Below are 221635 nucleotides of genomic sequence, written 5' to 3'. Positions count from 1 at the left end.
TGTCGAACTACCAACAACCCGATGCCTCGGGCCATTTCGGCCCTGTGAATGGAACCTATTTCGGCGGCAGCTTTGTCGCCGAAACGCTCGTCCATGCGCTCGACGAGCTGAAGCGCTGCTACGCCGAGGCGCAGAACGACCCGGCCTTCCTGGCCGAGTTTCAGTACGAGCTGAAGCACTTCGTCGGCCGGCCCAGCCCGATCTACCATGCGGACCGCCTCAGCCGCGAGCTCGGCGGGGCGCAGATCTTCCTGAAGCGCGAAGACCTGAACCACACCGGTGCGCACAAGGTGAACAACACGATCGGCCAGGCGATGCTCGCCCGGCGGATGGGCAAGCGGCGCGTGATTGCCGAGACCGGCGCTGGCCAGCATGGCGTGGCCACCGCGACGATCTGCGCGCGCTACGGCATCGAGTGCGTCGTCTACATGGGCAGCGAAGATGTGAAGCGCCAATCGCCGAACGTCTACCGGATGAACCTGCTCGGCGCGACGGTGGTTCCGGTCGAGAGCGGCTCGAAGACGCTGAAAGATGCGTTGAACGAAGCGCTGCGCGACTGGGTCACGAACGTCGAGAACACCTTCTACATCATCGGCACCGTCGCCGGCCCGCATCCGTATCCGACGATGGTGCGCGACTTCCAGCGCGTGATCGGCGACGAATGCTTGCTGCAGATGCCCGAGATGACCGGCCGCCAGCCGGACGCGGTGATCGCCTGCGTCGGCGGCGGCAGCAATGCGATGGGCATCTTCTATCCGTACATCGACCACGCCGGCACGCGCCTGATCGGCGTCGAAGCGGCCGGGCTGGGACTGTCGACCGGCAAGCACGCCGCGTCGCTCAGTGCCGGCTCGCCGGGCGTGCTGCACGGCAACCGAACCTACCTGCTGCAGGACGCGAACGGCCAGATCATCGAGACGCATTCGATCTCGGCCGGCCTCGACTACCCTGGCGTCGGCCCCGAGCACGCTTACTTGAAAGACATCGGCCGCGCCGAGTATGTCGGCGTGACCGACAGCGAGGCGCTCGCCGCATTCCACCGCCTGTGCCGCACCGAGGGCATCATCCCGGCGCTCGAATCGGCGCATGCGGTGGCGCATGCGATGAAGATCGCGCCGACGATGCGCGCAGATCAGCAGCTGCTCGTCAATCTCTCGGGCCGTGGCGACAAGGACATCGGCACCGTCGCCGATCTGTCCGGCGCGGCGTATTTCGACCGCCCGTCGCAAGGTGGTCAGAGCGTCAAGGGGCTCGCAGCATGAGCCGCATCGCCGCCACGTTCGCCGCGCTGCAAGTCAAGGGCCGCAAGGCGTTGATTCCCTACGTGACGGCCGGCGATCCGTTCGCCGACGCGACCGTCGACATCATGCTGGCGATGGCGAACGCCGGCGCCGACGTGATCGAACTCGGCGTGCCGTTCTCCGATCCGATGGCCGACGGCCCGGTGATCCAGAAGGCCGGCGAGCGTGCGCTGGCGCGGGGCATCGGCATGCCGCAGGTGCTGGCGTTCGTGCGCGGGTTCCGCGCGCAGAACCAGGCGACGCCGGTCGTGCTGATGGGCTACGCGAACCCGGTCGAGCGCTACGGCATCGATCGGTTCGTTGCCGATGCGCGCGCGGCCGGCGTCGACGGCGTGCTGGTCGTCGACTACCCGCCCGAAGAATGCGAGCCCTTCGCCGCGACGTTGCGCGCGAACGCGCTCGACCCGATCTTCCTGCTCGCGCCGACATCGACCGAGGCACGCATGGCACACGTCGGCCGCGTCGCGAGCGGCTACGTGTACTACGTCTCGCTGAAAGGCGTGACGGGCGCCGGCCACCTCGATACGGCCGCGGTCGCCGCGATGGTGCCGCGCATCAAGCAGTTCGTGAAGCTGCCGGTCGGCGTGGGCTTCGGCATTCGCGATGCGCAGACGGCGCAAGCGGTCGCGGCGGTCTCCGACGCGGTCGTGATCGGCAGCGCGCTCGTGCAGTTGCTGGAAACGCAGTCGCGCGAAAATGTGGCATCGGCCGCGGGCGAGTTCATCGCCGGCATCCGCGCTGCCCTCGATTCCTGAAAGGACCATCATGAGCTGGCTGGAAAAACTGCTGCCCCCGAAGATTCAGCCGAACGAGCGCGGCGAACGCCGCACCGTGCCCGAGGGCCTGTGGATCAAGTGTCCGCAATGCGAGACGGTGCTCTACAAGACCGATCTCGAGCAGAACATCAACGTCTGCCCGAAGTGCAGCCACCACCACCGCATCGGTGCGCGTGAGCGGCTCGATGCTTTCCTCGACGCCGAAGGCCGCTACGAGATCGGCCAGGAGGTGCTGCCGGTCGATGCGCTCAAGTTCAAGGACAGCAAGAAGTACACCGAACGCCTGAAGGACGCGCTCGAGAGCACCGGCGAGACCGACGCGCTGGTGGTGATGGGCGGCGCGGTGCACAGCGTGCCGGTCGTCGTCGCGTGCTTCGAGTTCGAGTTCATGGGCGGCTCGATGGGGTCGGTCGTGGGCGAGCGCTTCGTGCGCGGTGTCGAGGCGGCGATCGAACAGAAGACGCCGTTCATCAGCTTCACGTCGACCGGTGGCGCGCGCATGCAGGAAGGCCTGCTGAGTCTGATGCAGATGGCCAAGACGAACGCGGCGCTGACGCATCTCGCGAAGGCGCGCCTGCCCTACATCAGCGTGCTGACCGATCCGACGATGGGCGGCGTGTCCGCAAGCTTCGCGTTCGTCGGCGACATGGTGATCGCCGAGCCGCAGGCGCTGATCGGTTTCGCCGGCCCGCGCGTGATCGAGAACACCGTGCGCGAGAAGCTCCCCGAAGGCTTTCAACGTGCCGAATTCCTGTTGCAGACCGGCGCGATCGACACCATCGTCGACCGGCGCGAACTGCGTGCATGCATCGCACGTTCGATCGCGATGCTGCAGCGTCAAAGTGCCGACGCCGTCGTTCAGTAGAAGCGTTACACAATTCACGAAGTTCACCCCCGGTGTGAGGGGATGACCGTATCAGCGCGTGCACCTACATTTTCCCTTCGCAGCAGCCAATGGGCTGCCTGTTGTACCAACAGCAACCAAGGGGAGTTTCCAATGCGCCGTTCAATCTCGTCTTCGATTGCCGCTGCGTGCCTCGCACTCGCGGCGTCGTACGCTCACGCCGACAATGTCATCATCGACGGCTTCACGTTCAATCCCGCCGTGTCCATCACCGTGGGCGTCCCGTCCTACAGCGGTCCGGCCGGCCAGTTCACCGGCCAGCTGAACGGTGCGTCGTTCACGACCTACTGCACCGACCTGTTTCAAACCTTCTCGTTCGGCACTCTCTACACCGACTACACCACGGTTGACGGTGTGGCGGCGTGGGGTGCGCAGAAGTCTGCCGACCTGGATCGCGCGTTCTCGGCATTCGCCGCGGCCGGCGCTCCGGCGAGCGCCTCGACGTCGGCGGTAGCGCAGGCCATCGTCTGGGAGATCCTGAACGAGACCAGCGGGACCTACGATCTCAATTCGGGTTCGTTCGCTGCGACGAGCGGCGATGCCACGGCCCAGAGCTACTTCAATAACAGCGCGGCCATCTTCGCGAACATTGCCACCACGCCGATCACGGTCCACGCGAGCCAGTTGTACAGCCGAAGCGAGCAGGACTTCGTCGTGCTGACGCCGGTTCCGGAACCTTCGACCTATGCGCTGATGCTCGCCGGCCTGGCCGGCATCGGCTTCGTCGCACGCCGCCGCGCGCCGCGCTGATCTCGCATCGCTCCTGACAAAGGCGGCTTCGGCCGCCTTTGTCGTTTCAGCGCCCGGCGTGGCGCCGCTTAACATTCGGCCATGACCCCGAATCCCGCCGAAGCGCCCACGACACTGGCCGACTGGCTCGCCCGTTGCGAGTGGCTGCACCCGAAAGAGATCGACATGACGCTGGAGCGCACGCGCCGCGTCAAGGAGCGGCTGGACCTGCGGTTCGGCGTCCCGTTGATCGCGGTCGCCGGCACGAACGGCAAGGGCTCGACCTGCGCGATGCTCGAGGCGATCGCGTTGCAGGCCGGCTACCGCGTCGGGCTGTACTCGAAGCCGCATCTGGTGCACTTCGAAGAACGCTGTCGGGTCAACGGCGCGCAGGTCGCTGCCGGCGCGTTGCTGCCGCACTTTGAGGCCGTCGAGCGCGCGCGCGGCGACATCGGGTTGACCTATTTCGAGTTCACGACGCTGGCGATCGCGCGCCTGCTCGCGGCGACCGAACTCGACCTCGTGATCCTCGAGGTCGGCATGGGCGGGCGCCTCGACGCGGTCAATGCGTTCGACGCCGATTGTTCGATCATCACCAGCATCGACGTCGATCACGCCGAATACCTCGGCCCGGATCGCGAGACGATCGCGATCGAGAAGGCGGGCATCATGCGCGCGGGCAGGCCGGTCGTCGTCAGCGACCCGGTCCCGCCGCAGAGCCTGATCGACGCGGCGACGCGCGTCGGCGCCGACCTGTGGCGCTTCGGCCGTGACTTCAACTATGCCGGCGACAAGCAGCAATGGAGCTGGTCGGGCCGCACGCGGCGCTTCAATGCGATGGCGTATCCGGCGCTGCGCGGCGCGAACCAGCTGCTCAACGCGTCGGGCGTGCTCGCTGCGTTCGAGGCCGTGCGCGAGCGCCTGCCGATCAGCGCGCAGGCCGTCCGCCAGGGTTTTGCGACGGTCGAATTGCCGGGCCGCTTCCAGATCGTCCCCGGCCAGCCGACGCTGGTGCTCGACGTCGCGCACAACCCGCACGCCGTCGCGGCACTCGCCCAGAACCTCGACCAGATGGGCTTCTTCCCACGGACGCACGCCATCTTCGGCGCGATGGCCGACAAGGACCTCGCGGCGATCCTGAAGCGCATGGCGCCGTTGGTCGATCATTGGCACTTCACCGACCTGCCGATGGCGCGTGCGGCCCGGGCCGACGACCTCGCCGCGCTGCACGCAACCCTGGGCTTGAAAGGGCCCGGCCCGGTGACGATCGCGCGTCACGCGAGCCCGATGCAGGCGCTGGCCGCGGCGATCGGCGCGGCGGACCCCGCTGATAGAATCATCGTCTTTGGATCGTTCCACACCGTCGGTGGCGTGTTGCGCGACGGCGTGCCGCGGCTCACCGGCCAACACGCGGTCTGAAGGCCGCGTTCCCGGGGCATCTCGGGCCAGTCGATGGCTCCCGGCGCGGTGATCGCGGCAGCACGCAGGCCGGTGCCGCTTCCACAATTCGCACCACTGGAACTCTCGCTCCGCATGGGTCTGCTGTCCATCTTCAAGCGCGTCGACGCTCCGTCCCCGGCCGGAGCTGCCGCGAGCGAGCCGGTCGATGCGGTGCAGCGCGCGCGCGCGCGCGCCCGGCAGCGCCTTATCGGTGCCGCGGTGCTGGTCGTCATCGGCATCATCGGCTTTCCGCTCGTGTTCGAGACGCAGCCGCGCCCGATCCCCGTCGACATCCCGATCGAGGTGCCGCGCAAGGAAGGCGCGCCCCCGCTCGTGATGCCGCCGGCGCGTGCGCCGGTCGAAACCCCCGGCGCGTCGGCGCCGCCGGCCGCGCCGAGCGATGTGATCACCGAGTCGCGCGAAGAGGCCGGCCGCGAAATTGCGGCGGCTTCAGCTTCGCCGCCGGCCACCGCGCCAAAGCCCGCGGCCAAGCCGGTCGTCCCGCCGCCCGCCGTGGTCGCGACCGAGCCGGCGCCCAGGCTCGAACCGAAACCCGAGCCGAAACCCGAGCCGAAGCCCGAGGCCGCCAAGCCCGCGGCCGCGAGTCACGACAGCGCCCGCGCCCGCGCACTGCTCGAAGGCAAGCCGACGGCAGCCACCGCGGCGGACGCGGGCCGCTTCATCGTGCAGGTCGGCGCGTTCGCCGACGCGAAGGCAGCGCACGAGACGCGCGTGAAGGTCGAGAAGCTCGGGCTGAAGACCTACACGCAGGTCGCGAGCACCGCAGCGGGCAACCGCATCCGTGTGCGCCTCGGCCCGTTCGGCACCCGCGACGAAGCCGACAAGGCGCAGGCCAAGGCCAAGGGGGCTGGGCTCAGCGCGGTCGTGCTGGCCTTGTGAGGCTGCGGCATGACGATCGACCTCGGCTGGGTGGATATCGGGCTGGCGCTGTTTCTGGCGTTGTCGGTGATCGTCGGCCTGGCGCGCGGCTTCGTTTTCGAGCTGCTGTCGCTCGCAGGGTGGTTCGCGGCGTACTTTGCGGGGTTGTGGCTGACGCCGGCGTTCCAGTCGCATATCCACATCGGCGAGGCGGGCTCGGGCTTGAACTACGGTGCGACGTTCGCATGTGTCTTCCTGGCCGCGCTGATCATCTGGAGCCTCGGCGCGCGGCTGGTGCGGCTGCTGATCCGCGCGACCCCGCTGAGCGCGTTCGACCGGCTGCTCGGCGCGGCCTTCGGTTTCGTGCGCGGGCTGGTCGTGCTGCTGGTGGCCGCGACGATCGTCGGCATCTCGCCCTGGAGCCAATCGACGGCATGGCAGCGCTCGCAAGGCGTGGTCTGGTTGAACGCGGTGCTGCACGAGTTGCGGCCGCTGTTCACGAACGAAGTTTCTCCTCAACACCCGACGGCGTGATGCGCGCAGCGGGCTGAACCAAGGCAAAAGTCATGTGCGGCATCGTGGGCGTGATCTCCAAGGGCGCGGTCAACCAGCTGATCTACGACGCGCTGCTGCTGCTGCAGCACCGCGGCCAGGACGCCGCCGGCATCGTCACGATGCAGGGCACCAAGTGCTTCATGCACAAGGCGCGCGGCATGGTGCGCGACGTCTTCCGCACCCGCAACATGCGCGGGTTGCCGGGTACCGTGGGCCTCGGCCAGGTGCGCTACCCGACGGCCGGCAATGCCTACAGCGAGGAAGAGGCGCAGCCGTTCTACGTCAACGCGCCGTTCGGGATCGTGCTGGTGCACAACGGCAACCTGACGAATGCGCCGGCGCTGAAGCGGGAGCTGGTCGACATCGACCGCCGCCACATCAACACGACCAGCGACACCGAGGTGCTGATCAACGTCGTCGCCCACGAACTCGCGCTCGCGACGCGCGACCAGCCGCTCACGCCCGATCTGGTGTTCGCTGCGGTGCGCGCGGTGCACAAGCGCATCAAGGGTTCATACGCGGTCGTCGCGCTGATCGCGGGCCACGGGCTGCTGGCGTTCCGCGACCCGTTCGGGATCCGGCCCTTGTGCGTCGGCGAAGGCACCGGCCCGGAAGGCCGCGAGGTCATGGTCGCGAGCGAGTCGGTCGCGATCGAAGGCACCGGCCACAAGGTGTTGCGCGACGTGGCACCGGGCGAGGCGCTGTTCATCGACCTCGAGGGCACGGTGCATGCCCGCCAGTGCGCTGAGAACCCGAGCCTGAACCCCTGCATGTTCGAGTACGTGTACCTCGCGCGGCCTGACTCGATCATGGACGGCATCTCGGTCTACCAGGCGCGCCTGAACATGGGCGAGACCCTCGCGCAGCGCCTCATCTCGACGATCCCGCCGAACGAGATCGACGTCGTGATCCCGATCCCCGAATCGAGCCGGCCTTCGGCGATGCAGCTCGCGCAACGCATCGGCAAGCCCTATCGCGAGGGCTTCGTGAAGAACCGCTATGTCGGCCGCACCTTCATCATGCCGGGGCAGGGCGTGCGCAAGAAGTCGGTGCGGCAGAAGCTCAACGCAATCGGCGTCGAGTTCAAGGGCCGCAACGTGCTGCTTGTCGACGATTCGATCGTGCGCGGCAACACCTCGAAAGAGATCGTGCAGATGGCGCGCGAGGCCGGCGCGCGCAAGGTCTATATGGCTTCGGCGGCGCCGCCGGTGCGCTACCCGAACGTGTACGGCATCGACATGCCCACCAGCGAGGAGCTGATCGCCCATGGCCGCACGATCGAGGAGATCCGCGCCTACATCGGCGCCGACGCGCTGATCTATCAGGATGTGGACGCGATGAAGCGCGTCGTCGGCGCACTGAACCCGGCGCTGCGCAGCTTCGAGGCCTCGTGTTTCGACGGCCACTACATCACCGGCGACGTGAGCGCCGCCGACTTCACCGCGATGGCCGAGCAGCGCAAGGCGCAGGGCGACGAAGAAGAGAACGAGGACCGCTCGCGCCTCGCCTTGCAGAGCGGCGAGGTGGTATGACGACGCAGGATGACGAGAGCCGCCGCATCGCCCGCGCGCTGCTGCCCGAGGGCCTGCGCCGCGAGACGCTGGCGGTGCGCACGGCCCTCGCGCCGAGCCAGTACGGCGAGAACTCCGAGGCGCTGTTCCTGACCAGCGCCTATGTGCAGCCGGATGCTGCGACGATGGCGCGTCGCTTCGCGGAGTCCGAGGACTTCACCTACTCGCGCACGAGCAACCCGACCGTGCGCAGCTTCGAGGCGCGGCTCGCGGCGATGGAAGGCACCGAGGCCGCGATCGCGACGAGCAGCGGCATGAGCGCCATCCTGCTGCTCGGCATGGGCCTGCTGAAGGCTGGCGACCACGTGATCTGCTCGCGGTCGGTGTTCGGTTCGACGATCAATCTTTTCGCCAAGGAGTTCGCGAAGTTCGGCGTGCGCACCACCTTCGTTTCGCAGACCGATCTGGGCGAATGGCGCGCCGCAATCGATCCGGCGACGCGGCTGCTGTTCGCCGAGACGCCGACCAATCCGCTCACCGATGTCTGCGACATCCGGGCGCTGGCAGATATCGCCCACGAAGCCGGTGCGCTGCTGGCGGTCGACAACAGCTTCTGCTCGCCGGCGCTGCAACGCCCCGTGGAGTTCGGCGCCGACATCGTCATGCACTCGGGCACCAAGTACCTCGACGGCCAGGGCCGCGTGATGGCCGGTGCACTGGCCGGCTCGGCCAAGCTGATGAAGGACGTGTTCGGCCCGATCGTGCGCACCGCCGGCATGGTGCTCTCGCCCTTCAACGCCTGGGTCGTGCTCAAGGGCATGGAGACGCTCGATCTGCGCATGCGCGCGCAAAGTGCCAACACCCTGCAGATCGCGCAATGGCTCGAGCAGCAACCCGGAGTGGCGCGCGTCTACTACCCGGGGCTCGCCTCGCATCCGCAGCACGCGCTGGCGATGCGCCAGCAGTCGAATACCGGCGGCGCGCTGCTGTCGTTCGACGTGCGCGGCGCGTCGCCCGAAGCCGCGCGCGCCGGCGCCTTCCACGTACTCGACAGCACCCGCGTGCTTTCGGTCGCAACGAACCTCGGCGACACCAAGTCCATCGTCACGCATCCGGCCACCACGTCGCATGGGCGCCTCACGGAAGATCAGCGCGGCGCGGCAGGCATCGGGCAGTGCATGGTGCGGCTGGCGGTCGGCCTCGAACATCCATTGGACGTCATCGACGACCTGCAGCGCGGTCTGTCTACTCTCGCATCCTGATGTCAACTCCCACTTCCGTCCGCACCCGCATCGCGCCATCGCCGACCGGCTTCCTGCACCTCGGCACTGCGCGCACCGCGCTGTATTCGTGGGCCTACGCGCGCCACTTCGGCGGCGAGTTCGTGCTGCGCATCGAAGACACTGATGTCGCGCGCTCGACGCAGGATTCGGTCGACCAGATCCTCGCGTCGATGCACTGGCTCGGCCTCGACTACGACGAGGGCCCGATCTACCAGATGCAGCGGCTGACCCGCTATCGCGCGGTCATCGACCAGATGCTCGCGGCCGGCACCGCCTACCGCTGCTACTGCACGCCCGACGAGCTGAGCGCGATGCGCGAGGCCCAGAAGGAACGCGGCGAGAAGACGCACTACGACGGCCGCTGGCGCCCCGAACCCGGCAAGGCGCTGCCGCCGATCCCGGCCGGCGTGTCGCCGGTCGTGCGCTTTCGCAATCCGCCCGATGGCGACGTGAGCTGGGATGACCTCGTCAAGGGCCGCATCACGATCAACAACCGCGAGATCGACGACCTGATCATCATGCGCCCGGCACCCGAAGACACGTCCGACGGTTCCGGCGTGCCGACCTACAACTTCGCGGTCGTCGTCGATGACTGGGACATGGGCATCACGCACGTCTTCCGCGGCGACGAGCACGTCAACAACACGCCGTGGCAGATCAACATCTTCAATGCGCTCGGTGCGCCACTGCCGCTGTTCGGCCATGTGCCGGTCATCCTCGGCGACGATGGCCAGAAGCTCTCGAAGCGGCGTGGCGCAGTCAGCGTCACCGCCTATGAAGAGGCCGGCTACCTGCCCGAGGCGATGCTGAATTACCTCGCACGCCTCGGCTGGAGCCACGGCGACGAAGAGCTGTTCAGTCGCGACCAGCTGGTGCAATGGTTCGACGGCCAACACCTGTCGAAGAGCCCGGCGCAATGGGATGCCGCCAAGCTCGCGTGGGTCAACGCGCACTACATCAAGCAGGCCGATGACGCGAAGCTGGCGGCGCTCGTCGGCGCGCAGTTCGCACGCCGCGGCATCGCGTCGACGGCCGGCGAATCGCTGAACCGGATGTGCGCGCTTTACAAGGATCGCTGCGCGACGACCGTCGAACTCGCCGACTGGCTCGCGATGTACTTTGCCGCGGTGAACCCGTCGGCCGAAGACCTCGCGGCACACGTCGGCGATGCCGTGCGCCCGGCGCTGCACACGCTGCGCGGCAAGCTCGAAACCGCCGAGTGGAGCAAGGCCGCGATCGGCGTGGCGATCAAGGAAACGCTCGCTGCCCACGGGCTGAAGCTGCCGCAGCTCGCGCACGCCGTGCGGGTGCTCGTGTGCGGGCGCGCCCAAACGCCATCGCTCGATGCGGTGCTCGAACTGTTCACACGTCAAACCGTGATCGACCGTTTGCGGAGCGCCTGAAAAGCTGGCTATAATCGCAGTCTCGCTTGATGTTGCGATGGCTGAACCGGAAGTTCGGGATCGGTGAAGAACAGAGAAATCTGCATTCAACGATCGCGATATCGGAGGGGGTATAGCTCAGCTGGGAGAGCGCTTGCATGGCATGCAAGAGGTCAGCGGTTCGATCCCGCTTACCTCCACCACAGGCCAAGGTTAAGCTCACCGCAACACGAGTGGCGAAGACTGTTTAGTCCCCTTCGTCTAGAGGCCTAGGACACCACCCTTTCACGGTGATTACAGGGGTTCGAATCCCCTAGGGGACGCCAAGTTTTGTGGCACTTGCGCCGCGCTGAAAAGCGCTGCGGAAGCCACTGGAGTGGTAGTTCAGTTGGTTAGAATACCGGCCTGTCACGCCGGGGGTCGCGGGTTCGAGCCCCGTCCACTCCGCCAACAAAATCAACGGGTTGCAGCAGCGATGTTGCAACCCGTTTTTCTTTGCATCGCCGCAAGGGGTAAACCAAGGGGTAAACCAGTTCGCGGCTGCTGGCGGACGTCTGCGGACGATCGCCATCGAGCGCGATCGCGTGGGTGGCTGCAGCCGCTGGGTCAATATCCTCAGCGTAGCGCCCGTTCGGTTTGGGTCTGCACCGACTTGGCAGCAGTGCTGGCGGCGAGCGATGCAAGAAGGGCAGGGCGAGGGAGGAAAGTGCTTCCGAAGTACAGGCCGCGCGGCGCCTCCACGTTCCACCTTCACGTGGCGGGGCTTCCTGGTTGGCTCGAGTTCCGCCTTCGACCTCTGCCACTTGAGTTCGCGTCGCGCGAAGCTACTAGGCCCTCGATCCAGGCCGTGATCTCGACGTCGACCCAGGCACTCGCTCCACCCACCTTCACTGGAGGCGGGAATCGTCCTTCACTGATCAGCGCGTAGACGGCAGTTCGCCGCATGCCGACTCGCGAGCAGACATCGGGGAGTCGGAGCAGTTTCGCTCCTTCGAGCGAAGGCGCCGCAGCGATAGCAACCTGACGCGTGCCTTCAATGCTCATGAGGAAGTCCCCTGAATGCTGGATGCTTCAGCCAACACGACACCCAGCAGACAGTGAAGTTGACTGCGTCGATGAACCCAGGCTGATGTTGGACCCGTGCACAACAGTCGTCTTTCGCTCGGCTCGCTTCCAAGGATGCGAAGGCCTCCATCGGGCCCAACCCGCGCGGGCTTTGGCGTGCTGCGTCGTCGACGAAGTCTGTCGTGCGATGTGATCGTTTCATGGCAATCACAATACGTGAAAGACCGGCGGCCAATGTTGGCGCATTCGATCCAGAAAGCACCCGTATAGCGGGAAAACTCAGCCGTCAGGCGCCGCCGACACTGTGCGCGTACATTTGCCATTGAACCGCATCACCGCATCACCTCATCACCACCCCGACGGCCGACGAACGTTGCGCAAAATCTTCTTGCTCTACATGCCGCCGGGCAATGCCGAGGCAATGCTGCACTACCGGGACACGATTCAAAACCGTGTGTCGATGGAGCGGCTGTCGCGGTTCCTGTCTCGCGACAAGGTCGAGCGGCTTCGTGGCGTGTTCGGGAGTCGGCCAATAGCCATCTGGGGTTCGCGCAACAGCCCCGCCAACCGTTCAAAATTCGAGCGCATGGGCGTCGGCGACGATCTGCTGATTGTTGAGGGTGAAACCATCAAGTTGCTCGGCAAGGTCGCCTACAAGACCGTCAGTCCGGACCTGTCGCGAGACCTCTGGAAGAGCCTGCGCGGCGAAACGACCGAAGGCTGGGACCTTATCTATTTCATTGCAAATCCGGCCGAGGTTGGTGTGCCATTCCGAGAGTTCTGTCGGTTGTTCGGGTACGAGCCGAACTACCAACTACGTGGCTTCACTTCGGTGTCCGAGGATCGGTTGGGCCACTTCTATGAGCGCTATGACGACATCTACTCGATCCTTGTTCGCTTGCGGTCTGGCAAGGGTGTCGAGCAACGCGAGCAGCCAAAGGCCGAAGAGCCTACCCCGCCGCCGCTGGTGGAGGTTGAGCGAGAGGATGTCGAGGCCGTGTTGGCCAGTGACCTCGTCAGCGACCACGTCAAGATGCAGTGGAAGCTGGCTAGCCTCGGTCTGAAGGCCGGCGAAAAGGTTTGGGTGCCTGCCAGCGACCAAGGCAAGTTGCGCAAGGTCTACGAGTTCAACGAGTTCGAGGCCGAGTTTGCCGCCGGTATCGACTTGCCGAAGTCCTACGTCGAGAACATCGACGTGGTCTGGAAGGAGGAGTTCCGAATCGATGCGGCCTTCGAGATCGAGAACACTACCGCGATCTACTCGGGCCTGTTGCGGTTCGCAGACCTGACGATCCTCGCGCCGAACACGACCTACCCGATGTTCATCGTCGCGCCGGTGGAGAAGCGCAACCGGGTGCGTGAACAGCTTCTGCGCCCGGCGTTCCGGCGCCTCGAACTGCGTGACAAGGTGAAGTTCCTGCCCTACGAGGCGGTGGACGACATCGACAAGTTCTTTGCCAACTCCTCGAGTGGGCTTTCGGTGGAATTGATGGCGGGTAAGGCGGAAGTGCTCACCTGAACGTCGAGCCGCGGCCCGCAAGCGCCTTCGAACGCGCTTACCGAGCGCCGGGCCACTTGCCCTTCAGCGGCGACAAGACCGAGGCCAGGTTGGCGGCTTTAACCTCTCGCCGCGAAATCATCAGGACGACAGGCTCGCTGATGTTTGGGCGAAGGTCAGTTCGAAGGCGCTGCGTCATGTTGAGGTGCTGTTTGGCTTCGGCAAGCAGCGCGCATTGGCGTTGAGGCTGCGACCTTCTGTCAAACCGCGCTCGCCAGCGCGACAGACTGATGTCCTGCCCCTTCGGTCCGCAACTCCAGCATCGGGCTGTTCGAAGCCACGTATCCCAGGGGACGGTTCAACACAAACGGGAAGATCACGGCCAGGGCGGGCAGGCTCGCCACCGACACCGCTTTGCCGCTGTACCGCAAGGCTGCTTCAATGAGCCAGGCAACGGCACGATCGTCCTGCACCGTGGTCGGCGGCCGGCGGATCAGGCGCTTGCCCTTTTCCGCGCGCTCGATCGCTCCCCAACTGGCCTGCGACTGCAGGACCATGTTGGTCATGCGATACGTGCCCTCGCGCTCGCCGTAGATCTCGCTCATGCGCCGGTGAACCTCAGCCGCGGCGCAGTCGCCTTGCAGTGCCGACAGCCGGCCGACCAGTTCAGCCACCTTGCCAAAGAAGGGATAGCTGGCGATGGCCATACCCCAAGTCAGCGCTGCCACGGAGACATCGGATGCGGACTTGCGGATTTCCAAGCCGCGGGCTGCCAATGCCGCCAACTCGGGCCTGGGCTCCAGCCAAAGCCGATTCAACACGGTTCGGGTCTTCTTCCTGGCCGCAAGACTGAGCCCCGCTGCTTCGAGCATCGCGCTCAGTTCGTCCACGTTGCTCCGTCCGGCTCGAACTTCCAGCGCCGCCGTCACCCAATCAAGATGGATGAAGCGGTCGAAGCCGATCTGAGGGGCGGTGGAAGACATTGAACTCAGCTTACGCGTGTGACTTTGACGAAGGGCACCAGCAGTTCTTCCACCGAGATGCCTCCATGGACAACAGCAGGCTCGCCTTGCTGCACGAAGGCAGACCTGCCGCCGGCAAACAGTGGCATGAAGTTGGCGGGCAGTCCAGCGATCTCAAGGCGGTAGGTGTTGGGGTTTGTTGCCGCCGATGCGGCCACGAGATTTTCGCTCCGGTACGTGCGGACGCGTTCACCGCGCAGATCCGGGGTGACGCCTTGGTTGATGCGCCCCTGGCCAACTGCTTCGACGTTGCCATGGTCGGCAGTCAAGTAGATGTGGAAGCCCTGGTCGAGCAGTCGATCGAACAACTGATCGACGAAGCCCGACTCACACCAACTCTCGATCAGCGCATTGATGCCGCGCTTTCCCATCGTGGCGCCGTGCACGATCTCGTCGACCATATCCACGACGATGCCAGCCACCTTGACCGAAGGGGTCGAGACGGCGCTGAGCAAGGCGTCGAGCTGGTCAGCCCGTTTGATCCCCTTTTCATACAGCACTTCGTTGCGGCGCAAGCCGTTGTCCGACCAGAAACGCGTCCACTGAGCCGGCTCGGCGGCAGTGCCTTCGATCGTGTCTGCAAACTCACGGGGCTTCAGCCCCGAGAACAGCGCCTGCCGTGAGACCGAGGTCAAGGTCGGCAGCCATGCGAAACACGCACCCTCGTCGAAGGCCAACTTCGGCGCACGACGCGCAAGTGCTTCCCGAATTTGCACCCACTGATCGATGGCCAGGCCGTCAAAGACAAGCAGCGCGATCTTCGTCTCGCCACCGGTGAGAGCCTGGGCTTTCTGAGCCACAGATTGCGAGCCCACCTGCGCGTCCAACGAATGGTGTTCGACAACCGGCTGTACTCGTTGGCGGACCTTGCAACGGTAAGACCCAAGGACTGGCTGCGCTACCTCAGTGATCTCGATGCCAATGCCAACAACACTATGCCAATCGTGCAACCGACGACGGTGAGGGGCCGGCCCGATGCCTCATGGGTGATGACTTGTCTGTTGGGCGTCGCCTCTTGCGATCCCGCGGTGGCGCAGGAGGCGAGGGGCTGGACCCGAATCCACCTCAATCGCATCCATCACGAAGAAACTGAAAAGGCGCTCATGTCGCTGAAGCCGCATCAGTGGGTACCCGGCATGATGGAAGAACTGAGTTCCTGCGGTCTGTGGATGCTTCCGCACGGCTTGCGTGCCGGTGCCGACGCGGCGGCGCGGTTGGCGGTTGGTCTGCAGGTCGGGTCGCCGAAGGCTACGTTCTCGATCGCGAGCCACCTCGGGCGCCCTTAGACAGGAGACCGGCCGTCGGGCTGCACCCTCGATCCTTGATGCCGCACGAGCCGGCTCGACCGAATGCAAAGGACTAGGACCGGCAGTTCGTCGTGCGCGAGAGGTCATGCCATCTCGGTGACTCTTGAGTCCGATAGGCGGGCCGATGGTCGGGTGGCTGGCCCTCGCAAAACGACGCGTTCCAGGTGATCTGCGGCATGTCGGTGATGCGCGGCACGACGAAGTCACCGAAGTTGCTCTGCTGCACTTCGCCTTCCTTCAGCGTGATCGCGGCACCCGGCAAGCACATCGACAAGCCCATCACCGCGGCACCCTGCACCTGAGCCTCGACGCTGCGCGGGTTCACCGCGAGGTTGCAGTGCACACCGGAGGTGACGCGGTGCAGCGCCGGCTTGCCGTCTTGCACCGATGCTTCCACGACGTAGGCGACGACGCTGTCGAAGGATTCGTGCACCGCCACACCCCAAGCGCGACCGGCGGGCAGCTGCCTCTTGCCATAACCGCTCTGGTCCACGGCCAGTTGCAACGCGGCGCGGTGGCGCGGGTGCTTGTCGCCGAACAAGCGCATGCGGTAGGCCACCGGGTCCTGCTTCGTCGCACGGGCGATCTCGTCGAGCAAGGTCTCCATCACGAAGGCGGTGTGGGTGGACCCCACGCTGCGCCACCACAGTACCGGCACGTTCACGGTCGGGTGGTGCACGGTCAACCGCATCGGCACGCCGTACGGTTCGCGCATGCCCTCGGTGGCTGTGGCATCGATGCCGTTCTTGACCTGGAACTGGCCGAACACCGTGCCGGTGGTGATCGACTGCCCGACGATGACGTGGTCCCACGCCAGCACGTTGCCGCGCTCGTCGAAGCCGATGCGCGCGCGGTGCAGGTGCATGGGTCGGTAGTAGCCGCCCTTGATGTCGTCCTCGCGGCTCCACACCGTGCGCACCGGCGCGTCCAGGCCGGCAGCTCGGGCGGCCTTGGCGATCGCGCAGGCCTCGACCACGTAGTCGCTCGTGCCGACGAATCGCCGGCCAAAGCCGCCGCCCGCCGTTTGCACATTCATCGTCACCTGTTCGGGCTTCAGGCCCAGCGCACTTGCAGCCGCGGCTGCATCGAGGCCCGCGCACTGGGTGCCGACCCAGAGCTCGGCGCGTCCGTCGGACAGCTGAACGGTGCAGTTCAGCGGCTCCATGGGTGCATGGGCCAGGTAGGGGAAGACGAACTCGGCTTCCAGCTTGCGCGGTGCGGTGACCAGCGGCGCCATGTCGGCATCGAACGCGTGCGGGCCGGTTTGGCCGGCCAACTCACGGTACCGGGCCAGCAGACGCTCGCTGTCCACCTTCTCCACTGCGGCCGTGTCCCACTGCAGCTTGAGTGCGTCGCGAGCCTGCTTGGCAGGCCAGTAGCCGTCGGCCACCACGGCGACGCCCTCGCCACCGCGGTCCACCGGCACGCGCAGCACGGCCTTCACGCCCTTGACGGCGCGCGCCGCGCTGTCGTCCACCGAGCTGAGCTTCGCGCCGAACACCGGCGGATGCGCCACCACGGCGGTGATCTGGCCGGGCAGGCGCATGTCGATGCCGAAGTCCTGTCGCCCACTGCTCTTCGCACGCGCATCGAGGCGCGTGGTGGGCCGGCCGATGATCCGGAAATCTTTGGGGTCCTTCAGCGTCACCCTTTCCGGGACCGGCAAGGCCATCGCGGCCTCGGCCAGTTCGCCGTAGCTTGCCTTGCGACCACCCGGACCGAGCACGGTGCCGGCCTGCGTGCGCAGGGTGGCCACGTCCACCTTCCAGCGTGCCGCTGCAGCCGACAACAACATCGAACGCGCGCGCGCGCCCAGCTCACGATATTGCGTGAAGCTGTTCTTGATCGAGTGGGAGCCGCCGGTGAGATGGATGCCGAACAGCGGGTCGGCGTAGGCGGCATCGGCCGTGCCGTTGCGACTGCGCACCAGCTTCCAGTCCGCATCGAGTTCCTCGGCCAGGATCATCGGCAAACCGGTCTGCACACCCTGGCCGAACTCGAGCCGGTTGATGGTGACGGTGACCTCGCCGCTCGGCGCGATCTGCACGAACGCCGAGGGCTGTTGCGTCGGCTTCAGGCCAGCCGCTTCACCCTTGGACTGCGCCGTGGCCAGGTGCGGAAACGCGCCGAGTGCCAAGCCGCCTGCACCTGCGAGTTTCAGGAAGCTGCGGCGCGGCAGCGTTGCGGCGTCGTCGGCTTGGCCGCGGGTCAGCATGTGCTGCAAGGCGCGGGGCATCTCGCTGCGATCGAAGTTGGGCAACATCATGGTTCCTTCAGGCAAGGGTCTTGGCGGCATCGGCCACCGCGGCGCGGATGCGCTCGTAGGTGCCACAACGGCAAATGTTGCCGGCCATCGCCGAGTCGATTTCGGCCGGCGTTGGCTTCTTGCCCTTGGGCAGCGACTTGAGGAAGGCGGTCGCGCTCATGATCTGTCCGCTCTGGCAATAGCCGCACTGCGCCACGTCGTGTTTCACCCAGGCGGTATGCACGGCGGTACCGACCCGGTCGCTGCCATCGGTGGCGGCCTCGATGGTGGTGATCTTCTTGCCTTCGGCCGCCGAGATCGGCGTGACGCAGGAGCGGATGGCCTGGCCGTCCAGGTGCACGGTGCAGGCGCCGCACAGCGCCGCGCCGCAGCCGAACTTGGTGCCGGTCATGCCCAGCGTGTCGCGCAGGGCCCAGAGGACGGGGGTGGCCGGGTCGGCATCGACCGTGTGCTGGCGGCCATTGACGTTGAGCGTGCTCATGATGGGTCGGTTCTCCGCGGTCTTGCTGAGGTGGTGGGAAAGTGGTGGGTTCGGTGCCGATGCTCGCCACTGTAGGTACGCGCGCTCGGAAGAAAAACTGGTAAACACTGAACAAGCCATGAAGAAGGGCTTCAAGATAGGATCCGCCGACTCGGCCTCCATTTCCTTTGAGTTTCCGATTGCCGAGCGCTTGCGACGGCTTGAAGCCGGCGGCAAGCGTCGCGGCGTCAACGGTTGGGGATCGCGCCGATCTGCGTGAGCAGTCCCAACATGTCGGGCTGTCCGTACTCCTGAATGAACTGGCCTTGAGGGGACAGGTGATAGATGTTCAACGCCTGTACCGCGATCTTCTTACCGGAGGGCGGCACCCCGTTGAAGGTGCCGAGGTGAGTTCCTCGCATCGTGAATCGAGCGGCGATGCGGTTGCTTCGACGATCACCTCCTCCAGAGCCCACTGGATGTCAGGGAAGCCGCTGCGCAACATCTGGATGATCTCGAGGTAGCCCCCCGGCCCTCGCAGGGGCTTCTCGCGTCCGGGCACGTAGAAGATCGCTTGCGGCGAGACGAGCTCCTTGGCCATCTCTTCGCTCGCCGTGTTGATGAATTCGGTGAACCGGCCCATGGTGGCTCGACCGGCGTCCGGGGTCATGACAGCGTCACTGCCAGATGCAGTTGACAAGGCTTGCTTCGAAGTGGTCATGGACGGGAACCCATTGTCGTGAGCGGCGACGAGATCGAATGAGGTGGTGCAATGCTGTTCAAGCATCGATTTGAGACACTGGATCGCGTCGCGCGCGAAGTCGACATCTCGGCAGTCTAGGTACGAGAGCACGGAAGAAAAATGGGCAAACACTGAACAACCCATGAAGAATTTCTTCAAGATGCGAGCGCCTCGCCAGCTCGCCGAGCCGCTCACCTTTGAAGGCGAACCGGGGGGCGAGGAGCGTGCCGAGCTTGCTGCCGATCAGCCCCGCGCCGATGACACCGATCCGCATGGCGTACCTCCTGTTGTCACCTCGTCAGGCGTCGTCGTACGAGAGGGCGGACGACAGGGCGCGGTGGGCCTCGGCCTGGGCGAGCAGGCCGTTGGCCTTGGCCTCGAAGGTCTGCACCGCATCGGCGCCGGCTGCAAAGCGGGCCGGAGGCGCCTCGAGTCCGGCGAGCTGGACGATGGCGGCGGCGAGCTTGGCCGGGTCACCGCCCTGCTCGCCGTCCATGCTGCTCCAGGCGGCCACGGTTTCGCGGGTGCGCTGCGCGTAGTCGTCGATGGACGGGGGCGCGTAGGTGGTGGAGCTGTTGCTGAGCAGTTCGGTGCGGAAGAACCCGGGCTCGACCAGCATCGTGCGGATGCCGAACGGGGCGATCTCCGGCGCGAGCGACTCCATCCACCCTTCGATGCCGAACTTGGCCGCCGCATACGCGGTGCAGAACATGCCCCCGGCGATGCCGGCGGTAGACGAGATCGTGAGCAGCAGCCCGGAGCGCTGCTTGCGCATCACCGGCAGCGCAGCGCGCGCGACGTTCATTGGGCCGAACAGAAGCGTCTCGATTTGGTGGCGAACCTGATCGGAACTGAGTTCCTCGAAGAAGCCGGCGTAGAAGTTGCCCGCGTTGTTGACCAGCACGTCGATGCGGCCGAACTTCGCGAGGGCCGCCTCCACGGCGGCCTGGGCGTCGTCGACGCGTGTGACGTCGAGCTTCAGGGTCAGCAGGTCAGCGTGATCGCCGATGGCCGCCGCGACCTTCTTGGGGTCGCGGCCGGTGGCCACGACGGCGTGGCCCGCGGCCAATGCAGCCTTGGCGATGTCGACGCCCAGGCCCCGGCCTGCGCCGGTGATGAACCAAACTTGTCTGTCGGTCATGGGATGCTCCTTGTCAGATGTGAGAGTCGAACCGCTCGAGCATCAGCTCAGGGTGGTCGTTGAAATGGTTGTAGCCCTGGAAGCCGTCCCGGTACTCGTTTCCTTCTCGATGCCACGAATGTAGGCATGCGGACTGAGAAGAAAAATACCCAGACACTGAACACCATATGAAGATATTCTTCAAATAATGAGACTCAACCAACTCGATGGGCTGCTGGCCTTCTGGAAGGTCGCAGAGCACCGCGGGTTCACCGCGGCCGCGGCGGCGCTCGAGGTGTCGCCGTCTGCACTCAGTCAGGCGATCCGAACCCTGGAGACCCGACTCGGCGTTCGCCTGCTGAACCGGACCACCCGCAGCGTCAGCCTCACCGAAGCCGGCGAGGCCTATTTGTCGCGGATCGGGCCGGCGCTGGGCGAGGTGCAGGAAGCGGGGGAGCAACTTCACGCGCTTCGGGGCCAGCCGTCGGGCGTGCTGCGCATCAACGCGGCCCGAATCTCGATCGCAATGGTCCTCCAGCCTCTGTTGGCCGGGTTTCTGAAGGCCTACCCCGACGTCCAGGTCGAGCTGACCAACGACGAGGGCTACGTCGACATCGTCGAACGAGGGTTTGATGCCGGCGTTCGCCTGGGTGAAAGCGTTCAGAAGGACATGGTCGCCGTGCCGCTGGGCGGTCCGATCGCCGTCGCCATCGTGGGTTCCCCCGACTATTTCAAGCTGCATGCGGTTCCACGGCACCCCTCCGACCTGGTGCGCCACAACTGTGTCCGATTCAGATTCTCCGGCAGCGGGGCCATTCACAAGTGGGAGTTCCAGGTCGACGACCGGCTCGTCGAGTACGAGCCCAGCGGCAGTCTCACGATCAGTGACTCGATGTTCTCGGTCGAGGCTGCACTGGAAGGCGTCGGGCTGGCGTACACGTTCGAGCAGTTGGCGCTTCCGCACGTCAAAGCCAAGACCTTGAAGCGCGTCTTGACCAACTTCTCGCCGACGTTTCCAGGCTTCTACCTGTACTACCCCAGCAGGCGGCAGCAGTCCGCCAAGATGAAGGCTTTCGTCGAGTACGCACTGACGCACTTCCGCCGGCGCTGAGACTCGTGGAGTGTCATTGACGCGAAGGAGCTATGCCTTCGAGCGTCAGTCCTCTCGGTACCACCGATCGTTGCCGAGCATCACCCGGTGGTGACCCTGGCCGGCGGGAATCATCGGGAAGCAGTTCTCCTGCGCGGCGACCTGCACGTCGAGGAAGAAGGGGCCTGACGACTCAAGGCATTCGGACAGCGCGTCAGGCAGCGCCGCCGGATCGGCCACGCGCCGCGCGCCCCAACCGAACGCCTTGGCCAGCGCGACGAAATCGGGAAGCGCTTCGTTCCAACTGTGACTCAGGCGGTTGCCGTGATTGAGTTGCTGCCATTGCCGGACCATGCCCATGCAGCCGTTGTTGCAGAGCACGACCTTGACCGGCGCGCGGTGCTGCACGGCCGTCGAAAGTTCCTGGATGTTCATCAGGATGGAGGCGTCGCCGCTCACGCAGACCGTCAGCGCGTCGGGCTGGGCGATCTGCGCGCCGATCGCAGCCGGCAGGCCGTAGCCCATCGTGCCCGCACCGCCCGAGGTCAACCATCGTCGCGGGCGTTCGAAGCGCAGGTGCTGCGCGGCCCACATCTGGTGTTGCCCGACGTCGGTGGAGATAATCGCATCCCGCCCGTCCAGCGCCGATTGAAGGGAACGCATCAACGCCTGCGGCAGGATCACGTCGGCGCGAGGCTCGAAGTGCAGGCTGCGCTGGGCTCGCCAGCCGTCGATGCGGCTCCACCAGGCGTCGAGCCGCCGTTCGTCGAGATCGGCAAGCTGTGGGTTGCGCAGCAGCGCATTCACGACCGTCGCGCAGTCGCCGACGATCGGCACGTCGACCCTCACGGTCTGGTTGATGCTGGTCGGATCGATGTCGACGTGAATCTTGCGCGCGTGCGGGCAGAACTCGTCGAGCTTGCCGGTGACGCGGTCATCGAAGCGGGCACCGATGCACACGACCAGGTCCGCATGGTGCATCGCGAGGTTGGCCTCGAGCGTGCCATGCATGCCCAGCATGCCCACGAAGCGCGCATCCGACGCGGGAAAGGCACCCAGGCCCATCAGCGTCAGCGTGCAGGGCAGGTTCAGACGTCGTGCCAGGTGGGTGAAGGCTTCGCAGGCGCGCGGGCCCGAGTTCACGAGGCCGCCGCCGCCATAGAGGACGGGACGGCGGGCCGTGGACAGCAGTGCGGCCGCGCGATCCAGGGAGCTGCGCGGCGGCGCCGAGACGGAGGCCACAGGGCGCCTGAGGGTTCGAGCCGGTTCGATGCGACCTGTCAGCAGCGCAAGCTGGACATCCTTTGGCACATCGAGCAAGACAGGGCCCGGCCGGCCGGTCGCCGCGACGGCGAGGGCCTTGCGCACCGCGCCAGGGATCTCGTCCGCGCTTCGCGCTTGATGATTCCATTTGGTCACCGGACGCGACATGCCCAGCGCGTCGCTTTCCTGGAACGCGTTGGTTCCGATCACGGCGGTCGCCACCTGGCCGCTGATGCACAGCACGGGAATTGAGTCGCTCATGGCATCGAGCAGGCCAGTGATCGTGTTGCCAACGCCGGGTCCGGATGTGACCAGCACGACCCCCACGCGGCCCGTGCTGCGCGCATAGCCCTCGGCCGCGTGAACGGCCGCCTGTTCGTGGCGGACCAGCACGTGTCGCAGACGCGGCTCGCCGTGCAACGCGTCGTAGAGCGGCAGCGCCGCACCGCCCGGGTAGCCGAACAGCGTGTCGACGCCGCAGGCGATCAAGGTCTCGAGCAGGGCTTGCGCACCGTTGCTCCTGGCGATGTCGGGGACGGTCGCCACGCGTTGCGGGATGTGGGTCTCGAGAACAGCATCGATCGTTTCCATGTGCGCTATTCTTCCGGCTGAACGGCGAAATGTGCTTCGAAAATTCGACTGAAAGCGGATAAATCATGAAGGGCAATCGGAAGAAGAATGATTCTGCCGAAGAATCATTCGATCGGATCGATCTCGCGATTCTTCGCATCCTGCTGCAAGACTCGCGGCGCTCCCTGCAAGAGATCGGTGCGGAGGTCGGTCTGTCGGCGACCAGCTGCTGGAGCCGCATCAAGCGGTTGCAAGAGGAGGGAGTTATCCGGCGTTACACCATCGACGTCGACCCCGCGACGCTCGGATACCGCGACTCGGTCATCGTGCAGCTCACCTTGGAGAGTCACAACGACGAAACGCTCTCGGAGTTCGGCCGTGTGCTCGCGACCATCCCGGAGATCCAGGAGGCCTATCTGGTGTCGGGCGAATACGACTACTACATCCGCATCGCGGTGCGCGACACACGCGACTACGAGCGGATGCTGCGCGAGAAGTTGTACAAGATCCCGGGCATCCGGCACAGCACGTCGCACTTTGTCTTGCGCGTGCTCAAGGAGGCCAGTGTTCCGCTGGTGGGGTGATCGGTCAGTCTCCGATCGCCGGCAAAGAGGCCGGTCAGCAGACTCTCAGTGCGAGCGGGTGACGGCGGCCGCGGGCCGCAGGGCGTCATGTCCCAGCTCGACGCCCCTCCCAAAAGCATTCAGGCCCTCGACATCCAATACATGGATGGTGCCGTACTGCATTCGCACGAAGCCGGCTGCCTGTAGTTCGTGCAGAGCACGGTTCGCGATTTGACGAGACAGGCCGCAAAGGCGCGCGATCTCCTCTTGCGAGAGGCGCAAAGCGTCGGACCTGGCCGAGCAGAGCGTCGGGTTGAACAGCTCCGCCACGCACACTGCGACCTGGGCCGTCGTTGACTGCATGCGACAACTCTCCACGACAGCGACGAACTGGCCAAGTCGAGCGTTCAACTGGCGCACGAGAAAGTGATTGAACGCCAAGCTGGTTTCAAAGAGCCAGTCAAACGTCTTCATTGGCATCAGCGCGATCCAGCTGTCGCGCAACGTGATCACCTCGTAGGGCCTGAGCTCGCGCTTGAGCAGCGACCCCTCCCCCAGCCATCCACCGGAGGAAACGCCAATGAACGTGGTGCTCCGGCCGTCCGGTGACACGGTGTCGACCTTCACCATGCCGTCCAAGACGCCAATCCAATGCTGGGCCGGCACGCCCTCCTGACAGACGACGGCCCCCGCTGCGTACTTCGCCACATGAGTCTCTCCCTCGACGCGCACCAGCTGCTCGGCGGTCAGGTGTTTAGCCCAGGGGGCTTCCCGTAGGTGATCGCGCATTTCGAGGGAAGAGGGAGGCATGGTTTTCTCGCAAGAACTCAACTGACGTAAGCGCCAACGGTATCCGCACAGCGAGGCTTCGCAATCGGGGCAATCCAGTTCGTTGGCCGCGAGTTGTCTTTGGCGCTGGTCATCGGGTCTTCCCCTAGCCGAAAGGCGCGGGAATGTACATCGACGGACAGTCATTTGGAAGCGCGAATTTCAGAATCAGCTCGCGGCGATGGCAAGGCCGAAAACAACGAAGGATCAGAGACATGAATGCTGGAAATTGCAAGTCACGCCCGACCCATTCCGCGCCCCTCGTCGTATCGGCCCTGTGCTCGCTGCTGCTGTCCGCATGTGCCTCGGGGGACGACGAAACGGCACCAGTCGTGACTGCACAGCAGGCCTGCACTGCGCTGTCCGGAAAGACCATCGCGGGCGCGACGCTGGCGGCTGTTGCGGTGCCGGCGAGTGGGGCCGTACCGACCTACTGCAAGGTCAATGGCACCATCGCACCTGCGTTGAACTTCGAGATGCGGCTGCCGGATGCCTGGAACGGCAAGCTCTACTACGGCGGTGGTGGCGGTTATGACGGGTCGATCCCCGCCTTGTCCCTGCCGGCGCTCACACAGGGCTACGCCATGGTCGCCAGCGATTCGGGTCACCAGGGCAGTGCGCTGTCTGCGAGCTTCGCATTGACCGACACCTTCGCGGCCCAGCTCTTCGGCAGCCTCTCGGTGCCGACGGTGATGTCGACCGCGCTCGAGACGGTGACTGCGGCCTACGGTCTGCCGCCGTCCAAGTCGTATTTCGAAGGTTGCTCCAACGGCGGGCGCGAGGCGCTGATGGCTGTGCAGCGCAACCCGAACCTGTTCGATGGTGTCATTGCGCGCGCCCCCGCCTACAACTGGGTGGGATTCATGGGCGCATTCAATCGCACGGCCAAGGCGCTCGCGGCGCCCGGAGGCGCGTTCAGCACGGCGAAGACGGCGCTGCTGGCGAAGCACGTGCGCGACGCCTGTGACGCGCTGGACGGCCTCAATGACGGCGTCGTCTCGAACCCTGCGGCGTGCACGCCGGCGCTCGTCAACGTCGCCGCGCTGCGTTGTGCCGGCGGCGCCGATACCGGTGACACCTGCCTTTCGGATGCGCAGCTGGCGGTGGTCACGTCGTGGACGACCGACGCCGTGTTCACCGGCAGTGGCACCTTCCGCAACGCGGGCTGGAACCTGACCGGCAATGAGGACGATCCGGGCGCCTGGGGAGCCTGGGAGACCGGCGGCGGCAATGTCACCGGCGCCTTGCAGTTCCTGTTCCAGGACACCACGGTCAAGAACTACCTCGCGCGCGATCCGGCGGCGAATTCGCTGACCTACGCGCCGTGGGACCAGAACCAGAATGCGCTCTATGCGATGGCGGCGCTCAATGACGCGACGCAAACCGATATTCGTCCGTTCATCAACAGCGGCGGCAAGCTGATCCTGTGGCACGGCGGCAATGATGGGGCGCTCAGTGTGAACTCGACCGCCGAGTACGTCGCCAACATGCGCAACGCCGTCGGCGCGACGAACGCCGACGCATCCACCCGCTTCTACGTCGCACCCGGCGTTGACCACTGCGCCGGTGGCCCCGGAGCGGACAGCGCGGACTTGCTGACCGCGCTGGATCAATGGGTGACGAAGGGCACTGCGCCTGCCAATCTGACTGCGGAAAAGCGTGATGCCTCAGGCGCGTTGACCTTTGCTCGGCCGTTGTGCCAGCACCCTCAGTACCCGCGGTATACGGGGCCGGCCAATGACGCTGCGGCCGCCAAGTTGGCGACGAGCTACACCTGCACGGCGCCCTGACGAGGCACAGCAGCGGAACTACGCACCGTCCGAAAGGACTGTGCCCGAGTGGCAGTTGCGTAGCGTTCGCGGCTGATGGCCGATCGAAGAGGTGAGCGCGATGAAGCCTACCGCCTCTCGGTCGCGAAGTAGAGCAGAGCCGCGACGGGCAAGGCAAAGCCCAGCCAGGACGCGAGAGGCCATCCTCCGTGGGCGAAAGCCAAGCCGCCGAGTGCCGAGCCGATCGCGCCGCCGGCGAAGAAGGTCGCCATGTAGAGACCGTTGAGTCGGCTTCGATACTCGGCTCCCAGCACGAAGATGGCGCGTTGCCCGATGACCAGATTCGTGGTGACGCCGAAGTCCAGCACGATGCCGGCCACGACCAGCAAGCCGAGGGACAGCGGTGAGCCGTAGGCGCCGACGTGGGTCAACAGGAAGGCGCCCGCCACGGCGAGCATGGCGAACGCGGTCGCCGCTCTTGCCCAGCCGCTGTCCGCGAGACGGCCGGCGATCGGCGATGCGATCGCGCCGGCAACCCCCGCCAGAGCGAATAGCGCGATACCCCCCTGAGAGAGCCGAAACTCAGGCCCGGCCAGCAGCAGCGGCGCAGTGGTCCAGAACAGGCTGAAAGCCGCAAACAGGCATGCCTGATACAGCGCGCGACGCCGCAGCACCGGGGTCGTTCGCGCCAGATGTGCCATCGAGGCCAGCAGCTTCCGATAAGACAGCGTCGATGCAGGTTGGCGCGGCGGCAAGGTCCGGCTGAGCATCCAGGCCAGCAGGCCCATCGCACCCGACGACATGAAGAACACGGCGTGCCACGACGCGATCTGGGCGATGAAGCTGGAGACGGGGCGTGCCAACATGATGCCGAGCATCAAGCCGCTCATGACATTGCCAACCGCTCGGCCGCGTGTCGCCTCTGGCGCCAGGTGTGCGGCATACGGCACCAGCACCTGCACGGCGACAGAGGCGACTCCGATGCAAAGCGTCGATGCGAGGAACGGCAGCGGATGCGTCGACATCGCCGCTCCCAGCAGCGCCACGAGAGCGAGGCCGATCAGCGTCAGCACGAGGCGCCGCGTCTCGACCAGATCGCCGAGCGGCACAACGAACAAGAGGCCCATGCCGTAGCCAATCTGGGTCAAGGTGACGATCAGCCCCGTCGCGCCCGGCGACAGCCCGAGAGCCGCACCGATGGGTCCGGCCAGCGGTTGCGCGTAGTAGAGGTTGGCGGCGATGAGCCCGCAGGCGAAGGCCAGCAAGAGCGTCATCCGGATCGAGACGACTGGCTCCGGCGGCATCTTCGCGGCGAGCGTGGTGGTGGTCATTCGCAGCCTTTCGATGGGTCCTGAATTGCCAAAAAGAGAATCAAGCCAGCGTCTTCATTGCGACATCGACGACGACCGCCATCTCCTTGCGAGTCCGCCCCGTCTTGCCGACCAGGCGCATGCCCTGAACCAGGCAGAGCATCAGCCGAGCCGTTGCGGCGCTGTCGACATGTGCCGGGATCGAGCCGTCCGCCTGGCCCTGCCGGATCAGCTTGCCAATGAACGCCTCGTTTCGAGCAAGCGCCGATTTGACCCACTGTGCAACCTCGTCGTCGAACGTGGCCAGTTCCGCTGCGCTTCCGACCACAAGGCAGCCCAGACGCCCGCTTGCGCCATGCGACGACTCGGCATAGAAGGTCAGCGCCTTGCTCACCCCGTCCCTGCCGGTCTTGGCCGCACCGACCACTTCACGAAGCTTGGCGTCACGTACGGTCTTGTAACGCTCAAGCGCCGCCAGAAAGACACTCCGCTTGTCTTTGAACGCCTTGTAGACACTGCCCGAGGCGAGTTCCATCGCACCCGTCAGATCGCCAATCGAGGTGGCGTGATAGCCCCGCTCGCAAAAGACTCGTACGGCCTTGTCGAGCACGTCGTCCATGTCGAACTCGCGAGGTCGACCTCTGGCCGGGACGGCGGTCGAGGACACGGAATCTTTCGGCATCCGTTGATTTTGGAAGCGATCATTTCCAAAGTCAACCGCCGGCGCTCAACCTCGATGCTGCAAGGCGGCCAACGCCTCCAACGCCGGCTTCACCCGCGGCGGCATCACGCTTTCGGCGCCTGATATGAGGCAGGGAGGGCGCGGCCGGCGTGATTTCCATGCTGGTAGATTTGCGCGCCGCGTCGGAGTACCCTTCACTGGCGACGACGCACGTCATGAGCTTCAGGGAGGTTCCCCATGGCGACGATGAAACAGCAGGGTACGAAGGGAAGGCTGGTCTGGCGCATCAGCGAGCGTGCCCCGATGGGCGAATGGGTCGATCCGGCGGCGCACGTCGACGATCAAACGCTGCCGCCCAATCTTCCCGAAGTCAGCTCCGGCGGCTGGGTGATCTCGTCGTTCGACCTCTTGCACGGCACTGACATCACCGAGGACGACACGATCCCCGGCGATCTGCTCGACGAACTCTTCCCGATGCAGCTGCCGACGGTTCGCAAGGACCCGTAGCCCGCTTCAGTCGCGCCGCGGTCACCCCGCGAACGACACGATCTGTCCGGCCTGCAGGGCACCCGACTGGCGCGCCAGTTCACGGCCCGACTCGAGGCGCACCAGCGTCGGGATGCTGCGGATCGCGAATCGCCGCGCCGTCAGCGGGTTCTCGTCGCTGTTGACCTTCGCGAAGAGCACCTTGCCCTTCAGCTGCCGCGCGGCGCGATCGAACTGGGGTGCCATGCCGACGCAGGGGCCGCACCACGGCGCCCAGAAGTCGACGAGCACCGGCAACTCGGTGCGGGCCGTCACGGCATCGAAATTCGCGTCGGTCAATTCGACCGGCCGTCCCTCGAGCAGGGCCTTGCCGCACCGGCCGCAGACCGGGTCGTCGTCGAGTCGCGCCGCCGGCACGCGATTGACGGCCTGGCAGTGGACGCAGCTGACCTTGACGCTGTTCGTATTCATCCAGCCAAGCTGGGTTCGCGCGGCCCGAACTCAAGGGCTTCGCGGCTGCGGGTCAGGTTCAGGTGGCGGCTCGCCGGCGATCGAGCCCGAAGGCCCGATCAGCAGCCAGGCGCTCAACGCGCTCAGCACCGCGAGCGCTGCACACAGCAGCATGATCCAGCGGAAGCCTGCGACGAACGATTCGCCGACGGCCTGCTTCAGCGCCGACGCGGTGGCCGCGTCGACCCCGCCGGGCGGGACGATCGCCGCCAGCTTGTGGCGCTGCGCGGCGAGCCCCTGCAAGGCCTCGGGCGGCAGCTGCAATGGCGCGAGCCGGGCGCCGAGCGCGGCGTCGAATGCCCACGCCATCACCAGGCCGAAGGCCGCGATCGCGAGCAGCGCGGCCGTGCGCGACACAGCGTTGTTCACGCCCGATGCGAGGCCGGCCAACCCGGCGCCGACCGAGTTCATCACGGTCGTCGTCAACGGCGCGACGGTGATGCTCATGCCCAGGCCGAGCACGCAAACGGCCGGGAAGAAGCCCACCCAGTAGTTCGCGCCGGTGCCGGGCAGCGCGAACATCGCGAACCCGAGTGCGGCGACGATCGGCCCCGCGACCAGCGGCGGCCTGGCGCCGAACCGGTCGACCAGCTGCCCGGCCCAGCGCGACAACGCGAACATGATGGCGATGAACGGCAGCATCGCGGCGCCGGCGCCGGTCGCGCCGAAGCCCTGGACCTGGATCAGGTTCAGCGGGAAGAAGTAGAGCCCGCCACCGAGCGCCGCATAGAGGAGCAAGGTCAGCGCGTTGGCGCCGGCAAAGCTGCGCACACGCAGCAGCTTGAGCGGCAACATCGGCGCACGACCGGTGGCCTCGACCCCGACGAACAAGGCGATGCCGACCAAGCCAGTGACCGCCGCACCGAGCACCGGCGCCGAACCCCAGCCGCGGTTCGGCGCCTCGATGAACGCGAACACGAGCCCGGCCAGGCCGAGCGTCGCGAACACCGCGCCCCCCACATCGACACGCGCCTTCGAGGCTTCGCCGCGGCTTTCCGGCACCTTGGCCGCGCAGACGATCATCAGCACGACGCCGATCGGCGCGTTGACCAGGAAGGCCCAGGTCCACGAGAAGTGGTCGACGAGGTAGCCGCCGATCACCGGCCCGACGGCCGCCGTGATGCCGCTGAACGCCGACCAGGTGCCGATCGCGCGGCCGCGCTGCGACTGCTCGAACGTGGCGCTGATCAGCGCCAGGCTGCCCGGCACCAGCAGCGCCGCACCGACGCCCTGCACCGAGCGCGCGACGATCAGCTGGCCGACCGTGGTCGAGAGTCCGCAGCCGGCCGACGCGGCGGTGAAGAGCCCGACCCCGATCATGAACACGCGCCGCCGCCCGAACCGATCACCGAGCGCGCCGCCGACCAGCAGCAGCGAGGCCAGGAAGAGTGCGTACGACTCGATCACCCACTGCGCTTCGAACGCGCTCGCATCCAGCGCGCGCTGCAGCGCCGGCAGCGCGACGTTCGCGACCGTGCCGTCGATGAAGGCCATGCTCGAGCCGAGGATCGCCGCGAGCAGGGTCCAGCGTCGTGCCGCAGCCGGGCAGGGTGCTGCCTTCGGACCATGCAGGATCGCGGCTTCGTCGCAGGCTGGCTTGCCGATCTGGCTCATCAGGATGGCGTGCGCGCCCGTGATGCCGCGCAGCGTCGGCAGTCTAGCCGGGACTCGTGGTTCGCACCCGTCGAGGCCGCGGCAGGAACCCCGTCGCGAGCGAAGTGCCGAGCAGGATCACGGCGCAGCCGACCGCCATCTCCAGCGTCGGCCTTTCACCGAGAAAGATGGCGCCCCAGGCGACTGCAAACGCCGGGATCAGGAAGGTCACGGTGATCGCGTTCGCGGGGCCGACGTGCGCGATCAGGCGGAAGTACAGGATGTAGGCGACTCCCGTGCACACGACCGCGAGCAACGCGAGGTTCGTCCACGCGGCGGGCCCCGGCACGGTGCCTGGCCACAACGCGATGGTCGGCACGATCAGCACGAGCGCAGCGCCGAGCTGGCTGCCGGCGGCCACGGCCATCGGCGGCACCCCCGTGAGATAGCGCTTCGTGAAGTTCGCCGAGAAGCCGTACGAGACGGCGGCGACCACGCATGCCAGCACGGCAAGCATCGCACTCGTTTCATCGGCGCCTGCCTTCAGCGAGGCTCGACTGTAGGCCAGGCCGGCGACCCCCGCAAAGCCGATCACCAGGCCCAGCATGCGTGAGCGCGTCAGCGTGTCGCGCAGCCAGAGCCAGGCGATCGCGGCGCCGAACAGCGGTGAAGCCGCGTTGAAGATCGCGCTCAAGCCGGCGGTGATCGTCAGCGCCGCGTAGCTGAAGCACATGAAGGGCAACGCGGAGTTGGTGACGCCGACCAGCAATATCGCCTTCCAGTGCGCGAGAAGGGCGCGAACCTCGCCGCGCATGACCAGCAGCGGCATCAGCACCAAGGCCGCGCCGATGACGCGCAGCCCGGCGAGCGGGATGGCGCCGAACTCCGGTGCGCCGATGCGGATGAACAGGAAAGCGGCGCCCCAGATCGCGGCGAGTGCGAACAGTTCGGTGATGTCGGAATTCTTCAAGACGCAGATCCTTCGAGCGAGAGCGTTCAGGCCGCAGCCAGCGCATGCTCGAGTTCGAGCAGCGCGCGCTTGCGGTCGACGCCGCCGGCATAGCCGGTCAGCGAGCCGTCGGTGCCGACGACGCGGTGGCAGGGCACGATCACCGAGAGCGGGTTGCGGCCGACGGCGCCGCCGACCGCGCGCACCGCCGTGGCAGAGCCGAGCGCGCGGGCGATCTCGCCGTAGCTGCGCGTGCGGCCGGCGGGAATCGCGCGCAGCGCCTGCCACACGGCGCGCTGGAACGCCGTGCCGTGCAGGTCGAGCGGCAGGTCGAAATCGTCGCGCTCGCCGGCGAAGTAGGCGTGCAGCTGGTCGGCCGCGCGCCGCAGCAGCGCATCGTCGGGCCGGCGCAACGCCGTCAGCGGCTCGGGGTGGTGCTTCTGCCCCTCGAACCACACGCCGGCGAGGCCGCGTGCGGTGCGCGCGAGCAGCAGTTTGCCCAGCGGCGTCGCGATCGTCGTCTGCGCCGTGCAGGCGGCGTGGATCGAATCGGTGGTCGTGTTCATGGTGTCGCTTTCTCCAAGGAGTTCCAGAGCCGCAGCACCGCATAGGCGCGCCACGGCTGCCAGGCTTGCGCGTGCACTTCGGCCTCGCGCTGCGTGTTCGTTTCGAACAATTGCCTGACGGCCTTCAGCACCGCCACGTCGTTCGGCGGAAACGCATCGGGCCAGCCGAGGGCCCGCATCGCGATGTAGTGCGCCGTCCACGGGCCGATGCCGGGGAGCGCGCACAGGCGCTCGATCAGCGGCTCGGCGCGGGCCCGTGGCGCGAGCAGCTCCGCGATCTCGGGCCAGGCCCGTGCGAGCGCCTGGATCGCGCCGGCGCGGGTGCGGATGATGCCGAGCTCGGCGATCTGCTCGACGGCCGCCGCCGCGAGCGCCGTCGGCGACGGGAAGGCCCGGCTCACATCGTTCCACGGTGTCGTGAGCGGTTCGCCGAAACGCTCGACAAGGCGCCGCGCGAGCGTGCGCGCCGCGGCCACCGTGACCTGCTGGCCGAGCACGGCGCGCACCGCGACCTCGAACGCATCGAGGCTGGCCGGCAGCCGCAGCCCGGGCGCACCGGGCAGCCCGGCGAGCGCGGCGTCGATCGCCTGCGGGTCGGCATCCAGATCGAGCCAGCGTCGCACCGCGGCGACGACGCGGCCGCTTGCCGCGGCCAGCTCCGGCGCGAAGCGCAGCAGCACGATCGGCGCGGTCGCCGAGAACTCGGCCTCGACCCAGCCGGCAACCTCGGCGACGGTGCCTGCGCGCAGGCTGCGCCGCACGCGCCGCTCGGCGACGACCTCGACCTCGGGCACCGCGCGCTGCGCGAGAAAGCGCAGCAGCGCCGCGATGTCGTACGGCGCGCGGTAGCCGAGCTTCACGGTGATCGCCGCCGTGCTGTCGAACGCGGCCTCGTCGACCTCGCGACGCAGCCGGCTCGGATTCATCCGGTAGCTCTCGACGAACGCCGCGTTGAAGCGCCGCAGGCTGTTGAAGCCGCTCGCGAGCGCGATCTGCGCGACCGGCAGGCGCGTGTCGGTCAGCAACTGCTTGGCCAGCAGCAGGCGGCGCGTCTGCAGGTACTGCAGCGGCGTCACGCCGTGCTCGGTCTGGAAGATGCGACGCAGGTGTCGATCGCTGACGCCGAGCCGCGCGGCGAGCTGCACGAGGTTCGGCGGCTCGCCGCTCGCGGCCTGCGTGTCGAGCGCATCGGCGGCCTGGCGCGCGAGCGTGCGCGAGGCGTCCATCACGGTCCATGGCAAGCCGGCGCCGGGGGCGATCTCGGGCCGGCATTTCATGCAGGGGCGGAACGCGGCCGCCTCGGCCTGCGCCGGTGTCTCGAAGAAGCGGCAGTTCTTCGCGCTGGGCGTGCGCACGCGGCAGATCGGCCGGCAGTAGATGCCGGTCGATGTGACGCCGACGAACAAGCGCCCGTCGAAGCGCGCGTCGCGGGCCGTGATGACCTGATAGGCGGCGCTGTGGTCGAGGAGCGTTGCGGATTGCATGAGGACGATTATCGTCAGCGGACGCCCCACGACTCGCCGTTTTCGGACATGTGCCCGTGGCCCGCGCGGCCACCGAAACCGGCTCAGTCGGTGCCGAACTTTCCGTGCCGACCGATGCCGCCCGCGAAGCGTTGCGCGCCGCTGACCGACTCGCCCGACTGCAGCGTGCGCAGGCCGAGCGCGAACTCGTGCGCGAGTGCGTCGCGCAGCGCGAGACCGTGTTGGGCCAGCACGCTCGCGCGGTCGTTGCGCAGGCACTGCTGCGGAAACGCGGCGATCTGCTGCGCGAGTTCGAGCGCGGCCGGCAGGGCCTGGCCGGCGGGGACGATGCGATTCGCCAGGCCCAGCGCGAGCGCCTCGTCGGCCGCGACGGCGCGACCGGTCAGGATCAGGTCGAGCGCCCGACTCTCGCCGATCAGGCGCGGCAGCCGCACGGTGCCACCATCGATCAGCGGCACGCCGAAGCGCCGGCAGTAGACGCCGAACACGGCCGTCGCGCTCGCAACGCGCAGGTCGCACCACAGCGCGAGCTCGAGCCCGCCGGCGACGGCGTGGCCCTCGACGGCGGCGATCACCGGCTTGTTCAACTGCAGCCGCGTCGGGCCCATCGGGCCATCGGCATGCAGATCGCTTTCGAGCGGGTTGCCGCCGTGGCCGCTCGCGATCGCCTTCAGGTCGGCGCCGGCGCAGAACTGGCCGCCGGCGCCGTGCAGGATCGCGACGCAGGCGTCGGCATCGGCATCGAACGCGCGAAACGCCTGCGCGAGCGCATGTGCCGTTGCGCCGTCGACGGCATTGCGAACCTCGGGGCGGTTCAGCGTCACGGTCCAGATCGGGCCGGCGCGTTCGATGAGGAGAGTGGTCATACGGGATGCAGCACCAGTGCGACCGTCTGCGCCGCGAGTTCGTCGAGATCGACGCGCTTCGCCGAGCGCGGCTTGGCGCGGTACCAGGTCGCCGAGAAGTTCATCGCGCCGAGGATCATCAGCCGCGCCAGCTTCGCGTCGGCGCGCAGCAGGCCTTGATCGTGCAGTTCGTCGAGCGTGCCCTGCCAGATCGCGTCGTAGCGGTCTTTCAGCTCGATGATGCGGCGCTTGTACTGGGCCGGCAGCGAGCGCCAGTCGTACAGCATCACCGGGATGAAGTCGCTGCCGGTGTCGTGCAGGATGCCGTAGTGCGTGCGCACGAGCTGGCGAAAGCGCTCGGCCGCGGGCCGAGCCGGATCGAGCGCCTGCTGCGTGCGCTCGAGGCCGAGGCGCAGGCCTTCTTCCATCACCGCCATCAGCAGCTCGTGCTTGTTCGCGAAGTGATAGAACGGGCTGCCCGAGCGCATGCCCACGGCGTGCGCGATGTCGCGGATCGTCGTGCCGTCGAAGCCCTTCGCGCGGAACAGCCGGGCGGCGACCCGGATCAGGTCGGCGCGCCGGTTGTCGGGAGCTTCGGTCGTCGCGGTGCGGGGTTTGGCCGGCATGGGGTTTCGGGTTTGTACGCTGACGCGCGCCTGTCGAGTTCGCTACAAAGCAATTGCTTGCTTGGCAAGCCGAGCATAGCAAGAAGCAGCACGCCGCGCAGCCCTCCCAGGCACCGCGAGCAGGCCCGCCCAGGAGATCCCGGTTGCAGGCACTTCAGATCGTCATCAGCGGCGTCGCGCAGGGCTGTATCTACGGCCTGATCGCGCTCGGCGTCGTGCTGATCTACAAGGCCACCGAGACCGTCAGCTTCGCACAGGGCGAGCTGATGATGCTGGGCGCGTTCATCGGCCTGGTCGTGATGAGCTCGCTGGGCTTTCCGTTCTGGCTCGCATTCGCCGCGGCGGTGCTCGCGATGGGCGCGTTCGGCATCGGGCTCGAGCGGCTCGTGATCCGGCCGATCCTCGGCCAGCCGGCGTTCTCGATCGTGATGCTGACGATCGGCATCGGCTATGTCGCGCGCGGCGCGATCACGATGCTGCCGGCCCTGGGCACCGAGACCCACACGCTGCCGGTGCCGTACAAGGACCAGGTCTGGAACGCCGGCGCGCTGGTGCTGAACGTCGAGCAGATGGTGATCATCGCGGCGACCGTCGTCCTGAGCGCCGCGCTGTACGCCGTCTTCCGCTACAGCAAGGTCGGGATCGCGATGCAGGCGGCGTCGCAGAACCAGATCGCCGCGTACTACATGGGCATCCCGGTGAAACGGCTGAACGGGCTCGTCTGGGGGCTGGCCGCGGCCGTCGCCGCGGTCGCCGGGCTGCTGCTCGCGCCGATCACCTTCGTGCACGCGAACATGGGCTTCATCGGGCTGAAGGCGATGCCGGCCGCGGTCGTCGGCGGCTTCGGCAGCCTGCCGGGCGCGCTGGTCGGCGGGTTGGTCATCGGCGTCGTCGAGTCGCTGTCGGGCTTTTATCTGCCGGAGGGCTTCAAGGACATCGCCGCGTATGTCGTCGTGCTGATCATGCTGGTCGTCAAGCCGAACGGCTTGTTCGGCGAGAAGCTGCGGAAGAAGGTCTGATGCGATTCGTCTTCAAGACCCGCTACGCGCAAGACATCAACCTGGCCAAGCACGGCGGCCAGGTCTTCTGGTACTCGGCACTGATGCTCGCGATGCTCGCGGCGCCGTGGGTCTTCTCGGAGTACTGGCTCGCGCAGCTGACCTTCGTGCTGATCTACGCGGTCGTCGGCCTCGGCCTGATGCTGCTGTCGGGGTTCACCGGCCTGTTCTCGCTCGGTCACGCCGCCTTCCTCGGCGTCGGTGCCTACACGCAGGCGGCGCTGACGAACGCCGGCGTGCCGTTCCCGATCGCGCTCGCGACGGCCGGGCTGATCTCGGCCGCCGTCGGCATGGTCGTCGGGCTGCCGGCGCTGCGCGTGAAGGGCATCTATCTCGCGATCGCGACGCTCGCGTTCGGCTTCATCGTCGAGGAGGTGTTCGCGCGCTGGGAGCGCGTGACCGGCGGCAACGCCGGCATCCACCTCAAGGCGCCCGACGTGTTCGGGCTGACGCTCGACAACGACACCTCGTTCTACTTCGCCTGCCTCGTCGTCACGGTGCTCGCGACACTCGGCGTGCTGAACCTGCTGCGCTCGCCGACCGGCCGCGCGTTCGTCGCGATCCGCGACTCCGAGGTCTCGGCGCAGAGCATGGGCATCCACCTCGCGCGCTACAAGACGCTGTCGTTCGCGATCTCGGCGGCGCTCGCCGGCGTCGGCGGCGCGCTGTACGCGCACAAGCTGCAGTTCATCTCGCCCGACCAGTTCAACATCCTGCAGTCGATCGATCTGGTGCTGATGATCGTGATCGGCGGCATTGGCTCGATCCATGGCGCGTTCCTCGGCGCGATCTTCCTGATCACGATGCCGCAGGTGATCGGCCTCGCCAAGGACTGGCTGCCCGCGACGATCGGCCAGGCGCCGGGCCTGCAAGGCCTCGTCTACGGGCTGGTGCTGATCGGCTTCGTGCTGTTCGAGCCGCAGGGCCTGTACGGCCGCTGGCTGAAGCTGCGCACCTACCTGCAGATCTTCCCGTTCTACCGCAAGGGCATGTTCCAGCGGCAGAAGAGCTACCTCAAATCGGATCGGCTGAAATGACAGCCCCCACGTCACTTCGTTCCTGCCCCGCGAGGGGGCGCGCGCCCTCTTGGGGCGGCCCGGCAAGGGTGCGATGAGCGAGATCCTCCTGTCTGCGAAAGACCTCAGCGTGCGCTTCGGCGGCGTGCTCGCGGTCAACAAGGTCAGCTTCGATGTGCGCCGCGGTGAGGTGTTCACGCTGATCGGCCCGAACGGCGCCGGCAAGACGACGGTGTTCAACCTGATCAGCCGCATCTACACGCCGACGACCGGCTCGATCGCGTTCGAGGGCCGGCAACTCGCCGACCTGGCACCGCACGACATCGCGCGGCTCGGCATCGCGCGCACGTTCCAGAACATCGAGCTGTTCGAACACGCAAGCGTGCTGCAGAACCTGCTGATCGGCCGCCACACGCACCGGCAGACGAATCTGTGGAGCGAGCTGCTGTTCACGCGCAAGGCCCGCACGGCCGAGATCGCGGCGCGCGAGAAGGTCGAGCAGGTGATCGACCTGCTCGACCTGCAGCACCACCGCGAGGCGCTCGTCGCCGGGCTGCCTTACGGTGTGCGCAAGGTCGTCGAGCTGGCGCGCGCGTTGTGCACCGAGCCGAAGCTGCTGCTGCTCGACGAGCCTTCGTCGGGGCTGAATGTCGAAGAGACCGACGACATGGCGTTCTGGATCGCCGACATCCGCAGCGAGCTGGGCATCACGGTGCTGATGGTCGAGCACGACATGGCGCTGGTCTCGAAGGTCTCGGACCGCGTGCTCGCGATGAACCAGGGCGAAGTGCTCACGCTCGGCACGCCGGCCGAGGTGCAGCGCCATCCGGGCGTGATCGAGGCGTACCTCGGCTCGGTCGACGACGTGGCCAGCCTGCGCAGGGTGATGGCATGAGCCCCGCCCGGCCGCCCGAAGGGGCTCGCACCGCAGCGCGCAGCGCGGAGGTTACCCAATGAATGCGGACGACGCGATCCTCAGGCTGCTCAACGTCGAGAGCGCATACGGCCCGATCCGCGCGATCCGCGGTGTCAGCCTGCAGGTGCGGCGCGGCCAGATCGCGACCGTGCTCGGCTCGAACGGCGCCGGCAAGAGCACGATCCTGAAGACCATCTCCGGGATCATCGATCCGCGCAAGGGCAGCATCGCGTTCAAGGGCGAAGACATCACTGCGCGCGACCCGGCGCTGATCGTGCAGCGCGGGCTCTCGCACGTGCCGGAGGGGCGCGAGGTGTTCCCGCTGCTGTCGATCCGCGACAACCTGATGATGGGCGCCTACACGCGGCACGACCGCGACGGTGTGGCACGCGACCTGGAAGCGGTCTGCGGCTACTTCCCGATCCTGCGCGAGCGTTTCGACCAGCACGCCGGGCTGCTCTCCGGCGGCCAGCAGCAGATGCTCGCGATCTCGCGCGCGCTGATGGCCGCGCCCGAGCTGATCCTGCTCGACGAGCCGAGCCTGGGCCTCTCGCCGCGCCTCACGCGCGAGATCTTCGAGATCGTGATCCGCATCAATCGCGAGCGCGGCACGACGATCCTGCTGGTCGAGCAGAACGCCAACATGGCGCTGAACGTCGCCGACTTCGGCTACGTGCTCGAGAACGGCCGCATCGTGATGGAAGACCGCTGCGACAAGCTGCGCGAGAAGGACGACATCAAGGAGTTCTACCTCGGCATGAAGGAAACCGGCGTGCGTGGCGAGCGGCGCTGGAAGAAGAAGAAGACCTGGCGATGAGCAAGCTCTGGGACCTCGGTCATCTTCAGCCGCGCGAGGCGATCGTCGTCGAAGGCGAGACGCTGCCGGCGATGTTCTGGAACGCCGCGGCGCTGCGCGGCGGCAAGGTCTTCATGCGCCAGAAGAAGCTCGGCCTGTGGCGCGAATGGACCTGGGACGAGACCGCGCAGGCCGTGCGCGAGATCGGCAACGGCCTGCTCGCGCTCGGCTTCGAGGCCGGCGACTGCGCGTCGATCGCGTCGAACACGGTCGTCGAATGGGTGCTCGCGGACCTGGCCGTGCTCAGCTGCGGCGGCGTCTCGAACGGCATCTACCCGACCGATGCCGCGCCGCAGGTGCAGTACCTGTGCGAAGACTCGCGCACCCGCGTGCTGTTCGTCGAGGACGAAGAGCAGCTCGACAAGGCGCTCGAGGTGCGCGAGCGCCTGCCGCGGCTGCGCAAGATCGTCGTGTTCGACCCGAAGGGCCTGCGCGACTTCGTCGACCCCGACGTGATCGACCTGGCCGCGCTGCGCGAGCTCGGCCGCCGCCACGCGCAGGCGCACCCGGAGGCGCTCGTCGCGCGCAGCCGGGCATGCCGGCCCGAAGACCTCGCGATCCTGGTCTACACCTCCGGCACGACCGGCAAGCCCAAGGGCGCGATGCATTCGCACCGCGGCCTGGTCTACACCGCGCGCGGCTACAACCGCATCGTCGCGCAGGACGAATCCGACGAGCGCATGTGCTTCCTGCCGCTGTGCCACATCGCCGAGCGCATGGGCGGCGAGTACTTCGCCGTCTACACCGGCTCGAAGCTGAACTTCGTCGAGAACCCCGAGACGGTGCCCGAGAACGTGCGCGAGATCGCGCCGACCGTTTTCACCGCGGTGCCGCGCATCTGGGAGAAGTTCTACTCGGGCGTGACGATCGCGCTGCGCGAGTCCGGCCGGCTGCAGCAGCTCGCGTACGCATGGAGCATCGGCGTCGGCACGCGCATCGCCGATCGCGTGCTCGCCGGGGAGGCGGTCGGCGCGCTGCTGAAGCTGCAGTTCGGGCTGGCGCGCGTGCTCGCGCTGAACAACGTGCGCAAGCTGATCGGCATCCACCGTGCGCGCTTCTGCGTCACCGGCGCAGCGCCGATCTCGCCCGAGCTGGTCAGGTGGTACCTCGCGCTCGGCGTGCCGATGCTCGAGGTCTGGGGCATGACCGAGACCTGCGGCGCCTCGACCTACACGCCGGCCGCTCGCATCAAGCCCGGCACGATCGGCCCGGCCTGCCCGTTCAACGAGGTCAGGTGCGATCCGGCGACCGGCGAGCTGATGGTGCGCGGCACGAACGTCTTCATGGGCTATCTGAACCTGCCCGAGAAGACCGCCGAGACGCTCACGCCCGACGGCTGGCTGCACACCGGCGATGTCGGCCTCGTCGACGCCGACGGGTGCTTCCGCATCACCGACCGGATGAAGGACATCATCATCACGGCCGGCGGCAAGAACATCACGCCGAGCGAGCTCGAGAACGACCTGAAGTTCTCGCCCTACATCACCGACGCGGTGGTGGTCGGCGACAAGCGGCCCTACCTGACGGTGATCGTGATGATCGACCAGGAGAACGTCGAGAAGTACGCGCAGGATCGCGACATCCCATTCAGCAATTACGCCAGCTTGACGCTGAGCGCCGAAGTCCAACAATTGATCCAGGCCGAGATCGAGCGCGTGAACAGGAAGTTCGCACGCGTCGAGCAGATCAAGAAGTTCTGGCTGCTCGACACGCAGCTCAGCGCCGAGGACGACGAACTGACGCCGACGATGAAGCTCAAGCGCAAGCTCGTCGAGAAGAAATACGCCGCGCGCATCGAGGCGATGTACGGCTGACGAGGGTTCATCACCGAAGGAGACCACGACATGAAGACCGCATTCGTTCTCGCCGCGGCCGCTCTGGCCAGCGGTTCGCTGTACGCCCAGTCGAAGGCGCCGCCGCAGGGCGTCTCAAAGGACGAGATCGTCGTCGGCTCGATCCAGGACCTGTCGGGGCCGATCGCCGGCTTCGGCAAGCAGGTGCGCGCCGGCATGCTGCTGCGCGTGGACGAGATCAACGAGCAGGGCGGCATCAACGGCCGCAAGGTGAAGCTGATCGTCGAAGACTCGGCCTACGACCCGAAGAAGGCGGTGCTGGCGGCGCAGAAGCTCGTCAACCAGGACAAGATCTTCATCATGGTCGGCCACATCGGCACCGCGCAGAACAACGCGGCGATGCCGGTACAGTTCGAGAAGAACGTGATCAACTTCTATCCGATTACCGCAGCGCGCGAGATGTACGAGCCGTACAACCGGCTGAAGTATGCGTTCGCCGCGACCTACTACGACCAGATGCGCGGCGCCGTGCCCAAGCTCGTGAAGGAGAAGGGCGCGAAAAAGGTCTGCACGATGTACCAGGACGACGAGTTCGGCCTCGAGGTCGTGCGCGGCGGCGAGGCCGGCCTGAAGACGATCGGCATGGAGTTCGCCGAGAAGACGAGCTACAAGCGCGGCGCGACCGATTTCTCGTCGCAGGTCGCGCGCATGAAGGCCGCGGGCTGCGACTTCGTCGTGCTCGGCACGATCATCCGCGAGACGATCGGCGCGATCGCCGAGAGCCGCAAGACCGGCTTCAACCCGACCTTCCTCGGCTCGAGCGCGAGCTACACCGACCTGATCCACAAGCTCGGCGGCAAGGCGATGGACGGCCTGTACGCGACGATGACGGTGCAGAACCCGTACCTCGACGATGCCTCGAAGGGGATCAGCTTCTGGGCCGCGAAATACAAGACCAAGTTCAGCGAGGACCCGACGGTGTTCTCGGTCTACGGCTACATGGCGATCGACGCGTTCGCGGCCGGCGCCACGAAGGCCGGGCCGAACCTGAATACCGACAGCTTCATCAAAGCGATGGACACGATGAGCTTCGCGCCCGACATGTTCGGCGGCGCGCAGGTCACGTTCACGTCGACGAAGCGGCTGGGCAGCAACGTCTCGCGCCTGTCGCAGCTGCAGGACGCGCGCTGGAAGGTGATGTCGGAATACTTCAACCCGCAGTGAGCGGCAGCGGCGCCTCGACGCCGAGCCGCAAGCGCGGCGAACAGCTGCGAGAGGAGAACCTGGTCTCGTCGACGAATTCCGGCTCGAAAGCGGTCGAGCGCGTCATACGCCGAGCTGCCGCGCAGCCAGCTCCTTCATGATCTCTTCGGCGCCGCCGCCGATCATCATCACCTTGACCTCGCGGTAGATGCGTTCGCTCTTCGTGCCGCGCATGTAGCCCATGCCGCCGAGGATCTGCACGGCGGCGTCGGCGCACCATTGCATCGTCTGCGTCGCGTGGTTCTTCAGCAGGCACAGCTCGGCGACCCACTCGGCACCGGTGTCGCCGGCTTCGAGACGCGCGACCGTCGCGTGCAGCCAGGCCCGCGTGCTGTCCAGGCGCATGCGCATGTCCATCAGCTTGTGGCGCGTCACCTGGTGCTCGACCAGCGCGGCGCCGAAGGTCTGGCGCTGGCGCGCCCAATCCAGCGCCTCGTCGAAGCAGACCTGCGCGAACGCCGCGGCGCCGGCCGCCATCAGCAGCCGCTCGCCGTTGAAGTTCTCCATGATCATGCGGAAGCCCGCGTTCTCGTCGCCGATCAGGTGATCGGCCGGCACGCGGCAATTCTCGAAATGCAGTTGCGCGGTGTCGCTGCACCACCAGCCCATCTTCGCGAGCGGTGTGCGCGTCAGTCCGGCGGCGTCGCCGGGCACCGCGAGCAGCGAGATGCCGCTTGCACCCTTGCCGCCGGTGCGCACCGCGAGCGTGATCCAGTCGGCGCGCATTCCGGAGGTGATGAAGGTCTTGTCGCCATCGATGACCCAGTGCGTGCCGTCGCGCCGCGCGCTGCAGCGCAAGCGCGCGACATCGGAGCCGCCAGAGGGTTCCGTGATCGCGAGCGCGGCGATCTTCGCGCCGGCGAGCACCTCGGGGATCACGCGGCGCTTCAGCGCTTCGCTGCCGTGCGCGACGAGCGGCGGCAGCCCGATGTTGTGCGAGAACAGGCTCGCCATCAGCCCGCCGCTGCCGGCGCGTGCGATCTCCTCGGTCGCGATCAGGCGGAACCACGTGTCGGCCGGCGTGCCGCCGTAGGCCTCGGGGTAGCCCAGGCCGAGCAGCCCGATGTGCGCGGCGCGCCGGTAGAGCTCGCGCGGGAAGCCCTGCGCCTCGTCCCATGCGTTGATGTGCGGCGCGATCTCGGCAGCGACGAAGCTGCGCACGCTGTCGCGGAACAACTCGTGCTCGGGCGAGGGCTTCATCCGGCGATCTCGATCAGCACCTGGCGCGCCGCGACCTGATCGTCGACGCGCGTGTGCAGCGCGTGCACGATGCCGGCGAAGGGCGCGTGGATCTGGTGCTCCATCTTCATCGCCTCCATCACCAGCAGCAGCGCGCCGGCCGGCACGCTCGCGCCGGGCTGCGCGTGCACCTGCGTGACCCGGCCGTGCATCGGCGCACGCAGCGCGCCGGCGGCGCTGGCCTGCGCGGCCTGGACGCCGATCAACCGGAGGTCGCGCGACGCGAGCTCGGCACCTTCGCACAACCACCACGATGCATCGGCCTGCTGGACACAGCGCGCGCTGACCGGCCGGCCGTCGACGCTGGCGCGCACGACAGACCGACTCTCGCGTTCGAGCCCTTCGACACTGTGCGTCAGCGCGGCGCAGCGGGCGGCGAAGCGCTGCGGCGTGCCGCTGAACTGCCAGGTCTCGATGCGGCCGTCGTCGAGCTCGATCGGTGCCGCCGTGTCGACGCGGCCCGATGCCTGCCACCCCGCCCACAGCGGCGGCAACGCGGCCGGCGCGAGCAGCGCGTGACTCGCGGCCGCGAGCGCGCGCAGCCACGACGGCGCGTCGGTCGTGCGGGCCGCATCGTCGGCGAAGTGCTGGCCGAGAAACGCCGTGCTCACGTCGTCGGCGGCGAATGCCGGATGCCGCAGCACGCGGGCGAGGAACGCGCGGTTCGTCTTGATGCCCAGGCAGGCCGTGCGGTCGAGCGCATCGGCCAGGCGGTGGATCGCCGCGTCGCGCGATGACCCGGCGCCTCCCTGCGGCGCATGCACGATCAGCTTCGCGAGCATCGAGTCGTAGAACGGGCTGACCTCGCAGCCGCTCGCCAGCGCGTGCTCGCAGCGCACGCCGCGCGGCGGCTGCCAGTGCCGCACGTGGCCCGATTGCGGCAGGTAGCCGTGGGCGGGATCCTCGGCACACAGCCGCGCCTCGATGGCATGGCCGCCGGCCTCGAAGCGGGCGAGCGCCTCGTCCTGACACATGGGCAGCGCTTCGCCGGCGGCGATGCGCAGCTGCCACTCGACCAGGTCGACGCCGACCAGCGCCTCGGTCACCGGGTGCTCGACCTGCAGCCGCGTGTTCATCTCCATGAACCAGAACGCGCCGGGGGGTTCTCCATCGGTGTCGAGCAGGAACTCGACGGTGCCGGCTCCGACATAGCCGACCTCGCGCGCGACCGCGACCGCGACCTCGCCGATGCGCCGGCGCAGCGCCGGCGTGACCGCGGGCGAGGGCGCTTCCTCGATGATCTTCTGGTGACGGCGCTGCACCGAGCAATCGCGCTCGCCGAGGTGGATCACGTGGCCGTGCGCATCCGCGAACACCTGGACCTCGACATGCCGCGGCGCGAGCAGCGCGCGCTCGATCAGCAGCCGCGCATCGCCGAACGCGGCCTGAGCTTCCGCCGCGGCCGAAGCGAGCGCGCCGGCCAGCGCGCCCGGGTCCGACACGAGCCGCATCCCGCGCCCGCCGCCGCCGGCGCTGGCCTTGACCATCAGCGGGAAGCCGAGCCGAAGCGCCGCGTCGTGCAGCGCGCCCGGCCGCTGGTCGGCGCCGTCGTAGCCGGGCAGCACCGGCACGCCCGCGGCCGCCAGGCGTTGGCGCGCGCGCGCCTTGTCGGCCATCGCGTGCATCGCCGCCGGCGGCGGGCCGATCCAGACCAGGCCGGCGTCGATCACTGCCTGCGCGAATGCGGCGTTCTCGGACAGGAAACCGTAGCCCGGATGCACTGCCTGCGCGCCCGAGGCCAGCGCGGCGTTGATGAGCTTGTCGATGCGCAGGTACGAGTCGGCCGGGTGCTCGCCGCCGATCGCGAACACGCTGTCGCAGGCCTGCGCGTGAGGCGCGCCGCGGTCGGCATCGGGCGCGACGGCGATCGTCTTCAGGCCGAGCGCACGTGCGCTGCGCGCGATGCGCGGGACGATCTCGCCACGGTTCGCAATCAGCAGCGTGTCGAAGCGCGTCGTCATGCGCCGGCTCCATCGGGACGCGCGACCCACGCCGCCGGCCGCTTCGACGCCAGCGCAGCCAGACCCTCGGCCGCGCTGCCGCCGCGCAGCGCCGCGGCGAACGCGAGCGCTGCGAAATCGAGCGTCGCGGCAAGCGGCTCGCGCGCGCGGCGCTGCAGGATGGCCTTGGTCGCGCGCAACGCGGCGGGCTCGGCGCGGTCGAGTTCGGTCAGCAGTGCGTTCAGACGTTCGTCCAGCGCGGCAGGCTCGAACAGCTCGTCGACCAGGCCGCAGGCGAGCGCCTCGGCAGCGCCGATGCGCCGGCCCGTCAGCATCAGCCGCAGCGCTGCGCCATGGCCCAGGCGCGCGGCGACGAAGGGCGCGATCTGCGCCGGCGGCAGCCCGAGCGTGACCTCGGGCATGGCGAACTGCGCATCGCTCGCCGCGAGCACGAAATCGCAGGCCGCCGCGAGGCCGGCGCCACCGCCGATCGCTGCACCTTCGACGACCGCGATCGTCGCGACCGGGCTGGCCTGCAGCTGCTCGAGCAGCGCGCCGAAGCCGCGGTTGAAGCGTGCGATCGGGTCGGTGCCTTCGGCGGGCGCCGCGCCGGCCATCAGTTCGCGAAAGCGGCTGAAGTCGCCGCCGGCGCAGAAGCGGCCGCCGGCGCCGCGCATCACCAGCGCGCGCACGTCCGGCTGCGAGGCGGCGCGCGCGAGTGCGTCGGCCAGGCCGGCGACCATCGCCTCGCTCAGCGCGTTGCGCGTCGCCGGCGCGTCGAGCGTCGCGAACACGAACGCGCGGCGAGTCTCGATGCGGATCACGGCTGCAACCCTAGTGCCGGACGGGGAGCGTGTGCATGTATTTGGCGATGATCCCCAGCATCACCTCGTCGGCGCCGCCGGCGATCGACGCGAGCCGGCCGTCGCGGTACAGGCGCGCGACGCGGTTGTCCCAGGTGTAGCCCATGCCGCCCCAGTACTGCATGCAGCCGTCGGGCACGGTGCGCAGCAGCCGGCTGGACTTGAGCTTGGCCATCGAGGCCCACTCGGTCACGTCCTGCCCGGCGATGTACTTCTCGGTCGCCATGTAGACCAAGGCGCGCAGCGATTCGACCTCGGTCTTCAGCTCGGCGAGCTTGAAGTGCACGACCTGGTTGTCGAGCACGCTCTTGCCGAAGATCTGGCGCTCGCGGGTGTATCGAATCGTCTCCTCGATGCAGTTCGTCAGGCCCTGGATCGCGTTCGCCGCGGCCCACAGCCGCTCTTCCTGGAACTGCATCATCTGGTAGGTGAAGCCCATGCCTTCTTCGCCGACGCGGTTGCGCTGCGGCACGCGCACGGCGTCGAAGTGGATCAGCCCGGTGTCGCTGGCCATCATGCCGATCTTGCGGATCTTCTGCGCCCGCGTGACGCCGGGCGTGCCCATCGGCACCATGATCAGGCTCTTGTTCTTGTGCGCCGCGCCTTCCGAGGTGTTCGCCAGCACGCACATCCAGTCGGCTTGCAGCGAGTTGGTGATCCACATCTTGCCGCCGTCGATGACGTAGTCGTCGCCATCCTTCTTCGCGGTCGTCTTGATGCTCGCGACATCCGAGCCCGCGCCGGGTTCGGAGACGCCGATGCAGCCGACCGCGTCGCCGCTGATCGCCGGGGCGAGGAACTCGCGCTTCAGCGCGTCGGAGCCGAAGCGCGCGAGCGCCGGCGTGGCCATGTCGGTCTGCACGCCGATCGCCATCGGGATCGCGCCACAGTTGCAGTCGCCGAGCGCCTCGGCCATCACGACCGAGTACGAGTAGTCGAGCGCCATGCCGCCGTAGTCGGTCGGCTTGGTCAGGCCGAGCAGGCCCAGGTCACCGAGTTTCTTGAAGACCTCGTGCGCGGGGAACTCTTCCGCCGCCTCCCACGCGTCGACATGCGGATTGATCTCTTCGGCGATGAAGCGCTTCAGCGTGCGCCGGATCTCTTCGTGTTCATGGGTCAGTTGCATCGCGATGTCTCCTCGGGAATTCAGGGGCGTGCCACGCCGAACTGCATCGGGTGCAGCGTGCGGCGCTGCGCCTCGTCGCACAGCGCCAGGCACAGCGCGAGCACGCGGCGCGTGTCGCGCGGGTCGATCAGGCCGTCGTCGAGCAACAGCCCGGATGTGTAGAACGCATGCATCTGGCGCTCGAAGGTGTCGACGATCTGCACCTTCAGCGCCGCGAGCCGGTCTTCGTCGACCGGCACGCCCTTGCGCGCCGCGCCATCGCGCATCACGATCTCCATCGTGCCGGCGGCCTGCTGCGGGCCCATCACGGCGGTGCGTGCGTTCGGCCAGCTGAACGCGAAGCGCGGATGGAAGCCGCGCCCGCACATGCCGTAGTTGCCGGCACCGAACGAGGCGCCGCACTGGATCGTGATCTGCGGCACCGTCGCGTTCGACAGCGCCTGGATCTGCTTCGCGCCGTGCTTGATCATGCCGGCGCGCTCGGCATCCGTTCCGACGATGAAGCCGGTCGTGTTCTGCAGGTAGACGATGGCCGTGCCGGTCTGGCAGCAGCTCTGGATGAAGTGCGTGACCTTGGTGCTGCCGGCCGGGTCGAGCGGGCCGTTGTTCGTGACGATGCCGACGCGGAAGCCGGCGATCGCAGCAAAGCCGCAGACGGTCGCCGGGCCGTGGTCGGGCTTGAACTCGAGGAACTCCGAGGCGTCGACGATGCGCGCGATCACGTGGCGCATCTCGACCGGCTTCTTCATGTCGGCGGCGAACAGGCCGAGCAGCGCGTCGGCGTCGTGCTCCGGCGGCGGGCCGTCGGGCCAGCCCGCCTGGGGCTGCCAGCCGAGCGCGGCGACCAGCTCGCGCGCGAGGCCGAGCGCGTGCGCGTCGTCGTCGGCGACGTATTCCGCCAGGCCCGAGACGGTCGAATGCATGTCGGCGCCGCCGAGCGCCTCGTCGGTCGCGATCTCGCCGGTCGCGGCCTTCAGCAAGGGCGGGCCGGCGAGGAACGCGCGCGCGCGGCCGCGCACCATGATCACGTGGTCGGACAGGCCGGTCATGTAGGCGCCGCCGGCGGTCGACGAGCCATGCACGACCGCGATCACCGGGAGTCCCGCGGCCGACAGCCGCGCGAGCATGTAGAACGCGCTGCCACCATGGATGAACTGCTCGACCTTGTAGTTCAGCAGGTTCGCGCCGGCCGATTCGACCAGGTGCACGAAGGGCAGGCGGTTCTCGAGCGCGATCGCCTGCGCGCGCTGCAGCTTCTCGAGGCCTTTCGGTTGCAGTGCGCCGGCATCGATGCCGGCATCGTCGGCGACGAGCATCACGCGCGTGCCGCGCACCACCCCGATGCCGCAGATCGTGCCGCCGCCGGGGATCGACTGCTCGGCATCGGGCGTGTCCTGCAGCCAGCCGGCGAGCGTCGAGAGTTCGAGAAAGGGCAGGCCGGGGTCGAGCAGGCGCGCGACACGCTCGCGTGGCAGCAGCTGGCCGCGCCTGTCGAACAGCGGCTGCGCGCGTGCGCTGGCCGCGCGCGTGCGCGCCTCGATCGCGCGCCACTGCTCGATCAGGCCGAGCGCGTGCGCGCGGTTCGCGGCGAAAGCCTCGGTGGCCGTGTCGAGACGCAGGTCGAGGGTTGGCATGTTCAGCCGCGCAGAACCTGGGGTGTCGTCGCGAGGTGGAAGCCGTCGAACGGCGTGGTGCTGCCGCCGGTGCCGACCTCGGGCCAGATGCGCTTCGCGTTCGGCGCGGCGCCGTCGATGCGCAGGCAGGCGCCAGAGACGAACGCCGCGGCCGGCGACAGCAGGAACACGATCGCCGCGGAGACCTCGCTCTCGGTGCCCAGGCGCTGCAGCGGCACGAGTTGCTTCATGCCGCGGATCGTCTCGCGCATCGTCGGCGGGTACTGGTCCATGCCGCTCGACGCGATCCAGCCCGGCGCGACCGCGTTGACGCGGATCGGCGCCCATTCGAGCGCCGCCGTTTCGGTCAGGTTCAGCATGCCGGCGCGCGCCGCGCCCGAGTGGCCCATGCCCGGCATGCCGCCCCAGATGTCGGCAATGATGTTGACGATCGCGCCGCCGTGCGCGTTCATCCACTGCGTCACGCACTCGCGCGCCATCAGGAAGCCGCCGGTCAGGTTGTTGCGCACGACCGCGTCCCAACCCTTGGCGCTGATCGTCGCGAGCGGCGCGGGGTACTGGCCGCCGGCGTTGTTCACGAGGCCGTCGATGCGGCCGTGGTGCGCGAGCACCTGCGCGATCGTCGCCCGCACCGTGTCTTCGTCGCGGATGTCGCAGACGTGGGTCGAGCAGCGGCCGCCCGCGGCCTCGATCTCGGCGCGCACCGCGTCGAGCTTCTCGCACCTGCGCCCGACGATCGCGACCGCCGCGCCGAGCGCGGCCAGCTCGTGCGCCGTGCAGCGGCCGATGCCCGAGCCGCCGCCGGTCACGACCACGACCTGATCGGCGAACAGGCCGGGCTGGAATATCGATCGATAGCGTGACATCGTGAGCCCCGGATTCGATGCAATTCGATTCAACCAAGCACTTGCTTGGTGAGTTGCCGGCGAGTGTGCCCGTCGCCATAATGCGTTGTCAATGGCCGCCGCCGGGCAGCCAGCACCGGAGCCCACACCATGCCAGATGCGATGATCTTCGATGCCGTGCGCACGCCGCGCGGCAAGGGCAAGAGAGACGGCAGCCTGTTCGAGGTCAAGCCGGTCGACCTGCTCGCCGGCTTGCTGACGAAGCTGCAGCAACGCCTGGCCTTCGATCCGGCGCAGCTCGACGATGTCGTGATGGGCGTCGTGTCGCCGGTCGGCGAGCAGGGCTCGGTGATTGCGAAGACCGCGGCGCTGAAGGCGGGCTGGGATTTCCGCGTCGCCGGCATGCAGATCAATCGCTTCTGCGCATCGGGGCTGGAGGCCGTGAACCTGGCGGCGCAGAAGGTCGCGAGCGGCTGGGAAGACATGGTCGTCGCCGGCGGCGTCGAGAGCATGTCGCGGGTGCCGATCGGCTCCGACGGCGGCGCGTGGGCGCAAGACCCCGAGACGAACTTCGCGACCGGCTTCGTGCCGCAAGGCATCGGCGCCGACCTGATCGCCACGCTCGGTGGTTGGGACCGCGACGCCGTCGACCGCTTCGCACTGACTTCGCAACAGCGCGCGGCCGCGGCGCAGGCCGAGGGCCGCTTCGACCGTTCGGTGCTGTCGGTCGACGATTGCGTTGGCCTGCCGGTGCTCGAGCGCGACGAGTTCATCAAGCCGCGCACGACGCTCGAGGGCTTGGGCGCGCTGAAGCTCGCGTTCGGCGAGCTCGGCGCGATGGGCTTCGACGCGGTCGCGCTCGCGCGCTATCCGCAGGTCGAGCGCATCCGCCACGTGCACACCGCCGGCAACTCGTCGGGGATCGTCGATGGCGCCGCGGCCGTGCTGATCGGCAGCGAGGCGAAGGGCCGCGAGATGGGGTTGACGCCGCGCGGCCGCATCGTCGCGACGGCACTCTCGGGCGCCGACCCGACCATCATGCTGACCGGCCCGATGCCGGCGACGCGCAAGGCGCTCGCGAAGGCGGGGCTGACGATAGCCGACATCGACCTGTTCGAGGTCAACGAGGCCTTCGCTGCGGTGCCGATGCGCTTCATGCACGAGATGGGCGTGCCGCACGAGAAGGTGAACGTCAACGGCGGCGCGATCGCGCTTGGCCACCCGCTGGGCGCGACGGGCGCGATGCTGATCGGCACCTTGCTCGACGAACTCGAGCGGCGCCAGCTGAAGCGCGGCCTCGTTACCTTGTGCGTCGGCGGCGGCATGGGCATCGCGACGATCATCGAGAGAGTGTGAAGATGGAAACGCTCCGCTACGAACTGACCGACGACGGCATCGCGACGATCACCTTCGACGAGCCCGGCTCGCCGGTCAACACGATGACGCTGCAATGGCAGCACGATCTCGCCGCGGTGAGCGACTGCCTGGTGCGCGACCGCGAGCGCATCAAGGGCGTGCTGCTGTCGTCGGCGAAGAGCACTTTCTTCGCCGGCGCCGAACTGAAAGGTGTGCTGAAGCTGAGAGCCGAGGATGCGGCCGAGGGCTTCAGGCGGATCGAAGCGTTGAAGCGGAGCTTTCGCCGCATCGAGACGCTGGGCCGGCCCGTCGTCGCGTTGCTGAACGGCGCGGCGCTCGGCGGCGGCTGGGAGGTGGCGCTGGTCGCGCATGCCCGCTTCGCACTCGACGATCGCAAGATCCAGTTCGGCACGCCGGAGGTGACGCTGGGGTTGATCCCGGGCGCGACCGGCATCACGAAGACCGTGCGCCGGCTCGGCCTGATGGCGGCGCAGCCCTACCTGCTCGAAGGCCAGCTCTTCGGCCCGCGCGAGGCGCTGGCGCTCGGCCTCGTCGAGGGCCTCGGCGACAGTCTCGAGAGCCTGCGCGCGCAGGCGCTGGCGTGGATCACCGAGCACCCGGACGCCGTGCAGCCCTGGGACCGCAAGGATTACAAGATGCCCGGCGGTACGCCGTCGAACCCGAAGATCGCCGCCGGCCTCGTCGTCGCACCGGCGATGCTGGCGCAGAAGACGCGCGGCCTGTATCCGGCGGCGCAGGCCATCCTCGAGACGATGGTCGAGGGCGCAATGGTCGACTACGACACCGCCACCCGCATCGAGAGCCGCAAGCTCGCGAAGACGATGGTCGGCCAGACGACGAAGAACATGGTCAGCGCGTTCTTCTTCGACATGAACGCGATCCGCGCCGGCAAGCCCAGGCCTCGCGACGTACCGAGGTGGCGGCCGTCGAAGGTCGGCGTGCTCGGCGCCGGCATGATGGGCGCCGGCATCGCGCACGCGGTCGCGTCGCGCGGCATCGCCTGCGTGCTGAAGGACGTCAGCGTCGAGAAGGCACGCGCCGGCTTCGAGGCGGTGCGGGTGATCACCGCGCCGGCGGTCGCGAAGGGCCGCATGACCGAGTCGCAGCAGGCCGATGTGCTGAACCGGATCGTGCCGACCGCGGCGGCCGCCGATCTGCAAGGCTGCGACCTGATCATCGAGGCGGTGTTCGAGCAGCGCGAGCTGAAGGCCGCCGTCACGCGCGAGGCCGAGCCGATGCTGGCGCCGGGTGGCGTGTTCGCATCGAACACCTCGACCTTGCCGATCACCGGCCTCGCCGCGGCCAGCGCCCGGCCCGAGAAGTTCGTCGGCCTGCACTTCTTCTCGCCGGTGCACAAGATGAAGCTGGTCGAGATCATCCGCGGCGCGCGGACCGATGACGAGACCATCGCGCGCGCGTTCGACGTCGTCACCGCGCTCGGCAAGCTGCCGATCGTCGTCAACGACTCGCGCGGCTTCTTCACGAGCCGCGTGTTCGGCACCTTCGTGATGGAGGGCGCGACGCTGCTCGCCGAGGGCGTGCCGGCGCCGCTGATCGAGCACGCCGCGCTGGCGGCCGGCATGCCGGTCGGTCCGCTCGCGGTGCTCGACGAGACCTCGCTGGCGCTGTCGGTGCACGTGCTCGAGCAGACCCGCGCCGATCTCGCGACCGAGGGCAGGACCTACGAGCCGGGCCCCGGCGAACGGCTGGTCGAACGGATGGTGAAGGAGTTCAAGCGCCCCGGCCGCGCCGCCGGTGGCGGTTTCTACGACTACCCGGCCGGCGCGCCGAAGCAGTTGTGGCCGGAGCTGCGCGAGCTGTTCGAGCAGAGCGTCGTGGTGCCGCCGTCGATCGACGCCATCAAGCAGCGTCTGCTCTACCGCCAGGCGATCGAGACCGCGCGCTGCCTCGCAGAAGGCGTGCTGGCGAGCAGCTATGAGGCGAACATCGGCTCGATCTTCGGCATCGGCTTCCCGGCCTGGACCGGCGGGGCGATGCAGTTCATCGAATCCGAAGGGCGCGAGCGCTTCATCGAAAACGCCGCTGCTCTGGCGGCGCAGCATGGCGCACGCTTCGCGCTCGCGCCCGAGGTGCTCGAGCGCATTCGCCGATTGCCGCAGGGCTGAAGCCGATCAAGAAAAAGGCCCCGCATGCGGGGCCTTTTGCGTCGCACGGGGCGACCATCACTTCAGCGACAGGACCCACCCGACCAGCTGCTTCGCCTCGGCCTCGGTGACCTGCGGATTCGCCGGCATCGGGATGTTGCCCCAGGCGCCGGTGCCGCCCTTGACGACCTTGGCGGCGAGCTTGTCGGCCGCACCGGCCTGGCCGGCGTACTTGGCCGCCACATCCTTGAACGACGGGCCGAGCACCTTCTTGTCGACGGAGTGGCAGGCCATGCAGTTCTTCTTCTGGGCGAAGTCGGCCTGGGCGAACGCCGGGGCCGAGAACGCGGCAACCAGCAGAACTAGCACTGTTTTCATGTCTTACTTCACCCCGCGGGGGTGCCTCTGATGGACTACATTGGCCTCAACGCATTGTAGTGTTGCAAGGTTGACGCGCGCGCCGGTCGGGCTGCGCGAACGCAGGGAGTGTCGAGATGGTATTCGTGGTGCTGGGCTGTCTGCTGCTGGCGATGAAGTACTTCGAGTTCGGGCCGGTGGCAACGTGGTCATGGTTGCTCGTGCTGGCGCCGTTCGGCCTCGCCGTCGTGTGGTGGTGGTACGCGGATGTGTCGGGCTGGACCAAGCGGCGCGAGATGGACCGCATGGAAGAGCGCAAGAAGCAACGCCGCCGCACCGCGATGGAGCGTCTGGGCCTGCGCTACAACTCGGCCGACAAGGCCGATCGCCGCGCCCAGAAGTTCCTCGCAGCGCGGCAGCGCGAGATCGACAAGATCGAAGGCAAGCGCGCCGACAAGCGCGCGAGGGATCGAGAGTCGATCCTGGGCAGCCGCTTCGACAGCGAGCAGCACGTGACCCGGCCGGGCGATCCGAAGCCCTGAACCGCAGGAGCGCCGGCCTCAGCCGTTGCCGTCGAGCACGGCGCCGCTGCTGGCGCTCGACGCGTTCTTCGCGAACTTCGCGAGCACGCCGCGCGTGTAGCGCGGCTTCGGCGCGGTCCACGCGGCGCGGCGCTGCCTCAGCACCTCGTCGCTGACATTGACCTGCAGCGTCAGCGTGTGCGCGTCGATCGTGATCGAGTCGCCCTCCTGCACCAGCGCGATGTTGCCACCGGCGTAGGCCTCCGGTGCGACATGGCCGACGACCATGCCCCAGGTGCCGCCGGAGAAGCGGCCATCGGTGATCAGGCCGACCGACTCGCCCAGACCCTGACCGATCAGCGCGCCGGTCGGCGCGAGCATCTCGGGCATCCCCGGAGCGCCCTTCGGGCCGAGGTAGCGCAACACCATCACGTCGCCCGGCACGATCTTCTTCGCCATGATCGCGGCCAGCGCCGACTGCTCGTCGTCGAACACGCGCGCCGGGCCGGTGATGACCGGGTTCTTCAGCCCGGTGATCTTCGCGACGCAGCCCTCGGGCGACAGGTTGCCCTTCAGGATCGCGAGGTGACCCTGCTCGTACATCGGGTTCGTGATCGCTCTGATCACGTCCTGGTCGGCGCGCGGCGCATCGGGAATCGCCGCGAGGTTCTCGGCGACCGTCTTGCCGGTGATCGTGATGCAATCGCCGTGCAGCAGGCCGGCGGCGAGCAAGGTCTTCATCACCTGCGGGATGCCGCCGGCCCGGTGCAGGTCGACCGCGAGGTAGCGTCCCGACGGCTTCAGGTCGCACAACACCGGCACCTTCTGGCGCACGCGCTCGAAGTCGTCGATCGTCCACTCGACTTCGGCCGCGTGCGCGATCGCGAGGAAGTGCAGCACCGCGTTGGTCGAGCCGCCGGTGGCCATGATCACCGCCACCGCGTTCTCGATGCTCTTGCGTGTGACGATGTCGCGCGGCTTCAGGTTCTTCTTGACGGCCTCGACCAGCACCCGCGCCGCCTCGGTCGTGTGCGCGACGATCTCGTCGTGCGGGTTCGCCATCGTGCTGGCGAACGGCAGGCTCATGCCGAGCGCCTCGAAGGCCGAGCTCATCGTGTTCGCGGTGTACATGCCGCCGCACGAGCCGGTGCCGGGGATCGCGCGGCGCTCGATCTGGCAGAAGTCTTCCTCGCTCATGTTGCCGGCGCTGAACTGGCCGACGGCCTCGAAGACGCTGACGATGTTCAGGTCCTGGCCCTTGTAGCGCCCCGGCAGGATCGTGCCGCCGTAGACGTAGATCGCCGGCACGTTGGCGCGCAGCATGCCCATCATGCCGCCCGGCATGTTCTTGTCGCAGCCGCCGACGACGAGCACGCCGTCCATCCACTGGCCACCGACACACGTCTCGATGCAGTCGGCGATGACCTCGCGCGAGACCAGGCTGTACTTCATGCCCTCGGTGCCCATTGCCATGCCGTCGCTGATCGTCGGCGTGCCGAAGATCTGCGCGTTGCCGCCGGCGGCCTCGATGCCCGCGACCGCCGCGTCGGCGAGCTTCTGCAGGCCGGAGTTGCAGGGCGTGATCGTCGAGTGGCCGTTCGCGACGCCGATCATCGGCTTCTTGAAGTCGCCTTCCTCGTAGCCCATCGCGTAGTACATCGAGCGGTTCGGCGCGCGCGCGACGCCCTCGGTGATGTTCGCGGAACGGCGGTTGATCTTGCTGGCGTCAGCGGCGTCGGTCATCGTGGGTCTCCTTCGGGAATGCACAGTATCCGGGCTGCGCGAATCGGCGTCCAATAGATATGAAAGGCGGGATTGATATGCTGCATGAATGAACGAGACGACCTTTCCGCTGCCCGATCCGGGCATCGAGCTGCGCCGCTGGCGCCAGTTCCTCGCGCTCGCGCGGACGCTGCACTTCGGCCGCGCGGCCGAGCAGCTGCACATCACGCAACCGCCGCTGACGCAGGCGATCCAGCAGCTCGAGCGGCAGCTCGGCACGCCGCTGTTCGAGCGTACGCGGCGCAGTGTCGCGCTGACGCCGGCCGGCGCCGCGCTGGTCGAGCCGGTGCGGCAGCTGCTGCTGCAGGCTGCCACGCTGCAGGCGCGCGCGCGCGACGCGGCCGCGGGCGGGTTCGGCCGCGTGCGCCTGGGGTTCATCTCGACGGTCGGCTTCGGCCCGCTGCCGCTCTGGCTGCGCGCGTTTCGCGAGCGACAGCCCGGCATCGCGATCGAGCTGATCGAGGCGACCAGCGATGTGCAGCTGAAGGCTTTCGAACGCGGCGAGATCGATGTCGGCTTCATGCTGCACGCGCCGGGGCTGGCGCCGGTCGCGCCGCATCCGGCGGGGGGCGCGCCGCTGCGCCTGCAGCGGCTGTCGGTCGGCATCGAGCCGCTGGTGCTGGCGCTGCCTGATGAAGCACCGTGGGCGAGGGCGCGCCGCCTGCGCCCGGCCGATGTGCTGGCGCAGCCGTTGGTGATCTTCCCGCGCGGCGCGACGCCTTCGTTGTACGACGCGGTGCTCGCGTTCTATCACCGCCACGGCGCGACGCCGGTGATCGCGCAGCAGGCGACGCAGATGCAGACCATCGTCAACCTCGTCTCGGCCGGCCTGGGCATCGCGCTCGTGCCGCAGGCCGTGACGCAGCTGCAGCGCCCCGGGGTCGTCTACCGGCCGTTGCCGGCCGCGCTCGCGGCAGGCGCACCGCAGGGCGAGACGAGCCTGCTGTGGTCGACCGACGCGGCGCCGGCGGTGACCCGGTTCGTCGAGTTCGTGCGCGCGCTGGCGGCGCAGCCATCGAGCGACGGGGCGCTGCGTTATCGTTCGCGCTGATCCGATCCCCATCTCGCCCATGCTTCACTACCCTGAGTTCAATCCGGTCGCGCTGCAGATCGGCCCGGTCGCGATCCACTGGTACGGCATCACCTACCTGGTGGCGTTCGTGCTGTTCGTCTGGCTCGGCGCGCGGCGCGCGCAGCTCGCCCAGTTCGCATCGCGCCACTGGACGCGCCGCGACATCGAAGACCTGCTGTTCTACGGCGTGCTCGGCGTCGTGCTCGGCGGTCGCATCGGCTACGTGCTGTTCTACAAGCCCGGCTACTACGCCGCGCACCCGCTCGAGATCTTCGCGGTCTGGAAGGGCGGCATGTCGTTCCACGGCGGCATGCTCGGCGTGATCGGCGCGGTCGCGCTGTTCGCGCGCGCCCGCGGCCGGCAGTTCTTCGACGTGACCGACCTGATCGCACCCTGCGTGCCGCTGGGCCTGGCCTCGGGGCGCATCGGCAACTTCATCAACGGCGAGCTGCCGGGCCGGCTTGCCGACCCCGGCCTGCCGTGGGCGATGGTCTACCCGAACGCCGGGCCGCTGCCGCGCCATCCGTCGTCGCTGTACCAGTTCCTGCTCGAGGGCTTGCTGCTCTTCGTGCTGCTGTGGCTCTACGCGAAGCGGCCGCGCGGGCTCGGCCAGGTCTCGGGCGCGTTCCTGGTCGGCTATGGTGTGTTGCGCTTCATCGCCGAATTCTTCCGCGAGCCGGACGACTTCCTCGGCCTGCTCGCGCTGAACATGAGCATGGGCCAGTGGCTGTGCGTGCCGATGATCGTGACCGGCATCGCGATCTGGCTCTGGGGTCGCGGCAGGCTCCATCCCACCGCCTAAAATCTCGCCGATGCGCCAGATCTTCCTCGACACCGAAACCACCGGCCTGAGCCCCGACTCGGGCGACCGCATCATCGAGATCGGCTGCGTCGAGATGCTGAACCGGCGCCTGTCGGGCCGGAACCTGCACTTCTACCTGAACCCCGAGCGGCGCAGCCACGAAGATGCGATCAAGGTTCACGGGCTGACCGACGAGTTCCTGGCCGACAAGCCGCTGTTCGCGACCGTCGCCGACGAACTGCTCGAATTCGTCGACGGCGCCGAGATCATTGCGCACAACGCCGCGTTCGACATCGGCTTCCTGAACGAGGAACTGCGCCGGCTGGGCCGACCGAAGTTTCCGGAACACGTCTTCCAGGTCACCGACAGCTTGTCGATGGCGCGCGAGATGTTCCCCGGCAAGGCGAACTCGCTCGACGCGCTGTGCCGACGCCTCGAGGTCGACAATTCGAACCGCGCAGTGCACGGTGCGCTGCTCGATGCCGGGCTGCTCGCCGAGGTCTACATCCGGATGACGCGCGGCCAGAACTCCCTGGTGATCGACGCCGGCGAGACGAGCGCCGCGCAGGCTGCGCTCGAGGCGGTCGATTTCGGCCGGCTCGAACTGCAGATCGTGTTCGCGAGCGAGGCCGAATGCGCCGCGCACGGCGCGGTGCTGGCCGAACTCGACAAGGCCAGCGGTGGCAAGACGGTCTGGCGGCAACTCGAGCCTGTGGCATAATCTTTGGCTGTTCGCGGCGCACCCACGCCCGCTGAACATGCAGCCAAGTTTGCAGATATCGGGCGGTTAGCTCAGGGGTAGAGCACAACATTCACACTGTTGGGGTCGGGGGTTCGAAACCCTCACCGCCCACCATCAAGACACCACGTGTCAGCGACCGGCGGGCGGCGGGTCGATCGCCCGGCCATCGGCGCAGGGGCCGAGTCGGTGGCGGACACCTTGGACTCGAATCAGCAGTGCCAGGGCACGTGGAACGCTTCGGTATCGAAGCTCGTCCGCCAGCAGGCTGAGCGTTTCCGGATCGGCGTTCGAACGGCTCAGGAGCTCCTCCAGCTGCTGGAGGCTTTGCGTCATCAAGGCGATGGCCATGTCTTGGTCTCCCGCAGGCCTGTCAGCGTTGCTCGGTTCAGGCGAGCTGCTCGGCGCCGTTGTACCAAGCCATCCACGGGGGGAGAGCGAGTGGTTTCGCCAGCTCGTTCAGATATTCGAGTTGAAGCGTCAACCAGTACGAATACCAGGCGGCGGGCCACGCCCACCACTGTTCGGGAATGGGCAGCGTCGAGTCGATCACGGTGCCGGAATGAGAAGTCATCGCTTTACTCCTGGCGTGCGGGCGAATCCGTTGACTTTAGGCGCTGCGCGCGCCTATTGCTTGACCAAAAGCAAGCCCCGGTTTCACTGGCCGCCGACCGCGTCGCTGGCGACCCGCCGCAGCCCCAGCACGAGCGCCGACGAGACCAGCACCAGGCCGATGACAAGGCCGATCCAGAAGCCGTAGACCTGCATCGGCTCGCCCGCGACGCCGTGGTATCCGAGCCAGGTTCCGACCGGAACCCCGATGGCCCAGAACGCGACCAGCATGAACACCATCGGCATCAACGTGATCTTGTAACCGCGCAGCGCGCCGATCGCGCAGACCTGCGCCGCGTCGAACAACTGCCAGAAGGCGGCGAAGAGCAGCAGGTTGGCGGCGAGCATCCGCACCGCCGCGTCGGTGCTGTAGACCGCGGCAACCTGATGCCGGAACAGGATGATCGGCCCGATCGCGAAAGCCGCAATCAGGAGCCCGACGGCGATCCCGTTCCACGCGATGAATCGCGCACCGACCGCGTCTCGCGCGCCGAGCGCGTGCCCGACGCGGATCGTCAGCGCCGACGACAGCCCCATCGGCAGCATGAAGATCAGCGCCGAGAAGTTCAGCGCGATCTGGTGCGCCGCGATCTGCACTTCGCCGAAACGCCCGACCAGCACCGCGATGCTCGAGAACGCGGCGACCTCGGCGAACCCGGCGCCGCCCATCGGCAGCCCGAGCCGCAGCAGGCGCTTCTGGGCCGCCCAGGTCGGCAGCGTCCACGCGCGCCACAGGAAGTAGGGCTTGTAGACGCGCGCGTATCGCGTCCACAGGGCCAGCAGGATCAGGCCGACCCACATGCCGATGCCGGTCGCCCAGCCGCAGCCGGCCCCGCCCATCGCCGGCAAGCCGAAGTGCCCGTAGATCAACACCCAGTTCAGCAGCGCGTTGACCCCGAGCGTGACGAACGAAAGCACCATGATCGGCGCGGTCTGGTTGATGCTCGCCGAGTAGAACGCGAGCGAACGGTAGACCAGCGCCGCCGGCATGCCCAGGCCGATGCCCCACAGAAAGACCCCGGCCCGCTGTGCGAGCGGCGCTGCGATGCCGGCGAATGCGAGCAGGTCGGGCGCAAACGGCACGAGGCTCAGCGGGACCAGCCCGGCGAAGCCCGCCAGCCAAATGCCGTCGCGTGCGTCGCGCGCCACTGCTTCGGCGTCGCCCGCGCCGAAGTGGTGGGCGATCATCGGCGAGACCGCCTGGGCGACGCTCATCAGGCTCACGAACACCGGGATCCACAGCGCGACGCCGATGCCCACCACGGCCTGCTCCATCGCGCCGGCGTGACCCGACATGACCGTGTCGAGGAATCCGAGCAGCACCTGGGCGATCTGCGACAGGATGATCGGGCTCGCGAGGCGCAGCAGCGCGCGGCTCTCGGTCGTGGACTGCGTGGACGGGAACGTGAACATGCGGGGGCGGCAATGTACCACCGCGCCGCTCGGGCCGCTGCCGCGCAGCGAAAGCCTTGGCTCAGGGCGTCGAAGTCGGCTTCCAGCCGTTGACCGAGCCGATGTAGGCCCAGATCAGGTCGATCTGCCCAGGCTTCAGCGTCGCGCCCCAGGCCGGCATCGCTCGCAGCCCGTTCGTCACCGAGCGCACGAAGCGCTCCTTGTCCTGCTGCGGGAAGCTGCGCAGGTCGAAGCCGATGCCGTTGGTCGCGAGCTCGATGCCGTGGCAACGCTGGCAGGAGCTGACGTAGATCGACCGGCCCATCGCGACCGGGTCCGATCCCGGCTGCTGCGCGCTGGCCACCGGCGCTGCGGCGGCGAGCGCCGCAGCGAAAGCGAATGCGATCCGTCGCCGTCCGGTCATCGGGCCGCGGGCAATGCGAAGGTCCACACCGAACCGCCGGCCGGAACGTTGGCCACGTCGGGGTCGCCGGCGAGCGCCGCGTAGACGGTCGCCGAGCCGCTGAGCACGGTCACGTACTGGCGGCCGTCGCGCTCCCAGCTGATCGGCAGGCCGCTGATGCCCGACCCGGTCTGGAAGCTCCAGAGCTTTGCGCCGGTCTTCGAGTCGAAGGCCATGAACTGGCCACTCTGCGAACCGGTGAAGACAACGCCACCGGCGGTCGACAGCACGCCCGACCAGAACGGCGACTTGTTCAGCACCCGCCACACCGCCTTGCCGGCCGCCGGGTCCCAGGCGACCAGGGCGCCGCGGTTGCCGTCTTCCGGCGCGACGAAACCGCCGAGCTCCAGCCCGAGATACCAGTTCGGGCCGCCGGGACGCTCCTGCTTGACGTACTTGACCTTCATGCCGAGATCGATCGAGTTCAGGTACACGAGGTGGCTGCTCGGGTCGTAGCTCATCGGCATCCAGTTCTTGCCGCCGAAGGCGCTCGGCCAGACCTCGATGAAGTCCTTCATCTCCTCGGTCTTGCGAACCATCGCGGTCATCGGCGTGTCGATCGGCCGGCCGGTGGTCTTGTCGATGCCGGTGGCCCAGTTGAGCTTGCGTGCGAACTGGGTGGCCGAGACGAGCTTGCCGCTGGTGCGGTCGAGCACGTAGAAGAAGCCGTTGCGGTTGGCCTGCATCAGCACCTTGGTCGTCTTGCCGGCCGCGCCGGGCAGGTTGGGCAGCTCGGCGAGCACCAGTTCGTTGGTGCCGTCGTAGTCGTACGGGTCGCCGGGCGAGAACTGGTAGTGCCAGACGACCTCGCCGGTCGACGGCTTGAGCGCGAGCACCGAGCCGATGTAGAGCGAATCGCCGCCGCGGGTCGCCGGGTTCCATGGGCCGCCGTTGCCGACGCCCCAGTAGACCAGGTCGAGCTCGGGGTCGTAGGTGCCGGTGAGCCAGGTCGGCGCGCCGCCGGTCTTGTAGGCGTCGCCTTTCCAGGTGTCGCCGCCGGGTTCGCCGGGAGCGGCGGTGGTCCAGCGGTGCCACTTCTTCGCGCCGGTCTTCAGGTCCCACGCGTCGAGGAAACCGCGCGTGCCGTACTCGCCGCCCGAGATGCCGGTGATCAGCACGCCGCCGGCGATCAGCGGCGCATGCGTCATCGTGTAGCCGTCCTTGTACTCGGCGGCCTTCTGCTTCCACAGGGTCTTGCCGTCGGCCATCGAGATCGCCAGCACGTGCGCGTCGATCGTCGTGCGATAGAGCACGCCGTCCAGGGCCGCCATGCCGCGCGAATGGATGCCGCAGCACAGGTAGCCGGCGATGTCGGCGGGCAGCTCGATCGCGCTCTTCCATGTCTGGCGGCCGGTCAGCGCATCGATGGCGATCGTGTGCGTGTGCGAGGCGACGTACATCGTGCCGCCGATCACCAGCGGCTGGCTCGATGCGTTGCTCGAGTTGTCGAGGCTGAGATTCCACACCGCCTGCAGCTTGCCGGCGTTGCCGGCATTGATCTGCTTGAGCGGCGAGTGCCGTTGCTGCGACCAGCCCATGCCGTAGGTGGTGACGTCGCCCGGCGTCGTGGCGTCGTTGCGCAGATCGGCCAGGTTCTGCGCCGCCGCGATCGCCGCGGCCGACGACAGCAGCATCGCGGCCAGGCCGCGCATGATCGTCTTGTCCATCGTGTCTCCTCGAGGGTCTTGTGTTTTCGGACGGCTTGAACGATAGAACGATGACGGGCAGCCGGCCACTCCGGGAGTAACCCTAGCCCTGCGCTGTTCCGTTGCGAGACAGCTTGCGCGGCGGCGCGGGTCCATCGCACACTCGCCGCCGGAGACCCCTCATGACCACCGGCCCGAGCCTTCCTGCCAATCCCTTCTACGCATCGCCCGAGCAGCGGGTCGCGCTCGCGCGCCAGCACTTCTTCGAGAACGGCGTGCGGCCGTCGGGGATGGTCAGCGAGGCGGTGATCCAGTCGTGGTCACGCTGCCTGCGCACGCACCCGGATCCGACGCGACCGGCGGTGTTCGAGCCGGTCACGACCAGCCGCGTGCACGGCGCCCTGCGCAGGAACCGCGAGCTGCTGGAGGCCGCCAGCGATGAGCTGCAGCGGCTGCAGGTGACGCTGGCGGGAACCAGCGGCACGGCGATCCTCACCGATGCGCAGGGCGTGATCATCGGCACGACCTTCGCGCAACGCCGCAGTCACGAGCAGCTGATGCCTGCCACCGCGCGAATCGGCGTGAACCTGGCCGAAGAGATCGTCGGCACCACCGCGCCGGGCATCACCGCTCGCAGCGGCCAGCCGAGCGTGGTCGTCGGAAGCGAGCACTTCTTCGGCAACGTGCAGACGATGCAATGCGCCGCAGCGCCGATCCGCGACGTGCGCGGCGAGCTGGCCGGCGTGCTCGATCTGTCGAGCGAGGGCATCCCGTTCGGCTTCGATGCCGCCTCGGTGGTTGCGCACTACGCGGCCGAGATCGAGAACCGGCTGCTGTGCGCGCAGTCCATCGAGCACCTGGTGCTGCGCATGCAGATCACGCCGGTGCTGCTGCACTCGCCGATGGCGGCGCTGGTCGGCGTCACCGGCGACGGCCGGATCGATTGGATGAACGGTGCCGCCGCCCGGCTGCTCGGCCTGACGGCGCCGCTCGGACGCCGCGAAGCGCCCTGGGTCGAAGACAGCCTGGGCGTGCCGCTCGAGGCGCTGATCTCGATGTCAGCGCGCAGCGAGCCGCAACCGATGCATCTGCCGAACGGCCTGATGCTGTGGGTGGGCTGCGAATGGCGTTCGCGCGACGGCCGCCGCGAAGTGCATGCGGCCGGGACCGATCCCGCCCCCGCGCCGCAGCGCGCGTCGCCGCCGCCGGCGCCGGCGCCGCAGGCCGCGACGCTTCGCGACACCGAGCGTCAGACGGTCGTGCGCGTGCTGGCCGAATGCGGCGGCAACATGTCGAAGGCGGCGCGCACGCTTGGCGTGTCGCGGGGCCTGATCTACCGCCACCTTCGGCGCGGCGCCGACTGACCCGGGCGGTCGATCGACGCAGAACGTGCGGCGGAAGTCGGCCGTCAGAAGTCGACCTTCTGGCCCGGCTCGGGCACCACGACGCGGGTCGTCGACGCCGCTCCGAGTGCGGCGCTGAACTCGGCCGGCGTGCCGCGCAGCAGCGGGAACGTGCCGTAGTGGATCGGAATCGCATACCTGGGTTTGATCAGGTCGCGCACCGCGATCGCGGCGTCCTGCGGGCCCATCGTGAAGTGGCCGCCGATCGGGATCAGCACCAGGTCGGGCTTGTAGGTCTCGCCGATCAGCCGCATGTCGCCGAACAGGCCGGTGTCGCCCATGTGCCAGATCTTGAAGCCGTTCTCGAGCTCGATGATGTAGCCGACCGGCTCGCCGCCGTAGTGCGTTTCTTCCTTGTCGGTGGCCGGGTTCTTCCAGACCAGCTCCGAGGCATGCTCGGCGTGGACGGCCGTGATCTTCGGGCCGGTCGGGCCGAACGGCATCACGGTGCCGCTCTTGCCGAAACGCTGCGCCAGCGCCGCCGGCACGATGCCGAGGCTGACGATCGCCGAGCCCAGGCCGCCGGCGTTGTAGATCGGTGCGTTGTTCAGCTTCGCCAGCGCCGGTGCATCGGCGAAGTGGTCGTTGTGGGCATGCGTGACGAGGATCATGTCGACCTTGCCCAACGCGCTCAGCTGCTTGTACTCGGCCGGCGTCTTCGGGTTCGTGGCGAGCCAGGGGTCGATCGCGATCACCTTGCCGCCGGGGGTCGTGATGCGGGTCGTGGCCTGCCCGAGCCAGAGCACCTCGGCCTTGCCGGCGGCGATGTTGCCGGGTGCCACCGGCTGCAGCGCCGCCGGCGTCTGCGGCGTGGGCACGCCGGCGCAGCCGGCGAGGGTGGCTGCCACGGCAGCCAGGATCAGGGAACCGAGTTTCTTCATGCCTGCTCCTTGATGGAAGTCCTCGATGGAAACGAGCCGGGAGTGTCGATGCACCGTCGGTGAAGTGTCAACACTTCGAACAAGATCGAAAACTCTTTGAGGCCTCCGAAGGCCATCCGCTGCGTTAGCATCCGCTCCATGCCGACCCGCGCTCCCGCCAAGAAGAACGCCGCACCGGCCCGCGCCGCGACGCCGGAACTCGGCCTGGCGCACGGCATCTGCGAACAACTGCAACAACTGATCTACAGCGGCGAGGTCGCCCCGGGCGAGCGTCTCAACGAGGCCGTGCTGGCGCTGCGCATGGGTACCAGCCGCGGGCCGATCCGCGAGGCGATTCGCATGCTGACGGGCATCGGCCTGGTGGTCGCGGTGCGCAACCGCGGCGTGTTCGTGCGCCGGATCTCCGTGCGCGAGATGCTCGAGATCTACGAACTGCGCGCGTTGCTCTTCGGCTTTGCCGCGGAGCAGGCGGCCGGTCACGTGAGCGAGCCCGACCGGCTGCAATTCGAGCAACTGCTCGATGGCATGGACGCCGCCTGCGAAGCCGGCGACGGCCAGCGTTACTACGTGCTGAACCTGCGCTTTCACGCGCTGCTGATGGCGCAGTGGCCGAACCAGCGCGCGCGGCAAGCCTATGAAGACCACGCGAAGGAGCTGCACCTGTACCGGCGGCGCCACTTCGACGCGACCCTCAACATGCGCCGTTCCAACATCGAGCACCGCCGCATCTTCGAGGCCGTGGCGAAGGGCGCGAAAGACCGGGCCGGCAAGCTCGCGCAAGCCCATGTGCTGCACGGGCGCCAGCGCCTGCTGTCGACGCTCGACGTGCCGGCCGCGCCGGCCGCCGCAGCGCGCGTCAGTCGAGCGATATGACCCTGTCTCCTTCGCTGGGCCGGCAGCCATCCGGAATCGCGGTCCAGCCCCGGTGCACGACGACCTGCCGGCCGTTGTGGCAAATCTCGACACGCTCGCTGGCCGGCAGGCGCTCGCGAACGAACGCCTCGACGGTCGACGGCAGGCTGACCTTCAGCTTCAGCGCGAAGCGGTCGTCCTGCGGGTGATCGTCCAGGTGCAGAAAGGGCACGAAGACCGACGCGAACATCAGTGCGTGCGAGCCGATGTCCACCGGCTCTGGCGCGTAGTGCGCGTCCTGCAGCCAGCGCTGCGCGCGGCTGCGCAGGTCGTCGGCATCGGTCAGGTCGCCCCAGGCCACCGCGAGCATTTCAGCCACCCATTGGTTGCAGTTCTGGTGCAGCAGGCTGAACGGGTAGGCGTTCGCGCTGTAGCTCGCCGCCAGCAGGTGCAGCGCACGCGGCGTGTCGAGTGACGCGCGGCGCAACGATTGCGCCGCCGCGTTCGGCAGCCGCACGATCGAGACATAGCCGAGCGAGGCATCGTCGATTCCCATCGCGAAGCCGGCGAGGCCCTGGTCGTAGATTCGCGGGCGACTTTCATCGCAGGCGTAGTAGAGCTGGCGCGCCGACCAGGTGCCGGTGTCGCCGCGCCACGCGACGGCGGAATGCGAGTAGCGGATGCGAAAGCGCGACAGGTCCATCCCCGAGCGGCTGATCAGCACGGCGTCGTCGCCCGCATTCAGCTCGTCGCGCAGCACCGCGGCGAAGCGCAGTGCGAGATCCTGCTGGCCCGCGCTGAGCGGGTGCGCGCGATCGCAGAACGCCGAAGAGTCGGACTGCGCATGAGCCGCTCCCGCCGCGAGGGTTGCCGCGAGCGCCAGGGCGCACCCGAGCTTCAAAGGCTCAGCGGGCGCGCCGCGAGGTCGTCGAACCAGTCGTCGGCGAGCACGAGATAGAAGGCCTCGCGCGTGTCGCCGCGCGCGAACTCGAAGCCGTAGACGTGCCGGCGCGCATGCACGCGGTCGCCGGGGCCGAGGCGCTGCTGCTGCGCGATCGCACGCGGCAGATCGAGCACGACCTGCTGCTTCGGATCGTCGGCCTGCAGCGTGATGCGCGCGATGCCGGCGCGATCGGGCGCGTCGCCCACATCGATGATGCGGTAGTCGACCTCGGCGGTCTTGTCGCCGCCGGTCGAACTGTTGCTCGAACCGCGCAGCGATGCGGACACGCTGCCGCTCGAGGCCGAGCCCGCGCTCGACGCCGACGACGTGAAGCTGTCGGCGTGCGCGAGCGGCGTGAAGCTGACGGCCGCGGCGAGGCAGGCGACGCGGAGTGTGAAGGGGAGGGTCATCGGGTGGTCCTTGGGTCGAAAGAGACTGTGCATCAGCGCAGGTAGGCCATCAACTGTTCGGCGCCATTGTCGATCCCGACCTCGGAGGCGCTCATCGCGCCGATGCCGGCCTTGAGGTTCCATGCGTTCGGGTATTGCTTCGCCACGTAAGCGCCCAGAAGTTCGTTCGAGGCCGCATCGTAGATCTCGACGGCGAAGCTCACCGAGCCCGTCATCGTGCCTTCCTTGCCGCGCACCGCCTGAACCGCGTTGTACGGGCCGCCCAACAGGTCGAACCGCGTGAAGGTGCTCAAGACGGCGGTGTTGGCCTTCGCGCCGGTCAGCGTGAGCCTGATGCGCAACGTGTCATCGCCCGGGACCTTGGACTTTCGCAGCCGGGTGCTCAGCTTCTCCGAGAACCGACTTTGCAGGTAGCGGGCCAGGTGGGCCTTGCTCTCGTCGGAGATGTCTTCGAACTGGTTGTCGCGCCCACCGTAGACGACCACCGGTTCGACGATGAAGGCGGCGTACTTTCCCCAGTCCGTCTCGGTCTTGTATTCGTAGGGGATGCGGCCGGTCGCGTCGCGCTCGCTGATGCGCATCTTCGACGCCGAGGCGACGCCGGTGTACGGCAATGGTTGCGTCGTGGAGCAGCCTGCCAGTGCGACGCACAAGGCGAGACCGGCGGCGCCGCGGTGGAGAGTGGATGAAGTGAGCATTCGGCCTTCCTGGGTTGCTGGGTTGAGGTGGAGCATTACGAAACCGCTCCGTACAGTTCAGTATATGGCGGGCACCGAACGGCGGTCAACTAAAATGTACCGACGTGTTCATTTTTGAGGGGGCCCGATGAAGGTGCGAACGGAGGCGCGACGCCAGGCGATCCTCGAAGCGGCGACTGAGCTGTTCAAGGAGATGGGCTACGAGCGCGCGTCGATGAGCGAACTGGCCAAGCGCTTCGGCGGCTCGAAGGCCACGCTGTACGGGTACTTTCGTTCCAAGGAGGAACTCTTCGTCGCCGTGGTCGAGTCTGTCGCCACCGCGCATCTGCTGGGTGCCGCGAAGGAGCTCGCCGCCGAAGGCAACGCCCCGTCGACGCTGGAGGCGCGGCTGATGCGCTTCGGCGAGCGCATGCTGGACGTGCTGACGAACGACGAGAGCGCGCTAGCCGTCTACCGGATGGTCGTCGCCGAAGCGGGGCGTTCGGAGGTCGGCCAGCTGTTCTACGCGGCCGGGCCGGCCGAGGCGGTCGATGCGGTCGCGGCGATCCTGCGGGCGGCGATGCAGCGCGGCGAATTGCGCCGATCGGATCCGCGCATCGCCGCCATGCAATTCCTCGCGCTCGTCACGGCCGAGAGCGACGCGAGGCAGTTCCAGCGGAACCCGGCGCCGTTGCCGCGCAAGGACCTGCGCCCGATGGTCAAGCGCGCGATCGAGTTGTTTCTCAGAGGCGCGGGGCCACGCTAGGACCTGTAGACAAGTCCCAGTCAGCTCTGCTGTCTTGCGCCGCCGGCGCTCAGCTCGGCCCAATCGAGCTCCTGCAGCAGCACCCGATAGGCATCGTCGCCGATCACCTCGTCGCGCCGCAGCTCGAACGCGCGCTGGCGCGCCACCCCGATCGCGCGGCGCCGGAGCGGCCCGCCGGGCACCTCGTCGATCGGCGTGTCGGGCGCCTGGCGGGCGTTCATCTCGACGATGGCGCCGTATTCCTTGCGCAGCAGTTTCGCGGCCGGCGTCTCGTCGTCCTTGATCGCGTCGAGCAGCGCGTCGTAGGCCTGCGTGCGGCCGATCCGGATCTCGCGGCCGACGGGATCGTCGTCGGTCAGGCCCATGCGGCGGATCAGCGCCTTCATCGTCAGGCCCTGCAGCACCAGCGTGCCGAGCACGACCGCGAACGCGCACAGCAGGATCAGGTCGCGGTACGGAAAGGGCGACCCGTTCGGCAGCGTCTCGGGGATCGCGAACGCCGCGGCCAGCGTGACGATGCCGCGCATGCCGGCCCACGAGACGACGATGCCGCCGGCCGCCGTGGGCCGTGTGCCGGTGCCGGCGCGGTCATGGCGCCAGCGCCTCAACGCGTTGTAGCTCATCACCCAGGCGAAGCGCGCCCCGATCGTGACGGCCAGCACCACCGCAGCGGTGACGATCGCGTCGACCCGCGCGCCGCCGGCTTCCAGCCGGGTCCAGATCGGCCGCAGCTGCAGCCCGATCAGCACGAAGGCGAATGCGTTGAGCACGAAGACGATCGCTTCCCACACCGCGAAGACCGGCACGCGCACGCGCGCCGGCAATTGCGGGCCGGCGCGCCGCGCGAGCGTCATCGCGAACGCGACCAGCGTCAGGATGCCCGAGAGCCCGACGGCCTCGGCCGCGAGCCACACGCCGAAGGTCCAGGCGAACTGGACGATCAGCAGGATCGGCACCTCATGCAGGCCGCTCGTCAACGGCCGCAGCACATGCGCACAGGCGACACCGGCCGCGAGGCTGCCGAAGACGGTCAGCACGAACACCGGCGCGTAGCTCGCGAAGCCGAGGCTGCCGGTCAGCGCGGTCATGATCGCGAGCCGGTAGACGAGCAGCGCGCTCGCGTCGTTCAGCAGGCTTTCGCCTTCGAGAATCTTCAGCAGCTTGTGCGGCAGCTTCACCTGCCGCATCACCGCGGTCGCCGCGGCCGCGTCGGGCGGTGCGACGATCGCGCCGAGCGCGATCGCGATGGCCCACGGCATCTCGGGCACGAGCCAGCGCACCGCGAGCGCGACGGCCGGCACCGTCGTTCCGACCGCGGCGATGACGAGCCCGGCGACCGGCCGCCAGTTCGCGCGCAGGTCGCGCAGCGAGGTGTCGTAGGCCGCGTCGACCAGCACCGGCGCGACGAAGAGCGTCAGCGCGAGGTGCGGGTCGAGCGTCCAGTTCGGGCTCGCAGGCACGAACGCGAGCAGCGCGCCGCCGAGCGCGAGAAAGGTCGGGTACGGCGCGCCGAGCCTGCGCGCCAGCGCCGCGAGCAGCGCCGCACCGAGCAGCAGCACGATGATCCATTCGAAGGTGGCCATGGGTGAGTTGCGTCCTTCCCGTCGCGTCGGATTGTGTCCGACGAGGCGGTGAAAACGCGATGACGCCATCTGCTCGCTATGCGCTTCGCGCGGGGCGGGCGTCCGGCATCCGTTCCAGCTCGGCGTCGGCGGTGACATAAGGCACATGGCGATAGTCGTGGATGAAGCTGATCCGGCCGTCGCGCCACTCGAGCCACATCATGGAGCTGGGCCTGGCCGCGGTGCGATCCTCGAAGACTGCAATCGCCTCGCGGCCTTCGAGCCAGGCCGGGACGAGCCACACGCGATCGCTTCTGGCGTAGATCGTGAAGAACATTCCGACATCGGCGCGGCCGGCGCGCAGCGGGTGCGAGGACTGGTTCAGCTTCACGTCGTCGGCCAGCAGCGCGCGCAGGCCGTCCCAGTCGCGCTGGTTGAAGAGCGCGACGTAGCGCAGCATCGCGGCGGACGCCGCCCGCGCGCTCGCTGGCGGCACGGCCTGCGCATGGATCTCCCGAAGCCGCCCCCGGCCGCGTGCCAGATGACCCTTCACCGCGTCGACCGTCAAATCGAGGAGGGCAGCGATCTCGCCCAGCGACTCGTCGAGCACGTCCTTCAGGATGACAACGCTGCGCTGCAGGACCGGCAGCTCCGCAAAGCGTGACACCGCGGTGTTCACCGCTTGCTGGCGCATCAGCATCTCCATCGGGTCGGGGCTGGCGGGGTCGGCCATGTCGGCGGCGGTCTCGATGGGCTCGGCATGACGCACTGCCCGGCCGCGCAACGTGTCGAGGGCGCGGTTGTGGGCGATCCGGAACAGCCAGGGGCGAAGCGGTGTCGACTCGTCCAGCCCCGGCAACGCGGCGAAGGCGCGAACGAGCGTGTCCTGAACGACGTCCTCGCCGTCGATGACGGATGCCATCAGGCGCGCGCAATAGCGATGCAGCTCGGGCCGGAGCGCGCCGGCCAGCGCGACGAGGGCCGCGTGGCGGTCGCCGTTCGTCGGGACCGGCCCTGCGCTCAAGCCGCCGCCTCCTCGAGGATCGTGATGCCCGTGTCGCCCTTGAGCCCGAAGGCGAAGCCCGGCGCATATTGCGGGTCGTCCAGCACGGCGACGACCTTCTCGCCGAACTCCCGCGGCGGCATTGGCGTGCCGAAGCGCGCCAGGAAGGCTTCGGGCTCGAGGCCCATCGCGCGCGCATAGGCGCTCGCACCGGCATCGCCGACGCCGGTGCCGCCGACCATCTGCAGCGGCACGATCGTCTGGAAGCGGATGCCGAGATCCTCCTGCTTCGAGATTCCATCAGCGTAGCGGGCCATGAGCCACAGCATGCGCTTCGCGCCGGCATAGGCGCCGGAGAGCGGCGAACCGTTCTGCGCGGCACCGCTGGACCCCACCAGCACGCGGCTTCCCGGCGCGAGCGGCAGCCTGAGTGCTGCCTGCAGCCAATGGAATCCCGCCTTGACGTCGATCTCCCAGGGCACGGCGAAGTCGGCCCAGCTCAGCCGATCCAGCCGACCCATTCGCGGCTTCGCGCCGGCGTTGAGCACCAGGATGTCCGGTCGGGTCTCGGCCAGGATGCGCTGGGCGGCGCGCTCGTCGGTCACGTCGGCGCAGAGCGCGGCGATGCCCAGCCGGGCACGGACGGCGGCGAGCGCATCGGCGTCGCGGGCGACGACCGTCACGCGCGCGCCGCGCGCGACCAGGGCCTCGACGAGCCCCAGGCCCAATCCACGGCTCCCGCCGGTGACGACGACGTTCTTGTCTGTGAGGCTCATTCCGTTGTGCTCCGATGTCTCAAGGTACTGCCAAGACGATCGAGGCACCAGAAAAGAGTCAATCGACGCCGGCGACGCCTGTGGTCCGGCGCTTCGCTATGATTTCGCCATGCGATTCGTTGCGATGAACCGATTTCTGGCCGCCGCGTCGGGCCTGCTCGCCGCGAGCTGCGTGCTCGCACAAGCGGGGCCGAGCGCGCGGGAGCTGCACTCGGCGCAGTGCGTCGCCGCACTTCAGGTGAACACCGAGCAGCTGGCCGAGCAGGTCAAGGCGGGCGGCGAAGACGCACGGCCGGCGCTGAAAAGCCGACTGGAAGCGGGTACCGCCTTCGTCGGCGACGCCTACCTTCACGGCACGACCGACGAGAAGCGGGCGAGGGCGTTGGCGAACCAGGAGCTCGAGGCCCAGAAGCGCCTGAGCGCCGCCGAGCTCGGTGCGCGCCAGGAGAAGTGCGCCGCCGAAGGCGCGGCGCTGCTGGCGTCCAGCAATGGGCTGGAGCGAGCCGTCGTCAGGCGGCTCGCACAGAAGCGGATGGACCGGCTGCTCGGCGGCCAGCCCTGACTCGAGCCGCTTACGCGGCGTCGCGCGCCTCCATGTCCAGCGTCGACGCGTTCGACGCGGTTTCGTCGAAGCTGCCGTGCATCGCGGCCATCAGTGCGTTGTCGAGCGCCATTTCCATGTAGGCATAACTCGACTGGATCGCGCGCCGGACCTCGGCGATGTCCTGCGGGCTCGGCGCATGCCCGAGCAGCGTCGCGACGATGTCGAGCGCTTCCCACGGGTGCGTGTCGTCGTACTCGGCATGCACCTTGAGCCAGCGCATCGCCGGAGCGCGCACCTCGTCGGGAAGCGAGCGGGCGTAGGTGTCCTTCGAGCAGATGACGCACGACCACTCGCCGGTCGCGCCTTCGACCGCATAGTTCGTCGCGGCGATCGCGGTTGCCAGCTTGCCCTGGTCGCACACGTACCAGCACCAGTGCGCGAGGGCCTGCAAGCCCTCGATGTCGCCGCCGCTGCGCAGGTCGTGCAGCGTCAGGCCGGCCGACGAGGCCCAGGCCGCCCAGTGCTCGGCGTGCTTCTGCTCGACGCGGATGTTCTGGATCAGGTAGCGCCGCGCCATGTCTTCGCCGACGCTGTCGCCGTACCCGATCTTCTTCAGGTTCATCGACATGAAGCGCGGGAACTGCTCGATCGTCGGCCAGACGCCGATCAGGAAGCGCCGCATCGCCGCCAGCGGCAGCTTGGCCTCGCGCATCAGCGCGAACAGTTCATGCTCGACCACCCGCTGCTTGTGCGGGCTGGTCTCGCGGACGACGCGCTGCACCCACACGGGGTAGCTACCGATGCTCTTCAGGTCGCCGGTGCGACGGAAATCATGCGACATGGCTTTCTCCCAACGGTTGTTACGAAATGTGCGTGATGAAAGTCGCACGAAGCATGCCCGCCGGTCAACACGCCGGCAATCGGCGGCTGAATCAGTGTTGTGGAATTTAGACAGTCGGCCTTTGCGGCACCGGTTCGCGCCCGCGGGCGCTCGAACTTCAGGCCTCTTGGCTGTGCTTGTCGAGCACCGCCAGCAGCTCGCGGAAGTTGATCGGCTTCGTCAGGTAGCCCTCGAAGCCGCAGCGCATCGCCGCTTCGATCTGCTCGGGCAGCGCGTCGGCCGACAGTGCCACCATCCGGATGTCGCGGGTCGACCGATCCCGATGCAGCATCCGGGCGAGTTCGATGCCGGACATGTCGCCGAGATTCATGTCGACCAGCAGCAGATCGGGCGGATCGATGGTTGCCATTTCGAGCGCCATGTTGCCGTTTTCTGCCACTCGAAGCGACACAGCCGGGCGCAAGCTTACGATTTGTCGCATCAGCTCGGCGTTGACTTCGTTGTCCTCGGCATAGAGCACGCGAAGCGGTTGGCAGCTGCGCTCGTCCGCCTGAGGCGGACCCTGCAAGTCCTGCGGCGCCAGCGGTGGCTGGGCGACTCGCAATTTCAGACTCGCGATCGTCCCTTCGCCGAAGGTGCTCGTGATGCCGAGGTGGCCACCCATCATCTCGGCGAGCTGGCGCGAGAGCACGAGGCCGATGCCGGTGCCCTCGACCCGCGAGGCGTTGGCGCCGAGTCGATTGAAGGGCTCGAACAGGCTGCCGAGCATGTCGGCGGGAATTCCCTGGCCCGTGTCGATCACGCGAACCTCGCACTCGCCATCGGCAACCTTCCAGGTCAGCGCGACGGTTCCGCCGGGGCGGTTGTACTTGATCGCGTTGCTCAGCAGGTTGACCAGCACCTGGCGCAGCCGGACCCGGTCGGCCTGGACCCAGACCTCGTTCGGCGACACGACCGCCGATGCCGCGGGCGGGTCTGAAACAGGAGCCGGCGACACGAAGACCTCGACGCCGGCGTCCGTCACGAGCGGCGACACCATCGTGACAGCCTCCTCGACCACCGCCGACATCGGAACAGCCTCCTGCGCCACCGGCATTTCGCCCGATTCGATGCGGGAGAGGTCCAGCACGTCGTTCACCAGCGCGAGCAGGTGTTCGCCAGCGCTCTCGACGTGCTGCACGCGATCGAGCTGCTCGGCCGACAAGGGCCTGGAGCCATCCATGCGCAACAGCTGCGCGAAGCCGATCACGGCATTCAGCGGCGTTCTCAGCTCGTGGCTCATCCGCGACAGAAATTCGGTCTTGGCCTGATTCGCCGCCTCGAGCGCCTGGCGCGCGCGGCGCTCGGCGTTCGCGGTGTGCAAGGCCGTCACATCACGCAGCACGACCGTCGTCAGCACGTCGCGGTCGGTCTCAAGCCGCGACAGCGAGGCCTCGATCGGGAACTCCTGCCCGTTCTGTCGCTTGCCGACCAGTTCATGCAGCGCACCGGCCAGTGCGGCGACCGGTTGGGCTGTCGCCGCCTCGGCATCGCTGACGGCGGAGTCTTCCGCCGGCGCGGCCTTCGAGATGAACCGGTCGACGCGGCTGCCGAGCGCGTCGGCTGCGTCGATGCCGAACATGGTTTCGGCCGCGCGGTTGAAGAGCACGATCTTTTGCTCGTCGTCGATCGTCACGACGCCGTCGGTGACCGCATCGATCAGCCGCTCGAGGCGCGTTTCGCCGCGCCGCAGCGCCGCCAGCATCTCAACCCGATCGCTGATGTCGAAGAAGGTTGCCACGGCGCCCTGGACCTCGCCGTCGTGGATCACCGGGTGCGACCACGATTCGACCGGGAACGAGGTGCCGTCCTGGCGCCAGAAGACCTCGTCGGTCGAGTGCGATGCCTGGCGGCTGCGGTAGGCGCTGTAGACCTTCGATTCATGCGCCGGGTACGGGCGGCCATCGGCGCGCGAGTGATGGATCGCGGCATGGATGTCGCGGCCCAGCAGATCGGATTCGCGCTCGAAGCCGAGCATCGTCAGGGCGGCGCGGTTGATGAAGGTGCAGCGCCCTTCGATGTCGACGCCGTAGAGGCCTTCGGCGGCCGAGTCGAGCAGCCGCTGCAGCGACTTCTGCCGGTAGATCACCTCGGCCTCGGTCGAGGCCTGGATGCGCGCGCTGCGGCGCACGAACGCCAGCCCGGTGACGGTGAGCAGCAGCGCGATCGACACGTTGAGACCGAGCAGCAGCTGCTGCGTCGTCCGCGAGGCCTCGCCGAGCTGGAACGAGAACGCGCTCTCGAGCTGGGTCAGCTGTGTGTTCAGGATCGGCGCCCGGACGCGCATTTCGGCGAGCGCGGCGGACTGCGGGTCGCCGGCGAGGATCCGCGCGCGCGCCCGGTCGACGAGACCGCGCATCTGCTCGATCACGAGGTCGCCGTCGGTCCACGTCGCGATCGGCTTCGACATGAACGGGACGTGCCGAAACCAGAGGAACAGGCGGATCAGCCCGTCGATGTCGTCCGCGTGGTTGCCGCCTTCGATGAAGCCCTGGCGCGCGCGTTCCAGGTCGGGCTCGGGCTGCTGCAGGGCTTCGCGCGCAGCGCGATCGCCAAGCGGTACGGCCAGCGCCGCCATGAACCGCGCGTAGTCTTCTTCGCGGTGCTTCTCGGCATAGTCGAGCAGGTAGATCTGCGCGTCCTTCTGGCCTTTCGAGTACAGGCTCTCGCCGGTCACGTAGGCCCGCACCGCCGACAACAGTTGGATGCTGAACGCGGCCACCGAGGCCTGCAGGGTCGTCATCGCGACGAACAACGCGACGATTCCCCAGTAGCGGGGCAACCGAGCCGCGGCCTTGCCCACTTTCACCGCGGGCACCGCCATGCGGCCGGCCGTTCGGCCCACGCGGAAGTCTCGGGTGTCGCCACGTCGACGGGGAACGTCGTGTCGCTCATCGAGGTGAGAGTAGCCTGCATGTCGAGTCACGATCTCCTGAAAAGCGACCTGAACACCCTGCCGCGGGGCGCGTCGCATTCTGCCTGCGGCCGGCGCGGGCGTGTGGAGAATGAAGCGATAGTCGCGCAACGCCTACCCCCACGAACCGACCCGAGATCCGCATGAGCACTTCAGATTCGATGCTGAACGGCGAACCCACGACGCAGGCGCTGCAAGGTCTGCGCATCATCGAAATGGGGCAATTGATCGCCGGCCCGTTCGCCGCCAAGACGCTCGGCGACTTCGGCGCCGACGTGATCAAGATCGAGCCCCCCGGCAGCGGCGATCCGCTGCGCAACTGGCGCCTGCTGCAGGATGGCACCTCCGTGTGGTGGCAGGTCCAGTCGCGCAACAAGCGCTCGATCGCGCTCGATCTGCGCGAGCCCGCAGGGCAAGAGATCGCGCGGCGCCTGATCGCCGACGCAGACGTGCTGATCGAGAACTTCCGCCCAGGAACGCTCGAAGGCTGGGGGCTCGGCTACGAAGCGCTGGCCGAAGTCAACCCCGGCCTGGTGATGCTGCGCATCTCCGGCTACGGCCAGACCGGCCCGTACCGAGACCTGCCCGGGTTCGGCGCGATCGGCGAGGCGATGGGCGGGCTGCGCTACCTGACCGGCGAGCCGGGCCGGGTGCCGGTGCGCTGCGGCGTCTCGATCGGTGACACGCTGGCGGCGCTGCACGGCACGATCGGCGTGCTCACGGCGCTGTACCACCGCAAGGTCAACGGCGGCAAGGGTCAGGTGATCGATGTGGCACTGCACGAAGCGGTCTTCAACGTGATGGAAAGCCTGATCCCGGAGTACAGCGCCTTCGGTGCGGTGCGCGAGCCTGGCGGCAGCGCGCTGCCCGGGATCGCGCCATCGAATGCCTATCGCTGCACCGACGGGTACGTGCTGATCGCGGGCAACGGCGACAGCATCTTCAAGCGGCTGGTGCAGGCGATCGGAGGCGATGACCTCGGTTCAATGCCCGAACTCGCCGACAACGCCGGGCGCGTCGCGAACGTCGCGATGGTGGACGGCGCGATCGAGGCGTGGACACAGGCGCGCAGCGTCGATGACGTGCTCCGGACTCTCGCCGGCGCGCATGTTCCGGTCGGCAAGGTCTACAGCGCGAAGGACATCGCCGAGGACCCGCACTACCAGGCGCGCGAGATGATCCTGCGCCAGCGGACCCGCGACGGCCACGAACTCGATGTGCCGGGTGTCGTGCCGAAGCTGCTCGGCACGCCGGGCGGCGTGCGCTCGTCGGCACCCGGGCTCGGCGACGACACCGACGGCGTGTTGCGCGGGCTCGGGCTGCCGGACGGAGAAATCGCTGCGTTGCGCGCACGCAAGGTGGTCGCTTGAACACCCGCAACGACCCGTCGAATCACATCTGGAGCCGTTGCTTGTCTTGCAGCCGCGCGGCTTCCCAGGCCTGCGCCGCGGCCAGATCGGCGCTGAGAGCGCGCGCTTCGTCGGCGGCGTCGCGCAGGCGCTGGTGCAGGGCAGCGGTCTTTTCGTTCGAACCGATCGTTTCGGTGCGAGCTTCGACCGGTTCGGCGACCGCGGCGGGCGCCGACCCCGCGTCGAGCGCGGCCGTGATGCGCGCCAGGTGCGCGGCGAGCAAGGGCCGGGCCTGTTCGGCGGGCAGCGCCTGCGGCTGCTCGCGCCAGGTGCGCATGCCGCCGAGCTGCGCGAGCAGGCGGTAGCTGCGCAGCTGCACGCGCTCGAGCAGGTCGAGCGGCGGCTGCACCGAGCGCGGCTCGGCCTGCGCGCGCTGCGCGGCGAGCGCGATCGCGGCGAGGCTGTCGTGCACCTCGCGGCGCGCGAGGCGCCAGTCGGCATCGGCGCTCGCGAGCGCGTCGCCGCCGAGTGCCGCCTGCGCATGCTGGAGTTGCGCCTTGCGCAGCCGGATCAGCAGCGTCGGCAGCTGGCGTCGCTCCCAGGCCGGCAGCACATAGCTGAAGGCCCAGGCGAGTGCCGTGCCGATCAGCGTGTCGGCGAGGCGCTCGAACAGCGCGAACTCGCCCGCCGTGTGCAGCAGATGGCCCTGGATCAGCGCGAGCACGGTCGCGGCCGTCGCGGCGACGAGGTAGCGCACCTGTGCGAAGCCATGCGCGATGCCGGCGCCGAGCGCGAGCACGAGGAACTGCACCGGCACGCTCGGGTGCAGGCTCAGGATGGCGGTGACCAGCACGCAGCCGAGCAGCGTGCCGAGCAGCCGCGCGTTGCGGCGCTCGATCGTCTGCGCGAGGTTGGTGCGCATCACGACGGCGATCGTCAGCAGGATCCACTGCGGATGCGCGGCCCACGGCAGGTGCAGGCCGACCGTGTAGCCGACGAGCAGCGCGACCGCGACGCGCAGCGCATAGCGCAACACCGGCGAGTGGCCGTTCATCGCGCGCCGCAGCGGCGCGATCGGCCAGCGCATCGAGGTGCGAAAGCGCGGCCAGTGGCGCGCGCGCTCGTCGAGCTCGAGGCTCGGATCGATGTGGCCGCGCGCGGCGAGCTGCAGCAGACCATGCATCTCGGTGCGCATCGCGTCGACCGCGCCGCGCAGTGCAGGGGGTGCGGCGCCCGGCGCAGCGGCCGCGCGGCGCGAGAACGACGCGGCGAGGTCGGCCGGCAACTCGCCCGCTGTGAACAGCGCCCAGCAGACGCGGTCGAGGTGCGCGCCGAGATCGGCCCACAGCGCTTCGAGCGCGAGCACCTGCGCGAGCGTGGGCTGCGGGCCGCCGCGCGTCGGCTGCATGTCGAGTTCGAGTTCGCAGGCGAGCGCCTGCTCGCGCAGGCGAATCGCGGCGATCAGCAGGCCGGTCAGGCGCAGCTCGCGCGCCGTGGCGGGCCGGTCGAGCACGAGGTCGCGCGCGGTTTGCAGCTTGTCGGCGAGCGCGGCTTGTTCGCCGAGCAGCGCGCGCAGCTGGTTCTCGCGCCGGTCGCCGGTCGCGACGAGGCGCGCGCCTTGCTGGCGCAGCATCGTCGCGAGTTCATTGATCGCCTCGGCCAGCGCCAGCGTGCGAAAGCGCAGGTTCAGGATGCGCGCGCTGAACACCGCCCAGGCCGCATAGAGCAGCGCGCCGAGCTCGAACCAGGCCACGTGCGTCAGCGCCGCGCGCCAGTCGGCCGGCGGCTCGGTCGACATCGCGAACACGACCGCCAGCACGAGCGCGAAGCCGAGCGGCGCACCGCGCAGACCCCAGGCGGTGCCGAGCATGCCGATGAAGCCGCCGATGCCGACCAGCGCACCGATCAACGCGGTCGAATACGCTGGCACGAGATGCGCGAGCTGCACGGCGAGCGTCATCGGCGCGGCCAGCCACAGCGCCGGCGCGATCTGGCGCAGCTTGCCGCGCGCCGGCGCGGTCTGGTCGCCGATGCTCGTGATCAGCATGCCGACCGAGGCCGAGGCCGCGACCACCGGCCCGCCGAGCACGAAGATCGGTACCGACAGCAAGGCCAGCCCGAAGCCGACCGACAGGCCGTTCAGCACGCGGTGGCCGAGCAGCAGGCGCAGCCACACCGAGTGCCGCAGCGAGGGGATCGCCTCCAGGTTCAGCGGCGGCATCGGCAGGCTGCGGCGGGAGGGCGGCGCGTCGGCGGCGTGCTCAGAACGGCGCGTCGCCTCCGCGCGGCGAGCGCGCACGCGGGGGCTTGCGATCGGCATCGGCCGCGGCCTGCTTCTCGCGCGCCATGCTCTCCTTGCTGATGCGCGTCGCGGCCTTCTTGACCGGTGCGACCGGCACCGGTGCGGCCGGCGTTTCGGGGTCGCGCTCGATCGTGACGCCGGCGGCGAGCGCGTCCTCGGGCGTCAGGCCGAGCGTGGTCTCGGCGCCGGCGAGCGCGTCGGCCGCGATCACGCGCGAGAACGGGTGCAGCAGGCCGACGAGCTGGCCGTAGATCTTCGGGCTGCCGGCAACGACTTCGCGCTGGTAGAGATAGTCGGCCTCGCCGGTGAAGTTGCCGATCAGGCCGCCGGCCTCGGTGACGAGCAGGGCCCCGGCCGCGATGTCCCAGGGGCTCAGGCCGGTCTCGAAGAAGCCGTCGGTGTAGCCGGCCGCGACGTAGCACAGGTCGAGCGCGGCCGAGCCCGGGCGGCGCAGCCCGGCGCACGCCGGCATGATCGCCTCCATCATCTGCAGGTAGCGCTTGAAGTTGTCGCCCTTGCGGAACGGGAAGCCGGTGGCGATCAGCCCGTCGGCGAGGCGGATGCGCTTCGAGACGCGCAGGCGCCGGTCGTTCAGGAACGCGCCGCGCCCCTTCGATGCGTAGAAGAGGTCATTGCGCGTCGGGTCGTAGACGACGGCCTGCTGGACCTGGCCGCGGAACGCGAGCGCGATCGAGACCGAGTAGACCGGGAAGCCGTGGATGAAGTTGGTGGTGCCGTCGAGCGGATCGATGATCCAGACGAACTCGCTGTCTTTCGCGCCGTGGGTGCGCCCCGATTCTTCGGCGAGGATGCCGTGGCCCGGATAGGCGCCGAGCAGCGTCTCGATGATGGCCGCCTCGGCCTTGTGGTCGACCTCGGTGACGAAGTCGTTCGCCGACTTGGTCGTGATCTTCAGCAGGTCGAGGTCGAGCGAGGCCCGGTTGATGATCGCCCCGGCGCTGCGAGCCGCCTTGATCGCGGTGTTGAGCATGGGGTGCAAAGCTTGGGACATGGCTGACCTATCGAAGGCGGGATTGAATCGGGGGGCGACGGGGAAAAAGAGCGGTGCGGCGGACGGACCGCTGCGGATAATCGGCATTTTACCCGCGACCCCTGGCCGTGCCGGACTCACCCGATCCTCTGCTCGAACCCAACGACACGCGCTTCGTGCTGATCGGTACCAGCCACCCGGGCAATGTCGGCGCCGCGGCCCGCGCGATCAAGGTCATGGGCTTCACCGACCTCGTGCTGGTCGCGCCGCGCTTCGCCGATGTGCTCCAGCAGGCCGAGGCGCACGCGATGGCGAGCGGGGCAACCGATGTGCTGGAGCGCGCGCGCGTCGTGCCCACGCTCGCCGATGCCCTGGACGGCATCAACTACACCTGCGCGACCGCGATGACACCGCGCGATTTCGGGCCACCGACACGCGCGCCACGCGAGCTGTTCGCCGAGCTCGCCGCGAGCACGCAGCGAGTCGCGTTCGTGTTCGGGTCCGAGCGCTTCGGCATGAGCAACGACGACGTGTACCGCTGCCATGTCTGCCTGAGCATCCCGACGCTGCCCGAGTACGGCTCGCTGAACCTCGCGCAGGCGGTGCAGCTGCTGGCCTATGACTGGCGCCAGGCGCTCGGCGGGTTCCCGGTCGAGCCGCGCACCGTCGACGCGCGGCGTGCCGACGACACCGCGGTGCAGGGCCTGCTCGACCACTGGAAACAGACGCTGGTCGACATCGGTTTTCTCGACCCGGCGGTGCCCCGCAAGCTGATGCCGCGCCTGCGCCAGCTGCTGAACCGTGCGCAACTGACCGACGAGGAGGTGCACATCCTGCGCGGCGTTGCCCGCGCCGTCGACAGGGCGCGCCGCTGAGCGGGCAGCGCGTTCGGGGCGCAGCGGCTAAACTGGCCCGCAACCCACTCACCGGATTGCCCATGTTCCAGCGGCTGCGCGAAGACATCGCCTGCATCCTCGAGCGCGACCCCGCGGCGCGCAGCGCGTGGGAGGTGCTGACCTGCTATCCCGGCCTGCATGCGCTGGTGCTGCACCGGCGCGCGCACTGGTTCCGCGTCCACGGTCTGCACTGGCTGGCGCGCTTTACTTCGCATGTCGCACGCTTCGTGACCGGCATCGAGATCCATCCCGGCGCAACGATCGGCCGGCGCGTCTTCATCGACCACGGCATGGGCGTGGTCGTCGGCGAGACCGCCGAGATCGGCGACGACTGCACGATCTACCAGGGCGTGACCTTGGGCGGCACCTCGCTCGCGAAGGGCGCGAAGCGCCATCCGACATTGGGCCGCGGCGTGATCGTCGGCGCGAACTCGCAGGTGCTCGGCGGCTTCACGGTCGGCGACGGCGCCCGGGTCGGCTCGAACGCGGTGGTGCTGAAAGAAGTGCCGCCCGGTGCGACGGCGGTCGGCAACCCGGCCCGCGTGCTGCAGAAGGAAGCCGACGCGGTGCGCGAGGCTGCCGCCGCGAAGATGGGCTTCTCGGCCTACGGCATCACGCAGGGCGACGATCCGATGTCGCACGCGATGAAGGGCTTGATCGACAACGCTTCCGGCCACGAGCACCAGATCGCATTGCTGTGGCAGGCGATCGAGAAGCTGTCGTCACGCTCGCGCGAGCTGCCGACGCCCGACTGCGTGCCGGCCGATGCGCACACGACCGAGCAGTTCGACGCCGAGCGCTTCAACCAGCTGGTGAAGTGACAGCCTGCGGGTCGCCCCGCGCAGCGTCAGAACAGCAGGATCAGCAGCGGCAGCAGCAGGCCCAGGCCCGACCAGTCGCGCGGCACGTCGACCATCAGCTTGTCGCTGTACGGCGTGACGAAGCCATCGGGCTCGACGCTGCGGTAGCGGAAGTAGTAGCGCCCACCGCTCGACGGCAGCGGCAGGGTCCACTCGGATGCGGAAACCTCGCTGCGCGCGACGATCTGCGCGAACTCGAGGTCACGCGCGAACTCGACCTGCTGACGATCCTCGGCCCGGCCGCTCCACCGGAACACGAGTGCATCGCCATCGACCGCGCGCTCGACCTTGGCCGGCTCGGGCGTGGGCCGCAGCTCGAAACGCTGCGGGTCGCCGAACGGGCCGTGGTCGCCGCTCGGTCGCACGCTGGCCAGGCGCCAGTAGTACGCGCCCGCGGACGGCATGTCGCTGCGCAGCGTCGCGTCGTCGAGGTTGTCGCGGTCCTGCACGATGCGGCTGAATGCGGCATCTTCGGCGACCTGCAGCCGCGCGCGCGGCGCGTCGACGTTTGGCGCCCACGCGAATTCGACGGCGCCGACCGCCTGCTTCGCATTCGAGCGCGGCGCACGGTACGCGGGTGGTTCGGGGCGCGCCTTCAGGACGAACGGGCGCGTCGCGTCGAGGCCCTCGATGCCTTGCGTATCGATGCGGCGTGCGCGCAGAAACCACTGCGCGTCATCGAGGCCGGCCACGCGCAGCTCGCTGCCGGCGGCGACCTGCTGGTCATTGACGATGCGGTCGAAGGCCGGGTCGGCGGCGACCTGCACGCGCAGCGGCGCCGCATCGCCAGGCAACACGAAGCGCACGATCGGTCGCTCGAAGCGCTCAGGCAGTGCCGACAAGTCAGGCGCGCCAAGCAGCGGCGCGATGACCGAGGTGTTCGCGCCGATCCCGACCGAGGCACCGAAGCCGCTGCGCAGATCGGTGCCGGTCGTGCCGTTCGCGGCGTCGAAGCGCACGCTGCCTTCGAGCACCTCGGCGTGCGTGCGCTGGTTCGCGCCGGCGTCGAAGGCGACGCGGTAGCGCGTGCCGCGCACCCCGACCACCGCGGTCGGCGTGACGACCTCGAGCGGCTTCGCGCGCAGCACCTTGGTCGCGAAAACCTCGACCGAACCGCGCAGCACGCGCATCGTGCCGGCGAACCAGTGGCTCGGCGCGTTCGCGGCCGCGGCTTCTTCCGCCGTCGCGGCGGCGGTCGCCGGCAGGCGCCCGCCGTAGCTGCGACTCGCCGCGACCTGGGCCAGACTCGACGGCGGCACCCGCACGCGCGAACCGTCAGCCAGCGCGATCACCGCGGAGCCGCCCGGGCCGGTCTGCACCGACTGGCCCTCGGCCAACGTGGCGCCGGAAGCGGCCGGCGCATCGCCCGCGCGCACGTCGCCGGTCGCGCTGACCAGCGTCGCGCCGACCGCGTCGCCGCGCAGCAGCCGCACCGGGATCATCAGGCGCTGACCGGGCAGGATGCGGTTCGCGTCCGGCAGCTTGTTGATACGCGCGACCTCGCGCCACGCGCGCGGTGAGTTCAGCACGCTGCTCGACAGGCCGATCAGCGTGTCGGCCCGAACCACGACGAACTCGATCATCGTGTCAGCGGCGCGGGCGGCTGTTGCCAGCCCTGCGATCAGCACAGCGGCGAGCCATGTGCGCGCGAGTTTCGGGTGCACAGCGGAGTAGGTCATCGCGGAACTTTCAGGGGGCCGGCGCGGGACGCTGGGCCGACTTCGGCCGAAACGCCTTGCACACCGAAGGATCGGTCTCGATGTACGGGCCGCCGATCAGGTCGACGCAATACGGCACGGCCGCGAAGATGCCGGGCACCGGCGCGGACGCCGAACCGGCGGCCGCCGGCAGCCCGGCGAGCGTCTCGGCGATCGCTTTCGGCTGACCCGGCAGATTGATGATCAGCGCCTTGCCGCGGATCACCGCGACCTGCCGCGACAGGATCGCGGTCGGGACGAACGCGAGGCTGATCTGGCGCATCTGCTCGCCGAACCCGGGCATCACCCTGTCCGCCACCGCCAGCGTCGCCTCGGGTGTCACGTCGCGCGGCGCCGGGCCGGTGCCGCCGGTCGTCAGCACCAGATCGCAGCGCTGACGGTCGATCAGATCGATCAACGCGGCGCTGATGTCGGCTTGTTCGTCGGCGATCAACCGCGTCTCCCAGTGAATCGGATTGCGCACCGCCGCGCCCAGCCATGACTGCAGCGCGGGAATGCCCTGGTCCTGGTAAACGCCGGCCGAGGCGCGGTCGCTGACCGACACCAGGCCGATGCGGACCGATTCGTGGGCACTCATTCGAGGGGGTGCTCCTTGATGAACTGGAACAGCTCGCGGAATGCGCGGCCGCTGCGCTTCTCGGGCGCCAGCGCGGCATCCTTGCGGGCGGCGCGGATCAGGCTGCGCAGCTGTTGCACGTCGGTGCCGGGGTGCGCGCCGATCCAGCGCGTGGCCGCGTCGTCGTCGGCGATCAGCTCGGCGCGCCAGCGTTCGGCCTGATGCAGCGCGAGCGAATCCTTCGCGCGGCCGAGCTGCATGTCGGTCACGGCCTGGCGGATCGGCTCGACGTCGTGGTTGCGCATCAGCTTGCCGATGTATTGCATCTGGCGGCGCCGGCCCTCGAAGCTCTTGGTCTTCTTGTACTGCCGGATCGCGTCGAGCAGGATCTCGGCGATGCCCAGGCCATCGAGCCGTGCATCCGGCAGTGCCACGACCGCCTCGCCCAGCGCCTGCAGTTCGTGCGAGACCTGCTTCATGCGCGTCTTGCTCGGTCGATCGTCGAACGAGAAGACGGGCGACGGCGGGGGCGCGTCGGCGTCGGGAGTGTCGGGCAACGAAGTCATCGAGGGCGAGGGCGCAGCCGAGGCGGCGCCGCGGAACAGGGGCTCGGTATCATAGTCGCGCATCCGCGCACGCCGCCCCGGCGGCCGCGCTCCTACCGGTCACACGCGCACCCATGCCTTCTTCCTCCCAGCCTTCGGCAACACCCTTGTCCGGCTTCGCCTATGCCCCGGCGCAGTTCCAGCAGCATGTCGAAGACGCGCTGAAGCTCGCCCGAGCGCTGGGCGCGAGCGACGCGGCGGTCGAGGTCTCCGAAGGCATCGGGCTCTCGGTCTCGATCCGCAAGGGCGAGACCGAGAACGTCGAGCGCAACCGCGACAAGTCGATGGGCATCACGGTCTACATCGGGCAGCGGCGCGGCAACGCGAGCACCTCCGACTTCTCGCCCGCGGCGCTCGAGCAGACGGTGCGCGCCGCGCATGACATCGCGCGTTTCACCGCCGAAGACACCGCGGCCGGCCTGCCCGACACGCAGGACATGGCGATGGGCGTCGACGCGCAGCGCGACCTCGATCTGTTCCATCCGTGGGGCATCGACGCCGAGCGCGCGCTGAAGATGGCGTTGAAATGCGAGGCCGCGGCCTTCGCGGTCGACAAGCGCGTCACGAATTCCGAAGGCGCCGGCGTGTCGGCGCAGCAATCGCACTTCTTCGCCGGCAACAGCCGCGGCTTTCGCGGCGGCTACGCGAGCTCGCGGCACTCGCTGTCGGTCGCGCCGATCGCGTCGCTGCCGGGCAAGCGCGGCGACGACATGCAGCGCGACGCCTGGTACACCTCGATGCGCTCGGCCGTCGAGATGGCCTCGCCGGAGGCGGTCGGGCGCTACGCGGCGGAGCGCGCGCTGTCGCGCTTGAAGTCGCGCAAGATCAAGACTTGCGAGGTGCCGGTGCTGTTCGAGTCCTCGCTGGCCGCCGGGCTGCTCGGCGCTTACGTGCAGGCGACCAGCGGCGGTGCGCTGTACCGCAAGTCGAGCTTCCTGCTCGACAGCCTGGGCAAACAGGTGCTGCCCGAGCACATCGACATCCACGAAGACCCGCACCTGCCACGTGGCAAGGGCAGCGCGCCGTTCGACGACGAAGGCGTGCTGACGAAGCCGCGCGATGTCGTGCGCGGCGGCGTCGTGCAGGGCTACTTTCTGTCGACCTACTCGGGCCGCAAACTCGGCATGCGCACGACCGGCCACGCCGGCGGTTCGCAGAACCTGAAGCTGACGAGCCGGCTCACGCAGCCCGGCGACAACCTCGACGCGATGCTCGCGAAACTGCACCGCGGCCTGTTCGTGATCGAGCTGATGGGCCAGGGCGTGAACTACGTGACCGGCGACTATTCGCGCGGCGCCGCGGGCTTCTGGGTCGAGAACGGCCGCCTGCAGTATCCGGTGCACGAGATCACGATCGCCGGCAACCTGCGCACGATGTTCAAGGGCATCCAGGCGGTCGGCGCCGATGTCTACACGATGGGCAGCAAGACGATCGGCTCGGTGCTGATCGATCGGCTGAAGATCGCCGGTCTCTGAGAGCGTGAAAGGCCGTCCGGCCTGAGGCCGACGGGGGAAACCCGGTGCGGCGGGCGCAGGTCCGACTCCTAGAATCCCGCGTGTCCATTTCCCCGGGCACGCGCCCACCTCTTCAGGAGATCCATTCATGGAACGTCGTTCCTTCGTCCGCAGTGCAGGTATCGCGGGCGTGCTGGCCGCCGGCGCCGCGCCGGCCATCGTGCACGCCCAGGCCGCCATTCGCTGGCGCATGGCGTCGAGCTTTCCGAAAGCCGCAGACATCATCTACGGCGGCGCCGACGTGTTCGCCAAGCGGATGAGCGACATGACCGGCGGCAAGTTCCAGATCAGCGTGCACGGGCCCGGCGAGCTGATGCCGGCCTTCGGCGTCGTCGATGGCGTTCAGGCGGCCACGGTCGAGATGGCGCACACGGCGCCGTACTACTTCTTCGGCAAGGATCCGACCTTCGCGCTCGGCTGCGCGATCCCGTTCGGCCTGAACTCGCGCCAGATGACGGCGTGGATGTACGAAGGCAACGGCCTGAAGCTGATGCGCGAGTTCTACGCCAAGTACAACATCATCAATTTCCCGGGCGGCAACACGGGCGCGCAGATGGGCGGCTTCTTCCGCAAGCCGATCATGTCGCTGGCCGACATCAAGGGCCTCAAGTTCCGCATCGGCGGCTTCGGCGGCAAGGTCGTCGAGCGCATCGGTGGCGTGCCGCAGAACATCCCCGGCGGCGAGATCTACCAGGCGCTGGAGAAGGGCACGATCGACGCGGCCGAATGGATCGGTCCCTACGACGATGAGAAGCTGGGGCTGAACAAGATTGCGCCCAATTACGGTTATCCGGCGTGGTGGGAGGGCGGCCCGCAGCTCGACTTCTTCATCAACGACAAGGCCTACAACGCGCTGTCGACCGAGTACAAGGCGATGATCGAAGTGGCGGCATCGCACGCCCACGTCGACATGCAGGCCAAGTACGACTCGCGCAACGCCGCCGCGCTCAAGCGGCTCGTCGCCAGCGGCACCAAGCTGTTCCGCTTCCCGAAGGACTTCATGGAAGCGGCCTTCAAGGAAGCGACGGCGCTGTACAGCGAGCTGTCCGCGAGCAATCCGTCGTGGAAGAAGGTCTACGAGGACTACGCGACCTTCCGGCGCGATTCCAACCTATGGTTTCGCTTCACCGAAGCCGGCTTCGACGACTTCATGCAGGCGCAGAAGCTCTAAGCGCGCTGACTTGCACAAAAAAAAGGGGCCCTCGGGGCCCCTTTTTCATGCGCGCGTGGCGCATGCGGCGGACGCCTACTTCTTCGCCTTGTCCTGCTCGTTGGCCCGGCGAATCGCCTCCATCGGGTCCTCAGGCGCGTCCTTCGTCTTGTCGTCGGCACCCGGCAGCGTGGGTTCGGGCTTCTGCGAGGCGCCCAGGCCGTTGTCGATCTGCTGCTGCAGCTGATCGAGGTTGCCCTCGGGCGCCTTGTTCGTGTCGCGCGTGACGATGCCCGGGAACGCGATGATCAGGCCGACCATCGCGATCTGGATGATCACGAACGGGATCGCGCCCCAGTAGATCTGCCCGGTCGTGATCTTCGCGATGGTCTTGCCGCTGATGCGGTCCTTGTAGTCATCGGTGGGCGCCACGCTGCGCAGATAGAACAGCGCGAAGCCGAACGGCGGGTGCATGAACGAGGTCTGCATGTTCACGGCCAGCAGCACGCCGAACCACACCGGATCGATGCCCAGCTTGATGGCCACCGGCCCGAGGAGCGGCACGACGATGAAGCTGAGCTCGAAGAAGTCGAGGAAGAACGCCAGCACGAAGATCAGGATGTTGACGACGATCAGGAAGCCGATCGCGCCGCCGGGCAAGCCGCCGAGCAGATGCTCCACCCACTTCGAGCCGTCGACCGCCTGGAACGACAGGCTGAAGACGGTCGAGCCGACCAGGATGAAGACCACGAAGCACGACAGCTTCATCGTCGCGTCCATGGCCTGGCGCAGCAGCCGCATGTCGATGCGCTTGCGGGCCAGCGCCATCGACAACGCGCCGACCGCGCCCATCGCACCGCCCTCGGTCGGCGTGGCCACGCCCAGGAAGATCGTGCCGAGCACCAGGAAGATCAGCCCGAGCGGCGGGATCAGCACGAAGGTGACGCGCTCGGCCATGCGCGACAGCAGGCCGAGCTTGAGGGTCTTGTTGACGACCGCGAGCACGAAGGCCGTGCCGACTCCCACACACATCGACACGACGATCAGTTCATCGGTCGGTGTCGAGGCCGGGCGGGTCTTCGCGAACAGGATGGCCAGCGCCGTCGAGGCCACGAACAGCACGCCCAGCGAGCGCAGCCCCGGCGAGCCGTTGTCTTCGCGGATCGTGCGTGCCTCGGCGGGCAGGGCAGGCACGTAGCTCGGCTTGACGAGGCTCACGACCAGCACGTAGGCGAGATAGAAGCCGGTCAGCACGAAGCCGGGGACGAACGCGCCCTTGTACAGATCGCCCACGCTCTGGCCGAGCTGGTCGGCCATGATGATCAGCACCAGCGATGGCGGGATGATCTGCGCCAGCGTGCCCGACGCCGCAATCACGCCGGACGCCACGCGCCGGTCGTAACCCGTTCGCAGCATGATCGGCAGCGAGATCAGGCCCATCGCGATGACCGAAGCCGCGACCACGCCGGTGGTGGCCGCGAGCATCGCGCCCACCAGGATCACGGCATAGGCCAGACCGCCCCGCACCGGGCCGAACAACTGACCGATGGTGTCGAGCAGGTCTTCGGCCATGCCCGATCGTTCGAGGATCAGGCCCATGAAGGTGAAGAACGGGATCGCCAGCAGCGTGTCGTTCTGCATGATGCCGAAGATGCGCAGCGGCAAGGCCTGCAGCAGCGTCGCGGGCATCAGGCCGAGCTCGACGCCGATGATGCCAAACAGCAGGCCGCAGGCGGCCAGCGAGAAGGCGACCGAATACCCGATCAGCAGGAAGACGATCAGCGCCCCGAACATGATCGGGGCCATGTAGGCCGACAGGAAGTCGATCATCGCGCGGCCCCTTCGGTTTCGGCGCGGATCAGATCGGCGAGCTCTTCCTCGGCCGTCTTCTCCTGCTTCTTCTTGGTCGGGTCGTCGATCCTGCCCTGCAGGAAGGCAATGCGCTTGATCAGCTCCGAGACGCCTTGCATCAGCAGCAGCGCGAAGCCCGCCGGAACCAGCGCGAACACCGGCCAGCGGATCAGGCCGCCGGCATTGGACGACATCTCGCCCGTCACATAGGCCTGAACCACCAGCGGCCAGACCAGCGTGATGACCTTGAAGCAGAACGGAAACAGGAACAGCACGATGCACGCGGCTTCGATCTTGATCTGCGTGCGCTTGCTGAATCGGCCCACGATCACGTCGATGCGCACATGCTCCTGGCGCAACATGGTGTAGCCGGCGGCGAGCAGGAAGACCGCCGCGAACAGATACCACTGGATTTCCAGGAATCCGTTCGAGCTCATGTTGAACAGCTTGCGCACCACCGCGTTGATGGCACTGATGAGCACCGCAGCGAGAATCAGCCACGCCACGGAGCGCCCGACGAATTCGCTGAATCGGTCGATCCAGCGCGAAACCTGAAGCAAGAACGGCACGGTGTCTCCCAGAGTTGCCGAGTGCGGGAACGTCGCGCGGACGCGCGCCCCGTCATGAACCGCGCGATTCTAGGGGGACGATTTGCGATCCTTGCGCGGTCTAACCCTGAGCACGCGCCGTCAAGCGCACGCGGTGGCCGCGTCGCTCAGCCGCCGCTGGCGGCGCGGTAGAGCTTGCCCGAGCGGGTGCCGCTGCGGCAGAAGGCGAGGATCGGCTTCGGCAGCTCCGCCAGCAGCTCGGCGAAACGTGCGATCTCTTCAGACGTCTGCACCGCGGGATGCACCGGCAGGAAGGCGTAGCGCAAACCTGCGGCGAGCGCCGCTGCCTCGATCGCGGCGTTGGTCGGCTGATCGGGGCCGCCCTCGAAGTCGGGTCGGTTGTTGACGACGCTCTTGAAGCCCGCCTGCGCGGCCCAGGCCATCGCGGCCGGATCGAGTTGCGGGGCGACGCAGACGTCGGCGTTGAGCTGCTGCACTTGCGGTGGGTTCATGGTGCGAGTGCCTTCTTGACGGCGGCGGAGACGAGCGCCATGTCGGCCTTGCCGGCCAGGCGCGCCTTGACGGCGGCCATGACCTTGCCCATGTCGCCGGGGCCCTTCGCGCCGACCTCGGCGACGATCGTGGCGACCTCGGCCGCGACCGCGTCGGCATCCATGCGCTTCGGCAGGTAGGCCTCGAGCACACTCAGCTCGGCACTCTCCTTCTCGACCAGGTCGGGCCGGTTGCCGGCCGTGAACTGGGCGATCGAATCCTTGCGCTGCTTCACGAGCTTGTCGATGATCGAGATCACGGCGGCGTCGTCGAGCACGATGCGCTCGTCGACCTCGCGCTGCTTGCAGGCGGCGAGCAGGCCGCGGATCGTCAACAGGCGCGCCGCGTCTTTCGCGCGCATGGCCGTCTTCATGTCTTCGGTGATCTGGTCTTTGAGGGTCATGGCAACTCCGATCGGCAAAAACGAAAAAGCCCGCGGTTCGCGGGCTTCCTGGGCATGACGAGCCCGTGGGGGCTCAGCGCCGCGAGATCAGAACAGCTTCTTCGGCAGCTGCATGCTGCGAACGCGCTTGAAGTGGCGCTTGACCGCGGCAGCCTTCTTGCGCTTGCGCTCGGCCGTGGGCTTCTCGTAGAACTCACGGGCGCGCAGGTCGGTCAGCAGGCCGAGCTTCTCGATGGTGCGCTTGAAGCGGCGCAGCGCCACGTCGAATGGCTCGTTTTCTTTGACGCGAATCGTAGTCATGTAAAAGGTTGATCCTGAAATGAATGCGCTCGGTGTCGGCAGGGGCTTTGGGGGAACCGGAGGGTCCGGAGTTCCGGTTCTCAGGCCGTTGCCAATCGCAGCGCAGGGTTTTGCCAGCAAAGACTATCGATTATAGCCCAGCGCCGGGGGCCTGCAACAGTCTCCCGCTCAGCGCCTGCGCACAGGCCGCGGCGCTCGCCCAGGCCCACTGGAAGTTGTAGCCACCGAGCCAGCCGGTCACGTCGACGACCTCGCCGATGAAGAACAGGCCCGGCATGAGGCGGCTCTCCATCGTCTGCGAACTGAGTTCCCGGGTGTCGACGCCGCCGGCCGTGACCTCGGCCTTGCGGTAGCCCTCGGTCGCCTGCGGCTTCAGCTCCCAGCGTTGCAGCCGCGCCGCGAGCTGCGCCAGGTCGCGATCGCGCTGCTCGGGCAGCGGGCGGTCGGCAAGCTCGGGCGTCGACGCGAGCCAGGCCTCGGCCAGGCGCCTCGGGATCAGCTCGGCGAGCTCATTCGCGAGTTTGCGGCGCGATGTCTGTTTGGCCTGCAGCAGCTCGGCCTGCAAGTCATGCCCAGGCGCCAGATCGAGCCGGATCGGCGTGCCGGCACGCCAGAAGCTCGAGATTTGCAGCACCGCCGGGCCGCTCAGCCCGCGGTGCGTGAACAGCAGGTCCTCGACGAACGCGGTGCGCGCCTGGGCCTCGCCGGTCTCGATCGCGGCTTCGAGCGAGAGGCCGGACAACGCCGCGAACGGCGCCCAGCTGACCGGGTCGAAGCTCAGCGGCACCAAAGCCGGGCGGGTCTCGACGATCGCATGCCCGAACTGGCGTGCGAGCCGGTAGCCGAAGTCGGTCGCGCCGATCTTCGGGATCGACAGACCACCCGTCGCGACCACGAGTTGCTTCGCGCTCGCCGTGCCGCGGTCGGTATCGAGCTCGAAGCCGGTGTTGTCGACCCGGCGCACCGCCTGCACCGCGCATGGCTGCCAGTGCGTGACGCCGCCGCGTTCGCACTCGCGCAGCAGCATCGCGATGATCTGCTCGCTGCTGTCGTCGCAGAACAGCTGCCCCTTGTGCTTCTCGTGCCACGCGATGCCGTGGCGCTGCACCAGCGCGATGAAGTCGGCCGGCGTGTAGCGCGCCAGCGCGGAGCGGCAGAAGTGCGGGTTCGCGCCGCTGAAATTCGCAGGCGTCGTGTCGCGGTTCGTGAAGTTGCAGCGCCCGCCGCCGGAGATGCGGATCTTCTCGGCGATCTTCTCGGCGTGGTCGATCAGCAGCACGCGCGCGCCGCGTTGGCCGGCCAGGGCCGCGCAGTGCAATCCGGCCGCGCCGGCGCCGATCACGATCGCGTCGAAGTGCATCAGTCGAGCGTCTTGCGAAAGCGCTTCAGCCCGAGCGCGAGCACGATCGCGGTGAACAGCAGCAGTGGCCACAGGTGCGGCCAGATCTCGGCCAGGTCGCTGCCCTTGAGCATCACGCCGCGCACGATGCGAAGAAAGTGTGTCAGCGGCAGCGCCTCGCCGATCCATTGCGCCCAGCGCGGCATGCCCCGAAACGGGAACATGAAGCCCGACAGCAGGATCGATGGCAGAAAGAAGAAGAAGGTCATCTGCATCGCCTGCATCTGGTTGCGTGCGACGCTGCTCAGCGTGATGCCCACCGTCAGGTTCGCCGCGATGAAGACCAGCGTGCCGAGCAGCAGCACGCCGAGGCTGCCGACGAACGGCACCGCGAACATCCAGTGCGCCGCGAGCAGGATCACCGTGACTTGCACATAGCCGATCGCGACGTACGGCGCGATCTTGCCGACCATCACCTCGGCCGGCTGCACCGGTGTGGCCAGCAGGTTCTCCATCGTGCCGCGCTCGACCTCGCGCGTGATGCCCAGGCCGGTCATCATGATCATCGTCATCGTCAGGATCACGCCCATCAGCCCCGGCACGATGTTGTACTGCGTGACGCCTTCCGGGTTGTAGCGGCGCTGGATCACCAGCTCGAACGGCGGCTGGCCCGGCTGCAGTGACGCCAGCGGGCCGGTCAGGTCGTGCTGCAGCGCGGTCGTCGCCAGCGACTGCAGCGCGGTGATCGCGTTGCCGGTGGCGGCCGGGTCGGTCGCGTCGGCCTCGAGCAGCAGCTGCGGGCGCTCGCCGCGCAGCAGCCCGCGGGAGAAACCGGCCGGCACGGTGAGCGCGAACTGCACGTCGCCGGCCGCGAGCGCGGCGTCGGCGACGCCCGGGTCGTCGGTGCCGGCGACGATGCGGAAGTAGCCACTGTTCTCGAGCGCGCGCACCAGGCTGCGCGTGTAGACCGTGTGCTCGCGCGTCACGACCAGCGTCGGCAGCTGCTTGGGGTCGCTGTTGATCGCGAAGCCGAACAGTGTCAGCTGCAGGATCGGGATGCCGACCATCATCGCGAAGGTCAGCCGGTCGCGCCGCAGCTGGATGAACTCCTTGACGATGATCGCGACCAGGCGCCGCCACGACAGGCCGTTCATGTTGTCCCCGCGTCGCTGCCGCGCATCAGGAAGATGAACACGTCTTCGAGGGTCGGCGCGAGCGGTTCCCAATGGCCGGCATCGCCGAAGCGCCGCACCGCGGCCTCGAGTGCCGCGGCGTCGCGCCCGCTGACATGCAGTGCATTGCCGAAGCGCGTGACCAGCTCGACGCCCGGCGTCGCCTCGATCTGCGCCGACCGTGCCGCGAGCGCAGGGCCGACGCCGAGCCAGCTGCTGAAGCCGACCTGGGCGATCAGCTCGTCCGGCGTGCCGCTGGCGAGCAGCTTGCCGTACGCGATGTAGGCGAGGCGGTGGCAGCGCTCGGCCTCGTCCATGTAGTGGGTCGAGACCAGCACCGTGATGCCTTCGGCGGCGAGCTGGTGGATGTGCTCCCAGAAGTCGCGCCGCGCCTGCGGGTCGACGCCGGCGGTCGGCTCGTCGAGCAGCAGCAGTTTCGGCTCGTGCAGCAGGCAGGCCGCGAGCGCGAGGCGCTGTTTCCAGCCGCCCGACAGGCTGCCCGCGAGCTGGTCGTGCCGGGCTGCCAGGCCGAGGCGCTCGAGCCGTTCGGTGACGCGCTGCTCGCGACGATCCATCGCGTACATGCGGGCGACGAAGTCGAGGTTCTCGCGAATCGTCAGATCTTCGTACAGCCCGAAGCGCTGCGTCATGTAGCCGACCTCGCGCTTGATCAGCGGCGCCTCGCGGACGATGTCGTGGCCGAGCGCCTGGCCGCCGCCGCCGTCCGGCGTCAGCAGCCCGCAGATCATGCGGATCGAGGTCGTCTTGCCGCTGCCGTTCGGGCCGAGAAAGCCGTAGATCTGGCCGCGCTCGACGCGCAGGTCCAGGCCGTCGACGACGGTCTTGCTGCCGTAGCGCTTGGTCAGCCCGTGGACATCGATGACCGCGCCGGTGTCGGTCGCCGTGCTCATGACGGCGGCGCGTCGGGCAGGAACACGTCGACCGGCTGGCCGACGCGCAGCAGCAAAGCGTCGGCCGCGCTCGGCCAGGCCTCGACCAGGTAAACGAGGCGCGCGCGCTGCTCGCGGCTGTAGATCACCGGCGGCGTGAATTCGGCGGCGTGCGAGATCGAGCCGATGCGCGCCGGCACCGGCGCCGGGCAGCCGTCGCAGCGCACCGTGACGCTGTCGCCGGGCTTCAGGCGCGGCAGCTGCGCCTGCGCGACGAAGAAGCGCACCTTGATGTTGGCCGGCGGCAGCAGCGTGACGATCGGCGCGCCGACGGCAACCGTCTCGCCGACACGGTACAGCGTGTCGTCGACGAGCGCGGCCACGGGCGCGCGCTGCGCCTTGTCGGTCTGGCGCAGCTGCAGCGCGCGCAGCTGGGCCTGCGCCGTGGCCAGTGCGGCGGCCGCCGCCTGGCGCTCGTCGCTGCGCCCGGGCAATTTCGAGACGCGCTGCTGCGCCTGCAGCTCGCGCAGCCGCGCCGCGGCCTCGTCGCGCGTCGAGACCAGCGTGTCGAGCCGGCTCGCGCTGACGAAACCCTGCGCGACCAGCCCGCGCTCGCGCCGCAGCTGCGCCTCGGCCATCGCCAGCGCGCTGCGCGCCTGCGCGACCTGCGCGACATTGACCGCGATCTCGTCGGGCCGCTTGCCCTTGTCGAGATCGGCGAGCTGCGCGGTGGCTTGTGCCACGCGCGACTGCGCCTCGGTGATTGCCGCGCTGTCGTCGACCGATTCGATCCGGAACAACGGAGCGCCGGCCTCGACCGTGCGGCCCCGCACGGCCGCGAGCTCGACCACCCGACCCGCGGCGGGCGCGGCGACCTGGACCATGTCGCCCTCGACGACACCGGGCGTGCTGGGCGGCGGCGCGGGCGTGCAGTGCGCCGCCAGCAGCGCGGTGGCGACGATGGCAACGAGGCGCGCGGCGCGATGCATCCGGGTTCCTGGCGGTCTCTCAACCCCGCCAGACGAACGGGAACGCGAGCTGCTTGAAGAAGCCGTTCGGCACGTAGTCGCCGACGACGCCGTACTGCTCGGGCCATTCGCGATCGGACTGAACCGCGGTGCCGAACGCGTGATCGAGGAACGCGAAGTGCGCCGCGTAGTTCTTGTCGATCGCCTCATCGTCCTGCGAGTGGTGCCAGTGGTGGAAGTTCGGCGTCACGATCACGTAGCGCAGTGGCCCGAGCCGGACGCTGACGTTCGCGTGATTGAACACCGCCTGGAAGCCGACGATGATGATGTACGCATCGATCACCTCCTTGCTGAACCCGAGCACGTAGATGGGCGCGAGCACCAAGGTGCGCGTGATGATCAGCTCGAGGATGTGCTGGCGCGAGCCGGCCAGCCAGTCCATGCTCTTGACGCTGTGGTGCACCGCGTGCAGCCGCCACAGCAGCGGCACCTCGTGGTAGCCGCGGTGCGTCCAGTACTGCACCAGATCCGCAACGAGCACGATCAGGAACAGCGCGATCCAGAAGTTCAGCCCCTGCACCCAGCCGCGCACGCCGTCCTGCGCGGCCCAGCCGAACAGCCGATGCACCAGCAGGTTGGTCGCCAGCAGCACGAAGCCGACGATCATGTGGTTGACGATGAAGTGGTGAAAGTCGGTCTGCCATTCGGGGCGGAACACCGGCTGCTCGCGGCGCAGCGCGAACAGCTTCTCGATGAAGACGAAGATCAGCGTCGAGCCGAGCAGGTCGAGGATGAACCAGTCGAGGCCGATGTAAGGCGTGTGGTCGGGGAAGTTGCTGTCGACCGGCACCTTGTGGCCGCCGAGCGCGAGCGCCAGGCCGATCAGCACGAAAGCCGCGAGCGCCAGCCAGCGCGCACGGCCGCCGATGATGTTGTAGAGCGAGAGCGCGCCCGCCAGCACCATCGACCAGAACAGCAGCTGGCGCATCACGTCGACGTTGTACGACTGGCGCAGCTGCGGCGTCGTCAGGTACTGCGGCCAGTGGAATGCGAGCACGCCGAGAAAACAGAGCACCGCCAGCGACAGCGCGATCACGCCCGAGACCATCCCCTTGCCGGGGCGCAACGCACCGTGCGATGCGCTGAGCTTGTTCAGCTTCTCGAGCTCTGTCTTCATGCGGGCCCCCTGCGCGATTTTGTCGCGCATTATGCGGCGGGCACCGCGCGTCGACTCAGGCGGCTTGCTCGGCGCGGGGCGCTTGCGCCAGGGTCTGCGCGCCGCGCAGAACATCGCCGACGATGACGATCGCCGGGCTGCCGATGCACTCGGCGCGGACGGTCTGCGCGAGCGATCCGAGCGTGCAGTGCCATTGACGCTGCTGCGGCAGCGAGGCGTGCTGGATTGCCGCCGCCGGGGTCGCCGCGGGCAGGCCCTGCAGCAGGCCGGATTGCAGCGCGTCGATCGAGGTCACGCCCATGTAGATCACCAGCGTCAGCCCTTGCGCGGCCGCCGCCGCGAGGGCCGGCCACTGCAGCGAGGCACCCTCGGCGCTCGCGTGGCCGGTCACGAAGATGACGCCGTGGGCATGATCGCGGTGCGTCAGCGGCACGCCGAGCGAGCTCGCGGCGGCGAGGCCCGAGGTGATGCCGTTGACGATCTCGACCGTGATGCCCTGCGCCCGCAGGCGTTCGGCCTCTTCGCCGCCGCGGCCGAAGATGAACGGGTCGCCGCCCTTCAGGCGAACGACCGTTTCGCCGTTCAGCGCCTCGGCCGCCATCAGCTTGTCGATGAAGGCCTGCGGCGTGCTCCTGCAGCCGCCGCGCTTGCCGACGCGCACGATGCGCGCGGCACGGCTCGCATATGCCAGCACGGCGTCGCTGACCAGGTCGTCGACGAGCAGCACGGTCGCGCGGCCGATCGCGCGGACGGCCTTCAGCGTCAGCAGTTCCGGATCGCCCGGCCCCGCGCCGACGAGCGTGACCTGACCGCTCATCGGAGTACCTTCGTGCTGCGCACTCCGGTATGAGCCAGGGGCCACGGAGGGGCCCCTTTGAGGCCCTTGGCGGCCGGGCGGGCTCATGCCGTCTCTTTCTGCGGCGCCGTGCGCTGGATCGCCCCGAGTGCGCCCACCAGGCACGCGACCTGTAGTGTGAGCGGCGCCGGTGCCGGCTTCTCGCCGCTGACGACCGCCTGGATGTAGATCGCGGTGGTCGCCGCATCGAAGCCGCGCGGGAGCAGCGGCAGCTCGGTCAGCACACCCTCGTGCGCGGCGCGCGACAGGTCGGCGCGCGGCTGCCCGGCGATGAACACGTCGAGTTTCGGCGCGCGCCGCGGGTCGGCGACCGGCTCGCCTTCGGTGCCGCGCAGCAGCACCGCGTCGCCACCGGTGTGGGCAAGGAACTCGGCGAGCATCGCCGCGTACTCGGGGTGCGTGTAGTTGACGACGCGCAGGCAGGCGCTCGTCGTGCACGGCGCCAGCACCTTCGCGATCGTGTGGCCGGAGTTGCGCAGCCCGACGACGCGCCGCACCGCGATCAGGCGGGCGAGCGGCGGGCACAGGTCGTCGGTCGCGATGAAGACGGGCTCGCGCCGCGACCAGCCGTTCTCGATCTCGTCGGTGTTGGTCGCGAACGGCAGCCCGAGGTCGCGAAAGATTTCGGCGGTGCTGACGCGCCCGGCATCGTGCATCGGCCCGTGCACCAGCACCTGCGCGCCTTCCTGTGCGAGCAGCAACGCGAGCAGCGGCGTCAGGTTCGGCAGCTTGCGCGCGCCGTTGTACGAGGGCAGCACGATGGTCGGCAGCGTCGGCCGGATCTCGATGCAGCGCTCGTGGGCGGCGCGCAGAAAGCCGGTCAGCTCGGCGATCGACTCGCCCTTGATGCGCATCGCCAGCGCAAACGCGCCGATCTCGAGATCGGTGACCTGGCCGTCGAGCACCTGGCTCATCAGGTCATGCGCCTGGGCCTCGGTCAGCGAACGGGCGCCTTCCTTGCCGCGCCCGATTTCCTTGATGTAGCTTGCGATCGCCATTCTTGTCTCCCGCTCGTGCGGGTCGCAATTTTCAGGCCCGGCGCGAGTGCTCGAAACACTCGCTTGCACAGTCCGGTTGCGACCGATGGCGCGCGAGCGTCAGGCGAGCTTACGGCGCAACTGGATCACGCGCTTGAGTTCGGGAATGCACGAGCCGCAGTTGGTGCCGCAGCGGAGCTGGTCCTGCAGTTGCGCGAGCTGTGCGTCCGGCGGGCCGGCCGAGGCATCGAGTGCGGCTTCGATCTGGCGTTCGCTCACATCGAAGCAACTGCAGACCTGCCGGCCGCGCGAGGCCACCGCGACCGGCGCCTTCGCGCCGGGGATCAGCAGCAGCCGGCCGTAGGCCTGCGCGGGGAGTTCGTCCTGCAGCAGCGGCCGGACCCATGCCTCGGCACTGATGTCGCCGGCGAGCATGAAGGCTTCGAGCCGTGTGTCGGCGCCGCTCGGCTCGACCCGCATGCTGCGGCGCTGGCCGCGCCGCTTGTCGGCGTAGTGCAGTACCCCGGCCGCACCGAGGCCGAGCACGCCTTCGATCTGTTCGAGCAGCGCTTCGTCGGCCGCCTCGTGCGAGGCGGCGCGGAACAGCACGCCGCTGCGTTCGCGACCGAACGGCACGCAGGCGGCGAAGGGGAAGGCCTGCATCAACGGCTTCAGCTGCTCGCGCGCTCGCAGCGCGTCCTCGCCGCGCAGCCAGGCGACGCACAGCAGCTTCCACGGCAGCTCGGCCTTCAGGATCTTGACGGCGGCGTGCTTCAGCTCCGGCTGCTTCGAGCTCGGGCAGAACGCCGGCGAGGTCAGCGAGTTGACACCGGCCGCGCGCCGGCCAGTCGCGGTGCTGCCCGAGAGGAATTCGTCGCCCCAGTGCATCGCGATAAAGGCCTGCGCCAGCGCCTGCTGCTCGCTCGCGCGTGCCGGCAGCACGATCGAGCCGCGTTTCGATGTGACCTGGACCAGATCGCCGTCGGCCAGCGCCAGACGCCGCATGTCCTGCCCGTGCATCTCGATCGCCGGCTCCGGCACGTGGCCGAACAGGCGGCCGATCGTACCGGTGCGGCTCATGCCGTGCCATTGGTCGCGCAGCCGGCCGGTGTTGAGCGAGAACGGAAAGCGCACGTTGCGCGGCTCGGCGAGCGGCGTGTAGGGCGTGTCGACGAAGCTCGCGCGACCATCGGCGGTCGGGAAGACGCCGTCCTCGTAGAGCCGTGCCCGCCCCCGGGTCGCGCCTTCGGGGAAGGGCCATTGCTGCGGGCGCTGCTCGAGAGCGGTGTAGCTCAGGCCGGTGATGTCGAGATCGCGGCCGCGGGTCGACTCGCGGTGCTCGTTCCAGATCGACTCGGCCGTCGGGTAGGCGAAGCCACTCGCCCGGTCGGGATGCAGGCGCGCTTCGAGCCGGCGGGCGAAGTCGGCGGCGATGTGCCAGTCGTCGCGCGCGACGCCGACCGCCGGCGCGGCGCGCCGCACGCGGGTGATGCAGCGCTCGCTGTTCGTGACGGTGCCGTCCTTCTCGCCCCAGGTCGAGGCGGGCAGCAGCAGATCGGCATAGGCGCAGGTCGCGGTGGTCTCGAACGCCTCCTGCACGACGACGAATTCGGCGACCTCGAGTGCGCGGCGTACGGCCGACGCGTCGGGCATCGACTGGGCCGGGTTCGTGCAGGCGATCCACAGCGCCTTGATCTCGCCGTCGGCGACCGCCTCGAACATCTCGACCGCGGTCTTGCCAGGCTTCGACGGCACGTCGGTCACGTTCCACAGCCGCGCCACTTCGGCGCGGTGTTCCGGGTTCGACAGATCGCGGTGCGCACCGAGCAGGTTCGCGAGGCCGCCGACCTCGCGCCCGCCCATCGCGTTCGGCTGGCCGGTCAGCGAGAGCGGCCCGGCGCCGGGCTTGCCGATCTGGCCGGTCGCCAGGTGCAGGTTGATCAGCGCCGCGTTCTTCGCGGTGCCGCTGCTGCTCTGGTTCAGTCCCTGGCAATAGAGCGAGAGCACCGGCTGGCGCGCCGCGCCGGCCACGTCGAGCCCGGCGAACCAGCGTGCGGCCTGGAGCAGATCGGCCTCGCGAATACCGCACAGCAGCGCGACATCCTTCGGCGTGAAGTCGCGCACCCGCGCCTTCAGCGCATCGAAGCCGGTCGTGTGCGCGGCGATGTAGGCGGCATCGAGCCAGCCTTCCCACAGCATCACGTGCAGCATGCCGTTGAACAGCGCGACATCGGTGCCGGGGAGGATCTGCAGGAACAGGTCGGCCACGTCGGCGGTCTCGGTGCGGCGCGGGTCGACGACGATCGTGCGCAGCGCCGGGTTCGCGCGCTTCGCGTCCTCGATGCGCCGGTACAGGATCGGATGCGCGAACGCGGTGTTCGAGCCGGCGATGAACAGCGTGGCCGCGAAGTTCAGATCGTCGTAGCAGGCCGGCGGCGCATCGGCGCCGAGCGTTTGCTTGTAGCCGGCGACCGCGCTGCTCATGCACAGGCGCGAGTTGGTGTCGACGTTGTTGGTGCCGATCAGGCCCTTCGCGAGCTTGTTGAAGACGTAGTAATCCTCGGTCAGCAACTGGCCCGACAGGTAGAAGCCGACCGCATCCGGACCGTGCGTCTGCACGGTGCTCGCGAAGCGCGCGGCGGCGGTGTCGAGCGCGGTGTCCCAGCCGACCACGGCGCGCGGGAGGTCGCGGCCCACGCGCAACTGTGGCTGCGTCAGCCGTGTCTGCATCGCGATCGCGTTCGTCGCGGTCAGGTGCAGCGTGCTGCCCTTGGTGCACAGGCGCCCGAAGTTCGCCGGATGCTCCGGGTCGCCGCGCACGCCGGTGATCCGTGCGCCCTGCGTCTCGATGATGACGCCGCAGCCGACGCCGCAGTAGGGGCAGGTCGAACGCGTCTCCTGGATCGGAATCGTCGCGATGCTCATGGCCGCCTCACAGAGCCGCCCGCGGAATACGCACGATCATCCTACGCAGCCGAAGACACCTCGCGCAACGCGATGCTGTTCAGCTCCTCCAGATCCAGGTGAACCACGCCGTCGTCGACCTTCACGGCAAAGCGCGGTGTGCAGCCTTCGTCGGGGGTCTTCGCGCAACCGTCGTTCAGGCCGATGGTCCAGTTGTGCAGCGGGCACGCGACGCTCTCGCCGAACACGATGCCCTGGCTCAGCGGACCGCCCTTGTGCGGGCAGCTGTCGAGCAGCGCGAAGACCTTGTCTTCGGCATTGCGGAAGATCGCGACATCGCCGCCGCATCGGCGCGGCAGGCGCCGCGCGCCGAGCACCGGAATGTCGTCGACCTTGCAGATGGCTTTCCAGTCACTCATCAAATCGCTCCCAGCGGTTCGAACTGGCGCACATCGACGCCGGCCTTCTCGAACTCGAACCACGGATCGGGCTCGCCGTCGAGCGAGAACAGCAGCTTCTCGTGCAGCGCACGCCGGCCAGCGGCGTCGTTCAGGATGCGCGCCTTCACGTGGTCGAGCCCAACGCGGCTGATGTAGTGCACCGTGCGTTCGAGGTACCAGCCTTCCTCGCGGTACAGCTGCAGGAACGCGCCCGAGTACTCGACCACCTCGGCCGCGGTCTTCAGCTTGACGAGGAACTGCGCGACATCGGTCTTGATGCCGCCGTTGCCGCCGACGTAGATCTCCCAGCCCGAGTCGACACCGATCACGCCGACATCCTTGATGCCCGACTCGGCGCAGTTGCGCGGGCAGCCGCTGACCGCGAGCTTGACCTTGTGCGGCGCGTACATGCGCCACAGCACGCGCTCGAGCTCGATGCCGAGGGCTGTGCTGTCCTGCGTGCCGAAGCGGCACCACTCGCTGCCGACGCAGGTCTTCACGGTGCGCAGCGTCTTGCCGTAGGCGTGGCCCGAGGGCATGCCCAGATCCTTCCAGACCGCCGGCAGGTCTTCCTTCTTGACGCCGAGCAGGTCGATGCGCTGGCCGCCGGTGACCTTGACGGTCGGAATCTGGTACTTGTCGACGACGTCGGCGATGCGCCGCAGCTCGCTCGAGTTCGTCGTGCCGCCCCACATGCGCGGGATCACGCTGTAGCTGCCGTCCTTCTGGATGTTGGCGTGGCTGCGCTCGTTGATGAAATGGCTTTGCGGATCGTCGCGCGCCTCTTTCGGCCAGCTGCTGATCAGGTAGTAGTTGACGGCCGGACGGCAGCTCGAGCAGCCGTTCGGCGTGCGCCAGCCCATCGCCTGGTAGACGCTGGCGATCGTCAGCAGGTGCTGCGCGTTGATCGCTTCGCGCACGTCCTGGTGGCTCGCGTCGGTGCAGGCGCACATCGCCTTCTTGGTCGGCGGCTTCGAGTAGTCGCCGCCGGCGGTGAACATCAACAGCTGCTCGACCAGGCCGGTGCACGAGCCGCACGAGGCGCTCGCCTTGGTGTGCTTCTTGACCTCTTCGAGCGTGAACAGGCCCTTCTCCTTGATGGCCTTGCAGATCGTGCCCTTGTTGACGCCGTTGCAGCCGCAGACCTCGTCGGAATCGAGCATCGTCGCGGCGTGGCTGTGGCCTTCGTGGCCGACATCGCCGATGTTCGATTCGCCGAACATCAGCTTGTCGCGGATGTCGTGGATCTTGCGGCCCTCGCGCAGCAGCTTGAAGTACCACGAGCCGTCGGCCGTGTCGCCGTACATGCAGGCGCCGATCAGCTTGTCGTCCTTGATGATCAGCTTCTTGTAGACGCCGCCGTAGGGGTCGCTCATCACGATCTCCTCGCAGCCCTCGCCGCCCATGAAGTCGCCGGCCGAGAACAGGTCGATGCCGGTGACCTTGAGCTTGGTGCTGGTCTGGCTGCCGGTGTAGCGGCCGATGCCGAATGCGGCCAGGTGGGTCGCGCAGACCTTGCCCTGCTCGAACAGCGGCGCGACCAGGCCGTAGACCGTGCCGCGGTGCGCCGCGCATTCGCCGACCGAGTAGATGCGCGGGTCGGTCACGGTCTGCATCGTGTCGTCGACCGCAATGCCGCCGCGGTTGTTCGGCCCGCAGTGCAGGCCGATCTTCAGCGCGAGCTCGGTGTTGGGACGGATGCCGGCGGCCATCACGACCAGGTCGGCGGGCACTTCGGTACCGTCCTTGAACTGCACCGCCATCACGCGGCCGTCCTTGTCGCCGATCAGCGCCTGCGTCTGCGCGCCGATCATGAACTTCAGGCCGCGATCTTCGAGCGACTTGCGCAGCAGGCCGCCGGCGACGTCGTCGAGCTGACGCTCCATCAGCCACGGCATGATGTGCACGACGGTGACCCGCATGCCGCGCAGCATCAGCCCGTTCGCGGCCTCCAGCCCAAGCAGGCCGCCGCCGATGACGACGGCGTGCTTGTACCTGGCAGCGGCATCGATCATCGTATTGGTGTCGGCGATGTCGCGGTAGGCGATCACGCCGTCGAGCTCCTTGCCCGGCACCGGCAGGATGAACGGGTTCGAGCCGGTGCAGATCAGCAGGCGGTCGTAGGCGGCCTCGGTGCCGTCGGCGGCCTTCACGACGCGGTTGCGGCGGTCGATATCGACCACCTTCTTGCCCAGGTGCAGCGTGATGCCGTTCTCGGTGTACCAGCTCAGCGGGTTCAGCACGATCTCATCGAGCGTCTGCTCGCCGGCGAGCACCGGGCTGAGCAGAATGCGGTTGTAGTTCGGGTGCGGTTCGGCGCCGAACACCGTGATGTCGTACAGCCCCGGGGCGATCTTGATCAGCTCCTCGAGCGTGCGCACGCCGGCCATGCCGTTGCCGATCATCACGAGCTTCATCTTCTTCATCAAGCCTTCTCCGGCTGCATCAGGCGCAGCGATGCCGCGTTATCAGCAAGCACGGTGCCAGCCGCCGCTCGGTGCGCTGCGCACCAGGGCCGCGCAGGAAACTTGCATGGAGCGTCACACTGGCGCCTCGAGTGCACGAAACCGGGCGCGAAAGCACCAACAACGAACATGAGCTTCGACGTCGAGATCGGCCAGGCCAGCGAACGCGGCCCGCGTGCACTGAACGAGGATTTCGTCGCCGTGCGCCGGCACGCGCCGGGCGAGGAATCGCGCGGCCTGATCGCGGCGATCGCCGATGGCGTGTCGGCCGGCGGCGAAGGCCGGATGGCCGCGCAGACCAGCGTGCTCAGCCTCGTCGAGGACTATTTCGCGGCGCCCGACACCTGGGACACGACCGTCGTGCTCGACCGCGTGATCGCGGCCCACAACACCTGGCTGGTCGCGCACAACCGGCGCTCCGAGGCCTCGGCGATGACCACCTTGACCGCGCTCGCGCTGCGCGGCCAGAGCTGGACGCTCGCGCATGTCGGCGACACGCGGGCCTACCTGCTGCGCGGCGGCGCGCTGCGACGCCTGACGCAGGATCACGCGTTCGATCATCCCGACCTGCGCAGCCGCCTGACGCGCGCGGTCGGGCTCGACGACGCGCTGCACGTCGACTACCTGCAGGGCGACCTGCAACTCGGCGACGCGTTCCTGCTGGTCTCCGACGGCGTGCACGGGCGGCTGGCCGAGGCGCGCCTGAGCGCGCTGGCCGAGGCGGGAACGGCGCAGGACACCGCCGACGCCATCGTGCAGGCGGCGGTCGCGGGTGGCACGTCCGACAACGCGAGCGCGCTGCTGGTGCGTGTGCTCGGGCTGACGCGGCTGCAGCTGGCCGACGTGGCCACCTTGGCGCGCCAGCTGCCGGTGCCGCGGCGCCTGAACCTCGGCGACGCGATCGACGGGCTGGTCGTCACTGCGCGGGTCGCCGACACAGGCGTGCACATCCTGTACCAGGTGCGAGACACCGCGAGCGGTGCGCTGAAGGCGTTGAAGACGCTGCACCCGTCGCGCGCCGGCGATCCGCAGGAGCGCGCGATGCTGGCGCACGAGGCCTGGCTCAGCGAGCGCGTCACCGAGCACGCCGAGGAGGGCTTCGTGCGCCTCGAGCGCCGACCCGACGCGACCGAGTTCTACCTGCTCTACGACTGGCACGCGGGCCAGACGCTGGATCGCGTCCTCGCGCGGCGCCGGGCCGCGGGCCTGCCGGTCGAAACGGTGCTCGACTGGGGCCTCGCGGCCGCTCGCGCGCTCGGCCGGCTGCACCGTCTCGGCGTGGTCCATCGCGATGTCAAGCCCGCGAACCTGCACCTCGGCGACGACGGTCGGTTGCGGCTGCTCGATCTGGGCGTCGCGCTTTCCGGCAGCGAGCCGGCCGAGCAGCGTGACCTGCATGCCGGCACGCCGAGCTACATGAGCCCGGAGCTGTGGGACAACGTGCCGGCAAACCCGCAGTCCGATCTGTTCGCGCTCGGCGTCACGCTGTACCAATTGCTCACCGGCCACCTGCCTTACGGCGAAATCGAGCCCTACCAGAAGCTGCGCTACCGGCGCGATCCGAAGCCGCCGTCACGGCTGCGTCCGGATGTGCCGATCTGGCTCGATCACGTCGTGCTGAAGGCGCTGGCGCGCGAGCCGGCGCAGCGCTTCGAGACGGCCGAGGAACTCCTGCTCGCGCTCGAGCGCGGCGCCTCGCGCCCGCTCGCGCCGCCGCCGGCCACGCCGCTGGCGGTGCGCGACCCGCTCGCGCTGTGGCAGATCGCGTTCGGCGTGTCGCTGCTGCTGAACGCGCTGCTGGTGTTCTGGCTGCTGTTCTTGCCGCGCTAGAAGTTTCGTTCTCAGCCCCGACGGCTGCTACGGGCGCTCGGGGCGCAGCCGCAGGCCGGCATCGGCCGCGTCGTGCGCGGCCTCGGCGGCGCGCGCGCGGCCCCCTTTCTCGGCCCAGGTGCGGGTCCAGCGAATCTGGACCAGGCGCAGCATCAGCAGCATCGCCGCCGCCAGCACCGCGAACGCGACGAAACCCCACAGGTAGGTTCCTGCGAGTTGCTTGGACTGGCCCATCGCGTTCGGGATGAAGCCGCCGCCCAGTGCGCCGATCTCGCCGATCATCGAGCCGGCCACCGCGGTCGCGAGCGGCCAGCGCAGTGGCACGAGCTGGAACAGCGCACCGTTGCCGGCACCGAGCATCGCGAAGCACAGCATGAACAGCAGCGTCGTGATCGCCAGCGATTGGCCCGCCAGGCCGCACAGCACCAGCGACAGGCTCACGCCGATCAGCACGCTGCTGAGCGTGTTGATGCCGCCGACCCGGTCCGACACGTAGCCGCCGACGACGCGCACGGCGGAGCCCATCAGCGTGGCCAGCATCGTCAGCTGGCCGGCCTCGACCTTCGTGACCTTGAACTGGTCGTAGAAGTACGTCGGCAGAAAGCTCGCGAGGCCGATGAAGCCGCCGAACGTGATGATGTAGATCAGGCTGAACGCCCAGCCGTCCTTCTCGAACAGGCAGGCGACATGCTGGCGCAGGGTCTGATGCTCTTCGCGGTCGGGCGGCTCCTTGGCGCACAGCCACATCACGAGCATCGGCACGAGCATCGTCAGCGCCGCGAGGCCGTAGACCGTGGTCCAGCCGTACTTCAGCGCCAGCGGCGGCGCGAACAGCACCGCGAGCACCGTGCCCGAGTTGCCCGCTCCGGCGATTCCCATCGCGAGCCCTTTGTACTTGGGCGGGAACCAACCCGAACCCAGCGACAGCGCGACGCCGAAGCTGCCGCCGGCGATGCCCAGCAACACGCCCATCGCCAGCACCTCGTTGTGGGTGCTGACGAAGCCGTAGCCATAGATCAGTGCGAGCACGATCAGGCCCATTTCGACCATCGCCGCGTTCTTGCGCCCGATGTACTGCGACAGCACGCCGAGCGGAAAGCGCATCAGCGCGCCGGCGATGATCGGCACCGAGACCATGAAGCCTTTCTGCGCCGCATCGAGGTGAAAGGCTTCGCCGATGAACGGCGCCATCGCGCCGTTGAGCACCCAGATGGCAAAAGTGAAGTCGAAGTAGAGGAACGACGCGAACAGGGTCGGCGCGTGTCCCGCCTTCAGGAATGTCTTGAACGCCGCCACGGGCCGCTCCTGGAAAAAGGGGTTTGAAACCCCCCGGTTTCGGGGGTGGGTCCCGAACCAATGCGAATACCGTGCCAAAGGTCGTCAGCGCGCCGCCGCCCGAAGCGCTGCGCCATCGGTCGGCGTCGCCGGCGAGCCCGGATCCGCGGCGGCCGCCGCAGGTAAAAGCGCTGGCGCGCCGAGCGCGCGAAGCTATCATCAACCTAGGGGTTCGGGCCGGGTTTGGGCTCCGTCGCGCTTGCCATCGGCGGTCCCCGAGACCAAGATCAAAGAGCCGGCCCGGCGCGCCGGCGACACTGCCCGAGGATTCGAATTTGATGAACCAGACGACACCGGCCCTGTCGCAGGAGCCGCAAGAGCGCGCCGAGACGGCACGTTCGCTGGCGCGCGTTCTCGATGTCGATGCGCCCGGATTGGCCGCGGTGCTGCTCGAGATGCTGGACCGGGTCGATGTGCTGCTGGCGATCAAGGAGGTCGCGTCCGGTCGCTACCTGTACGCGAACCCGGCGATGGCGGCGCTTTTCGGCCGCTCCCCGAGCGCGATGCTCGGCGCCACCGACGCCGAGCTGATGGAGCCGGCGCAGGCGGCCGCGATGCGCGCCACCGAGCAGACCGCGCTGGCGCACGATGCGCCGGCGCTCAGCGAGCACAAGATCGACCGCGACGGCCGCAAGCGCGAGTTCAGCGTGACGCGCATGGCGCTGCCGGGCGCCGCTGGCGCCGCGGCGCACAACGTGGTGTGCGTCTGGGTCGACCGGACCGCCGCGCACCAGCGCGAGCAACAGCTGCAGCAGGCGCTCGCGCAACTCGAGCAGCAGCAGCTCGCCGCCGAAACCCTGCGCCGCGAAACGCAGGACCAGAACCTGCGCGACAGCACCACCGGCCTGTACCAGCGGCTGCATTTCGACGACCAGCTGCGCCGCGAGGTCGATCTGTCGTCGCGCGAGCATCGCGAGTTCGCGCTGGTGTCGATCGCGCTCGATCCGCTCAACGATGCCGTCAAGTCGCTCGGCGGCGATGCGCGCACGCGCGTCCTCGAGGCATTGGGCCGTCTGCTGCGCAGCAACACCCGCGCGATGGACGCATCCTGCCGCCTCGACGAAGACCGTTTCGCGGTGCTGCTCTCGGGTGTCGGCCTGGCGACCGCGCATTCGCGCATGGAGGGCCTGCGCCGCCAGTGCGCGACGCAGATCGTCGTGCTCGAGGGGCGCGACCTCGGCTTCACGGTGTCGATGGGTGTCGCGAGTTTCCCGCACACCGCGCACAGCGAGGCCGAGCTGATGCAGGCTTCCGATGTCGCGCTGCGCGAGGCCCAGAAGCGCGGCGGCAATCACGTCGCGCTGGCCAGCATCCGCTTCGAGCTCGGCGCGACCTGAGCCCGACTACGCGGCCTGCAGGCTGACGGCTTTGTAGATCATGTAGGCCGCGAGGCCGAACAGCAGGCATGCGAACACACGCTGCAGCTGGCGCATGTGCAGCCGGTGCGCGGTGCGCGCACCGAACGGCGCGGTCAGCACGCTCGCGGCCGAGATCGTGACCAGCGCAGGCAGGTAGACGAAGCCCAGCGTACCGGCCGGCATGCCGTCCTGCGACCAGCCGGCGATCACGTAGCCGACCGTACCCACTGCCGCGATCGGGAAGCCGAGCGCCGCGGAGGTGGCGACCGCGTTGTGGATCTTCACGTTGCACCAGGTCATGAACGGCACCGAGACGAAGGCACCGCCGGCGCCGACCAGTGACGCGAGCAAGCCCACGACACCGCCGGCCGCGAGCATGCCGCCGGTGCCCGGCAATTGACGCGCGGCACGCGGCTTCCTGTCGATCAGCATCTGCGTCGCCGAGAAGCTGACGAACAGCGCGAACAGGAGCGCGAGAGCCTGCGAGGGCAGGGCCTTCGCGATCTGCGCGCCGAGCAGCGAGCCGAGGACGATGCCGGGCGCGAGCCGCCGTGCGATCGGCCACAGCACCGCGCCGCGCTGGTGGTGTGCGCGCACCGAGGCGAGCGAGGTAAAGCAGATCGTCGCGAGCGAGGTGGCGATCGCCATCTTGACGACGTACTGCGGCGGCATCGACTTGGCCGACAGCACGAAGATCATGAACGGCACCATCAACATGCCGCCGCCGACGCCCAGCAGCCCGGCGAGGAACCCGGTGAACGACCCGAGAACCAGCAGCTCGACGATCAGGCGCCAGCCCAGGCCGCCGGTCATGCGGCGGGTTGCAGCAGCGCGAGCACCGCGCGCCATTCATCGGCGCTGACGGGCGTGATCGACAGGCGGTTGCCGCGCTCGAGCACCCGCATGCCCGCCAGCGAGGGCGCCGCGCGCATCTCGGCAAGCGGCAGCAGGCGCGTCTTGCGCAGCAGCTTCACGTCGACATGCGACCAGCGCGGCGCGTCGGGCCGGGACTTCGCATCGAAGTAATGGCTCTGCGGATCGAACTGGGTTGCATCCGGGTAGGCCACGCTCGCGACTTCGGCCAGCCCGGCGACGCCCGGCTCGGGGCACGACGAGTGATAGAACAGCACGCCGTCACCGGCCTGCATGTCGTCGCGCATGAAGTTGCGCGCCTGGTAGTTGCGCACGCCGACCCACGGAACCGTTTGCGCGGGCGCTGCGGCGAGATCGTCAATCGAGCACTCGGACGGCTCGCTCTTCATCAACCAGTAGCGCATGCGAACGGCCGGCGGGGGGGAATGAAAGAAAGGTGTCCGCCGCGAACCGTGAGCCGCATTCCTGAACCAGGAGTTCAGGTGGGCGAGGTCAGCCCGGCTTCGGGTTCATCTGACGCGAGACGATCACACCAACCGGGCGATGTTCCAAGCCCTTGCTCTACAGAGCATCGGTTCAAGGAAATATAAAACTCACGCGAACGCGACGGACGAATTCATTCTACGGCGCATGCGTGACCTGCGCATGTCGGTCAGAGCAATTGACCATCGGCGCCCAGGGCTTGATCGAGGCGCGCGATCAGGTGGTCGATGTCGACTTCGCCGTCTGTCGTCGATGCGGCGGAGATGTTCGAAGGCGATGCCGCGCGCGCCGCCGGCCGGCCGGCCAGCGCGTACGCAAGGTTCAGCGCGGCGAGCACCGCGATGCGCTCGCGCGCCTTGACCTTGCCGCCGTCGCGGATCGCGCTCATTTCGCGATCGACGTTCGCGACCGCTTCGAGCAGCGCGACCTCGCCGCCGTCGGGACAGCCGAGCAGATAGCTCTGGCCGAGGATCGTCACTTCCATCTGCTTCATGGCTTCGGGCCCTCCGCGTCGTGCCCTTCAGGGGCGCTCGCGAGCTCGGTCGGCAGCCGTTCGAGCAGCGCGTCGATGCGGCTGCGCGCGGCGTTCAGGCGCGAGCGCAGGTTGTCGCGTTCGTGGGTCACCGCCACCAGCTGCTGTTCGAGCAGTGTGTTGGTGCGCTGCAGTTCGGCATGCCGCAAGAGCAGGCGCTCGACCCGGTCGGCGAGTTCTTCGATCTTCGACATGGCGCGTGGCAGCTGGAGGGGAGGGTGGCTCATTGTAAAGGTCGACCCCTGCTTACAATCCGCGTTGTTGGTGCCCGTGCCGGCGTTCCGCCGGCACAGTTAAACGGGAAGCAGAAGGAAGTCACGCTGCGCGTGGCGACCGAACCTGCGCTGCCCCCGCAACGGTACGGCGGACGAAGCCTTCGGGCTTCGGCGATTGCGCACACACCACTGAGGGCCCACGCCTTTGGGAAGGAACGCAGGCGTTGCTCCGCCAGCCCGGATACCGGCCAACAAGCGGGTGCGCACCCTGTGCGCCGCCCATGTCGCAGGTGCCCGCGGGGAAGCTGGCGCCGGCATCTGTTCGAGTGCTTCAAACCATGATCTCTCTCGTCTCGACGCCACGTGCGTCCGTTGCTGTTCGCAGCCTCCTTGCCGTTGCCGTGCTCGCTGCGCATGCCACCCCGGCTTCATCCCAGACCGTGCTCGGCCCGATCGTCGTGACCGGCAGCCGAGAGCCGCAACCGCTGGGCCGCGTCACCGCCGACGTTGTCGTTATCGACGCCGAGCGGATCCGCAACAGCACCGCCGATTCGGTCGAGGATCTGCTGCGCCGCGAAGCCGGTGTGCAGTTGTCGCGCACCGGCGGCCCGGGGCAAAGCGCGAGCGTGTTCATCCGAGGGGGGAGCTCCGCCAATACCGTCGTGCTGATCGATGGCGTGCGCATCGGGTCCGCCACGCTCGGCCAGGTCGAGTTCGAATCGCTGGGCCTGTCGCAGATCGAACGCGTGGAGGTACTGCGCGGCCCGGGCTCCAGCCTGTACGGCGCGGACGCCGTCGGTGGCGTGGTGCAGATCTTCACGCGCAAGGGCGACGGCGAGCCCCGCGTGACCGCGCATGCAGCCGTCGGCGGCTACCACTCGTACGACGTGCAGGCTGGCGTCAGCGGCGCGCAAAGCGGCTTCGACTATGCCGCCTCGCTGGGCCGCGAAAGCAGCCGCGGCGTGTCGGCGTTGAAACCGGGCGACCAGTTCGGCAACTTCAACCCGGACGATGACGGCTTCAAGCGCGACACCGCGCAGGCCAAGCTCGGCTTCACGCCAGCTACCGGACACCGCATCGGCCTGAACGTGGTCAGCAGTCGCCTGAACGCGAAGTACGATGCGAGCGAGTTTGCACCGCCGACCTTCGCCCAGGACAACACGCCGGACTTTCGCAACAAGCTCGACACCGACGTGATCTCGCTCGATTACCGCGGCGTGATCAGCCCCGCGTGGACGACGACCGCGCTGCTCTCGCACGATAACGACGACCTGAAGAGCGGCGGCAGCAGCTTGAGCCGATTTCGCACGCAGCGCGATCAGATCACCTGGCAGAACGCGTTGAAACTCGGGGGCGAGCAGCAGCTCGTGCTGGCGCTGGAGCGCCTGGACGAGAAAGCACACTCCGACTCGTTCGTCGAAGACGTGAAACGCGACAACACCGCGGTCGTGCTCGGATACACCGGCAGCTTCGGCGCGCACGTGATCCAGGCCGATCTGCGCCAGGATCGAAACTCGGTCTACGGCGGCAACACCACCGGCCGCCTGGGCTGGAGCATGGAAGTCGCGAACAACCTGCGGGTGCGCGCACTCGCGGGCACGACCTTTCGCGCGCCCAGCTTCAACGAGTTGTTCTACCCCGGCTTCGGCGTCCCCGACATCAAGCCAGAGCGCGGCCGCAGCATGGAGCTCGGCATCAACTGGCGCGCCGGTGACAGCGAGGCCGCGGCCACGGTCTACCGGAACCGGCTGCGTGACCTGATCTTCTACGATTCCGATCGCACGCAGTGCCCGGCCGACCCGGCCTACGACTTCGGATGCGCGCGCAACATCGGCCGCGCGCAGCTGCAGGGCGCGACGTTCTCGGGTTCGCAGCGCTGGGGCGCATGGCGCGTCGGCGGCACGGTCGATTTTCTCGACGCGAAGGACACCGACACTGGCAAGCGCCTGACCCGTCGCGCCGCGCACCAGGAAAGCCTGTCGGCCGACTACGAGATCGGCGCCTGGAACTTCGGCGGCGCGCTGCTCGCCGTGGGCGCGCGGCCCGACGGGACGGTGACGCTCGGGAGCTATGCGACGCTGGACCTGCGCGCGCGTTGGCGCTTCACGCCGCAATGGCAACTCGAAGCCAAGCTGCTCAACGCGACCAACCGCGAGATCGAGCCGGCACGCGACTACCAGTCGCTCGGCCGGCAAGCGTGGATCGGCGTGCGCTACGACGGCAAGGGCCTGTGACCCGCATGCCCAACGAGCTCATCCTCGGTGGTCAGCGCAGCGGCAAGTCGCGCTGCGCCGAGGCGCGCGCCTCGGCCTGGCTGGCGCAACCCGACCACTCGGCCGTGTTGCTCGTGACGGCGTTGGCCGGCGACGCCGAGATGCGCGCGCGCATCGAGCAGCACCAGGCCGATCGCGCGAGGCGGGTGCCCGCGCTGCTGACCATCGAGGAGCCGCGCGAACTGGCGCGCGTGGTGGGGCAGCACACTGCGCCTTCGCGACTGGTCGTGATCGACTGCCTGACGCTGTGGCTCACCAACCTGCTGATGCCCCTGCGCGGCGATGTCCTCGACGAAGGCCGCCTCGTCGCAGCCACTGCGGGGCTGTGCGAGGCCTTGCGCCGCGCGTCGGGGCCGGTGCTGCTGGTCTCGAACGAGATCGGTCTCGGCCTCACACCGCTGACCCCGTCGGCGCGGCGCTTCGTCGACGAACTGGGCCGCCTGCATCAGCAGGTCGCACAGGTCTGCGAACGCGTGACGCTGATGGTGGCGGGCATCGAGCTGCCGGTGAAGAGGCCGGCCGCATGACGATGAACACGCTGATCGCACGCGCTGCGTTGGCATCGCTGCTGCTGTGCTGGCATGCGCTGGCTGGCGCCCAGATCAGTGTGCGCGACGACCGCGGCGCCACGGTCACCTTGCCCGTGTCACCGCGGCGCATCGTCAGCCTGCTGCCCTCGCTGACCGAGAGCGTTTGCGCGCTCGGGGGCTGTGCGCGGCTTGTCGGCACCGATCGCTTCTCGAACTCGCCGGCCAGCGTCACGGCCTTGCCCAAGCTCGGCGGACTGGAGGACGCCCAGATCGAGCGCATCGCAGCGCTCAAGCCCGACGTGGTGCTTGCCGCGCCGTCGGCACGGGCGATCGAGCGTCTCGAAAGCCTGGGCGTGAAGGTGCTGGTGCTCGAATCGCGCGATCATGCCGACGTGCAGCGCACGCTGAAGACGCTCGCGCAATTGCTCGGCCTTCCGGCCGACGCCGACAAGGTCTGGGCCGCAATCGAGCGCGATCTCGAGCAGGCCGCGGCGCGCGTGCCACCGCGGCTGCGCGGCCAGCGCGTCTACTTCGAGGTCGACGCGACGCCGTACGCGGCCGGCGCGGCGTCGTTCATCGGCCAGACGCTGGGCCGGCTCGGCATGGCCAACGCGATCCCGCCCGAGCTCGGGCCCTTTCCGAAGCTGAACCCCGAGTACGTCGTGCGCGCTCAGCCCGACATCGTGATGGCCGCACAGCGCAACCTCGACGACATGCCGCGCCGCCCCGGATGGGCCGCGCTTCGGGCCTTGCAGCGCCGCCAGGCCTGCGGCTTCGACAGTGAGCACTACGAGCTGCTGATCCGCCCCGGCCCCCGCATGGGCGAGGCGGCTCGCACCCTGGCCGATTGTCTGGTGACGCTGGGCAAGACATCGAAATGAGCCTCGATCGCCAGCGCCGCGTTCGCCTGGCTCTCGGCCTGGCCGCGCTCACCCTGCTGCTGCTGGCGGCGGGCCTCGCCGCCGGCAGCGAAGGCTGGTCGATGGCCGGCCTCGTGCAGACGCTGAAGGGCTCCGACGCGGTACTGATCGTCGGCCAGATCCGCGCACCGCGCACGCTCGGCGCGTGGCTCACTGGCGCGCTGCTCGGGCTGGCGGGGGCGACTGCACAAGGCCTGTTCCGCAATCCGCTGGCCGACCCGTACCTGCTCGGCTCGGCCTCTGGCGCCTCGCTAGGCGTCGTGCTGGTGCTCGCCGCCAGCGCACTCGCAGGCCATGGCATCAGCCTCGCGACGGTCGATGTGCTGTCGCGCATCGGCCTCGTCGGTGCGGCTTTTGCTGGCGCTCTGGTGGGCGTGCTGGTCACGCTCACGCTCGCGCGCGGCGCGCAGCAGACGGTGCGCCTGCTGCTCGCCGGCGTGATCGTCGGCGTCGTGCTGTCGGCACTCAGCGATCTGGTCACCACGGCCGCACCGGACGCGCTGCGCGGCAAGCAGGTGTTCATGCTCGGCAGCACCGGCTTTCTGGGGTGGGGCAGCTGCGCGGTGCTCGGCCTGGGCCTGCTCGCCTGTGCGCCGCTGAGCTGGCGCTGGTCGCGCGCGCTCGACGCGTTGACGCTGGGCGAAGACAGCGCGCGCAGCCTCGGCCTCGATCTGTCGCGCGTGCGCATCGCTCTCGTGGCGACGCTCGCGCTGGCAACCGGCCTGGCGGTTTCGCAAGCCGGTCTCGTCGCATTTGTCGGCCTGGTCGCGCCGCACCTGGTGCGCCGCTTCGCACCGGCGCCGCATGGCTACACGACGCTCGCCAGTGCCGGCGTCGGCGGCACGCTGCTGCTCACGGCGGACGTGCTCGCGCGCAGCCTGATCGCGCCGCAGGAGGTGCCGGTCGGGGTGCTCACTGCTCTGCTCGGCGGCGGGTACCTGCTGCGGCTGCTGCATCGCCGGAGGATGTCGTGACGCCGGCCTCGCTCAGCGCGCAAGCCGTCAGCGTGCGACTGGGCGCAACGCTCGCGCTGAACGACGTCAGCTTCGCGCCCACGTCCGGCTGGACGGCCGTGGTGGGGCCGAACGGCGCCGGCAAGTCGACGCTGCTGCGCGCGCTCGCGGGCCTGCAATCGCCCGACGCGGGCACGATCACGCTGCACGCCCGCCCACTGCCCGAGTGGCCCGCGCGTGCACGCGGCACGCAGATCGCGTGGCTGGCCCAGCAGTCGGAGGCGAACGGCGAGTTGACGGTGCGTGAGGTCGTGCACCTCGGCCGCCTGCCGCACCTCGGCTTGTTCACCGCGCCGCGGCCCGAAGACGACGCGGCGGTCGAGCAGGCGATGCGCGAAACCGAGTGCGCCGCGTGGCAGGCGCGCCGGCTTCACGAACTCTCGGGCGGCGAGCGCCAGCGTGTGTTGCTGGCGCGCGCGCTGGCGGTGATGGCGCCGATCCTATTGCTCGACGAGCCCACCACCCACCTCGACCCGCCGCACCAGGTCGCGCTGGTGCGACTGCTGCAACGTGAGGCGCAGCGTGGCCGCACGGTGGTCAGCGTGCTGCACGATCTGTCGCTCGCACTGACGGCGGATCGACTCGTCGTGATGGACCATGGCCGCATCGTCGCCGAAGGTTTGCGCAACGACCCGGCGCTGCATGCCGCGTTCGTCGATGTGTTCGGCGGCGCGATCCGCATCGAGCGCATCGGAGAACGCTGGATCACCGTGCCCCAACTGGAGAAGGCCTGATGGAAGATCAATCGTGACCCGCGCCGCCATCAGCTGGAGCGCCGGCAAGGATTCGTGCCTCGCCTGGCTGCTGGCGCGCGAGCAGGGCCTGGACGTGCGCACCTTCCTGACGATGTGCGAGCCCGACGGTACGAACAAGTCGCACGCGCTCGATCCCCGATTGATCGAGGCGCAGGTTCAATCGATCGGCGGCACCTGGCGCGCGGCGCGCGTGCCGCCGGGCTTTGTGCACCCGTTGCCCATCATCAACGGCGCGCAGCGTGTCGTTCAGACTCGGCCGCCGATGCCGTCGGTGAGGCTGGTGATGCAGACGCTGGAGCTCGCCTCGCGATGAACTGGCCGCCCGCGCTGACCCTGGCGCTGGCCGTGCCGCTCGCATGGGCGATCGACGCGCGCTTCGGCGAGCCGCGCGACGCATGGCACCCGGTGGCGTGGCTCGGCCGCGCGCTTGCGCCGGTGGGTCAAGGGTTACGAGACTTGAGTCCGGCGCCGGCCTTCACTCTTGGTGCCCTCGTGTGGCTCGCCGGTGCAAGCCTGATCGCGTGGGTGGCGTGGGCGGTGCAAACGCGGCTGGTCGGTGCCCCGCCGTGGTTCGCAGCGCCGTTGCTGGCGGTGCTGCTCAAGCCGACGTTCGCGTGGCGCATGCTGCGCGACGAAGCGCGCGCCGTCGAGACGGCGCTGGGCGAGGGCGTTGAATCGGCACGGGTCCGGCTCGCACACCTCGTCAGCCGCGACGTGCGGGTACTCGACGCCGATCTGATCCGCGAGACCACGATCGAGACCGTCGCCGAGAACCTCAACGATTCGCTGGTCGCGCCATTGTTCTGGTACGCGCTGTTCGGCCTGCCGGGCGCGGCGGTCTATCGGTTCGCCAACACCCTCGACGCGATGTGGGGCTATCGCGGCGCGTGGGAGTGGGCCGGCAAGTGGAGCGCACGCGCCGACGACGTGTTGTCCTGGTTGCCGGCGCGTCTCACCGCGCTGATGCTGGCGCCGACGCCGCGCCTGTTCGGGCAGGCCCGGCAGACACCGTCGCCGAATGGCGGCTGGACCATGGGCGCGATGGCGCTGCGGCTCGGTGTGCGCTTGCGCAAGCCGGGCGTGTACGAGCTGAACCGCAATGCGCCGTCGCCACGGGCCGGGCATGTGCAGCGTGCGTTGGATCTTGCGCAGCGTGCGGCGGGCAGCACGGTTGTGATCGTCGCGATGGTCTGGCTGGTGCGAGCCGCATGACCGCGCGCGCCGTCATGGTGCTGGGCACCACCAGCAACGCCGGCAAGAGCTGGCTCGCCACCGCGCTGTGCCGCTGGTATGCGCGCCAGGGGCTGAAGGTCGCGCCGTTCAAGGCGCAGAACATGAGCAACAACGCGCGCGTTGTCGTGGGCCCGGACGGCGAGGCGGGCGAGATCGGCAGCGCGCAGTATTTCCAGGCGCTGGCCGCGCGTGCCGTGCCCGAGGTGCGCATGAACCCGGTGCTGCTCAAGCCGGAGCACGACACCGCGAGCCAGGTCGTCGTGCTGGGCCGCGCGCGCGCCGACCTCGCGGCCGTGCCGTGGCGCGAGCGCAGCGAGCGCCTCTGGCCGTTCGCGCGCGACGCGCTGCACGCGCTGATGGCCGAGAACGATGTCGTCGTGCTCGAAGGCGCGGGCTCGCCGGCCGAGATCAATCTGCACGCGAACGATTACGTCAACATGCGCAGTGCGCTCGAAGCGCGGGCCGCGTGCCTGCTCGTGAGCGACATCGACCGCGGTGGTGCGTTCGCCCATCTGTTCGGCACGCACCAGTTGTTGCCCGATGCTGAGCGGGCGCTGATCCGCGGTTTCGTGCTGAACCGCTTTCGCGGCGACGCGCGCCTGCTCGCACCCGGGCCCGAGCAGTTGCGTGCGCTGACCGGTGTGCCGACGGTCGCGGTGCTGCCGATGTGGCGCGGACACGGACTGCCGGAAGAGGACGGCGTGTTCGATGAAGCGCCGGGTGGCGCCGCGGGCGGCTGCGTGATCGCGGTCGTCGCGTATCCGCGCATCAGCAACCTCGATGAGTTCCAGTCCCTGCGCGGGGTGACGAACGTGCGCCTGCGCTGGGTTCGCACGCCAACCGAACTGAATGGCGCCGACTGGGTGGTGCTGCCCGGCTCCAAGCACACCAGTGGTGATCTCGCGTGGTTGCGGGCTCAAGGTCTCGATGCCGCGATCGCGCGGCACGCAGCCGCCGGCAGGCGCGTGCTCGGCGTGTGCGGTGGCTTGCAGATGCTCGGCCGAGAGCTGCACGACCCGCACGGCGTTGACGGCGATGCCGCAGGTCTCGGCCTGCTGCCGCTGGTCACGCACTTCGATCGCCACAAGATGCTGCGCCACACGCGTGCCGCGTTCGGCAACACGACAGGCGACTGGGCTGGACTCGCGGGTGTCGGCTTCGAGGGCTACGAGATTCGCCACGGCCGCACCGAAGCGCAGGGTGAGGTGCCGGTCGCGCTGCGCAACGAACTCGGCGAGGCCATCGGCTGGCAGCAAGGCCCGGTACTGGGCCTGTATGCGCACGGCCTGTTCGAATCCGGCGACGCGATGCAGGCGTTGTTCGGCACCGGGCTTTGCACGTTGGCCAGCGTGTTCGACGGCCTGGCAGCTTTCATCGATCGACAATTCGAGCCGGGCGTGCTGCACCGGCTCGTCCAACCGTGAGAACCGATCCACCATGCCGACCCTGCCGTTGATCGCCCCCATCGCCGACGCCGCACTCGCCCGGCGCTTGCAGCACCGGCTCGACCAGCAGACCAAGCCACGCGGTGCGCTCGGCCGCCTCGAAGCGCTGGCCCTGCAGATCGGTTTGATCCAGCGCAGCGAGGCACCGGTGCTGCGCGCACCGCAGCTCGTCGTGTTCGCGGCCGACCATGGTCTTGCGGCGCATGGCGTGTCGGCTTACCCGAGCGACGTGACCTGGCAGATGGTCGAGAACTTTCTCGCTGGCGGTGCTGCGGTCAGCGTGCTCGCACGCCAGCACGGTCTGGCGCTCACGGTGGTGGATGCCGGCGTGCGGCATGACTTCGCACCGCGCAACGGTCTGCTGAATTTCAAGATCGCCACCGGCACGGCCAGCGCGCTCGAGGGGCCGGCAATGACGCCGGCGCAATGCGCGCTGGCGATCGCGGGTGGCCGCGAGATCGTGAGCGCGCTGCCGGGCAACGTGCTGCTGCTCGGCGAGATGGGCATCGGCAACACGTCCAGCGCGGCGCTGCTGCTGGCGCGGCTGGCGGATTGCGACATCGCGGCGTGTGTCGGCCGCGGCACCGGACTCGACGATGCAGGCCTCGCTCGCAAGCTCGACGTGCTGCGTCAGGTGCTGGTGCGCCACGTCGCTGCGACGCAGCCCCTGGACGCGCTTGCCGCGTTCGGCGGATTCGAGATCGCGATGATGGCCGGCGCGGCCTTGCAGGCGGCGAGCGAACGGCGCGTCGTGGTGGTCGATGGCTTCATCAGCGGTGCAGCGATCCTGGTCGCATCGAAGCTGGCGCCGCACGTGCTCGACTGCTGTGTGTTCGCGCACCGATCCGATGAGTCCGGCCACACGCTGATGCTGTCGCTGATGAACGCCACGCCGCTGCTCGATCTCGGGCTGCGGCTCGGCGAAGGCTCAGGCGCGGCGCTGGCGTGGCCGCTGATCGATAGCGCGGTGGGGTTGCTGGCGCAAATGGCGAGTTTCGAGTCGGCGGGCGTTTCCGATCGTGACGAGCCTTCGGATCGGGGTGACAGGTGATCCACGAGCTGCGCCTGTTCTTCATCGGGCTGCAGTTCCTCACGCGCGTTCCGGCCCCAGGCTGGGTCGGCTTCGAGCCGGCGTGGCTGAGCGAGAGTGCGCGCCACTTCCCGGCCGTGGGTCTTTGCGTGGGTGCAGCTTCGGCGCTGGTGCTGGCAGTCGGGCACGCGGTGCTCGGCCCAACGGTGGCGGTCGGCCTGGCGATGGCCGCGAGCGTGCTGATCACCGGCGCCTTCCACGAAGACGGCTTCGCCGACACCTGCGATGCGCTCGGCGGCGCGGTCGACCGCGAGCAGGCGCTCGAGATCATGAAGGACTCGCGCATCGGCGCCTACGGCGCGATCGGCCTGGTGCTGATGCTGGGGCTGAAGGCCGCAGCGCTCTTGTCGCTGCCGCTCGTCGCCGCGGTGCCGGCGCTGCTGCTGGGCCACACCGCGAGTCGCGCCGCCGCCGTGATGCTGATTCGCGGGCTGCCGTATTCGGGCAACGTCGAGCATGCCAAGGCAAAGCCGATGGCGCAGCGCATTGAGATCTCGGGTGTGCTGGTCGCGGCGGGCTGGGTGGTGTCGGTCGCGGCGGCACTTGCGTGGCACGCGCCGGAGCACATCACGGCCGTGCTCACGAGCCTGTCGCTCGCAGTCGCCGGAACGGCGTGGTGCGCAGGCTGGCTGCGTCGGCGCCTGGGCGGCTACACCGGCGACGCCTTGGGCGCGACGCAGCAGATCGTCGAACTGCTGGTGCTTCTCGGCTGGCTCGGCCTGATGCGCGCCGCATGAACTTTGCGGTGTGGCGCCATCCGTCGCCGCGGAACGCCGCGGGCCGCTGTATCGGCCGCACCGATGTCGCGGTGGACAGTCGCAAAGCCAAACGGCTTGCGCATCGTGTGCGCCAATGGGCGCGCCGCAGCGGCGCACCGCGCGTCGTGATCACGTCACCGCTGCGACGCGCGGCCGACGTGGGTCGATGGCTGGCGCGCTGGGGCTGGGAGCACCGCATCGACGCGCGCCTCGGCGAACTCGACTTCGGCGCGTGGGACGGGCGGCCGTGGAGCGAAATCGGCGCCGCGTCCGTGGACGCCTGGTGCGCCGACTTCGTGCGGCACGCGCCCGGAGGCGGCGAGCCGGTGGCACGGCTGCTGCAACGCTGCGCTGCGTTCTTGAGCGAGCCGCCGTGCTGCGTTGTCTCACACGCCGGCTGGATCAGCGCAGCGCTGTGGCTGGACGGGCATGAGGACGAACCGAGCGCCACGCAATGGCCCGCCGCGGTGCGCTGTGCGAGCCTCACGCTGCTGCGCGGACGCGGCTGAGGGGGCTCCGTTCAGGGCTTGGTCGGATCGAGCGGCATCGGCATCGTCGCGAGCCGGTTCGGCGTGCTCGACTCCCACAGCGCGCCCGGTGCGGTGTCGACCGACGCGTTGACGACGTGCATCAGCGTCAGGCTGGCGCGCGACGCGGTCTTGCGCAGCGCCTGCAGCTGCCGCTGGGTCCAGTCGACCGGGCTGCCGAGCTGCTCGCAGCTGAAGGTGCCGAACAGCACGCCGTTGACCGAGAAGCTCATGTCCATCAGCGAGACCACGTTGCAGGCCCGCAGGTATTCGCGCAGCGCCCCGGCGCTGACCGGGTCGATCAGCGCCTGGCTCGCGCTGACGCTGCCGTCGCGTTGCAGGCACTCGAAGTACAGACCATCGGCGGGGCTCGGGATGTCGACCGCGGTGACCATGCGGTCCAGGCCGGCATCGAACATCGCGACGCAGCGCAGCGCGCGACCCTCGGTGGTCTCGACGAACAATCGCAGCCCGGCGCGCGAGCAACCGATCTGACGCGCGACGAAGCGCATCAGCTGTTCGAGGTATTGCGCGCTGTCGATCTCGCCCCGTTCGAGTCGGCCTGAGATGACCTGCAGATCGGGTTGGTCGGGCATCGCGCAATTATCGGGCGCGAAGTGCGCCCATTGACGCGGCAGGCGTCCGTTCGGTCAACGATGTGGCGGGCGCGCGACCCGCGGCGATCGCGGGATAGGCATCGCACCAGCGCGCCACCGCGCAGCGCTCGCAAAGCGGCCGGCGCGCCTGGCAGACGTAGCGGCCGTGCAGGATCAGCCAATGGTGCGCGTCGACGAGGTAGGCCGTGGGGACGCGCTGCAGCAGCTTCGTTTCGACTTCGAGGGGGTTCCTGCCCGGCGCGAGGCCGGTGCGGTTGGCGACGCGGAAGATGTGCGTGTCGACCGCCATCGTCGGCTCGCCGAACGCGACATTCAGCACCACGTTCGCAGTCTTGCGGCCAACGCCCGGCAGCGCCTCGAGCGCGGCGCGCTGACCCGGAACCTTGCCACCGTGCGTTTCGACCAAGATGCGGCAGGTCTCGAGCAGGTTCTTCGCCTTAGTCCGGTACAGGCCGATCGTCCGGATGTGGTCGGTCAGCCCGTCGAGCCCGAGCGCCAGCAGCTTGGCCGGCGTGTTCGCGACCGCGAACAGCCGGCGCGTCGCCTTGTTGACGCCGACATCGGTGGCCTGCGCCGACAGCAGCACCGCGGCGAGAAGCTCGAACACGCTGCTGTACTCGAGCTCCGTCTCGGGTTCCGGGTTGGCGGCCTTGAGCGTCGCGAAGAACGGCTCGATGTCGGCGGTCTTCATTCGCTGCGTCAGGCCCGGTCGGCGCGTGCTGCACGCGCCCGCGCCTGCGCGGCGGCGATGATCGCGCGCTTGTCGGGCGCCGGCTGCGCGCTGCCAACAGTCTCGATCCCGACCGGCGTCGGCGCCGCGAACGCACTCTCGGCCAGACGCGTCTCGTGCTCGTGCGCGTCGCGCTGCAGCCGTTCGCGATGCCAGTCGTAGCGCGTGCGCGCCTCCTGCGCCTGCGGCGCGCTCCAAGCCTGCCAGCCAGTGTGCTCGCCGCCGGTGGACGTCAGCGAAATGCAGTCGACCGGGCAGGCCGGCAGGCACAGCTCGCAGCCGGTGCACTGCGCCGCGATCACGGTGTGCATGCCCTTCGGCCCGCCGACGATGCAGTCGACCGGGCAGGCCTTCAGGCACAGCGTGCAGCCGATGCACCAGGCCTCGTCGATCACGGCGAGTTGGCGCGGCGCCTCCGCGCCGTTCGCCGGGTTCAGCGCCAGCGGCGGCCGGCCGGTCAGTGCCGCGAGCCGCGAGACGCCTTCTGCGCCGCCCGGCGGGCATTGGTTGATCCCGGCCTCGCCGACGGCGATGGCCTGCGCGTAGGCGTGGCAGTCGGGATAGCCGCAGCGCGTGCACTGGGTCTGCGGCAGCGCGTCGTCGAGCGCCTGCACGAGGCGATCGGTCGCGCGGCTCATCGCCGTGCTCACCTGGCCGAGCGCGCGGCCTTCTTCGCGGCGACCGCCGGCTTGCGTCCGGCCGGCTTCGGTTGGTAGCTCGCGATGAAGTCCCGCACGTGCGGGTAGACCTTCTCGCGCCAACGGCGACCCGAGAAGATGCCGTAGTGGCCGGCACCGACCACGTCGTAGTGGAACTGGCGCTGCTTCGGGATGCCGGTGCACAGATCGTGCGCCGCCCGGGTCTGGCCGGCGCCGGAGATGTCGTCGAGTTCGCCTTCGATCGTCAGCAGCGCGCCCGAGGTGATGTCCTGCGGGCGCACGAGTTCGCCGCCGACCTTCCAGCTGCCGTTGACGAGCGCGAATTCCTGGAACACGACCCGGATCGTGTCGAGGTAGTACTCGGCCGGCATGTCGAGCACCGCGTTGTACTCGTCGTAGAAATCGCGGTGGAACTCGGCACTGTCGTCATCGCCGCGCACCAGGTCGAGGAAGTAGTCGTAGTGCGAGCTCAGGTGCCGGTCCGGGTTCATCGCGACGAAGCCGGTGTGCTGCAGGAAGCCCGGGTACACCGCGCGGCCGCTGCCGGGAAAGTTCGTCGGCACGCGATAGATCACGTTGTTCTCGAACCATTCGTAGGGCTTGTTGATGGCCAGGTTGTTGACGGCGGTGGGGCTCTTGCGGGCGTCGATCGGGCCGCCCATCATCGTCATCGTGCGCGGCGTCGGCTCGCCGCGGCTGGCCATCAGAGAGATCGCCGCGAGCACCGGTACGGTCGGCTGGCAGACCGAGATCACGTTGACCTCCGGGCCGATGTGTCGGATGAACTCCTGCACGTAGTTCACGTAGTCGTCGAGGTGGAACGGGCCGACATCCTTCGGCACCATGCGCGCGTCGGTCCAGTCGGTGATGTAGACCTTGTGGTCCTTCAGCAGCTCGCGGATGGTCTCGCGCAGCAAGGTCGAGTGGTGGCCGGACAGCGGGGCCACGACGAGCACGGTCGGCTGATCTTTGAGCCGCGTCAGCACGTTCACATCGTCGGTGAAGCGCTTGAAGCGCAGCAGGCGGCAGAAGGACTTGGTCAGTGCGACCTGTTCCTGCACCGCGACGTCGACGCCATCGACCTTGACCGAGGTGATGCCGAACGCGGGCTTCTCGTATTCCTTCGACAGCCGGTGCATCAGGTCGAGCCCGGCCGAGACGCGTTGCGCACCGGGCGTGTGCGCGAACGGCGACAGCGGATGGTTATAGAGCTTCGAGGTCGCGCTCGCGAACTCCGCGAACGGGCTCAGCAGCGCGCGCTGGGTTTCATAGAGCTGGTACAGCATCTCGTGGCCTGGTGAGTGATTCGGCGCAGGCCGGGCAGCCTGTGGCAAAAGTGTTTGTGCAACGCAACATTTTAGTCGCCTAGACCGTCTGTGCGCACGATCTTGCAGCACCCGCATCAGGGGTGAAACCCGAATCAACGCCCCGTTTCGGGGCCAGCGGCGGCACTTGTCCGCTCAGGCGGACACCTTGGCGATGGCCGCGACGGTCGAGTCGATGTTCCGCGTGTTCAGCGCCGCCACGCAGATCCGGCCCGAATCGACCCCGTAGATGCCGAACTCGCTGCGCAGCCTTTCCATCTGGGCCTTGCTCAGGCCCGAATAGCTGAACATCCCTTGCTGGCGCGTGATGAAGCTGAAATCCTGGCCCAGGCCGGCGGCTTCGAGTCGCGCCCGCAACGCGACACGCATTTCCTTGATGCGCACGCGCATGCCGGCGAGCTCTTCCTCCCACATCGCCCGCAACGCGGGCGTCGTCAGCACCAGCGCGACGACCTGCGCGCCGTGCGTCGGCGGGTTCGAATAGTTGGTGCGGATCACGCGCTTCAGCTGGCTCAGCACGCGCTCGGCCTCGTCCTTCGAGGCGCAGACGACGCTGAGCGCGCCGACGCGCTCGCCGTAGAGCGAGAAGCTCTTCGAGAAGCTGGTCGAGACGAAGAAGTCCAGCCCGGCGGCCATGAACAGGCCGACGACTGCGCCGTCTTCGGTGATGCCTTCGCCGAAGCCCTGGTAGGCCATGTCGAGGAAGGGCACGAGGCCTCGGGCCTTGACCGTCGCGATCACCTGCGCCCACTGCTCGGGCGTGATGTCGTAGCCGGTCGGGTTGTGGCAGCAGGCATGCAGCACGACGATCGTGCCGGCCGCAGCGCGGTCGAGTGCGCCCAGCATGGCGTCGAAATCGATGCCGCGCTTCGTGGCGTCGTAGTAGGCGTAAGACTCGACGCTGAAGCCGGCGCCCTCGAACAGCGCGCGGTGGTTCTCCCAGCTCGGGTCGCTGATCAGGACCTTTGCGCTGGGGTTCATCCGCTTCAGCAGATCGGCCCCGACCTTCAGGCCGCCGGTGCCGCCGAGCGTCTGCACGGTCGCGACGCGGCCCACCTTGACAGCCGCGCTGTCGGCGCCGAACACCAGGCCCTGGACGGCCTTGTCGTACGCGGCGATGCCGTCGATCGGCAGATAGCCTCTTGCCTTCGGCGCTTCCATCATCATCTTCTCGGCAGCCTGCACGCACTGCAGCAGCGGCAGCTTGCCGTTGTCGTCGAAGTAGACGCCGACGCCCAGGTTGACCTTCGCGGGGTTCGGATCGGCATTGAACTGTTCGTTCAGGCCCAGGATCGGGTCGCGGGCGGCCATTTCGACCGTCGAGAAGAGCGAAGGCATGCGTCAATCCTTGTCAGTAGATGGGGGCCGGCGTTTCCGCTACGCTGCGCGGTTTCCCAGCAAGTTCAAGCGAGATTTTATCTGCCATGGCCGAACTGTCCGAAGTGATCGACCCCGCGCATCACCCGCACACGCCCGAACACGCGGCCGAAGGCGTGTTCGTCAGCTATCCCGATTCGCCATTCCAGCTGTTCCAGCCGTATCCGCCGGCGGGCGACCAGCCGACCGCGATCGCCGGGCTGGTCGAGGGCCTGAACGACGGCCTGAGCTTCCAGACACTGCTCGGCGTGACCGGCTCGGGCAAGACCTTCACGATGGCCAACGTGATCGCGCAGATGGGCCGCCCGGCGATCGTGTTCGCGCCGAACAAGACGCTCGCGGCGCAGCTCTACGCCGAGTTTCGCGAGTTCTTCCCGAAGAACGCGGTCGAGTACTTCGTCAGTTACTACGACTACTACCAGCCCGAGGCCTACGTGCCGCAGCGCGATCTGTTCATCGAGAAAGACAGCTCGATCAACGAGCACATCGAACAGATGCGCCTGAGTGCGACGAAGAGCCTGCTCGAGCGCCGGGATGTCGTGATCGTCGCGAGCGTCTCGGCGATCTACGGCATCGGCAACCCAAGCGACTACCACCAGATGGTGATGACCTTGCGCGTGCGCGACAAACTCGGCCAGCGCGACGTGATCGCGCAGCTGATCCGCATGCAGTACCAGCGCAACGAGACCGACTTCTCGCGCGGCACCTTCCGCGTGCGCGGCGACACGATCGACGTGTTCCCGGCCGAGCACTCTGAGCTGGCGATCCGCATCGAGCTGTTCGACGACGAGATCGAATCGCTGCAGCTGTTCGACCCGCTGACCGGTCGCATCCGGCAGAAGATCCCGCGCTTCACGGTCTATCCGAGCAGCCATTACGTGACGCCGCGCGAGCGTGTCGTCGTCGCGATCGAGACGATCAAGGCCGAGTTGCGCGAGCGACTCGATGAACTCGTCAAGCTCGGCAAGCTGGTCGAGGCGCAGCGGCTCGAGCAGCGCACGCGCTTCGACCTCGAGATGCTGCAGGAGGTCGGCCACTGCAAAGGCATCGAGAACTACACGCGGCACCTCTCGGGCGCGATGCCGGGCGATCCGCCGCCGACGCTGGTCGATTACCTGCCGGCGGATGCACTGATGTTCCTCGACGAGTCGCACGTGCTGATCGGCCAGTTCGGCGGCATGTACAACGGCGACCGCGCGCGCAAGACGACGCTCGTCGAATACGGCTTCCGCTTGCCGAGCGCGCTCGACAACCGGCCGCTGAAGTTCGAGGAATTCGAGAAGAAGATGCGCCAGGTGATGTACGTCTCGGCGACGCCGGCGGCCTACGAGCAGCAGACGGCCGGACAGACGATCGAGCAGCTGGTGCGTCCGACGGGCTTGATCGACCCGATGGTCGAGGTGCGCCCCGCGACGAACCAGGTCGACGACGTGCTGCAGGAGATCCGCGACCGGGTCGAGATTCGCGAGCGCGTGCTGATTACCACGCTGACCAAGCGCATGGCCGAGCAGCTGACCGACTACCTCTCGGACAATGGCGTCAAAGTGCGCTACCTGCACAGCGACGTCGACACGGTCGAGCGCGTCGAGATCCTGCGCGACCTGCGACTCGGCACTTTCGACGTGCTGGTCGGCATCAACCTGCTGCGCGAAGGCCTCGACATCCCCGAGGTGTCGCTGGTCGCGATTCTCGATGCCGACAAGGAAGGTTTCCTGCGCTCCGAGCGCAGCCTGATCCAGACGATCGGCCGTGCGGCGCGAAACCTGAACGGCCGCGCGATCCTGTATGCCGACAAGGTCACCGATTCGATGAAGCGGGCGCTCGACGAGACCGAGCGGCGTCGCGCAAAGCAGATCGCGCACAACGAGCTGATGGGCATCACGCCGCGCAGCGTCGTCAAGCGGGTGCGCGACCTGATCGACGGCGTCTACAGCGAGAAGGGCGCGAAGGACGATCTGAAGTCGGCCGTCGAGTCGGCTGCGATCGAGGCCCTGAGCGAGAAGGACCTGGGCAAGCGCATCAAGCTGCTCGAGAAGCAGATGCTCGACCACGCGCGCAACCTGGAGTTCGAAAAGGCCGCGCGTGTGCGCGACCAACTGGCGCACCTGCGCGAGCAGGCGTTCGGCGCACCGGGCACCGACAACGTCGTCGCGCTGGTGCCGGACCGGGCCAAACGCTGACGTTTCGAGCCCGATTTCCATGGCGCTGCCAAGGGAACTTCCGGCGCCAATCTCGACCGAATTTGTCGGCTTCGGCTATACTTGACGAAACCAGTCGGAATAGGGTGCGGGTTAACCCGTCCTCCGGCTCTGTCGGTTCGCTGAAGTTGCCATTCTGTAGCTGAACTGCCGACACAGGCTTTAGGAGAATTCAATGCGTCTGACCACCAAGGGCCGTTTCGCGGTGACCGCCATGATCGACCTCGCGCTGCGCGAGCACACCGGACCTGTCGCTCTGGCGGCGATCAGCGGGCGGCAACAAATTTCGCTGTCCTACCTCGAACAATTGTTCGGCAAATTGCGCCGTCACGAACTCGTCGAGAGCACGCGCGGCCCGGGTGGCGGCTATTCGCTGGGCCGCAAGGCCGAGGAAATCACGGTCGCCGACATCATCGTCGCGGTTGACGAGCCGATCGATGCGACCGGCTGTGCGGGCAAGGAAAACTGCATGGGCGACGACACCGGCCGCTGCATGACGCACGATCTTTGGGCGAGCCTGAATTCCAAGATGATCGAGTTCCTCGACTCGGTCTCGCTGCGCAAGCTCGTCGACGAGCAGCTCGCGAAGGGCGTCTCGATCGAAGAACATCCGGTCAAGCGCGCGATCTCGACGCAGCCGGTCGTCAAGCCGATCAAGATCACGGCGCCGAACAGCGTATTCGCGCTCGGCGCGGCCTTCACGAAGTAAATCAACCCGCAGGCGGCGCGCGGTGTCACCGCGCCGCCGGGACGAACTCGCATGGACATGACCCCGCACTTCCCGATCTACATGGACTACGGCGCGACGACGCCGGTCGACCAGCGCGTCGTCGACGCGATGATTCCCTGGCTTCGCGAGCATTTCGGCAATCCGGCCTCGCGCAGCCACGCGTGGGGCTGGGAGGCCGAAGCCGCGGTCGAGAGCGCGCGCGAGCAGGTCGCGGCGCTGGTCGGCGCCGATCCGCGCGAGATCGTCTGGACCTCCGGCGCGACCGAGTCGATCAACCTCGCACTGAAGGGCGCCGCGCAGTTCTACAAGACGCGCGGCAAGCACCTGATCACGCTGAAGACCGAGCACAAGGCAGTGCTCGACACCATGCGCGAGCTCGAGCGCCAGGGCTTCGAGATCACGTACCTGGACGTGCAGGAAGACGGCCTGGTCGATCTGAACAAGCTCGAAGCCGCGATCCGACCCGACACGATCCTGGTCTCGGTGCTGCTCGTCAACAATGAGATCGGCGTGATCCAGGATATCGAGACCATCGGCAAGATGTGCCGCGCGCGCGGAATCATCTTCCATGTCGACGCGGCCCAGGCGACCGGCAAGGTCGACATCGATCTGGCCACGCTGCCGGTCGACCTGATGAGCCTGGCCTCGCACAAGACCTACGGCCCGAAGGGCATCGGCGCGCTGTACGTGCGCCGCAAGCCGCGCGTGCGCATCGAGGCGCAGATGCACGGCGGCGGGCATGAGCGCGGCATGCGCTCGGGAACGCTGGCGACGCACCAGATCGTCGGCATGGGCGAAGCCTACGCCCTCGCGAAGGCCGAGATGCACACCGACAACGAGCGCATCCGGATGCTGCACCAGCGCCTGATCAACGGGCTGTCCGGCATCGAGCAGACATTCCTGAACGGCCACAAAGACCAGCGCGTGCCGCACAACGTCAACATGAGCTTCAACTTCGTCGAGGGCGAGTCGCTGATCATGGGCATCAAGGGCATCGCGGTGTCGTCGGGTTCGGCCTGCACGTCAGCGAGCCTGGAGCCGAGCTACGTGCTGCGCGCACTCGGCCGCAGCGACGAGCTCGCGCACTCGAGCCTGCGCATGACGATTGGCCGCTTCACGACCGTCGAAGAGGTCGACTACGTGATCACGACCTTGAAGGATCGCGTCGCGAAGTTGCGCGATCTGTCCCCGCTGTGGGAGATGCACAAGGATGGCATCGACATCAGCACGATCCAGTGGGCTGCCCACTGAGACCGAACGAGTATCAGGAGTACGACATGGCTTACAGTGAAAAAGTGGTCGAGCATTACGAGAATCCGCGCAACGTTGGCTCGTTCGACAAGGGCGACGACTCGGTCGGTACCGGCATGGTCGGCGCGCCGGCCTGCGGCGACGTGATGAAGCTGCAGATCAAGGTGAATCCGGTGACCGGCCTGATCGAAGACGCGAAGTTCAAGACCTACGGCTGCGGCTCGGCGATCGCGTCGAGCTCGCTGGTGACCGAGTGGGTCAAGGGCAAGTCGCTCGACGAGGCGTTGACGATCAAGAACACGCACATCGCCGAAGAACTGGCGCTGCCGCCGGTGAAGATTCACTGCTCGATCCTCGCCGAAGACGCGATCAAGGCGGCGGTCAACGACTACAAGTCCAAGAGCGCGACGGCGCTCCCGTCGGGAACGCAGGCTCTCTGAAATGGCGGTGACCCTGACCGAAGCGGCAGCGAGGCATGTCTCGCGCTACATCAGCAAGCGCGGCAAAGGCGTTGGCGTGCGGCTGGGCGTGAAGACGACCGGCTGCTCCGGCCTGGCCTACAAGCTCGAGTACGCCGATGATTTCGCGCCCGAAGACACGGTGTTCGAAGGACACGGCGTCAAGGTGCTGGTCGACCCGAAGAGCCTGCCTTATATCGACGGCACCGAGCTCGATTTCGTTCGCGAAGGGCTGAACGAGGGCTTCAAGTTCCACAACCCGCGCGAGAAAGACCGCTGCGGCTGCGGCGAATCGTTCCGCGTTTGACGCGTTGCGTCATCGACAAAGGCGCGGCCAGGGTCCGCGCCTTTTGGTTTCGGCTTCACCTTGCTTCGCAAGATGAGCGTGCACCGAAGAGCGGGCCGTTGGCCCACTCTTTCATTCCATGAACTTGGCCAGCACCGACTTTGAACTGTTCGACATCGCGCCGCGCTTCGCGCTCGATCGAAGCGCACTCGACGCGCGTTGGCGCGCGCTGCAGGGCGAGGTTCACCCCGACCGGTTTGCAGCCGAGGGCGCCGCAGCGCAGCGCGTCGCGATGCAGTGGGCGCTGCGCGTCAATGAGGCCTATCGGCGCCTGAAGGATCCGCTGAAGCGAGCCGCTTACCTCTGCGAGTTGAACGGTGCTGCGATCGAGGCCGAGAACAACACCGCGATGCCGACGGAGTTTTTGCACCAGCAGATGGCGTGGCGCGAGGCGCTGGACGATGCGCCCGGCCTCGCGCAGGTCGAAGCGCTGGCCGGGGCGCTCGCGGCGCATCGTGAATCGGCGCTGGCGCAGCTGCAGACGACGCTCGACGAGCAGCGCGACTTCGCGGCGGCAGCCCGGCAGGTCAGAGCCCTCATGTTCAGCGAGCGCTTTGCGCATGACATCGAGCAGCGCCTCGAAGCGCTGGGACAATAATTTCATCATGGCCCTTCTGCAAATTTCCGAGCCGGGCGGCGCGCCCGATCCACACCAGCGCCGCATCGCGATCGGCATCGACCTCGGGACCACGCATTCGCTGGTTGCCGCGGTGCGTCATGGCGTCGCCGAATGTCTGCCGGACAAGGCTGGGCATGTGATCCTGCCTTCGGCGGTGCGCTACCTCGCGGACGGCAAGCGCCAGATCGGTGCTGTGGCGCTTGCCGAAGCGGCGATCGATCCGCACAACACGATCGTGTCGGTCAAGCGCTTCATGGGGCGTGGTCTCGCCGACATCGAACATCGCGACAAGCTGCCCTACGAGTTCATCGAGGCGCCCGGCATGGTGCAGATGCGCACCGTCGCCGGCGTGAAGTCGCCGGTCGAGGTCTCGGCCGAGATTCTGGCCACGCTGAGGCAGCGGGCCGAAGACACCTTCGACGACGACGTGTTCGGCGCGGTCGTCACCGTCCCGGCGTATTTCGACGATGCCCAGCGCCAAGCCACCAAGGATGCCGCGCAGCTTGCCGGCCTGAACGTGCTGCGCCTGATCAGCGAACCGACGGCCGCGGCAATCGCGTATGGCCTCGAGAACGGCTCCGAAGGCCTGTATGCCGTCTACGACCTCGGCGGGGGCACCTTCGACATCTCGCTGCTGCGCCTGACCGCAGGCGTGTTCGAGGTCGTCGCGACCGGTGGCGATTCGGCCCTCGGCGGCGATGATTTCGACGCGGCACTGGCCGCCTGGGCGCTCGCCGAAGCCGGGCTTGCCGTGCAGACGCCGCAGGACAAGCGCGCGGTGCTGGTCGCCGCGCGTGCCGCGAAGGAAAAGCTCTCGGCCGCCGACCACGCGACGCTGGCGTGCCCGCTTGCGAACGGTGAGCTCTCGGTACGTGTCACGCGCGCCGGTTTCGAGGCGCTCGCGCAGCCCTTGCTCGCGCGCACGATGGTTGCCGTGCGCAAGGTGCTGCGCGACGCGAAGACCAGCAAGTCCGATGTCAAGGGCGTCGTGATGGTCGGCGGCTCGACGCGCATGCCGATGGTCCAGGCGGCGGTCGGCGAGTTCTTTGGCCAGGCGCCGCTGACGAACCTGAACCCGGACGAAGTTGTCGCGCTCGGCGCCGCGATCCAGGCCAATGCGCTGGCCGGCAACGCCGGTGCCGACGAACTGCTGCTGCTCGACGTGATCGCGCTGTCGCTCGGGCTCGAGACGATGGGCGGCCTGGTCGAGCGCATCATCCCGCGCAACAGCACGATCCCGACCGCGCGCGCACAGGACTTCACGACCTTCAAGGACGGCCAGACGGCGATCGCGCTGCACGTCGTGCAGGGCGAGCGCGAGGTCGTCAGCGACTGCCGTTCGCTCGCGCGCTTCGAACTGCGCGGCATCCCGCCGATGGTCGCGGGTGCCGCGCGCGTGAGGGTCAGCTTCGCGGTTGATGCCGATGGCCTGCTGAACGTCACGGCGCGCGAGGAAACCTCGGGCGTCGAGGCGGCGATCACGGTGAAGCCGAGCTACGGCCTGGGCGACGACGAGATCGCGCGCATGCTGACCGAGAGCTTCAGCTCGGCCGAAGCCGACATGGTCGAGCGCAGCCTGCGCGAATCGCGCGTCGAGGCCGAGCGGATGCTGCTGGCGACGCGCGCGGCGCTGGCGGCCGACGGCGACCTGCTGGATGCGCACGAGCGCGAGTCGATCGAAGCGCTCCTGGTCGCGCTGCAGGCGAGTCGCGAGAGTACCGATCACCATGCGATCGACGCCGCCGTCGAGGCGCTTGCAAAGGGCACTGAAGCCTTCGCGGCCGAACGCATGAATCGCAGCATCCGTGTCGCACTCGCCGGGCGCCGAGTTGATCAGCTCTGAGCGCGCGCCCTTTAGAACACCGCCCCATGCCCATCATCAAGATCCTGCCCCACGCCGAGTATTGCCCCGAAGGCACGCAGATCGAGGCGCCCACCGGCACCTCGATCTGCGAGGCGCTGCTCGACAGCCATATCGAGATCGAGCACGCCTGCGAGATGAGCTGCGCCTGCACGACCTGTCATGTCATCGTGCGCGAAGGCTTCAACTCGCTCGGCGAGATGGACGAGAGCGAGGAAGACCTGCTCGACCGCGCCTGGGGCCTCGAGCCGAACTCGCGCCTGTCGTGTCAGGCGATCCTGTCGAAGCAAGACGTGACGATCGAGATTCCGAAGTACACGATCAACCACGCCAAGGAAGAGCACTGACCCGAGGCAGTCGGCGGGGCGAATGACTCGGCTTCAGGCGGCCTGACGGTCGACGTGCCCGTGGCGCGTGTACAGGAAGTCGAGAACCTCCTTGCGGTAGTGCACGTAGCGCGCGTCTTCGGCCAGTTCGATGCGGTCGCGCGGCCGAGCGAGGTCGACGCTCAGAATCTCGCCGATGGTCGCGGCCGGCCCGTTCGTCATCATCACGATGCGATCGGACAGCAGTACCGCTTCGTCGACGTCGTGCGTGACCATCACCGTCGTGCTCTGCGTACGGCCGACGATCTTCAGCAATTCGTCCTGCAACCGTGCGCGCGTGAGTGCGTCGAGCGCGCCGAAGGGTTCATCGAGCAGCAGCACCTTTGGTTCCATCGCCAGCGCGCGCGCGATGCCCACACGCTGCTTCATGCCACCGGAGATCTCGTGCGGACGCTTCTGGGTCGCGTGGTCCATGCCGACGAGCGCAAGCGCGGCATGGGTGCGCTCGGCCAGCATCGCCTTGCTCTCGGTGCCGGCGAAGACGCGCTCGACCGCGAGATGCACGTTCTCGAAGCAGGTCAGCCAGGGCAGCAGCGAGTGATTCTGGAATACGACCGCGCGTTCCGGGCCCGGGGCGGCGATCTCGCGGTTGTCGCACAGCAATGCGCCGGCGGTCGGCAAGGTCAGCCCGGCGATCAGGTTCAGCAAGGTCGACTTGCCGCAGCCCGAATGGCCGATCAGCGTGACGAACTCGCCCTTCGTCACGGTCAGGTTGATGTCGCGCAGCGCATGGAACTGGCCCTTGCGCGTCTTGAACACCATCTCGGCGTGCTGAACTTCGATGAAGTGACCCATGGTGGAGCTTCCTTTCAGACTTCGTCGAAGCTGAAGCGCTTCGCGATATTCACGAGCAGCATTTCCAGCACCAGCCCGACCACGCCGATGACCAGGATCGCGATCAGGATATGCGGCACGTTCAGGTTGTTCCACTCGTCCCAGACCCAGAAGCCGATGCCGACGCCGCCGGTCAGCATCTCGGCCGCGACGATCACCAACCACGCGGTGCCGACCGACAGCCGCACGCCCGTCAGCATGTAGGGCAGCACGGCAGGGAACAGGATTTTCGTGACGACCTTCCATTCCGACAGGTTCAACACGCGCGCGACGTTCAGGTAGTCGGCCGGCACGCGCTGCACGCCGACCGCGGTGTTGATGATCATCGGCCAGATCGAGCAGATGAAGATCGTCCAGATCGCTGCCGGGTTCGCGGCCTTGAACACGAGCAGCCCGATCGGCAGCCAGGCCAGCGGCGAGACCGGCCGGAGCAGGCTGATCAGCGGCGAGAGCATGCGGTTCAGCACCTCGAAGCGGCCGATCGCAAAGCCCATCGGGATGCCGACCAGCGCCGCCAGACCGAAGCCGACCGCAACCCGTTCGAGCGAGAACAGGATGTTCCAGCCGATCCCCTGGTCGTTCGGACCCTTGCTGTAGAACGGGTCCGAGAACACCTTCACCGCCTCGGCGAAGGTCGCTGCCGGTGTCGGGAAGCTCGTGCTCTTCAGCGTCAGCAGGGCCCAGATGCCGATCAACAGTGCGATGCCGAAGATCGGCGGCAGCACCTTGAAGCCGAGCTCGCGCCAATCGTACGGCGCCTGGCGCACCACGGCGGCTCGCTCTGGCTTGGCGACGGGCGGATTGGCGACCGCGACGCTCGGCGCCGGTGCGGCGGTGATCGCCGGCTGTCGCGGGGAATGAAAGACTGCAGCGACCATCGCGGTTCTCCTCGAAGTTTGATGAGGCTCAGGCCTTGACCTTGAAGGCGTCGGCGTACTTCTTGGGGTCCTTGCCGTCCCACACGATGCCGTCGATCAGCTTGCTGCTGCGCAGCGGGTCCTTGGGCACGCTGACCTTGACCTGCGCGGCCGCCTGCTTGTACAGATCGATCTGGTTGATCTGGGTCGCGACGGCCAGGTAGTCCGGATGCTCCTTCAGCAGGCCCCAGCGCTTGTGCTGCGTCAGGAACCACATGCCGTCGCTCAGGTACGGGAAGTTGACCGCGCCGTCGTTGAAGAACTTCATGTAGTTCGGATCGTCCCAGGTCCTGCCCAGGCCGTTCTGGTAGCGGCCCAGGATGCGCTGGTTGATCACGTCGACGCTGGTGTTGACGTAGCTCTTGTCGGCCACGGTCTCGGCCATCTTGTTCTTATTGGTCAGGCTCGCATCGATCCACTTGCCGGCTTCGAGGATCGCCATCATGACTGCGCGCGCGGTGTTCGGATACTTCTTGACGAAATCGTGCGTCGTGCCGAGCACCTTCTCGGGGTGATCCCTCCAGATATCCTGCGTCGTGACCGCGGTGATGCCGATGCCGTCGGCGATCGCACGGTGGCCCCAGGGCTCGCCGACGCAGTAGCCGTCCATGTTGCCGACGCGCATGTTCGCGACCATCTGCGGCGGGGGCACGGTGATGACCTTGGCGTCCTTGAGGGGGTTGATGCCGGCCGCGGCCATCCAGTAGTACAGCCACATCGCATGGGTGCCTGTCGGGAAGGTCTGCGCGAAGGTGTACTCGCCTTTCTCCTTCGCCATCAGCTTGGCCAGGCTCGGACCGTCGACGGCGCCCTTGTCGGCGAGCTTCTTCGACAGCGTGATGGCCTGGCCGTTATTGTTCAGCGTCATCAGCACGGCCATGTCCTTCTTCGGGCCGCCGATGCCGAGGTGCACGCCGTAGACCAGGCCGTAGAGCACGTGTGCCATGTCGAGCTCGCCGTTGACGAGCTTGTCGCGCACGCCGGCCCACGAGGCTTCCTTGGTCGGGATGATCTTGACGCCGTACTTCTTGTCGAAGCCCAGTACAGAGGCCATCACGACCGACGCACAGTCCGTCAGCGGGATGAAGCCGATGCGGACCTCTTCCTTCTCGGGCTTGTCGGAGCCTTGCGCGTAGACGGCGGTGTTCAGGCCGGGAACGAGCCCGGCGGCGCTCACCGCGGCGGCGCCTTTGATCAGGTTGCGGCGGGTCATGTCAGGCTCTCGAATGACGGGTGTGTTCATGGTGGTCTTGAAGGCGATGCGAAAAGCAAAAAGGCGTCCGCACGGACCCGGCCTGTGGCCATTGAGTCGTGGGGACGCCATCGTCCGGCGCAAGCTCACCCGCTTCGGTGCGCTTGCGTTTTGTCAGAAGATCGCCATTGATCTTCCGATGGGGCAATATGCAAATGGTGTGCCAGCGCCGGTGCACAGCAGCGGTGCGCCGGTGATCCCACCGGTGCCCGCGCGCTACGCGAGCAGGTCGGCGACGTCGATCACGCGCTGCGCGACCTCGGCGACCTTCAGGCCCTTGTCCATCGCCGTCTTGCGCAGTCGCGCGTAGGCTTCGTTCTCGGCGATGCCTTGGCTGCGCATCAGGATGCCCTTGGCACGGTCGATCGCCTTGCGGCCCGAGAGCTCGGTGCGCGCCGCCGCGAGCTCCTGCCGCAGGCCTTCTTCGTGCTGGAAGCGTGCGAGCGCCACCTCGAGCACCGGTTTGACGCGGTCCGGCGCGAGTCCGGCGACGACGTAGGCGGTAACCCCCGCAGCGATGGCCTGCTGCACGTGCGAGGTGTCGTTGTCCTCGGTGAACAGCACGATCGGCCGACGCGCATCGCGCGTGGCCATCACGACGTGCTCGAGCGTGTCGCGCGCCTGACTCTCCGCGTCCACGATGATCATGTCGGGCCCGATCTGGGCCAGGCGTTCGGGCAGGAAGACGTCAGCCGGCAGCACCGCAACGATGTTGTAGCCGCCTTCCAGCAGGCCGATGCGCAGCCAGCGCGAGCGCCGGACCTCCGTCTCGGAGGCGGAATCGGTCGAATCGGCAGCCAACGAGTCGGGCGCAACAATGACGATGCGCAGAAGCGCAGGGGTGGACATGCTCCGGTTGGAGCAACATTCACGCCAATGGGTTCATCGCCTTGTCGGCGTCGGCAACGAGCAGCGGTGGTATCAGCGGTCAGCGTGCGCGGACGCGAGCGCCCGGCGCAGCCAGCCGCCGAACGGGCGCAGCGAGCCAAACAGCGAGTCGGGGACCGGGGCCTCGCGTTCGGTGATCAACTCGCGCGACTCGAGCATCTCGAGAAAGCTGCGCACCTCATGGCGGCGGATCCCGCTGCATTCGGCCAGCTGGGCCAGCGTCATGTGCCTGTGAGACATGTCGCTCAGCATGCGCCGGTAGGCGATGCGGTCGAACGGGGCCCGCAACTGCGGCCAGGCGACAAGACGGTATTCTTTCATGGGACCGACGACTCGTTTTGTAGTGGCAACGAATCTGCGCCGTTGCTCGACAGGACAATAGAGGGTAGGCCTTTATTGGCGCGGCGTGAAGGGTCGAACGCACAATGTACGGGAAACTACCGATGGCGGGAAGTCCGCCACCGGCACAAGTCCACGCAATGACGCGAGGCTCACGAGGGCTTGCGCAGCACGCGCTTGACTTCGCTCTGCCAGGGCAGGGCGTGCACCATCTGGTGCAGGTGCACCGCCATCTGGGTCTGCGTCATTTCCTCGCCATGGGCGTCGATGAGGCGCAGGTTGGTGACCATGCCCAGTGGGTCGGACATCGCCACGACGCCCTGGCGCAATTCGACCCAGTCCCAGGCGACGCCGGCCGCGCAGGCTTCGGTGTGATCGCCCCACAGTGTCTGTCCGCTGCACGGGATGTCGTCGTCGCCAAAAGTCAACACCCGGGTTCCGAGGTGGACGAGATGCAGCGAGGGGGCCGAGGCGGCCTGCCACAATACCGGGGCCCACGCATAGACGATCCACGCCGGTGTCATGTTGCGGGGCAGGGTCATTGCGTCGATGATCGAATCTCCTCGAGGGATCAATGATGTGCCCAGTGTGGCAACAGAATCGGGTCTTGCCATCTGTCAATGTTTACAGGTTGCACACGGGTATCGTGCGAATCTGTGACCAATTGCGTGTTCGGAGCTGAAGGGGCGGCATGCTTCAGGGTGGCTTTTCGGAGGTGCTGAAGAGTCGGGACCGCGACGAGTTCCAGGATGAGCTTGTCGCGTTCACGCGGCGCTTGGGCTTCGACAAAGTCGCCGCGACGCTGGTGCTCGATCACATGTTGGGTGAGGCCGAGTTCATCATCGTCGACAACGCTCCAGTCTCTTACCAGGAGTCGTTCCAGGACCCGGAGAGCTGGCGCCGCGATCCGGTAATGCAGCATTGCAAACGCCAGAGCGTCCCGATCATTTGGGATCAGGCAACCTACGTGCGCAAGGGTGTCGGTGAGCTCTGGGAAGAAATGGCCGGCCATGGCTACTGCAATGGCATCGCGTTGGCGCTGCACATGCCCGAAGGTCGGCATTTTCTACTCGGCGTCGAGCGTGATCGCCCGGTGCCGGACGACCCCGGCGAACTGACGCGCATGGTTGCCGATTTGCAGCTGTTCGCCGTGCACGCGCAGGACGCCGCTGCACGCATCCTGATACCTGCTTCCGCCGATCCCGCGCTGCCTTCGCTGACGCCGCGCGAACTCGAGTCCTTGCGTTGGACGATGGAGGGCAAGACGGCGTGGGAGGTCGGCAACGTGCTCGGCATCACTGAGCGGACCGCGTCGCTGCACGTCAACAACGCAACCCACAAACTGGGCTGCGTGAACAAGCACCAGGCCGTCTTGAAGGCGCTGCGAATGGGCTTGCTGCGCTGACATCTGTGGCCCGTGTGAACTCCTCCCGGTGAGTTCGCACACGTTGTGTCAACCCCCACCCTGTAAGACTTTACAGTTACCCGTTTGCTTGGTCTCTGATGGAATCTGGTTCGTGCATGCGACGCGTGCATCCAGCCAACCTTTCGGAGCCTCAGATGCAAACCAAGCCCACTTTCGACCTGTCCGCTGTCGTCGTTCGCCAACCCACCGACGCCGCGGCGACGCAAACCTGCCCCATCGAACTGGACTTGACGGCTTTGCAATCCGTCGGCGGCGGTCTTCCTCGCGGCGGCTGGTCTGCGGATGCCACGGTCGTCGATACCGACTTGCCGCGCGGCGGCTGGTAATCCCCGTCCATGGCCGGCCTGTTCCGGGCCGAGGCCCTCGAGCATCGTGAGCGTGACTGGCTCGGCAGCATTCAGCTGATCCGCCCCGTCTCGTTGGCGGTGTTGACCGCGCTCGCCGTTCTCGTGGCGGTCGCCGTCGCGGCGTATCTGACGCTCGGGGAATACACGCGCAAGGCTCGCGTCGGTGGCTATCTCGTGCCGGATCGCGGCGTGATCCGGCTGCTCGCGCCGCAGCCGGCAACCGTTGTCGAAAGCCATGTGGCCGAAGGCCGCGCGGTTCGGCGTGGCGACGTGCTGTTCGTGCTCGCGGTCGGCCAGGCGACGCTCAGCGGCGACACGCAGGCCGCCGTCCAGACCAGCATCGCGTCGCGCACGCTCAGCCTGCAGGGCGCGGCCCGGCAGCGCAGCGAGCTTGAACAGGCACAACTCGCCGCGATCGATCGCCAGATCGACGAAATGCAGCGCGAGCTCGGGTCCATGAAGATCGAGTCCGATCTGCAACGCCAGCGGCTCACTCTGGCCGAGCAGGCCCAGGCGCAGTACGAGTCCCTGCGCAACGACAACTTCGTCTCGTCGGCACAGGTGCGCGCCAAGGCCGAGGAGGTGTTGAATGTCAAGGCGCAGCTGCAGGGCCTGGAGCGCCAGCGCGCGACGCGCCTGCGCGAGATCGCGACCCTGCAGGCGCAGCGCCGCGAGCTCCCGCTGCAGGCGCGCAGCGCGCAAGGCGTGATCGATCGCGATCTGGCGGCGCTGGCCCAACAGGCCGCCGAGACCGAGGCGCGGCAACGCATCGTCGTGCGTGCGCCGCAGGATGGCGTCGTCAGCGGCGTGCTCGCTGGGCCCGGCCAGACGGTGACGCCGGCGGTCGCGCTCGCGACCTTGCTGCCAGCCGACGCGAAACTGCAGGCGCACCTGTTCGCGCCGTCGAGCGCGGTCGGCTTCGTGCGCGCGAACCAGCCGGTGCAGCTGCGCTACCAGGCCTTCCCGTACCAGAAGTTCGGCCATCAGTCGGGCGAGGTCGTGCAGGTGTCGCGCTCGCCGCTGCAGGCCTCCGAACTCGCCGGGCTGGCGCTGCCGGCGTCGCTCAGCGCTGCCGGCGAGCCGCTGTATCGCATCACCGTGACGCTCGACCGGCAAAGCGTCGCCGCCTACGGTCAGCCGCAGGCGCTCGCGCCGGGGATGCAGCTCGAGGCCGATGTGCTGCTCGACCGGCGCCGGCTGATCGAGTGGCTGTTCGAGCCGGTGCTCGGCATCGCAGGCCGGGTGTGAGGCGATGATGGGCGGCAACGGCTGGCTCGACGGGTTGCGTCTCGGCTTCGGCGGGCATCGCCTGCCGGTGATCCTGCAGACCGAAGCCGCCGAATGCGGCCTGGCGTGCATCGCGATGGTCGCGGCGCACCACGGGCTGCGCAGCGATCTGCCGACGCTGCGCCAGCGCTTCCCGATGTCGCTGAAAGGCGCGACGATGGCCGACCTGGTGCGGCTGGCCGGCCACCTGCAGCTGAACTCCCGCGGCTTGCGCGCGGAGATGTCGCACCTGCCCGACCTCGTGCTGCCCTGCATCCTGCACTGGGATCTGAACCACTTCGTCGTGCTGAAGGAAGTGACGCGCGGCATCGCGGTGATCCACGACCCGGCGCGCGGCGTGCGGCGCCTGTCGATGGCCGAGGTCTCGAAGCACTTCACCGGCGTCGCGCTCGAGCTCGTGCCGCAGGCCGAGTTCAGGCCGCACACCGAGCAGCAGACGGTCAGCCTGCGCCAGCTGCTCGGCCGCGTGACGGGGCTGCGACGTTCGCTGCTGCAGATCTTCACTCTGGCGCTGACGCTCGAGGCCTTCCTGCTGCTGTCGCCGTTCTTCATGCAGTGGGTCGTCGACAGCGTGCTCGTCGGCCTCGACCGCGATCTGCTTGTCACGCTCGGCATCGGCTTCGGCCTGCTGGTGCTGATCCAGGTCGCGACCGGCGCGATCCGCTCGTGGGCCGTGCTGCACCTGTCGACGACGCTGAACCTGCAGTGGCTCGCGAACGTGTTCGCGCACCTGATGCGCCTGCCGGTCGAGTGGTTCGAGAAGCGACACACGGGTGACGTGCTGTCGCGCTTCGGCGCCGTGCAGAAGATCCAGCAGACGCTGACCACCAGCTTCATCGAGGCCGTGCTCGACGGCCTGCTCGTCGTCGTGACGCTGGTGATGATGCTGATCTACAGCGGGCTGCTGACCGCGATAGCGGTCGGCGCGGTCGCGGTCTACGCGGCGCTGCGCTGGGCCTTCTTCCGGCCGCTGCGCGACGCGACCGAGGAGTCGATCATCTTCGAGGCCAAGCGCGCCAGCCACTTCCTCGAATCGCTGCGCGGTGTGCAGTCGATCAAGCTGTTCAATCGCCAGGAAGACCGGCAGGCGCGCTTCATGAACCTCGTCGTCGACGCGATGAACGCCAACATCGCGACGCGCAAGCTCGACCTGATGTTCAGCGTCGGCCACAAGCTCGTGTTCGGCCTGGAGCGCATCGCGATCGTCTGGGTCGGCGCACTGCTGGTGATGGACCACAGCTTCTCGGTCGGCATGCTGTTCGCGTTCATCGCCTACAAGGAGCAGTTCGCGACCCGCATCAGCGCGCTGATCGACAAGGTCGTCGAAGTCAAGATGCTGAAGCTGCAGGGCGAGCGGCTCGCCGACATCGTGCTGACCTCGCCTGAGCCGCAGGCGGAGTTCGCACCGCGCGCGCTGGAGCTGCCGGTCAGCCTCGAGTTGCGCAGCGTGCACTTCGCGTATTCCGAATCGGAGCCGCAGGTCCTGCGCGGCCTGAGCCTGCAGATCGAGCCTGGCGAGTCGGTGGCGATCGTCGGCCCGTCCGGTTGCGGCAAGACCACGCTGCTGAAGCTGATGCTGGGCGTGCACGCGCCGCAGGTGGGCGAGATTCGTGTCGGCGGTGTGCCGCTCGCCCGTCTGGGCCTGCGCGCCTGGCGCGACATGATCGGCACCGTGATGCAGGACGATCAGCTCTTCGCCGGCTCCATCACCGACAACATCAGCTTCTTCGACCCGCAGGCTGATCCGGAGTGGGTTGCCGAGTGCGCCCGCGTCGCCGCGGTGATCGACGACATCGACGCGATGCCGATGGGCTTTCACACGCTGATCGGCGACATGGGCGGCAGCATCTCGGGCGGTCAACGCCAGCGCATCCTGCTCGCGCGGGCGCTGTACAAGCGGCCGAAGATCCTGTTCCTTGACGAGGCCACCAGCGCGCTCGACGTGGAGCGCGAGCGCGAGGTCAACCAGGCGATCCGCCAGCTCGATCTGACGCGCATCATCGTTGCGCACCGACCCGAGACGATCGCCTCGGCGAGCCGAGTCATCGTGCTGCAAGACGGCAAAGTGTCGCAGGACCTGCGCAGCGTTCCCGGTGGCGGCAACAACAGCCACGCCCGCTGACGGGGCGTCCGGCGACGCGCGCATCGCCCTAAACTCGACGCGATGAATATTCTGGGAATCGAATCGTCGTGCGACGAGACCGGGGTCGCGCTCGTCGAAGCAACGGGTGGAGACACGCCACGGCTGCGCGCGCACGCGCTGCACAGCCAGATCGACATGCACCAGGCCTATGGCGGAGTCGTGCCCGAACTGGCCTCGCGCGACCACATCCGGCGCGTGTTGCCGCTGGCGCGCCAGGTTCTCGAGGAGGCCGGAGCCACGCTGGTGGATGTCGATTTCGTCGCCTACACGCGCGGCCCAGGGTTGGCGGGCGCGCTGCTGGTCGGCGCGGGGGTCGCGTGCGCGCTCGCCGCGTCGCTGCAACGTCCGGCGATCGGCGTACATCACCTCGAAGGGCATTTGCTGTCGCCGTTCCTGTCGGCCGATTCGCCGGAGTTCCCCTTCATTGCGCTGCTCGTCTCCGGCGGCCACACGCAGCTGATGCGGGTCGAGGATGTGGGCCGCTACGAGTTGCTCGGCGAGACGATCGACGACGCCGCCGGCGAAGCCTTCGACAAGTCGGCCAAGCTGCTCGGTCTCGGCTATCCCGGCGGGCCGGCGCTCGCGCGCATGGCCGAGTTCGGCGATGCGAGCGCGTTCACGCTGCCGCGTCCGTTGCTGCACAGCGGCAACCTGGACTTCTCGTTCGCCGGCCTGAAGACGGCTGTGCGCACGCAGGTGATGAAGCTCGGCAGCAACGTCTGCGAGCAGGACAAGGCGAATGTCGCCGCGGCAACGCAGCAGGCGATCGTCGACGTGCTGGTGCGCAAATCGCTGCAGGCCCTGCGCGAGACCGGGTGCCAGCGCATCGTCGTCGCCGGCGGCGTCGGCGCGAACACGCGGCTGCGCGAACAACTGAATGCCGAATGCGCGAAGCGCGGGGTCCGGGTGCACTATCCGGAGCTCGCGCTTTGCACCGACAACGGCGCGATGATCGCGCTGGCGGCCGCGATGCGCCTGCAGCGCGGCCGCGCGGCAACGTCGACCGACTATGCGTTCAACGTGATGCCGCGCTGGCAGTTGGTGGCGGCCTGAGACTCAGTTGACGCTCAGCCGGGTCGCGCCGGTCGCGACCTTCTTCGGCAATGTCAAGGTCAGCACGCCGTTCTCGAACTTCGCCTGCGACGACGCCTGATCCACCTCGGCCGGCAGGCTCACAGTGCGCGCATAGCGCGAAGCGCTGCGCTCGCGGTAGAGAGCGCGCCGAGTGTCCGGCTTCGGCGCGTCGGCAACGGTTTCGGTCTCGACAGGCTTGGCGGCGTCGGCGGTCTCGATGCTGACGCGACGGCCCTCGACCGATACCTTCAGCTGCTCGCGGCTCACGCCGGGCACGTCGAGCGCGACGATGTAGGCGGTGTCGGTTTCGCTCACATCGAGCGCCGGGGTGCGCGCGCCGGCTGCGGCGCCACCGAAGTAGCGATCGATCGACTCATCGAACAGGCGATCGACGACGCGGCTGAAGTGCGGCGTGACCGAGCGAACGGCAGGGCGGGACAGCGGCAGAACGAACATGGCGTGACTCCTACAATCAGGTTTCGCTGCCGCACCGTGCAGCAAGCATGCCGCTGAATTTGGAGCGGCATTTTTGTTTTCAAGGGACTTGAAATTGTCGAAGCTGCGAAGTGTGTTGGGTGCTTGTGCGCTGGTGTCGGGGATGCTTTGGACGAGCGCCGAAGCGGCGAACGAGCCGATCAAGGTCGCGATGATCGAGGGCCTGTCGGGCAGCTTCGCGAATGCCGGCGAGGCCGTCTATCGAAACCTCCTGCTCGCGGTGGAGCGCGTCAACGCGCGCGGCGGCGTCGGCTTGCCCGGTGGCGCACGGCCGCTCGAGCTGTTGCGCTTCGACAGCAAGGGCAACAACGAAGAGACGCTCGCGATGCTGAAGTCGGCGTTCGACCAGAAGGTCGGCTTCGTGATGCAGGGCAACAGCTCGGCCGCCGCGGCGGTGCTGATCGACGCGCTGAACAAGCACAACGAGCGCGAGCCGACCGAGCGCGCGCTGTACCTGAACTACTCGGCGGTCGACCCGGCACTGACGAACGAGAAGTGCAGCTTCTGGCACTTCCGCTTCGATGCAAACGTCGACATGCGGCTCGCCGCGCTGACCGACGTGCTGCGCGACGATGCGAGCCTGCAGCGCGTCTACCTGATCGGGCAGGACTACAGCTTCGGCCAGCAGGTGCTGAAGCAGGCCCGCGCGAGCCTGGCCTCGAAACGGCCCGACATTCAGATCGTCGGCGACGAATTGCATCCGCTCGGCCGCGTCAAGGATTTCCTGCCGTACGCCGCGAAGATCAAGGCCAGCGGCGCGCAGGCGGTTCTGACCGGCAACTGGGGCAACGACCTGACGCTGTTGATCAAGGCGGCGCGCGAGGCCGGCGTCGAAGCGCGCTTCTACACCTTCTACGGCAACGCGCTGGGCGCGCCGGCCGCGATCGGCGAGGCCGGCGTCGATCGCGTGCTGGCGGTTGCCGAGTGGCATCCGAACGTCGGCGGCGCGGCCTCCGAGCGCTTCTATGCGAGCTTCCGCGAGCGTTTCCCGAGGCCGCAGGACGACTACGTCCATGCGCGCATGCAGGTGATGGTGGAGATGCTCGCGAGCGCGATCGAGCGCGCGCGCAGCACCGATGCGGTCGCGGTCGCGAAGGCGCTCGAAGGGATGAAGCTCGAGCGCGCGACGTTCGGCGGTTTTCACGAGGGCACGATGCGCGCGGTCGACCACCAGTTCATCCAGCCGCTCTACGTGAGCGCGATGGCGCGCGTGGGCGCCGCCGGCGTGGCGCACGACAATGAGGGCTCTGGCTTCGGCTTTCGCACGGTCCGCCGCTTCGAACCGCGCCTCACCGAACTGCCGACCACCTGCAAGATGGAGCGCCCCTGAAGGACGACGATGCGACAGGTCATTGATCAATTGCCCGGCTCGAAGATTCGCGAGGTTGCCAACGCGGGCCTGGGGCGCGCCGACGTGCTGGCGTTCTGGTTCGGCGAGAGCGACGAGCCGACGCCGGCCTTCATCCGCGAGGCGGCGATCCGATCGCTCGACGACGGCGAGACCTTCTACGCACACAACCTCGGCCTGCCCGAACTGCGCGAGGCGCTGTCGGCCTACATCGCATCGCTGCACCGGCCGGTCGCCGCGGAACGCATCGCGGTCACCTCGTCCGGCGTCAACGCGCTGATGCTTGCGATGCAGGCGCTGGCCGGCGCCGGCGACGAGGTCGTCGCGGTCGTTCCGGTGTGGCCGAACCTGACGGCGCAGCCCCTGATCCTCGGCGCGAGCGTCAAGCGCGTCTCGCTGACCGTGGAGGGCGGCGCCTGGCGGCTCGACATGGCGACGCTGCTGGAGGCCGTCACGCCGAAGACGAACGTACTGCTGATCAACGCACCGAACAACCCGACCGGCTGGACGCTGAGCCGCGCCGAGCAGCAGACGATCCTCCAGCACTGCCGGCGCACCGGCACCTGGATCATCGCCGACGAAGTTTATGAACGCGTGTACTTCAAGCCCGGTGAGCGGTGTGCACCGAGCTTTCTCGACTTGGCCGAACCCGACGACCGCCTGGTCGTCGCGCACAGCTTCTCGAAGAGCTTCCTGATGACCGGCTGGCGCCTGGGCTGGCTGGTGATGCCGCCGGCGCTGGTGCCGGCGATGGGCAAGCTGATCGAGTTCAACACCTCGTGCGCGCCGGTCTTCGTGCAGCGTGCGGGCCTCGCGGCGCTGGCCGGCGCGGCCGACTTCGTCCCCGGGCTGGTCGGGCGATTGCAGCATTGCCGCGACACCTTGCTGCCGCAGCTGGCCGCGTTGCCCGGCGTGCAGGTCGCGACCCCGGAAGGGGGCATGTATGCATTCTTCCGCGTCGAAGGTCAGGACGATTCGCTCGCGTTCGCGAAGCGCCTGGTGGCCGAGGCAGGACTCGGCTTGGCGCCCGGCGCGGCTTTTGGCGCCGAGGCCGAAGGCTGGCTGCGCTGGTGCTTCGCGTCGCAGGACACGACGCGGCTGACGCGCGGGGTCGAGCGGCTGAGATGGTTCCTCGGTCTATAATTGCCTGGTTTCGCGTTTGCCTCTTGGTCCAGACGCGAGCAAGGCACGCCACTGGTCGGTTTCACCGGTGTGCGCAAGTGGAGCTCCAACGTGAGCGCAATCGAAACCGTGGCATTCCGCGATAACGTCCAATCGACGGCTGGGTGGCTCGGTTTCACAACTGGAAACGAGTGATGTCCAACGCCACCATCGACAAGGCCGCCATCGTCGCGGCAAATGCGCGCAGCGCCAACGACACCGGGTCTCCCGAAGTCCAGGTCGCGATCCTGACGGCCCGCATCAATGACCTGACGCCGCACTTCAAGGCCCACCTGAAAGACCACCATGGTCGTCGCGGCCTGCTGAAGATGGTCAACCAGCGCAAGAGCCTCCTGGCCTACCTGAAAGACCGCGACGCCGAGCGCTACCTGGCGCTGATCCAGAAGCTGGGTCTGCGCAAGTAATCGAAGAACAAGAAAACGGAGCCTGTCTGGAATTCGCCAGCACAGGCTCTTCGTTTTTCTGCACAGGAACTGCAAGCCGCCGGCGCTGCTGTGTCATTCCACCGAGGTTTCCGCCGCGAAGCACCGCTGGAATGGCATCCCGCCCGACGCTGACAAGTTCCCGGGTCTGCGTGCCACCCTGAAGGCACACGACTACAACCGGAGAGACACGCATGAGCATGTTCAACAAAGTCACCAAGACCTTCCAATGGGGTCAACACACCGTCACGCTCGAGACCGGCGAGATCTCGCGCCAGGCGGGTGGCGCGGTGATCGTCAACATCGAAGACACCGTCGTGCTCGCCACGGTCGTTGCGGCCAAGAACCCGAAGCCGGGGCAGGATTTCTTCCCGCTGACCGTCGACTACATCGAGAAGACCTACGCGGCCGGCAAGATCCCCGGCAGCTTCTTCAAGCGCGAAGGCCGCCCGAGCGAGCTCGAGACGCTGACCTCGCGCCTGATCGACCGCCCGCTGCGCCCGCTGTTCCCGGAGGGCTTCTACAACGAAGTCCAGGTCGTGATCCACGTGCTGTCGCTGAACCCGGAAGTCTCGGCCGACATCGCCGCACTGATCGGCTCGAGCGCCGCGCTCGCGATCTCGGGCATTCCGTTCAGCGGCCCGATCGGCGCCGCGCGCGTCGGCTACATCAACGGCCAGTACGTGCTGAACCCGGGCAAGACGCAGCTGCTCGAATCGAAGATGGACCTGGTCGTCGCCGGCACCGAGGCGGCCGTGCTGATGGTCGAGTCGGAGGCGCAGCAGCTGTCCGAAGAGATCATGCTGGGCGGCGTCGTGTTCGGTCACGAGCAGGGCAACATCGCGATCAACGCGATCCACGAGCTCGTGCGTGACGCCGGCAAGCCGGCCTGGGAGTGGGCCGCCGCGCCGAAGGACGAACCCTTCATCGCGAAGGTCGCCGCGCTCGCCGAAGGGCCGCTGCGCGAGGCCTACCAGATTCGCTCGAAGCAGGCCCGCACGCAGGCCACGCGCGCCGTGACGGCCGCGACGGTCGCGTCGCTGCAAGGCGAGGGCGTGGCCTTCGACAAGGTCGCGCTCGACAACGTGCTGTTCGAGATCGAGGCGAAGATCGTGCGCAGCCAGATTCTGGCCGGTGAGCCGCGCATCGACGGGCGCGACACGCGCACCGTCCGCGCGATCGAGATCCGCAACAGCGTGCTGCCGCGTGCCCACGGCTCGGCACTGTTCACGCGCGGCGAAACCCAGGCCCTCGTCGCCGCGACGCTCGGCACTGCGCGCGACGCGCAGAAGATCGATGCGCTCGCCGGCGAGTACACCGAGCACTTCATGCTGCACTACAACATGCCGCCGTTCGCGACCGGCGAAACCGGCCGTGTCGGCACGCCGAAGCGCCGTGAGATCGGCCACGGCCGGCTCGCGAAGCGCGCGCTCGTCGCGGTGCTGCCGAGCCAGGCCGACTTCCCGTACTCGATGCGCGTGGTCTCCGAGATCACCGAGTCGAACGGTTCGTCGTCGATGGCTTCGGTGTGCGGCGGCTGCCTCGCGCTGATGGATGCCGGCGTGCCGCTCAAGGCGCACGTCGCCGGCATCGCGATGGGCCTGATCAAGGATGGCAACCGCTTCGCGGTGCTGACCGACATCCTCGGCGATGAAGATCACCTGGGCGACATGGACTTCAAGGTCGCCGGCACGACCGCCGGCGTGACCGCGCTGCAGATGGACATCAAGATCCAGGGCATCACGAAAGAAATCATGCAAGTCGCTCTGGCGCAGGCCAAGGAAGCGCGCCTGCACATTCTCGCGAAGATGACCGAAGCGATGAGCGGCGCCAATGCCGAGGTCTCGCAGTTCGCACCGCGCTTGTACACGATGAAGATCAACCCGGAAAAGATCCGCGACATCATCGGCAAGGGCGGCGCGACGATCCGCGCGCTGACCGAAGAGACCGGCTGCACGATCGACATCGGCGAAGACGGCACGATCACGATCGCGTCGACCGATGCCGACAAGGCCGCGTTCGCGAAGAAGCGCATCGAAGAGATCACCGCCGAGGTCGAAGTGGGCAAGGTCTATGAAGGCCCGATCACGAAGATCCTCGACTTCGGTGCGCTCGTGAACCTGATGCCGGGCAAGGACGGCCTGCTGCACATCAGCCAGATCGCGCACCAGCGCGTCGAGAAGGTCACCGACTTCCTGAAGGAAGGCCAGATCGTCAAGGTCAAGGTGCTCGAGACCGACGAGAAGGGCCGCGTCAAGCTGTCGATGAAGGCGCTGATCGAGCGCGAACAGCAGCAGCCGCAGTTCCAGCCGCAGGAGTGAGGTCCGGTTCGATGAGGGTCATCGAGATCACGGCACATGGCGCACCCGAGGTGCTGGTCGAGGCGGTTCGGCCGGACCCGGTCGCCGGCGCCGGCGAGGCGCTGATCCGCGTTGCGGCGTCGGGCGTGAATCGGCCCGACGTGCTGCAGCGCAAGGGGCACTATCCGGTGCCGCCGGGCGCCTCCGATCTGCCGGGGTTGGAGATCGCCGGCGTGATCGTCGGCGGCGATGACCGGGCGCTCGCGGCGGCCGGGTTCAAGCGCGGCGATCGCGTCTGCGCGCTGGTGGCCGGTGGCGGCTATGCGGAACTCTGCGTGGCGCCGATCGGGCAATGCCTACCGGTGCCGGCCGGGCTGACCGACATCGAGGCCGCGAGCCTGCCGGAGACCTTCTTCACCGTCTGGTCGAACGTGTTCGATCGCGCACGGCTGACCGCCGGCGAGACGCTGCTGATCCAGGGCGGCACGAGCGGCATCGGCGTCACGGCGATCCAGATCGCGAAGGCGGCAGGCGCGATCGTGGTCGCGACCGCCGGCAGCGACGAGAAGTGCGCTGCCTGCGTCGGGCTCGGCGCCGATCATGCGATCAACTACCGCACGCAAGACTTCGTCGACGAAGTGAAGCGCATCACCGCGGGTCGCGGCGTCGACGTGATCCTCGACATGGTCGCCGGCCCGTACGTGGCGCGCGAACTGAAGTGCCTCGCCGAAGATGGGCGGCTCGTGTTCATCGCGGTGCAGGGCGGCGTCGAAGCCCAGATCGACGCCGGTGCAGTGCTGCGCAAGCGGCTGACGATCACCGGTTCGACCTTGCGGCCGCGGCCGGTGGCGTTCAAGACGGCGATCGCCACCGCGCTGCGCGCGACAGTCTGGCCGTGGATCGAGTCCGGCGCGATCAAGCCGGTCATCCACGAGGTGTTTCCGGCCGCGCAGGCCGCCGCCGCGCACACGCTGATGGAATCGAACCAGCACATCGGCAAGCTGGTGCTGGTGTGGTGATCACGACCATCTCGGAGGCTTCAGGCATGCATCGCAAACTCGTCGTCGGCAACTGGAAGATGAACGGCAACCGCGCGGCGAATGCCGAGCTCCTCGCCGCATTGAAGGCTGCCGGTCCGTGGGTCGCCGAGGTGGCGGTCTGCGTGCCGGGCCCTTACCTCGGCGACGTGGCGTTGTCGCTGCAGGGCGAGGCGATCGGCTGGGGCGCGCAAGACTGTTCGGCCTTCGAATCGGGCGCCTACACCGGCGAGGTCTCGGCCGCGATGCTGGCCGAGTTCGGCTGTCGCTATGTGCTGGCCGGCCATTCGGAGCGCCGCGCGTACCACGCCGAAAGCGACCAGAGCGTCGCCGACAAGGCCAAGGCCGCGCTCGCGCACCGCATCACGCCGATCGTGTGCGTCGGCGAGACGCTGGCCGAGCGCGAGGCGGGGCACACCGACGAGGTCGTGAAGCGCCAGCTCTCGGCGGTGATCCACACGCTCGGCCACTGCATCTCGCAGATCGTCGTGGCCTACGAGCCGGTCTGGGCGATCGGTACCGGCAAGACCGCGACACCCGAGCAGGCGCAGGCCGTGCACGCACTGCTGCGCGCACAGCTGAAGGCCGCGACCGAGCATGCGGGCGACATGAAGATCCTGTACGGCGGCAGCGTCAAGCCCGACAACGCGCCGACGCTGTTCGGGCAACCCGACATCGACGGCGGCCTGATCGGCGGCGCCTCGTTGAAGGCGCCCGAGTTCGCCGCCATCTGCCGCGCGGCAGGCTAAGTCGTCAGCCGCGCGCGCTTCGAGAATTTTGGAGTCAGAAGAATGAACCTGTTGTTGAACCTGGTGGTGGCGTTGCAGATCATTGCGGCGCTGGTGATGATCGGCCTCGTGCTGATCCAGCACGGCAAGGGCGCCGACATGGGCGCGTCGTTCGGCAGCGGTGCCTCCGGCAGCCTGTTCGGTGCGACCGGCAGCGCGAACTTCATGTCGCGTTCGACGGCGGTGTGCGCCGCGGTCTTCTTCGCCTGCACGCTGGCGCTGGCGTTCTACTCGAACGATCGCGCTCGGCCCTCGAGTGGCAGCGTTCTCGACCGTCCTGCGGTCTCGGCGCCGGCCGCGAGCGGCCCGCTGACCGGCGCCGCGCAAGTGCCGGGCGCCGCGAGTGCGCCGGCCGCTGTGCCCGCCGCATCGGCCTCGACCGCGCCTGCGGCGCCGGCGCCGCAGGCCTCGGGCGCGGGAGCGATTCCGACCAAGTAGCGCTTGCCTGTTTGATGCCTCGCGCGGGGCGTCATCCGCGTTGCTGCGGTGCAGCGTGCGAAGCGAAAGCGCGTGGCTTTCAGGTTAGAATGCGCAGCTGTCCGGTGAGCTACTCCTCATGCGATCCGGGCACTGATTCAAGTGCGGGTGATTGCAAGAATCGCTGTGCTTGGCCGTCGTGGTGAAATTGGTAGACACGCTATCTTGAGGGGGTAGTGGCGAAAGCTGTGCGAGTTCGAGTCTCGCCGACGGCACCAAAATTGCTCGATCCCGTTGAACGCTGCGTGGCATCGCGCAACGGGTCGATCCGCTCCAGCTATCGCAGGCTCTCGCGGGCTTGCTTGACCCATGAATCTGGAACCTTACCTGCCCGTCATCCTGTTCATCCTCATCGGTGCAGCAGTCGGTGTGGTGCCCCAGGTGCTCGGTTTCATCATGGGTCCGAACCGGCCCGACAAGGCGAAGAATTCGCCTTACGAATGCGGCTTCGAGGCCTTCGAAGACGCGCGCATGAAATTCGACGTGCGCTACTACCTCGTCGCCATCCTGTTCATCCTGTTCGATCTCGAGATCGCGTTCCTCTTCCCGTGGGCGGTGTCGCTGAAGGAGATCGGCACGAGCGGCTTCTGGGCCATGATGCTGTTCCTCGGCATCCTCGTCGTCGGCTTCGCCTACGAGTGGAAAAAGGGTGCGCTCGATTGGGAATGATCGAACGAACTCACCAAAGAGCCGACCAAAGGGACGACCAAAGAGAAGCACCATGGGCATTGAAGGCGTCATGAAAGAAGGCTTCGTCACCACGAGTGTCGACGCCCTGATCAACTGGTCCAAGACCGGCTCGCTGTGGCCGATGAGCTTCGGCCTCGCATGCTGTGCCGTCGAGATGATGCACGCCGGCGCGGCGCGCTACGACATCGACCGCTTCGGCATGCTGTTTCGTCCCAGCCCGCGTCAGAGCGATCTGATGATCGTCGCCGGCACCTTGTGCAACAAGATGGCGCCGGCGTTGCGCAAGGTCTACGACCAGATGGCCGAGCCGCGCTGGGTGATCTCGATGGGCTCGTGCGCGAACGGTGGCGGCTACTACCACTACAGCTACTCGGTTGTGCGCGGCTGCGACCGCATCGTGCCCGTCGATGTCTACGTGCCCGGCTGCCCGCCAACCGCCGAGGCGCTGCTTTACGGAGTGCTGCAACTGCAGGCGAAGATTCGCCGCGAGAACACGATCGCGCGCGCATGAAGATCGACGTCCTTGAACACGCGCTCAAGACCGTCCTGGGCGAGCGCCTGAAGACGCTGGTGCGCCAGCGCGGCGAACTGACCGTGACCGTCTCGGCCGTGAATTACGTCGAATCGGCGCTGCTGCTGCGCGACCACGCCGAGCTGAAGTTCGAACAGAACATCGACCTGTGCGGCGTCGATTACGCGAACTACAAGGATCAGGCCTGGGAAGGGCCGCGCTTCTGTGTCGTGTCGCACCTGTTGTCGGTCTCGAAGAACTGGCGCGTGCGCCTGAAGGTCTTCTGCCCCGACGACGACGTCCCCGTCGTCGCATCGCTGACCGATGTCTGGAGCTCGGTCAACTGGTTCGAGCGCGAGGCCTTCGACCTGTACGGCATCCTCTTCGAGGGTCACAACGACCTGCGCCGCATCCTGACCGACTACGGCTTCATCGGGCATCCGTTCCGCAAGGATTTCCCGGTCTCGGGCCACGTCGAGATGCGCTACGACGACGAGCAGAAGCGCGTGATTTACCAGCCGGTGACGATCGAGCCGCGCGAGATCACGCCGCGCATCGTCCGCGAAGACAACTACGGCGGCCTGCACTGAACGCGTCATGGCAGACATCAAGAACTACACGCTGAACTTCGGTCCGCAGCACCCGGCCGCGCACGGTGTGCTGCGCCTCGTGCTCGAACTCGACGGCGAAGTGATCCAGCGCGCCGACCCGCACATCGGCCTCTTGCACCGCGCGACCGAGAAACTCGCCGAGAGCAAGACCTTCATCCAGTCGCTGCCCTACATGGACCGGCTCGACTACGTGTCGATGATGTCCAACGAGCACGCGTACTGCCTCGCGATCGAGAAGCTGCTCGGCGTCGAGGTGCCGATCCGCGCCCAGTACATCCGCGTGATGTTCGACGAGATCACGCGCCTGATGAACCACCTGCTGTGGCTCGGCGCGCACGGGCTCGATTGCGGTGCGATGAACATCTTCATCTACTGCTTCCGCGAGCGCGAAGACCTGTTCGACATGTACGAGGCGGCATCGGGTGCGCGGATGCACGCGGCCTATTACCGGCCGGGCGGCGTCTACCGCGACCTGCCCGACACGATGCCGCAGTACAAGGCCTCGAAGGTGCGCAACGCGAAGACGATGGCGCAGCTCAACGAGAACCGCCAAGGCTCGCTGCTCGACTTCGTCGACGATTTCGCGAGGCGCTTCCCGAAGTGCGTCGACGACTACGAAACGCTGCTGACCGACAACCGGATCTGGAAGCAGCGCACCGTCGGCATCGGCGTCGTCAGCCCCGAGCGCGCGCTGAACCTCGGCTTCACCGGCCCGATGCTGCGCGGCTCCGGCGTGCTGTGGGACCTGCGCAAGCACCAGCCCTACGAGGTCTACGACCGGATGGACTTCGACGTGCCGCTGGGCGTCAACGGCGACACCTACGACCGCTACCTCGTGCGCGTCGAGGAGATGCGCCAGGCCAACCGCATCATCCAGCAGTGCGTCGCCTGGCTGCGCGCGAATCCCGGCCCGGTCATCACGTCGAACCACAAGGTCGCGCCGCCGTCGCGCCTCGAGATGAAGTCGGGCATGGAAGACCTGATCCACCACTTCAAGCTCTTCACCGAAGGTTTCCACGTGCCCGAAGGCGAGGCCTACGCGGCGGTCGAGCACCCGAAGGGCGAGTTCGGCATCTACATCGTCAGCGACGGCGCGAACAAGCCATACCGGCTGAAGATCCGTCCGCCCGGCTTCTCGCACCTGGCCTCTCTCGACGAGCTGTCGCGCGGCCACATGATCGCCGACGCGGTTGCGCTGATCGGCACGATGGACATTGTTTTTGGCGAGATCGACAGATGATCAGCGAATCCACCCGCGGACGCTTCGACAAGGAAGTCGCGAAGTATCCGCCCGAGCAGAAGCAGTCGGCCGTGATGGCCTGCCTTGCGATCGTGCAGCAGGAGCAGGGCTTCGTCTCGGACGAGAGCGAGAAGCTGGTCGCCGAGTACCTGGGCATGCCGCCGATCGCGGTGCACGAGGTCACGACCTTCTACAACATGTACAACCAGCAGCCGCTGGGCCGGTTCAAGTTCAATGTCTGCACGAACCTGCCGTGCCAGTTGCGCGACGGGCAGAAGGCGCTCGATCACCTGTGCCACAAGCTCGGCATCGACGAGGGCGGCACGACTGCCGACGGCCTGTTCACGGTGCAGAAGAGCGAGTGCCTGGGTGCCTGCGCCGATGCGCCCGTGATGCTGGTCAACGATCGCCAGATGGTCAGCTTCATGAGCAACGCGCGGCTCGATGAACTGGTCGAGACGCTGAAGGCGGCAGGAACGGGAAACCGCGCATGAACCCGCAACTCGATCTGTCGAAGTTTCAGGCCTCGGGCACCGAGACCTGCTTTCACGACCGCCACATCGGCGCGCAGATCTACGACGGCCTGGACGGCAAGAACTGGCGCCTGAAGGACTACGAAGCGCGCGGCGGCTACCAGGCCTTGCGCAAGATCCTCGAGGCCGGCGAGGGCAAGGGGATGACGCCCGATCAGGTCATCGCCGAGGTCAAGGCCTCCGGCCTGCGCGGCCGCGGCGGCGCAGGCTTCCCGACCGGCCTGAAGTGGAGCTTCATGCCGCGCCAGTTCCCCGGCGCGAAATACCTCGTCTGCAATTCGGACGAAGGCGAGCCCGGCACCTGCAAGGACCGCGACATCCTGATGTTCAACCCGCACATCGTCATCGAAGGCATGGCGATCGCGGCGTACGCGATGGGCATCAAGGTCGGCTACAACTACATCCACGGCGAGATCTTCGAGGTCTACGAACGCTTCGAGGAGGCGCTCGAGGAAGCGCGCGCCGCGGGCTACCTCGGTGACGCGATCCTCGGTTCGGGCTTCAGCTTTCAGCTGCACGCGGCGCACGGCTTCGGTGCCTACATCTGCGGCGAAGAAACCGCGCTGCTCGAATCGCTCGAAGGCAAGAAGGGCCAGCCGCGCTACAAGCCGCCGTTCCCCGCGAGCTACGGGCTGTACGGCAAGCCGACGACGATCAACAACACCGAGACCTTCGCGGCGGTGCCGTGGATCATCCGCAACGGCGGTGCGCCGTACCTGGCGATCGGCAAGCCGAACAACGGCGGCACGAAGATCTTCTCGGTCGTCGGCGATGTGCAGAACCCGGGCAATTTCGAGATTCCGCTCGGCACGCCGTTCAGCAAGCTGCTCGAACTCGCCGGCGGCGTGCGCCCCGGCCGCACGCTGAAGGCCGTGATCCCCGGCGGCTCGTCGGCGCCGGTGCTGCCGGCGGCGATCATGAACGAGCTGACGATGGACTACGACAGCATCGCGAAGGCCGGCTCGATGCTCGGCTCCGGCGCGGTGATCGTGATGGACGACACCCGCTGCATGGTCAAGAGCCTGCTGCGCCTGTCGTACTTCTACATGCACGAGAGCTGCGGCCAGTGCACGCCATGCCGCGAGGGCACCGGCTGGCTGTTCCGCATGGTCGACCGCATCGCGAAGGGCGAGGGCCGCATGGAAGACATCGACCTGCTGAACTCGGTCTCGGACAACATCCAGGGCCGCACGATCTGTGCGCTCGGCGACGCCGCGGCGATGCCGGTGCGCGCGATGATCAAGCACTTCCGCGACGAGTTCGTCCACCTCATCGAGCACAAGACCGCGAAGGTCGCCCAGGTCGCGGTCACCGCATAAGAACATGATCGAAATCGAACTCGACGGACAGAAGGTGGAGGTGCTGGAGGGCAGCATGGTGATGCATGCCGCCGACAAGGCCGGCACCTACATCCCGCACTTCTGCTATCACAAGAAGCTCAGCATCGCGGCCAACTGCCGCATGTGCCTGGTCGACGTCGAGAAGGCGCCGAAGCCGATGCCGGCCTGCGCGACGCCGGTCACGCAAGGGATGATCGTGCGCACCAAGAGCGCGAAGGCACTCCAGGCCCAGAAGGGCGTGATGGAGTTCCTGCTGATCAACCACCCGCTCGACTGCCCGATCTGCGATCAGGGCGGCGAGTGCCAGCTGCAGGATCTGGCGGTCGGCTACGGTGCGTCGAGCACGCGCTACGACGAAGACAAGCGCGTCGTCTTCCACAAGAATGTCGGCCCGCTGGTCGCGATGGAAGAGATGAACCGCTGCATCCATTGCACGCGCTGCGTTCGCTTCGGCCAGGAGGTCGCCGGCGTGATGGAGCTTGGCATGATCCACCGCGGCGAGCACTCCGAGATCACGACCGTCGCCGGCGACACGATCGACTCCGAGCTGTCGGGCAACATGATCGACATCTGCCCGGTCGGTGCGCTGACGAGCAAGCCGTTTCGCTACAGCGCCCGCACCTGGGAGCTGTCGCGCCGCAAGAGCGTCAGCCCGCATGACAGCACAGGCAGCAACCTGATCGTCCAGGTCAAGAGCAACCGCGTGATGCGCGTCGTGCCGCTCGAGAACGAAGACGTCAACGAGTGCTGGCTCGCCGATCGTGACCGCTTCTCGTACGAAGCGCTGAACGGCGCCGATCGCCTCACCGCGCCGATGATCAAGCAGGGCGGCGCCTGGAAGGCCGTCGACTGGTCGACCGCGCTCGAGTACGTGAGCCGCGGGTTGACGCAGATCTCCGTCGACCACGGCCCCGCCGGCATCGGCGCGGTCGGTTCGGCGCACAGCACGGTCGAAGAACTGCACCTGCTCGCGAAACTGGTCCGCGGCCTGGGCAGCGAGAACATCGACTACCGGGCCCGTCACGCCGACTTCGGGGTCGAGAACGGCGGCGCGGCGACCCAGGGATCGCCTTCGGCTCGTTGGCTCGGCACGACGATCGCGTCGCTGTCGAACCTGCAGCGCGTGCTCGTCGTCGGCTCGTTCCTGCGCAAGGATCATCCGCTGCTCGCGCAGCGCATCCGCCAGGCCGCGCGCAAGGGCGCGAAGGTGCACAGCATCCATGCCCTGCACGATGACTGGCTGATGCCGATGGCGTCGCAGGCCTCGGTCGCGCCGAGCGGGTGGGTCCAGGCGCTGGCCGACGTGGCCGCCGCGATCGGCGCCGGCAACGGCGGGACGCCGCCGCTGGCCGGCCAGGCTACCGACAACGCCAAGCTCATCGCCGCGTCGCTCGCGAGCGGCGAGCGCAAGGCAATCCTGCTCGGCAATGCCGCAGCCCAGCACCCGCAGGCGAGCAGCCTGCTGGCGCTCGCGAACTGGATCGGCGCGCAGACCGGCGCGAGCGTCGGCTACCTGACCGAAGCCGCGAACACCGTCGGCGCGCAACTCGTCGGGGCGCTGCCGCGCAACGGCGGGCTGAACGCCGGCCAGATGCTCGGCGGCCCGGCGCTGAAGGCCTGCGTGCTGCTGAACATCGAACCGACGCTCGACGCCGCGAACGCCGCGGCCGCGAGCGCCGCGATGCAGGCCGCCGAGATGGTCGTCGTGCTGACGCCGTTCAAGAACGCCGCCCACGATGTCGCCGACGTGCTGCTGCCGATCGCGCCGTTCAGCGAGACCTCCGGCACCTTCGTCAACGCCGAAGGCCGGGTGCAGAGCTTCCATCGCGTCGTGAAGCCCCTGGGCGAGACGCGTCCGGCGTGGAAGGTGCTGCGCGTGCTCGGCAACCTGCTCGCGTTGAAGGGCTTCGATTTCGAGACCTCCGAAGAGGTGCGGGCCGAGGCGCTCGGCGACCCGACCACGATCCCTGCGCGTCTGAGCAACGCAAGCGGCGCTGCGCCCGCGTCGACCGGCGTCGCCGAGGCGGGACTGCCGCCGGCGCTTCAGCGGCTGGCCGACGTGCCGATCTACGCGACCGATTCGCTGGTGCGTCGCGCCAGTTCGCTGCAGCTCACCGCCGACGCGCGCGCGCCGGTCGCGAGCCTGCCGCAAGCGCTCTGGGCGCAGCTCGGGCTGAATGCCGGCGACAAGGTGCGCGTCTCGCAGGGCGCGGCGCAGGCCGTGCTGTCGGCACGCCTCGACGCCTCGCTCGCGTCTGACACCGTGCGTGTTCCCGCCGGCCACGCCGACACCGCGTCGCTCGGCGCGATGTTCGGCGCGATCGCGGTCGAGAGAGCCTGACCATGCTCGACACGATCACGAGCTTCGGCAACTCGATCCTCGGCCCGGTGTGGCCGGTTGTCTGGTCGATCGTCAAGATCGTCGCGCTGATCATTCCGCTGATGATCTGCGTCGCGTACCTGACGCTGTGGGAGCGCAAGGCGATCGGCTGGAGCCAGATCCGCCCCGGTCCGAACCGCGTCGGCCCGCTCGGCCTGTTGCAGCCGATCGCCGATGCGGTGAAGCTGATCTTCAAGGAGATCATCGTCCCGAGCGCGGCGAACAAGCGCCTGTTCTTTCTAGGCCCGGTGATGACGATCATGCCGGCGCTCGCCGCCTGGGTCGTGATCCCGTTCGGGCCCGACGCCGCGCTGTCGAACCTGAACGCGGGCCTGCTGCTGCTGATGGCGATCACCTCGGTCGAGGTTTACGGCGTGATCATCGCCGGCTGGGCCTCGAACTCGAAGTACGCGTTCCTCGGCGCGCTGCGCGCATCGGCGCAGATGGTCAGCTACGAGATCGCGATCGGCTTCTGCCTCGTCGTCGTGCTGATGGTGGCGGGCAGCCTGAACGTCACCGACATCGTGCTCGGCCAGGGCAAGGGCATGCTGGCCGAGCGCGGCCTGACCTTCCTGTCGTGGAACTGGCTGCCGTTGCTGCCGATCGCGATCGTCTACTTCATCTCGGGCCTGGCCGAGACGAACCGGCATCCGTTCGATGTCGTCGAGGGCGAGTCGGAGATCGTCGCCGGCCACATGGTCGAGTACTCGGGCATGGCGTTCGCGATGTTCTTCCTCGCCGAATACGCGAACATGATCCTGATCTCGGCGATCGCGGTGATCATGTTCCTCGGCGGCTGGTACGCGCCGGTGTCGTTCGGCCTGTTCGGCATCACGACGCCGGGCTGGATCAATGAGACCGCATGGTTCTGGAACTGGTTCTGGCTGTTCGCGAAGACCTTCTGCGTCGTCACCATGTTCCTGTGGGTGCGCGCGAGCTTCCCGCGCTTCCGGTACGACCAGATCATGCGTCTGGGCTGGAAGATCTTCATCCCGGTCACGCTGGTGTGGCTGGTGGTGGTGGGGCTGTGGATCCAGTCCCCCTGGAACATCTGGAAGTAAGGCGAGAGCGCAATGGCGACCGCAACACCTGTCAAAGACTTTTTTTCGAGCTTCCTGCTGGGCGAGCTGCTCAAGGGCATGGCCCTGACCGGGCGGCACTTCTGGTCGCGCAAGATCACCGTGCAGTTCCCGGAAGAGAAGACGCCGCTGTCGCCGCGCTTTCGCGGCCTGCACGCGCTGCGCCGCTACGAGAACGGCGAAGAGCGCTGCATCGCGTGCAAGCTGTGCGAGGCGATCTGCCCGGCGCTGGCGATCACGATCGAGTCCGAGGTGCGCGACGACGGCTCGCGCCGCACGACGCGCTACGACATCGACATGACCAAGTGCATCTTCTGCGGCTTCTGCGAAGAGAGCTGCCCGGTCGACTCGATCGTCGAGACGCACATCTTCGAATACCACGGCGAGAAGCGCGGCGACCTGTACTTCACGAAGGACATGCTGCTGGCTGTGGGCGACCGCTACGAGCCCGAAATCGCCAAAGCCAGGGAGGCGGACGCCAAGTACCGCTGAGCCTCACGGCTCGGTGCATGGCGGCGGGGCCCCCGGGCTCCGCACAAAGAACAACATGAACATCGAATCCTCGCTCTTCTACGTCTTCTCGGCCGTGCTGCTGTTCGCCGCGTTTCGCGTGATCACCGCGCGCAGCCCGGTGTACGCGGCGCTGTTTCTCGTGCTCGCGTTCTTCAGCGCTGCGTGTGTCTGGATCCTGCTGCGCGCCGAGTTCCTCGCGATTGCGCTGGTGCTGGTCTACGTCGGTGCGGTGATGGTGCTGTTCCTGTTCGTCGTGATGATGCTCGACGTCGGGTCCGAGGCGCTGCGCGAGGGCTTCTGGACGCATTTCCCGGCCGCCGCGCTGGTCGGCGTCGTGATCGCGCTCGAGATGGCCGCGGTGCTGCTGCCCGGCTTTCGCCTGACCGAAGCGCCGGTCGCCGACGCGGCCGCGCTGAAGCTCGGCAACACCAAGATGCTCGGCATCGACGTGTACACGCGCTACCTGTATCCGCTGCAGATTGCCGCGGTGCTGCTGCTCGTCGCGATCATCGCGGCGATCGCATTGACCTTGCGCCGCCGCAAGGACTCGCGCTACCAGAACCCTTCGGATCAGGTGCGCGTGCGCGCCGTCGACCGCGTGCGCATCGTCAAGATGCAGGCCGAGGTCGAGCCGCCGGCGCCGCCCCCCGCGCCACCGGTATCGGCCGCGCCGGTCGCGGCCGCGACCACGCCGGTGACACCGGCCGCAGGAGACAAGAAATGAGCCTTGGCACCATCACGCTCGGCCACTACCTGGCGCTCGGCGGCATCCTGTTCGCGCTGTCGGTGATCGGCATCTTCCTGAACCGCAAGAACCTGATCGTGCTGCTGATGGCGATCGAGCTGATGCTGCTCGCGGTGAACCTGAACTTCGTCGCGTTCTCGCACTACCTCGGCGACATGGCCGGCCAGGTGTTCGTGTTCTTCATCCTGACCGTCGCGGCGGCCGAGTCGGCGATCGGCCTGGCGATCCTGGTCGTGCTGTTCCGCAACCGCGCGACCATCAATGTCGACGAGCTCGACGCCTTGAAGGGCTAACCGGCCATGTCCGCAACCCTCTCCCAGAACATGCTGCTCGCGGTGCCGCTGGCGCCCCTCGTCGGCGCGATCGCGGCCGGCCTGTTCGGCAAGACGATCGGCCGCAAGGGCGCGCACTGGATCACCTGCATCGGTGTCGCGATCGCGTTCGCGATCTCGGTGCAGACGCTGCTCGCGGTTCTCGACGGCGCGCGCTTCAACGCGACGGTCTACGAGTGGATGGACGTCGGCGGCCTGAAGATGGAGATCGGCTTCCTCGTCGACGGCCTGACCGCGATGATGATGTGCGTCGTCAGCTTCGTCTCGCTGATGGTGCACATCTACACGATCGGCTACATGGCCGACGACCCGGGCTACCAGCGCTTCTTCAGCTACATCTCGCTGTTCACGTTCTCGATGCTGATGCTCGTGATGAGCAACAACTTCCTGCAGCTGTTCTTCGGCTGGGAGGCCGTCGGCCTGGTCTCGTACCTGCTGATCGGCTTCTGGTACACGCGACCGACCGCGATTTTCGCCAACATGAAGGCCTTCATCGTCAACCGGGTCGGCGACTTCGGCTTCATCCTGGGCATCGGGCTGATCGTCGCGTATGGCAACACGCTGAGCTACGGCGAGGCGTTCGCAAAAGGCCCCGAGCTCGCGAAGATCGTGTTCCCCGGCAGCGACTGGATGCTGATCACCGTGACCTGCATCTGCCTGTTCATCGGCGCGATGGGCAAGAGCGCGCAGTTCCCGCTGCACGTGTGGCTGCCCGATTCGATGGAAGGCCCGACGCCGATCTCGGCGCTGATCCACGCGGCGACCATGGTCACCGCCGGCATCTTCATGGTCGCGCGCATGTCGCCGCTGTTCGAGCTCTCCGACACCGCGCTGAGCGTCGTGATGGTGATCGGCGCGATCACGGCGCTGTTCATGGGTTTTCTCGGCGTGATCCAGAACGACATCAAGCGCGTCGTCGCGTATTCGACCCTGTCGCAGCTCGGCTACATGACGGTCGCGCTCGGCGCGTCGGCGTACTCGGTCGCGGTGTTCCACCTGATGACGCACGCGTTCTTCAAGGCGCTGCTGTTTCTTGCGGCGGGCTCGGTGATCATCGGCATGCACCACGACCAGGACATCCGCAACATGGGCGGCCTGCGCAAGTACATGAAGATCACCTGGCTCACGTCGCTGGTGGGTTCGCTCGCGTTGATCGGCACGCCGTTCTTCGCCGGCTTCTACTCGAAGGACAGCATCATCGAGGCGGTGCACGAGAGCCACCTGTGGGGTTCCGGCTTCGCGTACTTCGCGGTCGCGGCCGGCGTGTTCGTCACCGCGTTCTATTCGTTCCGGATGTACTTCCTGGTGTTCCACGGGCCGGAGCGCTTCCGCCACAAGCCGTTCCCGGGCGCCGACGAAGAGCATCACGAAGGCGATGGCGAACACGATGTCCACGAGCCCCACGAGTCGCCCTGGGTCGTGTGGGTGCCGCTGGTGGCGCTGGCGATCCCGTCGGTCGTGATCGGCTACCTGACGATCGGCCCGATGCTCTACGGCGAGTTCTTCAACGGCGCGATCGCGGTCAACGCCGAGGCGCACCCGGCGATGGAAGAGCTCGCGAAGGAGTTCCACGGCGCCTGGGGCATGGGCCTGCACGCGTTCACCTCGTTGCCGTTCGTGCTCGCGCTGGCTGGCGTCGTCGCCGCGTATGTTCTCTACATCGTCAAGCCCGCGATTCCTGCGGCGATCAAGGCGCGCGCCGGCTTCCTCTACACGCTGCTCGACAACAAGTACTACTTCGACTGGTTCAACGAGAACGTCATCGCACGCCTCGCGCGCGGGCTCGGCTCGGCGCTCTGGAAGGGCGGCGACCAGGGCCTGATCGACACCTTCCTGATCAACGGCACCGCCAGCGAGGTCCGCTCGATCGCGGCGATTGGCCGCAAGCTGCAAAGCGGGTACCTGTACTTCTACGCGTTGGTGATGATCGTGGGCGTGATCGGCTTGATGACCTGGCAGCTGTGGCCGTTCCTGACCGGCGCGTCGCCGAAGTAACACCAGAGCCCGCACGGAGAACAAGAACATGGGTTTGTTGAGTTTCGCGATCTGGCTGCCGATCCTGTTCGGCGTCGTGCTGCTCGCGTTCGGCCGCGAAGGCAATGCCGCGCTGGTGCGCTGGCTCGCGCTGGCAGCTTCGCTGGTCAGCTTCGCGGTCACGTTGCCGCTGATTTCCGGTTTCGACAACGGCACCGCCGCGATGCAGTTCGGCGAGAAGTTCGACTGGATCGAGCGCTTCAACGTGCACTACACGCTCGGCGTCGACGGCCTGTCGATGTGGTTCGTGCCGCTGACCGCGTTCATCACGGTGATCGTCGTGATCTCGGCCTGGGAGGTCGTCACCGACCGCGTGAACCAGTACATGGGCGCGTTCCTGATCCTGTCGGGCCTGATGGTCGGCGTCTTCGCGGCGCTCGACGGCCTGCTGTTCTACGTGTTCTTCGAGGCCACGCTGATCCCGATGTACCTGATCATCGGCGTCTGGGGCGGTCCGCAGCGCGTCTACGCAGCGTTCAAGTTCTTCCTGTACACGCTTGCCGGCTCGCTGCTGATGCTGGTCGCGCTGATCTTCCTGTACTACAAGTCGGGCGGCAGCTTCGACATCCTCGCCTGGCACAAGCTGCCGCTGAGCATGTCGGCGCAGAGCTATCTGTTCTTCGCGTTCTTCCTCGCGTTCGCGGTCAAGGTGCCGATGTGGCCGGTGCACACCTGGCTGCCCGACGCCCACGTCGAGGCGCCGACCGGCGGCTCGGTCGTGCTGGCCGCGATCATGCTGAAGCTCGGCGCCTACGGCTTCCTGCGCTTCTCGCTGCCGATCACGCCCGACGCGTCGCATCACTGGTCGAACTTCATGATCGCGCTGTCGCTGATCGCGGTCGTCTACATCGGCCTGGTCGCGCTGGTGCAGCAGGACATGAAGAAGCTCGTCGCGTATTCGTCGGTCGCGCACATGGGCTTCGTGACCTTCGGCTTCTTCATCTACAACGAGCTCGGCGTGTCCGGCGGCATCGTGCAGATGATCTCGCACGGCTTCGTCTCGGGTGCGATGTTCCTGTGCATCGGCGTGCTCTACGACCGCGTCCACTCGCGCGAGATCGCGGCCTATGGCGGGGTCGTCAACACGATGCCGAAGTTCGCGGCGTTCGCGGTGCTGTTCGCGATGGCCAACTGCGGGCTGCCCGGTACCGCCGGTTTCGTCGGCGAGTGGATGGTGATCCTGGGCGCCGTGAAGTTCAACTTCTGGCTCGGCCTGATCGCCGCGACCGCGCTGATCTCGGGCGCGGCCTATACGCTGTGGATGGTCAAGCGGGTCTACTTCGGCGCGCCGGCGAACGATCACGTGCGCGCGCTGACCGACATCAATGCCCGCGAGTTCGGCATGCTCGCGCTGCTCGCCGCCGCCGTGCTCTACATGGGCCTGTACCCGAAGCCGTTCACCGACGCGATGCATGTCTCGGTCGACAATCTGCTGAAGCAGGTTGCGGTGAGCAAGATCCCCACACCCTGAACGCGTCGTCAAAGAGCCATGAATCCGATGAACTGGCCTGCCATCTACCCCGAGCTCGTGCTGCTCGCGTGCGCTCTCGTCGTCGCGATGGTCGATCTGTGGGTCGCGGACCCGCGGCGGCTGCCGACCTACCTGATGACGCAGGTGTCGCTCGCGCTCGTCGCGCTGCTGCACCTGCAGGCCTTCAACGAGGGCAACACGGTCTACGCGATGCAGCGCATGGTCGTTTCCGACCCGATGGGCCATCTGCTCGGCGTGTTCGCGAGCATCGCGGTGATGGTCACGCTCGTCTATGCACGCCCCTACGCGGCCGAGCGCGAGATGCTGAAGGGCGAGCTGTTCACGCTGAGCCTGTTCTCGCTGCTCGGCATCGGCGTGATGCTGTCGGCGAACAACTTCCTCGTCGTCTACCTCGGCCTCGAACTGATGTCGCTGAGCCTGTATGCGCTGGTCGCGATGCGGCGCGACCACGCCGTCTCGACCGAGGCCGCGATGAAGTACTTCGTGCTGGGCGCGCTCGCCAGCGGCTTCCTGCTCTACGGCCTGTCGATGATGTACGGCGCGACCGGCTCGCTCGAGATCCCCGAGGTCTTCAAGGCGCTCGGCACCGGCCAGCCGAACCAGGGCGTGCTGATCCTGGCGGTCGTGTTCATCGTCGCCGGCCTGGGCTTCAAGCTCGGCGCGGTGCCCTTTCATATGTGGGTGCCTGACGTCTACCAGGGCGCTCCGACCGCGGTGACGCTGCTGATCGGCGCGGCGCCCAAGCTCGCGGCGTTCGCGATCACGATCCGCCTGCTCGTCGAGGGCCTGCTCGGGCGCGCGGCCGACTGGCAGCAGATGCTGGTCGTGCTCTCGATCGGCTCGATGCTGCTGGGCAATGTCGTCGCGATCGCGCAATCCAATCTGAAGCGGATGCTGGCCTACTCGAGCATCGCGCAGATGGGCTTCATGCTGCTCGGCCTGTGCTCGGGCGTGGTCTATGGCAACACGATCTCGGCCGGGAACTCGTACGCCTCGTCGATGTTCTACATCGTTACCTATGTGCTGACGACGCTGGGCACCTTCGGCATGATCATGCTGCTGTCGCGCCAGGGCTTCGAGTCCGAGGAGATCGACGACCTGAAGGGCCTTGCCAAGCGCAGCCCGTGGTTCGCGCTGGTGATGACGATCTTCATGCTGTCGCTCGCCGGCCTGCCGCCGACCGTCGGCTTCTACGCCAAGCTGTCGGTGCTGCAGTCGCTGGTCACGACCAACGTGACCGGCTATGTCTTCCTCGCGGTCGTCGCGGTGATCCTGTCGCTGGTCGGTGCGTACTACTACCTGCGCGTGATCAAGGTGATGTATTTCGACGAACCGGCCGACACGCGCCCGATCGAGAGCAGCGCCGACGTGCGTGCCGTGATGTCGCTGAACGGCCTCGCGGTGCTGCTGTTCGGCATCCTCCCCGGTGGCCTGATGACGCTGTGCGTGCAGGCGATCGTCAAGGCGCTGGCGACCTGAGGTCAGGTTGCCGATGGGCTCTTCGGCCGCCGTCTGGCTGGTCCTGCTGATCGCGGTGATCGCCGCGAACCTGCCGTTCGTCAACGAGCGGCTGTTCGTCGTCGGCCCGATCCGCGCGCCGAAAGCGCTGGGCTGGCGCCTGCTCGAACTCGTGGTGCTGTGGGGCATCACGCTGGCGATCGGCTTCGCGCTCGAAGCCCGCGCCGGGCAGATCCAGCCACAGGGCTGGGAGTTCTTCGCGGCACTGGGTTTCACGTTCCTGACGTTCGCCTTCCCGGGCTTCATCTGGCGCTACCTGAGGCGCAGACATTGAACGCGCCCGAGATCGCCACCGACCTGCACCTGCGCGAGGAGACCGTGCACTCCGAGCAGGTCTACCGCGGCCACTTTCTCGACGTGCGCCGCGACCGCATCCGCCTGCCCGACGGCGCCGACGCGCAGCGCGAGTACATCGTCCACCCGGGCGCCGTGATGATCGTGCCGCTGCTCGACGATGGCCGGCTCGTCGTCGAGCGCCAGTGGCGCCACCCGCTGGGCCGCGCGATGCTCGAATTCCCGGCCGGCAAGCTCGACCCCGGCGAGCCGCCGCTCGACTGCGCGATTCGCGAGCTGATCGAGGAAACCGGCTACCGCGCCGCGGAATGGGCGCGTGCCGGCATCCTGCACAACGCGATCGCGTACTCGAACGAGGGCATCGAGGTCTGGTTCGCCCGCGGCCTGCGCGCCGGCGCGCGTGCGCTCGATGCGGGCGAGTTCCTCGACGTGACCGAGATGAGTGCCGAGCGCCTCGACGAGCTCGCCCGGCGTGGCGAATTGACCGACGCGAAGACCCTGATCGGCCTGCTTTGGTTGCAGAATTGGCGCGCCGGGCGTTGGCCGCTCGACTGGCAACCCGCCCCGTGAGTTCTAGCCCTCGATAATCGCCGCCATGAAGGTCCTGAACCTGCGCTGCGCGCACGACCACCGCTTCGAAGGCTGGTTTGCGTCGGACGACGACTTCGCGCTGCAGGGCGAGCAGGGCCTGGTCGCTTGCCCGCTGTGCGACGACAAGGCGATCGCGCGCCTGCCGAGCGCACCGCGACTGAACGTCTCGACCCAGCGCGGCGATGCCGCGCCGCCACCGCCGGCCGCCGAGGTCGCGCAGGCCCGCGCGCAAGGGCGCTGGCTGCGCGCAATGCGCGATGTGCTGAGCCGCACCGAAGATGTCGGCGATCGTTTCCCCGAAGAGGCGCGCCGCATCCACTACGGCGAGACCCGGGAGCGCGGCATCCGCGGCCGCGCGACAGCCGAAGACGCCGACGCGCTGCGCGAGGAAGGCATCGAGGTCGTTGCGGTGCCGGTGCCCGAGCCGCTGAAGGGCCCGGTCCAGTAGCGTGGTCTCTCGCCGGCGGCCTTCAGGCGGCGCGCCTGTAGGCGACCGGATCGAGCAGCACGAAGCGCGAATCGTCCATCGCGCTGACCAGCGTGTCGCCGCCGCGATCGATGCTGAAGCCTTCTCCAGGGCCGACAAAGATGTCGCGCAGGTCGTTGTCGATCGTGACCCACAGGCAGCCGCTGAGCGCCTCGATGCGTTGCCCCAGGCCGTTGCGGATGCGATGGATCTCGCCCTTGCGAAGCTCAATGGCGGCGGGTTGCAGGTCGTTGGTGTTCATCGAAAATTCTCCTTGGCATGAAGCGCAGGCATGCTGTGCCTCGGGCGTCTCTCGGCCATTCCGTGATGGCACGATGAGAGTGTCCTGCGCGGCGATGCCGCGCCCAAACGGTATGTTTGAATGTCTCGCATGCGGATTTAGAATGCGATCGATGCGCCAGTACGACCTCCCGCCGCTGGACCAGCTCGAAGCCTTCGAAGCCTCGGCGCGCCACCTGAGTTTCACGAAGGCCGCCGACGAACTCGCGTTGACGCAGTCGGCGGTCAGCCGCCAGATCGCCGCGCTCGAAGAGCACTACGGCCTGCCGTTGTTTCGGCGCCTGCACCGTGCGCTGCGCCTGACCGACGAAGGTCAGGCGCTCGCGAAGCTGGTCGGCGACGTGCTCGCGCGGCTGCATCAGATCGGCGGCGAGCTGAAGCGCGACCGGCGCGCGAAGACCGTCGTCGTCACGACCACGCCGGGCTTCGCCGGCTTGTGGCTGATCCCGCGGCTGGCGGGCTTCACGGCCACGCGGCCCGATGTCGACGTGCGCATCTCGGCCGGCTACGGGATCGTCAACCTGAACCGTGACGGGGTCGATCTGGCGGTGCGCTACAAGGCCGAGGACGCGATCGACGCCGGCGCCGAGCTGCTGTTCGACGACGTCGTGCTGCCGGTGTGCAGCCCGAAGCTGCTGCGCGACAAGGCGCGACCGCTGAAGGTGCCCGAAGACCTTCGCCACCACGTGCTGATGTACCTCGATTCAGGCCCCGGTGCCGACATGCAGGACTGGCCGATCTGGCTCCGCGCGATGAAGCTCGAGGGCCTGAAGCCGGTCAGCGTGCTGCACTTCTCGCAGTTCGACCAGCTGATCAACGCCGCGGTGGCCGGGCAGGGCGTCGCGCTCGGGCGCATGCCGCTGCTGAAGCAGTTGCTGCGCGAACGCAAGCTGGTCGCACCGTTCACGAAAACGGTCGCGTCGCCGCGCAGCTACTACCTCGTGCGCTCGGCCGGCGCCGCGCGCAAGCCCGAGGTTCAGGAGTTCGCCGCGTGGCTGCGGGCCGAGGCGAAGACCGTCCGAGGCGCCGCGGAAGTCGCTACAGCAGTCGGCCCGGGTTCAGCAGATTCTGCGGGTCGAGCGCGCGCTTGATCGCGCGCATCAGCTGCAGCGCCACCGGCGACTTGCGCAGCGCCAGTTCGTCGCGCTTCAGTGCGCCGATGCCGTGCTCGGCCGAGATCGAGCCGGCGTGGGCGCCGACCGCGTCGTAGACCAGCGTGTTCACCGCATGTTCCTGGTCGCGCACGAAGGCGGCAGCGTCGAGCCCCTCCGGTGCCTGCACGTTGTAGTGCAGGTTGCCGTCACCGAGGTGGCCGAAGTTGACCAGGCGCACGCCGGCGAACGCCTGCTTCAGGGCCGCGTCGGTCGAGGCGACGAAGCGTGCGATCGACGACACCGGCAGCGCGATGTCGTGCTTGATGTTCGCGCCCTCGTCGGCCTGCGCCATCGGGATCGACTCGCGCAGATGCCACATCGCGTTCGACTGCTCGAGGTTGCTCGCGACGGCCGCGTCGCCGATCAGGCCGCGCTCGAGCGCGGTCTCGAGCAGCGCTTCGAACCGCGCCTGCGCGTGGGCTTCGCTCTCGCTGTCGGACTGCTCCAGCAGCACGGTCCACTCGCTCGCCGGCAGCGGCTGCGCGAGTTGCGGCATGTGCCGGCGCACCAGGCCGAGCGCGTAGCGGCCCATCACCTCGAACCCGGTCAGCCCCGCGCCGAGCCGCGCCTGCGCGAGCTGCAGCAGTTCGACCGCCGCGTCGAGCGTGTCCAGCGAAGCCAGCGCGGTCGTCAGCGCCGCCGGCTGCGGGTGCAGCTTCAGGGTGGCGCCGGTGATCACGCCGAGCGTGCCTTCGCTGCCGACGAACAGGTCGCGCAGGTCGTAGCCGGTGTTGTCTTTGCGCAGGCCGCTCAGGCCGTCCCAGATGTCGCCGCTCGCCGTCACGACCTCGAGGCCGAGGCACAGCTCGCGCGCATTGCCGTAGCGCAGCACCTGCGTGCCGCCGGCGTTGGTCGCGAGGTTGCCGCCGATCGTGCAGCTGCCTTCGGCGGCCAGGCTCAGCGCGAACAGCAGTCCCTGTGCGGCGGCGGCCTCCTGCACGGCTTGCAGGATGCAGCCGGCGTCGACCGTCATCGCCAGGTTCGCGGCATCGATCGCGCGAACGCGGTTCATGCGCGCGAGGTTCAACAGCACCTGCGCGCCGCTGGTGTCGGGGACCGACGCGCCGACCAGCCCGGTGTTGCCGCCCTGCGTGACGATCGCGACGCCCTGCGCCGAGCAGGCCTTGACGACGAGCGCGACCTCGGCGGCCGACGCCGGCCGCACGACCGCGAGCGCGCGCCCGCGGTAACGCTTGCGCCAATCGACCTCGTAGGCCGACAGGTCGCCGTCGGTCAGAACGTTCGCCGCGCCGACCGCGGCGCGCAGTGCGTCGATGATCGGGATCATTGGTGCACCCTTCGGCCTTCGGCCGGTCCCGCCGAGCGGGAATGAGCCCCTGCGGGCGGCCGGGCGAGGCTCATATCGCGGCCTCCTTCGCGTGGCGCAGCCGCCAGCGCACGTGCGCGGCACAGGCGGCGAACAGCAGCAGGCACAGCAGCACCTCGATCGCGCCGAGCAGCGCGCCCGGCCCGCGATCGCTGGTCGCGCGCACCACGCCTTCGGTGAAATACAGCCAGACCATCAGGCTCAGCCAACGGTAGGTGTACATGCGGTTGCGCAGCAGCCCGGTGAGCGGCAACAGCAAGGGCAGCACCTTCAGCGCGAGCGTGCGGCTGCCCGTCGGCGCGAGCCAGAGCTCCCAGGCCAGGCCGAGCGCGATCAGCGCAATCACGCTGCCGACCGCGACCGCGCGGGTCCAGGCGATCGGGGCGGGCAGGGGAGGCGCAGGGGCCGGCGGCGCGGTCGGTGGTGCAGTCATCGCTGGCTATGATGCCAGCAATGAATCTCCCGACCACGATCAAGTCGGCCGTGCGCGAGCAATTGCCGGATCTGGTCCAGACCCTGCAGACCTGGCCCTGGCTCGACACGCTGCGCACGCTGCGCGCGCGCTTCCGCGAAGACCGGCTCGGCCTGACGGCGAGCAGCCTGACCTTCACGACGCTGATCTCGCTGGTGCCGCTGCTGACCGTGATGCTCGCGGTGTTCTCGGCCTTTCCGATGTTCGCGAGCTTCCAGGATGCGCTGCAGAAGTACTTCCTGCAGACCCTCGTGCCGACCGACATCGCGAGCCAGGTGCTGAAGGCGCTGACGACCTTCGCGGCCAAGGCCAAGGGCGTCGGCAGTGTCGGCCTGGTGCTGCTGTTCCTCGCGGCGCTCGCGCTGATGCTGACGATGGACCGCACGCTCAACGCGATCTGGCGCGTGCGCACGCCGCGGCCGATCGCGCAGCGCGTGCTGGTGTACTGGGCCGCGGCCACGCTCGGCCCGCTCTTGCTCGGCGTGAGCCTGAGTCTGACCTCGTATGCGCTGTCGGCGTCGCAGGGGCTGGTCGGCGTGCTGCCCGGCGGCGTCACGCTGCTGCTCGGCACGCTCGAGTTCCTCCTGCTCGTCGCCGGGTTCGCCGGGTTGTTCCACTATGTGCCGAATACCCATGTGCGCTGGCGCCATGCAATCGCCGGCGGCGCATTCAGCGCGGTCGGCTTCGAGCTCGCGAAGCGGATGCTCGGCTGGTATCTGCAGACCGTGCCGACCTACACGGTGATCTACGGCGCGCTCGCGGCGGTGCCGATCTTCCTGATCTGGATCTACTTCGGCTGGGTCATCGTGCTGCTCGGTGCGGTGATCGCCGCGTACGCGCCGAGCCTGCAGATGCACGTGAAGCGCTGGCCCGACGGCCCCGGCGCGCGGCTGCAGCTCGCGCTCGCGGTGTTGCGCGAACTCGCGAAGGCGCACGCGATCGGCGATCGCGGCCTGAGCGGCGGGGAGCTGGCCGCGCAGCTGCGCACCGACCCGCTGCAGACCGAACCGATCCTCGAGACCCTGCTGCAGTTCGATTGGGTCGGCCGCCTCGACGAGCCGCACGACCCGCGCTTCGTGCTGCTGTGCGACCCGGCCCGCACACCCGCGCAGCCGCTGCTCGCGCTGCTGCTGCTCGAGCCGTCGCCGGCCTCGCGCAGCCTGTGGCAGCGCGCCGGGTTCGACACGATGACGCTGCAGGCCCTGCTGGACGATTGAGCTGCGGGGCGAGCGCCGCGCGGTAACCGGACGCAAGCGGCCGCGGCGTTTTCCCACCCGACGCGCGGGCGCCGGCCCACGTCGAACGCAGCGGTTCACCGACGCGCCGGCGTTTGCCGCGCCCCTAGAGTCGAGCGCATCTGAACACTCGGAGGCGCTGCGATGAAACTGCTTCACAAAATCCTGTTCGCCTGCGTTCCACTCGCCATGCTCGCCGCCTGCGGCGGTGGCGACACCGAAGACCGCCTCGATGTGGCCGATCCGGTGGTGCGCTTCGTGCATGCCGCGCCGAGCACGTCCGTCGTCACCTTGTATCGCGCCAGCGTCGCGCAGCCGGACGCCACCAACGTCAGTTTCGGCTTCGCTTCGAACTATTTCGATGTCGACATGGGCGTCTCGGACTGGCCCGTCAAGGCCGTCGCTTCCGGCGCCACCATCGGCAGCGTGAACATCGATCCGGAGCGCGGCACGAAGTACACGATCGTCACGCTCGACACTTCGGCGACCACACACGGTGTCTACCTGATCACCGATCCGTACAACAAGCCGTTGACCAGCGACAGCACGCGCCTGCGCCTGATGAACGCCGCCTACGTCGCCGGCAGCGTCGATGTCTACATGAACACGCCGACGACCGACATCGCCGGCGTCAACCCGTTGATCGCGGGCACCGCGATCAACAGCAGCGGGCCGGCACCGGGTCAGGATTCGGTCGACATTCCCGGTGGAACCTATCAGCTGACGATCGCAGCGGCCGGCACCAAGACCGTGCTGTTCAGGGCCCAGCTGAGCTTCGCGAACAACCAGGACCTGCTTCTGCTGGCGGTGCCGAACACCGCCGTCCCGGGCGCGATCAGGGTGCTGCTGAAGACCGAAGGCACGGCCGGAACGACCGAACTGACGGCGATCTGAAACCGGCCTGGCGAATGCCCCGCGGCCTGCGTATCGGCGCACGGGCTTTCAGTGACTACCGTGTCGCCTCGAACGGGATCGCCGCGCAGTGCATCGCGCGGTTCTTGCCGAAGCGCTTCGCGACGTACATCGCGTCGTCGGCGAGTTGCAGCAGGTTCAGCGGGTGGCGCGCGTCGGCGGGCGCCAGCGCATAGCCGATGCTCGCACTGACGACGCCGGCGAGCCGACCCGAACCGACCACCGACTGCACCGCGGCGAGCATGTGCAGCGCCAGCGCATGTGCGCCGTCGGCATCGCGCACCGGCGCCAGCACGAGGAACTCGTCGCCGCCGAAGCGGCCGACCGCGTCCTCGGCGCGCACCGCGATCTGCAGCGCGGCGCCGACCGCGATCAGCAGCGCATCGCCCTCGCGGTGGCCGAGCCGGTCGTTGACCGCCTTGAAGCCGTCGAGGTCGACGAAGTAGAGCGCGACCGGCTGGCGCGCCGCATCGACGAGCGCCGCCTCGATGCGGTCCATCATCGTGCGGCGGCTCAGCACGTCGGTCAACGCGTCGTGCTCGGCGCGGCGCTTCAGCTTCTCCTGCGTGATCGCGAGCTCGTGCACGTCGACCGTGACGGTGTACAGGCCGACGACCTGGCCGGCGGCGTCGAAATCGGGCACGTAGCTCGTGCGCAGCCAGCGCGAACCGTGCGGCAGCGTGGTCGCGAGCCGCGTGTACTGGACCGCGTGGCCCTCGAGCGCGCGCTGGAAGTAGGGCTCGTGCTCGGCCCAGCGCCGCGCGCCGCGGACCTTGCCGATGGGCTGGCCGATCAGCGCTTCGCGGTCCGTGCCGATCAGCTCGGTGTAGGCCTTGTTGACGAAGCGCAGCACGAAGTCGCGATCGACATAGGTCAGCGGGTACGGGATGTTGTCGGTGAAACGGTCGAGGCGGATCTGCGCCGCCAGCAGCGTCTCCCGCGCCACGACGTCGTCGTGGATGTCGGTCGCGATCGTGAACACCGCCTCGACCGATCCGGCCGCATCGGCGTCGGGAAACACCTGGATGCGCGCCCAGCGGCCCGGCGCCGGGCCATGCATCACCTGGCGTTGGTAGCTGACGGTGCGGCCTTCGAAGGCCTGCACGAATGCCGGCGCCGCGGCGGCCCAGGCCGTTTCGCCGAACAGCTCCTGCAGGCTGCGGCCCAGCAACTGCTCGCGCGGGCGTGCGGCCCAGGCGAGGTAGTGGTCGTTGCAGAAGACCAGGCGCGCATCGCGGTCCCAGCGGCCGATCGGCAGGTCGATCGCCGCGACCAGGCGCTCGATGTGGGTGATGCGAGGGTCGGCGGCGGCAACCATGCGGGAATGGTAGCGAGCCGGGCTGCGTGCCCGAGCGTTTCGTCGGCTCCTGCCGGGCTGGACGTTGCGCGGCGCCGACGCTGCGCGCTGGATCAGGCCAGCGCGCCGCGCAGCGCCGCGAGGACCGCGTCGGGCGCCTCGGCCATCAGCGCGTGTCCGGCCGGCACCGTGTGGACGCCCGCCTGCAGCGCCTGCGCGATCTCGCGGGCTTGTCTCGGGCTGGTCATCTGGTCGCGTTCGCCGAGGATCAGGCTCGCGGCGCATCGCACGCGGGCCGCGGCCTGCAGGCCGCCGGCGTAGCCGTTGCAGACGCTGAAATCGTGGTGGAACAGGTTCAAGCCGGTCTGCGCCGCCTGAACGCGCCGCATCAGCGCCCGATCGGCGCCGTGCAGCCAGGTCCCGGGACCGGGAAACGAAGGTTTGGCGGCCAGTCCGGCGTGCGAGAACGCGTTGACCATGTCGATCGCGCGCCAAGGCTGGTCGCGGGCCGTGCTCAGCAGCGCGTCGGACACCTTCATCGGGTACGCGGTGCCGAGCATCGCGAGCCGGGTCGCGCGCGCCGGCGCGCGTGCCGCCGCTTCGAGCACGATCAGCGAGCCCATGCTGTGGCCGACCAGCGCGGCCTGCTCGACGCCGGCCGCGTCGAGCACCAGCAGCAGCCAGTCGGCGAGCGCCTCGATGCTCGCCAGCGGCGCGCCGCCGCTGCGGCCGTGCCCGGGCAGATCGAGCGCGAGAACGCCGTGGCCGTGGTGCGCGAACCAGCGCGCGAGCAGCGTCCAGACGCTGTGATCGTTGAGCGCGCCGTGCACGAACACGACGCACGGCAGCGCGGCGTCGAAGGCCTTGCCGCCGCTGTAGGCGTAGACCGGCGCCGGGCCTTGCGGGCCTTCGACGAGGAGCTGCATCACGCCCCCGCCGACTTCGGCAAATTCGCGGCGATCTTCAGCGCGCGCTTCAGGTCGTCGATCAGGTCGTCGGCGTCTTCGAGCCCGATCGACAGCCGGATCGTGCCGGCCGTGATGCCGGCCTGCGCGAGCGCCGCGTCGTCCATGCGGAAATGAGTCGTCGACGCCGGGTGGATCACCAGCGAGCGGCAATCGCCGACGTTCGCGAGGTGCGAGAAGATCTTCAGCGCCTCGATGAACGCAACGCCCTGGCCGCGTGAGCCGCGCAGGTCGAAGCTGAAGACCGAGCCGCAGCCGCGCGGCAGCAGCCGCTTCGCGAGCGCGTGGCTCGGATGCGACTCGAGCTCGGGGTAGCCGACCCCCGCGACCATCGGCTGGGCGACGAGGAACTCGACGACCTTGCGCGCGTTCTCGACATGCCGCGCCATGCGCAGCGGCAAGGTCTCGATGCCCTGCAGGATCAGCCACGCGGTGTGCGGGCTCATGCAGGCGCCGAAGTCGCGCAGGCCCTCGCGGCGCGCGCGCAGCAGGAACGCGCCAACGCTGCTCTCTTCGCTGAACACCATGCCGTGAAAGCCCTCGTAGGGCTGCGCGAGCTCGGCGAAGCGGCCGTGCGCTGCATGCGCCGCGTCCCAGTCGAACTGGCCGCTGTCGACCAGCACGCCGCCGATCACGGTGCCGTGGCCGGACAGGAACTTCGTGGCCGAATGGAAGAGCAGATCGGCGCCGTGATCGAAGGGCTTCATCAGCCACGGCGTCGTGAAGGTCGAGTCGACCAGCAGCGGCAGCCCGTGCTCGTGCGCGAGGGCCGCGACGTTGGGGATGTCGAGCACGTCGAGCCCCGGGTTGCCGAGCGTCTCGCCGAACAGCAGCTTCGTGGTCGGGCGGATCGCGGCGCGCCAGCCGTCGATGTCGCCCGGCTTCACGAACGTGGTCTCGATGCCGAAGCGGCTCAGCGTGTAGTGCAGCAGGTTGTGCGAGCCGCCATACAGCGCGCTCGAGCTGACGATGTGCGAGCCGGCGCCAGCGAGCGTCGCGACGCCCAAATGCAGCGCGGCCTGGCCGCTCGCGGTGGCGATCGCGCCGGCACCGCCTTCGAGCGCCGCGACGCGTTCCTCGAGCACCGCGTTGGTCGGGTTCGAGATGCGGCTGTAGACGTGCCCCGAGCGCTCCATGTTGAACAGCGAGGCCGCGTGCTCGCTGCTGTCGAACACGAACGAGGTCGTCAAGTGGATCGGCACCGCGCGCGCGCCGGTCGCGGGGTCGGGGGCGGCGCCGGCATGCAGCGCGAGCGTGTCGAAGCCGGGGTCTGCGGAGCCGGGCATGGAACGAATCGCTTCCTGGGTTGTCTGGGTGTTGTCGCCCGGCATTGTGGGCTATATTGAACCTCACACCTCGCCTCGGGAGCGCCCCATGAAAGTCAGCGACATTCTCCGCGTCAAGGGCGGCACGCTGTTCACCGTGTCGCCGGACCAGCCGCTGCACGAGGCGGTCAACGCGATGTCCGAGCGCGACATCGGCTCGCTGGTCGTGATGGACCACGGCGACCTGACCGGCATGCTCACGTTCCGCGAGGTCATCCAGGCGATCGTCAAGAACGGCGGCGCGCTCGGCGGCACGCTGGTGCGCAGCGTGATGGACGATCACCCGCTGACCTGCACTCCCGAGACCGAGATCGACGAAGTGCGGCGCATGATGCTCGGCCGACACGCCCGCTACATGCCGGTGCTGAGCCAGCGCACGCTGATGGGCGTGATCTCGTTCTACGACGTCGCGAAGGCGGTCGTCGATGGGCAGGATTTCGAGAACCGCATGTTGAAGGCCTACATCCGCGACTGGCCGGTCGAGAACGAGCCGCGCGACGAGCAGACCTCGTGATGACAGCCCCAAGACGCCTGCGGCGTCGCCCCCCGAGGGGAGCACAGCCTCTTGGGGCGGCCCGGCGAGGGCTGTGTCCGCACCATAGAATCGGGTCCCGTGCCGCCGCCTTCGGGCGGCGGCCGCGTTCTGGTCTCCTGAAAGCCCGCGTCCCATGTCCGGCAGCACCCTCGGCGAACTCTTTCGCGTCACCAATTTCGGCGAGAGCCACGGTCCGGCGATCGGCTGCGTGATCGACGGCTGCCCGCCTGGCATGGCGCTCAGCGAGGCGGACATCCAGCCCGAGCTCGACCGGCGCCGCCCGGGCACCTCGCGCCACGTGACGCAGCGCAACGAGCCGGACGCGGTCGAGATCCTCAGCGGCGTCTACGAGGGCCAGACGACCGGCACGCCGATCTGCCTGCTGATCCGCAACACCGATCAGCGCAGCAAGGATTACGGCAACATCCTGAACACCTTCCGACCCGGCCACGCCGATTACGCATACCTGCACAAGTACGGGCTGCGCGATCCACGCGGCGGCGGGCGCGCATCGGCCCGGCTGACCGCGCCGATGGTCGGCGCCGGCGCGATCGCGCGCAAGTGGCTGCGCCTGAAGTACGGCACCACCTTCATCGGCCACATGACGCAGATCGGCGACCTCGAGATTCCGTTCGAGGGCCTCGAGCACATCCCGAACAACCCGTTCTTCGCCGCGAACGCCAGCGACATCCCGCGGCTCGAGGCTTACATGGACGAGCTGCGCAAGGCCGGCGACAGCTGCGGCGCGCGCATCTTCGTCTCGGCGCGCGGCGTTCCGGTCGGCCTGGGCGAGCCGCTGTTCGACAAGCTCGACGCCGACATCGCGAAAGCGATGATGGGCATCAACGCGGTCAAGGGTGTCGAGATCGGCGCCGGCTTCGCCAGCGTCGCACAGCGCGGCACGACGCACGGCGACGAGCTGACGCCCGAGGGCTTTCGCAGCAACAACGCCGGCGGCGTGCTCGGCGGCATCTCGACTGGGCAGGACATCACCGTCGGCATCGCGATCAAGCCGACGAGCTCGATCCGCAGCCCGCGCCAGTCGATCGACCTGGCGGGCGCGCCGGCGACCGTCGAGACCTTCGGCCGCCACGACCCCTGCGTCGGCATCCGCGCGACGCCGATCGCCGAGGCCATGCTGGCGCTGGTGCTGATGGACCACGCGCTGCGCCAGCGCGCGCAATGCGGCGACGTGAGCGTCGCGACCGCTCCGATCCCCGCGCAGGCGCCCGCGCGCGGCTGATGCCCGCGGCGCACGCCTTCGCGGCCGTGACGGCGCCGCGGCGCACGCTGTTCGCGTTCGGTACGGTCTCGTTCGCGTACTTCTCGTACGCCGGCCTGTTCGGCACTTACGCGCCACTGTGGTTCCAGAGCCTGGGCTTCGGCACGCTGGCGATCGGCGCGCTCGCGTCGCTGCAGAGTTCGACCCGCATCTTCAGCCCCTACGCCTGGGGCTGGCTCGCCGACCACAGCGGGCAGCGCACGCAGCTGCTGCGGCTCGCAACCGCGCTGGCGCTGGTCTGTGCGCTCGGCTTCTTCGTCTCGCCGCGCTATGGCTGGATCGCCAGCGTCACCGTCGCGCTGTTCGTCTGCACCGCGGGTGTGATCCCGATCAGCGAGGCGGCGTTGGCGCACTTCGTCAGCCACGGCTCGACGCTGGACGCCGGGCGCTACGGTCGCGTGCGCGTCTGGGGTTCGATCGGTTTCATCGCCACGGTGGTCGGCAGCGGCGCGCTGCTGCAGGCGATCGGCGTGCAGGCCTTTCCGTGGCTGACGGTCGCGCTGCTCGCCGCGTTGCTGGCAGCGGCGCTGCGGCTGCCGGCGGCGACCGAGGCGCCTCATGACAGCGACGACGCACCCGGCGCGCTCGCGGTGCTGCGCCAGCCGGTCGTCGCGTGGTTCTTCGGCGGCGTGTTCTTCACCGTGCTGGCGCACACCAGTCTGTACGCGTTCTTCTCGCTCTACCTCGTGTCGCTGGGCTACGGCAAGGCGGCGGTCGGGCTGATCTGGGCGGTCGGCGTCGCCGCCGAGGTCGCGTGGTTCTGGTTCCAGGGCGCGTGGCTGGCGCGGCGCTCGCCGCACGACTGGCTGACGCTCGCCGCGCTCGTCTCGGTGCTGCGCTTCGCGGCGACGGCCGCGTTCGGCTCGGTCCCCGCGCTGCTGGTTGCGGTGCAGTGCACCCACGCGCTGACCTTCGCGGCCCAGCACAGCGCGTGCATCGGCGTGATCAACCGACACTTTCCCGGTCGCCTGCGCGGCCGCGGCCAGGCGCTGTACACGCTGCTCGGCTACGGCGCCTCGGGCGTGATCGGCGGGGTCGCCGGCGGCGCGGTCAGCGAGGCCTTCGGCTTCGGCACGGTGTTCTGGGGCGCGAGCGGCGCCGCGGCGCTCGCCGCAGTCTGTGCGGCGCGCGCCGCCGTGCTCGACCGACGGGCTCACGCGAAGGCAGTCTGACCCCTGCAATCTGCAGTTCGTCGCATGTGGGGATGGTGCCGTCACGACGCATGCCTACACTCTCGCCCGGGATCAGGACAACACAAGAAAGGAAGGCCCGATGCGCAAGCCGTGGCTGATAGGCGGAGCGGTCGCGATCATCGTCGCGCTCGTCGCCGTGGGGATGGTGTCGCGTGCCAAAAGCAAGGACGACAGCAAGGACAAGAAGCCCGAAGTGACGCTCGAATTCACACCGGCCGAAGTCGTCAGGCCGTTGCTGGCCGCGATGCCTGAGCGGATCGAATTCTCCGGCCCGCTGATGGCACCGCGCACGGCCATCGTGCGAGCCAAGGCCGCCGGCACGCTGCTCAGCCTGTCGGTTGCCGAAGGCAGCCGGGTCAAGGCCGGGCAACCGCTCGGCACGATCGATCTGTCGGACCTGCAGAGCCGCGCCGCCGAGCGCGCCGCCGGGGTCGATTCGGCGCAGGCGCGCGTCGTCGAGGCCGAGCGCATGCACAAATCCAACGAAGACCTCGCGAACCAGCGCTTCATCTCGGCGAATGCACTCGAGAGCTCGCGCGCAACGCTCGAGGCGGCGCGCGCGCAGCTGAAGTCGGCGCAGGCGCAACTCGGCACCGCGGCGCTGGGCATCCGCGAAGCGGCGCTGGTGGCGCCGATCAGCGGCGTGATCGGCCGGCGCAATGTCGTGCCCGGCGAGAAGGTCAGCGCCGAGCAGGAACTGATGACCGTCGTCGACCTGAAGGAGCTCGAGCTGGCCGGCGTGGTCGGCACGCACCAGGTCTCGATGCTGCGGCAAGGGCAGAAGCTCGCGGTGCGTGTCGAAGGCGCGCGTGCACCGGTCGAGGGTCACATCGACCGGATCGCCCCGATGGCCGAGGTCGGCACGCGCGGCATCCGCGTCGTCGTGCTGCTGCCGAACCCGGACGAAGTGTTCCGCGCCGGCCAGTACGCCAGCGCGCTGGTCTCGCTCGAAGACGCAGCACAGCGCCTCACCGTGCCCGCGACCTCGGTCGGCCAGGCTTCGGGGCAGGATTTCGTCTGGACGGTCGAGAAGGGCGCGCTGGTGCGCCGCATCGTGATCACCGGCCGGCGCGACACCGTCAACGGCCGGGTTGAGGTCACGCAGGGCCTGCCGAGCGAGACCCAGGTCGTCGCCGCGCGCTTCGACACCTTGAAGGAAGGCGCACCGGCCCGCGTCGTCGCGAAGGGCGCCGGCTCGGGCATGCCCGCGGCCAGCGCGAGCGCCGCATCGTCCAAGGCGAGCTGATGAAGCCCCCACGCTCACTTCGTTCACTGCCCCCCGAGGGGGCGCAGGCCTCCCTTGGGGCGGCCCGGCGGAAGGCCTGACATGTGGTTCACCCGCGTCTCGATCAACAACCCCGTCTTCGCGACGATGGTGATGGCCGCGCTGTGCGTGCTCGGGCTGTTCTCGTACGCGCAGCTGCGCGTCGAGCGCCTGCCCGACATCACGCCGCCGATCGTGTTCGTCAGCGTCGCGTATCCCGGCGCGTCGCCCGAGGCGATCGAGACCGAGCTGACGCGGCCGATCGAGCTCGGCCTGAACGGCATCGCCGGCGTCAAGATGATCCGCTCGAACAGCGTCGAGGGGCGCAGCGAGACGGTCGTCGAGTTCCAGCTCAGCGCCGACATGACCCGTGCGGTGCAGGACGTTCGCGACAAGGTCTCGGCGCTGCAGCCGGCGTTCCCGCGCGACGCGAAGGCGCCTTACATCTCGCGCTTCGACGGCGACAACGCACAGCCGACCGTCAACCTCGCGCTGATCGCACCCGACCGCAGCGCGCGCGAGCTCTCGCTGCTCGCCGACCAGGTCGTGCGCAAGCGCATCGAACGCGTCGCCGGCGTGGCGCGCGTCGATGTCGGCGGCATGACGACACGCCAGGTGCGCATCGACCTCGACCCGCAGCGCCTGCGCGCCTACCAGCTCACGCCGGCCGACGTGTCGGCGGCGCTGCAGCGCGCGAATGCCGATGTGCCGGTCGGCCTGCTCAGCAGCGCGAAGGAAGAGGCGCTGGTGCGTGTCGAGGGGCGGGTGCGCGACGCGAAGGCGTTCGCGGATCTGGTCGTCGCGAACCGCGGCAGCCTGGTCGTGCGCCTGGGCGACCTCGGCGAGCTCGTCGAACGCGAACGCGAGCGCGATTCGATCGCGCGGGTCGATGGCAAGCCGTCGATCGCGTTCTTCGTCTACAAGCAGCAGGACGCCAACATCGTCGAGACCGGCGAGGGCATCAAGGCCGCGACCGAGGAGTTGCGCAAGGGCTTGCCGCCGGGTGTCGAGCTGCGCCTGGTGTATGCCGACAGCGACTGGGTCAAGGACTCGCTGAAGGGCGTCAAGCGCACGCTGATCGAAGGTGCCGCGCTGACGATCGCGATCGTGTTCCTGTTCCTGCACAGCTGGCGCAGCACGATCATCACCGGGCTGACCCTGCCGATCGCGGTGATCTCCGCCTTCATCGCGGTGTATGCGTTCGGCTTCACCTTGAACTTCATGACGATGATGGCGCTGAGCCTGTGCATCGGCTTGCTGATCGACGATGCGATCGTCGTGCGCGAGAACATCGTGCGCCATGTGCACATGGGCAAGGACCACCACAGCGCCGCGCGCGAGGGCACCGACGAGATCGGCCTCGCGGTGATGGCGACGACCTTCGCGATCTGCGCGGTGTTCGTGCCGGTCGCGTTCATGAAGGGGATCATCGGCAAGTTCTTCTTCCCGTTCGGCATCACGGTCGCGGTCGCGGTGCTGGTGAGCCTGTTCGTCAGCTTCACGCTCGACCCGATGCTGTCCAGCATCTGGAAAGACCCGCCGACGAACAAGCTGATCCGCCTGCCGGTCATCGGCCACCTGATGCGCGGCACAGACCGCGTGCTCGACGTGATGCACGGGATCTACGAGCGGCTGATCCACTGGGTCTTCAGCGGGCGCCGGCACCGGATGTGGTTCCCGCCGCTGCCGGCCTTCGGCCATCCGTTCGATGCGCAGGGCCGGCGGCTGGCGAGCGAGCCGCGCCGCCTGCGCTTCGCGACGATCACGCCGCGCGGCCTGGTGGTCTGGACCGGCATCGCGAGCTTCGCCGCGGCGATCGGCCTGTCGACCGTCGTCGGCACCGAGTTCATCCCCGAGACCGACGACAGCTACATCCGCATGAACGTGCGCATGCCGGTCGGCACGAGCCTCGAGCGCGGCAGCGAGAAGATGCGCCAGGTCGAAGAAGTGGTGCGCGCGATGCCCGAGGTGCGGATGATCTCGACCAGCGTCGGCGACACCGGCAACGGCTCGCGCAACACCGGCGACCTGACGATCCAGCTGCTCAAACCGCACGAGCGGCAGCGCACGCAGAAGCAGGTCGAGCAGGCGATCCGCGCCGGCTTGGCGCCGATCCCCGGCGCCGATGTCTCGCTCGGCCAGCGGCCGATCTTCATCTCGCTGCTCGGCCCCGAGCCGGCCGTGCTCGACCGCGAGGTGCTGAAGCTGAGCGAGAGGATCGCGAAGATCAAGGGCATCACCGACCTCGAAACCTCGGTCAAGCCCGGCCTGCCGGCGTACGCGGTGCGCATCAAGGCCGATGCCGCGCGCGAGCTCGGCCTGACGCCGACGCAGCTTGCGGCGAGCCTGCGCAGCTTCGTCAACGGCGATGTCGCGACCTACTGGACGGCGCCCGACGGCGAGCAGGTCGAGGTCGAGCTGCGCCTGCCGCAACCGATGCGCGAGAACATCGCGCAGCTCGACAACCTGCCCGTCGCCTACGCGAAAGACGGTACGCCGATCGCGCTGGCGCGCGTCGCCGACGTGGTGTCGGTCGTCAACCCCGAGGTCATCAAGCGGCAAGACCTGCAGCGCCGCCAGGCGATCTACGCCGGCGTGACCGGTCGGCCGAGCGGCGACGTCGGCGCCGAGGTCAAGAAGCTCGTCGACGAGACCCAGCTGCCGCCGGGCTACCGCTTCGACATGGGCGGCCAGTCGAAGGATCAGGCCGAGGCCTTCCAGGGCGTGCTGCTGGCCCTCGCGGCCGCGGTGATCTTCATCTACATCGTGCTGGCCTCGCAGTTCGGCAGCTTCCTGCAGCCGATCGCGATCATGGCTTCGCTGCCGCTCGCGCTGATCGGCGTGATGCTCGCGCTGCTGCTGACGCACTCGACGCTGAACCTGTTCTCGATGATCGGGCTGGTGATGCTGATGGGCCTGGTGACGAAGAACGCGATCCTGCTCGTCGACTTCGCGAACCACGGGCGCCGCAGCGGCCTGAACACCGCCGAATCGCTGCTGCAGGCCGGCATGGTGCGGATGCGCCCGATCATGATGACGACCGCCGCGATGGTCTTCGGCATGTTGCCGATGGCGCTCGCGCTCGACGAGGGCAGCGAGATCCAGGCCCCGATGGGCCGCGCGATCATCGGCGGCGTGATCACCTCGACCTTGCTGACGCTGATCGTCGTGCCGGTGCTCTACAGCTACCTCGACCAGCTCGGCGCGTGGGCGAAGCGGCGCTTCGGCTCGCACGGCGGCGTCGCCGCCGCGGCCGGCGGTGCAATGCCCGAGCACATGCCGGCGTCGAAGGAGTGAGTCGCTACTGTGAGACGTGGATCACGTCCCGCACGAGCGGGTAGATCGAGTTCTGCCAGCGCTTGCCGCTGAACACGCCGTAGTGGCCGACGTTCGGCTGCACGTAGTGCGTGCGCATGTAGGGGCGCAGGCTGCTCGCGAGGTCCTGGGCGGCGAGGGTCTGGCCGATCGCGCAGATGTCGTCGCGCTCGCCTTCGATCGTGACCAGCGCGGTGCGCCGGATCGCCGCCGGATTGACGCGGCGGCCGCGGAACTTCAGCTCGCCTTTCGGCAGCGCGTACTGCTGGAACACGAGGTCGACCGTCTCGATGTAGAAATCGGCCGAGAGGTCGGCGACCGCCATGTACTCCTCGTAGAAGGTGCGCGTGACCTCGGCCTTGTCGAACTCGTCGTCGACCAGGTGCTGGTAGTACTCCTTGAACGCGTTGGCGTGCCGATCCTTGTTCATGCTGATGAACGCCGAGAGCTGCACGAAGCCGGGGTACACGCGCCGGCCGCCGCCGCCATGGCGCCAGGGCACGCTGCTGATCAGGTTCTTCTCGAACCACTCGATCGGCTTGGTCGTCGCGAGCTTGTTGACCGCGGTCGGGCTGATTCGGCAGTCGATCGGGCCGGCCATCAGGGTCAGGCTCGCCGGCGTCGCCGGGTGCTGGTCTTCCGACATCAGCGCGACCGCGGCGAGCGCTGCGACGCAGGGCTGGCAGACCGCGATCACGTTCGCGTTGGGCCCCATCGCGGCGAGGAACTCGATGATGTGCGCGGTGTATTCGTCCAGCCCGAAGCGGCCGGCCGCGAGCGGCACATCGCGCACGTTGTGCCAGTCGGTGACGTAGACATCGTGATCCTGCAGCACGGTGCGCACGGTGTCGCGCAGCAAGGTCGCGAAGTGGCCGCTCATCGGCGCAACGACCAGCACCTTCGGCTGCACGGCCGCGCCCGGCTTGCGAAAGCGCAGCAGCGTCGCGAACGGCGTGGTCAGCACGACCTCTTCGGTGACCGGTACCGCTTCGCCTTTCGACAGCACGCTGTCGATGCGCCACGGCGGGCGCTTGTGGGTGACCTCGGCGAGTTCGAGCACCTTGCAGGCCGCGGCCATCTGCCGGCTCGAGGCCTGCGCCCCCAGGCCGAAGTGTGCGAAGCTCGGATCCTGCAGCATCGGCACCGACAGCTTCGCGAGCGTGCGAAGCGGCCACATCAGATCAGACTGCGCCTGGTAGGCTTGGTACATCATGTGTTCTCCGGTGTCCTTTCTGTGCCCGGATCACAGCAACTACCGAGCCAGCGGTTCGGCACCCTCAGCCTGTGGCACATCCCTTGCAACCAGCTGACAGAGCCCCTCGTGCCCGGAGAGCCCCATGCCTGTTGCCGCCCCGTCCAAGCCCAAGACCGCGCCGAAAGCCGCCGCGAAGCCCGCGGCGAAGGCAAGGGCCGCCAAACCGGCGGCGACCCTGACGCTGAGCAGCAAGAACTATTCGTCGTGGTCGCTGCGCGGCTGGCTGATGGCGCGCTTTGCCGGGCTCGAGTTCACCGAGGTGATGGTCTCGCCCGACGACGCCGATGCACGCAAGGAGCTGCTGCTGCTCGCGCCCTCGATCCGCGTGCCCTGCCTGACGCACGACGGCGCGAAGGTCTGGAACACGCTGGCGATCGCGCAGTACCTGAATGAGATCAGGCCCGACGCCGGCCTGATGCCGGCCGACCGGATCGCGCGCGCGCATTGCCGCTCGGTCAGCGGCGAGATGAACTCGGGCTTCGCGAACCTGCGGGCATCGTTGCCGATGAACCTGAAGGGCCGGTTCCCCGGCCACAAGGTCTGGGCCGGCGCGCAGCCCGACATCGACCGCATCGTCGAGATATGGACCGAGTGCCTGGCGACCTACGGCGGCCCGTTCCTGTTCGGCAAGCAGCGCGGCATGGCCGACGCGATGTTCGCGCCGGTCGTCACGCGTTTCCTGACCTACGACGTGAAGCTGAACAAGGCCTGCATCCTGTACTGCCAGACCATCATGGCGATGCCCGAGATGAAGGAGTGGGTTGCCGCCGCGAAGCTCGAGCCCGACGACATCGAAGAGCTCGACATGGATTTCTGATCACGCCCAGGGCGTTGGGGCAGGCACCTCGCAAGGGGCCGGCACGTCGATCGACTTGAAATCGGCCGGGCCGACGATCTCGAGGTACTCCATGTCGGGCGAGTAGTCGAACAGGTAGTGCACGATGCCCGGGCGCTGGTGCACGCAGTCGCCGGCCTCGACCAGCGTCTCCTGGTCGCCGTACATGAACTTGGCCCAGCCCTTGGTCATGATGACGATCTGGAAGTCCGCTTCATGACGGTGCCAGCCGGTGCCCTTTTCCGGTGCCATGTTGGCTTTCACGAGATGCGCGATCACGGCGCCGTTCGTCGCGTCCGCGACGCCGAGATCCTTGTAGAGGAAGAAGTCGCGCAGCCCGTCGCTGCGCCAGGCGGTGTCGGCCGGTTTGACGTGAGAGAACTTCGTGCTCGTCTTGTCCAACATGGGGCGATCTCCTGCGGCGGGTGAAATGTGCAGGTGCAGCATGCATAAGGTGTTCCAGCGGCCATCACGGCGCTCTGCCTCAGCATTCGACGATGTTGACGGCGAGCCCCCCGCGTGCGGTTTCCTTGTATTTGGTCATCATGTCGGCGCCGGTCTCGCGCATCGTCTTGATGACCTTGTCGAGGCTGACGTGGTGCGTGCCGTCGCCGCGCAGCGCCATCCGCGCCGCGTTGATCGCCTTGACCGACGCGATCGCGTTGCGCTCGATGCAAGGGATCTGCACCAGCCCGCCGACCGGATCGCAGGTCAGCCCGAGGTGGTGTTCCATGCCGATCTCGGCCGCGTTCTCGACCTGCGCCGGGCTGCCGCCGAGCACCGCGCACAACGCGCCGGCGGCCATCGAGCAGGCGACGCCGACCTCGCCCTGGCAGCCGACCTCGGCGCCCGAGATCGACGCGTTCTCCTTGTAGAGGATGCCGATCGCCGCGGCCGTGAGCAGGAAGTCGATCACGCCTGAATCGGTTGCGCCCGGCACGAAGCGCGTGTAGTAGTGCAGCACCGCCGGCACGATGCCGGCGGCGCCGTTCGTCGGCGCGGTGACGACGCGGCCGCCGGCGGCGTTCTCTTCGTTGACCGCGAGCGCGTAGAGGTTGACCCAGTCGAGCACCTGCAGCGGATCGCGCAAGGCGGCCTCGGGGTTCGCGCAAAGCTGGCGATACAGATCGGCGGCGCGGCGCTTCACCTTGAAGCCGCCCGGCAGCACGCCGTCGGTGGCGCAGCCGCGGACCACGCAGGCCTGCATCACGGCCCAGATCTTCAGCAGGCCGGCGTCGATCTCGGCGTCGCTGCGCCCGCCCTTGCCGAGGCAGCGCTCGTTGCGCCGCATCAGCTCGGCGATGCTGCAACCGTGCTGCTGGGTCAGCGAGAGCAGGTCGGCACCGCTGTGGAACGGATGCGCCAGCACCGTGGTGTCGGGCGCGATCACCTTCTGCTTTTGACCGTCTTGCGCGATCTCGTCGCTGACGACGAAACCGCCGCCGACCGAGTAGTAGACGCGGGTCAGCAGTTCGGTGCCCTCGGCATCGAACGCCGTGAAGCGCATGCCGTTGGCGTGGAACGGCAGCGTCTCGCGGCGGTAGAAGACCAGGTCGGTCTTCTCGTTGAAGCCGATCTCGTGCGTGCCGAGCAGCGGCAGGCGCTGCGCTTCGCGGATGCGCTTGAGCTGCGCGCCGATGTGATCGACGTCGACGGTATCCGGCTCATGTCCGGCCAGGCCGAGCAGCACCGCCTTGTCGCTGCCGTGCCCTTTGCCGGTGGCGCCGAGCGAGCCGTACAACTGCGCGCAGACCCGGGCCGTCGCCGCAAGTTTGCCTTCGTGATCGAGGCGCGCCGCGAACAGCCGCGCCGCGCGCATCGGCCCGACCGTGTGCGAGCTGCTGGGGCCGATGCCGATCTTGAAGAGGTCGAAGACCGAGACGGCCATGGTGGACTACTCGTAGCTGCTCAGCGGCGGGCAGGAGCAGAACAGGTTCCGGTCGCCATAGACGTTGTCGACGCGGCCGACCGGCGACCAGTACTTGCCGCCGCGCAGCGAGGCGACCGGGAACGCCGCCTCTTCGCGTGAGTAGGCGTGCGGCCAGTCGCCCTTCAGCAGCGCGCCGGCGGTGTGCGGTGCGGCCTTCAGCGGGTTGTCCTCGCGCGGCCAGGCGCCCGATTCGACCTTCGCGATCTCGCCGCGGATCGCGATCATCGCGTCGCAGAAGCGATTCAGTTCGTCGAGAGATTCGCTCTCGGTCGGCTCGACCATCAGCGTGCCGGCGACCGGGAAGCTCAAGGTCGGGGCGTGGAAGCCGTAGTCGATCAGGCGCTTGGCGACATCCTCGGCGCTGACGCCGGTCGCGTCTTTCAGCGGGCGCAGGTCGAGGATGCACTCGTGCGCGACGCCGCCGCCCTTGACGCCGGCGACATTGCCGCTGAAGTGGATGTCGTAGTGATCGGCCAGCCGCGCCGCGATGTAGTTCGCCGACAGGATCGCGATTTCGGTCGCCGCGGTCAGCCCCTCGCTGCCCATCATCCGCATGTACATCCAGCTGATCGGCAGCACCGCGGCGTTGCCGAGCGGTGCGGCCGAGACCGCGCCGACTTGTGCGTCGGTGCCGATGCCGGCCGAGCGATGCGCCGGCAGGTAGGGCACGAGATCGGCCACGACACAGGTCGGCCCGACGCCCGGCCCGCCGCCGCCGTGCGGGATGCAGAAGGTCTTGTGCAGGTTCAGGTGGCTCACGTCACCGCCGAACTCGCCGGGCGCGGCCACGCCGACCAGCGCGTTCATGTTCGCGCCGTCGACATAAACGCGGCCGCCATGCGCGTGCACCAGCGCGCAGATCTCCTTCACGTGCGGGTCGAACACGCCGTAGGTCGACGGGTAGGTGATCATGATGCAGGCCAGTTTCGCGCGGTGCGTCTCGCACTTCGCGCGCAGGTCGGCGAGGTCGATGTTGCCCTCGATGTCGCACTTCGTCACGACGACCTGCAGCCCCGCCATCTGCGCGCTCGCCGGGTTCGTGCCGTGCGCCGACTCGGGGATCAGGCAGATCGTGCGATCGGCCTCGCCCCGCGCCGCGTGAGAGGCACGGATTGCCAGCAGCCCGGCGTATTCGCCCTGCGAGCCGGCGTTCGGCTGCAGGCTCACGCCGCTGTAGCCGGTCGCCTGGCACAGCCAGTCTTCGAGTTGCACACGCAGCTGCTCGTAGCCGGCGAGCTGGTCGAGCGGCGCGAACGGGTGCACGTTGGCGAACTCGGGCCAGGTGATCGGGATCATCTCGCTGGTCGCATTCAGCTTCATCGTGCACGAGCCGAGCGGGATCATCGAACGGTCGAGCGCGAGGTCCTTGTCGGACAGGCTGCGGATGTAGCGCAGCATCTCGGTCTCGCTGTGGTGGCGGTTGAAGATGGCGTGCGTCAAGAAGGTGCTGCTGCGCTGCAGTGCCGGCGGGAGCAGGGCGGCCACGCCCTTTTCGAACGGCGCGAAGCCGGGCACGGGCCGGCCGTTCGCGAACAGTCGCCAGAGCATCGCGACGTCGTCGCGCGTCGTCGTCTCGTCGAGCGTGATGCCGACGTGGCGCGCCGAAGCGCGGCGCAGGTTGAAGCCGGCCTCGCGGGCAGACTGCAACAGCACTTCGGTGTGGTCGCCGGTGTCGATCGTGATCGTGTCGAAGGCCGACTCGCCGCCCAGCGTGCGGCCCAGGTCCTTCAGGCCGGCCGCGAGGATCGCGGTGTAGCTCGCGACGCGGCGCGCGATGCGCTTCAGCCCCTCGGGCCCGTGATAGACCGCGTACATGCTCGCGACGACGGCAGGCAGCACCTGCGCCGTGCAGATGTTCGAGGTCGCCTTCTCGCGCCGGATGTGCTGCTCGCGCGTCTGCAGCGCGAGCCGGTAGGCCGGTGCGCCGTGCACGTCGATGCTGACGCCGACCAGGCGCCCCGGCATCGAGCGTTTGAATTCGTCGCGCGTCGCAAGGTACGCGGCGTGCGGGCCGCCGTTGCCCATCGGCATGCCGAAGCGCTGGGTGTTGCCGACGACGATGTCGGCGCCGAATTCGCCCGGCGCGACCAGCAAGGTCAGCGCAAGCAGGTCGGCGGCGACGATCGCGAGACCGCCGTTCGCGTGCACCGCGTCGACGATGGGCTTCAGGTCGCGCACGACACCGTCCACCCCCGGGTACTGCAGCAGGGCCGCGAACGCATCGGCGCGCGCTGCCGCATCGGCCGCACCGACGACCACCGTGATGCCCAGCGGCGCAGCGCGCGTGCGCACGACCTCGATCGTCTGCGGCAGCACGTCGTCGGCGACGAAGAAGGTCGTCGACCTGCTCCTGCCGACGCGCATCGCCAGGGTCATTGCCTCGGCCGCCGAGGTGGCTTCGTCGAGCATCGACGAGCCGGCGATCGCCATGCCGGTCAGGTCGCAGACCATGGTCTGGAAATTGACCAGCGCCTCCATCCGGCCCTGCGAGATCTCGGCCTGGTAGGGCGTGTACGCGGTGTACCAGGCGGGGTTCTCGAGCACGTTGCGCAGGATCACGCCCGGCGTGTGGGTGCCGTGGTAGCCCTGGCCGATGAAGCTCCTCAGCACGCGGTTCCGGCCGGCGATCGCCTTCAGCTCGGCGAGCGCCTGGGCTTCGGTCAGCGGCTCGGGCAGCGTCATCGGCGCGGCGCGCACGATACCGCGCGGCACGATCGCGTCGATCAGTGCACGGCGTGACGCGGCACCGATCACCGACAGCATGTGGCGCTCGTCGTCGGCCTCGATGCCGACGTGGCGGGCAACGAACTCGGCGGCGTTCTCGAGTTCGCGCAGGGGCTTCGTGGAAGACATCAACATCGCGGGCCCTTTCGTTGCTTCAGCTGTTCTTCACGAGCACGTCGTAGGCCGGGCCGTCCATCAGCTGATCGAATTCGCCCATGTTGGTGACATGCACCTTGAAGAACCAGCCGTTGCCTAGCGGGTCGGTGTTCGCGAGCGACGGGTCGGCGCGCAGCGCTTCGTTGACCTCGACGATCTCGCCGCTGACCGGCATGTACATGTCGGCCGCCGCCTTGACCGACTCGACCACGCCGGCGACCTCGCCCTTCTTGAACGTGCTGCCGACGGCGGGCAGGTCGACGAAGACCACGTCGCCGAGCGCGTCCTGCGCGTGGTGCGTGATGCCGACGGTCGCAGCCTCGTGGTCCTCGATGTTGATCCACTCGTGGTCGTTGGTGTACATCGTCGTCATGTGGGGCTCCTGGGGAATGAAAGGCCGGCCGTTCGGGCCGGCAAGGTGGGAAAGCTGGTGGGAACGAATCGATCGCGCAGGTTCATGAACGGGGTCTCGACGAGCCGGTACAGCAGCCAGCCGCCGACCAGGCAGGCGAGCGCGCTCGACGCTGCGGCTGCGACGGAATCGGCGTGGATGCCGCGTGCGTCGAACGCGCGCTGCACGTTGACGGCCAAGGGCTTGTGGGTCAGGTAGATCGCGTAGGACCACGCGGCCAGCGCGGCCGCACCGGGGATGCGGACACGGTGCAGCACCGAAGCGGGGCTGAGCGCGGCGAGTGTCAGCAGCGCGAACGCGCAGGCGAGCAGCGAATAGCCGAATGCGGTCATCGCGTAGCTGTAGCCGTAGCCGTCGATCTGGTAGAAATTCAGCATCAGCACGAAGACGACCCCGACGCTGGCCAGCCCCGCGGCGAAGGTGGCTCTCCCCCACCGAAGCAGACGCTGCCAGCGCGCCGGGTGAAAGTTCTTGAGCATCGCCAATGCGACGCCGGGCAGAAATTCGTCGAAGCGGCACCATGTCGCGTAGTAGATGTGCGGGTGGTAGCCGCTGATCGCGCCATCGGCCTCGCGCCCGTAATGCAGCCACAGCGCGCTGCGGATCGCGATGGCGCCCAGCATCAGCGCGCCCAGCAGGATCCAGCCGAGCCGAATCGATCGGCCGTAGCGCGTCGCGAGCAACGCGGCGGCCGGCAGCACGAGATAGAACTGCTCTTCGATGCAGAGCGACCAGGCGTGCGAGAACGCGGTTCCGGGTTGCAGCAGGATGTTCTGCGTGAAGCTCAGGAAGGTCCACAACGGCGGGGGCGTCGTTCCGCCCATCGTGGCGGGAAAGAGGAAGTACAGCGCCAGCACGACGTAGAAGTTCGGCAGCGTGCGCAGGAAGCGGCGTGCGTAGAAGGCCTTCAGGGACAGGTCTCGCCCCTGCGCGATGCCGCCGAATATCTGGTTGGCGATCAGGTAGCCGCTCAACACGAAGAACAGGTCGACGCCGACCCAGCCGATTTCGCTGACCCAGCCGAAGGTCGGCGCGCGGCTGACGAACACCATGTAGTGGTACGCGAACACCAGCAGGATCGCGATCGCCCGCAACGTGTCGAGGCCGTCGGCGCGCCGCACGAGCAGGCTCGTGTCGCGGTGATCGCGTTGCATGGGCAAGGTCGTCAGCGGCTGGCAGATTCGCGATGTTGCTCAGCCGCGGAAGTAGCGGTGCGGCGCGAACGGCATCGGGCTGACGCGCATCGGCTGGCGTTTGCCGCGCACCTCGGCATAGACCTCGTGATGCGGCAAGGCGTGGTTCGCCGCGAGGTAGGCCATTGCGATCGGCTCGTTGACGCTCGGCGCGAGCGTGCCGCTGGTGACCACGCCGAGTTTGCGGCCATGCGAATCGACGATGGTTGCGCCCTCGCGCACCGGCACGCGCTCGAGGCCGACGAGGCCGACCCGGCGCGTCGCCGCGCCGGCCGCCAGTTGTGCATCGATCGCCGCCGCGCCGGGGTAGCCGCCGTGGCGCGCGCCGCCGGCGCGGCGCACTTTCTGGATCGCCCAGGTCAGCCCGGCCTCGACCGGCGTTGTCGTCTCGTTGATGTCGTGGCCGTACAGGCACAGGCCGGCTTCGAGCCGCAGCGTATCGCGCGCGCCCAGGCCGGCGGGCCGGACCTCGGGGAGATCGAGCAGCGCGCGGGCGAGCGCTTCGGCCTGGTCCGCCGGTACCGAGATCTCGAAGCCGTCTTCGCCGGTGTAGCCGGAACGGGTCACGAAGCAATCGGCGCCGGCCAGCACGAAGCCGCGGCCGGTCATGAATGTGAGGCTCGCGACCTCGGCGTTCAGACGGGTCAGGGCCTTCGCCGCCTTCGGCCCCTGCAACGCCAGCAGCGCGCGATCGGGCAAGGGCTGCACGGTGCAGCGGTGGCCGATATGGGTGACGAGGTGGGTGATGTCGGCGGCCTTGCAGGCGGCATTGACGATCAGGAACAGGTCATTCTCGCGTCGCGTGATCATCAGGTCGTCGAGGATGCCGCCGCTGCTGTTCGTGAAGAACGCGTAGCGCTGCTTGCCGACCGCCAGGTCGATCACGTCCATCGGCACGAGCGACTCGAGCGCCTTCGCGGCATCGGCGCCCACGAGGCGCAGCTGGCCCATGTGCGAGACATCGAACAGCGTGGCCGAGTCGCGGCAATGGCGATGTTCGGAGAGGATGCCGGCCGGGTACGAGACCGGCATGTCGTAGCCGGCAAAGGGCACCATCTTGGCACCGAGTTCGAGGTGCAATGCGTGCAGCGGGGTCGTGGCGAGGGCGTTGGACATGGCGGATCTCCGAGGGCAATTCTTGCGGACCGACGCGACATGATCGCACCGGCTTGCCCTCTCTGTCCGCTTTACCTGAGAGATTGGCGGCGTGCCCTTTCGAGCCTGCCGCTTGCCCCTTCGGTGGACCCGCTCGGGGCGGGCCTCTCTCCAGCGAGGAACGCTTCGGATGAAGCGCTTGCCAGTCCTTTTGCCTGAGCGTTCGAACCTTGCGGGCTCTGCGCCTTCGGCGGCCTCCCGAGCCGTCGAGCGACGGATCGGGCTGCTCTCTCCTGACGGCGCGAAGTGTAGCAGCGCCCGGATAATGTCGACCCATGACTGCAGTGAAAGAGACAGGTGAATGGCTGACGATCGAGTCGCTCGATCTCGAGGCCCAGGGCGTCGCCCACAACGCCGAAGGCAAGGTGGTGTTCGTCGAGGATGCGTTGCCCGGCGAGCAGGTGCAGGTGCGTGTGAACCGGCGCAAGAACAACTGGGAGCAGGCGTCGATGATCGCGCTGCGACGCGAGAGCTCGCAGCGCGTCGAGCCGCGCTGCCCGCACTTCGGCACCTGCGGGGGCTGCAAGATGCAGCACTTCCACGTGGGTGCACAGGTTGCGACGAAACAGCGCGCGCTCGAAGACGCGCTCTGGCACCTCGGCAAGGTCAAGGCCGAGCGGATGCTGCGACCGATCGAGGGGCCGGCCTGGGGCTATCGCTACCGGGCGCGGCTGTCGGTGCGCTTTGTCGCGAAGAAGGGCAAGGTACTGGTCGGCTTCCATGAGCGCAAGTCGAGTTTCGTCGCCGACATGGACAGCTGCGAGGTCGTGCCGCCGCATGTCAGCGCGTTGCTCGTACCGCTGCGCGAGCTCGTCGCCGCGATGGACCAGCGCGATCGCCTGCCGCAGATCGAGCTCGCGGTCGGCGACACGGTGACGGCGCTCGTGCTGCGCCACCTCGAGCCGCTGACGAGTGCCGACCTCGACCGCCTGCGCGCGTTCGGCGCGAGCCGAGGCGTTCAGTGGTGGTTGCAGCCGAAGGGGCCGGACACGGTGCACCGGCTCGACGAAGGTGGCCCGGAACTGGCCTACGCGCTGCCCGAGTTTGGCATCGAGATGCCGTTCAAGCCGACGGATTTCACGCAGGTCAACCCGCACATCAATCGTGTGCTGGTGACGCGCGCGCTGCGGCTGCTCGATGCGCGCGCCGACGAGCGCGTGATCGACTGGTTCTGCGGGCTGGGCAACTTCACGCTGCCGATCGCCACGCAGGCGCGCGAGGTGCTCGGCATCGAGGGCAGCGAAGCGCTGGTGCAGCGTTCGCGCGAGAACGCGCTCGTGAACCGGCTCGGCGCGAAGGCGAGCTTCGTCGCGCAGAACCTGTTCGAGTTGACGCCCGAATCGCTCGCGAGCTTCGGGCGCGCCGAGAAGTGGCTGGTCGATCCGCCGCGCGAGGGTGCGTTCGCGCTGGCGAAGGCGCTGGCCGATCTGCATGCCGACGGCGCCGTCGCCCCCGGCTACGCCGCGCCGAAGCGCATCGTCTATGTCAGCTGCAACCCGGCGACACTGGCGCGCGATGCCGGCTTGCTGGTGCACCAGGCCGGCTACCGCTGTACCGCGGCGGGCGCGATCAACATGTTCCCGCACACGGCGCACGTCGAGAGCATGGCGGTGTTCGATCGTCAGGCTGAGATTTGAAAAGAGAAGGGGGCCCGAATGGGTCCCCTTCTAACGTGTTGTCGACCGCTGATCGCTATTCGCGGCTGCCGCCGAAGATCCCGAGGATCGACAGCAGCGACTGGAAGATGTTGTACAGGTCCAGGTAGATCGACAGCGTCGCGCTGATGTAGTTCGTCTCTTCGCCGTCGCGCACGCGCTTCAGGTCATAGATGATGAAGGCCGAGAAGATGCCGATCGCCAGCACCGACAGCGTGATCATCAGTGCGCTCGACTGCAGGAAGATGTTCGCGATACCGGCGACGATCAGCATGATCAGGCCGATGAACAGGAACTTGCCCATCGACGACAGATCGCGCTTGATCACGGTCGACAAGGTTGCCATGCCGAGGAAGATCACGCCGGTGCCGGTGAACGCCGTCATGATCAGGCCGGCGCCATTGTTCATGCCGAGCACCAGGCCGATCAGGCGCGACAGCATCAGTCCCATGAAGAACGTGAAGCCGAGCAGGATCGGCACGCCGGCGGCCGAGTTCTTGGTCTTCTCGATCGCGAAGATCAGCCCGAACGCGCCGACCAGGAACACGATCGCGCTCATGCCCGGGCCCATCGCGCGGGTGATGCCGGTGGTCACGCCGATCCAGGCGCCGAGCACCGTCGGCACCATCGACAGCGCGAGCAGCCAGTAGGTATTGCGCAGCACGCGGCTGCGTTGTTCCTGTGACGTGACCTCGCCGGCGTAGCCGGAATAGGCGGTTTGCAGGGGTTGGTTCATTGAGCCTCCTTGATGCGGGACCCGGGCTGTGACCCGTTGCGCGAATTCTAGTTCCCTGGTTACAGGTCGCGCCAAGTCCTTGCGCGGCGTGGCGAAATTTGCCACACCGACCGCGGCCGGGTTCTTGCGTACAGTCGCGGCCTTGCTTCTTTCTCAACTGTCTCTCAACGCACCAGGGCCCGACGATGAACACCAAACCCTACCTCTCCCTCGACGACACGAAGCGCATCGGTGCCGCGGCCGAGGCCGAAGCACGCGCCAACGGCTGGGCCGTGACGATCGCGATCGTCGACGACGGCGGCCATCTGCTGTGGCTGCAGCGCCTGGACGGGGCAGCGCCGGTCTCGTCGCACATTGCGCCGGCCAAGGCGCGCACCGCGGCACTCGGGCGGCGTGAAAGCAAGGTCTACGAAGACATCATCAATCAGGGCCGCACCTCGTTCCTGAGCGTGCCCGAGATCGAGGCCCTGCTCGAGGGCGGCGTGCCGGTTCTTGTCGACGGGCATTGCGTCGGCGCGGTCGGCGTCAGCGGCGTCAAGTCGAGCGAGGACGCGCAGGTCGCCAAGGCGGGTATCGCAGCGTTGGCGGCAGCGTAGCGGTGCAGTCGCGGCGAGCGGGTGCCGAGCCTGCCTGCAGTGGGCGCGTGGTCTATAATTCGAAGGTTTACCCTTAACCCATCCGCCCAGCGAAAACCGCGCGTTGCCAGGAATCGAAAATTCAGGCAGGCGCCGGTTTCTTGCGAGGAAAACTCCCTCGGTTTTCTCGACTGTTCCACGCTTGACGAGCACCGCTCGGACGGCAGAGCTGGGCGCGCACAGAACGGAGAATCCGGTGCCCGCGCAACTGCTGACCCAACAAGCCCAGGCGATCCTGGCACTCGCGGACGGCACGGTGTTCCGCGGCATCTCGATCGGCGCCGCCGGCCAGACGGTCGGCGAGGTCGTGTTCAACACCGCGTTGACCGGCTACCAGGAAATCCTGACCGACCCGAGCTACTGCCGCCAGATCGTCACGCTCACGTATCCGCACATCGGCAACTACGGCATCAGCGCCGAGGACGTCGAGGCGAAGAAGGTGTTCGCCGCCGGCCTGATCATCAAGGACTTGCCGCTGCTCGCATCGAACTTCCGCAGCAGCATGACGCTGTCGCAGTACCTGCAGCGCGAGGGCACCGTGGCGATCGCGAACATCGACACGCGCCGCCTGACCCGCGTGCTGCGCACGAGCGGCGCGCAGAACGGCTGCATCCTGACCCTGCCGCTCGGCGAAGCGGTGACGCAGGCCCAGATCGACACCGCCATCGCGCAGGCCAAGGCGGCGCCCAGCATGAGCGGGCTCGATCTGGCCAAGGTCGTCAGCGAGAGCGTGCCGTATGAATGGACCGAGACCGAATGGGAACTCGGTGCCGGCTACGGCGCACAGGCGAAGCCGGCTTTCCACGTCGTCGCCTTCGACTACGGGGTCAAGCGCAACATCCTGCGCATGCTGGCGAGCCGCGGTTGCCGCATCACGGTCGTGCCGGCGCAGACCAGCGCTGCCGCGGCGCTCGCGCTGAAGCCCGACGGCATCTTCCTGAGCAACGGCCCCGGCGATCCGGAGCCCTGCGACTACGCGATCGACGCCACGCGCACGCTGATCGAAACCGGCGTTCCGACCTTCGGCATCTGTCTCGGGCACCAGATCCTCGCGCTCGCCTCGGGTGCGAAGACCTTCAAGATGAAGTTCGGCCACCATGGCGCGAACCACCCGGTGAAAGACCTGGACAGCGGCCGCGTCAGCATCACGAGCCAGAACCACGGCTTCGCGGTCGACGAGACGACCTTGCCCTCGAATCTGCGACCCACGCACGTGTCGCTGTTCGACGGCACGCTGCAGGGACTGGCGCGCACCGACAAGCCGGCGTTCTGCTTCCAGGGCCACCCGGAAGCCTCGCCCGGTCCCCACGATATTTCCTACTTGTTCGACCGCTTCACGGCGCTGATGAGCGAAAAGAAGGCGGAGCAGAAGAATGCCTAAGCGCAGCGACCTCAAATCCATCCTCATCATCGGCGCCGGGCCGATCATCATCGGCCAGGCCTGCGAGTTCGACTACTCCGGCGCGCAGGCCTGCAAGGCGCTGCGCGAGGAGGGCTACAAGGTCATCCTCGTCAATAGCAATCCGGCGACGATCATGACCGACCCGGAAATGGCCGATGTCACCTACATCGAGCCGATCACCTGGCAGGTCGTCGAGAAGATCATCGCGAAGGAGCGGCCCGATGCCGTGCTGCCGACGATGGGCGGCCAGACCGCACTGAACTGCGCACTCGATCTGCACAAGCACGGGGTGCTCGCGAAATACGGTGTCGAGATGATCGGCGCGAACGAGAAGGCCATCGAGAAGGCCGAAGACCGCCTGAAGTTCAAGGACGCGATGACCGGCATCGGCCTGCACTCGGCGAAGAGCGGCATCGCGCACTCGATGGACGAGGCGCTCGCGGTGCAAAAGCGCATCACGCACGACATCGGCGGCACCGGCTTCCCGATGGTGGTCCGCCCGAGCTTCACGCTCGGCGGCACCGGCGGCGGCATCGCCTACAACCCGGACGAGTTCGAAGAGATCTGCAAGCGCGGGCTCGATCTGTCGCCGACCAAGGAACTGCTGATCGAGGAGAGCCTGATCGGCTGGAAAGAGTACGAGATGGAGGTCGTCCGCGACAAGGCGGACAACTGCATCATCGTCTGCTCGATCGAGAACCTCGACCCGATGGGCATCCACACCGGCGACTCGATCACGGTCGCGCCGGCGCAGACGCTGACCGACAAGGAATACCAGCTGCTGCGCAACGCGAGCATCGCGATCCTGCGCGAGATCGGCGTCGACACCGGCGGCAGCAACGTGCAGTTCTCGATCAACCCGAAGGACGGCCGGATGGTCGTGATCGAGATGAACCCGCGCGTCTCGCGCTCGTCGGCGCTGGCCTCGAAGGCGACCGGCTTCCCGATCGCGAAGGTCGCGGCCAAGCTGGCGGTCGGCTACACGCTCGATGAATTGCGCAACGACATCACCGGCGGCGCGACGCCGGCGGCGTTCGAGCCGAGCATCGACTATGTCGTCACGAAGATCCCGCGCTTCGCATTCGAGAAGTTCCCGGCCGCCGACTCGCGCCTGACGACGCAGATGAAGTCGGTCGGCGAAGTGATGGCGATGGGCCGCACGTTTCAAGAGAGCTTCCAGAAGGCGCTGCGCGGCCTCGAGACCGGCATCGACGGGCTCTCGGAGCGCAGCACCGACCGCGAAGAGATCGTCCAGGAGATCGGCGAGGCCGGGCCGGAGCGGATCCTGTTCGTCGGCGACGCGTTCCGCATCGGCATGAGCCTGCAGGAGGTGTTCGAAGAGACGGCGATCGATCCGTGGTTCCTCGCGCAGATCCAGCAGTTGATCCAGCATGAACAGGCCCTGAGCGGCCGCACGCTGACCGACCTGTCGACCGACGAACTGCGTTTCCTGAAGCAGAAGGGCTTCTCGGATCGCCGCCTCGCGAAGCTGCTCGGCACCCATCAGCACGAGGTGCGCAAGACGCGCCATGCGCTGAACATTCGACCGGTCTACAAGCGCGTCGACACCTGCGCCGCCGAATTCGCGACCCAGACCGCGTACATGTACTCGACCTACGACGAAGAGTGCGAGGCGCAGCCGACCGACCGCAAGAAGATCATGGTGCTCGGCGGCGGCCCGAACCGGATCGGCCAGGGCATCGAGTTCGACTACTGCTGCGTGCATGCCGCGCTCGCGATGCGCGAAGACGGCTACGAGACCATCATGGTCAACTGCAACCCCGAGACCGTGTCGACCGACTACGACACCTCGGACCGCCTGTACTTCGAGCCGGTGACCCTGGAAGACGTGCTCGAGATCGTCGACAAGGAGAAGCCGGTCGGCGTGATCGTGCAGTACGGCGGGCAGACGCCGCTGAAGCTCGCGCTCGACCTCGAGCGCGCCGGCGTGCCGATCGTCGGCACGACGCCCGACAGCATCGACATCGCCGAAGACCGCGAGCGCTTCCAGGCGCTGCTGCACGAGATTGGCCTGAAGCAGCCGCCGAACCGCACCGCGCGCACCGAAGAGGCGGCGCTGCAGCTCGCGCAGGAGATCGGCTACCCGCTGGTCGTGCGCCCGAGCTATGTGCTCGGCGGCCGCGCGATGGAGATCGTGCACGGCGACAAGGACCTGGAGCGCTACATGCGCGAGGCGGTGCGCGTCAGCGAGAAGTCGCCGGTGCTGCTGGATCGCTTTCTCGACGACGCGATCGAGGTCGACGTCGACTGCATCAGCGATGGCCAGGAGGTGATGATCGGCGGCATCATGGAGCACGTCGAGCAGGCCGGCATCCATTCGGGCGATTCGGCCTGTTCGCTGCCGCCGTACTCGCTGCCGAAGGCGCTGCAGGACGAGATGCGGCGCCAGACGGTGTTGATGGCGAAGGCGCTCAAGGTCGTCGGGCTGATGAACGTGCAGTTCGCGATCCAGGGCGAGGGCGACAACGCGGTTGTCTACGTGCTCGAAGTGAACCCGCGCGCATCGCGCACCGTGCCGTTCGTCTCGAAGGCGACCGGCCAGCCGCTGGCGAAGATCGCGGCGCGCTGCATGGTCGGGCAGAAGCTCGCCGACCAGCGCAACGACAACGGCCGCAAGCCGGCCGAGGTGATCCCGCCGTACTTCTCGGTCAAGGAAGCGGTGTTCCCGTTCAACAAGTTCCCCGGCGTCGACCCGATCCTCGGCCCCGAGATGCGCTCGACCGGCGAGGTGATGGGCGCGGGCCGGACCTTCGGCGAGGCGATGCTGAAGAGCCAGCTCGGCGCGGGCTCGCGCCTGCCGACCTCGGGGACCGCCTGCATCACCGTGAAGAACAGCGACAAGGCCCGTGCGGTGATGGTCGCGCGCGACCTGCACGCACTCGGCTTCGCGATCGTCGCGACCAAGGGCACGGCCGCAGCGATCGCTGCCGGCGGCGTGCCGGTCAAGGCCGTCAACAAGGTCAAGGATGGGCGGCCCCACATTGTCGACATGGTCAAGGCGGGCGAGATCCAGCTGGTCTTCACGACGGTCGACGAGACCCGCACCGCGATCGCCGATTCGCGCCACATCCGCCAGGCGGCGCTGGCGCACCGGATCACCTATTACACCAGTATGGCCGGGTGCGAGGCGGCGGTCGAGGGCATGAAGCACCAGGACGATCTGGTTGTGGTGTCTCTGCAGGAACTGCACCGCGAACTGCACTAAACTTCGGGGCATCCACCTCCGCCGCCGGCCAACCCGGCGGCGGATTTACTTTTGCTGCAAGGTTTGTCTTTCATCATGGCCACCATTCCCCTGACCGTCCGCGGCGCCGAGAAACTCAAGGAAGAGCTGGCGCGTCTGAAAAACGTCGAGCGTCACGCGGTCATCATGGCCATCTCCGAGGCACGTGCCCAGGGCGATCTGTCCGAGAACGCCGAGTACGAGGCCGCGAAGGACAAGCAGGGCTTCATCGAAGGTCGAATCCTCGAGATCGAAGGCAAGCTGGCGGCCGCGCAGATCATCGACCCGTCGCGCCTGAACGGCGAGGGGCGCATCGTGTTCGGCTCGACCGTCGACCTCGAAGACGAAGACAGCGGCGCGGCGGTCACCTACCAGATCGTCGGCGACGACGAGGCCGATCTCAAGCAGGGCCTGATCTCGATCAGCTCGCCGATCGCGCGCGCGCTGATCGGCAAGGAGGCCGGCGACGTCGCCGAAGTGCAGGCGCCCGGCGGCGTGCGGCACTACGAGGTCATCGCGATCCGCTATCGCTGATGCGCGCCGCGGTGCGTCTCGCGGCGCTGATCGCGGGCCTGTGGGCGGGGGTGCTGCTGGGCATCGGCGCGATCGCCGCCCCTGCCGCCTTCGCGACGCTGGCCGCGCCAGACGCCGGCCACGTCGTCAACCGGATCTTCGCGCAGGAGGCCTATTTGAGCCTCGCGCTCGCCGTCGTGCTGTTCGCGATCGAGCGCCAGCGCAGCCGCGACGCTGCCGTCGCCGGGACCGGCTCGGTGTTCAGCGCGAACCTGATGCTGTTGTTGGGGACGCTGTTCTGCACGGTCGCCGGGTACTTCGCGATTCAGCCGATGCTGGAGGCCGCGCGCGCCGGCACGGGCGCCGCGTCGTTCGCGACGCTGCACGCCGTCTCGGCCGGTCTGTTCGTGCTGAAAGGCCTGCTGGTGCTCGCGCTCGCGTGGCGCCTGATCCCGATCAGGACTGCTGCGACGACTTCTTGACGCTGGTGCGGCGCTTGGTCGCGCGCTTCAGTTCACCGCCGGCGGCAATGCGCATGTTGCCCATCACCGTGATCTTCTTGACCTGCGCGCGGTGATTGCCGCTCTTCGAGAACTTCAGGATCTTCACGACCCGCGGCCCCGAGCCGCGGCCTTCGCGCTCGACCTTCTCCTTTGGCGGCATCGGCCGCCACAGCACGAGCAGCTTGCCGATGTGCTGGATCGGCGCAGCGCTCAGCGCCTCGGCCAGCGTCGTGAAGATGGTTTCACGGGTCGTGCGCTCGTCCGAGAACACGCGCACCTTGATCAGACCATGCGCGTTCAGCGCCGCGTCGACCTCATGCTGCACCGCGGGCGTGAGCCCGTCGGCACCGATCATCACGACCGGATCGAGGTGATGGGCCGCAGCGCGGTGTTCCTTGCGCTGAGCAGGCGTCAGTTGAATGGCAGTCATCCTCCTATTATCGTCTCCTGATGAAAACCCAGACCAAGAGCAAGAAGGTCAACAAGGCCTGGTTGCACGACCACCTGAACGACACCTACGTGAAGCTGGCGCAGCGTGAAGGGTATCGAGCCCGCGCGGCCTACAAGCTGAAGGAGATCGACGAGGAGCTGCACCTGATCAAGCCGGGGCAGGTCATCGTCGACCTGGGCTCGGTGCCGGGCGCCTGGAGCCAGTACGTGCGGCGGCGGTTTGCGCCGAAGGAAGTGGGCGCCGGCGGCGCCGCGGCCGGCGAGCTGAACGGCACGATCATCGCGCTGGACGTGCTGCCGATGGAGCCGATCGAGGGCGTGATCTTCCTGCAGGGCGACATCCGCGAAGAAGCTGTGCTGGCGCAGCTGGAGGCGGTCGTCGCGGGCCGGCCGGTCGACGTGGTCGTGTCCGACATGGCGCCGAACCTGTCGGGCATCGAGAGCGCCGATTCGGCGCGCATCAGCCACCTGGTCGAACTGGCGGTCGAGTTCGCCCAGCATCACCTGACGCCGCAGGGCGCGCTGGTCTGCAAGGTTTTCCACGGCAGCGGCTACAGCCAGCTCGTGAAGCTGTTCAAGACCAGCTTCCGGGTCGTCAAGCCGATCAAGCCGAAGGCCTCGCGCGACAAGTCGTCCGAGACCTTCCTGGTCGGCATCGGCTTGAAGCCTGCGACTCAAGACCGCCCCCGCGAGGTCGATATCCGGTCGTGAAGACGGGCCGGGCGTGCCCGATAACCCAATACACGCTCGTTTCCGGTGGGGATTGCCCCGTCGGCGCAGGGCTTGACTGGACTAAAATCGCCCGCAGATGGCTGGAATGGCGGCGCACAGTGTCCTGCCGGCCCGGTCTCAAGACCCGAAAATGGAGTCGCGGTGAACAATCAATGGTTCTCTAAAGTTGCTGTCTGGCTGGTGATCGCGCTCGTGCTGTTCACCGTGTTCAAGCAGTTCGATCGGACGGCCTCGCAGGCCAACATGATCGGCTACTCCGAATTCCTCGAAGAGGTCCGGGCCAAGCACATCAAGAGCGTCGTGCTGCAAGATGTCGGCGCCGGCAGCACCGAGATCCGCGCCAAGACCACCGACGACAAGGATCTGCGCACGACCGCGACCGCGCTCGACCGCGGCCTGGTCGGCGACCTGATCAACAACAACGTCAAGTTCGACGTCAAGCAGCGCGAGGAGCCTTCGGTTCTGGTCGGCATGCTGATGTCGTGGGGCCCGATCCTGCTGCTGATCGGCGTCTGGATCTACTTCATGCGCCAGATGCAGGGCGGCGGCAAGGGCGGGGCGTTCAGCTTCGGCAAGAGCAAGGCGCGCATGCTCGACGAGGCCAACAACACGACCACCTTCGCCGATGTCGCCGGTTGCGATGAAGCGAAGGAAGAGGTCAAGGAACTGGTCGACTTCCTGAAGGACCCGCAGAAGTTCCAGAAGCTCGGTGGGCGCATCCCGCGCGGCGTGCTGCTGGTCGGGCCTCCGGGCACCGGCAAGACCTTGCTCGCGAAGGCGATCGCCGGCGAGGCGAAGGTGCCGTTCTTCTCGATCTCGGGCTCCGATTTCGTCGAGATGTTCGTCGGCGTCGGCGCGGCGCGCGTGCGCGACATGTTCGAGCAGGCGAAGAAGAGCGCGCCCTGCATAATCTTCGTCGACGAAATCGACGCGGTCGGCCGCCATCGCGGCGCCGGCCTCGGCGGTGGCAACGACGAGCGCGAGCAGACGCTGAACCAGATGCTCGTCGAGATGGACGGCTTCGAGACCAACCTCGGGGTGATCGTGATGGCCGCGACCAACCGGCCGGACATCCTCGACCCGGCGCTGCTGCGCCCGGGCCGATTCGACCGCCAGGTCTACGTGACCCTGCCCGACGTGCGCGGCCGCGAGCAGATTCTCAACGTGCACATGCGCAAGGTGCCGGTCGGCCAGGACATCCGCGCCGACATTCTCGCGCGCGGCACGCCGGGCTTCTCGGGCGCCGACCTGGCGAACTTGGTCAACGAGGCCGCGCTGTTCGCGGCGCGCCGCAGCGGCCGCGTCGTCGAGATGAACGACTTCGAGAAGGCCAAGGACAAGATCATGATGGGGCCGGAGCGCAAGTCCATGATCATGGCCGAGGAGGAGCGCAAGAACACCGCGTACCACGAGTCGGGCCACGCGCTGGTCGCGCGGCTGCTGCCAAAGGCCGACCCGGTGCACAAGGTCACCGTGATTCCGCGCGGCCGCGCGCTCGGTGTGACGATGCAGCTGCCCGAGGGCGACCGCTACAGCACCGACAAGATCCGCATGCTGACGACGATCTCGATTCTGTTCGGCGGCCGCATCGCGGAAGAAGTCTTCATCGGCGAGATGACGACCGGCGCGAGCAACGACTTCGAGCGCGCGACCCACATCGCGCGCGACATGGTCACGCGCTACGGCATGACCGACGCGCTTGGCACGATGGTCTACGCCGAGAACGAGGGCGAGGTCTTCCTCGGCCGCTCGGTCACGAAGACGACGACGATGAGCGAGCAGACGATGCAGGCCGTCGACCGCGAGATCCGCCGCATCCTCGACGAGCAATACGCCGTCGCGCGCCGGCTGATCGAAGAGAACAAGGACAAGATGCACGCGATGGCGAATGCGCTGCTCGAGTACGAGACCATCGACACCGAGCAGATCGACGACATCATGAGCGGCCGCCCGCCGCGCCCGCCGAAGGACTGGACGCCTTCGATGAGCAAGACCGTGCCGCCGACGCCGCCGGCTGCGCCCGGCACCGCGGCCGCGGCCGCCTGATCCGGCGTTCTCACGTTCGAACTTTCGACCACGGGGCTTCGGCCCCGTTTCCGTTTCCGCTGTTCGCGAGGCATGCGATGCACTGGCAGACCACCCGATTCCGCATCGACCTGACACGCCCGCAGGTGATGGGCATCGTCAATGTCACCCCCGATTCGTTCTCCGACGGGGGCGCGCACGCGAACACGGCCACCGCGGTGGCGCACTGCGAGCAGCTGCTGGCGGAGGGCGCCGACCTGCTCGACATCGGCGGCGAGTCGACCCGCCCGGGTTCGCGACCGGTGCCGCTGGCGGACGAGCTGGCGCGCGTGCTGCCGGTGCTCGACGCCGCATTGAAGCTCGGTTGCCCGGTCTCGATCGACACCAACAAGGCCGAGGTGATGACGGCCGTGCTCGCGCGCGGCGCCGACATCGTCAACGACATCAACGCGCTGCAGGCGCCCGGTGCGCTCGACGCGGTCGCCGCGCACGCGAGTTGCGGCGTGTGCCTGATGCACATGCGCGGCACGCCGGAGGCGATGCAGCAACGGCCGCAGTACGACGACGTGGTCGAAGAGGTCGCCGCGTTCCTGCTCGAGCGCGCCGACGCGCTGCGCGCGTGCGGCATTGCCGACGATCGCGTCGCGTTCGACCCCGGTATCGGCTTCGGCAAGAGCGTCGTGCACAACATCGAGTTGCTGCGACGTCAGCGTGAGCTGCTGGCCGCGCTGGGGTCTGACCGCGCGCTGCTGCTCGGCTGGTCGCGCAAGTCGACGCTGGGCGCGATCACCGGGCGCGATGTCGGCCAGCGTCAGGCGGCCAGCATCGCGGCGGCGCTGGCGGCCGTGCAGTCGGGCGCGCGCATCGTGCGCGTGCACGATGTCGCGGCGACCGTCGATGCGCTGAAGGTCTGGCAGGCGGCCGGGTTGCTGCACGGATAATCCAGGCCCTCACGGAGCGAGACAACAGGGGCGCATGACATGACGAGAGCGTATTTCGGCACCGACGGCATTCGCGGCGCGGTCGGGCAGGCCCCGATCACCGCGGACTTCATGCTGCGCCTCGGCCATGCGGTCGGCCGCGTGCTGAAGGCCAGCGAAACGAAGCCGACGGTGCTGATCGGCAAGGACACGCGGATCTCGGGCTACATGATCGAATCGGCGCTGGAGGCCGGCTTCGCATCGGCCGGTGTCGATGTGCTGCTGACCGGCCCGCTGCCGACCCCCGGCGTTGCCTACATGACGCGTGCGCTGCGCCTGAGCCTGGGCGTGGTGATCAGCGCGTCGCACAACCCGTTCGGCGACAACGGCATCAAGTTCTTCTCGGCGCGCGGCGAGAAGCTGCCTGACGCCTGGGAACACGAGGTCGAGGCCATGCTCGAGCAGCCGCCCGAGTGGGTCGACTCGACCGGCCTGGGCAAGGCGCGCCGGCTCGACGACGCGCGCGGGCGTTACATCGAGTTCTGCAAGAGCACGTTCAGCCACGAGTTGTCGCTGAAGGGCCTGAAGATCGTCGTCGACGCCGCCAACGGCGCGGCGTACCACGTCGCACCCGATGTGTTCCACGAGCTCGGCGCCGAAGTCGTCGCGATCGGCTGCAGCCCGAACGGCACGAACATCAACGCCGGTTTCGGCGCGACCTCGCCGGCCGCGCTGGTCGCCGCGGTCAAGGCGCATGGCGCCGACTACGGTGTCGCGCTCGACGGCGATGCCGACCGGCTGCAGCTCGTCGACAAGGCGGGCCGCCTGTACAACGGCGACGAGCTGCTCTACCTGATGGTCGACGATCGCCTCGCGCAGGGTCTGTCGGTGCCCGGCGCGGTCGGCACGCTGATGACCAACATGGCGGTCGAGCTCGCGCTGCGCGAGCGAGGCGTGGCCTTCGTGCGCGCGCGGGTCGGTGACCGTTACGTTCTCGAGGAGCTGGTCGCCCGCGGCTGGCAGCTCGGTGGCGAAGGATCGGGCCACCTGCTGGCGCTGGACAAGCACACGACCGGCGACGGCATCGTCAGTGCGCTGCTGGTGTTGCAGACGGTGTCGCGCAGCGGTCGGACGCTGGCCGAGCTGCTGGAGGGCGTGACACTCTTCCCTCAGACGCTCGTCAACGTGCGCCTGCAGCCTGGGACCGACTGGCAGGCGAATGCCCTGCTGGCGCAGGTGCAGGGCGAGGTCGCGCGCGAACTCGGCGATCGGGGCCGTGTGCTGATCCGGCCATCGGGCACCGAACCGCTGGTGCGCGTGATGGTCGAAGCCCGCGATGCAGCGCAGGCACAGCGCTGCGCCGAGCGGATTGCACAGACGCTGCGATGACCGCCGGCGCGCAGCTTGCGCGCCCTTTGTGACGGCGCCGTGAATCGATTGTGACGCGCCGGTCCGGTCTCATGCGGCTGTCACAGTCGCGTCACACGGCGTCCCTAGAGTCGGCGGCATCCGATTCATCACCCACAAAAAGGTGCGCTCATGAAATTCTCGATCGTTCGTTCCGCCCTCGTCGCAGCCGCGCTTGGCGCGCTCGGCTCGGTCTCCTTCGCTCAGGAAATCACCGGCGCCGGCGCCACGTTCCCGGCCCCGATCTATGCCAAGTGGGCCGATGCGTACAACAAGGCGACGAACGTTCGCGTGAATTACCAGTCGGTCGGCTCGGGCGCCGGCATCCAGCAGATTCGCGCGAAGACGGTCGACTTCGGCGCGTCCGACATGCCGCTGAAGGACGAAGACCTGGCCAAGGACGGCCTGCTGCAGTTCCCGACGGTGATCGGCGGCGTCGTGCCGGTGGTCAACATCAAGGGCATCGCCCCCGGCCAGATCAAGCTGACCGGCGCCGCGCTCGGCGACATCTACCTCGGCAAGATCACGAAGTGGAACGATGCGGCGCTGGCCGCGCTCAACCCGGGCGTGCCGCTGCCGGACGCCGCGATCTCGGTGGTGCGCCGCGCCGACGGCTCGGGCACGACCTTCATCTTCACGAACTACCTGTCGAAGGTGAACCCGGAATGGAAGGCCAAGGCCGGCGAGGGCACCGCGGTGAACTGGCCGACCGGCGCGGGCGGCAAGGGCAACGAAGGCGTGTCGTCGTATGTGCAGCGCCTGCCGAACTCGATCGGCTATGTCGAGTACGCGTATGCGAAGCAGAACAAGATGGCCCACGTGCAGCTGAAGAACGCGGCTGGCAACTTCGTGGCGCCGGACGACGAGAACTTCAAGGCGGCGGCGGCAAACGCCGACTGGAACAAGAGCTTCTATCAGATCCTGACCGAGCAGGCCGGCAAGGACGCGTGGCCGATCACCGGCGCGACCTTCATCCTGATGTACAAGAGCCAGGCCAAGCCGGAGAGCGCCGCCAACGCGCTGAAGTTCTTCGACTGGGCCTATGGCCATGGCGACAAGATGGCCGCCGAGCTCGAGTACGTGGCGCTGCCGGACAGCCTCAAGGCCTTGATCCACAAGGCATGGGCCGACAATATCAAGGACGCTGCCGGCAAGCCGATCGCCTTCAAGTGAGGCATCCGATCCCGGCCCAAGCTCCTCCGACACCCGCCTGACGCAAAGGAAAGACCGTGGCCGCCACCTTACCCGCGACGTCCTACGACCCGGCCCAGGGGCGCACCCATCCAGGCGGTGCGCCGGGCGCGCCGCGCCGCCACGCGGCCTGGCCCGATGTGCTCTTTGCGGTGCTGGCGCACGCCGCGGCCTGGCTGACCCTGCTGCTGCTGGCGGCCATCATCGGTTCGCTGGTCGTTGGCGCGATGCCGGCGATCCGCGAGTACGGCCTGGGCTTTCTCTGGCACAGCGAGTGGGACCCGGTGCAGAACCGCTACGGCGGTCTGGTGATGATCTACGGCACGCTGATGACCTCGGCGATCGCGCTGCTGATCGCCGTGCCGGTGAGCTTCGGCATCGCGCTGTTCCTGACCGAGCTGTCGCCCGCTTGGCTCAAGCGCCCGCTCGGCACGGCCGTCGAGCTGCTGGCAGCGGTGCCGTCGATCGTGTACGGCATGTGGGGGCTGCTGGTGTTCAGCCCGATCCTGTCGGCCTACGTGCAGCAGCCGCTGCAGTCGCTGTTCGCCGGCGTTCCGGTGCTCGGCGCGTTGTTCTCCGGCCCCCCGGTGGGCATCGGGTTGCTGTCGGCCGGCATCATCCTGGCGATCATGATCATTCCGTTCATCGCCTCGGTGATGCGCGATGTGTTCGAGGTCACGCCGGTGCTGCTGAAGGAGTCGGCCTACGGCCTGGGCTCGACGACCTGGGAAGTGATGTTCAAGGTCGTGCTGCCGTACACCAAGACCGGCGTCGTCGGCGCGATCATGCTCGGCCTCGGGCGCGCGCTGGGCGAGACGATGGCGGTCACGTTCGTGATCGGCAACTTCAACCAGCTGAACAACCTGTCGCTGTTCGAGGCCGCGAACAGCATCAGCTCGGCGCTCGCGAACGAGTTCGCCGAGGCGGGCGAAGGCCTGCACAAGGCTTCCCTGATCTACCTCGGCCTGGTGCTGTTCTTCATCACCTTCGTCGTGCTGTCGTTCTCCCGGCTGCTGCTGGCGCGCATGAAGAAGAGCGAAGGGAGCCGCTGAGATGAACGCGACCGCCGCAACACTGACCGCGAGCAAGCTCGCCAAGCACCGCCGCCGCAAGCGGGTCAACGCCCTCGCGCTCACGCTGTCGCTCGCGGCGATGGCGTTCGGCCTGGTCTGGCTGATCTGGATCCTGGTCGAGACCGTGCGCCTCGGGATCGGCGGAATGAACTGGTCGCTATTCACGCAGATGACGCCCCCGCCGCAGGCCGAAGAGGGCGGCCTGGCGAACGCGATCTTCGGCTCGCTGGCGATGGTCGGCCTCGCGACGCTGCTCGGCACGCCGATCGGCGTGTTCGCCGGCATCTACCTCGCCGAGTATGGCCAGAAGGGCTGGCTCGGCAGTGCCACGCGCTTCATCAACGACATCCTGCTGTCGGCGCCGAGCATCGTGATCGGCTTGTTCATCTACGCGGTCGTCGTGACCCAGATGCGCAGCTTCTCCGGCTACGCGGGCGTGCTGGCGCTGGCGCTGATCGTGATTCCGGTGGTGATCCGCACGACCGAGAACATGCTGTCGCTGATCCCGAACGCGCTGCGCGAGGCGGCCTACGCGCTGGGCACGCCGAAGTGGAAGGTGATCGCCAGCATCACGCTGAAATCGGCGCGCGCCGGCGTGATGACGGGCGTGCTGCTGGCCTTCGCGCGCATCGCCGGCGAGACGGCGCCGCTGCTGTTCACGGCGCTGTCGAACCAGTTCTGGACCTCGAACCTCAGCGGCCCCGTCGCGAGCCTTCCGGTGACGATCTTCAAGTTCGCGATGAGTCCGTACGAGAACTGGCAGAAGCTCGCGTGGGCCGGCGTCTTCCTGATCACGGTCGGGGTGCTGGTGCTGAACATCCTGGCGCGCACGTTCCTGCGCAACAAACACTGAGACCGGAGTCGCGATGGACACCAAAGTCAACCTGGCCGTGACCGAGAAGCCCAAGCTCTCGGTGCGCAACCTGAACTTCTACTACAGCCACTTTCACGCGCTGAAGAACATCAACCTCGATATCCCGGAGAACAAGGTCACCGCGTTCATCGGCCCGTCCGGCTGCGGCAAGTCGACGCTGCTGCGCACCTTCAACCGCATGTTCGAGCTCTACCCCGAGCAGCGCGCCGAAGGCGAGATCCTGCTCGACGGCGAGAACATCCTGACCTCGAAAGACGACGTCTCGCTGATTCGCGCGAAGGTCGGCATGGTGTTCCAGAAGCCGACGCCGTTCCCGATGTCGATCTACGACAACATTGCATTCGGCGTGAAGCTGTTCGAGACCCTGCCGCGCATCGAGATGGACGAGCGCGTCGAGTGGGCGCTGAAGAAGGCGGCGCTGTGGAACGAGGTCAAGGACAAGTTGAACCAGAGTGGCTCGGGGCTTTCGGGCGGACAGCAGCAGCGGCTGTGCATCGCGCGCGGCATCGCGATCAAGCCCGAGGTGCTGTTGCTCGACGAACCGTGCTCGGCGCTCGACCCGATCTCGACCGGCAAGATCGAGGAGCTGATCCACGAGCTGAAGACCGACTACACGGTCGTGATCGTCACGCACAACATGCAGCAGGCGGCGCGTTCGTCCGACTACACGGCCTACATGTACCTCGGCGACCTGATCGAGTTCGGGCCGACCAACGAGGTGTTCATGAAGCCGAAGAAGAAGGACACCGAGGACTACATCACCGGGCGATTCGGCTGAACGCCGCAAGGAGCTATCAATGACCGACAAACACCTTTCCACGCAGTTCGACGCCGAACTCAGCGGCATCTCGACCCGCGTGCTCGAGATGGGCGGCATGGTCGAGTCGCAGGTCGCGCGCTCGGTCTACGCGCTGACGAACTTCAGCGCCGAGATCGCGTCCGACGTGCTGATGACCGAAGAGCGCGTGAACCAGACCGAGATCGAGATCGACCGCGACCTGTCGAGCATCATCGCGCGGCGCCAGCCGACCGCGCGCGACCTGCGGCTGCTGATCGCGATCTCGAAGACGATCGCGAACCTCGAGCGTGTCGGCGACGAGGCGGCGCGCATCGCACGCACCGTGCAGCGGCTGCTGAACTCGGGCGTCTCGAGCCGGCTGCGCCTGCCGGTGAAAGACCTCGGCTACGAATCCGAGCTGGCGGTGGCGCAGCTGCGCAAGGCGCTCGACGCGTTCGCGCGGCTCGATGTCGACAAGGCGGTCGAGGTGCTGAAGGCCGACGACCTGATCGACCAGGAGTTCGAGGGCCTGATGCGCAAGCTGATCACCTTCATGATGGAAGACCCGCGCACGATCTCGTCGAGCATCGACCTCGTGTTCGTCGCGAAGGCAATCGAGCGCGTCGGCGACCACGCGAAGAACCTGGCCGAGCAGATCATCTACATCGTCAAGGGCACCGACGTGCGGCACAACGCGATCGGCGACGTCGAGTCGCTGGTCCGTTGACGGAGACTTCCAGATGAGCCACATCCTGGTCGTCGAAGACGAATCCGCGATTGCCGAACTGATCTCGATCAACCTGCGCCACGCGGGCTTCGAGGTCACGATCGCGGCCAACGCCGAGCAGGCCCAGGCGGCGGTCGATGGTGCGCTGCCCGACCTGATCATCCTCGACTGGATGCTGCCGGGCCAGTCGGGCCTGGCGCTGGCCAAGCGTTGGCGCGGCGAGGCGCGCACGCGCGAGATGCCGATCATCATGCTGACCGCGCGCGCCGACGAGGCCGACAAGATCCAGGGGCTCGACGCCGGTGCCGACGACTACCTGACCAAGCCGTTCTCGACCAACGAGCTGATGGCGCGCATCCGTGCGGTGCTGCGCCGCAAGGCACCCGAGGCGCTGGATACGGTGGTCGAGGTCGGGCCGCTGAAGATCGATCCGGCGACGCGCCGCGTCAGCCGCGAGCTCGACGGCGAGACGCGCGACGTGAAGGTCGGCGCGACCGAGTTCCGGCTGCTGCATTTCTTCATGACGCACCCCGAGCGCGTGCACAGCCGTGCGCAGCTGCTCGACCGCGTATGGGGCGACCACGTCTTCATCGAAGAGCGCACGGTCGACGTGCACGTGAAGCGCCTGCGCGAAGCGCTGACGCCGGTGCGCTGCGCCCAGATGATCGAGACCGTGCGCGGTGCGGGCTATCGCTTGACGCAGCAGGGCGGCGCCGCGTCGACATCGCAGGCGCAGGCGCTTTCGGCGTGAGCCGGCCGCGGGTGTCGCTCCGATGACCTGGCTGCTGCCGCGGATCGCCGCCGCGCTGATCGCGATGGCGCTCGGCGGGGTCGTCGGGGACATCATCCCGGGCCACAGCGTGCCGCTCTTCGGTGCGCTGCTCGGCTTCGCGTTTGCGCTTGGCGTGATCGCGGTGCGCGACACCCTGCATGGCTATCGCCTGATCAACTGGCTGCGTGGCTCGCAGGAGGGCCAGGCGCCGCGCGACGCTGGGCTGTGGGGCGAACTGGGCTACCGCATCGAGCGTTCGATCCGGCTGCGCGAGCGCGCCGCCGAGACCGAGCGCGACCGGCTGACGCAGTTCCTGTCGGCGATCGAGGCCTCGCCGAACGGCGTGATGCTGCTCGACGAAGGCGACCAGATCGAGTGGTGCAATTCGCTCGCCGCCGATCACTTCGGGCTCGACCCGCAACGCGATCGGCGCCAGCGCGTGACGAACCTGGTGCGCGCGCCGGTCTTCGTCGGCTACCTGCAGGCGGGCCGATTCACCGACGCGATCCAGATTCCCGACCCGCGCGGGCACCGCACGCTCTCGGTGCTCGTGCGCGCGTACGGCGACGGCCAGCGCCTGGTGCTGTCGCAGGACATCACCGAGCGCGAGCGCTCCGACGGCATGCGGCGCGATTTCGTCGCGAACGTCTCGCACGAGATCCGCACGCCGCTGACCGTGCTCGCCGGCTTCATCGAGACGATGACGAACCTGCCGCTGACCGAGGTCGAACGCAAACGCGTGCTGACGCTGATGACGCAGCAGGCCGATCGCATGGGCACGCTGGTCAGCGACCTGCTGACGCTGTCGCAGCTCGAGGGCAGCCCGCGCCCGCACACCGATCGCTGGATCGCGCTGGCGCCGCTGCTGGCGCAGGTCGAGGCCGACGCGCGCGTGTTGTCGGCGCGCCGGCACGCGCTGGTGTTCCCGTCCGGCGTCGAGGCGCAGATCGCCGGGGCGCAGAACGAACTGCTGAGCGCCATCACGAACCTGGTCAACAACGCGGTGCGCTACACGCCCGAGGGCGGGCGCATCGAGCTGAGCTGGCGCCTGCTCGCCGACGGCGCCGGCGAGATCGCCGTGATCGACAACGGACTGGGCATCGCGCGCGAACACCTGCCGCGCCTGACCGAGCGCTTCTACCGCGTCGACGGCAGCCGCTCGCGCGACACCGGCGGCACCGGTCTCGGGTTGGCGATCGTCAAGCACGTCGCGCAGCGGCATGGCGGCGAGCTAGCGATCGAAAGCGAACTCGGGCGCGGCTCGACCTTCAGGCTCGTCTTCCCGGCGGCGCGCGTGCGCTGTGTCACGGGGGTTGGCGAAGCACGGAGCGCGTTCGCCGATACACCGCAGTGATCTCTTCTTCGTTGGTGTTGCGGCGTTCGCGCCCGAGCAGCTTCCAGCCGGCGCCGGGCGATCGGGCGCTCTGACGCGGCTGGACCTGCAGCAGATACTCGCAGCGCGCGGCGGCCGCCGGCGTCACTGCATCGACCTGGTAGCTGCCGAGATACTCGAGCGCGACGACCTGCGCGCGCGGCATGTCAGGTGCGGCGATGCAGGCGCCGGTGGGCACGACCCGCGCGATGCGCTGCACCAGCGAACGGTAGCTGCGCGCCTGGTCGAGCGGCGGCAGCAGCAAGGTCATCACCAGCAGCCAGCACAGCGCGACGCCGCTGGCCGGCAGCACCAGGCTCTTCCACAGCGGGTGCCGGGTGCGGCCGGTGCGCCACTTCACGAGCCAGAGCCAGGCGAGCGTGCCGAGCGCCGCGAGTCCGAGCGTGAAGACCGAGAAGCTCGGCACGTAGCCCGGTGCGAGACGCGCGATGCTGGCCGCGGCCTTCGGCGGGACACCGGTCTGGATCGCCGTGTAGTAGACCCAGATCGCCGCGGCGCCGATCGTGAAGAAGCAGACCGAGAACCAGTCGATCGCCGCCGCGGTGCTGCGCTGCAGGGTCGGCAGCGCGAACGCGGCCAGCACCGCAAGCGGCGGCAGGCCGAGCATCAACGCTCGCTCGGAGCCGCCCATCGCGACGCAGACGAGCAGGCTCACGCCCGCGCAGCCGAGCGGGATCGCGATGTGGCGATCCGACAGGTGGCCGCGCCAGCGCCAGAGGGTCCAGACCGCAAGCGGCCAGGCCGGCCAGGTGAACCACGCGAGCAGGCGCAGCAGATCCCACAGACCGGACGGCGACAGCGAGCCGCCGCTCACGCGCCAGCCCCACGCGCCGAGCGCCGTCGCTGTGGCGGCCGACAGCGCCGCGCTCGCGGCGATCCAGGGCACGAAGCGTCGCGCCGGCTCGTAGCCCGAGGCGCGGCAGATCAGCGCGCCGACCAGGCCGAGCGCCAGCGCGATCGCCGGTGCGCCGCTGGCCGCCAGCGCGGGCAGGGCGCCGAGCACCGCAAGCCTCGCTTGCGACTCGCGGAACGGGCTCGCCGCCAGCGCATAGACGAACAACGCGACGCTCGCCAATTGAACCAGTTCGGGCGTCGTCTCGTGGCCGAGCTGCAGCAGCCCCAGCGACGCGATCAGCGCGAGCAGCGCGCCGTCGGCGATCGCACGCGCGTAGTCGATCGGGTCGGCTTCACCGCCGAACGCGAACGGCAGCGGCTGCGCGGCTTCGGTGCGCGCGAGGTGGTAGCAGCTGTACCAGGTCAGCACCAGCACGACGACGAGTAGCAGCGCGAACGGGATGCGGGCGGCAAGGGCAGGGTCGAGCCACGGCGAGAGCAGCTTGATGAACGAGGCGCCGAGCCAGTACGGCAGCAGCGCCGCGTCGGCCGGCAAGCCGCCGACGGTCGGCGCGAACCATGGGCTTCGGCCCTGCGCGATGCTCGCCATGTAGCCAAAAGCCGTGATGTCGGCGCTCTTCCACGGGTCGCGCCCGAAGACGCCGGGGAGCACGTACGCGGCGCAGAACAGCATCAGGGCCATGCGCGGCAGCCGCTGCGCGGCGCGCTGGGTCACGAGGGCGGGATTGGGTGAATTCAATTCGGTCGTACGCGGTCAGGCGCGAATGATGCAGCAAGTCGAGCGCTCGGTAAGCGGGCAACAAAAAAGGCAGCCGAGGCTGCCTTTTTGCGGTCGACAGAGCGTCGACGTGACGCGATCACTTCTTCGCGCCCAGGTGCGCAAACTTGTTGCGGAACTTCTCGACGCGGCCGCCGAGCGAGTCGACGCTCTTTTGCGTGCCGGTGTAGAACGGGTGCGATTCGCTCGTGCTCTCGAGCTTGAACAGCGGCAGTTCGCGGCCGTCTTCCATCTTGATGGTTTCCTTGGCCTGCGCGCACGAGCGCGTCACGAACTTGAAACCATTGGACAGGTCCACGAAGCAGACTTCGCGGTACGTGGGGTGAATGCCTTCTTTCATGGGAGACCTCGGCTTGAGTTTGCGGGAGCCACGCCGAACCGTTCGGCGCACTTTCCAAAGCGGAAAACCCGCGATTATAGCCTGCACGCTGCGGCTAGCCGCCGCGGCGCATCATGTCGAAGAAGTCGTGGTTGTTCTTCGTCGACTTCATCTTGTCGAGGATGAACTCCATCGCCTCGATCTCGTCCATCGGGTACAGCAGCTTGCGCAGGATCCAGGTCTTTTGCAGGATCTCGGGCTGCAGCAGCAGTTCCTCGCGCCGCGTGCCGCTCTTGTTCAAGAGGATCGACGGGTAGACGCGCTTCTCGGCCATGCGCCGGTCGAGGTGGATCTCGCAGTTGCCGGTGCCCTTGAACTCCTCGTAGATCACCTCGTCCATGCGCGAGCCGGTGTCGACCAGCGCGGTGCCGATGATGGTCAGCGAGCCGCCTTCTTCCACGTTGCGCGCCGCGCCGAAGAAGCGCTTCGGGCGCTGCAGCGCGTTCGAATCCATGCCGCCGGTGAGCACCTTGCCGCTCGAGGGCAGCACATTGTTGTAGGCGCGGGCCAGGCGCGTGATCGAGTCGAGCAGGATCACGACATCCTTCTTCATCTCGACCAGGCGCTTCGCGCGCTCGATCACCATCTCGGCGACCTGCACGTGGCGCGCCGCCGGCTCGTCGAAGGTCGAGCTGATGACCTCGCCGCGCACGGTGCGGACCATCTCGGTCACTTCTTCGGGCCGCTCGTCGACCAGCAGAACGATCAGGTGCACGTCGGGATGGTTTGCCACCAGCGCGTGCGCCATCTGCTGCATCATCACGGTCTTGCCGGTCTTCGGCTGGGCGACCAGCAGTGCGCGCTGGCCTTTGCCGATCGGCGCGATCAGGTCGATGATGCGACTCGTGACGTTCTCGTCCGACTTGATGTCGCGCTCGAGCTTGAACTGCTCCTTCGGGAACAGCGGCGTCAAGTTCTCGAACATGATCTTGTGCTTGCTCTCCTCGGGGGCGACGCCGTTGACGCGGTCGACCTTGACCAGCGCGAAGTAACGTTCGCCGTCCTTCGGAACCCGCACCTCGCCCTCGATCGCGTCGCCGGTGTGCAGGTTGAAGCGGCGGATCTGGCTCGGGCTGAGGTAGATGTCGTCGGTCGACGCCATGTAGCTCGCGTCGGGCGAGCGCAGGAAGCCGAAGCCGTCGGGCAGCACTTCGAGCACGCCGTCGCCGAACACCTGCTCGCCGGCCTTGGCGCGCTTCTTCATGATCGCGAACATCAGCTCCTGCTTGCGCATGCGGGCGACGTTTTCGATCTCCAGCGCTTCGCCCATCGTGATGAGCTCCGAGACGTGGATCAACTTGAGTTCGGACAAATGCATGGGTGGACACCCTGGGAGTGATTGGCGATGGCCCTGATCGGGCATCACCGGGCGTTCGGTCGACCCGAGGGCAGCCGCTTGGGGTGCTCTTGGGCGCTGCTGATCGAACGGAACAGCGCGAACGGAACTGCGAGAAAACTGGAGTGGTGTTGCTGCCGAATCCACGTGGCGCCGGTTCGGGCGTCGAGGCCGCTGGTTCAGCGGACCTCAGGGCGTGGTGGCGAATCTCTTGCGGCGGGAATCGGTCGCTTCGGTAAAGCACCGATTCCCGCAGCGTTTGACGAGATTATAGATGACCGTCGAGGAACGCGGTCAATTGGGCTTTCGACAGGGCGCCGACCTTGGTCGCGGCGAGCTGGCCATCCTTGAAGAGCATCAGCGTCGGGATGCCGCGGATGCCGAACTTCGCCGGCACGTCGCGGTTCTCGTCGACGTTCATCTTCGCGATCTGCAGGCGGCCGTCGTAGTCCTTCGAGACCTCGTCGAGGATCGGCGCGATCATCTTGCACGGGCCGCACCATTCGGCCCAATAGTCGACGAGCACCGGCTTCGAAGACTTCAGCACATCGGTCTCGAACGAGGCGTCCGAAGTGTGTTTGATCAGTTCACTGCTCATGGTTGGTCTTTCTGTCTGCACCGCTCGAAATGGGTGGCAAGGCACAATGATTCTGACACAAAGCCCCAACTTTCGCGGTGCGCGGCGCCGCCTGCGGCCGTCTTGATTCCTATGGCAACGATAGTGCGGCTGGCTCTTGAAAACGACGTCTACGCCCGGGATCGGTGGGGCGTGATCGCGGACACCGTGAGCGCGTGGACCGATGCGCAGCGCATCGTGCTGCGCGACGCGGTCGTGCTCGTGCCGTTCGCGCAATTGCTCGCGCCGGCGCGGCGCGCGTTCGCCCGCGCCGCTGGCTGGATGCCGCGCATCGAGACGACCAAGACACTCGCGGCGAGTCTCGGCCCGCCCGCGCCGGCGCAGCTCGGGCAGGTCAGCTTCGATCCGACGCTCGATGCGTTGAACGCGGCCGCGCTGCTGCGCTCGCAGGCCTGGGGCGCGACCTGGGCGCGGCGCGACGCGCGTGGTTTCGAGCAGGCGGTCGCCGCGCTGGTCGCGACCGCGCACGAACTGGTGCGCGCTGCCGCGGCGTTGCCGCCGAGCGCCCGCGCCGCGCACTGGGCCGTCGCGCGCGAGCTTCTGGCGC

Annotated in this window: 209 protein-coding genes, 5 tRNA genes, 1 other RNA gene, 2 pseudogenes and 3 riboswitches (1 of these 220 cut by a window edge); of the genes and pseudogenes, 120 read left to right on the top strand and 97 right to left on the bottom strand. The window is 68.0% G+C overall.

Translation table 11 applies throughout. From position 1 onward, the window contains the following. From trpB to AC1DTW_RS12910, 13 genes are all read left to right on the top strand, one after another. Positions 1 to 1262, top strand: the 3' portion of a protein-coding gene (gene trpB / locus AC1DTW_RS12970) for a tryptophan synthase subunit beta (protein ID WP_477981549.1). Its footprint begins 1 nt before the window's first position; the window shows 1262 of its 1263 coding nt (coding positions 2–1263); only part of the start codon is in view: it crosses the left edge, with 2 bases visible at positions 1 to 2; it ends in the stop codon at positions 1260 to 1262. Continuing rightward, complete coding sequence (gene trpA, locus AC1DTW_RS12965; RefSeq protein ID WP_477981548.1) at positions 1259 to 2056, top strand: tryptophan synthase subunit alpha; 798 nt, start codon at positions 1259 to 1261, stop codon at positions 2054 to 2056. The genes trpB and trpA overlap by 4 nt, the downstream gene beginning before the upstream one ends. 10 nt (positions 2057 to 2066) lie before the next feature. Further along, positions 2067 to 2942 (top strand): acetyl-CoA carboxylase, carboxyltransferase subunit beta, encoded by an 876-nt coding sequence (gene accD / locus AC1DTW_RS12960; RefSeq protein ID WP_477981547.1) that lies wholly within the window; start codon positions 2067 to 2069, stop codon positions 2940 to 2942. 42 nt (positions 2943 to 2984) lie between these two features. Beyond that, positions 2985 to 3731 carry a PEP-CTERM sorting domain-containing protein gene (locus tag AC1DTW_RS12955; RefSeq protein WP_477981546.1) on the top strand — a complete coding sequence of 249 codons (747 nt, stop codon included), beginning with the start codon at positions 2985 to 2987 and terminating at the stop codon, positions 3729 to 3731. A gap of 81 nt (positions 3732 to 3812) precedes the next feature. Then, positions 3813 to 5129, top strand: a complete 1317-nt coding sequence (folC, locus tag AC1DTW_RS12950) for a bifunctional tetrahydrofolate synthase/dihydrofolate synthase (protein WP_477981545.1) — start codon at positions 3813 to 3815, stop codon at positions 5127 to 5129. A gap of 114 nt (positions 5130 to 5243) precedes the next feature. Beyond that, positions 5244 to 6050, top strand: a complete 807-nt coding sequence (locus AC1DTW_RS12945; RefSeq protein WP_477981544.1) for an SPOR domain-containing protein — start codon at positions 5244 to 5246, stop codon at positions 6048 to 6050. Positions 6051 to 6059: 9 nt separating this feature from the next. Then, positions 6060 to 6563, top strand: a complete 504-nt coding sequence (locus AC1DTW_RS12940) for a CvpA family protein (RefSeq protein ID WP_477981543.1) — start codon at positions 6060 to 6062, stop codon at positions 6561 to 6563. A gap of 32 nt (positions 6564 to 6595) precedes the next feature. After that, positions 6596 to 8116 carry an amidophosphoribosyltransferase gene (gene purF, locus AC1DTW_RS12935; RefSeq protein WP_477981542.1) on the top strand — a complete coding sequence of 507 codons (1521 nt, stop codon included), beginning with the start codon at positions 6596 to 6598 and terminating at the stop codon, positions 8114 to 8116. Next, positions 8113 to 9357 (top strand): O-succinylhomoserine sulfhydrylase, encoded by a 1245-nt coding sequence (locus AC1DTW_RS12930; RefSeq protein ID WP_477981541.1) that lies wholly within the window; start codon positions 8113 to 8115, stop codon positions 9355 to 9357. The genes purF and AC1DTW_RS12930 overlap by 4 nt, the downstream gene beginning before the upstream one ends. After that, positions 9357 to 10781, top strand: coding sequence for a glutamate--tRNA ligase (gltX, locus tag AC1DTW_RS12925; RefSeq protein WP_477981540.1), 1425 nt, complete (start codon positions 9357 to 9359; stop codon positions 10779 to 10781). The genes AC1DTW_RS12930 and gltX overlap by 1 nt, the downstream gene beginning before the upstream one ends. Before the next feature lie 106 nt (positions 10782 to 10887). Beyond that, a tRNA-Ala gene (locus AC1DTW_RS12920) sits at positions 10888 to 10963 on the top strand. A gap of 47 nt (positions 10964 to 11010) precedes the next feature. Then, positions 11011 to 11086: transfer RNA gene (locus AC1DTW_RS12915), tRNA-Glu, on the top strand. A gap of 47 nt (positions 11087 to 11133) precedes the next feature. After that, positions 11134 to 11210, top strand: a tRNA-Asp gene (locus tag AC1DTW_RS12910). 300 nt (positions 11211 to 11510) lie between these two features. On the opposite strand, the gene AC1DTW_RS12905 is transcribed toward AC1DTW_RS12910, so the two are convergent. Continuing rightward, complete coding sequence (locus AC1DTW_RS12905; RefSeq protein WP_477981539.1) at positions 11511 to 11804, bottom strand: helix-turn-helix transcriptional regulator; 294 nt, start codon at positions 11802 to 11804, stop codon at positions 11511 to 11513. 343 nt (positions 11805 to 12147) lie between these two features. Between AC1DTW_RS12905 and AC1DTW_RS12900 the strand changes: the two genes are divergently transcribed. Beyond that, positions 12148 to 13344, top strand: a complete 1197-nt coding sequence (locus tag AC1DTW_RS12900; RefSeq protein ID WP_477981538.1) for a type II restriction enzyme NmeDI-related protein — start codon at positions 12148 to 12150, stop codon at positions 13342 to 13344. Between the two features lie 239 nt (positions 13345 to 13583). Here the strand turns inward: AC1DTW_RS12900 and AC1DTW_RS12895 are convergent, their stop codons facing one another. After that, positions 13584 to 14306 carry a hypothetical protein gene (locus AC1DTW_RS12895; RefSeq protein ID WP_477981537.1) on the bottom strand — a complete coding sequence of 241 codons (723 nt, stop codon included), beginning with the start codon at positions 14304 to 14306 and terminating at the stop codon, positions 13584 to 13586. Positions 14307 to 14311: 5 nt separating this feature from the next. Then, positions 14312 to 15172, bottom strand: coding sequence for a BREX-3 system phosphatase PglZ (gene pglZ, locus AC1DTW_RS12890; RefSeq protein WP_477981536.1), 861 nt, complete (start codon positions 15170 to 15172; stop codon positions 14312 to 14314). 3 nt (positions 15173 to 15175) lie between these two features. On the opposite strand from pglZ, the gene AC1DTW_RS12885 reads away from it, so the two are divergent. After that, positions 15176 to 15631, top strand: coding sequence for a hypothetical protein (locus AC1DTW_RS12885; protein ID WP_477981535.1), 456 nt, complete (start codon positions 15176 to 15178; stop codon positions 15629 to 15631). 73 nt (positions 15632 to 15704) lie between these two features. Here the strand turns inward: AC1DTW_RS12885 and AC1DTW_RS12880 are convergent, their stop codons facing one another. Together AC1DTW_RS12880 and AC1DTW_RS12875 are read right to left on the bottom strand one after the other, a co-directional pair. Continuing rightward, a complete protein-coding gene (locus tag AC1DTW_RS12880) occupies positions 15705 to 17915 on the bottom strand; it encodes a xanthine dehydrogenase family protein molybdopterin-binding subunit (RefSeq protein ID WP_477981534.1) in 2211 nt (736 codons plus the stop codon). Positions 17916 to 17925: 10 nt separating this feature from the next. Further along, the gene (locus AC1DTW_RS12875) at positions 17926 to 18399 is read right to left on the bottom strand and encodes a (2Fe-2S)-binding protein (RefSeq protein WP_477981533.1); all 474 of its coding nucleotides are present in this window, start codon (positions 18397 to 18399) and stop codon (positions 17926 to 17928) included. Between AC1DTW_RS12875 and AC1DTW_RS12870 the strand changes: the two genes are divergently transcribed. Continuing rightward, positions 18386 to 18658 (top strand): hypothetical protein, encoded by a 273-nt coding sequence (locus AC1DTW_RS12870; RefSeq protein ID WP_477981532.1) that lies wholly within the window; start codon positions 18386 to 18388, stop codon positions 18656 to 18658. The two genes, AC1DTW_RS12875 and AC1DTW_RS12870, sit on opposite strands and share 14 nt — an antisense overlap. Here AC1DTW_RS12870 and AC1DTW_RS12865 read toward each other — a convergent pair. Both AC1DTW_RS12865 and AC1DTW_RS12860 read right to left on the bottom strand, forming a co-directional pair. Then, positions 18627 to 18979, bottom strand: a pseudogene (locus tag AC1DTW_RS12865) (ester cyclase). The gene AC1DTW_RS12870 and the pseudogene AC1DTW_RS12865 sit on opposite strands and share 32 nt — an antisense overlap. A gap of 439 nt (positions 18980 to 19418) precedes the next feature. After that, positions 19419 to 20261 carry an SDR family oxidoreductase gene (locus AC1DTW_RS12860; protein ID WP_477981531.1) on the bottom strand — a complete coding sequence of 281 codons (843 nt, stop codon included), beginning with the start codon at positions 20259 to 20261 and terminating at the stop codon, positions 19419 to 19421. 187 nt (positions 20262 to 20448) lie between these two features. Here AC1DTW_RS12860 and AC1DTW_RS12855 point away from each other — a divergent pair, with 187 nt between their 5' ends. Beyond that, entirely contained in the window at positions 20449 to 21351 is a 903-nt protein-coding gene (locus tag AC1DTW_RS12855) for a LysR family transcriptional regulator (protein WP_477981530.1), read from the top strand. 45 nt (positions 21352 to 21396) lie between these two features. Here AC1DTW_RS12855 and ilvB read toward each other — a convergent pair whose 3' ends face one another. Beyond that, on the bottom strand, positions 21397 to 23184 hold the full coding sequence (gene ilvB / locus AC1DTW_RS12850) for a biosynthetic-type acetolactate synthase large subunit (RefSeq protein ID WP_477981529.1): 1788 nt from the start codon (positions 23182 to 23184) through the stop codon (positions 21397 to 21399). 65 nt (positions 23185 to 23249) lie between these two features. Here ilvB and AC1DTW_RS12845 point away from each other — a divergent pair, with 65 nt between their 5' ends. Then, a complete protein-coding gene (locus AC1DTW_RS12845; protein ID WP_477981528.1) occupies positions 23250 to 23747 on the top strand; it encodes an Lrp/AsnC family transcriptional regulator in 498 nt (165 codons plus the stop codon). Positions 23748 to 23792: 45 nt separating this feature from the next. On the opposite strand, the gene AC1DTW_RS12840 is transcribed toward AC1DTW_RS12845, so the two are convergent. After that, entirely contained in the window at positions 23793 to 24536 is a 744-nt protein-coding gene (locus AC1DTW_RS12840; RefSeq protein ID WP_477981527.1) for a Crp/Fnr family transcriptional regulator, read from the bottom strand. 233 nt (positions 24537 to 24769) lie between these two features. On the opposite strand from AC1DTW_RS12840, the gene AC1DTW_RS12835 reads away from it, so the two are divergent. Beyond that, the gene (locus AC1DTW_RS12835) at positions 24770 to 26344 is read left to right on the top strand and encodes a tannase/feruloyl esterase family alpha/beta hydrolase (RefSeq protein WP_477981526.1); all 1575 of its coding nucleotides are present in this window, start codon (positions 24770 to 24772) and stop codon (positions 26342 to 26344) included. Positions 26345 to 26451: 107 nt separating this feature from the next. Here AC1DTW_RS12835 and AC1DTW_RS12830 read toward each other — a convergent pair whose 3' ends face one another. Both AC1DTW_RS12830 and AC1DTW_RS12825 read right to left on the bottom strand, forming a co-directional pair. Beyond that, entirely contained in the window at positions 26452 to 27654 is a 1203-nt protein-coding gene (locus AC1DTW_RS12830) for an MFS transporter (RefSeq protein ID WP_477981525.1), read from the bottom strand. 40 nt (positions 27655 to 27694) lie between these two features. After that, positions 27695 to 28252 carry a TetR/AcrR family transcriptional regulator gene (locus AC1DTW_RS12825; RefSeq protein ID WP_477981524.1) on the bottom strand — a complete coding sequence of 186 codons (558 nt, stop codon included), beginning with the start codon at positions 28250 to 28252 and terminating at the stop codon, positions 27695 to 27697. Between the two features lie 300 nt (positions 28253 to 28552). Between AC1DTW_RS12825 and AC1DTW_RS12820 the strand changes: the two genes are divergently transcribed. Continuing rightward, positions 28553 to 28822 carry a hypothetical protein gene (locus tag AC1DTW_RS12820; protein ID WP_477981523.1) on the top strand — a complete coding sequence of 90 codons (270 nt, stop codon included), beginning with the start codon at positions 28553 to 28555 and terminating at the stop codon, positions 28820 to 28822. 21 nt (positions 28823 to 28843) lie between these two features. Here the strand turns inward: AC1DTW_RS12820 and trxC are convergent, their stop codons facing one another. From trxC to AC1DTW_RS12785, 7 genes are all read right to left on the bottom strand, one after another. After that, positions 28844 to 29272: a thioredoxin TrxC gene (trxC, locus tag AC1DTW_RS12815; protein WP_477981522.1), complete on the bottom strand. Its 429-nt coding sequence runs from the start codon at positions 29270 to 29272 to the stop codon at positions 28844 to 28846. A gap of 30 nt (positions 29273 to 29302) precedes the next feature. Continuing rightward, positions 29303 to 30925 carry an MFS transporter gene (locus tag AC1DTW_RS12810; protein ID WP_477981521.1) on the bottom strand — a complete coding sequence of 541 codons (1623 nt, stop codon included), beginning with the start codon at positions 30923 to 30925 and terminating at the stop codon, positions 29303 to 29305. Positions 30926 to 30968: 43 nt separating this feature from the next. Further along, on the bottom strand, positions 30969 to 31874 hold the full coding sequence (locus AC1DTW_RS12805) for a DMT family transporter (RefSeq protein ID WP_477981520.1): 906 nt from the start codon (positions 31872 to 31874) through the stop codon (positions 30969 to 30971). Positions 31875 to 31900: 26 nt separating this feature from the next. Further along, entirely contained in the window at positions 31901 to 32419 is a 519-nt protein-coding gene (locus AC1DTW_RS12800) for a methylated-DNA--[protein]-cysteine S-methyltransferase (RefSeq protein WP_477981519.1), read from the bottom strand. Next, complete coding sequence (locus tag AC1DTW_RS12795) at positions 32416 to 33903, bottom strand: AlkA N-terminal domain-containing protein (RefSeq protein ID WP_477981518.1); 1488 nt, start codon at positions 33901 to 33903, stop codon at positions 32416 to 32418. The genes AC1DTW_RS12800 and AC1DTW_RS12795 overlap by 4 nt, the downstream gene beginning before the upstream one ends. 83 nt (positions 33904 to 33986) lie before the next feature. After that, a complete protein-coding gene (locus AC1DTW_RS12790) occupies positions 33987 to 34769 on the bottom strand; it encodes a crotonase/enoyl-CoA hydratase family protein (RefSeq protein ID WP_477981517.1) in 783 nt (260 codons plus the stop codon). Further along, positions 34766 to 35374: a TetR-type transcription factor C-terminal domain-containing protein gene (locus AC1DTW_RS12785; protein ID WP_477981516.1), complete on the bottom strand. Its 609-nt coding sequence runs from the start codon at positions 35372 to 35374 to the stop codon at positions 34766 to 34768. The genes AC1DTW_RS12790 and AC1DTW_RS12785 overlap by 4 nt, the downstream gene beginning before the upstream one ends. A 143-nt stretch (positions 35375 to 35517) precedes the next feature. Here AC1DTW_RS12785 and AC1DTW_RS12780 point away from each other — a divergent pair, with 143 nt between their 5' ends. The 6 genes from AC1DTW_RS12780 (at position 35518) to AC1DTW_RS12755 (ending at position 42237) form a co-directional block, all read left to right on the top strand. Continuing rightward, positions 35518 to 36393 carry a branched-chain amino acid ABC transporter permease gene (locus AC1DTW_RS12780; RefSeq protein ID WP_477981515.1) on the top strand — a complete coding sequence of 292 codons (876 nt, stop codon included), beginning with the start codon at positions 35518 to 35520 and terminating at the stop codon, positions 36391 to 36393. Further along, entirely contained in the window at positions 36393 to 37469 is a 1077-nt protein-coding gene (locus tag AC1DTW_RS12775) for a branched-chain amino acid ABC transporter permease (protein ID WP_477981514.1), read from the top strand. Before AC1DTW_RS12780 ends, AC1DTW_RS12775 begins: the two co-directional genes overlap by 1 nt. Positions 37470 to 37542: 73 nt before the next feature. Beyond that, positions 37543 to 38343 carry an ABC transporter ATP-binding protein gene (locus tag AC1DTW_RS12770; protein WP_477981513.1) on the top strand — a complete coding sequence of 267 codons (801 nt, stop codon included), beginning with the start codon at positions 37543 to 37545 and terminating at the stop codon, positions 38341 to 38343. A gap of 58 nt (positions 38344 to 38401) precedes the next feature. Further along, positions 38402 to 39181, top strand: a complete 780-nt coding sequence (locus AC1DTW_RS12765; RefSeq protein ID WP_477981512.1) for an ABC transporter ATP-binding protein — start codon at positions 38402 to 38404, stop codon at positions 39179 to 39181. After that, positions 39178 to 41034 (top strand): AMP-dependent synthetase/ligase, encoded by a 1857-nt coding sequence (locus tag AC1DTW_RS12760; RefSeq protein WP_477981511.1) that lies wholly within the window; start codon positions 39178 to 39180, stop codon positions 41032 to 41034. The genes AC1DTW_RS12765 and AC1DTW_RS12760 overlap by 4 nt, the downstream gene beginning before the upstream one ends. Before the next feature lie 30 nt (positions 41035 to 41064). Next, positions 41065 to 42237: an ABC transporter substrate-binding protein gene (locus AC1DTW_RS12755; RefSeq protein ID WP_477981510.1), complete on the top strand. Its 1173-nt coding sequence runs from the start codon at positions 41065 to 41067 to the stop codon at positions 42235 to 42237. A 102-nt stretch (positions 42238 to 42339) separates the two neighbouring features. On the opposite strand, the gene AC1DTW_RS12750 is transcribed toward AC1DTW_RS12755, so the two are convergent. Genes AC1DTW_RS12750 through AC1DTW_RS12725 form a run of 6 tightly spaced genes read right to left on the bottom strand, consistent with a single transcriptional unit; the run spans position 42340 to position 49944 of the window. Next, positions 42340 to 43476: an acyl-CoA dehydrogenase family protein gene (locus AC1DTW_RS12750; protein ID WP_477981509.1), complete on the bottom strand. Its 1137-nt coding sequence runs from the start codon at positions 43474 to 43476 to the stop codon at positions 42340 to 42342. Next, positions 43473 to 45476 carry an acetyl/propionyl/methylcrotonyl-CoA carboxylase subunit alpha gene (locus AC1DTW_RS12745; protein ID WP_477981508.1) on the bottom strand — a complete coding sequence of 668 codons (2004 nt, stop codon included), beginning with the start codon at positions 45474 to 45476 and terminating at the stop codon, positions 43473 to 43475. The genes AC1DTW_RS12750 and AC1DTW_RS12745 overlap by 4 nt, the downstream gene beginning before the upstream one ends. Next, on the bottom strand, positions 45473 to 46279 hold the full coding sequence (locus AC1DTW_RS12740) for an enoyl-CoA hydratase/isomerase family protein (RefSeq protein ID WP_477981507.1): 807 nt from the start codon (positions 46277 to 46279) through the stop codon (positions 45473 to 45475). The genes AC1DTW_RS12745 and AC1DTW_RS12740 overlap by 4 nt, the downstream gene beginning before the upstream one ends. A 10-nt stretch (positions 46280 to 46289) precedes the next feature. Beyond that, positions 46290 to 47444: an acyl-CoA dehydrogenase family protein gene (locus tag AC1DTW_RS12735; RefSeq protein ID WP_477981506.1), complete on the bottom strand. Its 1155-nt coding sequence runs from the start codon at positions 47442 to 47444 to the stop codon at positions 46290 to 46292. Positions 47445 to 47464: 20 nt separating this feature from the next. Next, positions 47465 to 49078 carry an acyl-CoA carboxylase subunit beta gene (locus AC1DTW_RS12730; protein WP_477981505.1) on the bottom strand — a complete coding sequence of 538 codons (1614 nt, stop codon included), beginning with the start codon at positions 49076 to 49078 and terminating at the stop codon, positions 47465 to 47467. A gap of 2 nt (positions 49079 to 49080) precedes the next feature. After that, the gene (locus tag AC1DTW_RS12725; protein ID WP_477981504.1) at positions 49081 to 49944 is read right to left on the bottom strand and encodes an SDR family oxidoreductase; all 864 of its coding nucleotides are present in this window, start codon (positions 49942 to 49944) and stop codon (positions 49081 to 49083) included. Between the two features lie 129 nt (positions 49945 to 50073). On the opposite strand from AC1DTW_RS12725, the gene AC1DTW_RS12720 reads away from it, so the two are divergent. Together AC1DTW_RS12720 and AC1DTW_RS12715 are read left to right on the top strand one after the other, a co-directional pair. Next, entirely contained in the window at positions 50074 to 51279 is a 1206-nt protein-coding gene (locus AC1DTW_RS12720) for an acetyl-CoA C-acetyltransferase (RefSeq protein WP_477981503.1), read from the top strand. A gap of 2 nt (positions 51280 to 51281) precedes the next feature. Continuing rightward, the gene (locus AC1DTW_RS12715) at positions 51282 to 53426 is read left to right on the top strand and encodes a 3-hydroxyacyl-CoA dehydrogenase NAD-binding domain-containing protein (protein ID WP_477981502.1); all 2145 of its coding nucleotides are present in this window, start codon (positions 51282 to 51284) and stop codon (positions 53424 to 53426) included. A gap of 57 nt (positions 53427 to 53483) precedes the next feature. Here the strand turns inward: AC1DTW_RS12715 and AC1DTW_RS12710 are convergent, their stop codons facing one another. Beyond that, positions 53484 to 53783, bottom strand: coding sequence for a c-type cytochrome (locus AC1DTW_RS12710; protein WP_477981501.1), 300 nt, complete (start codon positions 53781 to 53783; stop codon positions 53484 to 53486). Positions 53784 to 53899: 116 nt separating this feature from the next. Here AC1DTW_RS12710 and AC1DTW_RS12705 point away from each other — a divergent pair, with 116 nt between their 5' ends. Continuing rightward, positions 53900 to 54304 (top strand): TIGR04438 family Trp-rich protein, encoded by a 405-nt coding sequence (locus AC1DTW_RS12705; RefSeq protein WP_477981500.1) that lies wholly within the window; start codon positions 53900 to 53902, stop codon positions 54302 to 54304. A gap of 18 nt (positions 54305 to 54322) precedes the next feature. Here AC1DTW_RS12705 and ilvD read toward each other — a convergent pair whose 3' ends face one another. Then, positions 54323 to 56026, bottom strand: coding sequence for a dihydroxy-acid dehydratase (gene ilvD / locus AC1DTW_RS12700; RefSeq protein WP_477981499.1), 1704 nt, complete (start codon positions 56024 to 56026; stop codon positions 54323 to 54325). A gap of 88 nt (positions 56027 to 56114) precedes the next feature. On the opposite strand from ilvD, the gene AC1DTW_RS12695 reads away from it, so the two are divergent. From AC1DTW_RS12695 to AC1DTW_RS12680, 4 genes are all read left to right on the top strand, one after another. Continuing rightward, complete coding sequence (locus AC1DTW_RS12695) at positions 56115 to 57116, top strand: LysR family transcriptional regulator (protein ID WP_477981498.1); 1002 nt, start codon at positions 56115 to 56117, stop codon at positions 57114 to 57116. A 19-nt stretch (positions 57117 to 57135) separates the two neighbouring features. Beyond that, entirely contained in the window at positions 57136 to 57939 is an 804-nt protein-coding gene (gene lgt / locus AC1DTW_RS12690) for a prolipoprotein diacylglyceryl transferase (protein ID WP_477981497.1), read from the top strand. Positions 57940 to 57949: 10 nt separating this feature from the next. Then, on the top strand, positions 57950 to 58660 hold the full coding sequence (dnaQ, locus tag AC1DTW_RS12685) for a DNA polymerase III subunit epsilon (protein WP_477981496.1): 711 nt from the start codon (positions 57950 to 57952) through the stop codon (positions 58658 to 58660). A 60-nt stretch (positions 58661 to 58720) separates the two neighbouring features. After that, positions 58721 to 58795, top strand: a tRNA-Val gene (locus tag AC1DTW_RS12680). A 15-nt stretch (positions 58796 to 58810) separates the two neighbouring features. Here AC1DTW_RS12680 and AC1DTW_RS12675 read toward each other — a convergent pair. The 5 genes from AC1DTW_RS12675 to AC1DTW_RS12655 form a co-directional block, all read right to left on the bottom strand. Continuing rightward, positions 58811 to 59029, bottom strand: coding sequence for a hypothetical protein (locus AC1DTW_RS12675; protein WP_477981495.1), 219 nt, complete (start codon positions 59027 to 59029; stop codon positions 58811 to 58813). Positions 59030 to 59066: 37 nt separating this feature from the next. Further along, positions 59067 to 59252, bottom strand: a complete 186-nt coding sequence (locus AC1DTW_RS12670) for a hypothetical protein (protein WP_477981493.1) — start codon at positions 59250 to 59252, stop codon at positions 59067 to 59069. Positions 59253 to 59335: 83 nt separating this feature from the next. Continuing rightward, positions 59336 to 60703: an MATE family efflux transporter gene (locus AC1DTW_RS12665; RefSeq protein WP_477981492.1), complete on the bottom strand. Its 1368-nt coding sequence runs from the start codon at positions 60701 to 60703 to the stop codon at positions 59336 to 59338. A 61-nt stretch (positions 60704 to 60764) separates the two neighbouring features. Further along, positions 60765 to 61106 (bottom strand): c-type cytochrome, encoded by a 342-nt coding sequence (locus AC1DTW_RS12660; RefSeq protein ID WP_477981490.1) that lies wholly within the window; start codon positions 61104 to 61106, stop codon positions 60765 to 60767. Beyond that, a complete protein-coding gene (locus AC1DTW_RS12655) occupies positions 61103 to 62812 on the bottom strand; it encodes a PQQ-dependent dehydrogenase, methanol/ethanol family (protein ID WP_477981489.1) in 1710 nt (569 codons plus the stop codon). Before AC1DTW_RS12655 ends, AC1DTW_RS12660 begins: the two co-directional genes overlap by 4 nt. Before the next feature lie 161 nt (positions 62813 to 62973). On the opposite strand from AC1DTW_RS12655, the gene AC1DTW_RS12650 reads away from it, so the two are divergent. Then, entirely contained in the window at positions 62974 to 64155 is a 1182-nt protein-coding gene (locus AC1DTW_RS12650; RefSeq protein ID WP_477981488.1) for a helix-turn-helix domain-containing protein, read from the top strand. A 44-nt stretch (positions 64156 to 64199) separates the two neighbouring features. On the opposite strand, the gene AC1DTW_RS12645 is transcribed toward AC1DTW_RS12650, so the two are convergent. After that, on the bottom strand, positions 64200 to 65075 hold the full coding sequence (locus AC1DTW_RS12645) for a metal-dependent hydrolase (RefSeq protein WP_477981487.1): 876 nt from the start codon (positions 65073 to 65075) through the stop codon (positions 64200 to 64202). Positions 65076 to 65213: 138 nt separating this feature from the next. On the opposite strand from AC1DTW_RS12645, the gene AC1DTW_RS12640 reads away from it, so the two are divergent. Next, positions 65214 to 65948 (top strand): FCD domain-containing protein, encoded by a 735-nt coding sequence (locus AC1DTW_RS12640; protein WP_477981486.1) that lies wholly within the window; start codon positions 65214 to 65216, stop codon positions 65946 to 65948. Here AC1DTW_RS12640 and AC1DTW_RS12635 read toward each other — a convergent pair. The 3 genes from AC1DTW_RS12635 to AC1DTW_RS12625 are packed head-to-tail and all read right to left on the bottom strand — an operon-like array spanning position 65932 to position 67978. After that, positions 65932 to 66828: a DUF2145 domain-containing protein gene (locus AC1DTW_RS12635; protein WP_477981485.1), complete on the bottom strand. Its 897-nt coding sequence runs from the start codon at positions 66826 to 66828 to the stop codon at positions 65932 to 65934. The two genes, AC1DTW_RS12640 and AC1DTW_RS12635, sit on opposite strands and share 17 nt — an antisense overlap. Next, positions 66825 to 67280, bottom strand: a complete 456-nt coding sequence (locus AC1DTW_RS12630) for a hypothetical protein (RefSeq protein WP_477981484.1) — start codon at positions 67278 to 67280, stop codon at positions 66825 to 66827. The genes AC1DTW_RS12635 and AC1DTW_RS12630 overlap by 4 nt, the downstream gene beginning before the upstream one ends. Positions 67281 to 67312: 32 nt before the next feature. Then, the gene (locus AC1DTW_RS12625; RefSeq protein WP_477981557.1) at positions 67313 to 67978 is read right to left on the bottom strand and encodes a DUF3313 domain-containing protein; all 666 of its coding nucleotides are present in this window, start codon (positions 67976 to 67978) and stop codon (positions 67313 to 67315) included. 127 nt (positions 67979 to 68105) lie between these two features. Here AC1DTW_RS12625 and AC1DTW_RS12620 point away from each other — a divergent pair, with 127 nt between their 5' ends. Then, positions 68106 to 68723, top strand: coding sequence for a TetR/AcrR family transcriptional regulator C-terminal domain-containing protein (locus tag AC1DTW_RS12620; protein ID WP_477981483.1), 618 nt, complete (start codon positions 68106 to 68108; stop codon positions 68721 to 68723). A 20-nt stretch (positions 68724 to 68743) separates the two neighbouring features. Here AC1DTW_RS12620 and AC1DTW_RS12615 read toward each other — a convergent pair whose 3' ends face one another. The 3 genes from AC1DTW_RS12615 to AC1DTW_RS12605 form a co-directional block, all read right to left on the bottom strand. Beyond that, positions 68744 to 70306, bottom strand: coding sequence for a cation:proton antiporter (locus AC1DTW_RS12615; RefSeq protein ID WP_477981482.1), 1563 nt, complete (start codon positions 70304 to 70306; stop codon positions 68744 to 68746). 76 nt (positions 70307 to 70382) lie between these two features. Beyond that, positions 70383 to 71309, bottom strand: coding sequence for a sigma-70 family RNA polymerase sigma factor (locus tag AC1DTW_RS12610; protein ID WP_477981481.1), 927 nt, complete (start codon positions 71307 to 71309; stop codon positions 70383 to 70385). Then, complete coding sequence (locus AC1DTW_RS12605; protein ID WP_477981480.1) at positions 71306 to 72064, bottom strand: SDR family oxidoreductase; 759 nt, start codon at positions 72062 to 72064, stop codon at positions 71306 to 71308. Before AC1DTW_RS12605 ends, AC1DTW_RS12610 begins: the two co-directional genes overlap by 4 nt. A gap of 109 nt (positions 72065 to 72173) precedes the next feature. On the opposite strand from AC1DTW_RS12605, the gene AC1DTW_RS12600 reads away from it, so the two are divergent. Further along, the gene (locus AC1DTW_RS12600) at positions 72174 to 72626 is read left to right on the top strand and encodes a hypothetical protein (RefSeq protein WP_477981479.1); all 453 of its coding nucleotides are present in this window, start codon (positions 72174 to 72176) and stop codon (positions 72624 to 72626) included. 10 nt (positions 72627 to 72636) lie between these two features. Here AC1DTW_RS12600 and AC1DTW_RS12595 read toward each other — a convergent pair whose 3' ends face one another. Beyond that, entirely contained in the window at positions 72637 to 73449 is an 813-nt protein-coding gene (locus tag AC1DTW_RS12595) for an iron-containing redox enzyme family protein (RefSeq protein WP_477981478.1), read from the bottom strand. Between the two features lie 157 nt (positions 73450 to 73606). After that, a complete protein-coding gene (locus AC1DTW_RS12590) occupies positions 73607 to 76333 on the bottom strand; it encodes a hybrid sensor histidine kinase/response regulator (protein WP_477981477.1) in 2727 nt (908 codons plus the stop codon). Positions 76334 to 76545: 212 nt separating this feature from the next. Between AC1DTW_RS12590 and AC1DTW_RS12585 the strand changes: the two genes are divergently transcribed. Then, entirely contained in the window at positions 76546 to 77772 is a 1227-nt protein-coding gene (locus AC1DTW_RS12585; protein WP_477981475.1) for a CaiB/BaiF CoA transferase family protein, read from the top strand. Positions 77773 to 77794: 22 nt separating this feature from the next. Here the strand turns inward: AC1DTW_RS12585 and AC1DTW_RS12580 are convergent, their stop codons facing one another. Both AC1DTW_RS12580 and AC1DTW_RS12575 read right to left on the bottom strand, forming a co-directional pair. Then, the gene (locus AC1DTW_RS12580; RefSeq protein ID WP_477981474.1) at positions 77795 to 79972 is read right to left on the bottom strand and encodes an FUSC family protein; all 2178 of its coding nucleotides are present in this window, start codon (positions 79970 to 79972) and stop codon (positions 77795 to 77797) included. Between the two features lie 40 nt (positions 79973 to 80012). Beyond that, the gene (locus tag AC1DTW_RS12575) at positions 80013 to 81065 is read right to left on the bottom strand and encodes an inositol monophosphatase family protein (RefSeq protein WP_477981473.1); all 1053 of its coding nucleotides are present in this window, start codon (positions 81063 to 81065) and stop codon (positions 80013 to 80015) included. 107 nt (positions 81066 to 81172) lie between these two features. Here AC1DTW_RS12575 and AC1DTW_RS12570 point away from each other — a divergent pair, with 107 nt between their 5' ends. Continuing rightward, positions 81173 to 81919, top strand: coding sequence for an RNA methyltransferase (locus tag AC1DTW_RS12570; protein ID WP_477981472.1), 747 nt, complete (start codon positions 81173 to 81175; stop codon positions 81917 to 81919). A gap of 62 nt (positions 81920 to 81981) precedes the next feature. Next, complete coding sequence (gene cysE / locus AC1DTW_RS12565) at positions 81982 to 82761, top strand: serine O-acetyltransferase (RefSeq protein WP_477981471.1); 780 nt, start codon at positions 81982 to 81984, stop codon at positions 82759 to 82761. Between the two features lie 26 nt (positions 82762 to 82787). Here the strand turns inward: cysE and AC1DTW_RS12560 are convergent, their stop codons facing one another. Genes AC1DTW_RS12560 through yjgA form a run of 3 tightly spaced genes read right to left on the bottom strand, consistent with a single transcriptional unit; the run spans position 82788 to position 85640 of the window. Continuing rightward, a complete protein-coding gene (locus AC1DTW_RS12560) occupies positions 82788 to 84479 on the bottom strand; it encodes a FecR family protein (RefSeq protein WP_477981469.1) in 1692 nt (563 codons plus the stop codon). 10 nt (positions 84480 to 84489) lie between these two features. After that, positions 84490 to 85095, bottom strand: a complete 606-nt coding sequence (gene mog / locus AC1DTW_RS12555) for a molybdopterin adenylyltransferase (protein WP_477981468.1) — start codon at positions 85093 to 85095, stop codon at positions 84490 to 84492. After that, complete coding sequence (yjgA, locus tag AC1DTW_RS12550) at positions 85092 to 85640, bottom strand: ribosome biogenesis factor YjgA (RefSeq protein WP_477981467.1); 549 nt, start codon at positions 85638 to 85640, stop codon at positions 85092 to 85094. The genes mog and yjgA overlap by 4 nt, the downstream gene beginning before the upstream one ends. Positions 85641 to 85753: 113 nt before the next feature. Between yjgA and pmbA the strand changes: the two genes are divergently transcribed. Together pmbA and AC1DTW_RS12540 are read left to right on the top strand one after the other, a co-directional pair. Continuing rightward, a complete protein-coding gene (gene pmbA, locus AC1DTW_RS12545) occupies positions 85754 to 87154 on the top strand; it encodes a metalloprotease PmbA (RefSeq protein ID WP_477981466.1) in 1401 nt (466 codons plus the stop codon). A gap of 127 nt (positions 87155 to 87281) precedes the next feature. Then, positions 87282 to 88364: a TRAP transporter substrate-binding protein gene (locus AC1DTW_RS12540; protein WP_477981465.1), complete on the top strand. Its 1083-nt coding sequence runs from the start codon at positions 87282 to 87284 to the stop codon at positions 88362 to 88364. 75 nt (positions 88365 to 88439) lie between these two features. Here the strand turns inward: AC1DTW_RS12540 and AC1DTW_RS12535 are convergent, their stop codons facing one another. From AC1DTW_RS12535 to nirB, 15 genes are all read right to left on the bottom strand, one after another. Continuing rightward, complete coding sequence (locus AC1DTW_RS12535; protein WP_477981463.1) at positions 88440 to 90173, bottom strand: TRAP transporter large permease; 1734 nt, start codon at positions 90171 to 90173, stop codon at positions 88440 to 88442. Continuing rightward, on the bottom strand, positions 90170 to 90763 hold the full coding sequence (locus tag AC1DTW_RS12530; RefSeq protein WP_477981461.1) for a TRAP transporter small permease subunit: 594 nt from the start codon (positions 90761 to 90763) through the stop codon (positions 90170 to 90172). The genes AC1DTW_RS12535 and AC1DTW_RS12530 overlap by 4 nt, the downstream gene beginning before the upstream one ends. 146 nt (positions 90764 to 90909) lie before the next feature. Then, the gene (locus AC1DTW_RS12525) at positions 90910 to 91254 is read right to left on the bottom strand and encodes a protein tyrosine phosphatase family protein (protein ID WP_477981460.1); all 345 of its coding nucleotides are present in this window, start codon (positions 91252 to 91254) and stop codon (positions 90910 to 90912) included. After that, a complete protein-coding gene (locus tag AC1DTW_RS12520) occupies positions 91251 to 91697 on the bottom strand; it encodes a GatB/YqeY domain-containing protein (RefSeq protein WP_477981458.1) in 447 nt (148 codons plus the stop codon). Before AC1DTW_RS12520 ends, AC1DTW_RS12525 begins: the two co-directional genes overlap by 4 nt. Positions 91698 to 91784: 87 nt before the next feature. Next, positions 91785 to 91997, bottom strand: a complete 213-nt coding sequence (gene rpsU / locus AC1DTW_RS12515) for a 30S ribosomal protein S21 (RefSeq protein WP_056468472.1) — start codon at positions 91995 to 91997, stop codon at positions 91785 to 91787. 130 nt (positions 91998 to 92127) lie between these two features. Continuing rightward, positions 92128 to 93357 (bottom strand): BaiN/RdsA family NAD(P)/FAD-dependent oxidoreductase, encoded by a 1230-nt coding sequence (locus AC1DTW_RS12510; RefSeq protein WP_477981457.1) that lies wholly within the window; start codon positions 93355 to 93357, stop codon positions 92128 to 92130. Continuing rightward, positions 93357 to 94490, bottom strand: coding sequence for an ABC transporter permease (locus tag AC1DTW_RS12505; protein WP_477981456.1), 1134 nt, complete (start codon positions 94488 to 94490; stop codon positions 93357 to 93359). The genes AC1DTW_RS12510 and AC1DTW_RS12505 overlap by 1 nt, the downstream gene beginning before the upstream one ends. Beyond that, the gene (locus tag AC1DTW_RS12500) at positions 94487 to 95419 is read right to left on the bottom strand and encodes an ABC transporter ATP-binding protein (protein ID WP_477981455.1); all 933 of its coding nucleotides are present in this window, start codon (positions 95417 to 95419) and stop codon (positions 94487 to 94489) included. Before AC1DTW_RS12500 ends, AC1DTW_RS12505 begins: the two co-directional genes overlap by 4 nt. Beyond that, positions 95416 to 96387 carry an HlyD family secretion protein gene (locus AC1DTW_RS12495; protein ID WP_477981454.1) on the bottom strand — a complete coding sequence of 324 codons (972 nt, stop codon included), beginning with the start codon at positions 96385 to 96387 and terminating at the stop codon, positions 95416 to 95418. Before AC1DTW_RS12495 ends, AC1DTW_RS12500 begins: the two co-directional genes overlap by 4 nt. A gap of 19 nt (positions 96388 to 96406) precedes the next feature. After that, the gene (locus AC1DTW_RS12490; protein WP_477981453.1) at positions 96407 to 97543 is read right to left on the bottom strand and encodes a sterol desaturase family protein; all 1137 of its coding nucleotides are present in this window, start codon (positions 97541 to 97543) and stop codon (positions 96407 to 96409) included. Between the two features lie 55 nt (positions 97544 to 97598). Next, entirely contained in the window at positions 97599 to 98360 is a 762-nt protein-coding gene (cobA, locus tag AC1DTW_RS12485) for a uroporphyrinogen-III C-methyltransferase (protein ID WP_477981452.1), read from the bottom strand. An 83-nt stretch (positions 98361 to 98443) separates the two neighbouring features. Further along, positions 98444 to 99397 (bottom strand): DNA-binding protein YbiB, encoded by a 954-nt coding sequence (gene ybiB / locus AC1DTW_RS12480; protein WP_477981450.1) that lies wholly within the window; start codon positions 99395 to 99397, stop codon positions 98444 to 98446. 99 nt (positions 99398 to 99496) lie between these two features. Beyond that, positions 99497 to 102301 carry a nitrate reductase gene (locus tag AC1DTW_RS12475; protein WP_477981449.1) on the bottom strand — a complete coding sequence of 935 codons (2805 nt, stop codon included), beginning with the start codon at positions 102299 to 102301 and terminating at the stop codon, positions 99497 to 99499. 41 nt (positions 102302 to 102342) lie between these two features. After that, positions 102343 to 102699 carry a nitrite reductase small subunit NirD gene (gene nirD, locus AC1DTW_RS12470; RefSeq protein WP_477981448.1) on the bottom strand — a complete coding sequence of 119 codons (357 nt, stop codon included), beginning with the start codon at positions 102697 to 102699 and terminating at the stop codon, positions 102343 to 102345. After that, positions 102699 to 105146 (bottom strand): nitrite reductase large subunit NirB, encoded by a 2448-nt coding sequence (gene nirB, locus AC1DTW_RS12465; protein ID WP_477981447.1) that lies wholly within the window; start codon positions 105144 to 105146, stop codon positions 102699 to 102701. The genes nirD and nirB overlap by 1 nt, the downstream gene beginning before the upstream one ends. 168 nt (positions 105147 to 105314) lie before the next feature. Between nirB and AC1DTW_RS12460 the strand changes: the two genes are divergently transcribed. Beyond that, the gene (locus tag AC1DTW_RS12460; protein WP_477981446.1) at positions 105315 to 107015 is read left to right on the top strand and encodes a bifunctional protein-serine/threonine kinase/phosphatase; all 1701 of its coding nucleotides are present in this window, start codon (positions 105315 to 105317) and stop codon (positions 107013 to 107015) included. A 27-nt stretch (positions 107016 to 107042) separates the two neighbouring features. Here AC1DTW_RS12460 and AC1DTW_RS12455 read toward each other — a convergent pair whose 3' ends face one another. After that, positions 107043 to 108311, bottom strand: coding sequence for an MFS transporter (locus AC1DTW_RS12455; protein WP_477981445.1), 1269 nt, complete (start codon positions 108309 to 108311; stop codon positions 107043 to 107045). A 317-nt stretch (positions 108312 to 108628) separates the two neighbouring features. Here AC1DTW_RS12455 and AC1DTW_RS12450 point away from each other — a divergent pair, with 317 nt between their 5' ends. Then, a complete protein-coding gene (locus AC1DTW_RS12450) occupies positions 108629 to 109687 on the top strand; it encodes a sensor domain-containing diguanylate cyclase (RefSeq protein ID WP_477981443.1) in 1059 nt (352 codons plus the stop codon). 6 nt (positions 109688 to 109693) lie between these two features. Here the strand turns inward: AC1DTW_RS12450 and AC1DTW_RS12445 are convergent, their stop codons facing one another. The 5 genes from AC1DTW_RS12445 to AC1DTW_RS12425 form a co-directional block, all read right to left on the bottom strand. After that, on the bottom strand, positions 109694 to 110521 hold the full coding sequence (locus AC1DTW_RS12445; RefSeq protein ID WP_477981442.1) for a sulfite exporter TauE/SafE family protein: 828 nt from the start codon (positions 110519 to 110521) through the stop codon (positions 109694 to 109696). Further along, positions 110518 to 110985: an EVE domain-containing protein gene (locus AC1DTW_RS12440; RefSeq protein ID WP_477981441.1), complete on the bottom strand. Its 468-nt coding sequence runs from the start codon at positions 110983 to 110985 to the stop codon at positions 110518 to 110520. Before AC1DTW_RS12440 ends, AC1DTW_RS12445 begins: the two co-directional genes overlap by 4 nt. Before the next feature lie 31 nt (positions 110986 to 111016). Next, positions 111017 to 111195, bottom strand: a non-coding RNA gene (gene ssrS / locus AC1DTW_RS12435) — 6S RNA. Between the two features lie 38 nt (positions 111196 to 111233). Next, entirely contained in the window at positions 111234 to 111557 is a 324-nt protein-coding gene (locus AC1DTW_RS12430) for a cell division protein ZapA (RefSeq protein WP_477981440.1), read from the bottom strand. Beyond that, a complete protein-coding gene (locus AC1DTW_RS12425) occupies positions 111554 to 111790 on the bottom strand; it encodes a DUF904 domain-containing protein (RefSeq protein WP_477981439.1) in 237 nt (78 codons plus the stop codon). Before AC1DTW_RS12425 ends, AC1DTW_RS12430 begins: the two co-directional genes overlap by 4 nt. Before the next feature lie 51 nt (positions 111791 to 111841). Next, positions 111842 to 112078: riboswitch (cobalamin riboswitch) on the top strand. Between the two features lie 173 nt (positions 112079 to 112251). Between AC1DTW_RS12425 and AC1DTW_RS12420 the strand changes: the two genes are divergently transcribed. The 11 genes from AC1DTW_RS12420 to AC1DTW_RS12370 are packed head-to-tail and all read left to right on the top strand — an operon-like array spanning position 112252 to position 122337. Continuing rightward, positions 112252 to 114045 carry a TonB-dependent receptor domain-containing protein gene (locus AC1DTW_RS12420; RefSeq protein ID WP_477981438.1) on the top strand — a complete coding sequence of 598 codons (1794 nt, stop codon included), beginning with the start codon at positions 112252 to 112254 and terminating at the stop codon, positions 114043 to 114045. A gap of 5 nt (positions 114046 to 114050) precedes the next feature. Continuing rightward, the gene (locus AC1DTW_RS12415) at positions 114051 to 114611 is read left to right on the top strand and encodes a bifunctional adenosylcobinamide kinase/adenosylcobinamide-phosphate guanylyltransferase (RefSeq protein WP_477981437.1); all 561 of its coding nucleotides are present in this window, start codon (positions 114051 to 114053) and stop codon (positions 114609 to 114611) included. A 2-nt stretch (positions 114612 to 114613) separates the two neighbouring features. Beyond that, complete coding sequence (locus AC1DTW_RS12410; protein ID WP_477981556.1) at positions 114614 to 115495, top strand: ABC transporter substrate-binding protein; 882 nt, start codon at positions 114614 to 114616, stop codon at positions 115493 to 115495. Next, complete coding sequence (locus AC1DTW_RS12405; RefSeq protein WP_477981436.1) at positions 115492 to 116508, top strand: FecCD family ABC transporter permease; 1017 nt, start codon at positions 115492 to 115494, stop codon at positions 116506 to 116508. The genes AC1DTW_RS12410 and AC1DTW_RS12405 overlap by 4 nt, the downstream gene beginning before the upstream one ends. After that, entirely contained in the window at positions 116505 to 117281 is a 777-nt protein-coding gene (locus AC1DTW_RS12400) for an ABC transporter ATP-binding protein (RefSeq protein WP_477981435.1), read from the top strand. The genes AC1DTW_RS12405 and AC1DTW_RS12400 overlap by 4 nt, the downstream gene beginning before the upstream one ends. 13 nt (positions 117282 to 117294) lie before the next feature. Then, a complete protein-coding gene (locus AC1DTW_RS12395) occupies positions 117295 to 117615 on the top strand; it encodes a hypothetical protein (RefSeq protein ID WP_477981434.1) in 321 nt (106 codons plus the stop codon). Then, the gene (gene cbiB / locus AC1DTW_RS12390; RefSeq protein WP_477981433.1) at positions 117612 to 118514 is read left to right on the top strand and encodes an adenosylcobinamide-phosphate synthase CbiB; all 903 of its coding nucleotides are present in this window, start codon (positions 117612 to 117614) and stop codon (positions 118512 to 118514) included. Before AC1DTW_RS12395 ends, cbiB begins: the two co-directional genes overlap by 4 nt. Further along, on the top strand, positions 118511 to 119959 hold the full coding sequence (locus AC1DTW_RS12385; protein WP_477981432.1) for a cobyric acid synthase: 1449 nt from the start codon (positions 118511 to 118513) through the stop codon (positions 119957 to 119959). The genes cbiB and AC1DTW_RS12385 overlap by 4 nt, the downstream gene beginning before the upstream one ends. A gap of 13 nt (positions 119960 to 119972) precedes the next feature. Beyond that, a complete protein-coding gene (gene cobT, locus AC1DTW_RS12380; protein WP_477981431.1) occupies positions 119973 to 121031 on the top strand; it encodes a nicotinate-nucleotide--dimethylbenzimidazole phosphoribosyltransferase in 1059 nt (352 codons plus the stop codon). Continuing rightward, on the top strand, positions 121028 to 121807 hold the full coding sequence (gene cobS, locus AC1DTW_RS12375) for an adenosylcobinamide-GDP ribazoletransferase (protein ID WP_477981430.1): 780 nt from the start codon (positions 121028 to 121030) through the stop codon (positions 121805 to 121807). Before cobT ends, cobS begins: the two co-directional genes overlap by 4 nt. Continuing rightward, positions 121804 to 122337 (top strand): histidine phosphatase family protein, encoded by a 534-nt coding sequence (locus AC1DTW_RS12370; RefSeq protein WP_477981429.1) that lies wholly within the window; start codon positions 121804 to 121806, stop codon positions 122335 to 122337. The genes cobS and AC1DTW_RS12370 overlap by 4 nt, the downstream gene beginning before the upstream one ends. An 11-nt stretch (positions 122338 to 122348) precedes the next feature. Here AC1DTW_RS12370 and AC1DTW_RS12365 read toward each other — a convergent pair whose 3' ends face one another. From AC1DTW_RS12365 to AC1DTW_RS12345, 5 genes are all read right to left on the bottom strand, one after another. Continuing rightward, positions 122349 to 122951, bottom strand: coding sequence for a GAF domain-containing protein (locus AC1DTW_RS12365; RefSeq protein ID WP_477981428.1), 603 nt, complete (start codon positions 122949 to 122951; stop codon positions 122349 to 122351). A gap of 7 nt (positions 122952 to 122958) precedes the next feature. Beyond that, positions 122959 to 123663, bottom strand: a complete 705-nt coding sequence (gene nth / locus AC1DTW_RS12360; RefSeq protein WP_477981427.1) for an endonuclease III — start codon at positions 123661 to 123663, stop codon at positions 122959 to 122961. Between the two features lie 8 nt (positions 123664 to 123671). Next, entirely contained in the window at positions 123672 to 124340 is a 669-nt protein-coding gene (rsxB, locus tag AC1DTW_RS12355) for an electron transport complex subunit RsxB (RefSeq protein ID WP_477981426.1), read from the bottom strand. Positions 124341 to 124348: 8 nt separating this feature from the next. Further along, a complete protein-coding gene (locus AC1DTW_RS12350; RefSeq protein ID WP_477981425.1) occupies positions 124349 to 125647 on the bottom strand; it encodes a polyhydroxyalkanoate depolymerase in 1299 nt (432 codons plus the stop codon). A 174-nt stretch (positions 125648 to 125821) separates the two neighbouring features. Continuing rightward, positions 125822 to 127024, bottom strand: coding sequence for an amino acid aminotransferase (locus tag AC1DTW_RS12345; protein ID WP_477981424.1), 1203 nt, complete (start codon positions 127022 to 127024; stop codon positions 125822 to 125824). A gap of 86 nt (positions 127025 to 127110) precedes the next feature. On the opposite strand from AC1DTW_RS12345, the gene uvrB reads away from it, so the two are divergent. From uvrB to fdx, 8 genes are all read left to right on the top strand, one after another. Then, a complete protein-coding gene (uvrB, locus tag AC1DTW_RS12340) occupies positions 127111 to 129243 on the top strand; it encodes an excinuclease ABC subunit UvrB (RefSeq protein WP_477981423.1) in 2133 nt (710 codons plus the stop codon). Between the two features lie 193 nt (positions 129244 to 129436). After that, on the top strand, positions 129437 to 129970 hold the full coding sequence (locus tag AC1DTW_RS12335) for a Fe-S cluster assembly transcription factor (protein ID WP_477981422.1): 534 nt from the start codon (positions 129437 to 129439) through the stop codon (positions 129968 to 129970). A 57-nt stretch (positions 129971 to 130027) separates the two neighbouring features. After that, positions 130028 to 131242 carry an IscS subfamily cysteine desulfurase gene (locus AC1DTW_RS12330; RefSeq protein WP_477981555.1) on the top strand — a complete coding sequence of 405 codons (1215 nt, stop codon included), beginning with the start codon at positions 130028 to 130030 and terminating at the stop codon, positions 131240 to 131242. 26 nt (positions 131243 to 131268) lie between these two features. After that, positions 131269 to 131682, top strand: coding sequence for a Fe-S cluster assembly scaffold IscU (iscU, locus tag AC1DTW_RS12325; protein ID WP_477981421.1), 414 nt, complete (start codon positions 131269 to 131271; stop codon positions 131680 to 131682). Position 131683: 1 nt separating this feature from the next. Continuing rightward, positions 131684 to 132007 carry an iron-sulfur cluster assembly protein IscA gene (iscA, locus tag AC1DTW_RS12320; protein ID WP_477981420.1) on the top strand — a complete coding sequence of 108 codons (324 nt, stop codon included), beginning with the start codon at positions 131684 to 131686 and terminating at the stop codon, positions 132005 to 132007. Between the two features lie 118 nt (positions 132008 to 132125). Further along, positions 132126 to 132644: a Fe-S protein assembly co-chaperone HscB gene (hscB, locus tag AC1DTW_RS12315; RefSeq protein WP_477981418.1), complete on the top strand. Its 519-nt coding sequence runs from the start codon at positions 132126 to 132128 to the stop codon at positions 132642 to 132644. Positions 132645 to 132651: 7 nt separating this feature from the next. Beyond that, positions 132652 to 134508, top strand: coding sequence for a Fe-S protein assembly chaperone HscA (hscA, locus tag AC1DTW_RS12310; protein WP_477981417.1), 1857 nt, complete (start codon positions 132652 to 132654; stop codon positions 134506 to 134508). Positions 134509 to 134534: 26 nt separating this feature from the next. Next, entirely contained in the window at positions 134535 to 134873 is a 339-nt protein-coding gene (gene fdx / locus AC1DTW_RS12305; RefSeq protein ID WP_477981416.1) for an ISC system 2Fe-2S type ferredoxin, read from the top strand. Positions 134874 to 134906: 33 nt separating this feature from the next. On the opposite strand, the gene AC1DTW_RS12300 is transcribed toward fdx, so the two are convergent. The 6 genes from AC1DTW_RS12300 to AC1DTW_RS12275 form a co-directional block, all read right to left on the bottom strand. Next, positions 134907 to 135707 (bottom strand): ABC transporter ATP-binding protein, encoded by an 801-nt coding sequence (locus tag AC1DTW_RS12300; protein ID WP_477981415.1) that lies wholly within the window; start codon positions 135705 to 135707, stop codon positions 134907 to 134909. 14 nt (positions 135708 to 135721) lie between these two features. Then, the gene (gene ntrB, locus AC1DTW_RS12295) at positions 135722 to 136624 is read right to left on the bottom strand and encodes a nitrate ABC transporter permease (protein ID WP_477981413.1); all 903 of its coding nucleotides are present in this window, start codon (positions 136622 to 136624) and stop codon (positions 135722 to 135724) included. Between the two features lie 28 nt (positions 136625 to 136652). Next, positions 136653 to 137876: an ABC transporter substrate-binding protein gene (locus AC1DTW_RS12290; RefSeq protein WP_477981412.1), complete on the bottom strand. Its 1224-nt coding sequence runs from the start codon at positions 137874 to 137876 to the stop codon at positions 136653 to 136655. 255 nt (positions 137877 to 138131) lie between these two features. After that, on the bottom strand, positions 138132 to 138764 hold the full coding sequence (locus AC1DTW_RS12285) for an ANTAR domain-containing response regulator (protein WP_477981411.1): 633 nt from the start codon (positions 138762 to 138764) through the stop codon (positions 138132 to 138134). A 72-nt stretch (positions 138765 to 138836) separates the two neighbouring features. Further along, entirely contained in the window at positions 138837 to 139124 is a 288-nt protein-coding gene (locus AC1DTW_RS12280) for a hypothetical protein (protein WP_477981409.1), read from the bottom strand. A gap of 170 nt (positions 139125 to 139294) precedes the next feature. Further along, positions 139295 to 139684 carry a DUF4902 domain-containing protein gene (locus tag AC1DTW_RS12275; protein ID WP_477981408.1) on the bottom strand — a complete coding sequence of 130 codons (390 nt, stop codon included), beginning with the start codon at positions 139682 to 139684 and terminating at the stop codon, positions 139295 to 139297. Positions 139685 to 139833: 149 nt separating this feature from the next. On the opposite strand from AC1DTW_RS12275, the gene AC1DTW_RS12270 reads away from it, so the two are divergent. From AC1DTW_RS12270 to tsaD, 5 genes are all read left to right on the top strand, one after another. Continuing rightward, the gene (locus tag AC1DTW_RS12270; RefSeq protein WP_477981407.1) at positions 139834 to 140547 is read left to right on the top strand and encodes an autoinducer binding domain-containing protein; all 714 of its coding nucleotides are present in this window, start codon (positions 139834 to 139836) and stop codon (positions 140545 to 140547) included. Positions 140548 to 140702: 155 nt separating this feature from the next. Continuing rightward, on the top strand, positions 140703 to 140894 hold the full coding sequence (locus AC1DTW_RS12265; RefSeq protein WP_477981405.1) for a hypothetical protein: 192 nt from the start codon (positions 140703 to 140705) through the stop codon (positions 140892 to 140894). Between the two features lie 9 nt (positions 140895 to 140903). Beyond that, positions 140904 to 142163, top strand: a complete 1260-nt coding sequence (locus tag AC1DTW_RS12260; RefSeq protein ID WP_477981404.1) for an HlyD family secretion protein — start codon at positions 140904 to 140906, stop codon at positions 142161 to 142163. Positions 142164 to 142167: 4 nt separating this feature from the next. Then, on the top strand, positions 142168 to 144324 hold the full coding sequence (locus AC1DTW_RS12255; RefSeq protein WP_477981403.1) for a peptidase domain-containing ABC transporter: 2157 nt from the start codon (positions 142168 to 142170) through the stop codon (positions 144322 to 144324). A gap of 42 nt (positions 144325 to 144366) precedes the next feature. Beyond that, a complete protein-coding gene (gene tsaD / locus AC1DTW_RS12250) occupies positions 144367 to 145398 on the top strand; it encodes a tRNA (adenosine(37)-N6)-threonylcarbamoyltransferase complex transferase subunit TsaD (protein ID WP_477981402.1) in 1032 nt (343 codons plus the stop codon). 3 nt (positions 145399 to 145401) lie between these two features. Here the strand turns inward: tsaD and AC1DTW_RS12245 are convergent, their stop codons facing one another. Beyond that, positions 145402 to 146058, bottom strand: a complete 657-nt coding sequence (locus AC1DTW_RS12245; protein WP_477981401.1) for an Hsp20/alpha crystallin family protein — start codon at positions 146056 to 146058, stop codon at positions 145402 to 145404. On the opposite strand from AC1DTW_RS12245, the gene AC1DTW_RS12240 reads away from it, so the two are divergent. The 25 genes from AC1DTW_RS12240 (at position 146018) to AC1DTW_RS12120 (ending at position 169819) form a co-directional block, all read left to right on the top strand. Further along, the gene (locus AC1DTW_RS12240) at positions 146018 to 147244 is read left to right on the top strand and encodes a branched-chain amino acid ABC transporter substrate-binding protein (RefSeq protein WP_477981400.1); all 1227 of its coding nucleotides are present in this window, start codon (positions 146018 to 146020) and stop codon (positions 147242 to 147244) included. The two genes, AC1DTW_RS12245 and AC1DTW_RS12240, sit on opposite strands and share 41 nt — an antisense overlap. Positions 147245 to 147253: 9 nt before the next feature. Next, positions 147254 to 148405 (top strand): pyridoxal phosphate-dependent aminotransferase, encoded by a 1152-nt coding sequence (locus tag AC1DTW_RS12235; protein ID WP_477981398.1) that lies wholly within the window; start codon positions 147254 to 147256, stop codon positions 148403 to 148405. A gap of 173 nt (positions 148406 to 148578) precedes the next feature. After that, positions 148579 to 148848, top strand: coding sequence for a 30S ribosomal protein S15 (gene rpsO / locus AC1DTW_RS12230; protein WP_477981397.1), 270 nt, complete (start codon positions 148579 to 148581; stop codon positions 148846 to 148848). 212 nt (positions 148849 to 149060) lie between these two features. Next, positions 149061 to 151187, top strand: coding sequence for a polyribonucleotide nucleotidyltransferase (pnp, locus tag AC1DTW_RS12225; protein WP_477981395.1), 2127 nt, complete (start codon positions 149061 to 149063; stop codon positions 151185 to 151187). Positions 151188 to 151198: 11 nt separating this feature from the next. Then, positions 151199 to 152185: an NAD(P)H-quinone oxidoreductase gene (locus AC1DTW_RS12220; RefSeq protein WP_477981394.1), complete on the top strand. Its 987-nt coding sequence runs from the start codon at positions 151199 to 151201 to the stop codon at positions 152183 to 152185. A 26-nt stretch (positions 152186 to 152211) separates the two neighbouring features. Beyond that, entirely contained in the window at positions 152212 to 152952 is a 741-nt protein-coding gene (tpiA, locus tag AC1DTW_RS12215) for a triose-phosphate isomerase (protein ID WP_477981393.1), read from the top strand. A gap of 42 nt (positions 152953 to 152994) precedes the next feature. Further along, complete coding sequence (gene secG / locus AC1DTW_RS12210; protein ID WP_477981391.1) at positions 152995 to 153429, top strand: preprotein translocase subunit SecG; 435 nt, start codon at positions 152995 to 152997, stop codon at positions 153427 to 153429. Positions 153430 to 153601: 172 nt separating this feature from the next. Then, a tRNA-Leu gene (locus AC1DTW_RS12205) sits at positions 153602 to 153686 on the top strand. Positions 153687 to 153777: 91 nt separating this feature from the next. Continuing rightward, entirely contained in the window at positions 153778 to 154137 is a 360-nt protein-coding gene (locus AC1DTW_RS12200) for an NADH-quinone oxidoreductase subunit A (RefSeq protein ID WP_477981390.1), read from the top strand. A gap of 52 nt (positions 154138 to 154189) precedes the next feature. After that, entirely contained in the window at positions 154190 to 154669 is a 480-nt protein-coding gene (locus AC1DTW_RS12195) for a NuoB/complex I 20 kDa subunit family protein (RefSeq protein ID WP_477981388.1), read from the top strand. Continuing rightward, entirely contained in the window at positions 154666 to 155259 is a 594-nt protein-coding gene (locus AC1DTW_RS12190) for an NADH-quinone oxidoreductase subunit C (protein ID WP_477981387.1), read from the top strand. Before AC1DTW_RS12195 ends, AC1DTW_RS12190 begins: the two co-directional genes overlap by 4 nt. 7 nt (positions 155260 to 155266) lie before the next feature. Then, positions 155267 to 156520, top strand: coding sequence for an NADH-quinone oxidoreductase subunit D (locus AC1DTW_RS12185; protein WP_477981386.1), 1254 nt, complete (start codon positions 155267 to 155269; stop codon positions 156518 to 156520). Next, positions 156517 to 157014, top strand: coding sequence for an NADH-quinone oxidoreductase subunit NuoE family protein (locus AC1DTW_RS12180; protein ID WP_477981385.1), 498 nt, complete (start codon positions 156517 to 156519; stop codon positions 157012 to 157014). The genes AC1DTW_RS12185 and AC1DTW_RS12180 overlap by 4 nt, the downstream gene beginning before the upstream one ends. After that, complete coding sequence (gene nuoF / locus AC1DTW_RS12175; RefSeq protein WP_477981384.1) at positions 157011 to 158372, top strand: NADH-quinone oxidoreductase subunit NuoF; 1362 nt, start codon at positions 157011 to 157013, stop codon at positions 158370 to 158372. Before AC1DTW_RS12180 ends, nuoF begins: the two co-directional genes overlap by 4 nt. 4 nt (positions 158373 to 158376) lie before the next feature. Next, the gene (gene nuoG, locus AC1DTW_RS12170; protein ID WP_477981383.1) at positions 158377 to 160734 is read left to right on the top strand and encodes an NADH-quinone oxidoreductase subunit NuoG; all 2358 of its coding nucleotides are present in this window, start codon (positions 158377 to 158379) and stop codon (positions 160732 to 160734) included. Between the two features lie 2 nt (positions 160735 to 160736). Next, complete coding sequence (gene nuoH, locus AC1DTW_RS12165) at positions 160737 to 161834, top strand: NADH-quinone oxidoreductase subunit NuoH (RefSeq protein WP_477981381.1); 1098 nt, start codon at positions 160737 to 160739, stop codon at positions 161832 to 161834. A gap of 12 nt (positions 161835 to 161846) precedes the next feature. Further along, positions 161847 to 162344, top strand: a complete 498-nt coding sequence (nuoI, locus tag AC1DTW_RS12160; protein WP_477981380.1) for an NADH-quinone oxidoreductase subunit NuoI — start codon at positions 161847 to 161849, stop codon at positions 162342 to 162344. 55 nt (positions 162345 to 162399) lie between these two features. Beyond that, entirely contained in the window at positions 162400 to 163089 is a 690-nt protein-coding gene (locus AC1DTW_RS12155) for an NADH-quinone oxidoreductase subunit J (RefSeq protein ID WP_477981379.1), read from the top strand. Next, positions 163086 to 163403: an NADH-quinone oxidoreductase subunit NuoK gene (gene nuoK, locus AC1DTW_RS12150; protein ID WP_477981378.1), complete on the top strand. Its 318-nt coding sequence runs from the start codon at positions 163086 to 163088 to the stop codon at positions 163401 to 163403. Before AC1DTW_RS12155 ends, nuoK begins: the two co-directional genes overlap by 4 nt. Before the next feature lie 6 nt (positions 163404 to 163409). Then, the gene (gene nuoL, locus AC1DTW_RS12145) at positions 163410 to 165437 is read left to right on the top strand and encodes an NADH-quinone oxidoreductase subunit L (protein ID WP_477981377.1); all 2028 of its coding nucleotides are present in this window, start codon (positions 163410 to 163412) and stop codon (positions 165435 to 165437) included. Positions 165438 to 165465: 28 nt separating this feature from the next. Next, positions 165466 to 166947: an NADH-quinone oxidoreductase subunit M gene (locus AC1DTW_RS12140; protein ID WP_477981375.1), complete on the top strand. Its 1482-nt coding sequence runs from the start codon at positions 165466 to 165468 to the stop codon at positions 166945 to 166947. An 18-nt stretch (positions 166948 to 166965) separates the two neighbouring features. Continuing rightward, entirely contained in the window at positions 166966 to 168447 is a 1482-nt protein-coding gene (gene nuoN / locus AC1DTW_RS12135) for an NADH-quinone oxidoreductase subunit NuoN (RefSeq protein ID WP_477981374.1), read from the top strand. Positions 168448 to 168460: 13 nt separating this feature from the next. Beyond that, positions 168461 to 168760 (top strand): DUF2818 family protein, encoded by a 300-nt coding sequence (locus AC1DTW_RS12130; protein ID WP_477981373.1) that lies wholly within the window; start codon positions 168461 to 168463, stop codon positions 168758 to 168760. Further along, the gene (locus AC1DTW_RS12125) at positions 168757 to 169350 is read left to right on the top strand and encodes an NUDIX domain-containing protein (protein ID WP_477981372.1); all 594 of its coding nucleotides are present in this window, start codon (positions 168757 to 168759) and stop codon (positions 169348 to 169350) included. Before AC1DTW_RS12130 ends, AC1DTW_RS12125 begins: the two co-directional genes overlap by 4 nt. Positions 169351 to 169375: 25 nt before the next feature. Then, positions 169376 to 169819 (top strand): DUF1178 family protein, encoded by a 444-nt coding sequence (locus tag AC1DTW_RS12120; protein ID WP_477981371.1) that lies wholly within the window; start codon positions 169376 to 169378, stop codon positions 169817 to 169819. A 22-nt stretch (positions 169820 to 169841) separates the two neighbouring features. On the opposite strand, the gene AC1DTW_RS12115 is transcribed toward AC1DTW_RS12120, so the two are convergent. Next, positions 169842 to 170099, bottom strand: a complete 258-nt coding sequence (locus AC1DTW_RS12115; RefSeq protein WP_477981370.1) for a DUF2917 domain-containing protein — start codon at positions 170097 to 170099, stop codon at positions 169842 to 169844. A gap of 151 nt (positions 170100 to 170250) precedes the next feature. Here AC1DTW_RS12115 and gcvA point away from each other — a divergent pair, with 151 nt between their 5' ends. Next, positions 170251 to 171228: a transcriptional regulator GcvA gene (gcvA, locus tag AC1DTW_RS12110; RefSeq protein ID WP_477981369.1), complete on the top strand. Its 978-nt coding sequence runs from the start codon at positions 170251 to 170253 to the stop codon at positions 171226 to 171228. Here gcvA and AC1DTW_RS12105 read toward each other — a convergent pair. Then, positions 171176 to 172579, bottom strand: a complete 1404-nt coding sequence (locus AC1DTW_RS12105; RefSeq protein WP_477981368.1) for an FAD-binding oxidoreductase — start codon at positions 172577 to 172579, stop codon at positions 171176 to 171178. The two genes, gcvA and AC1DTW_RS12105, sit on opposite strands and share 53 nt — an antisense overlap. A 70-nt stretch (positions 172580 to 172649) precedes the next feature. Beyond that, on the bottom strand, positions 172650 to 173051 hold the full coding sequence (locus AC1DTW_RS12100) for a DUF2069 domain-containing protein (RefSeq protein WP_477981367.1): 402 nt from the start codon (positions 173049 to 173051) through the stop codon (positions 172650 to 172652). Between the two features lie 20 nt (positions 173052 to 173071). On the opposite strand from AC1DTW_RS12100, the gene AC1DTW_RS12095 reads away from it, so the two are divergent. Both AC1DTW_RS12095 and AC1DTW_RS12090 read left to right on the top strand, forming a co-directional pair. Then, complete coding sequence (locus tag AC1DTW_RS12095) at positions 173072 to 174307, top strand: YihY family inner membrane protein (protein WP_477981366.1); 1236 nt, start codon at positions 173072 to 173074, stop codon at positions 174305 to 174307. A gap of 162 nt (positions 174308 to 174469) precedes the next feature. Beyond that, the gene (locus tag AC1DTW_RS12090; RefSeq protein ID WP_477981365.1) at positions 174470 to 175219 is read left to right on the top strand and encodes a DUF4397 domain-containing protein; all 750 of its coding nucleotides are present in this window, start codon (positions 174470 to 174472) and stop codon (positions 175217 to 175219) included. Positions 175220 to 175274: 55 nt separating this feature from the next. Here the strand turns inward: AC1DTW_RS12090 and AC1DTW_RS12085 are convergent, their stop codons facing one another. The 3 genes from AC1DTW_RS12085 to AC1DTW_RS12075 all read right to left on the bottom strand — a co-directional run bounded on the left by AC1DTW_RS12085 (position 175275) and on the right by AC1DTW_RS12075 (position 178785). Beyond that, a complete protein-coding gene (locus AC1DTW_RS12085) occupies positions 175275 to 176555 on the bottom strand; it encodes a diguanylate cyclase domain-containing protein (RefSeq protein WP_477981364.1) in 1281 nt (426 codons plus the stop codon). A 92-nt stretch (positions 176556 to 176647) separates the two neighbouring features. Further along, on the bottom strand, positions 176648 to 177460 hold the full coding sequence (locus tag AC1DTW_RS12080; protein ID WP_477981363.1) for an alpha/beta fold hydrolase: 813 nt from the start codon (positions 177458 to 177460) through the stop codon (positions 176648 to 176650). Then, the gene (locus AC1DTW_RS12075; RefSeq protein WP_477981362.1) at positions 177460 to 178785 is read right to left on the bottom strand and encodes an O-acetylhomoserine aminocarboxypropyltransferase; all 1326 of its coding nucleotides are present in this window, start codon (positions 178783 to 178785) and stop codon (positions 177460 to 177462) included. Before AC1DTW_RS12075 ends, AC1DTW_RS12080 begins: the two co-directional genes overlap by 1 nt. Before the next feature lie 88 nt (positions 178786 to 178873). Here AC1DTW_RS12075 and AC1DTW_RS12070 point away from each other — a divergent pair, with 88 nt between their 5' ends. From AC1DTW_RS12070 to AC1DTW_RS12050, 5 genes are all read left to right on the top strand, one after another. Beyond that, positions 178874 to 179338, top strand: coding sequence for a CBS domain-containing protein (locus tag AC1DTW_RS12070; RefSeq protein WP_477981361.1), 465 nt, complete (start codon positions 178874 to 178876; stop codon positions 179336 to 179338). A gap of 154 nt (positions 179339 to 179492) precedes the next feature. Beyond that, the gene (gene aroC / locus AC1DTW_RS12065) at positions 179493 to 180602 is read left to right on the top strand and encodes a chorismate synthase (RefSeq protein ID WP_477981360.1); all 1110 of its coding nucleotides are present in this window, start codon (positions 179493 to 179495) and stop codon (positions 180600 to 180602) included. Further along, positions 180602 to 181813, top strand: coding sequence for an MFS transporter (locus AC1DTW_RS12060; RefSeq protein ID WP_477981358.1), 1212 nt, complete (start codon positions 180602 to 180604; stop codon positions 181811 to 181813). Before aroC ends, AC1DTW_RS12060 begins: the two co-directional genes overlap by 1 nt. Before the next feature lie 100 nt (positions 181814 to 181913). Then, entirely contained in the window at positions 181914 to 183080 is a 1167-nt protein-coding gene (locus tag AC1DTW_RS12055) for an efflux RND transporter periplasmic adaptor subunit (protein ID WP_477981357.1), read from the top strand. An 81-nt stretch (positions 183081 to 183161) separates the two neighbouring features. Further along, positions 183162 to 186395, top strand: coding sequence for an efflux RND transporter permease subunit (locus tag AC1DTW_RS12050; RefSeq protein WP_477981356.1), 3234 nt, complete (start codon positions 183162 to 183164; stop codon positions 186393 to 186395). A gap of 4 nt (positions 186396 to 186399) precedes the next feature. On the opposite strand, the gene AC1DTW_RS12045 is transcribed toward AC1DTW_RS12050, so the two are convergent. Continuing rightward, entirely contained in the window at positions 186400 to 187626 is a 1227-nt protein-coding gene (locus tag AC1DTW_RS12045; protein ID WP_477981355.1) for a polyhydroxyalkanoate depolymerase, read from the bottom strand. A gap of 124 nt (positions 187627 to 187750) precedes the next feature. Here AC1DTW_RS12045 and AC1DTW_RS12040 point away from each other — a divergent pair, with 124 nt between their 5' ends. Then, a complete protein-coding gene (locus AC1DTW_RS12040) occupies positions 187751 to 188485 on the top strand; it encodes a glutathione S-transferase family protein (RefSeq protein ID WP_477981354.1) in 735 nt (244 codons plus the stop codon). Here the strand turns inward: AC1DTW_RS12040 and AC1DTW_RS12035 are convergent, their stop codons facing one another. From AC1DTW_RS12035 to gcvT, 6 genes are all read right to left on the bottom strand, one after another. Continuing rightward, a complete protein-coding gene (locus AC1DTW_RS12035; protein ID WP_477981353.1) occupies positions 188486 to 188908 on the bottom strand; it encodes a cupin domain-containing protein in 423 nt (140 codons plus the stop codon). Positions 188909 to 188987: 79 nt separating this feature from the next. Continuing rightward, a complete protein-coding gene (locus AC1DTW_RS12030) occupies positions 188988 to 190391 on the bottom strand; it encodes an L-serine ammonia-lyase (RefSeq protein ID WP_477981351.1) in 1404 nt (467 codons plus the stop codon). A gap of 6 nt (positions 190392 to 190397) precedes the next feature. Beyond that, positions 190398 to 193292: an aminomethyl-transferring glycine dehydrogenase gene (gene gcvP / locus AC1DTW_RS12025; RefSeq protein ID WP_477981350.1), complete on the bottom strand. Its 2895-nt coding sequence runs from the start codon at positions 193290 to 193292 to the stop codon at positions 190398 to 190400. Between the two features lie 19 nt (positions 193293 to 193311). Continuing rightward, positions 193312 to 193686 (bottom strand): glycine cleavage system protein GcvH, encoded by a 375-nt coding sequence (gene gcvH / locus AC1DTW_RS12020; RefSeq protein WP_477981348.1) that lies wholly within the window; start codon positions 193684 to 193686, stop codon positions 193312 to 193314. Further along, a complete protein-coding gene (locus AC1DTW_RS12015; protein ID WP_477981347.1) occupies positions 193683 to 194879 on the bottom strand; it encodes an acyltransferase family protein in 1197 nt (398 codons plus the stop codon). The genes gcvH and AC1DTW_RS12015 overlap by 4 nt, the downstream gene beginning before the upstream one ends. A gap of 39 nt (positions 194880 to 194918) precedes the next feature. Further along, positions 194919 to 196034: a glycine cleavage system aminomethyltransferase GcvT gene (gene gcvT, locus AC1DTW_RS12010; RefSeq protein ID WP_477981346.1), complete on the bottom strand. Its 1116-nt coding sequence runs from the start codon at positions 196032 to 196034 to the stop codon at positions 194919 to 194921. Between the two features lie 52 nt (positions 196035 to 196086). Continuing rightward, a riboswitch (glycine riboswitch) is annotated at positions 196087 to 196198 on the bottom strand. Between the two features lie 8 nt (positions 196199 to 196206). After that, positions 196207 to 196319, bottom strand: a riboswitch (glycine riboswitch). Positions 196320 to 196348: 29 nt separating this feature from the next. Here gcvT and rlmD point away from each other — a divergent pair. Continuing rightward, complete coding sequence (gene rlmD, locus AC1DTW_RS12005; RefSeq protein WP_477981345.1) at positions 196349 to 197710, top strand: 23S rRNA (uracil(1939)-C(5))-methyltransferase RlmD; 1362 nt, start codon at positions 196349 to 196351, stop codon at positions 197708 to 197710. Between the two features lie 55 nt (positions 197711 to 197765). Here rlmD and AC1DTW_RS12000 read toward each other — a convergent pair whose 3' ends face one another. Then, positions 197766 to 198464, bottom strand: coding sequence for a Bax inhibitor-1/YccA family protein (locus AC1DTW_RS12000; protein WP_477981344.1), 699 nt, complete (start codon positions 198462 to 198464; stop codon positions 197766 to 197768). Between the two features lie 185 nt (positions 198465 to 198649). On the opposite strand from AC1DTW_RS12000, the gene AC1DTW_RS11995 reads away from it, so the two are divergent. From AC1DTW_RS11995 to AC1DTW_RS11975, 5 genes are all read left to right on the top strand, one after another. Then, complete coding sequence (locus tag AC1DTW_RS11995) at positions 198650 to 199060, top strand: GlcG/HbpS family heme-binding protein (RefSeq protein WP_477981343.1); 411 nt, start codon at positions 198650 to 198652, stop codon at positions 199058 to 199060. Positions 199061 to 199295: 235 nt separating this feature from the next. Then, the gene (gene carA, locus AC1DTW_RS11990; RefSeq protein ID WP_477981342.1) at positions 199296 to 200480 is read left to right on the top strand and encodes a glutamine-hydrolyzing carbamoyl-phosphate synthase small subunit; all 1185 of its coding nucleotides are present in this window, start codon (positions 199296 to 199298) and stop codon (positions 200478 to 200480) included. Further along, positions 200473 to 203727, top strand: coding sequence for a carbamoyl-phosphate synthase large subunit (gene carB / locus AC1DTW_RS11985; RefSeq protein ID WP_477981341.1), 3255 nt, complete (start codon positions 200473 to 200475; stop codon positions 203725 to 203727). Before carA ends, carB begins: the two co-directional genes overlap by 8 nt. Before the next feature lie 75 nt (positions 203728 to 203802). Then, positions 203803 to 204279 (top strand): transcription elongation factor GreA, encoded by a 477-nt coding sequence (greA, locus tag AC1DTW_RS11980; protein WP_477981339.1) that lies wholly within the window; start codon positions 203803 to 203805, stop codon positions 204277 to 204279. Then, positions 204279 to 204740 carry a DUF4149 domain-containing protein gene (locus AC1DTW_RS11975; RefSeq protein ID WP_477981337.1) on the top strand — a complete coding sequence of 154 codons (462 nt, stop codon included), beginning with the start codon at positions 204279 to 204281 and terminating at the stop codon, positions 204738 to 204740. Before greA ends, AC1DTW_RS11975 begins: the two co-directional genes overlap by 1 nt. Here AC1DTW_RS11975 and AC1DTW_RS11970 read toward each other — a convergent pair. Then, positions 204715 to 205191 (bottom strand): YhbY family RNA-binding protein, encoded by a 477-nt coding sequence (locus AC1DTW_RS11970; protein ID WP_477981336.1) that lies wholly within the window; start codon positions 205189 to 205191, stop codon positions 204715 to 204717. The genes AC1DTW_RS11975 and AC1DTW_RS11970 overlap by 26 nt on opposite strands. A 20-nt stretch (positions 205192 to 205211) precedes the next feature. Here AC1DTW_RS11970 and AC1DTW_RS11965 point away from each other — a divergent pair, with 20 nt between their 5' ends. The 11 genes from AC1DTW_RS11965 (at position 205212) to phoR (ending at position 217064) form a co-directional block, all read left to right on the top strand. Beyond that, the gene (locus AC1DTW_RS11965) at positions 205212 to 205922 is read left to right on the top strand and encodes an RlmE family RNA methyltransferase (RefSeq protein ID WP_477981335.1); all 711 of its coding nucleotides are present in this window, start codon (positions 205212 to 205214) and stop codon (positions 205920 to 205922) included. Between the two features lie 162 nt (positions 205923 to 206084). After that, the gene (gene ftsH, locus AC1DTW_RS11960) at positions 206085 to 207989 is read left to right on the top strand and encodes an ATP-dependent zinc metalloprotease FtsH (protein ID WP_477981334.1); all 1905 of its coding nucleotides are present in this window, start codon (positions 206085 to 206087) and stop codon (positions 207987 to 207989) included. A gap of 77 nt (positions 207990 to 208066) precedes the next feature. Further along, positions 208067 to 208909, top strand: coding sequence for a dihydropteroate synthase (gene folP / locus AC1DTW_RS11955; protein ID WP_477981333.1), 843 nt, complete (start codon positions 208067 to 208069; stop codon positions 208907 to 208909). Between the two features lie 39 nt (positions 208910 to 208948). After that, complete coding sequence (gene glmM / locus AC1DTW_RS11950) at positions 208949 to 210277, top strand: phosphoglucosamine mutase (RefSeq protein ID WP_477981332.1); 1329 nt, start codon at positions 208949 to 208951, stop codon at positions 210275 to 210277. Positions 210278 to 210427: 150 nt separating this feature from the next. Then, the gene (gene pstS / locus AC1DTW_RS11945; RefSeq protein WP_477981331.1) at positions 210428 to 211468 is read left to right on the top strand and encodes a phosphate ABC transporter substrate-binding protein PstS; all 1041 of its coding nucleotides are present in this window, start codon (positions 210428 to 210430) and stop codon (positions 211466 to 211468) included. 158 nt (positions 211469 to 211626) lie between these two features. Continuing rightward, positions 211627 to 212538: a phosphate ABC transporter permease subunit PstC gene (pstC, locus tag AC1DTW_RS11940; protein WP_477981554.1), complete on the top strand. Its 912-nt coding sequence runs from the start codon at positions 211627 to 211629 to the stop codon at positions 212536 to 212538. A 1-nt stretch (position 212539) separates the two neighbouring features. Then, complete coding sequence (pstA, locus tag AC1DTW_RS11935) at positions 212540 to 213412, top strand: phosphate ABC transporter permease PstA (protein WP_477981330.1); 873 nt, start codon at positions 212540 to 212542, stop codon at positions 213410 to 213412. A 13-nt stretch (positions 213413 to 213425) separates the two neighbouring features. Next, the gene (gene pstB, locus AC1DTW_RS11930) at positions 213426 to 214211 is read left to right on the top strand and encodes a phosphate ABC transporter ATP-binding protein PstB (RefSeq protein WP_477981329.1); all 786 of its coding nucleotides are present in this window, start codon (positions 213426 to 213428) and stop codon (positions 214209 to 214211) included. Between the two features lie 19 nt (positions 214212 to 214230). Next, complete coding sequence (gene phoU, locus AC1DTW_RS11925; RefSeq protein WP_477981328.1) at positions 214231 to 214938, top strand: phosphate signaling complex protein PhoU; 708 nt, start codon at positions 214231 to 214233, stop codon at positions 214936 to 214938. Positions 214939 to 214951: 13 nt separating this feature from the next. Then, positions 214952 to 215689 carry a phosphate regulon transcriptional regulator PhoB gene (phoB, locus tag AC1DTW_RS11920; protein WP_477981327.1) on the top strand — a complete coding sequence of 246 codons (738 nt, stop codon included), beginning with the start codon at positions 214952 to 214954 and terminating at the stop codon, positions 215687 to 215689. A gap of 22 nt (positions 215690 to 215711) precedes the next feature. Beyond that, positions 215712 to 217064, top strand: coding sequence for a phosphate regulon sensor histidine kinase PhoR (phoR, locus tag AC1DTW_RS11915; RefSeq protein WP_477981326.1), 1353 nt, complete (start codon positions 215712 to 215714; stop codon positions 217062 to 217064). Here the strand turns inward: phoR and AC1DTW_RS11910 are convergent. From AC1DTW_RS11910 to trxA, 4 genes are all read right to left on the bottom strand, one after another. Beyond that, positions 217015 to 218673, bottom strand: coding sequence for a hypothetical protein (locus AC1DTW_RS11910; RefSeq protein WP_477981325.1), 1659 nt, complete (start codon positions 218671 to 218673; stop codon positions 217015 to 217017). The genes phoR and AC1DTW_RS11910 overlap by 50 nt on opposite strands. Before the next feature lie 142 nt (positions 218674 to 218815). Next, positions 218816 to 219076, bottom strand: a complete 261-nt coding sequence (locus AC1DTW_RS11905; RefSeq protein WP_477981324.1) for a type B 50S ribosomal protein L31 — start codon at positions 219074 to 219076, stop codon at positions 218816 to 218818. A gap of 94 nt (positions 219077 to 219170) precedes the next feature. Beyond that, positions 219171 to 220433: a transcription termination factor Rho gene (gene rho, locus AC1DTW_RS11900; RefSeq protein ID WP_477981323.1), complete on the bottom strand. Its 1263-nt coding sequence runs from the start codon at positions 220431 to 220433 to the stop codon at positions 219171 to 219173. A 286-nt stretch (positions 220434 to 220719) separates the two neighbouring features. Beyond that, a complete protein-coding gene (gene trxA, locus AC1DTW_RS11895) occupies positions 220720 to 221049 on the bottom strand; it encodes a thioredoxin TrxA (RefSeq protein WP_477981322.1) in 330 nt (109 codons plus the stop codon). A 171-nt stretch (positions 221050 to 221220) separates the two neighbouring features. Here trxA and AC1DTW_RS11890 point away from each other — a divergent pair. Beyond that, a pseudogene (locus tag AC1DTW_RS11890) lies at positions 221221 to 221635 on the top strand (hypothetical protein); the annotation flags it as partial.

This window comes from Rhizobacter sp. P5_A1 (genome assembly GCF_056400745.1).
This window is presented reverse-complemented; position numbering and strand designations above follow the sequence as displayed.

What these genes read in the sequence shown, in the direction of transcription:
- trpA (WP_477981548.1), top strand. Translation starts at nt 1,259, where the DNA reads ATGAGCCGCATCGCCGCCACGTTCGCCGCGCTGCAAGTCAAGGGCCGC.
- accD (WP_477981547.1), top strand. Translation starts at nt 2,067, where the DNA reads ATGAGCTGGCTGGAAAAACTGCTGCCCCCGAAGATTCAGCCGAACGAG.
- AC1DTW_RS12955 (WP_477981546.1), top strand. Translation starts at nt 2,985, where the DNA reads ATGACCGTATCAGCGCGTGCACCTACATTTTCCCTTCGCAGCAGCCAA.
- folC (WP_477981545.1), top strand. Translation starts at nt 3,813, where the DNA reads ATGACCCCGAATCCCGCCGAAGCGCCCACGACACTGGCCGACTGGCTC.
- AC1DTW_RS12945 (WP_477981544.1), top strand. Translation starts at nt 5,244, where the DNA reads ATGGGTCTGCTGTCCATCTTCAAGCGCGTCGACGCTCCGTCCCCGGCC.
- AC1DTW_RS12940 (WP_477981543.1), top strand. Translation starts at nt 6,060, where the DNA reads ATGACGATCGACCTCGGCTGGGTGGATATCGGGCTGGCGCTGTTTCTG.
- purF (WP_477981542.1), top strand. Translation starts at nt 6,596, where the DNA reads ATGTGCGGCATCGTGGGCGTGATCTCCAAGGGCGCGGTCAACCAGCTG.
- AC1DTW_RS12930 (WP_477981541.1), top strand. Translation starts at nt 8,113, where the DNA reads ATGACGACGCAGGATGACGAGAGCCGCCGCATCGCCCGCGCGCTGCTG.
- gltX (WP_477981540.1), top strand. Translation starts at nt 9,357, where the DNA reads ATGTCAACTCCCACTTCCGTCCGCACCCGCATCGCGCCATCGCCGACC.
- AC1DTW_RS12905 (WP_477981539.1), bottom strand. Translation starts at nt 11,804, where the DNA reads ATGAGCATTGAAGGCACGCGTCAGGTTGCTATCGCTGCGGCGCCTTCG.
- AC1DTW_RS12895 (WP_477981537.1), bottom strand. Translation starts at nt 14,306, where the DNA reads ATGTCTTCCACCGCCCCTCAGATCGGCTTCGACCGCTTCATCCATCTT.
- AC1DTW_RS12885 (WP_477981535.1), top strand. Translation starts at nt 15,176, where the DNA reads ATGGTGTTCGACAACCGGCTGTACTCGTTGGCGGACCTTGCAACGGTA.
- AC1DTW_RS12880 (WP_477981534.1), bottom strand. Translation starts at nt 17,915, where the DNA reads ATGTTGCCCAACTTCGATCGCAGCGAGATGCCCCGCGCCTTGCAGCAC.
- AC1DTW_RS12875 (WP_477981533.1), bottom strand. Translation starts at nt 18,399, where the DNA reads ATGAGCACGCTCAACGTCAATGGCCGCCAGCACACGGTCGATGCCGAC.
- AC1DTW_RS12860 (WP_477981531.1), bottom strand. Translation starts at nt 20,261, where the DNA reads ATGACCGACAGACAAGTTTGGTTCATCACCGGCGCAGGCCGGGGCCTG.
- AC1DTW_RS12855 (WP_477981530.1), top strand. Translation starts at nt 20,449, where the DNA reads ATGAGACTCAACCAACTCGATGGGCTGCTGGCCTTCTGGAAGGTCGCA.
- ilvB (WP_477981529.1), bottom strand. Translation starts at nt 23,184, where the DNA reads ATGGAAACGATCGATGCTGTTCTCGAGACCCACATCCCGCAACGCGTG.
- AC1DTW_RS12845 (WP_477981528.1), top strand. Translation starts at nt 23,250, where the DNA reads ATGAAGGGCAATCGGAAGAAGAATGATTCTGCCGAAGAATCATTCGAT.
- AC1DTW_RS12840 (WP_477981527.1), bottom strand. Translation starts at nt 24,536, where the DNA reads ATGCCTCCCTCTTCCCTCGAAATGCGCGATCACCTACGGGAAGCCCCC.
- AC1DTW_RS12835 (WP_477981526.1), top strand. Translation starts at nt 24,770, where the DNA reads ATGAATGCTGGAAATTGCAAGTCACGCCCGACCCATTCCGCGCCCCTC.
- AC1DTW_RS12830 (WP_477981525.1), bottom strand. Translation starts at nt 27,654, where the DNA reads ATGACCACCACCACGCTCGCCGCGAAGATGCCGCCGGAGCCAGTCGTC.
- AC1DTW_RS12825 (WP_477981524.1), bottom strand. Translation starts at nt 28,252, where the DNA reads ATGGACGACGTGCTCGACAAGGCCGTACGAGTCTTTTGCGAGCGGGGC.
- AC1DTW_RS12820 (WP_477981523.1), top strand. Translation starts at nt 28,553, where the DNA reads ATGGCGACGATGAAACAGCAGGGTACGAAGGGAAGGCTGGTCTGGCGC.
- trxC (WP_477981522.1), bottom strand. Translation starts at nt 29,272, where the DNA reads ATGAATACGAACAGCGTCAAGGTCAGCTGCGTCCACTGCCAGGCCGTC.
- AC1DTW_RS12810 (WP_477981521.1), bottom strand. Translation starts at nt 30,925, where the DNA reads ATGAGCCAGATCGGCAAGCCAGCCTGCGACGAAGCCGCGATCCTGCAT.
- AC1DTW_RS12800 (WP_477981519.1), bottom strand. Translation starts at nt 32,419, where the DNA reads ATGAACACGACCACCGATTCGATCCACGCCGCCTGCACGGCGCAGACG.
- AC1DTW_RS12795 (WP_477981518.1), bottom strand. Translation starts at nt 33,903, where the DNA reads ATGCAATCCGCAACGCTCCTCGACCACAGCGCCGCCTATCAGGTCATC.
- AC1DTW_RS12790 (WP_477981517.1), bottom strand. Translation starts at nt 34,769, where the DNA reads ATGACCACTCTCCTCATCGAACGCGCCGGCCCGATCTGGACCGTGACG.
- AC1DTW_RS12785 (WP_477981516.1), bottom strand. Translation starts at nt 35,374, where the DNA reads ATGCCGGCCAAACCCCGCACCGCGACGACCGAAGCTCCCGACAACCGG.
- AC1DTW_RS12775 (WP_477981514.1), top strand. Translation starts at nt 36,393, where the DNA reads ATGCGATTCGTCTTCAAGACCCGCTACGCGCAAGACATCAACCTGGCC.
- AC1DTW_RS12770 (WP_477981513.1), top strand. Translation starts at nt 37,543, where the DNA reads ATGAGCGAGATCCTCCTGTCTGCGAAAGACCTCAGCGTGCGCTTCGGC.
- AC1DTW_RS12765 (WP_477981512.1), top strand. Translation starts at nt 38,402, where the DNA reads ATGAATGCGGACGACGCGATCCTCAGGCTGCTCAACGTCGAGAGCGCA.
- AC1DTW_RS12760 (WP_477981511.1), top strand. Translation starts at nt 39,178, where the DNA reads ATGAGCAAGCTCTGGGACCTCGGTCATCTTCAGCCGCGCGAGGCGATC.
- AC1DTW_RS12755 (WP_477981510.1), top strand. Translation starts at nt 41,065, where the DNA reads ATGAAGACCGCATTCGTTCTCGCCGCGGCCGCTCTGGCCAGCGGTTCG.
- AC1DTW_RS12750 (WP_477981509.1), bottom strand. Translation starts at nt 43,476, where the DNA reads ATGAAGCCCTCGCCCGAGCACGAGTTGTTCCGCGACAGCGTGCGCAGC.
- AC1DTW_RS12745 (WP_477981508.1), bottom strand. Translation starts at nt 45,476, where the DNA reads ATGACGACGCGCTTCGACACGCTGCTGATTGCGAACCGTGGCGAGATC.
- AC1DTW_RS12735 (WP_477981506.1), bottom strand. Translation starts at nt 47,444, where the DNA reads ATGCAACTGACCCATGAACACGAAGAGATCCGGCGCACGCTGAAGCGC.
- AC1DTW_RS12730 (WP_477981505.1), bottom strand. Translation starts at nt 49,078, where the DNA reads ATGCCAACCCTCGACCTGCGTCTCGACACGGCCACCGAGGCTTTCGCC.
- AC1DTW_RS12725 (WP_477981504.1), bottom strand. Translation starts at nt 49,944, where the DNA reads ATGTCACGCTATCGATCGATATTCCAGCCCGGCCTGTTCGCCGATCAG.
- AC1DTW_RS12720 (WP_477981503.1), top strand. Translation starts at nt 50,074, where the DNA reads ATGCCAGATGCGATGATCTTCGATGCCGTGCGCACGCCGCGCGGCAAG.
- AC1DTW_RS12715 (WP_477981502.1), top strand. Translation starts at nt 51,282, where the DNA reads ATGGAAACGCTCCGCTACGAACTGACCGACGACGGCATCGCGACGATC.
- AC1DTW_RS12710 (WP_477981501.1), bottom strand. Translation starts at nt 53,783, where the DNA reads ATGAAAACAGTGCTAGTTCTGCTGGTTGCCGCGTTCTCGGCCCCGGCG.
- AC1DTW_RS12705 (WP_477981500.1), top strand. Translation starts at nt 53,900, where the DNA reads ATGGTATTCGTGGTGCTGGGCTGTCTGCTGCTGGCGATGAAGTACTTC.
- ilvD (WP_477981499.1), bottom strand. Translation starts at nt 56,026, where the DNA reads ATGACCGACGCCGCTGACGCCAGCAAGATCAACCGCCGTTCCGCGAAC.
- AC1DTW_RS12695 (WP_477981498.1), top strand. Translation starts at nt 56,115, where the DNA reads ATGAACGAGACGACCTTTCCGCTGCCCGATCCGGGCATCGAGCTGCGC.
- lgt (WP_477981497.1), top strand. Translation starts at nt 57,136, where the DNA reads ATGCTTCACTACCCTGAGTTCAATCCGGTCGCGCTGCAGATCGGCCCG.
- dnaQ (WP_477981496.1), top strand. Translation starts at nt 57,950, where the DNA reads ATGCGCCAGATCTTCCTCGACACCGAAACCACCGGCCTGAGCCCCGAC.
- AC1DTW_RS12675 (WP_477981495.1), bottom strand. Translation starts at nt 59,029, where the DNA reads ATGGCCATCGCCTTGATGACGCAAAGCCTCCAGCAGCTGGAGGAGCTC.
- AC1DTW_RS12670 (WP_477981493.1), bottom strand. Translation starts at nt 59,252, where the DNA reads ATGACTTCTCATTCCGGCACCGTGATCGACTCGACGCTGCCCATTCCC.
- AC1DTW_RS12665 (WP_477981492.1), bottom strand. Translation starts at nt 60,703, where the DNA reads ATGTTCACGTTCCCGTCCACGCAGTCCACGACCGAGAGCCGCGCGCTG.
- AC1DTW_RS12660 (WP_477981490.1), bottom strand. Translation starts at nt 61,106, where the DNA reads ATGACCGGACGGCGACGGATCGCATTCGCTTTCGCTGCGGCGCTCGCC.
- AC1DTW_RS12655 (WP_477981489.1), bottom strand. Translation starts at nt 62,812, where the DNA reads ATGGACAAGACGATCATGCGCGGCCTGGCCGCGATGCTGCTGTCGTCG.
- AC1DTW_RS12650 (WP_477981488.1), top strand. Translation starts at nt 62,974, where the DNA reads ATGACCACCGGCCCGAGCCTTCCTGCCAATCCCTTCTACGCATCGCCC.
- AC1DTW_RS12645 (WP_477981487.1), bottom strand. Translation starts at nt 65,075, where the DNA reads ATGAAGAAACTCGGTTCCCTGATCCTGGCTGCCGTGGCAGCCACCCTC.
- AC1DTW_RS12640 (WP_477981486.1), top strand. Translation starts at nt 65,214, where the DNA reads ATGCCGACCCGCGCTCCCGCCAAGAAGAACGCCGCACCGGCCCGCGCC.
- AC1DTW_RS12630 (WP_477981484.1), bottom strand. Translation starts at nt 67,280, where the DNA reads ATGACCCTCCCCTTCACACTCCGCGTCGCCTGCCTCGCCGCGGCCGTC.
- AC1DTW_RS12625 (WP_477981557.1), bottom strand. Translation starts at nt 67,978, where the DNA reads ATGCTCACTTCATCCACTCTCCACCGCGGCGCCGCCGGTCTCGCCTTG.
- AC1DTW_RS12620 (WP_477981483.1), top strand. Translation starts at nt 68,106, where the DNA reads ATGAAGGTGCGAACGGAGGCGCGACGCCAGGCGATCCTCGAAGCGGCG.
- AC1DTW_RS12615 (WP_477981482.1), bottom strand. Translation starts at nt 70,306, where the DNA reads ATGGCCACCTTCGAATGGATCATCGTGCTGCTGCTCGGTGCGGCGCTG.
- AC1DTW_RS12605 (WP_477981480.1), bottom strand. Translation starts at nt 72,064, where the DNA reads ATGAGCCTCACAGACAAGAACGTCGTCGTCACCGGCGGGAGCCGTGGA.
- AC1DTW_RS12600 (WP_477981479.1), top strand. Translation starts at nt 72,174, where the DNA reads ATGCGATTCGTTGCGATGAACCGATTTCTGGCCGCCGCGTCGGGCCTG.
- AC1DTW_RS12595 (WP_477981478.1), bottom strand. Translation starts at nt 73,449, where the DNA reads ATGTCGCATGATTTCCGTCGCACCGGCGACCTGAAGAGCATCGGTAGC.
- AC1DTW_RS12585 (WP_477981475.1), top strand. Translation starts at nt 76,546, where the DNA reads ATGAGCACTTCAGATTCGATGCTGAACGGCGAACCCACGACGCAGGCG.
- AC1DTW_RS12580 (WP_477981474.1), bottom strand. Translation starts at nt 79,972, where the DNA reads ATGCCGCCGCTGAACCTGGAGGCGATCCCCTCGCTGCGGCACTCGGTG.
- AC1DTW_RS12575 (WP_477981473.1), bottom strand. Translation starts at nt 81,065, where the DNA reads ATGTCCCAAGCTTTGCACCCCATGCTCAACACCGCGATCAAGGCGGCT.
- cysE (WP_477981471.1), top strand. Translation starts at nt 81,982, where the DNA reads ATGTTCCAGCGGCTGCGCGAAGACATCGCCTGCATCCTCGAGCGCGAC.
- AC1DTW_RS12560 (WP_477981469.1), bottom strand. Translation starts at nt 84,479, where the DNA reads ATGACCTACTCCGCTGTGCACCCGAAACTCGCGCGCACATGGCTCGCC.
- mog (WP_477981468.1), bottom strand. Translation starts at nt 85,095, where the DNA reads ATGAGTGCCCACGAATCGGTCCGCATCGGCCTGGTGTCGGTCAGCGAC.
- yjgA (WP_477981467.1), bottom strand. Translation starts at nt 85,640, where the DNA reads ATGACTTCGTTGCCCGACACTCCCGACGCCGACGCGCCCCCGCCGTCG.
- pmbA (WP_477981466.1), top strand. Translation starts at nt 85,754, where the DNA reads ATGCCTTCTTCCTCCCAGCCTTCGGCAACACCCTTGTCCGGCTTCGCC.
- AC1DTW_RS12540 (WP_477981465.1), top strand. Translation starts at nt 87,282, where the DNA reads ATGGAACGTCGTTCCTTCGTCCGCAGTGCAGGTATCGCGGGCGTGCTG.
- AC1DTW_RS12535 (WP_477981463.1), bottom strand. Translation starts at nt 90,173, where the DNA reads ATGATCGACTTCCTGTCGGCCTACATGGCCCCGATCATGTTCGGGGCG.
- AC1DTW_RS12525 (WP_477981460.1), bottom strand. Translation starts at nt 91,254, where the DNA reads ATGAACCCACCGCAAGTGCAGCAGCTCAACGCCGACGTCTGCGTCGCC.
- AC1DTW_RS12520 (WP_477981458.1), bottom strand. Translation starts at nt 91,697, where the DNA reads ATGACCCTCAAAGACCAGATCACCGAAGACATGAAGACGGCCATGCGC.
- rpsU (WP_056468472.1), bottom strand. Translation starts at nt 91,997, where the DNA reads ATGACTACGATTCGCGTCAAAGAAAACGAGCCATTCGACGTGGCGCTG.
- AC1DTW_RS12510 (WP_477981457.1), bottom strand. Translation starts at nt 93,357, where the DNA reads ATGCACTTCGACGCGATCGTGATCGGCGCCGGCGCGGCCGGATTGCAC.
- AC1DTW_RS12505 (WP_477981456.1), bottom strand. Translation starts at nt 94,490, where the DNA reads ATGAACGGCCTGTCGTGGCGGCGCCTGGTCGCGATCATCGTCAAGGAG.
- AC1DTW_RS12500 (WP_477981455.1), bottom strand. Translation starts at nt 95,419, where the DNA reads ATGAGCACGGCGACCGACACCGGCGCGGTCATCGATGTCCACGGGCTG.
- AC1DTW_RS12495 (WP_477981454.1), bottom strand. Translation starts at nt 96,387, where the DNA reads ATGCATCGCGCCGCGCGCCTCGTTGCCATCGTCGCCACCGCGCTGCTG.
- AC1DTW_RS12490 (WP_477981453.1), bottom strand. Translation starts at nt 97,543, where the DNA reads ATGAAGACAGAGCTCGAGAAGCTGAACAAGCTCAGCGCATCGCACGGT.
- cobA (WP_477981452.1), bottom strand. Translation starts at nt 98,360, where the DNA reads ATGAGCGGTCAGGTCACGCTCGTCGGCGCGGGGCCGGGCGATCCGGAA.
- ybiB (WP_477981450.1), bottom strand. Translation starts at nt 99,397, where the DNA reads ATGGCGATCGCAAGCTACATCAAGGAAATCGGGCGCGGCAAGGAAGGC.
- AC1DTW_RS12475 (WP_477981449.1), bottom strand. Translation starts at nt 102,301, where the DNA reads ATGAGCATCGCGACGATTCCGATCCAGGAGACGCGTTCGACCTGCCCC.
- nirD (WP_477981448.1), bottom strand. Translation starts at nt 102,699, where the DNA reads ATGAGTGACTGGAAAGCCATCTGCAAGGTCGACGACATTCCGGTGCTC.
- nirB (WP_477981447.1), bottom strand. Translation starts at nt 105,146, where the DNA reads ATGAAGAAGATGAAGCTCGTGATGATCGGCAACGGCATGGCCGGCGTG.
- AC1DTW_RS12460 (WP_477981446.1), top strand. Translation starts at nt 105,315, where the DNA reads ATGAGCTTCGACGTCGAGATCGGCCAGGCCAGCGAACGCGGCCCGCGT.
- AC1DTW_RS12450 (WP_477981443.1), top strand. Translation starts at nt 108,629, where the DNA reads ATGAACCAGACGACACCGGCCCTGTCGCAGGAGCCGCAAGAGCGCGCC.
- AC1DTW_RS12445 (WP_477981442.1), bottom strand. Translation starts at nt 110,521, where the DNA reads ATGACCGGCGGCCTGGGCTGGCGCCTGATCGTCGAGCTGCTGGTTCTC.
- AC1DTW_RS12440 (WP_477981441.1), bottom strand. Translation starts at nt 110,985, where the DNA reads ATGCGCTACTGGTTGATGAAGAGCGAGCCGTCCGAGTGCTCGATTGAC.
- AC1DTW_RS12430 (WP_477981440.1), bottom strand. Translation starts at nt 111,557, where the DNA reads ATGAAGCAGATGGAAGTGACGATCCTCGGCCAGAGCTATCTGCTCGGC.
- AC1DTW_RS12425 (WP_477981439.1), bottom strand. Translation starts at nt 111,790, where the DNA reads ATGTCGAAGATCGAAGAACTCGCCGACCGGGTCGAGCGCCTGCTCTTG.
- AC1DTW_RS12415 (WP_477981437.1), top strand. Translation starts at nt 114,051, where the DNA reads ATGCCCAACGAGCTCATCCTCGGTGGTCAGCGCAGCGGCAAGTCGCGC.
- AC1DTW_RS12410 (WP_477981556.1), top strand. Translation starts at nt 114,614, where the DNA reads ATGAACACGCTGATCGCACGCGCTGCGTTGGCATCGCTGCTGCTGTGC.
- AC1DTW_RS12405 (WP_477981436.1), top strand. Translation starts at nt 115,492, where the DNA reads ATGAGCCTCGATCGCCAGCGCCGCGTTCGCCTGGCTCTCGGCCTGGCC.
- cbiB (WP_477981433.1), top strand. Translation starts at nt 117,612, where the DNA reads ATGAACTGGCCGCCCGCGCTGACCCTGGCGCTGGCCGTGCCGCTCGCA.
- AC1DTW_RS12385 (WP_477981432.1), top strand. Translation starts at nt 118,511, where the DNA reads ATGACCGCGCGCGCCGTCATGGTGCTGGGCACCACCAGCAACGCCGGC.
- cobT (WP_477981431.1), top strand. Translation starts at nt 119,973, where the DNA reads ATGCCGACCCTGCCGTTGATCGCCCCCATCGCCGACGCCGCACTCGCC.
- AC1DTW_RS12370 (WP_477981429.1), top strand. Translation starts at nt 121,804, where the DNA reads ATGAACTTTGCGGTGTGGCGCCATCCGTCGCCGCGGAACGCCGCGGGC.
- AC1DTW_RS12365 (WP_477981428.1), bottom strand. Translation starts at nt 122,951, where the DNA reads ATGCCCGACCAACCCGATCTGCAGGTCATCTCAGGCCGACTCGAACGG.
- nth (WP_477981427.1), bottom strand. Translation starts at nt 123,663, where the DNA reads ATGAAGACCGCCGACATCGAGCCGTTCTTCGCGACGCTCAAGGCCGCC.
- rsxB (WP_477981426.1), bottom strand. Translation starts at nt 124,340, where the DNA reads ATGAGCCGCGCGACCGATCGCCTCGTGCAGGCGCTCGACGACGCGCTG.
- AC1DTW_RS12350 (WP_477981425.1), bottom strand. Translation starts at nt 125,647, where the DNA reads ATGCTGTACCAGCTCTATGAAACCCAGCGCGCGCTGCTGAGCCCGTTC.
- AC1DTW_RS12345 (WP_477981424.1), bottom strand. Translation starts at nt 127,024, where the DNA reads ATGCCTTCGCTCTTCTCGACGGTCGAAATGGCCGCCCGCGACCCGATC.
- uvrB (WP_477981423.1), top strand. Translation starts at nt 127,111, where the DNA reads ATGGCCGAACTGTCCGAAGTGATCGACCCCGCGCATCACCCGCACACG.
- AC1DTW_RS12335 (WP_477981422.1), top strand. Translation starts at nt 129,437, where the DNA reads ATGCGTCTGACCACCAAGGGCCGTTTCGCGGTGACCGCCATGATCGAC.
- AC1DTW_RS12330 (WP_477981555.1), top strand. Translation starts at nt 130,028, where the DNA reads ATGACCCCGCACTTCCCGATCTACATGGACTACGGCGCGACGACGCCG.
- iscU (WP_477981421.1), top strand. Translation starts at nt 131,269, where the DNA reads ATGGCTTACAGTGAAAAAGTGGTCGAGCATTACGAGAATCCGCGCAAC.
- iscA (WP_477981420.1), top strand. Translation starts at nt 131,684, where the DNA reads ATGGCGGTGACCCTGACCGAAGCGGCAGCGAGGCATGTCTCGCGCTAC.
- hscB (WP_477981418.1), top strand. Translation starts at nt 132,126, where the DNA reads ATGAACTTGGCCAGCACCGACTTTGAACTGTTCGACATCGCGCCGCGC.
- hscA (WP_477981417.1), top strand. Translation starts at nt 132,652, where the DNA reads ATGGCCCTTCTGCAAATTTCCGAGCCGGGCGGCGCGCCCGATCCACAC.
- fdx (WP_477981416.1), top strand. Translation starts at nt 134,535, where the DNA reads ATGCCCATCATCAAGATCCTGCCCCACGCCGAGTATTGCCCCGAAGGC.
- AC1DTW_RS12300 (WP_477981415.1), bottom strand. Translation starts at nt 135,707, where the DNA reads ATGGGTCACTTCATCGAAGTTCAGCACGCCGAGATGGTGTTCAAGACG.
- ntrB (WP_477981413.1), bottom strand. Translation starts at nt 136,624, where the DNA reads ATGGTCGCTGCAGTCTTTCATTCCCCGCGACAGCCGGCGATCACCGCC.
- AC1DTW_RS12290 (WP_477981412.1), bottom strand. Translation starts at nt 137,876, where the DNA reads ATGACCCGCCGCAACCTGATCAAAGGCGCCGCCGCGGTGAGCGCCGCC.
- AC1DTW_RS12285 (WP_477981411.1), bottom strand. Translation starts at nt 138,764, where the DNA reads ATGTCCACCCCTGCGCTTCTGCGCATCGTCATTGTTGCGCCCGACTCG.
- AC1DTW_RS12280 (WP_477981409.1), bottom strand. Translation starts at nt 139,124, where the DNA reads ATGAAAGAATACCGTCTTGTCGCCTGGCCGCAGTTGCGGGCCCCGTTC.
- AC1DTW_RS12275 (WP_477981408.1), bottom strand. Translation starts at nt 139,684, where the DNA reads ATGACCCTGCCCCGCAACATGACACCGGCGTGGATCGTCTATGCGTGG.
- AC1DTW_RS12270 (WP_477981407.1), top strand. Translation starts at nt 139,834, where the DNA reads ATGCTTCAGGGTGGCTTTTCGGAGGTGCTGAAGAGTCGGGACCGCGAC.
- AC1DTW_RS12265 (WP_477981405.1), top strand. Translation starts at nt 140,703, where the DNA reads ATGCAAACCAAGCCCACTTTCGACCTGTCCGCTGTCGTCGTTCGCCAA.
- AC1DTW_RS12260 (WP_477981404.1), top strand. Translation starts at nt 140,904, where the DNA reads ATGGCCGGCCTGTTCCGGGCCGAGGCCCTCGAGCATCGTGAGCGTGAC.
- AC1DTW_RS12255 (WP_477981403.1), top strand. Translation starts at nt 142,168, where the DNA reads ATGATGGGCGGCAACGGCTGGCTCGACGGGTTGCGTCTCGGCTTCGGC.
- tsaD (WP_477981402.1), top strand. Translation starts at nt 144,367, where the DNA reads ATGAATATTCTGGGAATCGAATCGTCGTGCGACGAGACCGGGGTCGCG.
- AC1DTW_RS12240 (WP_477981400.1), top strand. Translation starts at nt 146,018, where the DNA reads ATGCTTTGGACGAGCGCCGAAGCGGCGAACGAGCCGATCAAGGTCGCG.
- AC1DTW_RS12235 (WP_477981398.1), top strand. Translation starts at nt 147,254, where the DNA reads ATGCGACAGGTCATTGATCAATTGCCCGGCTCGAAGATTCGCGAGGTT.
- rpsO (WP_477981397.1), top strand. Translation starts at nt 148,579, where the DNA reads ATGTCCAACGCCACCATCGACAAGGCCGCCATCGTCGCGGCAAATGCG.
- pnp (WP_477981395.1), top strand. Translation starts at nt 149,061, where the DNA reads ATGAGCATGTTCAACAAAGTCACCAAGACCTTCCAATGGGGTCAACAC.
- AC1DTW_RS12220 (WP_477981394.1), top strand. Translation starts at nt 151,199, where the DNA reads ATGAGGGTCATCGAGATCACGGCACATGGCGCACCCGAGGTGCTGGTC.
- tpiA (WP_477981393.1), top strand. Translation starts at nt 152,212, where the DNA reads ATGCATCGCAAACTCGTCGTCGGCAACTGGAAGATGAACGGCAACCGC.
- secG (WP_477981391.1), top strand. Translation starts at nt 152,995, where the DNA reads ATGAACCTGTTGTTGAACCTGGTGGTGGCGTTGCAGATCATTGCGGCG.
- AC1DTW_RS12200 (WP_477981390.1), top strand. Translation starts at nt 153,778, where the DNA reads ATGAATCTGGAACCTTACCTGCCCGTCATCCTGTTCATCCTCATCGGT.
- AC1DTW_RS12195 (WP_477981388.1), top strand. Translation starts at nt 154,190, where the DNA reads ATGGGCATTGAAGGCGTCATGAAAGAAGGCTTCGTCACCACGAGTGTC.
- AC1DTW_RS12190 (WP_477981387.1), top strand. Translation starts at nt 154,666, where the DNA reads ATGAAGATCGACGTCCTTGAACACGCGCTCAAGACCGTCCTGGGCGAG.
- AC1DTW_RS12185 (WP_477981386.1), top strand. Translation starts at nt 155,267, where the DNA reads ATGGCAGACATCAAGAACTACACGCTGAACTTCGGTCCGCAGCACCCG.
- AC1DTW_RS12180 (WP_477981385.1), top strand. Translation starts at nt 156,517, where the DNA reads ATGATCAGCGAATCCACCCGCGGACGCTTCGACAAGGAAGTCGCGAAG.
- nuoF (WP_477981384.1), top strand. Translation starts at nt 157,011, where the DNA reads ATGAACCCGCAACTCGATCTGTCGAAGTTTCAGGCCTCGGGCACCGAG.
- nuoG (WP_477981383.1), top strand. Translation starts at nt 158,377, where the DNA reads ATGATCGAAATCGAACTCGACGGACAGAAGGTGGAGGTGCTGGAGGGC.
- nuoH (WP_477981381.1), top strand. Translation starts at nt 160,737, where the DNA reads ATGCTCGACACGATCACGAGCTTCGGCAACTCGATCCTCGGCCCGGTG.
- nuoI (WP_477981380.1), top strand. Translation starts at nt 161,847, where the DNA reads ATGGCGACCGCAACACCTGTCAAAGACTTTTTTTCGAGCTTCCTGCTG.
- AC1DTW_RS12155 (WP_477981379.1), top strand. Translation starts at nt 162,400, where the DNA reads ATGAACATCGAATCCTCGCTCTTCTACGTCTTCTCGGCCGTGCTGCTG.
- nuoK (WP_477981378.1), top strand. Translation starts at nt 163,086, where the DNA reads ATGAGCCTTGGCACCATCACGCTCGGCCACTACCTGGCGCTCGGCGGC.
- nuoL (WP_477981377.1), top strand. Translation starts at nt 163,410, where the DNA reads ATGTCCGCAACCCTCTCCCAGAACATGCTGCTCGCGGTGCCGCTGGCG.
- AC1DTW_RS12140 (WP_477981375.1), top strand. Translation starts at nt 165,466, where the DNA reads ATGGGTTTGTTGAGTTTCGCGATCTGGCTGCCGATCCTGTTCGGCGTC.
- nuoN (WP_477981374.1), top strand. Translation starts at nt 166,966, where the DNA reads ATGAATCCGATGAACTGGCCTGCCATCTACCCCGAGCTCGTGCTGCTC.
- AC1DTW_RS12130 (WP_477981373.1), top strand. Translation starts at nt 168,461, where the DNA reads ATGGGCTCTTCGGCCGCCGTCTGGCTGGTCCTGCTGATCGCGGTGATC.
- AC1DTW_RS12120 (WP_477981371.1), top strand. Translation starts at nt 169,376, where the DNA reads ATGAAGGTCCTGAACCTGCGCTGCGCGCACGACCACCGCTTCGAAGGC.
- AC1DTW_RS12115 (WP_477981370.1), bottom strand. Translation starts at nt 170,099, where the DNA reads ATGAACACCAACGACCTGCAACCCGCCGCCATTGAGCTTCGCAAGGGC.
- gcvA (WP_477981369.1), top strand. Translation starts at nt 170,251, where the DNA reads ATGCGCCAGTACGACCTCCCGCCGCTGGACCAGCTCGAAGCCTTCGAA.
- AC1DTW_RS12105 (WP_477981368.1), bottom strand. Translation starts at nt 172,579, where the DNA reads ATGATCCCGATCATCGACGCACTGCGCGCCGCGGTCGGCGCGGCGAAC.
- AC1DTW_RS12100 (WP_477981367.1), bottom strand. Translation starts at nt 173,051, where the DNA reads ATGACTGCACCACCGACCGCGCCGCCGGCCCCTGCGCCTCCCCTGCCC.
- AC1DTW_RS12095 (WP_477981366.1), top strand. Translation starts at nt 173,072, where the DNA reads ATGAATCTCCCGACCACGATCAAGTCGGCCGTGCGCGAGCAATTGCCG.
- AC1DTW_RS12090 (WP_477981365.1), top strand. Translation starts at nt 174,470, where the DNA reads ATGAAACTGCTTCACAAAATCCTGTTCGCCTGCGTTCCACTCGCCATG.
- AC1DTW_RS12085 (WP_477981364.1), bottom strand. Translation starts at nt 176,555, where the DNA reads ATGGTTGCCGCCGCCGACCCTCGCATCACCCACATCGAGCGCCTGGTC.
- AC1DTW_RS12080 (WP_477981363.1), bottom strand. Translation starts at nt 177,460, where the DNA reads ATGCAGCTCCTCGTCGAAGGCCCGCAAGGCCCGGCGCCGGTCTACGCC.
- AC1DTW_RS12075 (WP_477981362.1), bottom strand. Translation starts at nt 178,785, where the DNA reads ATGCCCGGCTCCGCAGACCCCGGCTTCGACACGCTCGCGCTGCATGCC.
- AC1DTW_RS12070 (WP_477981361.1), top strand. Translation starts at nt 178,874, where the DNA reads ATGAAAGTCAGCGACATTCTCCGCGTCAAGGGCGGCACGCTGTTCACC.
- aroC (WP_477981360.1), top strand. Translation starts at nt 179,493, where the DNA reads ATGTCCGGCAGCACCCTCGGCGAACTCTTTCGCGTCACCAATTTCGGC.
- AC1DTW_RS12060 (WP_477981358.1), top strand. Translation starts at nt 180,602, where the DNA reads ATGCCCGCGGCGCACGCCTTCGCGGCCGTGACGGCGCCGCGGCGCACG.
- AC1DTW_RS12055 (WP_477981357.1), top strand. Translation starts at nt 181,914, where the DNA reads ATGCGCAAGCCGTGGCTGATAGGCGGAGCGGTCGCGATCATCGTCGCG.
- AC1DTW_RS12050 (WP_477981356.1), top strand. Translation starts at nt 183,162, where the DNA reads ATGTGGTTCACCCGCGTCTCGATCAACAACCCCGTCTTCGCGACGATG.
- AC1DTW_RS12045 (WP_477981355.1), bottom strand. Translation starts at nt 187,626, where the DNA reads ATGATGTACCAAGCCTACCAGGCGCAGTCTGATCTGATGTGGCCGCTT.
- AC1DTW_RS12040 (WP_477981354.1), top strand. Translation starts at nt 187,751, where the DNA reads ATGCCTGTTGCCGCCCCGTCCAAGCCCAAGACCGCGCCGAAAGCCGCC.
- AC1DTW_RS12035 (WP_477981353.1), bottom strand. Translation starts at nt 188,908, where the DNA reads ATGTTGGACAAGACGAGCACGAAGTTCTCTCACGTCAAACCGGCCGAC.
- AC1DTW_RS12030 (WP_477981351.1), bottom strand. Translation starts at nt 190,391, where the DNA reads ATGGCCGTCTCGGTCTTCGACCTCTTCAAGATCGGCATCGGCCCCAGC.
- gcvP (WP_477981350.1), bottom strand. Translation starts at nt 193,292, where the DNA reads ATGTTGATGTCTTCCACGAAGCCCCTGCGCGAACTCGAGAACGCCGCC.
- gcvH (WP_477981348.1), bottom strand. Translation starts at nt 193,686, where the DNA reads ATGACGACGATGTACACCAACGACCACGAGTGGATCAACATCGAGGAC.
- AC1DTW_RS12015 (WP_477981347.1), bottom strand. Translation starts at nt 194,879, where the DNA reads ATGCAACGCGATCACCGCGACACGAGCCTGCTCGTGCGGCGCGCCGAC.
- gcvT (WP_477981346.1), bottom strand. Translation starts at nt 196,034, where the DNA reads ATGTCCAACGCCCTCGCCACGACCCCGCTGCACGCATTGCACCTCGAA.
- rlmD (WP_477981345.1), top strand. Translation starts at nt 196,349, where the DNA reads ATGACTGCAGTGAAAGAGACAGGTGAATGGCTGACGATCGAGTCGCTC.
- AC1DTW_RS12000 (WP_477981344.1), bottom strand. Translation starts at nt 198,464, where the DNA reads ATGAACCAACCCCTGCAAACCGCCTATTCCGGCTACGCCGGCGAGGTC.
- AC1DTW_RS11995 (WP_477981343.1), top strand. Translation starts at nt 198,650, where the DNA reads ATGAACACCAAACCCTACCTCTCCCTCGACGACACGAAGCGCATCGGT.
- carB (WP_477981341.1), top strand. Translation starts at nt 200,473, where the DNA reads ATGCCTAAGCGCAGCGACCTCAAATCCATCCTCATCATCGGCGCCGGG.
- greA (WP_477981339.1), top strand. Translation starts at nt 203,803, where the DNA reads ATGGCCACCATTCCCCTGACCGTCCGCGGCGCCGAGAAACTCAAGGAA.
- AC1DTW_RS11975 (WP_477981337.1), top strand. Translation starts at nt 204,279, where the DNA reads ATGCGCGCCGCGGTGCGTCTCGCGGCGCTGATCGCGGGCCTGTGGGCG.
- AC1DTW_RS11970 (WP_477981336.1), bottom strand. Translation starts at nt 205,191, where the DNA reads ATGACTGCCATTCAACTGACGCCTGCTCAGCGCAAGGAACACCGCGCT.
- AC1DTW_RS11965 (WP_477981335.1), top strand. Translation starts at nt 205,212, where the DNA reads ATGAAAACCCAGACCAAGAGCAAGAAGGTCAACAAGGCCTGGTTGCAC.
- folP (WP_477981333.1), top strand. Translation starts at nt 208,067, where the DNA reads ATGCACTGGCAGACCACCCGATTCCGCATCGACCTGACACGCCCGCAG.
- glmM (WP_477981332.1), top strand. Translation starts at nt 208,949, where the DNA reads ATGACGAGAGCGTATTTCGGCACCGACGGCATTCGCGGCGCGGTCGGG.
- pstS (WP_477981331.1), top strand. Translation starts at nt 210,428, where the DNA reads ATGAAATTCTCGATCGTTCGTTCCGCCCTCGTCGCAGCCGCGCTTGGC.
- pstA (WP_477981330.1), top strand. Translation starts at nt 212,540, where the DNA reads ATGAACGCGACCGCCGCAACACTGACCGCGAGCAAGCTCGCCAAGCAC.
- pstB (WP_477981329.1), top strand. Translation starts at nt 213,426, where the DNA reads ATGGACACCAAAGTCAACCTGGCCGTGACCGAGAAGCCCAAGCTCTCG.
- phoU (WP_477981328.1), top strand. Translation starts at nt 214,231, where the DNA reads ATGACCGACAAACACCTTTCCACGCAGTTCGACGCCGAACTCAGCGGC.
- phoB (WP_477981327.1), top strand. Translation starts at nt 214,952, where the DNA reads ATGAGCCACATCCTGGTCGTCGAAGACGAATCCGCGATTGCCGAACTG.
- phoR (WP_477981326.1), top strand. Translation starts at nt 215,712, where the DNA reads ATGACCTGGCTGCTGCCGCGGATCGCCGCCGCGCTGATCGCGATGGCG.
- AC1DTW_RS11905 (WP_477981324.1), bottom strand. Translation starts at nt 219,076, where the DNA reads ATGAAAGAAGGCATTCACCCCACGTACCGCGAAGTCTGCTTCGTGGAC.
- rho (WP_477981323.1), bottom strand. Translation starts at nt 220,433, where the DNA reads ATGCATTTGTCCGAACTCAAGTTGATCCACGTCTCGGAGCTCATCACG.
- trxA (WP_477981322.1), bottom strand. Translation starts at nt 221,049, where the DNA reads ATGAGCAGTGAACTGATCAAACACACTTCGGACGCCTCGTTCGAGACC.